The organism is Sphingobium sufflavum, from assembly GCF_021403115.1.
GTDB classification, from domain to species: Bacteria; Pseudomonadota; Alphaproteobacteria; order Sphingomonadales; family Sphingomonadaceae; genus Sphingobium; species Sphingobium sufflavum.
Genome location: NZ_JAJSSH010000001.1, coordinates 54,342 through 276,873, shown reverse-complemented (window position 1 = coordinate 276,873; position 222,532 = coordinate 54,342). Strand labels below are relative to the sequence as shown.

The following is a 222,532-nucleotide window of genomic DNA, read 5'->3' as shown; positions in this document are numbered from 1 at the left end:
AGATGGGTCCGGCGGTGCTGGACGCGGGCGAGGGGCTGGACGTGCGGCCCCATCCCCATATCGGCCTCGCCACCGTCACCTACCTGTTGGAAGGAGAGATATTGCACCGCGATTCGCTGGGGTCCGTGCAGGCGATCCGGCCGGGCGAGGTGAACTGGATGACCGCAGGCAGCGGCATCGTCCATTCCGAACGCACCAGCCCGGAGGTGCGGGCGTCGGGCGGCGGGCTGTTCGGCCTCCAGACTTGGATCGCCCTGCCCAAGGCGGCGGAGGAGGTCGACCCCGGCTTCGTCCATCACAAGGCGGGGGCGATTCCCTTTACGGAGGATGCTGGCGCGAAAATCACGGTGATCGCGGGGTCGAGCGACGGCCTCCTCTCACCGGTCAAGACCTTCTCCGACATGGTCTATGCCGACATCGTGCTGGCGGACGGCGCGCGATACCAAGTGAAGGCGGAGCATGTGGAGCGCGCCATCTATGTGGTGTCGGGCGCGGTGGAGGTGATCGGCCAGACCGGCGGCTTTGCGGCGGGCGAGCTGGTGGTGTTCAAGCCGGACGCGGAGATCGTCCTGAAGGCCCGCGGCGGTGCGCGGCTGATGCTGCTGGGCGGGGAGCCTCTGCCGGAGCAGCGCCATATCTTCTGGAACTTCGTCTCCTCGTCGCAGGAGCGGCTGGAGCAGGCCAAGGCGGACTGGAAGGCGCAGCGGTTCGCGCGGGTGCCGGACGAGCAGGAGTTCATCCCGCTGCCGGAGTGAGGGGGCGGTGTGATCCCTGATGCGTCACTCCGGGCTTGATCCGGGCTGGCGACGTGAAAAACCCTTATTCTCAAGGAGACGACCCATGGCCCATGGCACAGCGCGGATCGGCCGCGACCGGTATCGCACGGACATTGACGTGGGCGGCCATGCCCTGATCGCGGACGAGCCGGAGACGCTGGGTGGCGGCGCGGCGGGACCGGCGCCCTATGACCTGCTGCTCGCCAGCCTGGGCGCCTGCACCGCGATCACGCTGCGCCTGTACGCCGACCGCAAGCAATGGCCGCTGGAGTCGGTGGAGGTCGCGCTGCGCCTGTCCGGCAAGGAGGAGAAGAGGATCGAGCGGGTGCTGAGCATCGTCGGCCTCGACGCGGAGCAACAGGCGCGGCTGGCCGAGATTGCGGAACGGACGCCGGTGACGCTGACGCTGAAGGGCGGGATCGGGATCGAGACGCGGCTGGGCTAGGCGGTCGGGCGGCGAGGGGGACAGGGTACCGAGGCGCCCTTGCCAGCGCAGCGCGGCAATCCATGGGCGGGGCACGCACCATGGGCGCGACACTCGCCATGGGCGGAACCTTGGCTGTGGCGGGACATCTGGATTGCCGCGCTGCCCTCACAAGGACGCGGGGACGGGAGCCGCCCGTGCATCCCTCCCCCGCCGCCCCCGTCTGTCGCCTTATTTCGGCACCACCGCCGCGTTCAGGAACGGATCGTTGCCGATGAAGGTCGGCTTGCTGTCGAACAGCGCGATCCGCCATTCCCCGTCGGCGGTGCGGCGCACGTCGAAGCGGCTGTCCGCGATGATCGTGGGACCGACGAGGTTGAGCGCGGGCGCAGGCCCCTCCGCCGAATAATTGACCAGCAGGAAGGTGATGCTGGCGTTGTCCGCATCGCGGAAGGCGACGCGGAAGTTGGAGACGCTGTGCCGCTGCGTGCGGACGCCGTCGCGCTGGTGCTTCGCCACCCGCTCGTTACGCGCGGCATAGAAAGCGGCGACCGCATCCCGCCCGCGATGGGCGACGCCGCCCACCAGATATTCCACATCCTCCGTACAGAAATTCTGGATGCCGGAGCAATTGTTGCGGTCGAGATCCTCGCACCAGTCCGCCACGAGCTGATGGATTTGCAGGACGGATACGGCATTGTGCGCGTCGATGTGGGGCATAGATCCTCTCTGGCTCCTCTGGACTTGCCCCTCCCTAAGCCTGAAATCGGGGGCGGCGCAACAGGTGGGCGGGCATATTGCAATCGTTTGCAATAATCCTGTACAACGGACCGAAATCGGCACGGTCGCCCGTGAGCAGCGGGACGCCACCGAAAGACAGACCAGAGAGGACATCATGGCCGTACCCGTTTACGCCGTACCCGTTTACGAGCGCATCCTGCACCTGCTGGAGGCAGAGGGGATCAAGACCCTGTTCGGCATCCCCGATCCGGGTTTCGTCCATATGGCCGTGACCGCGGAAGGGCGCGGGTGGGAGGTCGTCGCCCCGCATCATGAACAATCGGGCTGCTTCATGGCCGACGCCTGGGGCCGCATGACCGGCAAGCCGGGCGTCTGTTTCGGCACCATGGGTCCGGGCGTCGCCAATCTGGCCGCCGCCGCCATCGTCGCGGCGAAGGAGAACAGCCCCACCATCTTCCTGGGCGGCAACCGCGCCCGGTCGGAGGAATATCGGGTCAAGCGCGGGCGCATCCAATATATCAGCCAGACCAAATATTTCGAACCGGCGATGAAATATGTCGGCGTGATCGAATATGCGGAGCGGACCGACGACATCATCCGCGAGGCGCTGCGCGTCGCGCAATCCGGCACGCCGGGGCCGGTCTATGTCGAGATTCCCAGCCATGTCCTGCACCAGACGCCCGAATGGGGTCCGCTGCTGCCCCCGGACGCGTATCGGCTGGTCCATATCCCGGCCGCCGCAACCCATATCGAGAAGGCCGTGACGCTGATCCGCGCGGCGAAAAACCCCATCCTGCTGGCCGGGCAGGGCGTCCACACCGCGCGGGCGCAAGGCCCGGTGGGTGAGCTGGCGACGCTGATCGGCTGCCCCATCGTGCAGACCAGCGGCGGCACCAGCTTCATCCCCGGTGTCGAGGATCGTACCTTCTCCTATGGCTTCTCCCCCTCCGCCGTGGAGGCGGTGAAACAGTCCGATCTGGTGCTGGCCATCGGCACGGAACTGGGGGAGCCGATCCACCTCGGCCTGACCCATCATTGGGCGGAGGGCGATGCGGACCGCACATGGATCTATATCGAGCGCGACCCGCTGGCGTTCGGGGTCAACCGGCGGATCGACGTGCCGATGGTCGCGGACCTGCGCGACGCGGTGCCGCAACTGATCGAGGCGCTGACGGCGGTGGCGCAGAAGGAGGGGCCGCGCGCGCCCTCCCCCGACCTCGACCGCTGGATACAGGCGGAGATCGACCTGAAGGCGCGGCAGGATGCGGAAGCGCCCAAGGGCCAGAAACTCATCAACACCGCGCGGCTGGTGGTGGAGGCGACCAAGGTCTTTCCCCAGGATGCCATCATGGTGCGCGACGGCGGGTCGATCACCATCTTCACCTGGACCTATACGCAGGCGCGCCCGCATGACGTGATGTGGAACCAGAATCTGGGCCATCTGGGCACCGGCCTGCCCTATGCCATCGGCGCGGCGCTGGCGAGCGGCGGGCAGCGGCCGGTGATCCTGCTGACCGGCGACAGCAGCTTTATGTTCCACATCTCCGAACTGGAGACGGCGGTGCGCAAGAAGCTGCCGGTGATCTGCGTGGTCAGTTGCGACTATAGCTGGGGTCTGGAAGTCGGCGTCTATCGCCGGATGCTGGGTGAGGGATCGCCGGAGACGGAGGCGCACTGGTCGACCGGCGTGCGCTTCGACAAGATTGCGGAGGGCTTTGGCGCCTACGCCGAATATGTCGACCGGGATGACGAGATCGGCCCAGCGATCCAGCGCGCCATCGCCAGCGGCCGCCCGGCGGTGATCCAGGTGCCGGTGGACCCGGATGCGAACGCGACGGAAGCGCCCAATTATCAGGAATATTCGACCTGGGGCAATTACTCGCCGGGGATGTGAGGCGCTGTGGAAGGATGGGCAGGACGGCGGGCGGGGCGGCGGGACGCTTCCTCCCCGTCCCCCGCCACCCATGCGCGCGGCAGGGCGAATTTCAGGAGCAGGGTGCGCTGGAACAGCAGATGATTGTCGTCCGACGCGACCCACAGGACCGGCTCACCCCGCTCCCATGACAGGGTGATCGCCTCATAATTATCGTGGAGCAGCGGCGATTCCAGCCGGGCGACGACCCGGCCCTCCAGCCGCTGCCCCGCATGGGGCCGCCCCACATCGACCAGCGTCAGCACGCCGGTAAACAGGCTGAACGGCGTGACGCGGCGGTTCATCACCAGCATCCGCCCGCCGCCGAGCCACAGGGCGTCCGTCGGCAGATAGCCGGGCGGCGGACGGTAGGAGAGGCGGACGGCGCGGCGCCCCGCGGGCGTCACCGGGTCGGCGGGAAAGAGCAGCACGTCCTTTGCGCCATCCTCCTGCGCCTCGCCTCGCCCCGGCGCATCCTCCGCCAGCGCCAGGAAACGGCCATCGGGCAGCCGGACCAGCGATTCCATGCCGGTCGTCTCCGGCCAGGACTGGATCTCGGGATGGGGCCGGCATTGTTCCACCCGCGTGAAATCCGGCGCATAGCGGCAGATGCGCCGGGTCAGTTCGAACCCGACCCAGCGCCGGCCCGTCACCGGGTCCACCGCCAGCGATTCCGTGTCCCAACGCCAGTTCGGCTCCCGCGCCTCCGCCGCAAAGATGGGCAGGGGGCGGAATATCCCCGGACGCCGCCCGGTGCCGGGACGAAAGGTCGCCGCCTCCCCCGTGTCGCTGAGCAGGGTGAGCAGGCCGTCCGGCGCCCTGTACAGCGACGAGAAACCGCCGAAGCCGGGATGGTCGCTGCCCAGCACCCAGCCCCCCAGATAGCGCAACGCCCCCACCGTCCGCCGGGCGGGATCATGGCTGTCGAGCGGCACGGGCTGTGCGGTGATGACGATCGGCACGGCGATGGCGGGGTGGCGCGTGTCCACATGCCGCCCGTTGATGAGGAGCACGAAAATGACCAGGATGGCGGCGATACGCTCCATGGCGTGCGACCTACAGCGGCGGCGCGGGTGCGTAAAGCGGGGGACGGCAGGGCTGGCCCGCCGCCCGGTGACGCATGGAGAGGGGACATGGGGCGGGCGCGGTGGCGGGACGCGCAAGGGGTGGGGCCGCACGGAACGGGGCGGGCACGCAGAGAGGCACGCACGCAGAGGCATAAGGCACGCCGAGGATGCGTGGGCGCTTTTCATCCCGGCCCGCGCGGCGTAGATGGGGGCATGGCCCATGCAGACGAAACGCTCGACGACCTCCGCCTCCGCCTCGCCCCCATGGTCGCGGACAATGCGGCCTTTGACGGCTGGTCGGGCAAGGCGCTGGCCGCGACCGCCGCCCAGTCCGGCACGGATGCGGATGTGGTCGCGCTGGCGTTCGACGGCGGGGCGCTGGCAATGATCGACCTGTGGTTCGCCAGCGTGGACGCCGCGATGCTGGCCGCGCTGCCGCCCGAAACGCTGGAGCCGTTGCGCGTCGGCGCGCGCATCCGGGCGCTGGTGGCGGGGCGGCTGGCCATCCTCGCCCCCCACCGCGAGGCGTTGCGCCGGGCGCAGGCGGTGCTGGCCATGCCGCAGAACCTGCCCCATGCCGCCCGGCTGGGCTGGCGCGCGGCGGACATCATGTGGCGCGCGGCGGGCGATGTCGCCACCGACCTCAACCATTATAGCAAGCGCACCACGCTGGGCGCCATCTATGCCGCCACGCTGATCCATTTCGTCAATGACGAGAGCGAGGAATGGGTGGACACGCTGGCCTTCCTCGACCGGCGGCTGGCGGGGATCGCCCGGTTCGAGAAGGCCAAGGCGCGGCTACGCCCCGACACCGACATGCATTTCAGCCCGGCGCGGTTTCTGGGACGGCTGCGCTATCGCGCCTGAACCTGCGGGGTAGCGGTCCCGACATTCGGCCCTGACGGCCTGCCATGGAGGTTGTCCGGGCTTTCGGTGCGCCTATAGGCATATAGGTTGAGCGCGCTTCGTTGAACCGGCCCCCTGCCTCGCTTCAGGGATCTCCGCAAACGGGCATATTCGGCACGGCATCGTCCGCATGTCGATACCATCTGGCGGGCGGCAGGCTGCCATGCCCTCCCCAAACCGGGGCAAGCCGCAGCTTGAACCCCGCCCCTCTCTGCACTAGTGATAATCAATCGCAGAATCATTGTGTGGAAGGATGTGCGCGTTGCGTCTGGATAAATTGCCCCAGGGGCGTCCGGCCTATGTCGACCGGATCGACTGGACGCGCATGTCGCCGTCGGAAGGGCAGAGGCTTCGCGAATTCGGCGTCTGCGAGGGGGCGAGCATCGAATTGCTGCACCGGGGCGGCCTGTTCGGCGGCGGGGCCGTCGCGGCCCGCGTGGGCCGCATGACCATCGCCATGCGCGCGGGCCACGCCAGCGCCATCGAAGTGTCGACGGAAGCCGCCGCGTCCGCCGTGCGGGGAACCTCCGTTCAGGCCTCTTCTCAGGCTCCCTCCCCGGACAGCGCGCTGACCGCATGAGCATATCGTCTTTGGTCGCGCTCGTCGGCAATCCCAACGCCGGCAAGAGCGCGCTGTTCAACGCGCTGACCGGCGCCCGCCAGAAACTGGGCAATTATCCCGGCGTCACCGTCGAGCGAAAGATGGGTCGCCTGCCGCTGGACGACGGGCAGGTCATCGACATCGTCGACCTGCCCGGTACCTACAGCCTCGCCCCCAACAGCCCGGACGAGGAGGTGACGCGCAACGTCATCCTCGGCCGTCAGCCGGGCGAGCGCCTGCCCGATGCGCTGGTCATCGTGGTGGATGCCGCCAACCTCGACAATCACCTGCGGTTCGCGCTGGAGCTGATCGCGCTGGGCCTGCCCACGGTGGTCGCGCTCAACATGGTCGACCTGGCCACCCGCGACGGGCTGGAACTGGACGCCGTGCGGCTGGCCGCCGATCTGGGCGTGCCGGTGGTCCCGACCGTGGCGGTGCGCAAGCGCGGCCTCGACCATCTGCGCGCCGAAGTGTCCCGGTTGCTGCCCAGCGCCGCCGTGCCGATCCGCGCCCGCCCACAGGAGCAGGATTTCGCCGCGCTCCAGCGCGAGGCGCAGCGGATCGCGCGCCGCGCCATCGTCTCCGAAAGCCCGTCGCGCCGCCTGACCGGCGCGATCGACAAGGTGGCGCTGCATCCCGTGCTGGGCCTCGCCCTGCTGCTGGGCCTGTTGTTCGTCATGTTCCAGGCGGTGTTTAGCTGGTCGGAGGTGCCACTGGCCCTGGTCGAGGGCGCGCTGGCCGCGGTGGAGGATGGCGTGGCGGCCGCCCTGCCCGACAGCGTGCTGCGCGACTTTCTGGTGCAGGGCATCATCGCGGGCGTGGGGGCGGTGATCGTCTTCCTGCCGCAGATCCTGATCCTGTTCTTCTTCATCCTGATGCTGGAGGGCACGGGGTACATGACCCGCGCCGCCTTCCTGATGGACGGCATCATGGCGCGCGTCGGCCTGTCGGGCCGGGCGTTCATCCCCCTGCTGTCCAGCTTTGCCTGCGCGGTGCCCGGCATCATGGCGACGCGGACCATCGCGGACCCCAAGGACCGGCTGACCACCATCCTGATCGCGCCGCTGATGACCTGTTCGGCGCGCCTGCCCGTCTACACGCTCATCATCGGGGCGTTCATCCCGGCGCGCACGGTGGGATGGGGCATCGGGTTGCAGGGGCTGGTGCTGTTCCTCCTCTATGTCGCGGGCATCGTCGGCGCGTTCGTCGCCGCGCTGGCCCTGCGGCGCAGCGTGACCAAGGGCGGCGGCGGCGGATTCCTGATGGAATTGCCCAAGTACCAGATGCCCTTCGTGCGCGACATCGCGCTGGGCCTGTGGCAGCGCGCGGTCATCTTCCTGAAGCGGGCCGGCTCGATCATCTTTGTCACCACGGTCATCCTGTGGGTGCTGCTGAGCTATCCCAAGCCGCCGGAAGGCAGCGGCTATTCCCCGATCAAATATAGCGCCGCCGGGCGCATTGCGGGCCTGATCGAGCCAGTGCTGGAACCCATCGGCTTCAACGACGAGATCGCGATCGCCCTGATCCCCGCCATCGCGGCGCGGGAGGTGGCGGTGGCGGCGCTGGCCACCGCCTATTCCATCGAGGATGCGGGCGGGGACGAGGCGAAGGTGGAGCAGAGCCTGAGCGACCGATTGTCCGGGCGCTGGTCGCTGCCGACGGCGCTGGCCTTTCTGGCGTGGTTCGTGTTCGCGCCGCAGTGCATCTCCACCATCGCCGTCACCCGGCGGGAGACGAACGGGTGGAAATGGCCGACGTTCATGATCGTCTACCTGACCGTCACCGCCTATATCGCGGCGGGGGCGACATTCTGGACGGCGACCGCTCTGGGCCTGTAGCGAGGCCGGTCGCGGGCGAATCCATCCCCAGTTTTTTACGCCTATGGCGTAGACGGCATGGCCGATGACCCTGTAAGCGACGGACATATTCGTCACCCGCGGCGGTGACGGCATCGGGATTCACGCGCGGAGAAGAGCATGTCAGGCAGCGTCAACAAGGTCATTCTGGTCGGCAATCTGGGCGCTGACCCCGAAGTGCGCAGCTTCCAGAATGGCGGCAAGGTGGCGAACCTGCGCATCGCCACGTCGGAGCAGTGGAAGGACCGCAACAGCGGCGACCGCAAGGAAAAGACCGAGTGGCACACCGTCGCCGTCTTTTCCGAAGGGCTGGTCGGCGTGGTCGAGCGGTTCCTGCGCAAGGGATCGAAAATCTATATCGAGGGCAAGCTCCAGACCCGCAAATGGCAGGATGCGCAGGGGCAGGACCGCTATTCGACCGAGGTCGTGTTGCAGGGATTCGACGCCAAGCTGGTGATGCTGGACGGACCGGGCGGCGCGCAGGGCGGCGGCGGGGGCGGCGGTCGCTCCTCCTCCGGCGGCGGCGACTGGGGTGCGTCGGGCGGCGGCGATTATGGCAATGACTTTGGCGGCAGCAGCGGCGGTGGCTATGGCGGCGGGAGCAGCGGTGGCGGCTTTGGCGGTGGCGGCAGCGGCGGCGGGAGCCGCTCGTCGGGCGCTGGCCGGTCCAGCCCGCCCCCGGCCTTCGACGACGACCTGAACGACGACGTGCCGTTCTGATCGAAACGGTCGATGGCGACACGCACAGGAGGGCGTCCGGCAACGGGCGCCTTTTTTGTGCGCGGGGGTGCGGGATGGACGGGCCATCGGCGCGGTTCATATGGTATCGGGGCGATGACGGGACGGGTCGAAGGTTTGACGGAAACCGTTGGGAAACGGGCGGTGTCGGGGAACCGTCGGCGCGGATCCGGCGTCCGTCCGGCGCCAGGACCATGGGAGCAGAGGCGATGGATGCACGGCGGGAGGCAGGGATGGCAGCGATGAATCCCGGCTCTGTCCATGGCCTTGGTTCCGGCGTCGTCCATGGCCACGGCCTTGTCGATAGGCTCGTCCAGAGGCATGGCTCCAGCGCCGCCCATAACCCCGGCCTTGCCCAAAGGCCCCGCCCCAGCCTCGCCCATGGCCCAGGCCTCGCCCAGAAGCCCGGTTCCAACCTTGCCCGGAGGATCGCCCATAGCCTCGCCCTCAAACTCGCCCATGGGCAACGGGCCGGTCCGGTCCAATGGCGGTGCGGGAGTGCATCGGCACGGCGCGCCCACCCGGTCATGATCTTCCCGACCTTGATCCTCCGGGCCATCATTCTCTGGGGGGGCATCCTCTGGGCAGCCATCCTCTGCGCGACGGCGCTGTCCGCACAACCGACCCCCGCGCCCAAGCCGGACCCCAGCTTCCCCTTCTCCACGGAAATCGAGGATTTCGCGCGGGCGGACGAGGCGGGACCGGCGGTGCGCGACGCCGTCCTGTTCCTCGGCAGCTCCAGCATCCGGCTGTGGAACATCCGCAGCGGCTTTCCCGGCCGCCCCACCGTCAACCGCGGCTTTGGCGGGGCGACGACGCCGGACATCTTGCATTATTATCCCCGCCTGCGCCCGCGCGCCACGCCCCACGCCGTGGTGGTCTATGCGGGTGAGAATGATCTGGCCGCCGGGGCGAAGCCGGACGCGATCGCCCGCAATATCCTGACCCTGATCGGCAAGCTGCGCGCGGACTATCCCCGCGCGCGGATCGCGCTGCTGTCGCTCAAGCCCAGCCCGATCCGCTGGACGCTCTGGCCCGGCATGACCGCGATCAACCGCATCGTGAGCGGACGGGCGCGGGCGGCGGGGTTCGCCTATCTGGACGTGGGGTCGGTCTTGCTGGCGGGCGACGGATTGCCCGACGCCTCGCTGTTCCGCAGCGACGGGCTGCATATGAACGATCGCGGCTATGCGCTCTGGAACCGGCTGGTGGGGGCGTGGCTGGAGACGGAGCCGCTCCGGGCGCAGCCGACGGCGCGGCGGCCCTGACGGGCGATCCGACCGGACCAGATGGACACGGCGAGCCTCGGCTCAATAGCCCGCGTCGAGGTCCACCCGGTTGGTCATCGGCGTGCCCGCGCGCCACGCGGCGAGGTTTTTGAGGAACAGCGCCGCCGCCGCGCCGCGCATACTGGTCTGGCTGCGGCCCGACAGGTGCATGGACAGCAGGCAGTTGGGCGCGCGCCAGAGCGGATGCTCCGGCGGCAAGGGTTCCGGCGTGACGGTGTCGAGGAAGGCCCCGCCGATGGTCCCCGCCTCCAGCGCCGCGATCAGCGCCGGCTGGTCGATCAGGTCGCCGCGCGCGATGTTCACCAGCCATGCGGTCGATTTCATCGCGGCCAGTTCCGCCGCGCCGATCAGCGCCTGCGTCTCGTGCGTCGCGGGGGCGGCCAGGATGACCCAGTCATGGTCGCCCAGCGTCGCGCGCCACTGGTCCGCCGCCAGCGTGCCGTCGCGGCCGGAGCGGGTCACGCCCGTCACCGCCACGTCGAACGCCGCCAGCCGCTTTGCAATGTCCCGCCCGATATGGCCCATGCCGATGATGAGCGCCCGGCTGCCCGCCAGTTCGCCGGTGCCGGGGGAGGTTTGCGGCCAGACCTGCCGGTCGGTCAGCCGCACCACCGCGTCATAGCGTTTCGCCGCCGCCAGCAGGCCGAGCAGCGCATAATCCGCCACCGCCGCGGAATTGAGGCTGCTGCCGTTGGTCAGGACGATGCCGCGCGCGCGCAGTTGCCCATGGTCCAGCGCCTCGATCCCCGCCGCCATGGTGGAAAGCCATTGCAGCCGTTCCCCCAGCGCGACGATGGCGGGGATGGCCCGCACCCCGCCCAGGTCCAGCCATGCGGCGTCCACATCCGGGATCAGCGCCTTCGCCTCCTCCAGATCATGCCACCACAGGGCGGTCACATCGTCCGGCAGGCCGGGCGCAAGGGCGTCGCGCAGGGCCGCCGGGACGAGGATTTTCATGGATGGCGCCTGTGTGTGGGGGACGGGAAGGCGGTCAGTCCGCCGCCTTGGCCACGCCGACCAGCGCGGGGCGCAGCAGCCGGTCCTTGATCATGTAACCCGCCTGCAATTCCTGCACGATGGTGCCGGGCGCGGCCTCCGCATGGGGGATTTCGATCATCGCCTGATGCTTGTTGGGGTCGAGCGCCTCGCCCAGCGACACGAAGCGCTCGATGCCATTCTTGCGCAGCACGCTTTCCATATCCTTGGCCGTGGCGTCGAGGCCGACGACCAGCCCCTTGAACTTGTCGTCCGCGCGCAGGTCTGCGGGGATGGAACCGATGGCGCGTTCCACATTGTCGGCCACCGACAGGATTTCGCGCGCGAAGCTGGTCGCGGCATAGGCGCGCGCGTCGGTCAGTTCCTTTTCGAGGCGGCGGCGGACATTCTGCGTCTCCGCAGCGGCATAGAGGATGTCCTGCTTGGCGGTGGCAAGCTCCTCCTCCAGCGCGGCGATGCGCTTTGCCGCGGTATCGGTCGCGGACCCATCCGTATCGGCGATCGCAACATCCTCCGGCAGGCTGTCTTCGGCTTCGATGTTATTGTCTGGATTTGTCATTGCATCAATCTCGTCAGGGTCTGTGCTGTGAAGTCAACCATGGGAACCACCCGCGCATAGTTCAAGCGGGTGGGGCCGATAACCCCCACCACGCCGACCACGCGCCCCCCAGGGCCGCGATAGGGCGCCGCTATGATCGAAGAACCCGACAGGGAAAAGAGCTTGTTCTCCGATCCGATGAAAATCCGGGTCGATGTGCCCGCACGGGCGCGGTCGAGGAGGCGGGCGATCTCGCTCTTCTCCTCCAGTTCGTCGAGCAGTTGGCGCACCCGGTCGAGATCCGCCGTAGCCTGTTCGTCGACCAGATTCGCCTGTCCGCGCACGATCAGCACGGGGCGGTCGAGCGGGTCGGTGGTCCAGGCGGCGATGCCGCTTTCCACCAGCGTCCGCGCGGCGGCGTCGATGGCGTGGCGGGCGGAATCCAGTTCGCGGGTCAGGTTCGCCTGCGCCTCGCTCAGCGTCAGGCCCGCCAGCCGGGCGGTCAGGAAATTCGCCGCCTCCGCCAGCATGGAGGCGCGGGTGCCGGGGGCGAGGTCAACGATGCGGTTCTCGACCGAGCCATCCTCCCCCACCAGCACGGCCAGCGCCTGCCGGTCGGTGAGCGGTGCGAAGCTGAACTGGCGGATGATCGTCTCCCGCCGGGGCACCATGACCAGCCCCGCGCAGGCGGACAGGCCGGACAGCACGGCGGAGGCGCCCGCCAGCGCCTCCTCGATCGGGCCTTCGCCGGTCAGTTGCCGTTCGATGGCGCGCTGCTCCTCCTCCGACGGGTCGGCGGCCTGCAACATGCCGTCCACGAACAGGCGCAGGCCCGTTTCGGTCGGGATGCGCCCGGCGGAGGTGTGCGGCGCGGCGAGCAGGCCGACCTCCTCCAGATCCTGCATCACGTTGCGGATGGAGGCGGGCGAGAGGTTGATGCCCGTCAGCCGACTGATCGTGCGCGAGCCGACGGGCTGGCCCGCGTCCAGATAGGATTCGACTACCATGCGAAAGACATCGCGGGCGCGGTCGCTCAGGTCGGTGATGCTCGTCGCGATCATGAAAGGCCAATGTAGGATGCTTCGGCCCCCGGCTCAACATGGCTGTGCGGGTCAGGGCGAATCGGTGGGTGGGGGCGGGCGCTTCAGACTTGCACGCCCCAACAAAAGGGGCCGGAGGATCGCCCCTCCGGCCCCTTTTGCAGGCAGCGCAAAAACGCCGCTTATTTCTTCAGCACCTTCGGCGCGCCCCGGCCTTCCATGAAGGTGGCGAGGTTGCGGTGGAAGTTGGTGATCTTCTGCTCCTGATGCGGGTTGGGCAGGGTGCCGCGGAAACCGCGCGACTTCATGCCCTTTTGCACCCACTCCATATTGGCGAAATCCTGCGCCAGCACCGAACCCCATTTCTCGGCGGTCGGCTCGGCATAGACCCACTCCGTCTCCGGCTCCTCGCCTTCGGGGAAGCGTTCGATCGCATAGGATTCGAAGATGCACTTGTCCGGGTCGTCGCCATAGGGACGCGCGCGATAGCACAGGGCGAAGGTGACACCCTGCAACACCGACATATTGGGGAAGAAATGCCAGGCGAGACCCGCCTCCGCCATATTCTCCGGCGTGATGTCCGGCCAGATGACGCCGCGCTTTGCATCGTCCGCGCGGGCGGAGGCCAGCCAGTGCTTGATGACGTCCTGCGGCGCGGTGCCTTCGGGCAGTTCGTCCACCAGACGCTTGGCCGCGGCGACCAGCGTGTCGGTCGAGGCGGCGAAGTTCACCGTCTCATAATTCTCCCGCGCCAGTTCATAGGTGGAGACGCGCGGGTCCGCGCCCGCACCGACGCGGGTGACGGAGCTGGACTGCGCCATCTTCATGCTCTTGTCCCGCTCGTCGAAGCCGCTGACGCCATGCAGGCCATAGGATTTGGAGTAGGCGTAGAACTGCCCATATTTCAGCAGCTGCGTATGGGTGCCCGCGACATGATAGGGTTCCATGAATGCTTCCAGCGCGGTCTTCCAGTTGGACGGGTAGATGACCCACTGACGCCATTTGAAGCGCATCTTCTCGAACTGGAAGGCGTCCAGGATGCTGGCGGCAGGCTCCAGAAAGTCGCGCAGCGGCTCGCTCTCCGGGTCCATGTTGATGAACAGCCAGCCACCCCATGTCTCCACCTTGACCGGCGACAGGGCGGTGCTTTCCTCGGTCAGCGATCCCTGCCAGTCCTGCGGGTCGAGGATATGGACATTCTTGCCCTCCAGATCGAAGGTCCAGCCGTGGAAGCCGCAGACGATGCGCCGCTTGTTGCCGCAGGCGCGATTCTGGTCGCAGGGCGTGTCGACCAGACGGCGGCCGCGATGCGGGCAGACGTTGTGATACGCCTTATATTCGTCCTCACCGGTCTTGAAGATCAGGATGCTGTCGTCGGCGATCTCATAGCTGATATAGTCGCCGACCTTCTTCAATTCCTCGACACGGCCTGCCATCTGCCACACCTTGGGCCACAGCAGTTCCTTCTCCGCCTCGGCATATTCCTTCGACAGAAAGGCTTCCGTGCCATAGGTCAGCGGCACACCGACCTCCTCTTCCGTGATATTGTCGAAGCCTATCTTGCCGTGCTTGTTCATGACCGTCTCCTCGCCTCATCTCTCTCGAGGTGCGCATATCGTGATGCGTGATTCGTTTGCAAACAGATACATCAACAGGGGTGTTGGTTATAGCCCGCTCGCACCCCGGCTGGCCCCGTTTTCGCGCCGGACGTCGCCTCAGATCGCCGGCGCCGCTTCCGCGGGCATGGCCAGCCGCAGGCCGTCCAGCCGCCCCGTGGCGCGCCACGCCGCCAGCAGCGCCTCAAAGGCGTAGAAGCCCGGCCCATAGGTCTCGCCCAGATAGCTGCGGACCCGCTTCTCCCCCCGCTCGTCGGTCACGTCCGCGCCCTCATTGTTGAAATAGCTGGGCGTGCACTCCCGCGCGAAGGCGGAGGTGTCGATGGCGGTGGCGCGGATGTGGGCGACATAGGCGGCCTGCGCGTCGGCATCCGGCTCCACCGTCGCCGCCCCGCGCGCCAGCGCCTGCCCGATGATATAGGCGATATGGCGGCCCTGCTGGTTGAACGTCTCCGTAGTGGACGCATTGACCCCGCCCTGGATGAAGCCGGTGAAGAACTGGTTGGGGAAGCCATGGGTCATCATGCCGTGGAACGTCTTATAGCCCGCCGCCCAATGATCGTAGATGGACAGGCCGCCGCGCCCCTCGATCCGGTCGATGCCCCAGCGCCGGTCGAGGTCGCTCGTCACCTCGAACCCGCTGGCGAAGATCATGCAGTCGATCTCATGCTCCACGCCGTTCGCGATGAAGCCCCTGGCCGTCATCCGCTCCACGCCGCGCGTCGCGGACACGTCCAGCACCGTCACATTGGGGCGGTTGAAGGTCGGGTAATAATCGTCGTTGGAGGCGGGGCGCTTGCACAGATAGCGATACCAGGGCTTCAGTATCTCCGCCGTCGCCCGGTCCTCCACGATGGAGTCCACCCGGCCGCGCAGCCGCTCCATGACGCGATAGTCCATCACCTCGCGCTTCGCCGCATACTCCTGTGGCGATTGCGGCCAGCCCTCCGCGTCGAACTGGGCGGCGAGGTTGCGGTTTATCTCCGTCCAGATGTCACAGATGCTGTCCCCCTCGCCCGGCGCGAGAGTCTCCATCGCGGCATGGTGGAAATTCTGCTGCCGCTCGCGCTGCCAGCCCGGCTCCAGCGTGGCGGCCCATGCGGGATCGGTGGCGGTGTTGTTGCGCGCGTCCACGGTCGAGGCGGTCCGCTGGAGCACGGTCAGGTGCCGGGCATGGCGGCCGAGGAAGGGGATGGCCTGCACCGCCGTCGCGCCCGTGCCGATGATCGCGACCCGCTTGTCGGCCAGCCGGTCGAGGACCGGCGCCGCCTGCGTGCCGCCGGTATAGCCATAGTCCCAGCGCGCGGTGTGGAACATCTTGCCCCGGAAGTCATGGATGCCGGGGATGCCGGGCAGCTTGGGGATGTTGAGCAGGCCGTTCGCCATGATGACGAAACGGGCGCGGATGGTGTCGCCGCGATCCGTGGTGACACGCCAGCGGCCAGTCGCCTCGTCCCATGTCAGCGCATCGACGATGGTGTGAAACAGCGCCTTGTCATACAGGCCCGCACGCCGGGCGATGCTCTGCGCATAGGCGCGGATCTCATGCCCGTCGGCGAATTTCTTCGACGGCATGAAGCCCATCTCCTCCAGCAGGGGGAGATAGCAATAGGCGTCATTGTCGCATTGCAGGCCGGGATAGCGGTTCCAGTACCAGACCCCGCCGAAATCACCCGCATGGTCGATGACGCGAAAGTCCGTCACCCCCGCCGCATGCAGGTGCCAGCCGGCGAGGATGCCCGCCCAGCCGCCGCCCAGCACGGCGACGTCGATGTCCTCCGACACCGCATCGCGGGGCGTGACGGGCGTGTGCGGATCGCCCGCATAGATTTGCGTCGCCGCCCCCGCCCCATGCTCAGCCCCATGCTCCCCGGCGCGCTCTTCCGCATGTGCGCCATGATGGGTGGTGGGGACATATTGCGCCTGCCCCTCCTGCCGGATGCGGCGGCTGCGTTCCTGCCGATAGCGGTCGCGCAGGGCGGCAATATCGACGGTGGCGGGCGGGTTTGTGGGCTGACAGCTCATGGCGATTCGCTCTCCGGCTTGGGACTGTGAGGCGGAGATAACCCCACTTCATTTTATAATCAACAACGTTGTTGATTATAAAATGAAGTGGCATCGTTTCGCGCATCCTTTGGGAGGGCAGGGAGATAGACAGCCCTGTTGGGTTGCGTTATCCCCGCCTCCATCAAGCGCCCGTCGTCCGGGGTAATGGCTTCACGAAATCTGGAGAGGTTATGCGCGAATATCTGAAATTCTACATCGACGGCCAGTGGGTCGACCCGGTCGAGGCGAAGAGCGCCGACGTCATCAACCCCGCGACGGAGCAGGCCGCCGGCCGCATCTCGCTGGGCAGCGTGGCCGATGTCGACAAGGCGGTGGCCGCCGCGCGCAAGGCGTTCCCGGCATGGTCCACCACGACTCGCGAGGAGCGGCTCGACGTACTGCGCGCGATCCAGGTCGAATATGCCAAGCGCCAGTCCGACCTGGCCGACGCGATCATGGAGGAGATGGGGGCGCCCTCCGCCCTCGCCCATGGGTTCCATGTCGGTCTGGGTGCGGGCCATCTCCAGACCGCGATCGAGGTGCTGGAAAAGTTCGCGTTCGAGGAAGTGCGCGGCGCGACCGTGATCCGGCATGAGCCGATCGGCGTCTGCGGCCTCATCACGCCATGGAACTGGCCGATGAACCAGACCTGCGTGAAGGTGTTTCCGGCGCTGGCCACTGGCTGCACCATGATCCTGAAGCCGCCACAGCTCGCCTCGCTCTCCGCCCATATCCTCGGCGAGATCCTCGACGCGGCGGGCGTGCCGGCGGGCGTGTTCAACCTGATTCAGGGGTCGGGCGCGGTCATCGGTTCGGCGCTGTCGAAGCATGAGGATGTCGACATGATCTCCTTCACCGGCTCCGAACCGGTCGGCGTGCAGATCCAGAAGGACGCCGCCGACACGGTGAAGCGCGTCGGGCTGGAACTGGGCGGCAAGAGCGCGTGGATCGTGCTGGACGACGAGAAGCTGGCCGAGGGCGTCAGCGGCGCGACGGCGGGCATGATGGGCAATTCGGGGCAGACCTGCTCCGCCGGGTCGCGTCTGGTGGTGCCGCGCCGCCGCCTGGACGAGGTGATCGAAGTCGCTGCGGCGGCGGCGAACGGCGTCACCGTCGGCGATCCCAAGGGCAATTTCGCCATGGGTCCGGTCGTGTCCAAGAGCCAGTACAACATCATCCAGGAGTATATCCAGAAGGGTCTGGACGAGGGCGCGCAGCTCATCGCCGGTGGCCTTGGCCGCCCCGACGGGCTGGACACGGGCTGGTATGTCCGCCCGACCGTCTTCGTCGGCACCAACGACATGGTGATCGCGCGCGAGGAAATCTTTGGCCCCGTGCTGGTCATCATTCCCTATGACGACGCCGACGATGCGGTCGCCATCGCCAACGACAGCCCGTTCGGCCTCGGCGGCTATATCTCCGGCACCGACACCGCCCTCATCCAGTCCATCGCGCGCCGCCTGCGCACCGGCGCGATCTGGATCAACGGCGGCTTCGATTTCCACGCGCCGTTCGGCGGATACAAGCGGTCGGGCAACGGCCGCGAGTGGGGCGATTATGGCTTCCGCGAATATCTGGAAATCAAGTCGATGATGGGCTTCCCCGCCTGACCTGACATTCCCGCGCCCCGTTCGACAGGCGGAACGGGGCGCTTCATTTTCTGCAAATAAAGAGGACGAGGATGACCGATTTCGTGACCGCTGAATGCGGCGTGCGTCAGCTTTACGCGCGCTTCGTCGACGCCGTCTGGCGCAAGGACGACGCGGACTTTGCCGCCCTGTGGGCCGAGGATGCCGAATGGAAGATCGCCACCCTGCATTTCCGTGGGCGTGAGGAAATCCGCTCGGCCTTCGCCCGCCTGCTGGGCGCATGCCAGCGGGTGCAGTTCCTGCCCGGTCCGGTCCTCCTCGACCTCGCCCCCGACGGCACGGCGACGGGGCGGGTCAACTGCACCGAACTGGCAAAGCTGGCCGCCGGCGGCCAGGGTATGAACATCGGCGTCTATCACGACCGCTATGTCGAACAGGACGGGCGCTGGCTGTTCCAGGTCAAGCATTTCAGCCTGCACTACAGCGGCCCGGTCGACCTTTCCGCCGAATTTGTCGCGGAGTCGCCCGATTTCGGCTCCTTCCCCAATTTCCCCGCCCCCGACCAGCCGACCTATACGCGGCGGGCGCAGGCATGATCCTACAGGCATAAGGAAGACCCCGCATGTCAGTGCAATCCGGACGCTACAAGGCCGCAACCGCTCCCGCCCTGGCGGACGGATGGACCCTCGAACGGCTGACCCAGCCCAGCCGCCTGCACGGCGCCAACGGCATGCGGACCGGTCCCGACGGGCGCATCTATGTGGCGCAGGTCGCGGGCAGCCAGATCAGCGCCATCGACCCCGACACGGGCGAGATAGAGATCATCAGCCCGATGGGCGGCGGCATCATCGCGCCGGACGACCTTGCCTTCGATGACGCGGGCAACCTCTATGTCACCGAAATCACCGAGGGCCGCGTCTCCATGCTGGCGCCCAACGGCACGACCAGTGTGGTCTATGGCGAATCGCCGGTGGCCAACCCCATCACCGTGCATCAGGGCCGCCTGATCTCCGGCGAGTGCCGCCCCGGCGGCCGCATCCTGGAACTGGACCGCAACGGCAGCGCGCCGCGCGTCATCCTGGCCGATGCGCCCATGCCCAACGCGTTCGAGATCGGTCCCGACGGCAAGCTGTATTTCCCCGCCATGGCCACCAACCAGATCATGCGGATCAGCCTGGACGGCGGCGAACCGGAAGTGGTCGCCAGCGATCTGGGCCTGCCCGATTCGGTGAAGTTCGATTCCAAGGGCTTCATCGTCTCCACACAGGTCGCCAGCGGGCAGGTGCTGCGCATCGACCCGCGCACCGGCGACAGGACCGTGCTGGCGGAGATTGGCGCGGGCCTCGACAATTGCACCTTTGTCGGCGACCGATTGTTCGTGTCGGGCATCCCCGGCCATATCCACGAGATCGTCGCGCCGGGCGATGCGCGGCCGCTGGTGGAGAAGGGCCTGCAATGGCCGCTGGGCCTTGCGGTGAACGAGGATGGGGCGCTGTTCGTCGCGGACGGCGGCTTCGACTATACACTGCGCGCGGGCGGGACGCTGGAACTGGCGGGGATGCTCTTCTCGCCCGGCTTCCCCGGCTTTACGCGCGGTGTGGCCGCCAGCGGTCCGGGCGAATATGTGGTGACGACCGCCAATGGCGAGGTCGCCCGCTTCTGGCCCGCCCGGTCGGAGAGCGAGCCGATCGGCACCGGCTTCGCGCAGTTGATGGACGTGGCGGTCGCGCCCGGTGGCGCGGTGGTCATCGCGGATTATGACGCGGGGCGGATCATCGCCCTGGAATCGGGGGAGACGCGCGAACTGGCGTCCGGCCTCGACCAGCCGATGGGCGTCGCCATCGGCGGCGACGGCACCGTCTATGTGGCGGAGGCCGGCGCGGGCCGCGTGGTCCGGCTGTCGGGCGGCCGGGCGGAGACGGTGCTGGACGGCCTCGGCCGACCGGAGGGCCTGACCATCGCGGGCGACCGGCTGTTCGTCGTGGACACACTGACCAAGGAACTGGTGGCGTTCGACACGGGCGGCGGTGCGCGCAGCACCATCGCCTCCGCCCTGCCGGTCGGCGCGCCTGCGGGCGTGGTGCTGCCCCCCGCCAAGCCGGTCGGCACGCTGGCGGGACCGATGACCCCCTTCACCGGCATCGCGCTGGGCGGCGACGGCACCCTCTATGTCGCGGGCAATGCGGAAGGCAGCGTGCTGGCGCTCCGCCAGCTCTGACGCGGATGGGCGGGGGCGCGATCCCCGCCCCACCCCGGCCCGTGCGCCCGCCCTCCATGCGACCGGCGGCGCGCATTGCCCCTTGCCAGCCCCGCCGGATTGGGATGCAATGCGGCGAACCAGCCGCAGGAGAGAGCATGAGCGACGACTCATCCGCCACCATTCGCGAAAGCCGCAAGGACTTCATCGAGGAACATCGCGACGCTTATCTGCGCTCCGGCGGGGTGGAGGGGCATATCCTGGACATCACCGCCGTCGGCGGCCATCCCTTCACCACCCATTTAATGATCAAATATGTCGGCCGGAAAAGCGGCAAGACCTTCATCACGCCGCTGATCTATGGCGACATCGGCGGCGAGGTGGTGATCGTCGCGTCAAAGGGCGGGGCGGACCATCATCCCGCCTGGTACCTGAACATCCGCGACAGCGCGCAGGTGGACTTTCAAATCGCCACCCAGGCCTTTCGCGCGACATGGCGTGAACCGCAGGGGGCGGAGCGGGCCAAGGTGTGGGCCTTCATGGTCGACGCCTTCCCCTCCTATGCGGGCTATCAAGCGTCCACGGACCGGGAGATACCGCTGGTCATGATGAAACCGGTCGAGGCGATCGCGCTGTTCCGCGAAGAGGATGCGACGGGCAAGCGGCAGTTCTGAGGCGGTTCGGGCGGGGCGGGCCTGTCGCGGCGTCACACCGCGATGGCCGGGACGTGTCCGGTTATGCGCCCGCGTCGCCGTGCGCGATCCCGATGACGACGGGCGCGGGGCCACGCCGGGCGATGACATGATGCAACGCCCGACCCTCCCGCGCTCGATCATTGTCGGGGCGGATGGCATCCTCTGCCGGCTCCGATCCGGCTCCAGCCGGCGAATGGCCCCGCCCGTCGCCGCGCTCAGGCGCGATAGTGCACTTCGACCGTCGTGGCCTCGCCATTCGGCCCCATGGGTGAATCATATTCGACCACGGAGCACACCGGGTTGCTGTGGGAGGCGAACAGCCGGGCCTCATCCTCCTTGATCGCGGGCAGGCGGGCGGGATCGCCGATCACCTTCTGCGAATTTTCGAAATCCTCGCGGCTGTTCCACCAGATTTCCATGATGCAGTCGAAACCGGGGTCGATCACCTCGCCCGTCACCGGGTTACGCTCCGGCGTCAGGTAACGGCGAACGTAGCGCACGGCGTTGGGGATGGACGGCGACCGACCCATCTTCCTCGACAACTGGCTGTGCTGATTCTCATAATAGTCGAGGAACTCCTCCATGGTCATGGCCGGGTTCTTTCGGAAAAAGCATATCTGCTTGAACATGCCCACTCTCCCATCGGGTTTTCGCCCCACCGTCCAGCGGCGGCCCGGCGCTGTCAAGCGGCGGAGACGGGCGGGCAGCCCTGACCCCCGCCCCTATTTCGCGGGGGCGATGCGGCGGGTGCCGAGGATCTTCACCGGGCTGGCCAGCATCTGCCCCTTCATCACGCCGACGCCCAGATGGGGATTCTTGGCCGCGCCCGCGATGGCGCGCACCACGTCCATCCCCTCCACCACATGGCCGAACACGGCATAGCCCTGATTGTCGCCGCCCGCCGCCGGATTGGCGTCCAGCCCCTCCATCCTGCCGAGGATGATGAAGAAATCGCCATCGGCCGACCCCGGCGCACCGCGCGCCATCGACAGCGCGCCATCGTCATGGGTCAGGCCGGTCTTGCTGGTCGGCTCGTGCGGTACGGGTTTCAGGATGCGCTTGGGATCGTTGCGCGTACCGCCCTGGATCAGGCCGGTGCCGGGATCGGTGGGATAGGTGAAGGCGCGGTAGAAGCTGGTGCCGTCCAGCCGCTTCTGGTCGAGATAGCGCAGGAAATTGGCGCTGGTCAGCGGCGCACGCTCGACCTCCAGCGCGATGGTGATCGTCCCCGCGCTGGTGACGATGGCGACGGGCAGCGTTTTAGGGGACGGCTTGGCGGGGCCCGGCGCGCCGGGCGGGCTGACCGGCGGGATCGGCGCGGGTGGGGACGGCGTGGGGGCCTGTTCAGGCGCCTGTTCAGGGGCCTGTGCGAACAACGGTGCCGACAGGGGCGCAACCAGCGCCGGGATCAGGGAAACCGCCAGCGCGGCCAGGGGGAGCATCCTCTTCATGCGCCCCATCCTATCGCCTTGCCCCCCGGTGGCAAGCGGCTGGCGATGGGTGCGATGGAGAGGGTGGGACATTGGCGCTATCTGCCAACACATGCAAAAGGGAACCGAACAGCGTAACCCCCTTCTCCCTCGCCCCATGGCAATCGCCCGGCCGCATCCCTATAGAGTCCCGACTATGGATGCGTTTGCCCCCACCCTCGGCCTCGCCGCCTTGTTCCTGCTGACGGTCGCGGGGATGGAGGGGTTCGCCTATGTCATGCACCGTTGGGTCATGCATGGGCCGGGCTGGTTCCTGCACGCCAGCCACCATCGTGCGCGCGCGGGATTCTGGGAGGCGAACGACCTGTATTTCGTGATCTTCGCCCTCCCCTCCATCCTGCTTTTGCTGGGCGGGGTACAGTGGGGATGGGGCGCGTGGGCGACCGTCGTGGGGGCCGGGATCGCGGCCTATGGCGCCATCTACCTCGGCTTTCACGACATCATCGTGCATCGGCGGGTCAACCACCGCTATGTCGCGCGCTCGCCCTATATGAAGCGGATCGTGCAGGCGCACCGCCTCCACCATATCGTCGAGACGAAAGCGGGCAATGTCAGCTTCGGCTTCCTGATCGCGCCACGGCCGGAGGCGCTGAAGGCGCAACTGGCGGCGATGCCGGACAAGCGCCTGCGCGCGCCCGCCGCCTCAGCCGCCGCGCAGGACTGACGTCCTGAACGGACCGGACGGATCAGGACCCGTTGGCGGGATAGACCGGATCGACCGGCTGTTCCGGCCATGCCTTGGAAATCGCCTCCGCCACCCGCTCCCCGGCCTCCTCATGCGACGCATAGACCGGGCCGGAGCGTGCCAGCAGGTCACCCTGCGGGTCGCTGCGGATTTCGGCGAAGACATGGCCGGTGGCGGGATCGGTGAGGGTGTCGATGAGAAAACGGGCCATGGCATGCCTCCTGAACTGGGGGTGGAGCAGCGGACGCGCCGCCTGTCGTTACGGCATCAACCGTCGCCGTCGGGCAGGGTTCCGTGGGGCAGGGCCACGAGGAGCATCGTCGGGGGGGCATCTCCATCGCCATCCCCTATCCCTGAAGCGTGATGGCTTTTCCCTGAATCGTCGTGAATCGCCCTTGCGAGCGCCGGGAGCCGCAGGCGGGCCACGCTCAACCCATCACTGGGCCGCCCCATGGGTTGCTTCGCTGCGCTCGCCATGACGAGGTGAGTCTCGCCCATGTCGCCCCGTGCCCTTGCCCGCTCTCACCACCCCGCGCATCGGCGCTTGGGTTGCGCGCCGCCCTGCCCTATGGAGGGGACCTGATGACGATGCGGGACTGAAAACCACGTGACCTCTGCCCTTCTCCTGATTGCGGACGCGGTGCCGCAGGCCATCCAGTTTACCAGCCTCGGCCTCGATCCGGTGGCGCTGGACCTCGGCTTCTTCACAATCAAATGGTACAGCCTCGCCTATCTGGCGGGCATCCTCATCGCCTATTGGTATCTGTCGGTGCTGATCCGCCAGCCGGGCGCACCGCTGGCGCGGCGGCACGCCGACGACATGGTCTTCTACGCCACGCTGGGCATCATCATCGGCGGGCGGCTGGGCTATGTGATCTTCTATAACCCGGAGATTTTCGAGCATCCGCTGGACGTGCTGAAACTGTGGCAGGGCGGCATGTCGCTGCATGGCGGCACGCTGGGCGTGATCCTCGCCATCTGGTGGATGGCGCGGGCGAACCAACTCTCCTTCCTGCGGGTGTGCGACTATATCGCCTGCTGCGTGCCGGTCGGGCTGGGACTGGGGCGCATCGCCAATTTCATCAATGGCGAACTGTGGGGCAAGGCGACCGACGTACCGTGGGCTATCGTCTTTCCGACCGGCGGCGACGTGCCGCGCCACCCCAGCCAGCTTTACGAGGCCGTGCTGGAGGGGCCGCTGATGTTCGCCATCCTCGCCTTCTTCTTCTGGCGCACGGATGCCCGCTATCAGCCGGGCAAGCTGTTCGGCATCGCCGCCCTCACCTATGGCGCGGCGCGGTTCGGGGTGGAATATTTCCGGGAGGCGGACGCGCAGCTGATGGAGTTCGCGCAGCGCACCGGCCTGCACATGGGCCAGTGGCTGACCATCCCCATGCTGCTGATCGGCCTGTGGCTGGTCGCCACCGCCAAGGGTCGCCGCGTGCGGGTGGAGCCGATCGCAGGCGCCAAGAGTGTCGGCTGACACGGCGGTAACACGTCCGGGCGAGGCCATCGCGCGGCGCATCGACGCGGACGGGCCGATGACGCTGCACGACTATATGGCCCTCGCCAACGCCCATTATTATGCGACGCGCGATCCGCTGGGCGCGGGCGGCGACTTCATCACCGCGCCGGAAATCAGCCAGATGTTCGGGGAGATGATCGGCCTGTGGCTGGCCGATCTGTGGGCGCGGGCGGGGCGACCGGCGGTCCAGTATGTCGAGCTGGGGCCGGGCCGGGGCACGCTGGCCGCCGATGCGCTGCGTGCGCTGGCGTCGGCGGGGTGCCACCCCCTTGCCGTGCATCTGGTCGAGACCAGCCCCGTCCTCCGCGCGGCGCAGGCGCGGGCGGTCCCCGACGCGCATTTCCATGACGACGCCGCAACCCTGCCGACCGACACGCCGCTGCTGATCGTCGCCAATGAATTTTTCGACGCCCTGCCCTTTCGCCAGATCGTCCGCACCGATGCGGGCTGGCGCGAGCGGGTGCTGGCCAACGACCGGCTGGAATGGGGCAGGCGCTTCCTGCCGGGGCTGGGCACCGCGGATGTGACCGCGCCCGCCGCCTTTGCCCCCGCGCCGCAGGGTTCGGTGGTGGAAAGCTGTCCCATCGGCGAGGCGATCATGACCACGCTGGCGACGCGCATCGCCGCGCAGGGCGGCGCGATGCTGACCATCGACTATGGCCATGCCGGGCCGGCGGTGGGCGACACGATGCAGGCGGTGCAGGCGCATCGCTTTGCCGACCCGTTCGTGGAACCGGGCGCGCGCGACATCACCGCCCATGTCGATTTCACCGCGCTGGCCGATGCGGCGGTGGCGGCGGGCGTCAACGTCTCCCCCTTGGTGGAACAGGGCGATTTCCTGATCCGGCTGGGCATCGGCGCGCGGTCGGGGATGCTGGCGAAACAGGCCCCCGAACGGCGCGACGAGCTGGTCGCGGCCATGCTGCGCCTGACCGACCCGGCGGAGATGGGGCGTTTGTTCAAGGTGATGGCGGCGGTCGATCCCGACTGGCCGGTGCCGGAGGGGTTTGCATGACGGATGGCGTGACCGATGGGGTGGCCGGTGGCGTGGAGCGACTGACCAGCGCGGCGCTGGACGGGGTGGCGCATGGCTTTCTGGGGCGGCGCGGCGGCGTGTCGACGGGCATCCACGCCGGGCTGAACGTCGGGCTGGGATCGGACGACGACCGGGCGGCCATCCTGACCAACCGCGACCGGGCGCGCGACGCGGTGCTGCCCGGATCGACACTGGTGACGCTGCATCAGGTCCATTCCGCCGATGTGGTGCGGATCAACGCCGCCCTGCCGCTGGACCAACGGCCGGAGGCGGACGCGCTGGTCACCGACCGGCCCGGCCTGCTGCTGGGGGTGCTGACCGCCGATTGCGTGCCGGTACTGCTGGCCGACCGGCAGGCCGGGGTCGTCGGCGCGGCCCATGCCGGGTGGAAGGGCGCGGTGGGCGGCGTGACCGACGCCACCCTCTCCGCCATGGAGGCGCTGGGCGCGGATCGCGGCCGCATCGCCGCCGCAATCGGCCCCTGCATCGGCCGGGCGAGCTACGAGGTGTCGGAAGCCTTCATCACCCCCTTCCTGACCGAAGATGCCGAGAACGCGCGCTTCTTTGGCGCGGGCAAGCCGGGGCACCTGATGTTCGACATCGCCGCCTATGTCGCCGCGCGGCTGGCGCTGGCGGGGGTGGGGCGCATCGACCTGCTGGACGAGGATACCTATAGCCAGCCGGACCGCTTCTTCAGCTTCCGCCGATCCTGCCATCTGTCCGAGCCGGGATATGGGCGGCAAATTTCGCTGATCGGGCTGGGGTAAGACGCTTCAGCTGCCTATTTCTTGCGCTCCCACCACAGGGCGAACAACAGGCTGCTCAGCAGATTGAGGGCGATGCTGGTACTGGCGTCCGACACCCATTGATTGATCGCGAACAGCGGGCCGGAGTTCTTGGGGATCGTCGGCGGTGGGGGCGGGACGATCTCGACCGGAGGAACAGCCGGATTGCCGGAAACGATGGCCCATAGGTCGCGGAAGAAATATTGGGTGTGCAGGGTGAAATAGCGGGGAAACGCCAGTAAGGACTTCGCCTCCTTGCCCATTTCGATATGCCATGCCTCGGCAAGATAGCGCATCATGTCGACATAGCCGAAGATGATGACCCAGAATAACAGGATCAGGATCGGAAGCCTGCGGTCCCCCTCCAGCCACATTAGGGGGGTGCTGAGCGACACAAATGCCACCCCGGCGCACGCAACGAAGAACAGCCACAGGAAAATCGGCGCCGCCTCATAGCAATAGACAAGGGCGGCAGAGAGTATCGCGCCTACGATCATGACGAATATCGCGACGATGATCGAATAGAGCAGGCGCAGGATCACAGCGAGGACAGATGCTTTCTTCATTCCGGCGATTCCCCCTTGCTGTTCTCTGGTAAGCGAAAGGTGCGGGAGAAGTCACCCCGATAGTACACCGGTCATGTGCGTGCAGCGACTCCGCTCACCCCCACTCCACCACCGGCCAGCCCCGCTCCGCCGCCAGCTTCCGCAATGGCGCATGCGGGTTCGCCGCATATGCCTCGTCGGCATAGTCCAGCATCGGCGCGTCCGACACATGGTCGGAATAGGCGCGCACGAAGCAACCGTCGCGCACGAAGCCCTCGCGGATCATCCACGCCTCGATCATGCGCAATTTCGCGCTGTCATAGCAATTCTCGCCCGCGATCCGCGCGCGCAGATAATTGCTGCCCTGCGTCATATGGTCGGTCGCGATCACATGGTCGAAGCCCAGCCGCCGCGCGATCGGCTCGACATAGAGGCGGTAGGAGGCCGATGCGATCACCAGCACCGCGCCCTCCGCCCGGTCCGCCGCGATCTGCGCCAGCGCGCCCGGCCGGATGTTGCGGGCGATCACCCGGTCGGCATAGCGTTCGACATGGGCCTGGATCGCATCCCGGCTGACCCTGTGGCCCATCATCAGCCACTGGTTCCATTCCTTGGCCTGTCGCCGGTCGATCCCTTTCAGCACATAGGCCAGCATGACCAGCCCCACGAAGGGCAGCAGCAGCAGCCGCCACGGCGCGGTCGCCAGCGCCATATGGGTCAGGAAAGCGGCATAGGTTCCGCGTCTCGTAATGGTGCGGTCCATGTCGTAGATCGAAATATGGATCATTGCTGCGGCGCAACCTTTTATGCGTTCAAGCCGTTGATCCCGCCGATGGGCCATTTCGGCTTGCCGCGCAACGCAAAGTGGACCAGTTTCGCCCCGACCATGACCAAGGCCGATTTCACCGAGATTTCCGAGGGCGAAAGCCGCGCCATCGTCCTGACGGGCAGCCTGTCGCTGTCCTGTCTGGGCGATGTCCCCAATCGCCTCGACCGGGTGGACGGCCCCGTCGCCCGCATCGACCTGTCGGGTGCGGAGCATATCGACACGGTCGGCGCATGGATCGTGCGGCGCACGGCGGAGCGGCTGGACGCCGAGGTGGTGGGCGCCAATGCCGACGCCGGGCGGCTGCTGGACGTCGTATCGGGGTTCGAGGAACCGGCCTCCCGCGCGGAAAAGCCGCAGATCGCACCGCTGCGCATATTGGCGCAGGTCGGGGATGCGGTCGTGACGACGGGCCAGACCCTGTACGGCCTCGTCGGTTTTCTGGGCGCGGTGCTGATCTCCGCCTGGACGCTGATCCGCCATCCCAGCCGCTTTCGCGTCAATGCGGTGGTGCAACGGTTCGAGGTCGTCGGCGTCGCGGCGCTGGGCATCATCGGCCTGATGAGCTTCCTGATCGGCGTCGTCATCGCGCAGCAGGGATCGGTGCAGCTCGAACAATTCGGCATGGAGGTGCTGACCATCAACCTGGTCGGCCGCCTGACCTTTCGCGAACTGGGCGTGCTGATGACCGCGATCATGGTCGCGGGCCGGTCCGGCTCCGCCTTTGCCGCGCAACTGGGCACGATGCAGCTCAACGAGGAAGTGGACGCGATGCGGACCATCGGCGTCGCCCCGATGGAGGCGCTGGTCATGCCGCGCATCATCGCGGCGGTGGTGATGATGCCCCTGCTCGGCTTCTACGCCTCCATCTGCTCGATCATCGGCGGCGGCTTCCTGTGCGCCATCGCGCTGGACATCCCGCCCGTCACCTTCGTCCAGCGGCTACGCGAGGTCGTGCCGCTGACCGACATCTGGATCGGCCTTATCAAGGCGCCCGTGTTCGGCCTCATCATCGGCATGGCGGGCTGTTTCCAGGGGTTGCAGGTGCGCGGCAATGCGGAGGAGGTGGGCCTGCGCACCACCGCCGCCGTGGTGCAGGCGATCTTCCTCGTCATCGTCATCGATTCCGTCTTTGCGGTCTTCTTCACATGGATCGGCTGGAAATGAGCGACGGGGACATCATCGCGCAGGCCGACCGCAAGCTGGGCGAGGCGGTGGAGACGAGCGACGTCGCCATCTCCATCCGCGGCCTGAAAAACGCCTTTGGGGAGCAGGTCATCCATGATGGCCTCGACCTCGACGTGCGCAAGGGGGAGATCCTCGGCGTGGTCGGCGGGTCGGGCACCGGCAAGTCGGTGCTGATGCGCTCCATCATCGGCCTGCAAACCCCGGTGGAGGGGGAGATCCAGGTGTTCGGCCAGCCCATGGTCGACAATGACGACGAGGAGGCGCAGCTCGCCATCCGTCGCCGCTGGGGCGTGCTGTTCCAGAATGGCGCGCTGTTCTCCACGCTGACCGTGTCGGAGAATGTGCAGGTTCCGATCCGCGAATATTATCCCAATATCTCCGACGCGCTGCGGGAGGAGATTGCGGGATACAAGATCCGCATGACCGGCCTGCCCGGCGACGCCGCGCCCAAATTCCCCTCCGAACTGTCGGGCGGCATGAAGAAACGGGCGGGTCTGGCCCGCGCGCTGGCGCTCGACCCGGACCTGCTCTTCCTCGACGAGCCGACGGCGGGCCTCGACCCCATCGGCGCGGCGGCGTTCGACGAGCAGACGCGCGAGTTGCAAAGGACGCTGGGCCTGACCTGCTTCCTCATCACCCATGACCTCGACACGTTGCACGCCATTTGCGACCGGGTCGCGGTGCTGGCGGACAAGCGCGTCATCGCGGTCGGCACCATCGACGAACTGCTGGCGACCGACCATCCGTGGATTCAGGAATATTTCAACGGGCCGCGCGGGCGGCTGGCCCACGCCGGATCGACCAGCCTGCGGCAGGCGCCGGCGCGACACGACGATCAAGCAAAGAAGGCGGAAAGCTGATGGAAACCCGGTCCAACCATATCTTGGTCGGCACAGTGACGCTGATCCTGCTGGCGGCCATCGTGATCGCCGCCTTCTGGTTCTCCCGCATCGGGGAGGCCGACAATAATGAATATGACGTCTTCTTCAAATCGTCGGTCAGCGGCTTGGCGAAGGGGTCGGGCGTCTCCTATTCGGGCGTGCCGTCGGGTCAGGTGAAGACCATCGAATTGTGGAAGAAAGACCCCAATTTCGTCCGCGTCCGCATTTCGGTGAACAGCGACGTGCCGATCCTGCAAGGCACCACCGCGACGATCCAGAGCCTGGGCTTTACCGGCGTGTCGGAAATCCAGCTCGACGGCGGCGTCAAGGGCGCGCCGGCCATCGCCTGCCCGGAGGAAGACCCGCTGTCCGCCTGCCCCGAAGGCGTGCCGGTGATCCCGACCAAGCCGGGCGCGCTGGGCCAGTTGCTCAACAACGCGCCGCAGTTGCTGGAGCGCCTCACCACCCTGACCGAGCGTCTGACCGAGGTGCTGAGCGATGATAATCAGGCCAGCATCGCGGGCATCCTGAAAAATACGCAGGTGCTGACCCGATCCCTGTCCGATCGCGGGCCGGAGATTGCCGCGACGCTGGCGCAGGCGCGCATCGCGGTGAAGCAGGCCGGTGACGCCGCCGAACAGATCGGCGAACTGGCGGGCACCACCAACGCCCTGCTGAACAATGAGGGCAAGCCGCTGATGGCGGACCTGCGCGAGACGGTGAAGTCCGCCAAGGGCAGCATGAACGCGCTGGACGCGACCATCAAGGAAGCGCAGCCGGGCGTGCAGGCGTTCAGCCAGCGGACCATGCCGGAGGTCGGCCTGCTGATCCGCGACCTGCGTCGCATGGCGGGCGCGCTCCAGAATGTGGCGGAGAAGATCGACCAGCAAGGGGCAGGCTCCATCATCGGATCGCCCGCGCTGCCGGATTACAAGGAATGACGGACATGACGATGAACGGGAACAGCCCCCTGCGCCGCTCCACCCGCGCCACCCTGCTGGTGGCGGGCCTCCTGTCGGCCACGCTGCTGGGCGGCTGCGTCCGCTTCGGCGCCAAGCCGCCCGCCTCCCTCCTGACCGTGGAGAGCAACGCGCGCGTGGCGCCGGGCACGGTCGCGGCGGCGGACAAGGGCGTGGTGACGATCATCGAGCCGGACGTGCCCAAGGCGCTGTCCACCGTGCGCGTCGCGGTGCGGACCGGCGACACCAGCTTCGCCTATGTGCCAAAGGCCTATTGGGTCGACACCCCACGCAATCTGTTCCGCGCCGTGGTGGCGGAGACGGTGGCGTCGCGCAACAGCGTGCTGGTGCTGGACGGCGGGCAATTTTCCGCCGCCCCCGGCAAGCGGCTGACCGGCGACCTCGTCGAATTCGGTATCGACGCGCGGGCGCGGCAGGCGGTCGTGACCTATGATGCGACGCTGGTCGGGTCGGGCGGTGTCCTGTCCAAGCGGCGCTTCACCGCCACCGCCCCGGTACGCGACATCGATTCCAACGGCGTGGCCCCCGCCATCGGCGTGGCGGCGAACGGGGTTGCGGTTCAGGTCGCGGACTGGCTCAAGACGCTCTGACAGGGCACCAGTCCGGCGGCGGCGTCGGTGTTGCATCCGCCCGAAGCGGCCCCATGGCGCGCGCCGCAGCGCCGCCGCCATAACGCCCTTGCATCGCCCCTGTGTCGACGCCGGTGTGTCGACGCCGGGCCTTGTATCGCAAACGGGACCGATTGGCCGGCCGGGCAAAGATTTTCTCTGGCCTGATCCCGGTCGCTTCTGCTGCATGATCCCCCGCACCGGACCAGTCCGGGCCGGAATGGAGGAAGGTTGAGGATGAGCGAACAGGCCGTCCGCGCAGATGTGCGCGCGTTTCTGGACAGGATGCAGGCCACGCCCCGCCCGCCCTTCACGGCCGAGGTGCTGGCCAAGATTCGCCTGATGCCGCCGGAGATGATGGCCGCGATGGATCGGCCGGTCGGCGATCTGGCGGTCATCCGCGACCTGTCCATCGCCGGGCCGGGCGGGGAGATCGCGCTGCGCCTGTTCGATGCGCGGGCGGATCGGGAGGCCGGGCCGGTGGTCGTCTTCTACCATGGCGGCGGCTTCGTCGTCGGCGGCATCGCGAGCCATGCCGGGCTGGCGGCGGAGATTGCGCGCCAGCTCGACCTGCCCGTCCTCTCCGTCGAATATCGCCTCGCCCCCGAAAACCCCTGGCCCGCAGGCGCGGACGATGCGGAAGCCGCCGCGCGCTGGATCGCGGATAATGGCGCGGCCTTGGGACGCGAGATCACCGGCCTGATCCTGTGTGGGGACAGCGCGGGCGGCAATCTGACCCTCGTCACCGCGCAGGCGCTGCGCGATACCCCCGCCGCCGTGCCGGTGCGGCTGCAATGCGCCCTCTATCCCGGCACCGACCATAGCCGCAAACATCCCTCCCGCGTCACGTTCGCCAAGGGCGTCGGGTTGGATGGGACGGACATGGACCTGTACGACCTGCATTATGCGTCGGACGGGACGCACTGGCGCAGTTCGCCGCTGCTGGGCGACCATCGGGGCCTGCCGCCGCTGCTGCTCGTCACCGCCTCGCACGATCCGCTGCGGGACGAGGGCCGCGCCTATGCCGCCGCCGCCATCGCGGCGGGCGTCCCGACCACCTATCGCGAGGTGGAGGGCACCATCCATGGCTTCGCCACCTATCGCGCCGCGCTGCCCTCCGCGCAGGCCGACCTCACCGCCGTGCTGACGCTGGCGAAGGCCATGATCGCGGAGGGGTAGTTTCCTTCCCTCCTCACCTCTTATCCCGGCGCAAACCGGCATGAAAGGTCAGGGCCGGCATGAGAGGTAGTGCGGCGCTCGATCGCCGCAATCACCGCCCTCTCCCTCATCCCAGGCTCTTCACCACCTGCTCGCGCACATCCTTGGACAGGTCCGCACTGTCCTCGATCCGGCGCAGTTGCGCCTGCATCAGCGCGGCGCGCCCCTCGTCGAACCGCCGCCAGCGGCCCAGCGGCGGGACCATGCGCGCGGCCACCTGCGGATTGATCGCGTCCACCGCCAGGATGAAGTCGCCGACCATGCGATACCCCTTGCCGTCCGCCCGGTTGAACGCCCACTGGTTGCCGGAGAAGGCCCCGTACAGCGCCCGCGCCCGGTTGGGGTTGGCCAGCGTGAAATCCTTGTGCCGGGCCAGTTCCTCGATCAGTTCCACCGTATCGGGGTGAAAGCTGAACGCCTGCGTCTGGAACCATTTGTCCAGCACCAGCGCATCCTTGCTGTAGCGGTTGTAGAAGATGTCGAGCGCCGCCTCCCGCTCATCGCTGGTGCCATTGGCCAGCGTGGCGAGCGCGGACTGCCGCTCCGTCATATTGTCCGCCCCGTCGAACTGAGCAAAGGCGATGGCCGGGCCATCCTTCGCCCCCGACGCGACGAGGAAGTTCAACGCCACATTGCGCAACCGCCGCGCCGCCTTGGCATCGGGGGAGAGGGAGAAACCCTTGCGCGCCGACGCCGTGTGCAGGGCGCGCCACTGGTCCTCCAGCACCCGCCCGATCTCCGCCTGCAAGGCCTCGCGCGCCGCATGGATGCCGTCCGGGTCCACCACCGGCATCTGGTCGCCCAGATAGGCCTCGCCGGGCAGCTTCACCGCCTCCGCCACAAAGGCCCCGTCCAGCGCAGGGTCGGCCAACGTGCGGCGGATCGCCTCGATCACCGGCCCGCTCTCCAGCCGGTCGCCCGCGATATGCGCCATCAGCACATTGACCATCAACTGTTGCATCGCCTCGTATCGACCGAACGGGTCGTCATCATGCGCCGACAGCAGGGCCAGGTCGGCGTTGCTGCGGTTCGCCTCCACGATCACGGGGGCGGAAAAGCCGCGGTTGATCGACAGCACCGGCGGCTTTGCATGGCCGGGGCGGGTGATGGTGACGCTGAGCCGGTCGAGCATCACCAGCTCCTCCGCCGCCTGCCCCGGCGCCTGCGGATCGAACAGCGCGACGCGCAGCGGGATCGCCATCGCCTGCTTCACCGGCTGGCCCGGCGTCGCGGGCAGGGTCTGGGTCAGGGTCAGGCTGGCGCGGCCCGTCGCCGCGTCGTGGGACAGGGCGGCGGACACGCGCGGCGTGCCCGACTGGCTGTACCACAGGCGGAACTGCGTCAGGTCGACGCCGCTGGCATCCTCCATCGCCTTCACGAAATCCTCGCACGTCGCGGCCTCGCCGTCATGCCGGTCGAAATAGAGGTCGGTGCCCTTGCGAAACGCCGCATCCCCCAGGATCAGCGCGATCATGCGGATGATCTCCGCCCCCTTGTTATAGATGGTGGCGGTGTAGAAGTTGCTGATCTCCATATAGGATTCGGGGCGGATGGGGTGGGCCAGCGGCCCGGCATCCTCCGGGAACTGCCCGGCGCGCAGCATCCGCACATCCTCGATCCGCTTGACCGCATGGCTGCCCATGTCGGCGGAGAAATTCTGGTCGCGATAGACGGTGAAGCCCTCTTTCAGGCTGAGCTGGAACCAGTCGCGGCAGGTGACGCGATTGCCCGACCAGTTGTGGAAATATTCATGGGCCACCACGCCCTCCACCGCGTCATAGTCCAGGTCGCTCGCCGTTTCCGGGTCGGCGAGGATGTAGCGGCTGTTGAAGATGTTCAGCCCCTTGTTCTCCATCGCGCCGAAATTGAAATCGGACACGGCGACGATGTTGAACACGTCGAGGTCATATTCGCGGCCATAGACTGTCTCGTCCCAGGCCATGCTGTCCTTCAGCGCCTTCATGGCATGGTCGGTGCGGGGCAGGTCGCCCTCCTTGACCCAGATGCCCAGTTTCACCGTGCGCCCGCTCATCGTGGTGAAGCTGTCGGTGTTGCAGGACAGGTCGCCCGCGACCAGCGCGAAGAGGTAGCAGGGCTTGGGAAAGGGATCGGTCCAGCGCGCGAAATGGCGGCCGTCGCCGAAACTGCCATGTTCGACCGGATCGCCATTGGCCAGCAGGATGGGATAGTCGCCCTCGTCCGCGCGCAGCAGCACGTCGTAGCGGGAGAGGACATCGGGCCGGTCGGGGAAGAAGGTGATGCGGCGGAACCCCTCCGCCTCGCACTGGGTGCACAGCAGGCCGCCCGATGCATACAGGCCCATCAGCTTGGTGTTGGCGATGGGGGAGAGGGTCGTTTGCGTCTCCACCACATGCGCGCCGCCGGTCAGCGGGATGACCAGCGCCTCCTCCTCCAGCGCATAGCCGCCTTCGGGCAGGTCCACCCCGTCCACCGTCACGCGAGTCGGGCTGATGCCGTCCCGGTCGAGGCGCAGCGGGCGGTCGTGCTCGCCGTTGCGGGTGACGGAGAGGCGGGCGGTGACGATCGTCGCATCGGGATCGAGGTCGAAGGTCAGCGCGATGTCGGGCACCAGCCAGTCGGGCACGCGATAGGCCTCACGGCGGATGATGACGGGCGCGGACGCCGCAGAAAGGGCGGAGGTGGGGGGGGTGGAGATGTCGGCCATGCGGAGGAGACTAGGGGCAGGCGCGGGCCGGGACAATGCGCCTCGCGGGCGAAGGTGGTAAAAATGGTCCGATGCGGGCAGAAGGATCGTCACAGGAACCGGCACAGGCATAGGGACAGGCATTGACGCATCTCCTCATCTTCGGGCTGGGCTATACGGCGGGACGGATCGCGGACCGGCTGGCGGCGGACGGCTGGACGGTCGAGGCGACGGGCACCAAGGGCACGCTGGACTTTGCGGATGGGGATGCCGTGCGCGCCGCCATCGGGCGGGCCAGCCACATCCTCTCCTCCGTCCCCCCGGCACAGGGGGTGGACCCGGTGCTGGTCCATCATGGCGCGGCGCTGGCGGCGGCGGGGCCTGTGCGCTGGACCGGTTACCTCTCCTCCACCGGCGTCTATGGCGATGCGGGCGGCGCGTGGGTGGACGAGAGCGCGCCGACCGGCCGGGGACGGCGGCAGGCGCGGACGGAGGCGGACGCGGCGTGGCAGGCCCTGCGCGGCGACGTGCGCGTCTTTCGCCTGCCCGGCATCTATGGTCCGGGGCGCAGCGCGCTGGACCGGGTGCGGCAGGGTCAGGCGCATCGCATCGACCTGCCCCACCAGATATTCAGCCGGGTGCATGTCGACGACATCGTCTCCGGCGTCATCGCCAGCTTCGACGGGCCGCCGGGCGTCTATAATCTGGCCGACGACCTGCCCTGCCACCAGAATCAGGTGGTAGAGGCGGCAGCGGAGTTGCTGGGGCTGGAACCGCCCCCGCTGCAATCCATGGCGGCGGCGGACCTCAGCCCGGCGGCGCGCGCCTTCTATGCGGAGAATCGGCGGGTCGCCAATGGCAAGGCGAAGCGGCTGCTGGGCTGGCGACCCCGCCATGCGGACTATCGCTCCGGGCTGCGCGCCTGCCTGTAGCGCTTGCCGCCAATCCTGCCGCCGATCCCCCTGATCGACCCGGCGATTGACATTACCGCCACTTTTCCCTAATCGCGCTCGCCAGACAAGCGGCCGCCTCTGCGCGGCCCTTTTTCGTCTTACCGATTCTGATATTTCGAGGAATGACCGATGAAGCGCACTTTTCAGCCGAGCAATCTCGTTCGCAAGCGCCGCCACGGCTTTCGCGCACGTATGGCGACCGTTGGCGGCCGCAATATCCTGCGCGCACGCCGTTCGCGTGGCCGCAAGAACCTGAGCGCCTGAACGATTCGGCCACAGGCGATTTGGATATGCCGCTGGGGAAGATGACCCGGCGCGCGGACTATCTCGCGGCGAATCGCGGACAGCGCCAGACGACTCCGGGGTTTATCCTGCTGGTCCGTGACCGGCGGGACGGCGACCCTGCCGCGCGTCTGGGCATAACCGTGTCGAAAAAAGTGGGCGGCGCTGTCGTGCGAAATCGCATGAAGCGCCGTTTCCGCGTTTTGGGGCGCGAGCTGCTCGACGCCCATGCGCTGCCCGGTTCCGACCATGTGCTGATCGGCCGCAAGGATGGCGTGGAGCGCGATTTCGCCGCCCTGCGCGCGGAGTTGCAGGCGGCCCTGGCGCGCGCCGCGAAGAAGGCCGCCAAGGGCCAGGGCGAACGGGGCCAAGGTGAGCGCCCGAACCGGCACGCCACGCAGACCCCCGCCGCGCCCACCACCGAATCACCGGCCGCCTCCCTGTCATCAGGCCCCGACGGCCCTTGATCGCCCGGCTCTTCATCCTCATCGCCCTAGCCTGGCAATGGGGGCCGAGCCGCATCCTGCCGCCCACCTGCCGCTACGCCCCCAGCTGCTCCGCCTATGCGATAGAGGCGCTGGAACGGCATGGCGCGATCAGGGGTGGCTGGCTGGCGATGAAACGTCTATTGCGCTGCCATCCATGGGGCGGGTCGGGCTATGACCCGGTGCCACCCTGTGACTGCACGACCCACATATCCCGATAAAAACGGCGGACCGGATCACATTCATGCACGCGGACGACAAGCGTAACATCCTCATCGCGGCAGTCTTCACGATCGCCATCCTCTTCGGGTGGCCCTATGTCGCGAAGCATTTCTTCCCGCCTGCCGCACCGCCCGCGACCACGATCGAGGGGGGCAAGACCACGCCCGTCGCGCAACCGTCCGCCGACCCGGCGCTCGATTCGCCCGCCGCGACCCGCGACCGCGCCACCGTGCTGCGCGCCGCGCCGCGCATCGCCATCGAAACGCCGAAGCTGAAAGGCTCGCTGTCGCTCAAGGGCGCGCGGATCGACGATGTGGTGCTGCCCACCTACAAGGAAACGGTCGCGAAAGATTCGCAGCCGATCCGCCTCTTCTCCCCCAGCGGCACCGCCGACGCCTATTTCGCGGGCCTCGGCTGGAGCGGCGAGGGCGTGCGCGCCCCCGACGGCAACACCGTCTGGACGGCGGAGGGCATGAAGCTGACCCCCACTACCCCGGTCACCCTGCGCTGGGACAATGGCGCGGGCCAGCTTTTCTCCATCAAGCTGACGGTCGATCAGGATTATATGATCGCCGCCACGCAGACCGTGCAGAACAAGGGTGCGGGCACGGTGGGGGTGCGTCCCTATGCCTATGTCAGCCGCCGCGGAAAACCCAAGGATCAGGACACCTGGACCATCCATGTCGGCCCCATCGGCGTGTTCAACGACGCGGCCAATTATGGCGTCGATTTCAAGACGCTGGACGAGGAAGGGCCGCAGAAATTCACCAGCACCGGCGGCTGGGTCGGCTTTACCGACCATTATTGGCTGGCGGCGGTGATCCCCGACCAGACGGCATCGGTCAGCTCCACCTTCCGCAAGGGCGACGGCGACCAGTATCAGGCGGACTTTTCCGGTGAGACCAAGCTGGTCGCGGCGGGCAAGGCCGTCTCCACGACCAGCCGCATCTTCGTCGGCGCGAAGGAGACCCAGCTTCTCGACCGCTATCAGGATGGCGCGAACGGGGTGCAGGGCATCGCCAAGTTCGACCGGTCGATCGACTGGGGCTGGTTCTACTGGTTCGAAAAGCCGATCTTCTACCTGCTCGACTGGCTGTTCAAGGCGATCGGCAATTTCGGCGTCGCCATCATCTGCCTGACTTTCATCGTGCGCGGCATCATGTTCCCCGTGGCGCAGCGCCAGTTCGCCTCCATGGCGCAGATGCGCGCGGTGCAGCCGAAGATGAAGGCGATTCAGGAGAAGTATAAGAACGACAAGGCGAAACAGCAGCAGGAGATCATGGAGCTGTACAAGCGGGAGAAGGTGAACCCGCTGGCCGGCTGCCTCCCCATCTTCCTGCAAATCCCGGTGTTCTTCGCGCTGTACAAGGTGCTGACCCTGACCATCGAGATGCGGCACCAGCCGTTCGCGCTGTGGATCAAGGATCTGTCCGCGCCCGATCCGCTGCACATCCTCAACCTGTTCGGCCTGCTGCCCTTCACGCCCCCGGCGTTCCTGGGCATCGGCGTGCTGGCGGTCCTGCTGGGCATCACCATGTTCCTGCAATTCCGCCTGAACCCCGCGCCGATGGACGCGACGCAGAAGCAGGTGTTCGCGATCATGCCGTGGATGATGATGTTCGTGATGGCGCCCTTCGCCACCGGCCTGCTGATCTACTGGATCACGTCCAACATCCTGACCGTGGCGCAGCAGCAATGGCTGTATCGCCGCCACCCCGCCCTCAAGGAAAAGCCCGCCGGTTGATCCGGCAGGCTTTGACCGACGGAAACCGGGCCGAAGGAGGCCGGGCCATGACTGAAGAGCATTTCAACGAGCAGGACGAACAGGACCGGGCGGACCGGATCGAGGAGGCGCGCAAGATCTTCTCCGGCCCGATCACCTTCCTGCGGTCCGCCCCTGCGCTGAAGTTCCTGCCGGAACCGGACGTGCCGGAAATCGCCTTTGCGGGCCGGTCCAACGTGGGCAAGTCGTCGCTCATCAACGCGCTGACCAACCGCAACGGCCTCGCGCGCACGTCCAACACGCCGGGACGGACGCAGGAGCTGAACTTCTTCGACGTGGCCGGGAACGGCGGCGGGATGGAGGGGGTGCTGCCCCTGTTCCGCATCGTCGACATGCCCGGCTATGGCTATGCCAAGGCGCCCAAGGATATCGTGCGGCAGTGGCGGTTGCTGGTGAACGACTATCTGCGCGGGCGTGCGGTGCTGAAACGCGCCGTCGTGCTGATCGACAGCCGCCATGGCATCAAGGATGTCGACCGCGACGTCATGGACATGCTGGACGGCGCGGCGGTCAGCTATCGCCTCGTCATGACCAAGGCGGACAAGGTGAAGGCCAGCGACCTTGCCACCGTCACCGAAGCGACCGCGCAGGAAGTCCGCAAGCGGCCCGCCGCCCACCCAGAGATCATCATGACCTCCGCTGAAAAGGGCATGGGCATACCGGAACTGCGCGCGGCGGTGATCGACGCGCTGGTCTGACAGAGCCGGGGGCGGTCGTTTCCACGGCCTCGCCCCCGCCCACGTCTCTCCGCCACGTCTCTCCTCCCTGTGGGACTGTGCCGCGCGATAAGCCGCAGGTCGCCCTGAGTTCCGACGATCCCGCGCCTCTTCCCTGAACCCCGTCGTCTGGCGCCCCTCCCTCCTGGCGAAGCGGCGTGCCCCCTTGGCGACAGCGACAAGGGTCGCTACCGAGAGGGGAATGATTGACGGCACAAGCGGGCGGACCCTCCTTCCATGATAAAGCTGATTATCGGCAACAAGGCCTATTCGAGCTGGTCGCTGCGCGGCTGGCTGGCCATGAAGCAATCGGGCCTTCCCTTCGAGGAACTGGTCGTGCCGCTCTATGACGCGGACTGGGACAAGCGGCGGGAGGGTGACGAGTTCGCCCCCTCCTCCGGCAAGGTGCCGATCCTGTGGGACGGCGACATCGTGGTCTGGGACAGCTTGGCCATCGTCGAATATCTGAACGAGGCATCGGGCGGCACCCGCTTCTGGCCGGAAGACAAGGGCGCGCGGGCCATGGCCCGGTCGATGGCGGCGGAAATGCACAGCGGCTTCGCGGCGCTGCGCCGCAGCTACAGCATGAACATCCGCCAGATCTATCCTCCTGCCCCGGTGGAAGACGCCGCGGCCGTCGACATCCGCCGCGTCATGGAATTGTGGGCGCAGGCGCGCGCCCGTTATGGCGGCACCGGCGATTTCCTGTTCGGGGAATTCGGTGCGGCGGACATCATGTTCGCGCCGGTCATTACCCGCCTCATCACCTACTCCCTGCCCGTCGCCCGTTTCGCCGAACCCTATATGCGGGCGGTGGTCGAGCATCCTTTCATGCAGGAATGGATCGGTGGCGCGCAGGCGGAGGATTGGGTAATAGAACGGTTCGAACAACAGGCGCCGACCGGGGGGTGAAGGCGCGCATGACGGGTGGGACATTTTGAGCGGCAATAGTGTGAACGGCGACAGCCTGAACGGCAGGGACGACTTTGCCCGCCAGTCGGCGGCGCAGGGCGATGACGATGCGATTCGCGCGATCCTGCACGAACTGTGCGACGTGACCGACATGGGCTTTGCCGCCGTCGCCCGCGTAACGGAAAGCCGGTGGATCGCGGTGCAGGTGCTCGACAAGATCGAGTTCGGCCTGAACCCCGGCGACGAGCTGGAGATCAAGACCACCATCTGCGACGAGATCCGCGCCTGTGGGCAGGAGGTCGTGATCGACGATGTGGCGGGCCATCAGCAGTGGCGGACCCATCATACGCCGATGCTCTATGGCTTTCGCAGCTATGCCTCCTTTCCGCTGACGCTGCCCGACGGCAGCTTCTATGGCACGCTCTGCGCCATTGACCCGCGCAGCCGCGCCGGATTGAGCGGTCCCGAAGTCGTGGCCCGGCTGACGGACTGCGCACGGCGGGTAGAGGCCATCCTCGCCACCAAGGCCCGCGTCGACGAACATCCCTGAACGGCCAGAGGCAAAGGAGCGGCAGGACGAGCGGGTCGTTGCCGGTGCCTGATGTCAGGGGCGGCAGGGACTCAGGGGCGGCAGGGACAGCGCACTGTCAGCCATCCTCTGGAGCGGGACGACATTCTATCGAACCGTCATCGCCAGCGCCGCGACGCATGGCGTCGATCCGATATTGCCAGACGCGGGGATCGTACGCCCGCCAGCAGTCGCTCCCCGGTCAGCCGATCAGACCGTGAAGCTCTCGCCGCAACCGCATGCGCCCTTGGCGTTGGGGTTGTTGAAGGTGAAGCCGGCGGTGAAATCATCCTCCACCCAGTCCATGGTCGAGCCGATCAGATACAGGACCGAACCGCCGTCGATGTAGAAGAGGCCGCCGGGTGTTGCGATCTTCTCGTCAAACTTCGCTTCCTCGGTCACATAATCGACCGAATAGGCAAGGCCGGAACAACCGCGACGGGGGGTGGACAGCTTGACGCCGATGGCCCCGTCCGGCGCGCGCGCCATCAGGTCGGCGATGCGCTGCTCCGCACCGGGCGTCAGCGTGACGGCGGCGGGACGGGCGCGGGCGGCGGCGGGCGTGGTCTGGACGTTCATCACAGCATCCCCAGTTCGAGTTTCGCCTCGTCGGACATTTTCTGCGGATCCCATGGCGGATCCCACACCAGATTGACCTCCGCATGGCCGACCCCCGGCACGGAACCAACGCGCAATTCCACCTCGGCCGGCATGGATTCGGCCACCGGGCAATGCGGCGTGGTCAGCGTCATGGTGACGACGGCATGGCCATCGGTGACCTCGACGCCATAGATCAGGCCGAGATCATAGATGTTGACCGGGATTTCCGGGTCGAAAATCTCCCGCAGGGCGGTGATGATGCCTTCATAGACATCCCCGCCCGGCTCGCCCGCCGGTACGCCAGCGGGCTTTTCCTGAAGAAAACCGTCCAGATAATCGCGCTTGCGGGGCGCGGGTTGCTCGCTCGCATCCGTCGGCACGCCGGACGCATTGACATCCACGCGCGCCCGCGCGGGAGGCGTCACGCCGTCCACTTCCTCGACCGCGATCCGACGTTCCTCGCCCTGATGTTCCGCCCCGATGTCCTCAGCCATTGCCGAAAATCTTCCTTACCCGTTCCATGCCCCGCGCCAGCGCCTCTATGTCGCTGGCATCGTTGTAGATGCCGAAGCTCGCCCGCGCGGTGGCGGGCACGCCCAGCGCCTCCATCAGCGGCTGGGCGCAATGATGGCCCGCGCGGATGGCGACGCCGCTTTCGTCCAATATGGTGCCGATGTCGTGGGGATGCACCCCCTCCATCGCAAAGGAGACGATGCCCGACGCATTCTCCGGCCCCAGCAGGCGCACGCTGTTGATGCTGCCCAGCACGTCCCGCGCAGCGGCGACCAGCGCCTGTTCATGCGCGGCGATACGATCCAGGCCGATCGCGGTCACATAGTCCATCGCCGCGGCCAGCCCGATCGCCTCCGCAATGGCGGGCGTGCCGGCCTCGAACCGGGTGGGCGCGGGTGCATAGGTCGTCTTCGCGAAGGTCACGCGGTCGATCATCGAGCCGCCACCCTGCCACGGTGGCATGGCGGAGAGAATCTCGCTCCGCGCCCACAATATGCCGATGCCGGTCGGGCCATAGAGCTTGTGCCCGGAAAAGGCGTAGAAGTCGCAATCCAGCGCCGCCACGTCCACCGCCATGCGCGGCACGGCCTGGCAGCCGTCGATCAATATCTTCGCGCCTACACCATGGGCGATGTCCGCCGCACGCCGCACATCCAGCGTGCTGCCCAGCACATTGGAGACATGGGCCAGCGCCACCAGCTTGTGCCGGTCCGAGATGAAGGCCGCCATCGCGTCCAGGTCGATGCGCCCGTCGCCGGTCAGCGGCACCACGTCGATACCCGCGCCGACCCGCTCCGCGATCAACTGCCACGGCACGATATTGCTATGATGTTCGAGGGTGGACAGCAGGATGCGATCCCCCGCCTTCAGGTTCGCCGCGCCCCAGCTGTTGGCGACCAGATTGATCGCCTCCGTTGCGCCGCGCACGAAGACGACCTCCGCCTCCTGCCCGTTGATGAAGCGGGCCACGGTGCGCCGCGCCGCCTCATAGGCCAGCGTCATGTCCGCCGAGCGGGAATAGACGCCGCGATGCACGGTGGCATAGGTCTCGCCCAGCGCCCGCGCCACCGCGTCGATCACGACGCGCGGCTTCTGCGCGGTCGCGCCGGTGTCGAGATAATGCCAGGGCTTGCCGTCCGCCCCGATCAGGCCGGGAAAGTCCGCGCGCACGTCGATGGGGGCGTCGAGGACGCTGCTCACGCCAGTTTCTCCGCCATGTTCAGCGCCGCCAGCTTGGCCAGCGCCGCCGCCTCGAACCGCTCCCGCTCCGCCTCGTCGGCCATGTCGTCGAACAGGCCCGCGATGAACGCCTGCAACAGCAAGGTCCGCGCGCTCTTCGGGTCCAGCCCGCGCGAAGCGCAGTAGAACAGGGCCTGACTGTCCAGTTCGCCGACCGTGGCGCCATGGGCGCATTTCACGTCGTCGGCAAAGATTTCCAGTTCCGGCTTGGCGTTGGCGGTCGCCGTGCGATCCAGCAGCATCGCCTTGACCGATTGCGCCGCGTCCGTCTTTTGCGCGTCGCGCGCCACGGCGATCCGGCCGAGGTAGCTGCCCGTCGCATGATCGGCGAGGATGGAGCGCACCGTCTGCTGCGACGTCGCCTCCGGCTCCGCATGGGTGACGACGGTGACGACTTCCAGCGTCTGGGTGCCGCCGCCGATGATCGCGGCGTTCAGGTCGAAATGCGCCCCCCGCCCCAGCGTGACGTCAAAGGTCACGCGACCCAGTTGCCCGCCGATGTTGAGGAGATGCGCGCGAAACGTGCCGCCCGCGCCGATGGTGACGGCGAAATCGCGCACGATGACCGCCCCGTCGGCCGCATCCTGCAACAGCGTCCGCGCGACGTCTTCACCCGCACCGACGACGATGACATCCGGTGCAGCGACGGGCCAGATGCTCGCTACCGACTCGACGTCGCTATAGCGCCATTCCTCGGACCTGCGGGTGGGGAGGGCGACGGCGGTCATTATGCGACAATCTCCGCATAGCCTTCACGCTCCAGCTCCAGCGCCAGCTCCGGTCCGCCCGACTTCACGATCCGTCCGCCCGCAAGGACATGGACGAAATCGGGTTTCACATAGTCGAGCAGCCGCTGATAGTGGGTGATGAGCAGCACGGCCTTGTCCGGCGCGCGCATGATCGTGTTGATCCCCGCGCCGACGATGCGCAGCGCGTCGATGTCGAGGCCGGAGTCCGTCTCGTCCAGGATCGCCAGCTTCGGGTCGAGGATGCCCATCTGCACCATCTCGGCGCGCTTCTTCTCGCCGCCGGAGAAACCGACGTTCACGGGGCGCTTGAGCATCTCCATATCCATACCGAGCAGCCCGGCCTTTTCCTTGGCCAGCTTGATGAAGGCGCCGCCCGACAGCGGTTCCTCACCGCGCGACTTGCGCTGGCTGTTGAGCGCCTCGCGCAGGAATTGCAGGTTGGAAACACCGGGGATTTCCACCGGATACTGAAAGCCCAGAAACAGGCCCGCCGCCGCCCGCTCATGCGGGGCGAGGTCGAACAGATCCTGCCCGTCGAAATCCACGGAGCCGCCGGTCACGTCATAATTGGGACGGCCGCCCAGCGTATAGGCCAGCGTCGACTTGCCCGCGCCGTTCGGCCCCATGATGGCGTGGATTTCCCCCGCGTTGATGGAGAGGGACAGGCCCTTGAGGATGGGCTTGTCCGCTACGGTGGACTGAAGGTCAGTAATATGGAGCATCGAACCACCCACGCATGAAATCCTGATCTTTGAAAATTCTCTCCAGCTTCGGCTTGCCCTTATCGAGGTCGTCCAGAAGCCGGTTTCCGTTCTTGGTATATATGTCGATGACCTCGAAGAGGCCCCAGACATTTTCGTATTTCCAGTAGCGCGCCGTTTCCTTCGCCTTTTCCACGGCGGTCAGCGCCCGCATGAAATCCGATCCAGCGTCTATTAGTGTCTTCAGGTCGGGGGCCGACTCGAACAGGTGAAAGGCAAATCCATTCTGCAGAACTGCCGCCCGCCGCCCGATTTGCCGGATCGCCTTGCGACGCTTCGCGATGCCGCTCCGGACCATCAGGTTCAGCGACGGCGCAAAGATCGCCCAGGGAAATTTCACCCCACGCTCCCCTCAAGGCTGATCCCCAGCAACTTCTGCGCCTCGACCGCAAATTCCATCGGCAGTTGCTGCAACACTTCCTTCGCAAAGCCATTCACGATCAGCGCCACCGCGCTCTCCTGATCCAAGCCGCGCTGCATGGCGTAGAACAGCTGGTCGTCGGAAATCTTCGACGTCGTCGCCTCATGCTCAATGGTCGCGGACGGGTTCTTCACCTCGATATAGGGCACGGTGTGCGCGCCGCATTCCGACCCCAGCAGCAGCGAGTCGCACTGGGTGAAGTTGCGCGCATTCTCCGCGCCCGGTCCCACGCGCACCAGCCCGCGATAGGTGTTGTCGCTATGCCCGGCGCTGATCCCCTTGGACACGATGGTCGAGCGGCTGCCCCGGCCATTGTGGATCATCTTGGTGCCGGTGTCGGCCTGCTGATAATTGTTGGTGACGGCGACGGAGTAGAACTCCCCCACCGAATCCTCCCCGTTCAGCACGCAGGACGGATATTTCCACGTCACCGCGCTGCCGGTCTCGACCTGCGTCCACGACACCTTCGACCGCGCGCCCTGGCACAGCGCCCGCTTGGTCACGAAATTATAGATGCCGCCCTTCCCCTCGGCGTCGCCGGGATACCAGTTCTGGACGGTGCTATATTTGATCTCCGCATCGTCCAGCGCGACCAGTTCGACCACGGCGGCGTGCAACTGATTCTCGTCGCGCATCGGCGCGGTGCAGCCCTCCAGATAGGAGACATAGCTGCCCTTTTCCGCGACGATCAGGGTACGCTCGAACTGGCCCGTATTCTCCGCATTGATACGGAAATAGGTGCTCAGTTCCATCGGGCATCGCACGCCCTCCGGCACGTACACGAACGTCCCGTCGGAGAAGACGGCGCAGTTGAGCGTGGCGAAATAATTGTCGTGCATGGGCACGATGCGGCCCAGCCACTTCTTCACCAGATCGGGATATTCGCGGATCGCCTCGCTGATCGAGCGGAAGATGACGCCCGCTTCCTCCAGCTCCTTGCGGAAAGTGGTGGCGACGGACACACTGTCGAACACCGCGTCCACGGCAATCTTGCGGCTGTTCTTGACGCCGGCCAGCACTTCCTGCTCGGCGATCGGGATACCCAGCTTCTCATAGGTTCGGCGGATTTCCGGGTCGAGGTCGTCCAGCGAGTCCAGCTCGATCTTCTTCTTGGGCGCCGCATAATAATAGGCGTCCTGGTAGTCGATCGGCGGGATATTCAGCTTCGCCCATTCCGGCGTGGGCATGGTCAGCCACAGGCGATAGGCCTTCAGCCGCCATTCCAGCATCCACTCCGGCTCATTCTTCTTGCCCGAAATAAACCGGACCGTGTCCTCCGACAGGCCCTTGGGCGCGAACTCCTGCTCCACGTCGGAGGAGAAGCCCCACTCATAGTCGGACGCCTTGGCAGCGGCGGCCAGCGCCTCCTGATTCTTGACGGGGGCGCTCATGCTAGGGCTCCGAGGATGGGCGTGGCGCCAAAGGCGGGAACGGGAGAGGGCACGGGGGCCGAAAGGCTGGCGAGCGAGACATGGGCGAGCGCGCCGCGCACCGCATCATTGACCGCGCTCCAGTGCGGCCGGACGGCGCAGGCGGCCTCCCGCTCGCACACATGGGCGCCATCCTTCTCGACACAGGCGGTCAGCGCGATGGGGCCTTCCACCGCCTCCACCACATCCGCCAGGCTGATCGTGGCGGCGGAGCGGGCAAGCCGGATGCCGCCGCCGGAACCGCGCGCGCTGTTGAGCAGGCCCGCACGGGTCAGCAGGCTGACCAGCTTCTGCGCCGTGGGCACATGGATGCCGGTCGCCGCCGCCAGTTCGGCGGCGCTGGTCAGCGCCCCACGGGCCGCTTCGCCACCGCAGCGGGCCGACGCGGCCTGCATCAGGACCACCGCCTGATCGGATAGACTGGAAAGTCGCATCATGTCCTCAATCTCACCCGGATTCTGTCCTGAAAGCCCTTATTGATAAGGGTTCTCAAATCGGAGTGATTCGTTCCGATTGCATGTGGCGACGGACGTGCCGGGGATCAAGGCTTTTGATGCGCCACCCCTATCCCAGCCTGTCCCGCTGCTGCAATTCCTCGTCGAATCGTTCCCGCGCATCCTTGATGGTGGTGATATTCGCCATCACCCATTCACCCAGCGCCGAAACCGGCACGCGAAGCGAATGGCCGAGAGGCGTCAGCGCATAATCGACGCGCGGCGGGATGCTGGGCGTGACGGTGCGCTGCACCAGCCCGTCCCGCTCCAGATTGCGCAGCGTCAGGGTGAGCATGCGCTGCGAAATGCCGTCCACCAACCGCTTCAGTTCGTTGAAGCGACGCGGGCCGCTCGCCAGAATCATGACGATCAGGATGCTCCATTTATCGCCGACCCGCGACAGGACTTCGCTGACCGTGCGGCATCCCGACTGAATCTGCACCGGATCGAGCGCGGCACAGGGTTCCCCCTGCCCGATTTCCCCACTGTCCGGCGCCTCGATGGTTACATTGCTGTGCCCGAGTGACAAGATTGTGCCTCCTTGCGGGCCATTCCCATGCGGTTACATATCCAGCCCTGGTTACTCATATATACCTAAAGGAACTGGAAATGAAGCTCCTCCACATCGATTCCAGCATCACCGGCGAACAGAGCGTCAGCCGCCAGCTGACCGCCTCCATCGTGGGGGCGCTGACCCGTGCCGACCCCGCGCTGGACGTCGCCCGGCGCGACCTTGCCGCCGACCCCCTGCCCCATCTCGATCTGGCCGCCCTGCCGGGCGACACGGGCGAGGCCGCCATCGCCAGCGCCGCGGTGCTGGAGGAGTTTCTGGCGTCCGACATCGTGGTGATCGGCGCGCCCATGTATAATTTCGGGGTTCCCGGCCAGCTCAAGGCGTGGATCGACCGCATCATGATCGCAGGCCGCACCTTCGCCTATACGGCGGAGGGGCCAAAGGGGCTGGCCAGGCCGAAGCGGGTGATCGTCGCGGTGTCGCGCGGTGGCTTCTATGGCGTGGAATCGCCCAGCGCAGCGGCGGAGCATGTCGAAACCTATCTGACGTCGGTGTTCGGCTTCATCGGCATCTCGCCCGAATTCGTGGTGGCGGAAGGGATCGCCGTGGGGCCGGAGCAGCGCGCCACCGCCATCGCCGCGGCCGACCGGCATATCGTGGCGCTGGCCGCCTGACGCAGCAACAGGCGGGACGGCGACAGGCGGGGAGGGCGGCCCCGCCCACGTCCCCCCTTCCCCCGCCGCGTCAGCTGATGCGGCTGAGATTGGCGATGGTGCCCGCCACGTCCCGCCGCCCCATGGTCAGGCGGATGACGAGGCTGGCATTGTCCCGCAACTGGCTGGGCGTCAGGCCGATGAAATGCTTGAACTCGCGGATGAAGTGCGACTGGTCATAGAAAGCGCCGTCGCACAGGTCCGCCCAGTCGATATTGTCGCGCGCCAATATCAGCGCACAGCGTAGCGCGCGATATTTGCGAGCGAGATATTTGGGCGGCGCGCCATAGAATCGGTTGCTCAGCCGAGCGATCTGCCGGGACGAGAGGCCGGTGACCTCCTGAAGGCTGTCGACGCGCGGCGAGCGTTCGTCCGCCAGCCATTCGTCGATGGCGAGGACGAACGCCTCCTCCGCCGGGCTGGGCGGACGGATGCAGGAGCGCAGGAAGGGCCACAGCAGCGCCGCCGCGTCGTCCGCATCGTCGATGCCACACAGTCGGGCATGCAGGTCGGACCATGCCCGCCCGAATCGCTCGGCAAGGTCGAAGACGCTGTCCGCCACCTCCCCCGCATCGCCCGCGCCCAACGCCACCCATCCCAGTGGCAGCACGGAGACGCCGATCACCCGCATCGGCCCGTCCACCTCGAACCGGGTGGCCGCGCTGGTCGGGCCGAGCATGCAGCAGGCGGGGGTCGATTCGCGGCGCCCATCGTGAAAGCTGTAGTCGCCGGTGCCCATGAGCATGAACCGGATCTGGGCGAAGTCCGCGCGGGTATGGTCCGAAACCGCCCGTTTGTCGGCGACGAACAGATACATGGGTCCGAACAGCGCCGACAGATCCTCCGGTGGCGCGAGATAGCTCAGCGACACGCGGTTGGTCGGCGGCGGCCCCTCCGTCCCTGACGGCTCTCCAAAAGGATCGGGAAGCGCGGGATCAGACGATCCCCCCGCCTCCGATGGACGATCTACCACAACATCTCCAAGATACTGCTGGCGCGACCTTACGGCTTATCATTGTTTCGTTTTGCGACGCTTGTCACAGTTCCCGGCGGATGTGAACAAAAAAGGGGACCGCCCGGCCAAAGCCAGACGGTCCCCCAAGGTATAAGGTCTCGTGAAGTCGGTTGACAACAGAGCCCTTCGGGTCGCACCGTTCGCCTACACTGGTTCTGCGCCGCAAATATTGGACGGAATCGACATTCGCGACGATAATGCGTTGCAAGGGCAGGTTTTCGGTTACGGACCCGTTCCGAAATCCGCCCTTTCCAGCAGAAATATCACGCAGTGCAGCGTAGCCTGTGATAGGCGCGCGTCATGATTTTCCGTTCGATCCGCCCGCTCCTGTTCCGGCTCGATGCAGAGTCGGCCCATCGCCTCACCATTCGCCTGTTGCGCCTGCTGCCCGCCAGCGCGTCCGCCGGATGCGACCCCATATTGCGACAAAGCCTGTTCGGGCTGGACTTTGCCGGGCCGGTCGGCCTGGCCCCCGGCTTTGACAAGGACGCAGAGGTCTATGACCGGATGGGCCGCTTCGGCTTCGCCTTTTCCGAGGTCGGCACGCTGACGCCGCGCCCGCAGGCGGGCAATCCCCGGCCCCGCCTGTTCCGGCTGGTGGAGGATGAGGCCGTCATCAACCGCATGGGCTTCAACAATGGCGGGCAGGCCGACGCTTATGCCCGGCTCGCCCGGCGGTCCGGCAAGGCGAAAGCGGGCGACCTCGTCGTCGGCGTGAACATCGGCGCGAACAAGGACAGCGAGGATCGCATCGTCGACTATGTCGCGGGCATCGCCGCGCTGGGCCGCCACGCCGACTATATCACCGTCAACATCTCCTCCCCCAACACGCCGGGCCTGCGCGCGCTGCAGGATCGCGGCGCGCTCGATTCGCTGCTGGCCGCGGTGATGGCCGCGCGCGGCGAATCGGGACCGCCGGTCTGGCTGAAGGTCGCGCCCGACCTCGAACCCGCCGACGTCACGGACATTGCCGAGGTCGCGCTGGCGCACCGCATCGACGCGCTGATCGTCTCCAACACCACCATCTCCCGCCCCGCGACGCTGCGCTCGCCGCTCGCCGGGGAGACGGGCGGGCTGTCCGGCGCGCCACTGCACGATCTGGCGCTGGAGCGGCTGCGCGATTTCCGCCGCGCGACCGGTGGCCGCCTGCCGCTGATCGGGGTCGGCGGCATCGGCAATGCGGAGCAGGCCTATGCCCGCATCCGCGCGGGCGCCTCATTGGTGCAGCTCTATTCGGCGCTGGTCTATGAAGGACCGATGCTGGCCCGCACGATCAACGAGGGGCTGGTCGCCCTACTCCGCCGCGACGGCTTCGCCAGCGTGGCGGATGCGGTCGGCGTCGATTGTCCGCTTGCATGACCGGCGTTGAAGGGCGACGTTCGGGCATGGCACGCTTTTCCCCCACGATCCGCGGCATCTTCGCCGTCCTGCTCATCGGCCTGTCGGCGGTGTCCGCCCGGGCCGATGGCGGGCTTGTCTCTGCCGCCGACCCGCGCGCGAGCGAGGCGGGGCAGGCGATATTGCGGCAGGGCGGCTCCGCGGCCGACGCCGCCATGGCGATGATGCTGGCGCTGACCGTGGTCGAACCGCAATCGAGCGGCATCGGCGGCGGCGGCTTCCTGCTCCATCATGACGGCACGGCCGGGCTGGTCGAAAGCATCGACGGCCGGGAAACCGCGCCCGCCGCCGCGACGCCGGACCGTTTCCTGGGCGCAGACGGGGCGCCGCTCTCCTTCCCCGCAGCCTTCCCCGGTGGCAAGTCGGTCGGCGTGCCCGGCAATATCGCGCTGATGGCGAAGGCCCATGCCAAATGGGGCAGGCTGCCCTGGGCCGACTTGTTCCAACCCGCGATCCGCCTTGCCGATCAGGGATTTGTCGTGAACCGCGTGCTGGCGGGCCGCCTCTCCGCCATGCAGGGCCTGTGGCGCGATTTCCCGGAGGCGCGCGCGCTCTATTGGGTCAATGGCGTCCCCGCATCGGAGGGCACGCTGCTGCGCAATCCCGCGCTCGCCGCCTTCCTGCGCCGGGTGGCGGCGGAGGGGCCGACCGCCTTCTACACGGGCGAAAATGCCGAGGCCATCGGCAAGGCCACCGCCGGGGCGGCGCAGAACCCCGCGACCATAACTCCGGCTGACATCGCCGGCTATGCCGCCCGCGAGCGCGCGCCCATCTGCGGCATCTACCGCGTCTACCGGATTTGCGGGATGGGCCCGCCCTCCTCCGGCGCGATCACCATCCTCCAGATATTGGGCATGTTGGAACGGTTCGACCTGACGAAGCTGGGCAAGGATTCGCCGCAAAGCTGGCACCTGATCGCGGAGGCCATGCAACTGGCCTATGCCGATCGCGACACATGGCTGGGCGACCGGGATTTCGTCGACGTACCGGTCGCGGGGCTGATCGACCCGGCCTATATCCGCACCCGTGGCCGCCTGATCGACCCGGCGCGCGCGCGCGGCCGTTATACGCCGGGCAAGCCGCTGGGCGCGCTGCCCCGGACGAAGGCGCTGTCGTCGGAAGTCCCCGCCACCACCCATTTCGTCGCCATCGACGGGACCGGCGACATCGTCAGCATGACCTCCACCATCGAGGGGCCGTTCGGCAGCCAGTTGATCGCCAACGGCTATTTCCTCAACAATGAACTGACCGATTTCACCTTCGCCCCCGAAAAGGACGGCGCGCCGGTCGCCAACCGGGTGACGGCGGGCAAGCGGCCCCTGTCCTCCATGGCCCCGACCATCGTCTATGGCCCGGACGGCAAGCCCGTGTTCGTGGTCGGCGCGGCGGGCGGGCGCACCATCATCATGCAGGTGGCCAAGGCGATCATCGCCCGGCTCGACTGGGGCCTGTCCCCGCGCGACGCCATCGGCCTCGGCCTGGTCTTCTTCAACCGCGACAGCGTGATACTGGAGCAGGGCGGCGGGCTGGACGCGCTGAAGGCCCCGCTGGAGGCAATGGGCCACACGGTCGCGATCGCGCCGCTGGGGCTGAAGGCCAATGCCGCCGCCCGGACGCCGACCAGGTGGGAAGGCGGCGCCGATCCGCGCAGTCCGGGGGTCGCGCTGGCGGAATAAGCGCGCTATTCGGGCCGCGCACCGCTACACAGGAAGGGGAGGATCAGGCCCGATGCGGCAGTTCGAGCATTTTCCGAACCTCACCACGATGTTCTTCGCGCGCGCCGCCGAGGAGGGCGACCGACCGTTCCTGCGCGTGAAACGCGATGGCGACTGGTCGGTGCAAAGCTGGGCGGCGGTGGCGCGCGATGTCGCCGCACTGGCCGCCGGCCTGCGCGCGCAGGGCGTGCAGCCGGGTGACCGGGTGATGCTCGTCAGCGAAAACCGCCCCGAATTCTGCATCGCGGACCTGGCCATCATGGCGGCGGGCGCGGTGACGGTGCCGACCTACACCACCAACACGACGGGCGACCACGCGCATATCATCACCGACAGCGGCGCGAGCGCGGTCATCTTCTCGACAGCGAAGATCGCCGCCGCCCTGCTGCCCGCCGTGCTGCGCTCCTCCATTCGCCTCGCCATCGCCATGGAGCCGCACCGCGCGTTGCAGGGCGGGGATGTCACCCTGCTCGACTGGGACCGCATCATCGCGGATCATCCGGCGGACGTCGCCGCCACCGCCGCCGCGCAGACGGCGCAGCGCGGCGACCTCGCCTGCATCATCTACACCAGCGGCACCGGCGGCGCGCCGCGCGGCGTGATGCAGCATCATGGTGCGATCCTGTGCAATGTGGAGGGCGCGCAGGCCATCATCGCGGAGGATTTCGGCTGGGAGGTGGACGAACGCTTCCTCTCCTTCCTGCCGATCAGTCACAGCTATGAGCATAGCGCGGGCCAGTTCCTGCCCATCGGGCTGGGCGCGGAAATCTGGTACGCCGAAAGCCTCGAAAAACTGGCCGCGAACATCAGCGAGGCGCGGCCCACCATCATGGTGGTCGTGCCGCGCCTGTTCGAGATGCTGCGCGTGCGCATCACCAAGGCGATCGAGAAGGAGGGCGGGATCGGCGTCCGCCTGCTCCACATCGCGCTGGCGCAGGGGGAACGGATCGCCCGCACCGGTCGGCGCGGCTGGCAGGACGGGCCGCTCGACTTCCTCCTGAACCACACGCTGCGCCCGAAAATACAGGCGCGCTTCGGCGGTCGGCTGAAAGCGCTGGTGTCCGGCGGCGCGCCCCTGAACCCGGAGGTCGGGCGCTTCTTTCAGGCGCTCGGCCTGACCCTGCTGCAAGGCTATGGCCAGACGGAGGCCGCACCGGTGGTCAGCTGTAACCGGCCGGGCGCGGGCATCCGCATGGACAGCGTCGGCCCGCCGCTCAGGAATGTCGAGATCCGCATCGCCGGGGATGGCGAGATATTGGTGCGCGGCGAACTGGTCATGCACGGCTATTGGCGCAACGATGCGGAGACGGCGCGGGTGTTGCAGGACGGGTGGCTCCACACCGGCGACATTGGCGAGATCGACGATGGTGGCCGCCTGCGCATCACGGATCGCAAGAAAGACCTGATCGTCAACGACAAGGGCGACAATGTCGCGCCGCAGCGGGTGGAGGGCATGCTGACCCTCCAGCCGGAGATCGGGCAGGCGATGGTGCATGGCGACCGGAGGCCCCATCTGGTCGCGCTGCTGGTGCCGGACCCGGACCATGCCCGCGACTGGGCGATAGCGCACGGCCTGCCGGAGGATGCGCCGCTCCACGACAATGCGGCCTTCGTGGCGACGCTGCGCGCGGCGGTCGACCGGGTGAATGCGGGCCTGTCCATCATCGAACGGGTGCGCCGCATCGCGCTGGCCGATGAACCCTTTGGCATAGAGAATGGCGAGATGACGCCGTCGCTCAAGATCCGCCGCCATGTCATCCGCGCCCGCTATCAGGCGCGGCTGGACGGGCTATATGGCGGCTGAAGCGCCCTAGCGGCCCGCCGCCCGATAGGGCACGAAATCGCCCAGCGCGCAGGACGCGCCGCGCATGCCGGTGGTCAGGTCGACGCCATAGACGATGTCGTTGCGGCAATATTGATCGTTCGTCGGGCGCAGCACCAGCGTGCTGCCCCGGCTGATCCCGGTGCAGGAACCGCGCAGGTCATTGCGATACACCAGGTCGCGATTGACGCGATAAAGCAGCAAATCGTCGGTCACGGCCTGCAGGCCATCGGTGCCGAGGATGCGGCTGACGCAGCTGACCGCCTTGCCGGGCACCTTCCCATCCAGTGCGCGCGCCAGTTCCTGCGCCTGCCGGTCCGACAGGCGCGCCGGTCCGGTCGTCGCCACGCTGCATCCCGCAAGGGCGATCAGCGCGCACAGGGACCATGATTTCGCTAGCCTTGTCATCGCACTGCTCTCCTGTTCCCTGTCGCGCCGATATAGCAGGGCCGCGATCAGAAGGCATCCTTTTCGGCACGGCGGCGGGCGAGTTCCGCCACGTCGCGCGCGCGGAAAAAGGGGTTGGTGGCCCGTTCGTCGCCGATGGTGGTGGGCACCGTCGCCTCCCCCTGCGCCCGCGCCGCCTCGACCGCGCGGAGCCGCGCGGCGGTCGCGGCATTGTCCGGCTCGGCATGGACGGCGTAGCGCCCGTTGGAGAGGGTGTATTCATGCGCGCAATAGACGCGGGTTTCATCCGGCAGGGTCGCGAACCTCTGCATGGCGGCGTGCATCTGCTCCGCCGTCCCCTCGAACAGACGGCCGCACCCCATGGCGAAGAGGGTGTCGCCGGTGAAGATGACGCCAAGGTCGGGCAGATGATAGGCGATATGCCCGGCGGTGTGCGCGGGCACCTCCCACACATGGGCGCGGACCCCCGCCAGGGTCGCGCTGTCGCCCTCGCCCACCGGATGGTCGATATGGCCGATCTTCGCTTGCTCGGCAGCGGGGGCGGTCACGGTCGCGCCGGTGGCGGCGCGGATGCCGGCATTGCCGCCGACATGATCGGGGTGCCAATGGGTGTTCCAGATCTGGGTGATGCGCCATCCGCGCGCCTCCGCCGCCGCCAACACCGGCTCGGCAACGGACGGGTCGATGGCCGCCGTCTCGCCACTCTCCGCCTCATGCAGCAGCCAGACATAATTATCGTTCAGCACCGGAACGCGCAGGATTTCAAAGGAGGGCATCATATCCTCTTTCAGTGAACTGGAGCAGGCAGAAGCCATGGCCAAAGGGGTCGGCAAAGGTCGCGATCCGTCCATAGGGCGCAGTGTCGATGCCCCTCTCGCGGATCGCGCCCGCCGCTTCGGCGCGCAGCACCGCGGCGTCGAGATCGTCCACGACCATATCCAGATGGACCGGCGTCCAGTGGCGGCGATAATCGCGCGCGCCGCCACCGGCGGGACCGATGGCCGACCCCGCATCGCCCTTCAACAGGTAGAGCGGCACCGGCAGGCCCAGCAATTCCACGAAATCGTCATCGAACCGCCGCCCGACATGCAGGGGCAGCGCCGCCGTGTAGAAGGCGACGCCCGCCGCCACGTCCGGCACGTCGATGTTGACCAGCAGCCCTACCATTGCCCGACATTGGGCATGGAAAGCCAGGGTTCGGCGGGGTCGAGATGACCGTCCTGCAACAGTTCGATGGAGATGCCGTCCGGTGTGCGGACAAAGGCCATATGGCCGTCGCGGGGTGGCCGGTTGATCGTCACGCCCGCATCCATCAGCCGCTGGCAGGTCGCGTATATGTCCTCCACCCGATAGGCGAGATGGCCGAAATTCCGCCCGCCGTCATAACCGGCCTCGCCCCAGTTATGGGTCAGTTCCACCTGTGCGCCCTCATCACCCGGCGCCGCGAGGAAGACGAGCGTATAGCGCCCCTTCTCATTCTCCATCCGCTTGGTTTCCTGAAGGCCGAGCAGGTTGAAGAAGGCGATGGTGGCGTCGATGTCGCTCACCCGGATCATCGTATGGAGATATTTGGGCATGGCAGGCTCTGTTCTTCCGTGCAGTGGATGGACACCCGCGGGCCTCCGCCGATCCATATAGGGGATGATGGGCGCGAGTGCACGGGCAGACCCTGCGGCGACCAATCCCTTTAATGCAACCTCCGCCCCCAACGGATCGTTGATGCACCGACTTCTATGAGAGAAAGGTGCCGCCATGTTGTGGACGATTTTCGTGATTCTGATCGTGCTGTGGCTCGCAGGCTTTGCGTTCCATATCGCAGGCGGGCTGATCCACCTGCTGCTGATCGTGGCGCTGGTCGTCGGCCTGATCCAGCTCTTCACCGGCCGCAAGGTGATGTAGATGGTCTGGACGGGCGGCAGGCGCCTGTAATCCTGCCGCCCGCCCCGAAAGAGATGATCCGGCCCGAAAGGGATAATCGGTTCCCGCCGGGAATCGGAAAGATGCCATTAGGGTTTGAACTGTGGGGTCGTGGAAACTAGGGCTGGTGCGCGCCCTTTCGTCTCCCTTCCGACCAAGGCTTCATTCCCATGGACGATACGCTCCGCCGCGCGGCACTCGATTATCATCGCCATCCCCATCCCGGCAAACTGCGGATCGAGCCGACCAAGCGGATGCTCAACCAGCGCGATCTGGCGCTGGCCTATTCCCCCGGCGTCGCGGCCCCGTGCGAGGAAATCGCGGCGGACCCGCAGAAAGCCTATGATTATACCGCGCGGGGCAACCTCGTCGCGGTCATCTCCAACGGCACGGCGGTCCTCGGACTCGGCGCGATCGGGGCGCTGGCGTCCAAGCCGGTGATGGAGGGCAAGGCCGTCCTGTTCAAGAAATTCGCGGACATCGACGTCTTCGACCTGGAACTGGACACCACCGACAGCGAGGCGTTCATCAACGCGGTGGCTCTCATGGAGCCGACCTTCGGCGGCATCAACCTGGAGGATATCAAGGCCCCGGAATGTTTCGCCATCGAGGCGGCGCTGAAGGAGCGGATGAACATTCCCGTCTTCCATGACGATCAGCATGGCACCGCCATCGTCGTCGCGGCGGCGGTGCGCAACGCGCTGGTGTTGCAGGGCAAGACGCTGGCGGAGGCCCGTCTGGTCACGTCGGGCGCGGGTGCGGCGGCGCTGGCCTGCGTCGACCTGCTCGTCTCCATGGGCCTGCCGGTCGAGCATGTGACGCTGACCGACAAGGATGGCGTGGTGCACACGGGGCGCGAGGGCATGGGGCCGAACATGGCCCGCTACGCCCGCGACACCAACGCGCGCACCCTGCCCGAAGTTCTGCCCGGCGCGCATGTCTTCCTCGGCCTCTCCGCGCCCGGCGTGCTGAAGCCGGAATGGCTGCCGCTGCTGGCGGACAAGCCGCTGATCTTCGCGCTCGCCAACCCGGAGCCGGAGATATTGCCGGAGGTGGCGCGCGCCGCCCGCCCGGACGCCATCGTGGCGACGGGCCGGTCCGACTATCCCAACCAGGTCAATAATGTCCTGTGCTTCCCCTATATCTTCCGCGGCGCCCTGGACGTCGGCGCGACGACCATCAACGAGGCGATGAAGGTCGCGGCGGCGGAAGCCATCGCCAGCCTCGCCCGCCTGCCCGCGCATGAGAGCGTCGCGTCGGCCTATGGCGGGCGCAAGCTGGTGTTCGGCCCCGAATATATCATCCCCACCCCGTTCGACCCCCGCCTGATCGCGGAGATCGCGCCCGCCGTGGCCAAGGCCGCGATGGACAGCGGCGTGGCCCGGCGCGACCTCGACATCGCGGATTACAAGCGGTCGCTGGCGCAGCAGAACACCCGCTCCACCCAGTTGCTGATGCCGGTGTTCGAGGCGGCGCGGGGCACGCAGCAGCGCATCGCCTATGGCGAGGGCGAGGATGCCCGTGTACTGCGCGCCATTCAAGACGCGCTGGACGACGGCATCGTGCGCCCCACCATCGTCGCACGGCGGCGGGTGCTGGCCAATCGCCTGCCCGACCTCGGCCTGCGGTTCGAACTGGACCGGGATGTCGAGGTGATCGACCCGGAGACGGACCATGAGGCGATGGCCCCGCTGGTCGAGGCCTATCGCGCCGTCGCCTCCCGCAAGGGCGTGCCGCCTGCCGAGATCATCCGCCATGTCTATCGCCGCCCGACCGTGACAGCCGCGATGCTGCTGCGCACCGGCCGGGTCGATGCCGCGCTGGTCGGCGGCAATTCGGAATATTGGGGGCAGGTGGAGCATGTCCTGCGCGTCATCGACCGCGCGCCGGGCAGCAGCCGCGTCTATGCCCTGTCGGGCCTGATCCTGGACGCGGGCGCGCTGTTCATCACGGACACCCATATGGTGCCCGACCCCACGCCGGACCAGATTGCGGAGATGACCATCCTGGCCGCCGCCGAAATCCGGCAGTTCGGGCTGGAACCGCGCATCGCCCTCCTCTCCCATAGCAATTTCGGCGCATCGCACAGCCCCAGCGCGCGCAAGATGCGGACCGCCCTCGCCATCGTGCGGGAGAAGGCGCCGGAGCTGCTGGTGGACGGCGAAATGCATGCCGACGCCGCCCTGTCGCAGCCGCTGCGCGAACGGCTGGTGCCGGATTCGCGGTTCGAGGGACCGGCCAATCTGCTGGTCATGCCCAATCTGGACGCGGCCAACATCACGCTGACCGCCCTGTCCGCTTCCTCCAGCTCACCCACGGTCGGGCCGATGCTGGTGGGCCTGTCCCAGCCGATCCACGTCCTGACGCCCGGCGTCACGTCGCGCGGGGTGCTGAACCTCACCGCCATCGCGGCGGCCGAGGTGATGCAGCGTCGCTGAAGGATAGACGAGATGGACCTTGAGGGACTTTTCCTGCGCTATTTCGGGGCGGACACGCTGGAAGGCGTGGACGCGGATGCGCTGGCGGCGGGCAAGGAACAGCTCGCCATCGACTTTGCGGTGGAGCAGGAACCGAGCCGCCGCTTTGCCCTGTGGGTGTTGATGGAGGGGCTGGGCATCGCGCCCCTGCCCGACGATGCGTTCGAGGAACCGGCGCTGCGCGTCGCCGCCAACGCCTATCTCGACATGGCGTGGAAGGTGGAGCAACGCGAGGAATGAAGTGGCAGGCGTGAAACAGGCGACCGGCCTGATCGACGTCGCGACCAGCGGCCAGGGTCTGGTCGAGATCACGCATCAGGTCGCGGACTGGGTGGCCGGACATGGCATGGGCGAGGGACTGCTGACGCTCTTCTGCCGCCACACCTCCGCCTCTCTGCTGGTGCAGGAAAATGCCGCGCCGGAGGTCCGGGACGATCTGGCCGCCTTCTTCGCCCGCATCGTGCCGGAAGGGCGCGGCCTCTATGCCCATGATGACGAGGGGCCGGACGACATGCCCGCGCATATCCGCGCCGCGCTGACCCAGACCCAGCTTTCCATCCCCCTGCTCGGCGGGCGGATGACGCTGGGGACGTGGCAGGGCCTCTATTTGTTCGAGCATCGGCGCGCGCGGCACCGCCGGTCGATCGCAGTCCACCTGATCGGGGAATGACGGTCCGAAACAGCGGCCGGTTTCAGCGCCCGTAGCTGATGCTGAACCCGATCCAGCGGGGGCGGGCGAAGCTGCTCTGCACGAAACCGAAATTCTGGGAAAAGTCGATGTCGAACAGGCGATAGCGCCGGTCGGTGACATTGTTCACGAACAGCGCAAAGCCCAGCGGGCTGGCGCTCCCCTGCCACGCCAGCCGGACATCGCCGACCAGATGGGCCGGGACATGGTCCACCGCCGCATTGAAGGGGGTGAGATACTGACCGCTCTCATGCCGCCAGCCGGTCGCCAGCGAAGCCGTGCCGCCCGGCACCCGCCAGTCGTAGCGGGCGTGGGCGGTGCCGCTGAACCGGGGCGCGTTGGGCATCTGCCGGTCCAGGATAGCGCCCGACGGCAGGATGACGTTGCGCACCTTGCTCCACAACCACGCCGCCGACCCGCCGACGCTCAGGCCGTCCAGCGGGCGCACCTCCCCCTCCACTTCCACGCCGTCGATGCGCGCGTCCTTGTTGCGGACGCTGAGGACGAAGCCATCCGCGTTTTCGAACGCCTGATAGCGGTCATAGTCATAATGGAAGGCGGCAAGGGCCAGGGTGGCCCGCCCCTGCCAGAACGACGCCTTCGCCCCCGCCGACCAGCTTGTCAGTCGTTCCGGTTCGAAACCGATGGCGGCCGGATCCTGCGGCAGGATGGCGGGCGCGCTGAAGCCGCCGCTCTTGGTGCCGCGATCGACGCCTGCGTAGAGCAGGACGCCGGGGACCGGACGATAATCGAGCTGGAACTTGCCGGACCAGTCGGTGAAATCACGGTGGGCCAGCGCGGGGACTGTCACGGGATCGATAAGCAGATCGCGGATGCCGTTGAGGCTGTGGCTGAAATGATATGTCTTGGTGTCATGTGTAAACCGCGCCCCCGCGATCAGGGTGAGGCGCGGGGTCAGGTCCACTTCCGCCTGGCCAAAGACGGCGGCGGATCGGATGGTCTGGCGGCCGCCATAATCGGCGAGCAGCCCCGCGCTGTTGGCCGCGTCGATGACATAATGATTGTCGCTGGCGATGTGCAGGCCGTTGACCCCCGCCAGCCAGCGCACCCCGCGCCCCTCCCCCGACAGCCGCACTTCGCCGAACCACTGGTCCAGCCGCTGTTGGTTCGCGGCGGTCAGCAGGGTGACGGGGGACATGTCCGAATCCTCGGCATAATCCTTTGCCAGATGCTGATAGTCGAGCAGGACGGTCAGCCTCACCGCGCCCAGCGTGGCGTCATAGCGGCCCATGATCTCGCCCAGCGTCCGGTCGAACAGGATCGGGTCGTTGAAGGCGACGGTGAACGGGTCGTCGTCCGGCTCGCGATAGCCCAGCGCGTCGCACCCGGCGCAGGTGCCGAACGCATCCTGCGACGCGCCCAGATAGCGGCCCAGCCCCAACGCATCGGGCGCGGCGGCGCGATGGCTGTAATAGCCCGCCGACGTCTCCCGGTCGTTGCGCAGGCCCTGCACCTTGATGCTCAGCAGGTCGCCGTCGCCCACGTCCGCCGCCAGTTGCAGCCGCCCGGCATAGAAGCGGCTGTTGCCCACGTCCGGTCCGGCGCTGTTGTCGATGAAGCCGTCATGCCGGTTCAGGCTCCACGACAGCCGGGCGCGCAGCCGGTCGGTCAGGGGACCGCCGAGCGCGCCCTCGCTGGCCACCTGACCATAGCTGCCGAAGGTCAGGGACGCCTGCGCCACAGGCCGGTCGGTGGGGCGGGCGGTCACATAATGGATCAGGCCGCCGGTGGCGTTGCGCCCGAAGAGCGTGCCCTGCGGCCCGCGCAGCACCTCCACCCGCTCCAGGTCGAAGGCGCGGCCCGCGATGGCCCCGGCGACGCTGACATAGACCTCGTCCTCATAGAAGGCGATGGGGCCTTCCTGCGCATCCGAATAGTCGTTCTGCGACACGCCGCGAATGTTGAAGATCGTGATGGAGGGGCTGAAGCTCTGCACCCGCACGCCGGGAAGCTGCCGGGCCAGCGCGGTTTCATCCTGCCCGGTGACGAGCGAAAGGCCGCCGCGATCCAGCACCGCCATGGGGATGCCGACATCGGCCGCACGTTGGGGGCGCTTCTGCGCCGTCACCACAATCTCCGCCGACGCGGCACCAGGCGATGCGGCGCTGGGCGATGCGGGCGCAGTCGATGCGGCGGCATCCGCCCCCTGCGCCAGCACGGAGGCGGGCCACAGGAGAAGCACAGTCGCCAGCGGCCCCTGCCATAGAGTCGTCATCACCGGCCCAAATCCCCCTGCCCCACAGCCTTCTTTCCGTAGCCAAAGGCAACGCAAATGCAAGAATGGCGACTGGGGCCTACGGCAATAACGGTGGGCCATGGCAGTCGTCCGCCCTGCCCCCTCAGTCCCGCCGATGCGGGATGGAGCCGGATGGAGCCAAGGGATATTATCCCGCATCAGGGAGGATATTGGCCGGGACATGCGATATTTCAGTCCATCATTACAGCGTATTAGCATTTCTGTCCCGGTACGGACCCGCGATAGAAAAAGGAGGGTTTCGCCTCTGCGCCCATTGACGCTATTCCTGCGCTGGATGACCATAGCCGCCCTTTCACTCTTGAGGCGTTCGCCCGCATGGCGGTTGACCATGGCGCTGGCCATGGGCCTGTTGGTCGCCTTCCTGCTGATCGGCATCGCGCGGGAGCAGCCGCGATTTGACCTCGACTTTGCGGCGGCGGGCGAAAGCGTGACGGTGACCGGCGCGCCGGTGACATCGTCGACGCGGGTGGCCTCCGTGCGGGCGCTGGCGATCACCGATGGCGCGGGCGCCACCATCGCGCTGACCCCCCGCGCACTGACCGAGGAACCCAATTTCCTGCCCGATTTCCCCGCGATAGAGGCGTTCATGGCGGAGCAGGACGGCATCGCCCGCATCCTGCGCTCCGACCCGCGCATCGTCGTGCAGGGCAGCGACGGGGGACGCCGCACCGTCGCGCTCCAGCCGGTGGCGGAGGCCAGCCTGCCCTTTCCCTTCTGGTATCAACTGTTCGTCGGCCTCGCCATCTACGCCATTTCGGTCTGGCTGTGGGCGATCGCGCCGGGCAATCGCACCCATCTCTATTTCGCGCTGTCGGGCGTCGGCATGCTGATGTCGGCGGGAACGGCGGCGATCTACAGCAGCCGGGAACTGGCGATCGGCGCGCCGCTGTTCCGCATCCTGGGCATTTTCAACGAGGTCGGGGCATCGCTGTTCGGCATTGCGATGATAAACCTGTTTCTGGTCTATCCGCGCCGGATCGCGGGGCGGCGCCTTGCCATGGCGCTAACCCTGCTGCTGGGCGCTTGGACCGCGCTGGCGGCGGCGCGGGCGGTGCCCAATCCCGATTTCGGCAATAATGGCACCACCCTGGTCGAAATGGCGATCATCCTGATGGCGGTCGTGCGGCAATATGTCGCGACGCGGGGCGACCCGGTGGGGCGGTCGGCGCTGCGCTGGCTGGGCATCGGCACGGTGATCGGCGCGGGGGCCTTTCTGGGCACAGCCACGCTGCCGCTGTTGTTCGACATGCCCGCCCTGGTCGACCAGAGCATGGCGTTCGGATTTTTCCTCCTCATCATCGCGGGCATCGCGATGGGGTTGCGGCGCGACCGGCTGTTCGCGGTGGACGGGCTGTCCTATTCGGTCCTCTATTACAGCGCGATCGCCATCACCTTCTTCCTCATCGACGTGGCGCTGCTCTATGCGCTGGGGTCGCAGCGGCTGGCGGGACTGATGACCGGGCTGGTGCTCTTCCCCCTGCTCTACCTCCCCCTCCGCGACCGGGCCATCGACTGGGTGGCCGGGACGCAAAAGGCCGACCCGCTGCGCATATTGGAGGATGTGACGCGGATGAACTTCGCCCCGGCGGAGCAGGAGCGGGTGGCGCTGTGGCGGCAGGGGCTGGACCATGCCTTTCGCCCGCTGGCCATAGAGGATGGCGGCGGGGGGGCAACGACGGTGCGGCTGGAGGAGGATGGGACGGTGATGGCCATCCCCGCCGTCGCCGGCTCGCCGCCGCTGCGCCTGCGACTGGCGCGGCGCGGGCGCAGTCTGTTCCGGCAGCAGGACGCGGCGCTGGCGCAGCGGATGGTGGCGATGGCCGCCCATGCCGACACGCAGCGCACCGCCTTCGAGCGCGGCGTGGTGGTGGAGCGCGCCCGCGTCGCGCGCGACCTGCACGACGATCTGGCCGCGCGGTTGATGGACGGGCTGGCGCAGGACCGTGTGGAGGGGCTGCGCGCGACGATCCGCAATGCGCTGGTCGAGGTGCGGGCCATCGTCAACGGCCGGGCCAGCGCGCCGATGCCCGTCGCCGACGCGCTGGCGGATGCACGGGCGGAGGCGGCGGAGCGGCTCGAGGTGGCGGGCATCGCGCTGGACTGGACGCCGGTGGCGCCGCCGGGGCTGCTGGCCCCCAATCAGGTGCGGGCGCTGGAATCGAGCATCCGCGAGGCGATCACCAATATCGTGCGCCACAGCGGCGCGACGCAGGTGCGCGTCGAGGTGCGGGAGGACGGCGGCGAGGTGACGCTGGGCATCCATGACAATGGCCGCGCGGCGGCGGATGGCGCGGGGCAGAAGGCCGATACGGGGATCGAGGAGGCCGGGATCGCCAACGCGGCGCGGGACGCGGCGCAGGACGGGGCGGACGGGCCGTTCGTGCCCGGTAATGGGCTGCGCAACGTCCGCTATCGCATCGCCTCGGCGGGAGGACAGGCGGAGGCGCATGCCGGGCCACGGGGCTTCAGCGTCTCGCTGCGCCTGCCGGTGGGGCAAAGCGCATGAGCGGCGGGGCGGAAACCGGGCCGATGGTGTCACCCGTAGAGCTACCGGTGGCGCAACCGATGGTGCTGGTGGTGGACGATGTGCCGGGCGCGCGACTGCTGCTGATCGAGGCGGTGCGGCAGGTGTTGCCCGACGCCAGCGTGCGACAGGCGGACAGCATCGCAGCGGTGCAGCCATGGCTGGACCGGGCCTATACGCTGGCGCTGATCGACCTCAGCCTGCCGGATGGGCGGGGATCGACGATCATCCGCGCGCTGAAGGCCGGAGGGACGGAGATGGTCGCCGCCGTCACCGTGATGGACGATGACGCCAGCATTGAGGAGGCGCTGGCGGCGGGCGCGGACGGCTATCTGCTGAAAGACAGCGAGCCGACGTTGCTGGTCCACCGCATCGAGCGGCTGGTGGCCGGCGAACCGTCGCTCTCACCGACCATCGCGCGGCGCGTTCTGGCGCGCTTTACCGGCGGGACGGGCGCAGGGCTGGCGGGCGCTGGCAGCACCGCGACGGGGACCAGCGGCGGCGGGCTGGCGGTCGATAGCGTGCCGGACATTCTCTCCCACCGGGAACGGGAGGTGCTGTCACTGGTGGCACGGGGCCTGCGCGCGTCGGAGGTGGGCGGCGTGCTCCAGATCAGCCACCATACGGTGCGCGATCATCTAAAATCCATCTACCGCAAGCTGAATGTATCCTCCCGCGCGGAGGCGGCGCTGGAGGCGCAGCGGCGCAACCTGACCTAGGCGTGATGGCGTCAGATTGACCCACCTTGCCCTTGCGGGCGCAGCGAAGCACTTCACTGCTACGCGCAAGGATTGGTTGAGCGTCGCCCGCCTGCCGCTCGCTGCGCTTGCCATGACGATTCCAGAAAAAGTCATCATCCTCTGGCGTCGATCGCCATTCGGAAGATGGCGGTTTCCCATCCCGTTACGGCGAGGCGCGGCGACGCACTCCAGCCAGTTGCACGCCATCACGGGGGACGGTCGACTGGCCTCACGCCGTTGGCGAAGCACAGGGCATCCCTGCCCGGCAAATGCGGAAACAAGGGACAAAGGGCTCAAGGGGCGATTCGCACGGATACCGCCGTTCCCACCCCCCTTCCAAACCGCCCGATTCGTCGAATTTCGAACCATTTTGGCACTGGAATCGAAGCCTATCCCCCACCGGGGGGATGCCGGTGGGGACGAGGATGTCTTAAACAATCCTTGCGACCCGAGGGTTCTGTGACAAGACCCTTTCTTTATCGGCGGTTCCTCACAAGGGAGCCGCCGACTTTTTATCGGGCGCCCCCATCGGACACGCGCCCAACCTGTGCTATCCCCGCCTCAGTGCGCGGCCGACAGGTCCGCCTGCCCCTTGGGACGCGGCGACAGCCAGATCACCCCCGCCGCGATGAACAGGACGATGGCGGTCAGCAGGAAGCTATGGTCGATGGCCAGCGCGATCGCCTCCTGATCGACGAGGGAGGAGATCATCTGGCGACCCTGCTCCATGGGTACGCCAGCATGGGCCAGCGACGCCTGCACATCGTCCGGCTGGAGCTTCGCGACGATCTCCGTCCGGGCGACGCGCTGGGAATCGCCCCAGATGGTCAGGATGACGGAGGTGGACACCGCCACCGCCATGGTCCGCAGGAAGTTTTGCAGGCCCGCGGCGGACGCCGTCTCCTGCGGCTCCACAGCGGTCAGGGTGATCGACGTCAGCGGGATCATGAAGAAGGCCATGGCGAACCCCTGCAATATCTGCGGCGTCGCCAGCGTCCAGAAGTCCGCCCCGCTGGTCCAGCCCATGCGCAGCAACGACATGCAGCCCAGCCAGGCGGTGGCGCACGACACCATGATCCGCGCATCGACCCGGCCCAGCATCCGCGCCGCAATCTGCGAGGTCAGCAGCGCGGTCATCGCGGTGAAGGCGGTGACGATGCCCGCATCGGTCGCGGGATAGCCCATCGACGTTTGCAGCCATTGCGGGATCAGCACGATGCTGGCGAAATAGGCGCCGAAGCACAGGGCCAGCGCGATCACGCCAAAGGAGAATCCCCGATGGCGGAACACGCGCAGGTCGACGATCGGATGCTCCTCCGTCAGTTCCCAAATGATGAAGGCGCAGAAGCCGACAGCGGCGCAGACGGTCAGCAGCACGATGGTCGGGTCCGCGAACCAATCATGGTCGCGGCCGATGTCCAGCATGATCTGGAGGCAACCGATCCAGAAGATGAGGAGCGCGAGGCCGATCTTGTCGATGGGCAGCTTGCGCGTCTCCGTCTCCACCGGGCGCAACAGGGCAAAGGCCGCGAAGGTGCACAGCGCGCAGATCGGCAGGTTGATGAAGAAGATCCAGTGCCAGCTCCAGTTGTCGGAGATATAGCCGCCCAGGATCGGGCCGACCGCCGGGCCGAGCAGGGTCGTCATCGCCCACAGGCCCATCGCCTTGCCCCGCGATTCGGGCGGGAAGATGCGCAACATCAGCGTCTGCGACATGGGCATCAGCGGCCCACCGCACACACCCTGCCCGATGCGGCAGGCGACCAGCATGCCCAGCGTCGGCGACAGGCCGCACAGCAGCGAAAAGATGCCGAAGCCCATCATCGCAAAGATGAAGGTGTTGACCGTCCCGAACCGCTGCGCCAGCCAGCCGGTCAGCGGCACGCAGATCGCCTCCGCCACCGCATAGCTGGTGATGACCCACGTCCCCTGGTCGGGCGAGATGCCGAGGTTGCCCGCGATATGCGGCACCGACACATTGGCGATGGTGAGGTCGAGCACGACCATGAAGTTGCTGAGCGCCAGCACCAGCCCCGCCCACAGGCGGCGGTTGGCCGGGATCAGCTTATACACATCGACTTCGGCCATGATGGCTGTTCCTTTGGCGCGCGATCAGGGTCGATCAGTCGGCCAGATCAATCTCGACTTCGGTGGACAGGCCGATGCGCAGCGGATGCTCGGCCAGTTCCTTGGGATCGAGCGCAATGCGGATGGGCAGGCGCTGCACCACCTTGATCCAGTTGCCCGTCGCATTCTGCGCGGGGATCAGCGCCATGGAAGAACCGGTCCCGCCGGAGAAGCCCGCGACCCGGCCATGATAGACCACGCCGCTGCCATAGATGTCCGCCGTGACGGTGGCGGGCATGCCGACCTTCACACGGGCCAGTTGCCGTTCCTTGAAATTGGCGTCCACATACACCTGCGTCAGCGGCACGATGGACATGATCGGGCTGCCCTGCGTCACGCGCTGGCCGACCTGCACCGCCCGCTTGGTGATGACGCCGTCGATGGGCGCACGGATGACGGTGCGGTCCAGTTCCAGCCGGGCGGCGTCCAGCTTGGCCTGCGCGGCCAGCACGCCGGGGTCGCTGTCCTCCGTCGATCCGCGCACCAGCGCGTCATTGGCGGCCAGTTCGCCCAGCGCCGCGCCGCGCGTGGATTGCGCCATGGCGACGGCGGCCTGCGCCTGCGCCAGGCTGGCGCGGGCAGCGGCGGCGGCGTTGCGCGACGAGGTCAGCTCCTCGCCCGACACGGCCCCGCTGCCCGCCAGCGATTCGCGGCGGCCAAGGTCGATCCGGGCCTTCTCATTATCCGCCTGCGCGGCGGTGAGGCGGGCGCGGGCCTGCGCGATGTCGGCGGCGCGCGCCTGCACCTGCGACGACAGGGCCGTGCCGGTCGCCTGCGTCTGGCGAAAGCGGCGGCGCGCCTCGGCCAGATCGGCCTCCGCCTGCGCCACGGAAATGCGGGCGTTGGACGGATCGAGCCGGGCGAGGATGTCGCCCTTCTTCACCGTGGCGGTGTCGCTGACCCGCACTTCGGTCACCTGCGCGGAGATCAGCGGCGTGACCTGCGCCACCTCCGCATTCACATAGGCGTTGTCGGTGCCGACATGGTTGCGGCCGAACAGCAGATACCAGGCGCCCCACAGCAGGCCGACGACCGCGACGCCGATGGCGAGGCGGATCAGCCAAGTCTTGCGGGTCGCGGCGCGCTGCCGGTTGTCGGCCGCCGCGTCCTGCGCGATTTCGATGGGAGAGGCGGCGTCAGCCATGGGGAGCGTCCTTGGTCGTATGCGCCGCGACGGTGAACCCGCCGCCCAGAGCGCGAATGAGAGCGATGTCGAGCGCAAAGGCCCGTGCATGGAGGTCGGCGACGGACTGGCGGGCGGACAGCAGCCTGTCCTCCACATTCAGCACGTCGAGATAGGTGGACAGGCCGCCGCCATAGCGTTTCTGAGCGATGCCATAGGCCTCCTCCGAGGAGGTGAGCGCGGCGCGCGCGTCGACCAGTCGGCGGTCGAGCGCCCGGCGGCTGGTGACGGCGTCGGCCACCTCCCGATAGGCGGCCAGGACGGTCTTGTCATAGCTGGCCACCGCCTCGTCATAGGTGGCGCGGGCGCCGCGATACTGGCCCTGTATCGCCCCACCGTGGAAGATCGGCAGGCTGATCGCCGGACCGGCGTTGCCATAGAGCGACCCCGGCTTGAACAGGCTGTCGATGAACGGCGATGCGCCGCCCTCCGCCCCCGCCCCGGTGAACAGGGAGGTGTAGCCCAGCGACTGGAAGCCGACGAGCGCGCTGAGCCGCACGGCGGGGAAGAAGTCGGCGCGGGCGACCTTGATCCGACTCGCCGCGGCCTCCGTCCGTTCGCGCGCGGCGGCGATGTCCGGGCGGCGGCCGATCAGGTCGGTGGTCACATCGTCGGGCAGGCCAAGCTGCACCAGCGCGCGCGCCTGCGGCCGCACGATCGACAGGCCGCGATCCGGCCCCGCGCCGATCAGCGCCGCGATCTGGTTACGGCGCAGCGCGATCTGCTCGTCCGCCGCCGTGACGCTGGCGCGCGCCGAGGAAGCGGTGGCGTCCGCCTGCCGCTGGCTGCCCCGCGTTTCCAGGCCATTGGCCTGCCGGTCGGTAATCAGCTTTTGCGAGGCGAGGCGCAGGTCCAGCGCGCGCTGCGCAATCTCCCGCGCGTCATGGAGGCGGGCGAGGTCGGCATAGGCGTCCGCGATGGCGGTGGTCAGCACCAGCCGCGCCTGCTGCGCGTCGATCTGCGCCGCACGCTGTTCCGACGTCGCGGCGGCAAGCGCGGCGCGATTTTTGCCCCACAGGTCGAGGTCGAAGCCCAGATCGAGCGCCGCCCGCCCCGTGCCCAGCCAGCCATGCGGCACAAACGCCTCCGGGAAGCCGTTGTTATAGCTTTGCTTGGTGACGCCCGCCGCCGCCTCTGCATCCAGCGACGGCAGCAACGGCGCACCCGCCTGCTGCGCCATGCCCGATGCGGCGCGCAGGCGCGCGGCGGCGATGGCGACGTCCGGGCTGTTGCTCAGCCCCTCCTCGATCAGCGCGGTCAATTGCGGGTCGCCATAGCCGGTCCACCAGCCGTCGCCGGGCCATGCCGCCGTTGGAGTGGCGGGCAGGCTCCGGCCCGACTCGACGCTGGCCGGCGCGCGCGGCACCGGCCGCGTCCCCAGATCGGGGATCGGCGCGCATCCGACGAGCGCCAGCGCCAGCGCGGACGCGCCAAGAGGGAGGAGAGGGGAACGACTCAGTGCCATGATAAAACCGTACCATATAGTATGGATTTTGCCTCTGCGCCCCGGACCGCCCCTTGTCAATATAAAAAGCGTACTCTATGGTACGGTTATGAACATGGAGAGAAACCCTGCCAGCGGATGCGTCACCAGCCGCCGGGAAATCCGCCGACAGGACCGGCGCGACGCCATATTGACGGTCGCGGCCCGCTCCTTCCTTGAACAGGGCTATGCGGGCACGACCATGTCCGGCATCGCCGCCACGCTGGGCGGTTCGAAGGGAACGCTCTGGAACTATTTTGGGTCCAAGGAGGAATTGTTCGCCGCCGTCATCGACCATGTCACGATCGAATATCGCGCGGGCCTGTCGGAGATATTGGCCGAACCCTGCGACGACCTGCGCCTGACGCTCAAGCGGTTCTGCACGGGGATTATGGACAAGGTGACGACGCCGGACGCCATTTCCCTGCACCGGCTGGTGGTGGCGGAGGCCGGACGTTTCCCGGAAATGGGCCGGATCTTCTACGACCGGGCGCCGCTCCAGACCTATGTCCTGCTCGCAGAATTCCTGGAGGGCGTGATGGCGCGCGGCCTGATCCGCGCGGAGGAACCGATGCAGGCGGCCCGACTGCTGGTCACGCTCTGCGTGTCGGGATACCAGCAAAAGATGCTGATGGGCCTGATCGAGACGGCGACCACGCCCATGATCGCGGCGGAAGTGGAGCGCGCGACGGACCTGTTCATGCGCGCCTATGCGCTGGAGGACGGGACGCCGTCCTGACGCCGAGCGCGTGATGACTTTTCCTGGGATCGCCCTTGCGAATGCATCGAGACGAAGGCGGGTGAATTTAACGCCATCACATTCTGGCTGTGGCCTGCCCGTTGCGGCGGGTTGGGGAGGGACGCCATTCCCTCCGCCCTGCCGAGGGCGATCGACATATCTTCAGCGCCACAATCGCGATGACGCTCCGCAGGGACACGGGCGCGTTCGTCAGGATGGCGGAAACATCTGCCCTGCCCGCACCCCGGAACGGGAGCGAAGGATTCAGGCGGATAGACCGTCAGGCTTGCAGGGGGCGAACCCCCGCACCCCGATATTACTGGCCGCTGGCGCCACCGCCGCCTGCACCACCCGCACCGCCGCCGCCGCCCATCGCGCCGACCGCACCGATATTGCCGAAGATTTCCTGGAGGAAGCCACGCTTGCGGCCCGCCGTGGGGGTCGATGCGCCCTCGATGCCGACCTTGGCGACCTGCTCCATGCCGATATGGTCCACGGCGGACACGTTACCGGCGGGGTCGAAGCGGACGCGCAGAACCGTCTGGCTGATCGGCTTGGGCGAGGAGAAGGCCAGAGCGCGCATCTCGCGCGACACATAATACCATTCCTCCGGCCCGAACTGCGATGCAAAGCTGGGCCGGCCCAGCGCACCCTCGACCGACGCCTTGTTGTCGACGCCCGCCGCGATGCTGTCCACCAGCAGCTTGTCGACCTGATAGCCCTGATGTGTGCGGACGCGCGTGCAGCCGCCCAGCCCCGCCAGCAAGGCCGCGGCACCGGCTACCAGTATCAGCCGCGTGGCTATGGGGTGCATGAACGTCTCCACCAGAGAAGGTTATAATCAAAATGGCGCGCCCCGTGCAGGCGCATGACATGCGCCATTGCATTGGTCGGGCGCGCGATCAATATGGCAGTTGCGCCGTGCCGACAAGGCCGGTTGCCGCCCAAGGCCCGTTTTGGCCGGGCGATGGTGAACCCCGGATGAGCATATCATGGCCTTTTTGAAATCCCTGTTCGGGCGATCCGCGCCCCGGAACGACCTTCATGCGCTGTACGCCGCGATCATTGCGGAGGGTCGCCAGCCGCACTGGTATCGCGACGGCCGCGTGCCCGACACGCTGGACGGGCGATTCGACATGATCGCGGCGGTCCTCTCCCTCGTCCTGCTCCGCATGGAAACGCTGGAGGCGTCGGACGAGACGGCGCACCTGGCCGAAGTGTTCGTGGACGACATGGAGGGGCAGTTGCGCCAGATGGGCGTGGGCGACGTCGTGGTCGGCAAGCATGTCGGCCGGATGATGAGCGCGCTGGGCGGACGGCTGGGCGCCTATCGCAGCGCGCTGGCGGGCGAGGGCAGCCTGGACGAGGCGCTGGAGCGCAACCTCTATCGCGGCTCCGCACCGGATGCCGGCGCGGTCGCCCATACGGCGGCGGCGGTCCGCTCGCTGGCCGCGCAGCTCGACGCGCGCGACATCGCGACGCTGCGCGCGGGCGACATCGGGGGCACGGGCGACATCGGCAGCAGCGCGCCATGACCGACGCACCGGAATTCTCCCGCCCGATCCGCATCGACCAGATCGGCAGCGACGCGCGGCCCCAGTCCATCGCGGCGGACGAGGGGGAGCGGCTCGCCCTCTCCCGCCGGTTCCGGCTGCGCGCCATTCCCCGACTGGAGGCCGACTATCGTCTGGTGCCGGACAATGGCGGCTGGCTGGCCACGGGCACGCTCCGCGCCGCCGCGATTCAGGCCTGCGCCGCGACCAGCCGGGACGTGCCGGAGGAGATCGACGCCGCCTTCACCATCCGCTTCGTGCGGGAGGCGGACATTTCGGAGGAGGAGATCGAACTGTCGGAGGAGGATTGCGACATCATGCCCCTCGACAATGACCGCATCGACATGGGCGAAGCGGTGGCCCAGACCCTCGCCCTCAACCTCGACCCCTATCCGCGCAGCCCCGACGCCGACACGGTGCTGCGCCAGATGGGCGTGAAGCAGGAAGGCGAATCGGGCGCGCTGTCCGGGCTGAAGGATTTGCTGTCCGGCGGGAAAGGCTGAATCGCCGGAGGCATGGCCGGGGCCGTGGACGAGATTGCAGACATTGCCTTCCGTTCGCCCTGAGCCTGTCGAAGGGCCGCACGGCTGTATTGAAAGGGCCGGGCCGGAATAAGAAAGCCCCTTCGATACGCGCTGGGCGACCGGATTGTCCGCGTCACCCCTGACCGGCCGCACCACCCAAAACCGGGTCGGTCGAACTGCACCGCTTTCCCGCCGTTCTCCACACCTTATCTCTCTAGCCCCCACTTGTTCCCCTTCCGTTCGCGCACCGCCCATGGCATAAGGCCGTCATGGAGCCGGACTCACCGCCCCTTCGCAAGATCATCCATATCGACATGGATGCCTTCTACGCCTCCGTTGAACAGCGGGACGACCCGGCCCTGCGCGGCCTGCCCGTTGCGGTCGGGGGTGGCGGGCCACGCGGCGTGGTGGCGGCGGCCAGCTATGAGGCGCGGACGTTCGGCGTGCGCTCCGCCATGCCGGGCGGGCGGGCGCGGCGGCTGTGCCCGGACCTGATCTTCGTGCGTCCCCGCTTCGACGCCTATCGCGCGGTGTCGGAGCAGATTCGCGCCATCTTCCACCGCTTCACCGACATCATCCAGCCACTGTCGCTGGACGAGGCCTATCTGGACGTGACCCGCAACAAGCCGGGCATCGCCTCCGCCACCTATGTCGCCGCCGAAATCCGGCGGATGATCGCGGAGGAGACGGGGCTGACCGCCTCCGCCGGCATTTCCTACAACAAGCTGCTGGCCAAGCTCGCCTCCGACCAGAACAAGCCCAACGGCCAGTGCGTGGTCAGGCCGGAGGAGGGCGCGACCTTCATCGCCGCGCTGCCCGTGGCGCGCATCCATGGCGTCGGCCCGGTGACGGCCCGGCGCATGGCCGAATTGGGGATAGAGACGGGCGCAGACCTGCACGCCCGTGACCTCCCCTTCCTGCAACGCCATTTCGGCAAGGCCGCCCATTTCTACCACGCCGCCGCGCGCGGGATCGACGACCGGCCGGTGCGCGACCGGGAAGCGCGCAAATCGGTGAGCGTGGAGGATACGTTCGAGACGGACATCAGCGACGCGGACGCGCTCCTCGCCCAGTTGGGGCAGATCGCCGACCGGCTGTGGCCGCGCATTGAAAAGGCCCATGCCGTGGGCCGCACGGTCACGCTCAAGATCAAGCTGGGCGATTTCCGCACCCTCACCCGCTCGCGCACCCTGCCCCATGCGGTGCGCGACCGGGCGGAGATACAGGAGACCGGTTTCGCCCTGCTGCGCGCGCAACTGCCGCTGCCCATGGGCGCGCGGCTGCTGGGGCTGGGGCTGCACAATCTGGCGGAGGACAGCGACACCGTCGCACCGCCCCGCGCGCACCAGTTCGAACTGGCCATCTGATTCGACTGGGGGCAACCGGCGCGCGCCCGGCCCCGCCTTTCCGCCGCCCTCCTCCTGTTCCTCCTGTTCCCCTGTCCCTTCCCTCACCCTCAAACGGCCCGGCACCCCAGCGGCCCGACGACAGACGCCCCGAACCTCTTCTGCACCCTAATGCCACCTCAAACAGTGCCATTTATGGCGGAAAACCGTGCCATTTTGGCCACGGTAGAACTGAGAATGGCTCGGTTAAAAGCGTGTTCCGGGGTTTCAGTCATGCTTCTGGACGATCTGCAATGGTCTCCCGGCCCTTACGTGGTAAGAGCGCGGCCCTGAAAATCAAAAGATTTCAGTAAGAACAGAACGCACTGATCCACTGGCCTGTCGGTGGAAGGGAGAGGAGGTTTCACATCACATCACGGGGAGGAATGTATGTTCCTTAAGCTTCACACGAAATCCGTCCTGTCGGGCGCCAGCCTGATCGCCGTCGCGCTTGCCGCCACGCCGTCCGCCGCCCTGGCCCAGGATGATGCCGGCGAAATCGTCGTCACCGCACGCCGCGTCGAGGAACGCCTCCAGGACGTTCCGATTTCGATCACCGTCTTCAACCAGCAGCAGCTGACCAACCGCAACGTCGTGAGCGCAGGCGACATCGCCACCTACACGCCGTCGCTGTCGTCGAACGGCCGCTGGGGTTCGGAAAGCACCAGCTTCGCCATCCGCGGCTTCGTGCAGGAAGGCCCGACCTCGCCCTCCGTCGGCACCTATTTCGCCGAAGTCGTCGCCCCGCGCGCCAATGGCGGCACCACCGCCGGTAACGGCGCCGGCATCGGCAGCTTCTTCGACCTCGCCAATGTGCAGGTTCTGAAGGGTCCGCAGGGCACGCTGTTCGGCCGCAACACCACCGGCGGCGCGGTCCTGCTGACCCCGCAGAAGCCGACGAGCCGCCTTGAGGGCTATATTGAAGGCTCCTACGGCAATTATGACATGCAGCGCGTGCAGGGCGTGGTGAACATCCCCGTTCTCGACACGCTGCGCATCCGCCTGGGTGTCGACCGCCAGACCCGCAAGGGCTATCTGAACAATGTCGGCACCATCGGTCCCAAGGATTTCGGTGACGTCGATTATGTCGCCGCGCGCTTCAGCATCGTGGCCGACCTGACGCCGAACCTCGAAAACTACACGATCCTGTCGTACAGCAATTCCGACACCAACGGCGCCTTCCCCAAGGTGGCGTTGCAGACCGGCGGCGGCCTGTCCAGCTTCCTGGGATCGCAGATCGCAGCGACGCAGGGCGACTATTATGACGTCCTGAACGGCCACGCCAACCCGTTCCAGCGTATCGAGCAATTCTCGTTCATCAATACGACGACGTGGAAGGCCAGCGACACCATCACCATCAAGAACATCGCCAGCTATGCCGAATTCCGGCAGGCCGTGGCGGTGAACAACAATGGCGATGCCATCTATGTCGGCGGCCAGCCGCTGACCGGCGTCAGCCTCGACCCGGAGCCGGGCAAGAACAATGTCTCGCAGTCGACCTTCACCGAGGAGCTTCAGCTTCAGGGCCGTTCGGGCGATGACCGCCTGAACTACCAGCTCGGCGCCTATCTGGAACTGAGCGAGCCGCTGGAAGGCTTCCAGTCGTCGCGTTCGGCGATCTTCCTGCGCTGCGCCAATGTCTTCACCTACCAGTGCAACGACTTCCTCGGCGCATCGACCCCGGCGCCGGCTCCGGCCCCCGCCGGCACCACGCTGGAAGGCCGCGTGGGCCAGATGGCCCTGTCGCGCAGCAAGTACAGCTTCCGCAACCTCGGCCTCTATGCCCAGGGCACGTACAAGCTGACCGACCAGCTCAGCATCACGGGCGGCATCCGCTACACGTCGGACGTGACCCGTGGCGTCAGCGAGTCGCTGCGCGTCCGCTTCCCCTCGGCCAACAATCCGCAGTTCGAATGTTCGCAGCCGGGCAACCTGCTCGACCGTCCGGGCACCTTCTCCTCCGCGCAGATCGTGGCCAACCCGAACCTGTGCCAGTACACCCGCCGCGTCACCTCGGCCAAGCCGACCTGGGTCGTCGGTCTGGACTTCAAGCCTGTCGACGACGTGCTGCTGTACGCGAAATACGCGCGTGGCTATCGTCAGGGCAGCGTGAACGTGTCGCTGTACGGTCTGGAAAGCTGGGGGCCTGAGAAGGTCGACACCTATGAAGTCGGCGCGAAGACCAGCTTCGACGGCTTCGTGAAGGGCAACTTCAACATTGCCGCCTTCTACAACGACTTCAGCAACCAGCAGCTCCAGATTCAGGCGACGGCCTGCAACGCGGGCGACCTGGTCAGCAACCCGGCGCAATGCCCCTTCATCGCCTCGCAGGCGCAGGGCATCGCCAACGCGGGCAAGTCGACCATCAAGGGTATCGAAGTTGATGCGTCGGTTCGCCTGTTCCAGGGGTTCAACGTCGACGTGGGCTATGCCTATCTCGACACCAAGCTGAAGACCGTCTCCCTGCCTGCCGTTCCGCTGGGCTTCACCAGCCTGTCGAGCGCCAAGGTTGGTGGCGTCCTGCCGCTGACGCCGAAGAATAAATATTCGGTCACGGCGACCTACACCCTGCCGCTGTCCAGTGACATCGGCCGGGTCAGCTTCGGGGCCACCTTCACGCATCAGGACAGCATGCTCGGCCAGCCAGGCTCCGCGCCCAGCCTGATCCAGCTGCCGCCGCAGAACAACCTGAACCTGAACGCCAACTGGAATTCGGTGGCCGGTTCGCCGGTGGACATCGGCCTGTTCGCGACCAACGTGACCAAGGAGCGGTTCCACGTCTACACGACGGACGGCATCACCTCCTACGGCTTCGACGCGATGATCCTGAACCAGCCGCAGATGTACGGCGTTCGCCTGAAGTATCGCTTCGGCAACTGATCGGTGGGCGGGAGCAGGGGCCGGTCCACCTGGATCTCTCCTGCTCCCGCTGCCATCGGCTTCCGCATTGTCAGGGCTGGCGCAGGATGCCATCCGCCTGGGAAATGCTCAGGGGTTGAGGAAAAGGGGCGGTCCTGCACAGGCGGGGCCGCCCTTTTTCATGCGTCCGGGGGGATGGGGCCGAACGGAATCGGATCGTCACCCTCGGCCCATGGCGACAGGCGGATCATCGCCCGCCCGAACAGCGGATCGGCAAGATGGCGCGCCAGCCAGCGGTGCACATGGGGCAGCGGCTGCGCGGCGAACCAGTCCGGGTCCACCGCCGCGAACTGCCGCACGAACGGAAAGACCGCCATGTCCGCCAGCGTGCGGGCCGGGCCGCACAGATAGCCGGTGGCGGCCAGCCGCGCGTCCCAGTCCGCCAGCAGCTCCAGCGCCGCACCGCGGTGGACGGCGGGGTCGGAGCCATGGCGGTCGGGATATTTGGTGCGGTCGAGGTGATGCTTGAACGGCCCGTCGTTCCGCGCGACCAGCGCCGCATCGTCCCCCGCCAGCCAGCCTTCGGGATCGCCCCGCCCCAACGCCCAGCGCATGATGTCGAGGCTCTGCTCGATCACCGTCCCGTCGGGCAGGCACAGCACCGGCACCGTCCCCTTGGGCGAGGCGGCCAGCATCGCGGCGGGCTTGGCGCGCAGTTTCACCTCGCGGATTACCACCGCCTGCCCGCTGACCAGCAACGCCAGCCGCGCCCGCATCGCATAGGGGCACCGGCGAAAGCTGTAGAGGATGGGAAGCGGGGACATCGGGAGCGGAGACATGGTCCCTGCCCTATCCGATCGGGGGCAGGGGGCGGAAGGGCGTTTGTGGGGGCGCTGCGGGGCGCTGCGGGGCGCTGCGGGGCGCTTGGCGCGTTCCATACGGACGCCCTCTGTCAAGGGAGGCGAGTCCGTAGCTAGCGACAAAGGACTGCCCCAGAGGGAGACTGCTCCCGTCATCCTCGCGGCGAAAGCAGCCAGGTCTGCGCTAACCTCGTGGCCCCTTGCGGGACCGAATAAACCCCACGTCCGTCCCCCGCACGGCGCAGGCCGCTAACCTCACGCCCCCTTGCGGGGCCGAATAAACCCGGCGACCGTCCCTCCGGACGGTCACCTCACCCGATTTATTCCCACTCGATCGTGCCCGGCGGCTTCGACGTATAGTCATAGACTACCCGATTGATGCCCTTCACCTCATTGATGATACGGGTCGACACGCGGCTCAGGAAGGCCGCGTCATAGGGATAGATGTCCGCCGTCATGCCGTCCGTGGACGTCACCGCGCGCAGGGCCAGCACATTGTCATAGGTGCGCCCGTCGCCCATCACCCCGACCGAGCGAACCGGCAGCAACACCGCAAACGCCTGCCAGATCGCGTCATAGAGGCCCGCGTTGCGGATTTCCTCCAGATAGACCGCGTCCGCCTTGCGCAATATGTCGCACCGCTCCTTGGTCACTTCGCCGGGGATGCGGATGGCGAGGCCGGGACCGGGGAAAGGATGGCGGCCAACGAAAATCTCCGGCAGGCCCAGTTCCCGGCCCAGCGCGCGCACCTCATCCTTGAACAGTTCGCGCAGCGGCTCGACCAGCTTCATGTTCATGCGCTCAGGCAGGCCGCCGACATTATGGTGGCTCTTGATCGTCACAGAGGGGCCGCCGGTGAAGGACACGGACTCGATCACGTCGGGATAGAGCGTACCCTGCGCCAGAAAGTCCGCGCCGCCGATCTTCTGCGCTTCCGCCTCGAACAGGTCGATGAACGCCTTGCCGATGAACTTGCGCTTGGCCTCCGGGTCGGTGACGCCGGCCAGGCCGCCCAGGAACATCTCCTCCGCATCCACATGGACCAGCGGTATCTTGTAATGCTCGCGGAACAGGGTGACGACCTGCTCGGCCTCCGCCTCGCGCATCAGGCCATGATCGACAAAGACGCAGGTGAGCTGGTCCCCGATCGCCTCATGGATCAGCACCGCGGCCACGGCGGAATCGACGCCGCCGGACAGGCCGCAGATCACCTTTCCGCTGCCCACCTGCTTGCGGATCTCGTCGATCTTGGTCTGGCGGAATTCCGCCATCGTCCAGTCGCCGGACAGGCCGCAGACATGGCGCACGAAATTGGCGATCAGCTTGCCACCGTCGGGCGTGTGGACGACTTCCGGGTGGAACTGCGTGCCATAATAGCGGCGCTCGTCATCCGCGATCACCGCAAAGGGCGCCCCGTCCGACGTCGCCACGATGCGGAAACCGGGCGCGAACTGCGTCACCTTGTCGCCATGGCTCATCCACACCTGATGCCGCTCGCCGGTCTGCCACAGGCCGTCGAACAGCACACAGGGTTCGGAGACGGTCAGGAAGGCCCGGCCGAACTCGCCGCCCTCGCCCGTCTCATGGCCGGGGCGCACTTCGCCACCGAGCTGGTGGGACATGACCTGCTGGCCATAGCAGATGCCAAGGATGGGCAGGCCGGAGTCGAACAGGATCTGCGGCGCGCGGGGCGACCCCTCGTCGCACACGCTGGCGGGCGAGCCGGAGAGGATGATGCCCTTTGGCTTGATGCGGTGGAAGGCTTCCTCCGCCGTGGTGAAGGGGGCGATCTCGCTATAGACGCCGGCCTCGCGCACGCGGCGGGCGATCAATTGCGTTACCTGGCTGCCGAAATCGACAATGAGGATGGAGTCGGTCTGGGGACTTGTCATGGGCGGCGGATAATCCGTGGGGGCGCGGCTGTCCAGACGGCGCGACAGAGGCGGGGTGCGCTTTGCCATGACACGGGGGCCATCAGGCGGCTGAACGGGCCGCCTTCGGATCAGCGGGCGCCACCAGCGCGGCCAGCGCCGCCGCCGCCGTCACGATCACCCCGGCCAGCACGAACGCCGCGCCCGGAAAGGGGATTGCCGCGCCCGGCCCCGCCGACAGGGCATAGACCGCCCCGAACGTCAGGGGGGAGATAACGCCCGCGATGCTGGCGACGCTGGTGTTGGCGCCCTGCAACTGCCCCTGTTCGCTGTCCGACACCTGCCGCGTCATCAGCGCCTGGAGCGACGGCATGGCGAGGCCCCACAGGGCGCTGAGCAGGCAGGACGCGATGAACATCTCCCCCGTCGGCGCGACACCGTTGCCGATCAGGGCGATGCCGCCGCTGGACAGCCCCGCCACCAGCGCGCGCCGGTCGCCCCAGCGCCTGACCACCGGGCCGATCAGGAACGCCTGCACCACCATGTCGAGGATGCCGGTCAGGCCGAGCAACAGGCCCGTCTCCCACGGCGTCCAGCCATACCGGTCCCCGACATAGAGGACGAAGACGACCATGAAGGCCTGTTTGGCGAACTGCATCAGGAAATTGACGATGGAGAGGCCGAACAGGCTGCCCCTCGACCGCAACAGCGCCAGCGAACCGAGCGGGTTCGCCCGCTTCCACGCAAAGGCCATGCGGCTGGCGGGGGCCAGCGATTCGGGCAGGAGCAACAGGCCATAGAGGAACGCCGCCCCGCTCAGTCCGGCGGCGACCCAGAAGGGCGCGCGCGCCGAAATCTCGCCCAGCGCCCCGCCGATCACCGGTCCCACGATGAACCCGCCACTGAACGCCGCGCCGATCAGGCCATAGCCGCGCGCGCGCTGTTCCGGCGCGGTGATGTCCGCCATATAGGCGAAGACGGTGGTGAAGCTGGACGCGGTGATCCCCCCGATCAGCCGCCCCGCCGCCAGCCACCACAGGTTCGGCGCCAGCGCCATCAGCACATAGTCCAGCCCCAGCCCGGCGATGGAGATCAGCAGCACCGGCCGCCGCCCGAACCGGTCGGACAGCGCACCGATGACGGGCGCGCAGACGAACTGCATCACCGCCCACAGCGCCACGAACACCCCGTTCCACGCACCCGCCCGCGCGCTCGATCCCGCCATCTCCCGGATCAGGTCGGGCAGGACGGGGATGATGATGCTCATCGACAGCACGTCCAGCACCGCCGCCACCAGGATGAAGCCGATGGCGGCGGTGCGGCGGCGGATGGCGGTGCCGGTCATGGCATCACTGGTCCCCCGGATCGCGGATCGTCAGGCCGGTCCAGCGCGCGGCAAAGGCGTACATGTCCGCAAACTCCGCGATGGTCTTGTCTACCGGCTTGCCGCTGCCATGCCCGGCCCGCGTCTCGATGCGGATCAGGTGCGGCCTGTCGCCGATCTGCGCATGTTGCAGGGCGGCGGTATATTTGAAGCTGTGCCCCGGCACCACCCGATCATCCGTATCCGCCGTGGTGACGAGGATGGCGGGATAGTCCGCCCCCTCCCGGATCGTGTGATAGGGGGAATAGGACAGCAGGGTGCGAAAATCCGCCTCCTTCGACGGATAGCCATAGTCATCCACCCAGTATCGCCCCGCCGTGAACCGGTCGAAGCGCAGCATGTCCATCACGCCCACCGCCGGCAGGGCGGCGGCGAACAGGTCCGGCCGCTGGTTCGTGACCGCCCCGACCAGCAGGCCGCCGTTCGACCGCCCCTCGATCGCGATCTGGCCCTTCGCGGCATAGCCCTTTGCGTTCAGGAATTCGGCCGCCGCGATGAAATCGTCGAACACATTCTGCTTGTGGGACAATCGCCCGGCGTCGTGCCACGCCTTGCCATATTCGCCGCCGCCGCGCAGGTTGGCGATGGCCACCGCCCCGCCCTGCTCCAGCCAGGCGAGCCGGGTCGGGTTGAACCCCGGCGTCTGCGCGATGTTGAACCCGCCATAGCCATAGAGGATGGTGGGCGCGGCCTTGCCCGATGCCGCCACGTCCCGGCGGCGGATCAGGAACAGCGGGATCTGCGTGCCGTCCTTCGAGGGATAGAAGAGCTGGTCCGTCTGGAAATCGCCGGGGTCGAAGGCCAGCCGGGGCCGGGACCACACGCGCGCCACATTGGTCGCCACGTCATAGCGATAGACGACCGACGGATCGGTGTAGCTGGCGAAGCTGAAGAAGCTCTCGCTGTCGGCGGGCCTGCGCGAGAAACCGATGGCGGTGCCGATGCCGGGCAGCGGGACATTGCCCACCGGCTTCCCGTCCCGCTCCACCAGCTTCGCCACCGTGCGCGCGTCGGAGAGATAGGCCAGCACGATGCGCCCGCCGATCATCGACGCCCCGCTCAGCGTGTCGCGGCTCTCCGCCACGATCGGCTGCGCGCGCGGCCGGGCGCTGGCGGCGTCGAGCCGGACGATGCGCCCGCGCGGCGCGCGCAGGTCCGTGCGGAAATAGAAGAGATCGCCGACATTGCCGATGAACGCCCAGTCGTTCTTCAACCCCTTCACCAGCGGGCGGGCCGTCCGGTCCTCCCCCACCAGCGGGATCAACGTGAGCGCATAGCGTTCGTCCGTCCCCTCGCTGGAGGTGACGAGCAGCCAGCGGCCATCGTCCGTCACCTCCGCCACATGGCCGAGGCGGGGCCGGTCGGGCGTCGCATAGACCAGCCGGTCCTCCGCCTGCGCCGTGCCCAGCGCATGATACCAGACGCGCTGGTTCTCCACCGTCGCCTGAAACGTCGCATCCCCGGCGGGCGCGTCGAAGCGGGAGTAATAAAATCCCTGCCCGTCGTTCGCCCAGCTCAGGCCCGAATATTTGACCCACTCCACCCGGTCGTCCAGCGTCCGGCCGCTGTCCACGTCGACCACGCGCAGGATGCGCCAGTCGGTCCCGCCGTCCTGCACGGCATAGAGGAGGTAGCGTCCATCCTCCGACACCTCCCACTCCGCCAGCGCCGTGGCGCCATCCTTCGCCAGCGCATTGGGGTCGAGCAGCAACCGCTCCTTCCCCTCCAGCCCTTCCCGCACATAGAGCGGCGACTGGTTCTGGAGGCCGGAATTGCGCGTGTAGAAATAGCGCCCGCCGCCCTTTCGCGGCACGCCGGTGCGGGCATAATCATACAGCCGCTTCATCCGCGCGGCCAATATGTCGCGCCCCGGCAGCGTGTCGAGATAGGCCTGCGTCGCCTTGTTCTGCGCCGTCACCCAGTCGCGCACCGCGCCATCGACGCGCACGTCATTTTCCAGCCAGCGATAGGGGTCCGCGACGGACACGCCAAACTGCGTCTCCACCACATCGTCGCGCCGGGTCGGCGGATAGGCGATGGTCGGGTCGCCATGGGCGGGGACGGTCAGGATCATGAGGGCCAGCGGCACGAACAGGCGCCGGGCAACATGGGGAAAGCCCGCGTGCGGCAAGCCAGCGCGGGGAAAGCCCCCGCGAATACGAAAGAGGGCCATGCGCTCACCCTATCGCAGGCAGGGGCGGTATCGGCGCGGCACACGGCCCCGCCCCGGTGGCGGGAACCGCCGTCTGTTCCCAGTCTTGCAGCTCGCGATCCAGCGCCATCGGGCCTCCTTGGTCAGGCCCCCTCCCTATTGGCGCACAGGGCGCAAAGGCAATCGCTTTCCTGTCGCGGCGGATGCTTTCGACCGGCGGCGAACCCTGCGGAAAAACCAAAACCCGCCGCACCTTACCGGCACGACGGGTTTCAGCCATCCTCTCCCAGCGGACTCTTGCCCGGCCTTTTATCTATCGGCGGCCCGGCAATATTCGGTCCCCGGCCGTGGCTCAGCCAAGGCGGCCAAGGCGATGATACAGATTACCATATTTCAGCGATTCCGGCGTATCCTGAATCTTCTGGAGGTAATCCGCGACCGCCACTTTCAGCAGGGCGAAATCCTCCGTGGAGAAGACCGCGCGCGAGCGGGTGGGTTCGTTCGTTGTCGTCGTATCCGTCATCGACTTACTCCTCTCTTCGTCCTGAAATTCTGGGGGCCGGTCCCTATGGTGAACCGGCCCCAGCCGTGGCCGTCAGGCCGCGGCGAACTGGTTCATCGTGTTGTGCTTGCCACCGGCCTTCAGGGCCGCCTCGCCAGCGAAATATTCCTTATGGTCGTCGCCAATGTCCGAACCGGACATGTTCTGGTGCTTCACACAGGCGATGCCCTGACGGATTTCCTGACGCTGGACGCCGAGGACGTAGCCGAGCATGCCCGCATCGCCGAAATATTCCTTGGCCAGATTGTCCGTGGACAGGGCGGCCGTGTGATAGGTCGGCAGGGTGATGAGGTGGTGGAAGATACCGGCCCGCGCAGCGGCATCGCGCTGGAAGGTGCGGATCTTCTCGTCAGCCTCGATCGCCAGTTCCGTCGTGTCATAATCGACGCTCATCAGGCGGGCACGGTCGAACGCGGAAACATCCTTGCCCGCTTCGACCCAGGCGTCGAACACCTGCTGGCGGAAGTTCAGCGTCCAGTTGAACGACGGCGAGTTGTTATACACCAGCTTGGCGTTGGGGATGACCTCGCGAACGCGGTCCACCATGCCGGCGATCTGCTCGATATGCGGCTTCTCCGTCTCGATCCACAGCAGGTCCGCGCCATTTTGCAGCGAGTTGATGCAGTCGAGGACGCAGCGATCCTCGCCGGTGCCGGTGCGGAACTGGTACAGGTTGGACGGCAGGCGCTTGGGACGCAGCAGCTTGCCGTCGCGGCTGATGACGACATCGCCATTGCCGACCTGCGTCAGGTCGATCTCGTCGCAGTCGAGGAAGCTGTTATACTGGTCGCCAATGTCGCCCGGCTCCTTGGAGAAAGCGATCTGCTTGGTCAGGCCGGCGCCCAGCGAGTCCGTGCGGGCCACGATGATGCCATCGTCGACGCCCATCTCCAGAAAGGCATAGCGGCAGGCGCGGATCTTCGCGAGGAAGTCCTCATGCGGCACCGTGACCTTGCCGTCCTGATGGCCGCACTGCTTTTCGTCCGAAACCTGATTTTCGATCTGGAGCGCGCAGGCGCCAGCGGCGATCATCTTCTTGGCCAGCAGGTACGTCGCCTCGGCATTGCCGAAACCGGCGTCGATGTCCGCGATGATGGGGACGACATGCGTCTCATAATTGTCGATGGCGTGGAGCAGGCGCTGCGCCTCGACCTCGTTGCCGGCTTCGCGCGCGGCGTCGACTTCGCGGAACATCATGCCCAGCTCGCGCTGGTCGGCCTGTTGCAGGAAGGTGTAGAGTTCCTCGATCAGCGCGGGGACGCTGGTCTTCTCATGCATGCTCTGGTCGGGCAGCGGGCCGAAATCGCTGCGCAGCGCGGCGACCATCCAGCCGGACAGATACAGGTAACGGCGCTTGGTGGTGCCGAAATGCTTCTTGATGCTGATGAGCTTCTGCTGCCCGATGAAGCCGTGCCAGCAGCCCAGCGACTGGGTGTAGTTGGCGCTGTCGGCGTCATAGGCGGCCATGTCGGCGCGCATGATCTTCGCGGTGTATTTGGCGATCTCCAGGCCGGTCTTGAAGCGGTTCTGGATCTGCATGCGCGCGGCGGACTCGGCATCGATGCCGTCCCAGGTGCCGTTGAAGCTCTGGATGAGGCGGGCGTTGGCCGCGATCTTGTCCTGATAGGTCATCTGACTGTCCGTTCCATCGAAAGGCTGTGGCCGGTGAAGGGCCGTAGCTGTGAAAGGCCCCGGCCGTGGGAGGCCGGGGTCGTGAAAGGGGGCGGGATGACCATCGCCTGTCTGACACCTTCTGGCGCTTATCTGGCGCCTGTCTGGGTGTATCCGGGTGTCTGGCCATCCGCCGTTGCAGCCTCAATGCCTGCCGGGGGTGAGTCGGGCCATGGATTTTGTCAAAAAACTGCGTAAATGGGTTTGATAGATCGCGGTTAATCTTGTAATATTGTAAATATATTTACATTCTTCGCCACCAGGCGCATGGGACCAAAACCCATGCTTTGGTTGGTCATGTTGGTATGAAACCATGTCCGAAACCAAACTTCTGGCCGGCCACGCCGTCCGCCGCCTCCGCCGCGCGCAGAGCCTGACGCAGGTCGCCTTTGCCGATGCGGTCGGCATCTCGCCCAGCTATCTCAACCTGATCGAACGCAACCAGCGACCGCTGACCGCCGCCCTGCTCCTGCGTCTCGCCGACCGCTTCGACATCGACCCGCGGCGGTTGGGGGCGGAGGAACCGGCGGGCGGGATCGAGGGATTGCGCCGCCGCCTCGCCGATCCGATCTTCGCCGACATCGGCATCGACCGGGCGGAAATGGCGGAATGGCTGGCCGCCGCGCCCGGCGGGGTGGAGGCATTCGCCCGCGCCTATGACCGCATGCGCGAGGGCGACGGCGGGGGAGAAGCGACCGCCGACGCGCCAGCTTCCCCGGTGCCGCGCGTGCGGCAGGAGATCGAACGGTGGCGCAACCATTTCGCCGATCTGGACGCGGCGGCGGAATCGCTGGCCGACGAACTGCGGCTGGGCGCGGGCGACCTTTATGGCGCCATCGCGGAACGGCTGCGCGTCCGGCACCAGCTCGCCATCCGCATCCTGCCCGCCGACATCATGCCCGACCGGCTTCGCCGCCTCGACCTCCACGCACGGCAGGTGCAGCTTTCCGAAATGCTCGACCCGGCGGCCCGCACCTTCCAGATCGCGTCGATCCTGGCGCAGAATGAGGCGGGCCAGGAAATCGACGCACTGGTCGCGGGCGCGGCCTTTGGCGATCGCACTGCGGAACGCCTCTATCGCCGCCATCTCAACGCCTATTTCGCCGCCGCGATGATGATGCCCTACGCCCGCTTCCTGCGCGCCTGCGAACAGTCAGGCTATGACATACTCCTGCTGCAACGCCGCTTTGGCGCAGGGTTCGAGCAGGTAGCGCACCGCCTCACCACCCTGCAACGGGTGGGCGCGCGCGGCCTGCCTTTCTTCATGCTGCGGATCGACCGGGCTGGACAGGTTTCCAAACGCTATGCCGGGGCCAGCAGCGCGCCACTGGTGGAGGCGGAAGGGCGATGCCCGCTGTGGCGCGTCCATCGCGTCTTCGAACGGCTGGGCGAGATCCGCACGCATCTGGTCGTGCTGGGCGCTGGCCAGCAGGGCGGGGAGGAGGACGGCGAACGCTGGTTCACCCTAGGCCGCACGGTAGAGCGACCGGGTCTCGCCACCGCCCCGGACAGCCCGATATTCGGCGTCATCCTCGGCATCAGGGCCGACCTTGCCGCGCCGCTGGTCTATGCGCGGGGACTGGACCTGCGCGCAGGTGAGGCGACTCCCATCGGCCTTGGCTGCGCGGCCTGCGGCATCCCCGACTGCGCACAACGCAGCGCACCGCCACGCGGCCGTTCGCTCGACCTCAGCGACCGGGAGCGCGGCCTGTCCCCCTTCCCCTTCCGCACCGACTGAAGGACCGGAAGCCATTGATTTCCTTCATGGCGGAACCGTCCCCATCGCGCGGGGTTTAGTCAGCCACGGAAAGCCGGAGCCGGTCGGCAAACCCCTCCTGCTTTCTCCGACCGCGGTACGCCAGTCAATGGCTCTAGCCGCGAGTCGCCACGGAGGAGGATGACAATGGCCAACAGCTATACGACCGAAGACGGTGTCCAGCGCACCACGGTCATCGAACGGCGATCCAATGGCGGGCTGATGATCGGCATGATCGTCATCATCGCGCTGGTCGCCGCCATCGCCTATTTCCTGTTCGCGCAAGACAGCCGGGAACAACGCCAGTCGGACGCGCTCGTCAGCGCGGCAGAATCGGTCGATGACGCAGCCCGCGATGCCGGGACGGCCATCAGCGATGCAGCAAACCGCGCCGCGCCGAAGCAGTAAGGAATGTGTGGCAGCCTTTCTCCCCTCACCCGGCGTCACTATTGTTCAGGACAGGATGGCGCAAACAGCCAGACGGTTTCCACTGACAGTGGGACCGGTTTGAAATGAAAAGGGCGGCCCATGGAGGCCGCCCGTTCGCAACTCAGATACCGGACCCTTTCAGGGATAGGGCGTGGCCGTCGTCGGTGCTGCCGCCTTTCGTCCCGCAGCCGCTTCCTCCGCCTTCGCATCCGCCTCAATCTTCGCGGAATCCGCGTCGATCACCGACAACCTCTTGGCGCGCTCCGCCGCGACCAGATCGGACCAGTTCGCATCGCCCATCAGCGTCCGCCTCTCCGCACGCGCGTTGCGGGCCAGCGTCTGGAAACAGCCGGTAAAGCCGCCACCGCCGACGGGAGAACAACTGTCCGTCCCCGACTTGCCGACATATTCGATGGCCTCCGCCCGGTTCAGCCAGCTCTGCACCTTGGGATCATTGGGGTCGGTGCGCAGCGCGGTGGGAATGCGATAGCGATCCTTCTCCTTCATCCGCGCACAGACCAGAATCTCACCGCTATCGCTGGTAGGGCAAGGGTCGTCGCCATAGACGATCACCTGCTTGACCTTCTCCGTCGCGGGGTCGACCGGACCACCCTGAGCCTGCGCGGCTGTGGCGAGGGCAGGCAATGCAACGGCGAGCGCAAGGGTGGCGATCAGTGTCTTGACGGGGGAACAGGTCATCACAGGCAGGACTCCGGTCGAAATCAGATACGTTCGGACAGCGCGATGGCGGCGCGGCATCCCGCACGGATGAGGCCAGATAGCAACGGATAGCCAGGCGCACGCTCCGCACCTTGCGCGATGGCGGTCTCGCGATGCTCCACCTCCTCCGCCTGAAAATCCGCAATGGCTTCGGAAAGTTCCGGGTCGCTATCGCCTAGCGCTTCCAATTGCTGGCTATAATGACGGTCGATCTCCGTCTCCACCGCGCTGGTGCAGGCCATTGCCGCCTCCGGTCCCAACAGAGCGGTAGCCGCGCCAAGGGCAAAGCCCGCGACATGCCAGATCGGCTGGAGCAAGGTCGGTCGACCATTGCGCCGCGCCAGCATCGCGTCAAAAGCAGCACGGTGGCGCTCCTCCTGCGCGGCCATGCCCGCGATCAGGCGGCCCGCCGGATGCCGGTCGCCCAGCACGGCCAACTGCCCTGCATAGATGCGCGTCGCGCCATATTCGCCCGCCTGATCGACGCGCAGCATCGCCGCACGATCGTAAGGCTTTTCGCCGGGACGGCGCGCGACGCTCATGCCCCGCCCTTCCAGCGACTGACAAGGGTGAGGATGCCCAGTGCGACGACTACAGAAATCAGGAAATTATAACCCGCCATGCTGATGCCGAACAGGCTCCAAGCCGCGACGTCGCAGCGGACCAGCGGCGCATTCATGATCGCATCCAGCGCCGACTGGCCACCACCACCGCCGGACAGGCCAGTCGCGCAGGTCGTCAGCCCTTCCCACCAGCCATACTCCACACCCGCATGGAAACCGCCGATCAGCCCACTTGTCAGGATAGCCAACGCCGACAGCATGGTCAGCATCGCGCTCAATCCGCGATTGGCTCGCAACCCTATCGCGCCCAGCGTCAGCAAAATGGCAGCTAGATGCGGCCACCGCTGCCAGTAGCACATCTGGCACGGCGACAGGCCGCCCAGATACTGGAAACCTATCGCACCCCAGAGCAAGGCATTGGGCGCCAATATGGCGATCAGCCGCGCCCGCGACAGGCTCCGATCCATCCGTATTCCCGGCGCACGCATCAGTCGCGCTTCACCGGCACGGTAGTAGCGGGCTTAACGGGTGTGACGGGCTTGCCCGCAGCAAAGGCCGCGCCCGGTCCGGTACGCCGGATGGTACGGAGCGCATAGTCGAGCTGGAAATCATCAATGCCCTGCTTCTTCAGCTCATCCAGTGTCAGGGAGAAACGCGGATCGACGTTGACGTCCTTTTCCAGTTCCTTGTTGGTCAGCTTCGCGGTGCCGATCAGGTGGCGACGCAGGTCGCTTTCCCGATATTTGGGTCGCTTCTGATAATCGGGATCGGAAATCTGGGGCACGAGGATGTCCGGCTCAATGCCGCCTTCCTGCACCGACCGGCCCGACGGCGTGAAGTAGCGCGCGGTGGTCAAGCGCAGCGCGCTGGATGCCGACATGGGGAGCAATGTCTGGACGCTGCCCTTGCCGAAACTGCGCTCACCCATAACCAGCGCGCGATGCTGATCCTGCAAAGCGCCCGCGACGATCTCCGATGCCGATGCCGACCCGGCATCGACCAGCACAATCACGGGCAGGCCGCCGGCATCATCGCCCGGCCGCGCGAAATAAGTCTGCGTATCCTCACGCGCCCGGCCGCGCTGCGACACGATGACGCCCTTTTCCAGGAAACTGTCGGAGACGGACACCGCCTCGTCCAGCAGGCCACCGGGGTTGGAGCGCATGTCGAGGATATAGCCCAGCGGCTTCTTGCCCAGCGATTTATCGATACTGCGGAAGGCCGCGCGCAGGTCCGCGCCGGTATGGGCAGAGAAGCTGACGATCTTGATGACGCCAATGTCGTCCTTCACCCGCCACTTGATCGGCTTCACCTCGATCACCGCGCGCGTGATGGTCACGTCGAACGGCTCGTCCCGGCCTTGCCGCGCCACCGTCAGCTTGACCGGCGTGTTGGGCGCGCCGCGCATCTTGTCCACCGCCTCGTCCAGCGTTCCGCCGTAGACCAGCGCGCCATCGATATGGGTGATATAGTCGCCCGCCTTGATCCCCGCCTTCCATGCCGGGGTATCCTCGGCCGGGGCGATGACCTTGACCGCGCCCTCCTCCATCGTGACGGACAGGCCGATGCCGCCATAATTGCCGTCGGTCTGGGTACGAAGCTGCGCGAAATCGCGCGTGTCGAGATAACTGCTATGCGGATCAAGGCCACTAAGCATCCCCTCGATCGCGCCTTTTATCAGCTTCTCGTCATCGACCTTGTCCACATAGCTGGCCCGCACCCGCTGAAACACGTCCATGAACAGGTCGAGTTGCTTGTAGGTCGTCCCCTCTCCTTCCGCGATGGCGGCGGTGGTCACAGGAACCAGCGCAATTGCGCCCGCCACGGCCAGCGAGCGAAGGAACAGCGGATGGCGAAACAGGGACGGGCGCACAGTCATGGGCTTGGAAACAGCCTTTGCGGCAAGAGAGGAGGGCATGAATAAAGCGCCAATATAGAGACTGTTCACGCCCCTGCATAGGTATGGCGCCGTGCTGCCGGGCGCCGGCTTTCGCGAGCCTGAACGGATCGCGACCCGAACAATGAACACCGGTCACGAAAGAGCCTCTCAGCCTTCCACCCTGTCGACCGCTACCGAACCGAGCAAACTGTGCAAATAATCGCGCCCTTGCGACGTCAGCGCCGCCTGATGCACGGACAACATCATGCCGGTTATCGACAAGGCCTCGAATGTCACCATCCCCATGTCAGTCAGCCATTGCAACGCAGCAACATAGTGATTCGTCGGCTCCTGTTGCATTCCCGAGGCAGGAAGATTGGGCCAAGTCATCACCCTAGAATGCGGCCACACCCGTCCAAGCGACTGTAAAATGTCCAGAATTTCAGTCTTTTGCTCCAACGGTGACATTCCGGTTCCCTTGCCTTCGCCGGGAGATAAATCCACAGCAAGTTACTAATGCGATTTTCGCTCTTAGTTTTCAGACGGACCCCGATAGTAAGTTACATCATTGGCAAATTGTTGCAACGCACCTAAAGCTTTTCGTCGCGTGACAGGCAGTCTTCGGCGTAAGTTGTTGCATTTCGCCGGTGCGAAGAGGCGCAGTGTGGCCTGCGAAATCCTCCTTCGGGAAAATTGACCTGAAACGCCCGATGCGCCATGGCCTGCGCCATGACCGACATTCCTGCCAAGCCCGCCGCGACCGATCTGGCCAAAACCTTCGACCCCGCCGCCATCGAGGCAAAATGGTATGCCCATTGGGAAGCGAACGGCCTGTTCCGTCCCGAACGACCTGACGCAACCCCATTCACCATCGTCAACCCGCCGCCGAACGTAACGGGGTCGCTGCACATCGGCCATGCGCTCGACAATACATTGCAGGACATCGTGATCCGGCATGAGCGACTGAAGGGCAAGGATGCGTTGTGGGTCGTGGGCACCGACCATGCGGGAATCGCCACGCAAATGGTGGTCGAGCGGCAACTCAACGAGCGGCAGGACAAGCGCACCAACTACACACGCGAACAGTTTGTGGATAAGGTGTGGGAATGGAAGCGCGAGAGTGGTGGCACCATCACCCGCCAGCTCCGCCGCCTCGGCTGCTCCATGGACTGGAGCCGCGAGCAATTCACCATGGACCCGCACTTCACCCGCGCGGTCGTGAAAGTATTCGTGGACCTTTACAACGAGGGTCTGATCTATCGCGACAAACGGCTGGTGAACTGGGATCCCGGTCTTAAGACTGCCATCTCCGACCTGGAGGTGGAGACGCGCGAGATTCAGGGTAAGTTCTGGCACTTCCGCTATCCGCTTGCGGACGGTGTGACCCTGGATGATGGCCGCGACTATATCGTCGTCGCGACCACCCGGCCGGAGACGATGCTGGCCGATATGGCTGTCGCCGTAAACGCTGCCGACGACCGCTATACATCGGTCATCGGAAAGCATGTGAAGCTGCCGATCACCGGCCGCCTGATCCCCATCGTCGCGGACGACCATGCCGATCCGGAACTGGGTTCCGGCGCGGTCAAGATCACGCCCGGCCATGACTTCAACGATTTCGAGGTCGGCAAGCGCGCCGGCATTGCGGCGGGCGACATGCTCAACATGCTCGATGCCGATGCCAAGGTCATCCAGACGACCGACGACCTGATTCCCGCCAGCTATCTGGGCCTCGATCGATTCGATGCGCGCAAGGCCGTGGTCGAGGCTCTGCGGGCGCTTGACCTGCTCGACTATGCACTGGTCGAGGAAGAGAATGACGACGAGGGCATCGTCTCCGTCCGCAAGGTCGAGAAGATCGAGGATCGGGTGATCCAGACGCCCTATGGGGATCGTTCGGGCGTGGTCATCGAACCCTGGTTGACCGACCAATGGTATGTCGATGCCGCTACACTGGCGAAACCCGCCATCGAGGCCGTACGCTCCGGCGCTATCGAGATCGTGCCCAAGACGTGGGAGAAGACTTACTTCAACTGGATGGAGAATATCCAGCCATGGTGCGTGAGCCGCCAATTGTGGTGGGGCCACCGGATTCCGGCTTGGTTTGACGAGGACGGCACAATCTTTGTCGCCGAGACGGAAGAAGACGCCCAGACACAGGCGGGTAACCGCAAGCTGATCCGTGACGAGGACGTCCTCGACACCTGGTTCTCCTCCGCGCTCTGGCCTTTCGCCACCCTCGGCTGGCCGGACGCGGACGCGCTGCTCGTCAACCGCCATTACCCCAACGACCTGCTCGTCTCCGGCTTCGACATCCTGTTCTTCTGGAACGCCCGCATGGCGATGCAGGGTATCCACTTCATGAAGGAGGTGCCGTGGAAGCGCATGTACCTCCACGGCCTCGTCCGGGCAGCGGACGGGCAGAAAATGTCCAAGTCCAAGGGCAATGTGGTCGATCCGCTGGGTCTGATCGACCAATATGGCGCGGATGCACTGCGCTTCTTCATGGCCGCCATGGAGAGCCAGGGCCGCGACGTGAAGATGGATGAGAAGCGGGTCGAGGGCTATCGCAACTTCGCGACCAAGCTGTGGAACGCCACCCGCTTCGCCATGTCCAACGGCATCGGCGCCAGCGATTCCGTGGCAGCGCCCGCCGCCACGCTGGCCGTGAATAAATGGATCATCGGCGAGGTCGTGGAAACGGTCGCAGCGCTGGACGCAGCCATGGCGGACCTGCGCTTCGACGCCGCCGCCAACGCCATCTATCATTTCGTGTGGGACCAGTTTTGCGACTGGTATCTGGAGCTGATCAAGCCGGTGCTGGCGGAGGATGCAGATCCCGCTGGCGCCGCCGAAACGCGGGCTATCGCGGGATGGGTGCTCGACCAGATCCTCGTCCTGCTCCACCCCTTCATGCCCTTCATCACGGAGGAGTTGTGGGACGCACTGGGCACGCGCGCGCAGCCGCTCATCGTGTCCGCCTGGCCCACACCCGCCGCATCGGTCGATACGGAAGCCAAGGCCGCCGTCGAGTGGTTCGTTGATTTCACCGGCAAGCTGCGGACCGCCAAGAATGAACTGGGCCTGCCGCCTGGACAGCGGCTCGCCTGCTTCGTAGGCGAGGCCGACCAGAACACGGCCCTCAACTTCACCCGATGGGCCGCCGCCCTGACTCGCATCGCGCGCGTCGATGTGGCGGAAGGCGACGCGCCTACCGGTGCCTCCATCGCCATCGTCGTAGGTGAGGCAACCTATATCTTCCCGCTGGAAGGCGTCATCGACATTGATGCTGAAAAAGCGCGTCTTACCAAGGCGCTGGAAGCCGCAACCAAGGAAGCAAAATCGCTCGCGGGGCGCCTCTCCAACCCGGCCTTCGTGGAAAAGGCCAAACCCGAAGCGGTCGAGAAGGCCCGCGCCGACCATGCCGAAAACTCAGCGGATGCGGAGCGGCTGGCGGCGGCGCTGGCGCGGCTGGGGTAAAACCCGGTTCGGTCAAGAGAGGTTCGCGCTCGTTTGCTGTTGCACTCTAATAGACGCAATTAGGCGGGGAGCACCTGCTACGCCGGTGCCTTCAGCGCCCGCCGCTGCGCCAGCGGGCGATCGTTCGTTGGAGAATGGCCTCTTCACCGCCATTCTGCCGCCATAGCGTCGTGAACTTGGGATCGGCGGAGGCCGGGCGGCGCTTCTCTTCCAGATCATCGAGCGTCACGCGGATAGGAATGGCGACGCCTTCGCCGCAGATGATGCACTCCCGGTTGCGCAGCGCAGGAATGCTGTCGAGGAAGCCGCGCGACCCTTCCGGCATAGCCGCCTTCACATAGGCCTGATCCCGGTCGTTGTTCAGACGCATGGAAACGATGGTGCCGCACTGCGACAGCACGCCCTCAGCAAGATCGGATGGACGCTGGGTGATGAGGCCCAGCGAAACGCCATATTTACGACCTTCTTTGGCGATCCTCTCCAATATCTTGCGAACCGACTGGCCCGCGCCGGTCGTGGTGGCGGGGATGTAGCGATGCGCCTCCTCACAGACGAGCAGGATCGGCCTTTGCTCCTCCCCCCGTGCCCAAATGGCGAAATCGAAGACGAGGCGAGCCAGCACGGACACCACGACATGAGTAATCTCCGACGGCACACCCGAAACGTCAATCACGGAGATGGGACGCCCCTCCGCAGGCAGGCGAAAGATGCGGGCGAGGAATTTGGCCAGTGTATCGGCCACCAGCATGCCGGAAAACATGAAGCTGTAGCGTGGATCCGCCTTGATCTCATCGAGCCGGTTCTTGAGCCGTAGATAGGGCAGCGAATCCGTACCCTTGTCCAGCTTGCCCATCTCATTCTGAAGGATAGTGGACAAGTCGGACAGCATATAAGGCACCGGTGCATCGACGGTCATTTTGCCGATGCTTTCCGCCAGTCGGTTGCGGCTGCGCGCGGCGAGGATGCAGCGGCCCAGCACATCCATGTCCTGCGCCCGTTCCGCACCATGGCTGGTGATGAAGACCTCGCAATGCTCCTCGAAGTTCATCAACCAATAAGGGAGTTCAAGGCTGCCCGCGTCGAAGGAGACGCCGTTTTCGGCAAAGGCCGCACCATATTCGCCATGGGGGTCGATCATCACGACATGACCCTCCGGCGACAAATCGCAGATGCGGTGCAGGATCAGCGCCGCCGCGGTCGACTTGCCGGTGCCGGTGGAACCGAGCAGCGCGAAATGGCGCCCCAAGAAGCTGTCGACCAGCAGCGAGGCCCGCGTGCCCGCCGTCGGATAGACTGTACCCACCTCCACGCACGCATCTTCATGCCCGGTGTAGATGGCGTTGAGGTCGGCCTCCGACATCGGGAAGACGTCGGTACCGGGCACGGGAAAGCGGGTGACGCCGCGGCGAAACTTGCTGAGACGCCCAGTGAGCATCTCCTGCGCACCTTCGCCCAGGAAATCGACGTCGGCGCTGATATGGGCGGCGGAACGGGTGTCGATGGACAATGTGCGAACATTGGCGACGATCCAATGCTTGCCGACCCGCATCTTGACCTGGCTACCGACATGGCCGGCGGTAGCGATAGCCGGATCGTCGTCCTGAGACAGCGCCTCCATCGCCGCGATATCGATCAGAATCCGGGCGGAACCGCCCGCAATGTCCGACACGACGCCCAGCGCCTGATATTGGATGGGGGCCTGGCCGGGATTACGGAATCCGGCGGCGACCGGCCGGCCACCCTTTTCGGCACCGAAGCCGGATATGAAATTCATCGTTCCGCCATCCCATGCCATCGACACATCCAGCGAGTCGTAGCAAGCGTAGGTAAAGATTGGTTTAGACCCTATGCTTGCCAAATAGCTGCACGGTCCGATTTTATGGATTTTCGGGATTCCCGAACATATTGCTGCTCAAATGCGCTGCGCCAGATAACCAGCCAGCAGTCCCAGCGACAGCGCCATCGCCACAGCTGTCAGGCCATAGAGGACAGGCTGACGGTCGGCGAAGACGCCCATCAAGCGCTCGAAACCCGATTTGCGCACCTCTATCTCCCGCACGGCGGCGGCCAGCACCCGTCCGTCCCGCACCAGGAAGGTTTCCGCCGTATAGGTGCCAACCACCACCCGCGCCGACAGCGGCAGCGTGGCCTGATAGAGGACGCCATCGGTGATACGCACCGATCCGGGCCGCTCGACGAACAGGCCATTGCGGATACGCAGGTCGGTCAGCCCGCGCGAGAAACGGTCGATCTCCACACCATCGTTCAACGAGGACGGTGACAGTTGCAGCTTATCGAGACCCAGTTCGTAGATGGCGGCGGTGCGTTCATCGACCATGTCCCGAATCGGGCGAGAGGAGGCCACAGCATAGAAGCTGGGTGCGCTGCGAAACTCCGCGCTGTTTGCGTTCAGCCATATTCCGGCGACCTGCCGCTTTTCGCGCATCACCAACTGCTGGCTGGGACCACGCAGCACCACGATGATGTCGGCCGGGTCGGCCGGCACCTTGCCGCCCGGGTAGAGGATCGCCCCGAACAGCAGCAATTGCGCGCCGGTAAAGCTATACCGTATCTCTACCTCTCGCTGGGACACGTCCGGCACCAACTTTGGCTGGGGCGCGGTCGCGCCCAGCAGACCGACAGCCAGCAAGGCGAGGAACAGACGCGCTGCCACCCTCACAAAATATCCAGCGTATAGATTTCATCCGGCCGCCAGCCGAGGCCCAGCGCCATGCGGATCGCCACAACCAGCACGATGAAAGCCAGTACGACACGCAGATATTCCGGTCTCACCTTCATCGACAGCCGCGTCCCGATCTGCGCCCCGGTGACGCTGCCTAGTAGCAGGAGGAAGGCCAGCACCAGATCGACCGCCTTGGTCGTCAGGCTATGCACCATCGTCGTCGCCATGGTCACGAACAGGATCTGGAACAATGAGGTGCCAATCACCACCTGCGTCTGCATACCAAGGATGTAGAGCATGGCAGGCACCAGCACGAAGCCACCGCCGATGCCCAGCAACATGGTCAGGATGCCGGACACAATACCGAGAATGAACGGCGCCAGCGGCGAAATGTAGAGGCCAGACGCATAGAAGCGCCACCGCATCGGCAATGCCGCGACCAGCGGATGATGCCGCCGCCGCCGGGCGGGCGCGGGCTGCCCCCGCTTCATCGCGACTAGTGCGCCGATCGACTCCTGTGCCATCATCAGGCCGATCGACCCCAGCATCAGAACATAGAGGAGCGCGATCACCGTATCGATCTGGCCGATCCGTTGGAGGACGGAAAAGATCGCAGCGCCCAGCAAGGTGCCGACCAGACCGCCCGCCACCATCACCCCACCCATGCGCAAATCGACTGTGTCACGCGACAAATGGGAATAGACGCCCGATATGCTTGACCCTGTCACCTGTGACGCGGCCGATGCCGCCGCGACCATTGGCGGAATGCCATAGAAGATCAGCAGCGGCGTCGTCAGGAAGCCACCGCCCACGCCGAACATGCCGGACAAGAGGCCAACGATGCCGCCCAGACCGACGATCAGCAGGGCGTTCACCGACAGGTTCGCGATCGGCAGGTAAAGATCCATGGCTGCGTCCTGCGGTAGCGAAAAAGCGGCCCAACTGAAAGCCCGTGTTACTGCCCGGCTGCCTTACCCATACTAAAAATCTGCGCCAAGAGTGAGCGCCGCCCCAGAGGAGGGCGCAGCATTGCCCGCCAACTTTTCCCGCCATTCCGCACCCAGGCGCATTCTCGTTCCGCCTATCTGGAGGCGCACGCTGGCCTGCGGTCCGATGTCGATACGCGAAGCACCCGGTTGCGCCCCGCCCCACACCGCCGCACCGAGGGCAAGCACACGCGGCCTTCCGACAGGCTTCTCCAGAGTCAGGCGGCCATCCACGAACCCGTCCGGTCGATCCATGCCCACGATCCCGCCCTGCCCATAGCCATCGAGTCGAAAGCCATGGGTAATCTCCAGCGGAGGGATGCCCGCCGCAGCCAAAACCGAAAAATCATCGCGCCCACCTGGGGAAATCGCCTGTCGCCGTTCAACCGCCACGATAGCAGGAAATGGCAACGGAGGTCGGATCGCGACGCCGACCGCGACCTCAGCAGCGGCCCGACCATGCAGCGCACCGCTCGCCCGGCCATAAAGCGTCGGGCGAAGCGGGGAGGCGGGCGCGATTCCATAATCGACCCGCATTCCCACCTGTGCCCCTCCCAAACGGACCTGTCGAGAATCGCCTTCGTCCCGCCAAAGCATCCACGCGGTTCCTGCCCAGCGCTCCTCCGCCCGCTCAAATCGCCGTTGTAAAGGCGCCCCGGCCTCGCCCGGCGACAGGCCCCCGCCCGGCGTATAATCGGCCAAAGCGAGCGGTGGCCGGGCGGCGTTGGCAAAGCTCATCTGCGCCGACAACAGGCTATCCGCTGTGGCAGAAGACCAACCCTCGCTGCCCCCCCGCTCCACGGTCGGCACGATCAGGGCAAATGCCACAGGCTGCGCGTGACGACCTACCAAGAGTGGGCGGGCGCTGTAGGCCTGAGCAGGCCGGACTGAGGCCAACCGCAGGGTGCCGAAGTTGGGTGACTGCGGGAACATCCAGTCGAGGCTGGGCGGAGTTGGGCGGGCGGTTCGGTTTGCGAACTGGGTTTGCGGCAGCAGGATGTTGGTGGGCAGCGGCAAAACCATGACCAGCCGGATCGCCGTCCACCCACCGACCACACTCATCAGGAAGCGGATAGGCCGCCCCTGAATCATGCCGCCCCTTCCGTGCCCAGAGCCGGACTCAGTTCAGGAAAGCGATGCACGGTCTTGTCCCAGTGCAGCGTTCCCCCCGCCCAGAGACGAACATAGAGGATGATCGCGCGTCGCGCCGCCATCATCGCAATGATATTGGCGAGAAGCATCCGCAACGGAGACCGTAGAGCCTCTGCCCAGCCGTAAGCACGGTGGACGAACAGCATCCGCACAGCGATGCGCCACACCAGAAATCCGGCATTTATCGCCAGAAGCAATTGCAGGAACGGCGGCAAAGGCTCCACCGAGCCGAGGCCCAGCAATCCTGCGATCAGCACACACACGCTCACCAGCAGCCCGCCATAGGCCGCGACAAGGATCAGCGCCGCAAGCAGCGAACGCCGGTCATGCAGGCGCATCCACGCCTCGACAAAGCCATTACCCCACCCCAGCCGGTCCCACCCCGCCAAGGCGATGCCCATCATCCAGCGAGCCTTCTGCTTGACCGCGCCTTCCATCGTGTCTGGAAAATATTCCCGTGTCGCGACCAGTTCCCCACGCGCGTCACGCATGCGCAGCAGGATGCCGCGCCCACCCAGGTCGCCGATACGCAGGCCCAGTTCATAATCTTCTGTCAGACTGTCTGGGTCAAAGGGGCGACCGTTACGGGCGCTGGCCAGAACCCCCATCATGCCGCGCGCAATGGCGCAGCCCACGCCTGCGGACGGCATCGCAGCGCCCAGCGCCTCCCGTACCATCAGCGCCTTGGCATGGGACTCTGCGAACTCATCGCAATAATGGCCTGAAATCCAGCGTGATCGGCTCGACACAAGGGGCAGCACCGGCAACTGGACCAGCGCAAACCGCTCGATCATCGCCGCCATCACATGCATTGCGTCGCCATGAACCACATCCTCAGCATCGTGCAGCACGATAGCCTTTGCGGATTGGCTGCGCTCTCCTTCCCAGCGCAGCAACGCACTCCACAACCCATTGAGGCAATCCGCTTTGGTGGTCGGACCGGGAAGCGGGTTGATGACCATCGTCACGTGGTCGCTTTGCGCAGCGATACTGGCGACCGCCACGATCGTCGCGGCATCATTGGGGTACACGCCGACGAAATAATGCACATCGTCCCTGCTCCAGCGCGCCAGGCAATGGCGCAGCATCGGACCGATCACCGCGCCCTCGTCCCACGCTGGGATGAACACCGCCATGGTTCCAGAGTCCCGGCCTGGCAGCAAGCGATCCGCAGTCATACGGGGAAAGCGACGATAGACGGTCGCAGCGCGCCACAATCGACGTGTACCAAATATGAGATCGAGGACCAGATCGTCCAGGCCGCCGAGCAACAAACCAAAGGCGGCGAAGAGCAACAACTCATCCCGCGTCCCCGCGACCAGCGCGACGATAGAGTCGGCAACAGTCATGCAGATCCCCCAGCCGGGACAAGAATCAAGATTTTACAACTTTACGCAAGCTTTTCTGTGGATGACGCGACGATTTAAGAGAGGAGATCGACCATCTCGCGGCTGACATTTTTGCTGGAGCCGTTCCGATGGTTCCAGAGCCGCCACTTTCCAAGAAATCCTCAGCATCCCTTGTCGTCACGCCAACGGACAGACCAGGCCAATCGGAGTGTACGGACATGCATAGGGCCTGTTGGAAATCGCCTTACAATTGACCGTGCTGCTGACCATCACTAGCAGGGGCCATGGCTTCATCCCGGCCCTCCACCCTGCATGCTTTTCTCACCAGCCATGGGGCGGGCGGCGTGATGCTGATCGGGGCCAGCCTGATCGCCATGCTGGTGGTCAATGCCGTGCCGGGCGGTGCGTACTGGTATCATCAGTCCTCCACGCGCCAGTCGGCCCCATGCTGACGCCAACTCTAGGTCCGATGACAGCGCATCTGTGGATCAACGACGGGCTGATGGCGCTTTTTTCCCTGACGATCGGGCTGGAGATCAAACGGGAGTGGATCGACGGGCGTCTGGCGAGTTGGGATCGGCGCGCGCTCCCCTTCATCGCCGCGATAGCGGGAATGGCTGCACCCGCACTCCTTTACCTGGGAATCGCCGGACATGTGCCGGGGTTGGCGAAGGGCTGGGCGATTCCGGCCGCGACCGACATCGCCTTCGCATTGGGGATATTGGCGCTGCTGGGACCACGGGTGCCGACAGCTCCCACCCTGCTACTGACCACCATCGCCATCATGGACGATATGGGCGCCATCGCGATCATTGCCATCGCCTATACCGCCAGCCTCAATAACATCGCACTCGCCGCTGCCGCTGTAGTGCTAGCGGTCATGTTCGCCCTGAATCGCAGAGGCGTTCGCAGTCGGCTACCATATCTGATCGGCTTCGCGTGCCTTTGGTATGCAGTACTCCTGTCAGGGGTGCATGCGACTTTGTCGGGCGTGGTAGCAGCCATGGCCATGCCGGTCCGCACGACACCGGGAGCACACGATGCCGCCGACAGCACGCACCATCGACTGGAGCAAGGCTTACATCCCTGGTCGGCCCTTCTGATCGTACCGGTCTTCGGCTTTGCTAATGCAGGGGTGGAACTGCCCGCCAACATGGGGGAGGCGCTGGTCGCCCCCCTGCCGCTCGCCATTGCGACCGGCCTGTTCATCGGCAAGAAACTGGGCATCTTCGTCGCCATCCGCATCGCCGTCACATGCCGTATCGCCGCTCGGCCGCGTGGCACGACATGGCTCCAGATTTACGGGATGGCGATGCTGTGCGGCATTGGCTTTACCATGAGCCTGTTCATCGGCACGCTCGCCTTTCCTGGCCATCCAACATGGGTAGAGGAAGCCAAGATCGGTATATTGGCGGGATCGCTACTTTCCGCCCTTCTGGGCCTGCTGCTGCTCCGTCTTGCCCCGCTCCACTCGGAGCATGCGACGGCGAAACAGATACAGACGGCTGAAGTCTACGCCGATGGAGACGTCCCACGATGAGGCCGCCGCCCCGCACGGTCGGCCTGATGGGCGGCTCCTTCAATCCGGCCCACGGCGGCCACCGCTTTATCGCGCTGGAGACGATCAGGGCCTTGGGCCTCGACGAGGTGTGGTGGCTGGTGTCGCCCGGCAACCCGTTGAAGGACAGGGCCGACATGGCGCCCCTTGCCGCCCGCTATGCCAGCGCCTTCGCAATGGCGCGCCGTGCGCGGATACGCCCCACCGTTATCGAACGCGATCTGGGCACCCGCTATACCATCGACACGCTCCGTGCGCTCCGACAGCGATACCCCCATATCCGCTTCATCTGGATCATGGGCGCCGATAATCTTCGCCAGTTCCAGCATTGGAAAAACTGGCGCGGGATAGCGCAAACCATGGCGATTGCAGTTATCGCCCGTCCCGGCTATGATAGCGGGGTCCATGGCACATCTGCCATGACCTGGCTGCGGCGATTCGTCCTGCGCTTGCACCAGCGCGGTTCATGGACGCAGTGGAGAATACCGGCGCTCGTGCATCTGCGCTTCTGCCCAGACCGACGCTCAGCGACCCAGCTTCGTCGCGCAAACCCCCACTGGCATTTTTCCCATGACCATACAGACATTCGGGACGCGGTCACGCACCGCGCCATTCCCGTGAAGGAGTGACATTGCAAAGTCCGCAACCCGCCAATGATTCGGCTTCCGTCCCCGCCCATGCCCGCACAACCGGCGCATCGTCAGAGGACCATCTGGTCGAAGCGCTGCACAATACGATCCTCCAGTCGCTCGACGACGATCAGGCGCAGGAGGTCATTTCCATCCCGCTGGCGGGCAAGAGCAGTATTGCCGACCATATGGTGATCGCATCCGGCCGCTCTTCACGGCAGGTAGCGTCCATGGCGCAAAAGCTGGCGGAGCGGATCAAGAAGGGCCACGGCATCAATGTCCGTACCGAAGGACTGCCTGTCGCCGATTGGGTGCTGATCGACGCTGGCGATGTGATCGTCCACCTGTTCCGGCCGGAAGTCCGCAGCTTCTACAATCTGGAGCGCATGTGGGGCTTTGTCGACACCACCGTCGCGGGCGAAGCCTGATCTGGTGAACCGGCCAGGGGGTGGGCCGATACAGCCATGATGATGCTGCACATCCTAGCGCGCGGGCGCATTGGGCGGGGACCGGAAGCGGACCTCGTCACCCGCTATTCCGGTCGCCTGAACTGGCCGTTCAAGATGACCGAACTGCCCGACAAGGGCGGCAAGATTCCTCCCTTGTCGCCCGGCACGGCACGCATCCTGCTCGACGAGCATGGCGACCAGTTCAGTTCTGTCCAGCTTGCCGACCTGCTGGGCCGCTGGCGCGACGAAGGACGGCGAGAATGCCGGTTCGAAATCGGCGCGGCGGATGGCTTTAGCCAGCAGGAACGCGACAGTGCCGACCGGCTGATCGCCTTTGGCCGCATGACATGGCCCCATATGATGGCGCGCGCGATGCTGGCCGAACAATTGTGGCGCGCCACCAGTATCCTTGCCAACCACCCCTATCATCGCGAAGGATAGCCCCATGGGAGGGGATGCGGTGAACAGGCGAACAAGCGCACGAAGGTTTCGAACGGCGGCCTTAGCCATTGCCATCGCTCTGCTGTTGTCTGGTGCAATACTCATCCCGCTTGGCGAACGAATCAACGCCGCCTCTTCCCTGGCCGAGGAACAGCGTGCCCTCGTCAACGCCCGAACCCAGGCGGACGAAGCCCGTCACCGGAGCGAAACGTTTGAACGGCGCGCCGTTGGGGCGGAGGCGGAGGCAGACCGCGCCCGCGACCGCGCCGCAGCCCTCGCCGCCCGCATTCAGCAATCGGAAGCCGACCTGCGTGCCGGGCAGGCGCGCATCGCCATCGTCAGCGCGCTACAACGGACACAGGCGCGACGCCTCGCCGAGCGGCAGGCCCCTATCGCCCGCCTGACCGCCGGGTTGCAGGCCATTGCGCGCCGTCCCCCAATCCTGGCCCTGCTCCAGCCCGGCTCCATTGCCGATGCCGTGCATTTCCGTATCGTGCTGGCCAGCGCCATGCCCGTCATCGCCCAGCAAACGGCAGGGCTGCGCGCCGAACTCACCCACAGCCGGGCGTTGCGCAAAGACGCCGAAACCGCGCGCATCGCCCTCCTCATGTCCCGCGATCAGTTGACGCAGCGCCGTGCAGAACTCGCGCAACTGGAGGCGGCCCGCCGTATCGCTTCCCGCCAGTTTCGGGATACCGCCGCTGTGGAATCTGATCGCGCACTGGCGATGGGCGAGAATGCGCGCGACATCGTTGATCTGATGGAGCGGATGGAAGACGCAAGCAGCGTTCGCGCTACGCTGGCAATCCTGCCTGGCCCGACACTCCGCCCCATCCAGCCCGGCGACACGTCCTTGCCCGCCAGCCAACAGGTGGAAACGGCGGGCGGTGTCGCAACATATCGCCTGCCCGTGGTGGGTGAAATCGTCGCTGGCTTTGGCGAGGTATCCACCAATGGCGTGCGTTCACGCGGACTGAGCATCACCACCGCCGCCGGAGCTGCCGTGGTCGCACCCACCGCAGGACGCATCGCCTTTGCGGGACCGTTCCGTGATTATGGCAATATCGTCATTATCGACCATGGCGCGGGCTGGACGTCGCTCATCACCCATATGCGCCGCCTGTCGGTATCCGTGGGCGAAACAGTGCGGCAAGGCGACCCGTTGGGCATCACCGCCTCCACCAAGCCGCAGGTGACGATAGAATTGCGTCGGGCTGACCGGCCCGTGGACATTGCGGCGTTGTTGCACTGACATGCGAAGCGAACCATCCAGCACCGGATATGCATCGCCAACATTTCCATAAGCGAGGGAAGGAGCCAGAATGTATCGGACAATCGCCATCGCACTGATGATAGCGGCCTGCGCCTCGGCCGCGCCTTTACAGGCGCAACAGATAGCCGGTCCCTATGGCCCCGCCATCACCCTCCGCCAAGCACGAATCATCGTAGATGCCGCCCATCGCCAGGCCAGCACCCGTGGCTTTACCATGGCCTTTGCCGTTGTGTTGCCGTCGGGCGAACCAATCCTTCTGGAAGTGATGGACGGAACCCAATCGGCTTCCATCACAGTTTCGCAGGCCAAGGCACGCTCCGCCGCCCGTTACCGGCGGCCGACAAAGGCGTCTGCGGACAGTGTGAATGGGGTGAACTTTGGCCAGCTGACACTCGACGGCATGGTCGCGGTCGAGGGGGACGTGCCGATCCTTGCGCAAGGCCGGGTCATCGGCGCCTTGGGGGTTAGTGGTGGCACGACCGCACAGGATGGAGAAATCGCCGCAGCATCACTCGCTGCGATCAAACTCGACTGACCAGCGACCCATCTGTCCAGCGACAAGCCGCCTTCCCAAATGCTGTTTTAAACTTCGCAGGGCCTGTAATTTGGCCTTATCACTCGATACGCGCCGTCAACCTCAACCGAGACGGCCAACGATCCGGTCGATTTCCTTCTTCACCATCGACTGGACGAGATCGGGCAGATGAGCCTCCATCCAGTCCTTTAGCATCGGGCGCAGCATTTCACGCACAAGACCCTCCAGCGTGTTCGCGTCACCCTCTTGCGGGCGGACCAGCAGTGATGAGAGCTGATTGAGCGATTCGCGCGCAGCCTGCGTGCTGAGATCGGAGAGGATCATATCGTCCTGCGGAGCGATGGTGGCATCGGCGGCGTGAACAGGTTGTGCCGTGGTACGGGCCTGAGGAGCGGCCTTCGGGGTCGCCTTGCGCGTCGTCGCGGCGGCTTCGGTCATGGCGCTCGGCTCCTCAATCTTGTCCGTCAGTTCGAGAACGGCGGAATCGCTGTCGTCAAGCATGCCAAACGCATCCCGCTCCGCACCCGTCGCCATGTTGCTGTCTCCATAGCCACCCGACAATTCGCTTTCATCGCGATCGGGCGCCCGCCGACGCATGGGCCGCACGGGCGAAGCGCGGTCGGAACCATCGGCAATGATCCGTTTGATTGACGACAAAATGTCTTCCATCGACGGTTCATTTGCCACCACACCCATCACCTGCTCCCAAGAATCACGACAGCGCCCTTTTGTTGCACAAGCCGTGCCAGCGCAAGTTGGTTAACGGAGTGTAAAATCCGTCACCAAACCTCAGAAACGAAACGCTTTTGGGGCTGCGAAACCGGGCAGCACCACCGCCTCCGCATCGACCAGCACCGTCGCGCCGAATCCACCGGCGCTCCGTACGCCGACACACAGCCGGCTCACGCCCTGGTCCGCGCGGGCGAAAACGGCACGTCCACCGACCTTGATCTGATCGCTCAACGCTTCCGGCACATTTTCCACCGCACCATCGATAAACAGCAGATCATAGGGCGCAGCAGCGGAGACACCTGCCTCCAGCGGGCCCTCAATAATCGTCACGTCCGCAACACCAGACAGGCGCGCCCGTGCACCTTCCGCCAGTCCCGCATCGCTTTCCAGCGCCGTCACCGTCGCACCTAGGGTCGCAAGCAGCATAGCGGCATAGCCGGTCGCGGCGCCGATGAGCAGCACGGTCTGACCTGCCTTCACCTTCGCCTCCACCAGCAGACGGGCGGTCGCCAGCGGCGGGTTGAGGGCGCGACCATCCGCCAGCGGAACCGCCCGATCGATATAGGCGGCGGCGCGGCGCTCTTCCGGCACATAATCCTCGCGTGGGACGGACAGGATCGCGCGAATCACCGCGACATCGTTGACGTCGTTGGTCCTCAGTTGGCTCTCAACCATCGCCCGGCGCATCGACGTGAAATCTTGTTGGGTCATCACGGTCCCTGATCGGCTGTGCATGTCTCTGATCTAACCGCCTAGAGCATGATTTCGCCCGTCAGGAAACCCGCTTTCGCGATGGATCAGCGCTTATGACAAGCCTTTGTCCACAGGCGGATTGCCATCACCGGGAAATTCGGCTAGCGGCGCTCCTTCTCCACACCGAGGCCCGATGGCGGAGTGGTGACGCAGCGGACTGCAAATCCGTGCACGCCGGTTCGATTCCGGCTCGGGCCTCCACATTCGCACGCCGACACCGGACCGCGAATCAGCGTCGTAGACGCCCTGTCCCACGATCATCGCCATCCACCGACAAAATCGGTACACACGGGATGAATCCCGGCTCTCCTGTCGTTGTCCCCTTGCCCGACCCCAAGAGGCCGTCATTCGGGAAGGAGAACGCCATGATGAAGAAATTTGCCATCGCCCTGCTGTGCATCGCCAGCGCGGGATCCGCCGTCGCTACTGTCCAGATGCTTGACGAGGAAAGGCTGGCGCGGAGCGAGGAATCGCGGATCATCGCCGCGCCCATCGCAGGGATCACCAATCATTTCTGGTATGATTATCGCACCAATGTGGGCGAGGCGCAGAAGGAATTGTCGAGCGATCTGCGTCATGCGACCGATACGGAGGACCGGCGCGACGCTTGGGAGGAATATCGCCATGAACTCGTTCATGAGCGCGGCCACTATGTAAAGGAAATGGCGGAACGCGGCCATCGTTATGGCCTTGCCATCGTCGGCGAGTGAGAAAGATCGGCAGGGAGGGCTGCCGCCTCCCTGCCGTCAACCCAGCAGCCACCAGCGTAAGAGGCCAGCGACCATGCCCAGCACCGCCACGCTGGCCGCCCAGAGCACGACCATCCAGCCCAGCCGCCTGATGAAACCCGCGCCCATCAGTGATAGCCGTCCGCGCCGGTCTTGCCCCGGAACACCCAATAGGCCCAAGCCGTATAGGTCAGGATGACGGGGATCATCACCCCCGCCCCCACCAGCATGAAGGACAGACTACGATCCGGCGCAGCCGCCTGCCAGATCGACACGCGGCCCGGTATCACATCGGGCCAGATCGAAATGCCCAGCCCCAGCAGCGACAGGCCGAACAGGCCCAGCGCGAGGAAGAAGGGCGCCGCCTCCCGCCGCGCGCGCAGGCTGCGAAAGAAGAACAGGGCCAGCAGCGTCGTCGCCATCGGCATAGGCACCGTCACCAGCAGTCCCGGCCAACGGAACCAGCGCGCATAATATTGCCCCTCCAGATAGGGGGTCGCCAGGCTGACCGCCGCAATGGCGAGGATCAGCAGCACAGCAAGCCAGCGGGCGAAACCATAGCCCTGATCCTGCAACCGCCCTTCCGTCTTCCAGATCAGCCAACAACTGCCCAGCAAGGCATAGCCCGCAACCAGCGCCACCCCGGTCAGCAGGCTGAACGGCGACAGCCATTCCCACCAACCGCCAGCATAGGCACGCCCCTCCACCGTAATGCCCTGCAACAGGGCACCCAGCGCGATACCCTGCGCCAGCGTCGCGACCAGCGATCCCGTGAAGAAGGCCACATCCCATGTCGGGCGATGGGCGGGGTCACGCCAGCGGAACTCGAACGCCACACCGCGCAGGACGAGGCCGAGCAGCATCGCGATCAACGGAGCATAGAGCGCGGGCAGGATGATCGCATAGGCCAGCGGAAAGGCCGCAAGCAACCCGCCACCGCCCAGCACCAGCCATGTCTCGTTCCCGTCCCACACCGGCGCGATGCTGTTCATCGCCGTATCGCGTTCGGCCCCGACCCGAAAGCGGGGAAACAGGATGCCGATGCCAAGGTCGAAGCCGTCCATCACTACATAGGCGGCAATGGCAAAGGCGATGATGACGGCCCAGATCATGGCCAGATCGCTGAACATCGAAGCGTCGATCATTGCCCTTCCCCCTTCAGCATGGCCGGGGCCGGCGTCACCCCCGACGATCGTATCGGCGCTCCATCAAGGCCCGTCTCACCCACATGCGGCGGCTTGTGCATCAGGTGGACGATGTACCAGACGCCCGCGCCGAAGACGGTGAAATAGACGATGACGAAAGCGATGAGCGACACCGCCACGGCGGGCGCATCGAGCGGCGACGCGCTTTCCGCTGTGCGCAGCAAGCCATAGACGGTGAACGGCTGCCGCCCCACCTCCGTCGTGATCCATCCCGCCAGCACCGCGACGAAACCAGACGGTCCCATCAACACGGCGGCGCGGTGCAACCAGGGCCAGTCGAACAACCGCCCTTTCGCCCGCGCGATCAGACTCCATAGGCCGATCCCCAGCATGGCAAAGCCCAGCCCCACCATCACTCGAAACGACCAAAAGATAATGCCGACCGGCGGTTCCCGGTCATCGGGAATGGTGTCGAGACCCGCCAGCGGGGCGTTGGGGTCATGCTTGAGAATCAGAGACGATGCCTTGGGAATTTCCACCGCATAGTCGATACGCTTTTCGCGGCTGTTGGGGATGCCAAACAGGATCAACGGCGCGCCGTCGGGGTGGCTGTCATAATGGCCTTCCATCGCCATGACCTTGGCGGGCTGATGCTCCAGCGTGTTCAGCCCATGTTCGTCACCCGCGAAAATCTGGATCGGGGCGACCAGCGCGGCCATCCACATCGCCATGGAGAACATGACCCGCGCGCCGGCATTGCCCCTGTCGCACAGCAGGTGCCATGCCCCCACCGCGCCGACGACGAAGGCCGTGGTCAGATAGGCCGCGATGACGGTGTGGACGAGGCGATAGGGAAAGCTGGGGTTGAAGATGATCGCCGCCCAACTCGGCCCCGGCAGGAACTGCCCGTTCGCACCCATCTCGAAACCCGTGGGCGTGTGCATCCAACTGTTGGCGGACAGGATCCAGAAGGCGGAGATGAAGGTGCCCACCGCCACCGCGCAAGTCGCCATGAAATGGAGGCCCCGGCCCACCTTCCTCATGCCGAACAGCATCACGCCCAGGAACCCAGCCTCCAGAAAGAAAGCGGTGAGAACCTCATAGGCCATCAGCGGCCCAATCACTGGTCCGGTCTTGTCCGAGAAGACGGACCAGTTGGTGCCGAACTGGTAGGACATGACGATGCCCGACACGACACCCATCGCGAACACTACGGCGAAAATCTTGAGCCAGTAGCGATAGACGTCGGCATAGACGCCGCGCCCGGTGCGCAGCCACAGCCCCTCCAGTACCGCGAGGTAACTGGCCAGCCCGATGCTGAAAGCCGGGAAGAGAAAATGGAAGCTCACCGTGAAGGCGAACTGGATGCGGGCAAGCAGCAAGGCCTCGAACGATTCGATCATCGGGCAACTCCCTTTCCCCACCGCCCGTACAGCAGGGCAGGGCGGTGGGGGATTGGACAGCTTGTCCCACAGGCAAGGCGGCTTTGCCATGGCGGTGCGGCGGGCGGATGGGAGAGCGAAGGCCCCGTCGTCATGACGTCATCCGGGGGTTATCAGCGCCGTCCCTGTTTCAACATGACCAACCAAAAGCCTGTATGGCGTATCAGGCCGGTCCATCGGCCAGTGGCCGGTCGCCGCGGGCGCGCAGATCCTTGAGCAGCACCTGCATCGCCCAGCCGCAGGCCAGCGCGACCTGGTCGCCACTAAGCGACCAGTCGTCCCGCATCTCCAGCCAGGGCGTGGTGTGCAACACCTGCAACAGGGCCGTCGCCAGCAGGCCGTCCTGTTCCGGCAAGTCCTTCACCGCATCGGCCACGGCGGCGCGATAGCTGGCGGTGCGCTGGTCCTTTTGCGCCAGCCGCACCGCGCGCCCCAGCGCCGTCGAGCGGATCACCGTCGCGAGCGGCGCCACCGCGTCGAACGCCCGGTAGATTTCCGGCATGGAGGCCAGCATCGCCTCCTCGCTGTCGGGCAGGGTCACGCTGGTCCCGGCCAGCGCCGTCACACATTCCCACACCGGCTGCATCAACGCCGCCTGATCCGGGAAATAGCGATAGACGGTGCGCCGCGCGACACCCGCCCGTTCCGCCACCCGGTCATGATTGACGTCCGCACCATCGGCCAGCAGCACCAGCACGCTGTCGATGATCCGCGTCCGAACATCCGCCTTATGCTGGTCGCGAGACATGGGTGCGCCACCCCCGCTGTCGCCCATAGTGTCGGAATATACGGTCATAACCCCGCATAGAATCAGGCCGAATCCGTGTCAAAAGCGAAATGACACAAATTATGTCAGGATGCGGCAGGCGGAATCAGGCGTACGATGGATGGCGCGCACATCCTCAATCCGTCGCCCGAATCGTTCAACACGGCCCGATTTATTCAGAAAAGCGCCGGCCACAGCACCATCAGCAACCCGACGAGGCTGACGAGGAAGGCCACCGACCGTATTCCCGGAATCCCGGCCGCATACAGCGGCAGGTAAATGACCCGCGCAACCAGCCAGACGATCGCGCCAATCGCCGTCCAGCGCGTGGACAGGCCCGCCACCGCCACGATCAGCACCGCGGCGACCAGCAGGGGAAATGTCTCGAAGAAATTGGCCTGCGCCCGCATGAGGCGACCGACGAGGGGATTGGGCGGCGGCAGTTCGCCATCGCGCGGCCCCATGTTCCACTTCGCGCCATATTGCTTCGTCTTGGCATTGCCCGCGGCAAAGACATGGACCAGCGCCAGGATGCAGCCCCAGGCCAGCACGGTCAGTTCGGTCGTCATCGGCATCCCCCTCTATCCATCGCCCCTGCCCGTCTGCGGTGGCGTCGTCGTCGTCGTCACGGTCGGCGCAGGTCGACGGGGCGCACCATGACCAAAAAAAAGGCCGCCGTACAGAGTACAGCGGCCCAGTTGTCCGTTCGCAGGAGGAACATCATGTGGTGGGCGGATCGTCCGTGGCGACCCGCCCTCCCGAAACCGTTTAGTTGTAGGCGCGCTCGCCATGCTCGCCGAGATCGAGACCTTCCTGCTCGACTTCCGGCTTCACCCGCAGGCCGGTCAGCGCCTTGGCGATGAAGATCGCGATGGCGGTGCCGATGCTGGCCCAGACGATGGTGGCAACAACCGCCTCGATCTGGATGATGAGCTGCGCACCGATCTGGAAGTCGTCACCGCCGGGGCCGCCAAGCGACGGCGAGTAGACGATGCCGGTGCCGATGGCGCCGATGATGCCGCCCACGCCATGGATGCCGAAAGCGTCCAGCGAGTCGTCATAGCCAAGCTTGGGCTTGAGGAACGACACGGAGTAGAAGCAGACGACCGAGGCGACAGCGCCGAGGACGATGGCGCCGAACGGGCCGGAGTTGCCCGCAGCCGGGGTCACGGCGACCAGACCGGCCACGATACCGGAGCAGAAGCCGAGAGCCGAACCCTTGTGGCCGTTCAGGCGCTCGGTGAGCATCCAGAACAGACCGCCAGCGGCCGTGGCGACGAAGGTGTTAATCATGGCGAGACCCGCCGAGCCATTGGCTTCCAGCGCCGAACCGGCGTTGAAGCCGAACCAGCCGACCCACAGCAGGCCGGTGCCGACCATGGTCAGCGTCAGGCTGTGCGGGGGCATAGGCTCCTTGGGGAAGCCAATACGCTTGCCGAGCATCAGGGCGGCGACCAGTGCGGAGACGCCCGCATTGATGTGGACCACCGTGCCGCCGGCGAAGTCGAGAGCGCCCAGGCCGAAGAAATAGCCGTTGCTGGCCCAGACCATGTGCGCGATCGGGAAGTAGACGATCGTCAGCCAGATGATGGCGAACACCATCACGGCGGAGAATTTGATCCGCTCCACGACCGAACCCAGCACCAGTGCGACGGTGATCGCGGCAAAGGTCATCTGGAAGCTGACGAAGACATATTCAGGGATGACCACGCCATCGCTGAAGGTGGCGGCGGTGCTGTCCGGCGTGATGCCAGCCAGGAACGCCTTGCCAAAGCCGGAAATGATCGCGTTGCCGCCATCGCCAAAGGCCATGGTGTAGCCCCACATCACCCAGACCAGCATGGCGAGGGCGGCGACGGCGCCGATCTGCGTCATGGTGGACAGCATGTTCTTGGAACGGGTCAGGCCGCCGTAGAAAAGCTGGAGGCCGGGGAGGATCATGAGCAGGACGAGCAGCGTCGAGGTCATCATCCACGCCGTATCGCCCTTGTTCGGCGTCGGTGCGGCGGCGGCCGCTGCGGCGGCTTCCTGCGCCCATGCCGGGACGGCGGCGAAGATCGACAGGGCGGTCGCGCCCGCCAATCCGCATAGTTTCTGTGTGAAAGTCATGCTTTGCCCCTTTCTCAAAGCGCGGTTTCGCCGGTTTCGCCGGTGCGGATGCGCACCGCCTGACCGACGTCGAGCACGAAGATCTTGCCATCGCCGATGGCGCCGCTGTTGGCAGCCTGCTGGATGCTTTCGACGACACGCGGTGCGAGGCCGTCGTCACAGACGATCTCCACCTTGATCTTGGGCACCATGTTGGTGCTGTATTCCGCGCCTCGATAAATTTCGGTCTGACCCTTCTGGCGACCGAACCCCTTAACTTCGCTGACCGTCATGCCCGCGATGCCCAGCCCCGTGAGGGCTTCCCGAACATCGTCCAGCTTGAACGGCTTTATAATTGCCATGACTAGTTTCATGTCGCCCCCGTTTGACGTGGTGTGCGGGGAAACAGGTAAGCAAGGGGCGTGCCAAATGTTGAAAAGACAGGAATCCGGGGGATTCGTCATGCCGCATGCCCGGCACGATCGGGCGCAGCGCACAAAAAAGAGGCAGCCCGGTCAGGCCGCCTCTTTTTTAGGCATTTGTTAAGATTTCAAACGCCCGAAAGCAGGGCCTGTCTATACTACGCCCCGCATCGGCGGAGGTTCCGCGAAGCGGCGAAGGGCAGGGAGCGTCAGGCGGCGGCGGTGCCGCCCACCGTCAACCCTTCCATCAGCAGCGTGGGCTGGCCGACGCCCGCGGGCACGCTCTGCCCGCCCTTGCCGCACATGCCGATACCCTCGTCCAGCGCCATGTCGTTGCCGATGCCGATGACGCGGGTCAGCGCGGTGGGGCCGTCGCCGATGATGGTCGCGCCCTTGATCGGCTCGCCCAGCCGCCCATTCTCGATCCGGTAGGCCTCCGTGCAGGAGAAGACGAACTTGCCCGACACGATGTCCACCTGCCCGCCGCCGAAGCTCTTGGCGAAGATGCCGCTCTTTACCCTGCCCAGTAATTCAGCAGGGTCGTCAGGACCGCCGCGCATGAAGGTGTTGGTCATGCGCGGCATGGGGGCATGGGCATAGCTTTCGCGGCGGCCGTTGCCGGTCGCGGGCACGCCCATCAGCCGGGCGTTGAGCCGGTCCTGCATATAGCCTTTGAGGATGCCGTCCTCGATCAGGATATTCTCCTGCGTCGGCGTGCCCTCGTCGTCGATGCTGAGCGATCCGCGCCGGTCCTGGATCGAACCATCGTCCACCACCGTCACGCCGGGCGCGGCAACCCGCTGGCCGATCTTGCCGGTGAAGGCGGAGGTGCCCTTGCGGTTGAAGTCGCCCTCCAGCCCATGGCCGATCGCCTCGTGCAGCAGCACGCCGGGCCAGCCGGGGCCGAGCAGCACCGTCATCTCCCCCGCGGGCGCGGCGATGGAGCGCAGGTTGACCTCCGCTTGGGCAATCGCCTCGTCGATGGCGCGCTGCCAGGTCGGCTCCTCGAACAGGCTGTCGTAGAGGTAGCGACCGCCGATGCCGAAGGAGCCGGACTCGCGCCGCCCCTTCTCCTCCATGATGATGGAGACGTTGAGGCGGACCAGCGGGCGCACGTCGGTGGCGACGAAGCCGTCGGCGCGCACGATCTCCACCACGGACCAGCTTCCCGCGAGGCTGGCCGACACCTGCACCACGCGCGGGTCGCGGGCGCGGGCGGCGGCGTCGATGGCGGCGCACAGGCCCACCTTCTTGGCGAAGGGGACGAGGTCGAGGGGGTTGGCGTCGGTATAGAGATGGCGATTGGTGCGCTGCGGCGGCGGGGCGGGCGGCGACTGGGCGGGATCGAGCAGGGCGAGCGTCTGCGCCGCACGGCGGATCGCGCCCTCCGAAATGTCATTGGCATGGGCAAAGCCGGTCATCTCGCCCGACACGCCGCGCAGGCCGAAACCCGCATCGGTGGAATAATCGGCGGTCTTGAGCCGTCCGTCGTCGAAACCGAAACTCTCCGACGCGCGATATTGCAGGTAAAGCTCGCCGTCATCGCACGCGCCCAGCGCCTGCGCCGTCAGCCGCCGCGCCCCGTCGGGGTCCAGCTTGCCCTCATGATAGAGGAAGGAGCGGATGTCGTGAAACTCCGGGGAGCTTTGGGGCGCGCTGTCGGTCATGCGCCCGATATAGGGGGAGGAAGGGCGATCCTCCACCCCCTTCTGTCGGCTATCCCTGGCCCTTGGCTTTGGAGGGCGCGCTCTTGGCGGGGTTGCCCTTGGCCGGACTGCCCTTGGCCGGGGTATCCCTGACCGGATCGCCCTTGGCCGGGGCGGAGGGTTTCAGGCGGACCTGCACGCCATGCCCGGCGGTCCGGTCGATGTCGAAAGCGCCGCTCTTCTCCACCAGCGTGCTCAGCTTGCCGCACCCATAGGTGCGCGGGTCGAAGTCGCTGTTGAGTTCGGACAGCATCTTGCCGACATTGCCGAGGCCGACCCAGCCATCCTCATTATCCAGTTGCCGCACCGCGCGGCGCAGGAAGGGCACGGCCATTTCCGGCGGGCGGTTGATCGGGCCGGGCAGGCCCTCCAGCCGGTCGCCCTCGCCCCCCTCCGGTGTCCCCCCGTCAGGAAGGCCCCCGTCAGGAAGGGAAGCGACCGCCGCCGTCCCCGGCCGGCCCCCGCGCTCCACCGCCGCAGGCAGGAGATTCTCCGTATAGATGAAGCGGCGGCAGGCCTGGCGGAAACTCTCCGGCGTCTTCTGCTCGCCAAAGCCATAGACGTCCACGCCCTGTTCCCGGATGCGGGCGGCCAGCGCGGTGAAATCGCTGTCCGAGGAGACGAGGCAGAAACCGTCAAACCGGCCGCTGTGCAGCAGGTCCATCGCGTCGATCACCAGCGCGATGTCGGAGGCGTTCTTGCCCGTGGTGTAGGCGATACTGTGCTGCGGGTTGATCGCGTGGCGCGCCAGTATCTCCGACCAGCTCTTGCTGCGCGGGCTGGAGAAGTCGCCATAGATGCGGCGGACGCTGGCCTCCCCGATGCGGGCGATTTCCTCGAAAAGGCCGGGGGCGATGCGGGCGGAGGCGTTGTCCGCGTCGATCAGGACGGCGAGGCGCGGGGCGCGGGGTTCGATGCTCATCGCATGGCTATGCCGCAAGCGGCGGGCAAGCGCCAGCGTGGGAGGGATTCGGGAGGGGACGCGACACAGGCGGGCGCAGAGAAGACGCCTGCCGAGGGTCCGCCGAAAGTCGTCAGACCCGATGGCCCAGCGGAGATCGAGCCAGTAGAGATGGAGGGACTACAGGCCGCCGGACCTGCTGCACCGAAGCGTCAGTGGCTGGCGCCGCTCGCGATGTCGGGCAGGTCGCCCTGCGCCACGCCGTCCGCCGGGCCGCCGATCAGCACGAAGCGCCGGTCGCAATAGCCGCAATCGACATAGCCCGCCTCGTCCATCTCCAGATAGACGCGCGGATGGCCCAGCGCAGCGGGGATGTCGCCCGCGCCATCGCAGGAGACGCGGCGGTGGGAGACGCGGAGGGTTTCAGGCGGCGAGATGCTCATGCCCCCGCGATTATCACCGGCGGCGGAGCGGGGCAAGCCGGATAGACCCAGCGGAGCGACGGTGTTGGCGGGAACAGGCCCGGTGGGGGTTGACGGTTCGGTCGGGAACACGCCGGTCGGGGGCGTCAGGTCAGACGAGGCAAGCACGACGAGCGGGCTGGACGGCGGACGGGCGATGCCTTGGCGACTGGAAACGGTGCCGAGCAGGCGGCAACGGCCCATGCGCCCGCCCGGACGTCCAAGGCCGGACCGCCCGACCCGGCACAGGGCTTTTCCCTGCCCGGCGCGGTATCGGCGGGCGGGGGTCGCCGCCTGATCGCCACGCGCGACAATGGCCCGCTCCACCGCGCAACAAGGGGGTCGCGCGCAACCTTGCGGGCGGCGACGAACGCGGCGGCTTCCGGCGCTGTTTCAAAGGGACGGGGAGGTCGGGTCAGGCGTCGACCGGGACGCGGGCGGACCCTAGGCAGGCCAGCCCGTTTCCGCCATGAAGGGCCATGGCCGCCGACCCGATCCCCACCATCGCACCCAATGCCGCATCGCCCGCCGATCCGTCGCCCCCCACCCTGCCGCCCATAGCCCCGCCTCCCTTGCGGATTCCCATCTTTCGCGCGGTGTGGGTCGCCAACCTCATCTCCAATTTCGGCACCATCATCCAGTCGGTCGGCGCATCCTGGATGATGATCGCCCTGTCGGCGTCCGCCGTGCATGTCGCGCTGGTGCAGGCGTCGACCACCCTGCCGATCATGCTGCTGGCGCTGGTCGCGGGCGCGATGGCGGACAGCATGGACCGGCGGCTGGTCATGCTGGCGGCGCAGGCGCTGATGCTGGTCGCGTCCACCGCGCTGGCGCTGTTCGCCGTCTATGGCCATCTGACGCCGTGGCTGCTGCTGGCCTTCACCTTCCTGATCGGGTGCGGCACCGCGTTCAACGGCCCGGCGTGGCAGGCGTCGGTCGGCGACATGGTGCCACGCCCCGCCCTGCCCGGCGCCATCGCGCTCAACTCCGTCGGTTTCAATATCGCGCGCAGCGTGGGGCCGGGGATTGGCGGCGCCATCGTGGCGGCGGCGGGCGCGGGGGCGGCGTTCCTGGCCAATGCGGTCAGCTACCTGCCGCTGATCGTCGTGCTGCTGCGCTGGAAACCGGAGCGGGAGGCGCGCCGCCTGCCCCGCGAATCGCTGGGCACCGCCATCGGGGCGGGGCTGCGCTATGTCGCGCTGTCGCCCGACCTGCGCCTGACGCTGGGCCGGGCGATGCTGTTCGGCGTCGCGGCCTCATCCAGTTCCGCGCTGATGCCGCTGGTCGCGCGCGACCTGATGGCGGGCGGGCCGCTGACCTTTGGCCTGTTGCTCGGCTCCTTTGGCATCGGGTCGGTGATCGGCGCGCTGCGCAGCGGCTGGCTGCGCGCCCGCCTGACCACGGAGGGGATCGTGCGCGGTTCCACCCTGACGCTGGCGCTGGGATCGGTGGCGGTCGCGATCAGCCCCGCGCTGCCGCTGACCATGCTGGCCCTCGCCTTCTATGGCGCGGGATGGGTGCTGGCGCTGTCGTCGTTCAACGCCTCCGTCCAGCTGGGGTCGCCGCGCTGGGTCGTGGCGCGCGCCATCTCCCTGTACCAGATGTTCGCGTTCGGCGGCATGGCCATCGGCAGCTACGGCTTTGGCATGTTGGCGGAGGCGCATGGCGTGGCCGGTGCGATGCTGGCCGCCGCGGGCCTGCATGGTGTCGGGCTGGCGGCGAGCTGGCTCTGGCCGCTGCCGCAGACGGGGGGCAGGAACCTCGACCCGCTGGGCCGCTGGACAGAGCCGGAGACGCTGGTCGCGGTGGAGGGGCGCAGCGGACCGGTGGTCATCAGCATCGAGTATCGGATCGCGCCCGCCAACGCCGTCGCCTTTCTGAACGTGATGGACGAGCGCCGCCGCATCCGCATGCGCGACGGCGCGCGCAACTGGCGCCTGCTGCGCGACCTGGCCGACGACCGGCTGTGGGTCGAACGCTATCAGGTGCCGACCTGGCTGGACTATGTGCGCCATAATGAACGGCGCACGCAGGCGGACGCCGCGACCGGCAGCTCGATCCGCGCGCTGCACGAGGGGGAATGGCCGCCGACCATCCACCGGATGATCGAACGGCGCACCGCCTCCGTGCCTTCCTCCGACGAGCGGGCGACGACGGACCTGTCGCCGCCGCTGACCGATCCGACGCGCTATAGTTGAGCGTGGGGCGGGATGTTGCGGTGATAGACAGCCACTCGTCCTGTTCAAACGAGGCGCGGGACTCGCTTGAATGGCGAAGGGCTAGGGCTTCTTCCAAGGCCGCGCCCCCAGAAATACCGTCGTTGGGCTGCGCCCGGCCTTCGGGTCGACAAGCTCAGGGCGAACGGGATTAGGGCGAACGGGATTAGGGCATCGTCCCAAAGACATTTATCCCCTCGTCACTCCGAATCGGGCGGGGGACCGGCTCCGTCTTCGGGCGTCGGCATCGGGAGAGAAAGCGGGATCCCGGATCGGGTCCGGGATAACGGTGGCAAGGGCGGCTCCCCAAACCGCGGTCACCGCCGCCCGGCTCACAGGAAGCCGCAGCCGATCATCCCGACCGGCTGCGGCTTCCTGTCCATCACGCCAGGCCCGTGTCAGGCCCTCCTGTCAGGCTGAGGCATCGCTCAGCAACTGGTCGGTCGGGGCGGAGATGGAGGGGTTGCGGCCCTTATACTCCACCCGCGCTCGGCGGACGCCCGCGCCATAGTCCGGGTGGACCTGATCGAACAACCGCGCCTGCCGTTCCTCGATCTCGTCCGGGATATTGCCCATGGCCGCCGCGATATTGGCGAACAGCCGTTCCTTCTGCCCAGCGTCGAACAGGGTGAACAGCGCACGGGGCTGGCCGAAATCATCATTGCCCTCACGATGGTTATGACGGTCCGCATCGCCGCTGATCTTCAGGGGCGGTTCGGCGAAACGCTTGTCCTCCACCGGTCCCGAAAAACTGTTCGGCTCATAATAGGCCGCCGGGTTGGGGTTGTTCGGCGTGAAGCGCATCGCCCCATCCTTATGATAGGTGTGGACCGGCGATCGGGGGGCGTTGACGGGCAGCGCCTCATAATGGGTGCCGATCCGGTGGCGATGCGCGTCCGCATAGCTGAACACCCGCGCCTGCAACATCTTGTCGGGCGAGAAGCCGATGCCCGGCACGATGTTGGACGGCGACATCGCCAGTTGCTCGATCTCCGCGAAATAATTGTCCGCGTTGCGATTGAGTTCGAGGATGCCGATGTCGATCGGCGGATAGTCCCCATGCGGCCACACCTTGGTCAGGTCGAAGGGGTTGTAGGGCGTCTTGTCCGCATCCTCCTCCGGCATGATCTGCACCTGCATCTTCCAGAGCGGGAAATCGCCCTTTTCGATGGCTTCGAACAGATCCTCCTGCGTGGACTCGCGGGTGCGGCCGACGACGGCGCCCGCCTCCTCATTGCTCCAGTGGCGGTGGCCCTGAAGCGTCTTGAAGTGGAACTTGACCCAGAAACGCTCGTCCGCGTCGTTGATGAGCGCGAAGGTGTGGCTGCCATAACCGTTGATGTGGCGCACGTCGGTGGGCAGGCCGCGATCCGACATCAGGATCGTCACCTGATGCAGCGATTCAGGGCTGAGCGACCAGAAATCCCACATGGCGGTGGGCGAGCGCAGGTTGGTGCGCGGATGCCGCTTTTGCGTGTGAATGAAGTCCGGGAATTTCAGCGGATCGCGCACGAAGAAGACCGGCGTGTTGTTGCCGACCAGATCCCAGTTGCCCTCCGGCGTGTAGAATTTGATCGCAAAGCCGCGCACGTCCCGCTCCGCATCCGCTGCGCCCGCCTCGCCCGCGACGGTGGAGAAGCGCAGGATCAGGTCGGTCTCGGCGCCGGGTTGCAGCACCTTCGCCTTGGTATAACGGCTGATGTCGCCGGTGATGGTCAGCTTGCCATGCGCGCCCCACCCCTTGGCATGGACGACCCGTTCCGGGATGCGCTCGCGATTCTGATGGGCCAGCTTCTCGATCAACTGATAATCCTCCAGCAGGAGGGGACCGCGCGGCCCCGCGCTCTTGCTGTTCTGGTTATCGGCAATCGGATTGCCGCCACTGGTGGTCAGGACAGGCCTGTCAGTTCCGGATTGGTCGGTCATCGGTCAGCTCCTCATCTCTTTTATCGCGATGAGATGATCCTAGCGCAGCAGTTTTAAGCGACTAAATTGATAAACACCCTCACTTTGAATGAGTAAGTCGATGAAGAACCGTTGCCCGCCCGATGATAACCAAAGGGCGGGGCTGTTCCGGGTCAGCCCTTGGCAAATCCCATCTGCCAGAGGATGAAGGCGAACTCCTCCGCCGTTTCCTTGAGCGATTCCCAGCGGCCCGACTTGCCGCCATGGCCCGCGCCCATGTTGGTCTTGAGCAGCAGGATATTGTCGTCCGTCTTGTGCTCGCGCAGTCTGGCCACCCATTTGGCGGGTTCCCAATAGGTCACGCGGGGATCGTTGAGGCCCGCCGTGACCATCAGGGGGGGATAGGCCTGCGCCTTCACCTGATCGTAGGGTGAGTAGGAGGCGATCAGGTCGAACGCCGCCGCATCCTCGATGGGATTACCCCATTCCGGCCATTCGCCGGGCGTCAGCGGCAGGGAGGCGTCCAGCATGGTGTTGAGCACGTCGACGAACGGCACATGCGCCACCACCGCGCCCCACAGGTCGGGGTCGGAGTTGATGACCGCGCCCATCAGCTCGCCGCCCGCCGATCCGCCGCTGATCGTCACCTTGCCCGCGCTGGAGAAGCCGAGGTCGATCAGGCCCTTCGCCACGTCCACGAAATCGGTGAAGCTGTTGGTGCGCTTGTCCAGCTTGCCGTCGAGATACCATTGCTGGCCAAGGTCGTCGCCGCCCCGGATATGCGCGATGGCATAGGCGAAACCCCGGTCGAGCAGGGAGAGGCGACCGGTGGAGAAGCCCGGCTCGATGGCGATGCCATAGGCGCCATAGCCATAGAGGTGGAGCGGGCGGCTGCCGTCCTTCGGGAAATCCTTCGCATAGACGATGGAGACGGGGATGGCGGTGCCATCGCGCGCGGTGATGGTCAGGCGTTCACTTGCATAGGCGCTGGCGTCATAGCCCGACGGTATCTCCTGCACCTTCAATGTGGTGCGGATGCCGGTGGCGAGGTCGAGGTCGAAGATGGTTTCGGGCGAGACCATGGATTCATAGCTGATCCGCAGCTTCGCTGAATCATATTCGGGATTGTCGTCCAGACCCGCGACATAGGCCGCCTCCGGGAAGGTGATGCGGTTCGGCGTGTGGGTGTCATAGTCGCGCAGCTCGATCTGGTCGAGGCCGTCCTCCCGCCCTTCGGTCACATAGAAATATTTGAAGAGGGAGACGTCGGTGAGGTAGAATTGCTCCGATGGGGCAATGATCTCCTCCCACACGTCCGGCGTCTCCACACGGGCGCGCACGAGGCGGAAATTGGGGTGGGTGTCGTTGGTGCGGATGTAGAGCCAGCCGTCATGCTCATCCACGTCATATTCGCGGTCGGGCAGGCGCTTTGCGACCAAGCGCGGGTCGGCCAGCGGGTCGTCGGCGGGGATCATCCACACCTCGCTGGTCACATGGTCGCCGGTGCCGATGACGATCCAGTTTTCCGCGCTGGTCAGGCCGACGGAGACACGAAAGCCCTCATCCTCCTCATGGAACAGTTCCACATCGTCGGACAGGGGCGTGCCGATGCGGTGAAGCCGGGCGTTGTCGGTGCGCCAGTTATCGTTGGCGAGACCATAGATCAGGGCCTTGCCATCCTTCGTCCAGACCAGCGACGACAGGGTGCCGGGGATGACATCGTCCAGCAGCGCGCCGGTTTCCAGGTCGCGGATGCGCGCCTCGAACCGTTCGGACCCATTATCGTCGATCGCGAAAGCCAGATAGCGGCCGCAGGGCGAGATGGAGATGGCGCCAAGCCGGAAATACTCCTTGCCCTGTGCCAGCGCCGGTTCGTCCAGGATGAGCTGGTCCGCGCTGCCGTCGCCGGGGGCGGCGACCGGGCGGCGGAACCATTTGCGATATTCCGCCCCCTGCTCGAACGCGCGCCAGTAGATATAGGCGCCATCCTTTTGCGGGACGGAGGCGTCATCCTCCCGGATGCGGCCCTTCATCTCCTCGAACAGCGTGTCGATCAGCGGCTTGTGCGGGGCGATCGCATCCTCGAACCAGCGATTTTCCGCCTCCAGATAGGACAGCACATCCTTGTCCGTGACATCGGGATAGCCGGGATCGCGCAACCAGGCCCAGGGGTCGGTGAGGGTGCGGCCATGATGGGTGATGCTGTGGGGGCGCTGTTCCGCACGGGGCGGCTGGTTGTTATCGGTCATGACAGCGGAGATAGAGCGGGCGGGGGCAAGGCTCAATGGGTAAGGGAAATTCAGGGAGCCGGGGGGGGGCGCGCTTCGGGCGCCGGAGGCAAGTCCCCGGTCAGGCGGCCAGCGACTGGCGCACGCCGCCATCATATTCCGCCGTCACGTCGATCTTCACCCCGCACAGGCGCACGACCTTGCCCTCTTCCACCACGGGCACGGCGGACAGGCGCATCCAGCGATGATCGCCGCCCGGCTGCCGCAACTCCGCATCCACGGTGAAGCCGCGCCGGTAGCGGATGGCGTAGGCGCGCAACTCCTCCATCACCGCGCGGGAGGCGGGGGTATAGAGGGACACGCTCAGCGCCCGATCCATCACCATGCCGCGCGGCAGGCCGAACAGGTCATAGACGCCCGCCGACCATGTCACCCGATTGTCGAGCAGCCGACAGTCCCACACGCCGATGCCATGGCGGGCAAGCGCGCCCTCCACGTCCGCCACCGCCGCGGGGGACGGCGTCGCGCCCAGCCGGAACGGGGCGAGCGGGGAGACGTCGAGCTGCTCGCGCGCCTCGAACAGCGGCCAGCTATGGTTCAGTGGCAGGGGAAGGCTGGGGGGATGGCGGGATGACAGGGGCACGGCCCCAATCTAGGCCCGACCCCTTAACCATAGATTGCGAACCGCTCGCGAATCGCAGGATTTTCGCCCTTCGGCGGCTGGCGCGGCGACATAAACGCCCTATGTTGAGGGCGAGATGCCACCATTGGGACTACCCCCTTCCATGTCGAGCCATGAAGACCGCCTGAAAGCCCTGCGCGACCAACTTGCCCGCGACCGCCTGACCGGCTTTGTCGTGCCGCTGACCGACGAGCATATGAGCGAATATGTCGGCGCCTATGCGCAGCGGCTGGCGTGGCTGACCGGATTCCAGGGGTCGGCGGGCAGCGCGGTGGTGTTGCCGGAGGAAGCGGCGATCTTCACCGACGGCCGCTACACGCTCCAGGTGCGCGAGCAGGTGGACGGGCAGCATTGGCAGTATGAGGGGATTCCGCAGACCAGCGTCGCGGCCTGGCTGGGCGCCCATGCGCCGGAGGGGGGACGCATCGGCTATGATCCCTGGCTGCATACCCGCAAATGGGCGGAGGACGCCGCCGTATCGCTGAAGGCGCGGGGCGCGGATCTGGTCGCGGTGGACACCAACCCGGTCGACGCCATCTGGCCCGACCGCCCCGCGCCCGGCACGGCAAAGCTGCAACCGCATGAGGAACGGCACGCGGGCCAGTCCAGCGCGGAGAAACGCGCGGCGATCGCCCAATGGCTGGCGACGAACCGGGCGGATGCGGTGGTCCTCTCCGCGCTCGACAGCATCGCCTGGGCGTTCAACATCCGGGGCAGCGACGTGGACCGCACGCCGGTCGCCCTCGCCTTTGCGCTCGTCCATGGCGACGGGACGGCGGACCTGTTCGTCGACCCGGCCAAAGTCGGGCCGGACATGGCGGCGCATCTGGGCCATGCGGTGCGGATCAGGGACCGGGCGGGCTTTGGCGAGGCGCTGGACGCGCTGGCGGGCAAGACGGTCGCGGTCGATCCGCAGCGGGCGGTCGCCGCCATCTTCAACCGGCTGGACGATGCGGGGGCGACCATCGTGGCGCAGCGCGACCCCACCATCCTGCCCAAGGCGATCAAGAACCCGGTCGAAATCGACGGGCACAAGGCGGCGCAGGCGCGGGACGGCGCCGCGCTCTCCCGCTTCCTCCACTGGCTGTCGGTGGAGGGGCCGAAGGGCCACGAGACGGAGATGTCCGCCGCCGACCGGCTCCACGCCTTTCGCGCGGAGGGGGGGCTGCTGGTCGACCTGTCGTTCGACACCATCGCCGGGTCCGGTCCCAATGGCGCGGTCGTCCATTATCGCGCGGAGGAGAAGACCAACCGGCCGGTGGAGCCGGGCACGCTGCTGCTGGTCGATTCGGGCGGACAGTATCGCGACGGCACCACGGACGTGACCCGCACCGTCGCCATCGGCACACCGACGGCGGAGATGGTGCGCAATTTCACGCTGGTGCTGAAAGGCCATATCGCGCTGGCCACCGCCACTTTCCCCAAAGGCACCAAGGGCGGCCAACTCGACGTGCTGGCGCGGCAATATCTGTGGGCGGCGGGCCTCGACTATGCCCATGGCACCGGCCATGGCGTGGGCAGCTTCCTGTCGGTGCATGAGGGGCCGCAAAGGATCGGCACCTCCACCGAGGGTGACGAGCCGCTGGCGGCGGGCATGATCGTGTCCAACGAGCCGGGCTATTACAAGACCGGCGCCTATGGCATCCGCATCGAGAATCTGGTGCTGGTCGAACCGCGCAGCATCGACGGGGCAGAGCGGGAGATGCTGGGTTTCGAGACGCTGACGCTGGCGCCGCTCGACCGGGCGCTGATCGACCTGCCGCTGCTCAGCGCGGCGGAGCGGGCGTGGGTGGACGCCTATCATGCGCGCGTGCTGGCGGTGATCGGCCCGCAGCTGGAGGGGGATGCGCTGGCGTGGATCGGGATGGCCTGCGCGCCGCTCTGAACCCCGCGGCACAGCCATGCTGACCGATGCGGAGCGCGAACGGCGCCTGCCGGTCTGGCATGCGCTGTCCGACCTGTTTCTGGACACCGAATCGCAGCCGGAGGATTTTGACCGCATCGCGGCGACCCTGCGCGCGTCGGGCTATCCTACGGACGTTTTACACCGGATTCTGGTGGAGGAGGTCGCGCCCGCCTTTGGCCCCAACCTGTTCAGCGTCGCGGGCGAATGGGCGGGCTGGTCGATCGACGCGGTGCGGGAGACAATGACCGCGTTGTTGGCCCGGCCTCCGCGCAGGGTGTGGCGCTGGCTGACCGCGCGGATGCTGCGCCGCCATCTCGACGAACCATGGGCGGAACTGGCGCGGCGTCTGGACGGGGTGCCCGATTCGCCGCCGGGGCCGTCACCCCTCGCCTGATTCGTCTCCTACCCCATCCTCACCGGTGCGAGCGTCGGCCTGCGCCCGCCCCTGCGCCTTGCGACGGCGCAGATTGGCGCGCAACTGGGCAGCCAGCCGTTCCTGGCGCGAATCGGCCGGGCGGTCGGGCGGGGCGGGATCATGGAGCTTGTCGGTCATCGGGACGATGCGATAGCCGCGCTGCCAATCACGACGCAAGCACCACGCGCCTTGACAGGAGCGTCTGGCCCCGCCATAGGCGCGGCTCCTTCGGTGCAGGGGCTTCCCTTGCACCCGTGGGCTGCCGTAGCTCAGTGGTAGAGCGCATCCTTGGTAAGGCTGAGGTCGTGAGTTCAATCCTCACCGGCAGCACCACCCTTCCCCCCTTGGGAGGAAGGGTCGGTCCGATACAAAAGCCCCGCCCCGTGCGGGGCTTTTTCGTTTCCGGGATGCGCCGCTCCGGACCCCGGCCGCAGGACGACGGTACGATGAAGGTCGTATCACCCGTCATTAACCCTGCTTATTGGCGGAAAACCAAGGGCAACGGCCATAGGCACGACGCCTGCCCCCGGCAGGCTCCCTTTCTCCCAAGAAACTTCAAGGGAACCCCACAAGGAACCGTCGCATGACCCTGACCGAATCGCCGCAGCGCGAAGCCCGCCACGCCATCCGCGCCGACGTGCGCCTGTCCGGCATGGCGGGAGAGGCGCACGGCGGGGAGATGCTGGCGGAGGGGGTGATGATCGACCTGAGCCGCCACGGCATGGGCACCGACGGCCTGATTCATTTCCCGCCGGAAAGCGCGGTGCATGTGACCTTCCCCGACGGGACGACCCGCACCGGCACGGCGATGTGGCATGACAGTTTCTGGTCGGGCATCCGATTCGATGCGCCGCTGACCTCCGGCGAACTGGCGAGATTGATCGCCACGCTGGAGCGCAAGCCGCATTTCATCCGCCACACGGCATAGGCTCTGCCGGCTTCAGGTGGAACGGCGCGGGCCGCTGTCGCTGGGGTCACCGTGGTTGACGCGGGGCAGAGTGTAGCGACGCCTGCCCGTGATCCGGCCCGATCAGGCCGGATAGTGGCTCGCTGGCCCGGTCAGGCTTTCGCTTCGCTGGACAGGGCTTCCATGATCTGCCGGATCGGGGCGAGGTCATAGCCCGCCGCCGTCGCCGTCTGGCCGATGCTGTCCACATCGTCGCCCGCCCGCGCCCGGCCCAGCGCCCAGAGCAGCGTGCTGCGCGTGCCCGACCGGCAATAGAGCAACGCCTTGCCCTCGCCATTGTCCGCCAGCGCGGTGTCCAGCGCGTCGATCTGCCACGGGGCAAACCCCGCGTGCGTCACCGGGATCGCCACATAGGCCAGCCCTTCCGCCCTGGCCGCCGCCTCGATAGTCTCGCCGGGGGTCTGGTCCGCCGATTCCCCTTCGGGCCGGTTGTTCACGACCAGCGACACGCCCAGCCGCGCGGCCTCCGCCACGGTATCCACCGAAATCTGGGGCGCGACATAGAGTTTTTCGGTCAGGGCGATAAGCATGGCGACAGCCTTTCCTATGGATCGTTGGCCGCTGCATACGCCCCCGACCGGCGGCAGCGCAAGCGGCCACGCTCCCCGACGGACCTACAGCAGCAGCGCCTTCAACTGGGCAAACGCATGGGCGCGGTGGCTCATCCCATGCTTGGCGTCCGGCTCCATCTCACCAAAGGTGATGGCATGGCCGACGGGCACGAAGAAAGGGTCGTAGCCGAAGCCCTGATCGCCACGCGGCGGCCAGACGATGCGGCCGTCCACGCGCCCCTCGAAACTCTCCGTATGGCCGTCGGGCCAGGCGACGCACAGGGCGCAGACGAAATGGGCGTCATAGCCCGCGTCCGGCCCCCTGGCCTCCACTTCCTGCCACACGCGCTGCATGGCCATAGCGAAATCCTTGCCCTCCCCGGCCCAACGGGCGGAAAAGATGCCGGGATCGCCGTTCAGCGCCTCCACGCACAGGCCGCTGTCGTCGGCGAGGGCGGGCAGGCCGGACAGGTCCGCCGCCAACAGCGCCTTGAGTTCCGCATTGGCGATGAAGCTGGTGCCGGTCTCCTCCGGCTCCGGCAGGTCGAGCGACGCCGCAGAGACAGGCTCGATGCCGAAGGGGCCGAGCAGATCCGCAATCTCGCGGATCTTGCCCTTGTTATGGCTGGCGATGACCAGCCGGCCCGGCTCCAGCCGCCGCGTCACCGCGCGGCGTCCGCGACAGCGCGATCCTGCGCCTCGAAAACCTGGCCGCAGCCGATGCGGGCGAGGCGCAGGAGGCGCAGCAGCCCCTCCTCGTCATAGGTTGCGCCCTGTTCGGCGGTAGCCTGCACTTCCACGATCTGGCCGTCGCTGGTCAGCACGAAATTGCCGTCGGCCTCCGCGGTGCTGTCTTCAGGATAGTCGAGGTCGAGGACCGGCGTGCCCTGATAGATGCCACAGCTGATCGCCGCGACCTTGCGCGTGATCGGGTCGGTGGTGAGCAGGCCCTTGGCGAGCAGACCGTTGACCGCGAGGCGCAGCGCGACCCAGCCGCCGCAGATGCTGGCCGTGCGCGTGCCGCCATCGGCCTGCAACACGTCGCAATCGATCGTGATCTGACGCTCGCCCAGCGCCTTCAGGTCCAGCGCGGCGCGCAGGCTGCGCCCGATCAGGCGCTGGATTTCCTGCGTGCGACCGGACTGCTTGCCCTTTGCCGCCTCGCGGCTGCCACGGGTGTGGGTGGCGCGGGGCAACATGCCATATTCCGCCGTCACCCAGCCTTCACCCTTGCCGCGCAGGAACGGCGGCACGCGCTCCTCGATGGAGGCGGTGCACAGCACCCGCGTATCGCCGAAGCCGATGAGGACGCTGCCCTCCGCATGAATGGTGAAGCCGGTTTCAATGCTGATGGGGCGCATCTGATCGGGGGTGCGGCCGGACGGGCGCATGGGGCAATCCTCTTCTATTCGGACAGGGAAAATGGTTGGTGCTGCCCTAGACGGGTTGGCTGGAGGGGGGAACCGCAAAATTGGGGGGAGGGGCGAGAGGCAGATGCGAAGCTGGAGAAGGCCGTTCGTCCTGCTCAGGCGAGAGGCCCATGACGTCTTTGAGTGTCGAAGGACTGCACGTCTCTTTTGCGCCGGGCATCAGGAAGAAGAACGGTCCTTCGGCACGCTCAGGACGAACGGGAGGGGGACGCAGGCGGTGCTTGTTCCTCCGGTAAAACTCTATGCTCTCGTCGCCTCGGATGGGGCAGAGCCTGTTTCTTTTCCAAGACGCGGACATCAAGACAAAGAGCGGATTCCGGATCAAGGCCGGGATGTCGAAGGAGGGCATATCCGTGTCCGCCTCTTCCGATCCATATCGTTAGCCAGCCAGCCTTCCCCAATAGAAAAAGGGCCGCGGTTGCCCACAGCCCTTTTCCAAAATCGCTGGTTTCGAAACTTAACGCTTCGAGAACTGGAAGCTCTTGCGTGCCTTGGCGCGACCGTACTTCTTACGCTCGACGGTACGGCTGTCGCGGGTCAGGAAGCCCTCGGCCTTGACCGTGCCGCGCAGGATCGGCTCATATTTGGTCAGCGCCTGCGAAATGCCATGCTTGACCGCGCCAGCCTGACCGGAGAGGCCGCCGCCCTTGACGGTCGCAACGACATCATACTGGCCCGTGCGGTCCGTGACCGTGAAGGGCTGGTTGATGACGAGGCGCAGCGTCGGACGCGCGAAATAGATTTCCTGGTCGCGGCCATTGACGATGATCTTGCCGGTGCCGGGCTTCACCCAGACGCGGGCAACGGCGTCCTTACGACGACCGGTGGCATAGGCACGGCCCTGCGCATCGATTTCCTGCTCGCGCAGCGGCGCGTTGGAGACGATGGGCACGAACACGGCCGGCGCATCGGACTCGACCGACTCTGCTTCGGGAGCCACAGCCTCGACGCCGCTGGTCAGCGCGCCCAGATCTGCAAGGGACTGGCGGTTATCGGACTCGATCTCGGACATTATGCACCCACCTTGTTCTTACGGTTGCGCGACGCGAGGTCGAGCACTTCGGGGTTCTGTGCGCCGTGCGGATGCTCCGTGCCGGCGAAGACGCGCAGGTTGCGCATCTGCTGACGACCCAGCGGGCCGCGCGGGATCATGCGCTCGATCGCCTTTTCCAGGACGCGCTCCGGGAAACGACCGCCCAGGATCTTCTGGGGCGTGGTTTCCTTGATGCCGCCGGCATAACCGGTGTGCTTGTAGTACACCTTGTCGGTCAGCTTCTTGCCGGTGAACTTCACCTTGTCCGCGTTGATGATGATGACATTGTCACCGCAATCGACATGGGGGGTAAAGCTGGGCTTGTGCTTGCCGCGCAGGATGCTGGCAATGATCGAGGCTGCACGGCCGACGACGAGACCCTCGGCGTCGATCAGCAGCCACTTCTTCTCGACGGTGGCCGGGGTCGCCGGCTTCGTCGTCTTCATGAGCGCCTTCATGGGCTATTCACTCCACAATGTCCGGTTGCCCTGTCCCCGCGACAGCAGGGAGACTCCCGTTCAAACAGTAAGGCGGCGCCACAAGGCACCGCCGTTGCAGCGCCTTTCGCGCAAAGGCCGTCGAAAGTCAAGGAATACGGGGCTTTTCCTGACAGGTATTATAATACCTGCCTTATTGGGGCTGTAACAGCCAGTCCTCCCGCAGGGGGCGCAGCGGCGAACTGGCCAGGGTGATGCTCCGCTCCAGCGCCCGTAACAGCCCCGTCCGGCCATCGACCCGATAAGTGCCCACATCGCTGACTCCGGCGGAATCCGCCCGTGTCAGGATATGCAGCAGGCCGTCGGGCGATGGGACGGCATCCGACGGGGTCAGCGTGCCGCAATAGCGCAGGACCGGCTTGAGGAAGGCGGTCAGGATGCCGATCCGTTCCGCATCGCCCATGGTCGCCAGCGAGCGCAGCATCGCATCGGTGCGCAGATTGGGTTTGCCGCCCTGCGCCATGGACGCATCCAGCCGCGCCTGACGATGCCGGAAATCCTGCCAGAGCAAATCGAGCGAATGGACATCGCGAATCGCCATGGCGGCATCCAGCCGCACCCTGATCCGCACCTCCCCCGGCGCGCCATAGGCCAGCACCATCCGTTCGCGCGCGCCCGACCCGGCCGGGCCGCCGTCCGGCTGATCCGTCTCCAGCCCCGCGATGGCCGCCTCCACCGCCATCCCCTGCCCATCCCGCAGGAAGCGCAGGTCGCGGGTGACGGTAGCGGTCGCGGCACTGCCATCGGCCAGCCACATATGCTGCGTCACGATCAGGCGAAGCGGCCGGTCCAGCGGCGGGTCGCAAGCGATGACGCGCGCCGGTCCGGCATGGGCAGGTCCGCCCGCCGCCACATAGAGCGCGAGGGGCAGGATCGCCGCACCGCTCCTCATGCAGGCCCACCGCCCTCGCCCACCCAGCCGACATAGGCGGGTGCGGCCTCCGCATCCCAACTCAGGATGGCGGGGACATCATAGGGATGGGTTTGCTCCAGCCGTGCCATCAGCGCGGCGCGGCAATCCTCACCGGTCTTGAACAGCACGGGATATTCCACCCGCGTCTCATAGACGCCGTTCCACAGGTAACAGGACCGGCAAGGCGACAGGATGTTGGCGCAGGCGGCCAGCCGGGCCTGCACCACATCCGCCACCGCCTGCTCCGCAACCTCAAGATCGTCGTACAGGGTGTAGACGATGGCGATCGGGCCGGTCATCCCCGCACGCGCTCGGCGCCCAGCCGGTGCGCGCCCGCGACCGTCACGCCGAGCAGCACCGCGCCGGCCACCTGATGCGTCACCGCGATCGGCAGGGCGACGCCCGTGACCACCGTGGCGATGCCCAGCAGTATCTGCACCGCCACCAGAGTCAGCAGCGCATGGGCCATCCCCCGCGCCTCCACCCGCTGTAACTGGCGCGCCAGCACGAATATGGCGAGGGCGACGCCCCATGCCCACCAGCGATGGATGAAATGGACGAGATATTGGTCGCTGGTGATGGTGCGCCAGAAACTGCCCCACCAGACGATGCCCTCCGGCACGATATGGTCGTTCATCAGCGGCCATGTGCTGGAGACATAGCCGGCGCGCAGCCCCGCCGTGATCGCGCCCAGCAGCAACTGGACGAACAACAATATGACCGTCGCCACGCCCCACAGCGTCGGGCGCACCGGTCGCGCCACCGGGTTACGGGTGAGCAGCCGCATGTCGCACGCCGTCCACAGCACCGCCCCCATCAGGATGAGCGCCATGCCCAGATGCGCGGCCAGCATCGCCGGTTCCACATTGACCCGGTCGGTCAGCCCGCTCTTGACCATCAGCCAGCCGACGGCCCCCTGCGCCCCGCCCAGCAGCAGCAGGATGACCAGACGGACACCATGACCCCGTGGCACCGCACGGCGGGCGAAGAACCACAGCATGGGCAGCGCATAGACAAGGCCTATGATCCGCCCCAGAAGCCGGTGGACATATTCCCAGAAGAAAATGTGCTGGAACGCCGCCAGCGTCATGCCCTGATTCATCAACTCATATTGCGAACTATGCTTGTAGCGTTCGAACTCCGCCGCCCATGCCGCATCGCCGATGGGTGGCAGCGCGCCCGTCACCGGCTTCCATTCCGTGATCGACAGGCCCGATTCGGTGAGTCGCGTCACACCGCCCACCAGCACCATGAGGAGGATGAGAGCGGCGACCAGGAACAGCCAGCGGGCAATGGCGGCGGGCCGGGCGACCGGGCGGCCCGTGGTGGGGTGAGCGGACATATCCATGGCCGCGAAATGCGCCTGACGCCGCCGGGATGCAAGGTTTAACGGCCTTCCCGGCACGCTCTCCATTCCGTTCGAGCGTTTCGGACAAAGCATCGCCCCTGCCCACCGTCCATCGCAAAAGCCGCGCGCGGGGGGCATCGGCGACAATGATATGTTGTAACCTCCTCTTACCTGTGCTTTAGGCAGGTACGCAAGGCACAGGAATCCCAGTGAAGGCTTTTTCCCCCGACATGAGCATCATCGACCGGCTGGCCATTGGCCTGTCGGCGCTGTGCGGTGTCCATTGCCTTGCCACCTCCCTGCTGATCGGCGCCATGGCGTCGTTGGGCGGCGTATTGGAAACGCCCATCATCCATGAGGGCGGCCTGATGCTCGCCATCCTGCTCGGCGCGATCGGTCTGGGCGCGGGGGCGCTGCGCAAGGGCACGCTGCTGCCGGTCGCGGTCGGATCGCTAGGCCTGGGCGTGATGGCCGGCGCGATGAGCCATCATCATAGCGCGATGGAAACTGTCTATACGCTGATCGGCGTCGGCATCCTCAGCCTCGGCCATCTGCTGAATGGGCGTCAGCACAGCCATTGACGCTGGCTGGAGGCCGCTGGTCCCCGCTTCCCATACTGTATGATAACGGCGAGCGCCGTCCTGTGATGACTGACATTATGTGTCATGGTCAGCTCTCCCCACTTAGCCAAAAGCGCAAGCATCCTTTCCAAGTGCAGGGCGTTAGGGCAGAATTGGGTTGAACCGAAAGGCGATCTGCGCCGGCCGCTGCATGGATGAGGATGGCGTTGAGCAACACCGTTTCCGATGAACGACAACCGGCATGGGCCTCCGGTTCCTCTGGTCCTTCCGATGCCCTCGAAAGCCTGCGCGCCGCCGCCATCGTAGATTTCGATCTGGTGCAGCATGGAGAGGACGCGCACCTCGACGCCATCTGCCGTCTGGTCGCGGCCCAGTGCGGGATGCCCGTCGCGCTCGTCAGCCTGGTCGATGCGACGGAGCAACGCTTTCTGGGCAAGGCGGGTACGGACCTGTGCGGGACGGCCCGGTCCACCTCCTTCTGCGCGACGGCGATGCTGGACAGCGCCATATTGATCGTGCCGGACGCCCGGCTCGATCCGCGCTTTGCGGACTATAGCATCGTCACCGACGAACCCTATGTGCGCTTCTACGCGGGCGCGCCGCTGGTCACGGCGGACGGCGTGCCGCTGGGCGCCTTGTGCGTCCTGGACAGCGAGCCGCACCCCGAAGGGCTGACCGAGGCGCAGCAGGAGATGTTGCGGCTGCTCGCCCAGTCGGTGATGGATCATCTTTCCCTGCGCCGCGCCGCCCGCGAGGAACGCAGCGCCGCCGCAGCGCTGGACGAGAGCGACCTGCGGTTTCGTCTGCTGACCGACGCGATGCCGCAGATGGTCTGGTCTTCGCGGCCCGACGGTCATTCTGACTATTTCAACGCGCGCTGGTATGCCTTTACCGGACTGCACGAGGGGGCATGCAACGGGCAGGAATGGACGTTGTGCCTCCACCCGGAGGATGTCGCCCGCACAGCCGCCGCCTGGAGCCATAGTCTGGAGACGGGCGCGCCCTACGAGCTGGAATATCGCCTGCGCCGGGCGGACGGCAGCTATCGCTGGGCGTTGACGCGCGGATTGCCGCTGCGCGCTGTCGATGGCACAATCCTGCGCTGGATCGGCACTTGCACCGACATCCACGACCATCGTCTCGCCATGGAAGAGCGCGAGATCGTGAGTCAGGAATTGAGCCACCGCATCAAGAATATCTTTGCCGTCATTTCCGGCCTCGTCGGCTTGTCTGCGCGGGAAAAGCCGGAGTTCCGCCCCATTGCCGAGATGCTGCGCGACCGCATCCTGGCGCTAGGCCGCGCGCATGATTTCGTGCGGCCGCACAGCCGGGATTCCCGCCCGAATCCGGTTCAGGAGAACAGCCTGCACGGCCTGTTGAGCGAATTGTTCGCACCCTATGAGGACAGCCCCGGCACGCGCATCCGGCTGAGCGGAATCGACATCGCCATTGATGACCGCTCCGCAACGCCGCTGGCCCTGCTCTTTCACGAGGTCGTCACCAACGCCGCCAAATATGGCGCTCTGTCGTTGCCGACCGGCACCATCGACCTCTCCATTGCAACGGACGGCCAGAACCATGTCGCGATGCATTGGCAGGAACGGGGTGGTCCGCGGCTGGAGCCGGTGGTGCGGTCCGGTTTCGGCTCACGCCTGCTGGACCTGAGCGTACGGCGTCAGTTGGGTGGGGATTTCGAACAGCAATGGCAACCGGACGGGCTGGTCATGCCCATCCGCATCCCCCTGACCGCGTTCAGCCGCCCGTCGCGCGACTGAGCGGCACCACCGCGTCATTATCTGGCAGGCTGTGCCCATCGGCCAGCGCCCATTCGATCGCGGACCGAAGCATCTGACCATCGAATGGCTTGCACACATAGCCCAGCGCGCCGGTCGGCGGCGCGCCGATCTGGGCCGGGTTAGCTGTCACGAACACGGAGCGGATGGCGTATTTGTCATAGAGGTCGGCGGCGATCTGCGGTCCGGTGCGGCCATCGCGCAGGTTGATGTCTACCAGCGCCAGAGTGCAGCCGTTCGCCAACGCCAGCGCTTCCTCCCGATCCATGGCGATGCCGCCGACCGGATAGCCATAATCGGTCAACACTCTCTCAATATCGAGGGCGACGAAAATCTCATCCTCAACGATCAGGATAGCGGGCGGTGGGACGCTAGAAGAGGAAACATCTTTCATAACCTGGATTAAATGCCGGTCATGGCATCCGGTTCCGGCCGTTACGGTGCGCCGCAGCAGATTTTACATTTCCGCTGTCCGGGAATGGATCGGCGCCCATGCCCCTCCCCCTTAAATCGCTTCACCCGACAGGCGCTGGCACAGCATGTCGAGCTGATCGAGCGTCGAGTAATGGACCGTCACCGTCCCCTTGCCATCGCTGCCATAGGAGATGCCGACGCGCATGCCAAGCAGATCGCCCAGATCACGCTCCAGCGCCGCAATGTCGGCGTTGCTCCCCGCCTCCGTCACAACGCCCGTGGCGCGCTGACGCTTCGCCCCGTCGGACCGGCTGTCGCGCACCAGCTTTTCCGTATCGCGCACGGACAGCCCCCTGCGCGCCACATCCTCGGCCAGACGCTCGCAATCCGGCGCGCCGATCAGCGCGCGGGCATGGCCCATGCTCAGCGTGCTGGCCATCACCTGATCCTGCACAGCCGTCGGCAGATCGAGCAGGCGCATCAGATTGGCGACATGGCTGCGCGACTTGCCGACCAGACGGCCCAGCGCGTCCTGGCTATGGCCGAACTGGCCGATCAGCTTCTTATAGGCCCGCGCCTCTTCGATCGGGTTCAGATCCTCGCGCTGGATATTTTCGATCAGCGCGATCTCCAGCGTTTCCGCCTCGTCGAAGTCGCGGACGATGGCAGGGATGCGGTGAAGCTGCGCCTTTTGCGCCGCGCGCCAGCGCCGCTCGCCCGCGACAATCTCATAGCGTTCCGGGCCGGAGGGGCGCACGATGATCGGCTGGATGACGCCGCGCGTGGCGATGCTGTCCGCCAGCTCCTGCAACGCGCCCTCGTCAAACTGTCGACGGGGCTGCTCCGGGTGCGGCTTGATCGCGGTTACGTCGATGAGCTGCACCGACCGGCCATTCGCGCCTGCGCCAGCAGCCGAGCTTTCGCCACTCTGCTTGCCATCCGTGTCACGGCCCGTATCGGCGAACAGCGCGGACAGGCCACGGCCCAACGCCGGGCTGCGCCGCGCGGTTTTCACATGGGACTCGCTTTTCTCATTCTCGACAGTCATGCCGCTTCCTCCCGGACCGGCGGCAGGCGCGCGATCAATTCTCTGGCCAATTGCATATAGGCTTCCGACCCGGCGCAACGCATGTCGTAGATCAACGCGGGCATACCATGGCTGGGCGCCTCCGACAGGCGCACGTTGCGCGGGATCACCGTTTCGAACACCAGATCGCCGAGGCAGCTGCGCACATCCTCCGCCACCTGTTCGGTCAGGCGATTGCGCCGGTCATACATGGTCAGCGCCACGCCAAGGATCGACAGGTCAGGGTTGAACCGCGCCCGGATACGCTCGACGGTCTGAAGCAACTGGCTCAGACCTTCCAGCGCGAAAAACTCACATTGCAACGGGACCAGCACCGCCGACACCGCCACCATCGCGTTGATGGTCAGCAGTCCAAGCGACGGCGGGCAGTCGATCAGGCACACGTCCCAACGTCGCGCAGGGGCGGTGCGCATCGCGCGCGCCAGCCGATGCGTCCGCTCCTCCAGATCGACCAGTTCGATCTCCGCGCCGGACAAATCCTGCGTCGAGGCGACAATGTCCAATAAGGGCACCTGCGTGTGGATGACCGCTTCATCCAGCGCGCAATTGCCGACCAGCAGGTCGTAGGAGGAGTAAACCCGCGCCTTCTGGTCGATGCCAAGGCCCGTGGACGCGTTGCCCTGCGGGTCGAGGTCGATCAGCAGCGTTCGATGCCCCGTCGCGGCCAGAGCGGTCGCGACATTGATCGCGGTCGTGGTCTTGCCCACTCCCCCCTTCTGGTTGGCGATGGCGATGTTCATCATGGCTTGCGACCCCTTGCGGATTTTCCCGCCCCCGACATGTTCCGGCGCCTGACGTCCGTGGCGACGACGATAGCGCTGTCAACATCGGTGACGCTCTGTTCCACGTGGAACGCAGCTTGCCACTGCTGACTCGCGGATTCCAGTTCCAATTGCGCACTTCGCCCCTTTGGCAGCAACCAGAGGGTTTTTCCGTCGCATAAATGACTCGCCATGGCGAATGTCGAGTCCAGCGCGGCAAAAGCCCGAGCCGAAATGATCGACGCCCGACGGTTCAGGCCGACCCGTTCCACCTTCGCCTGTTTCACGGATGCGTGCGGCAGGTCGAGCGCCGCGATGCAGGATTCAAGATAGCGCACCCGCAGACCGCGCGTTTCCACCAATACGATAGGCGCCTGGCGCAGGCACGCGATCACCAGCCCCGGAAAGCCCGCGCCGCTTCCCAGATCGACCCACAGGCCATCGCCCGCCTGACGTTCCTCCGCCAATGTCAGCAATTGGGCGGAGTCCACGATATGCCGACTCCACATCTGCGGGATGGACGAGGCCGACACCAGATTCTGCCGCTCATTCTCCGCTACCAACAGGGCGGCGAGCCTCTCCAGCTTCGCCCCCGCTTCGCCGTCGAGCCATCCTCGCACCGTCAGCCAGCCCCGTGCCTCTTCCTCGGTCATGCCGCGACCCGCCGCTTGAGCCGCACCAGCAGCGCCGCCAGTGCCGCCGGAGTCACGCCGCGCACCCGCGCCGCAGCGCCCAACGTCTCCGGCCGGGCCGCACCCAGTCGCTCCACCATTTCCGACGACAAACCACCAATCTCCCCAAAATCAAAATCGGGCGGGATGGTCACGGCGTCATTCGCCCGCAGCTCCCGCACCGCCGCCGCCTGCCGCTCCAGATAGGGGGCGTAGCGCGCATCCTCGAACATCTCTTCCACCAGCGTCGGGTCGAAGGCCGCCAGTCCCGGCTCCACCGCCAAGACCCGTTCCAGCGTCACCTCGTCGAACCGGCACCAATCGTCGAGCGACCGCGCTACGCCATCGGCCGCATCGAGGGTCAGCACAGCGTCCGCCCGATGCCGCCGGGCGAACAGCGCCGCCGCCTGCTCCCGTGCCCCTGCGCGCGCCGCCGCCCATTGTTGCCGCCCGGTCCCGATCAGGCCGAGCGCATCGCCCCGCCCCGTCAGCCGGGTCGCCGCATTGTCCGCACGCAGGGCCAGACGATACTCCGCCCGTGCGGTCAACATGCGATAGGGCTCCGTGACGCCCTGCAAAACCAGATCGTCGATCATGACGCCAATATAGCTTTCGGCCCGGTCGAGGATCAGCGGCTCCAGCCCCAGCGCATGAGCGGCGGCATTGGCGCCCGCGACCAACCCTTGCGCGGCGGCCTCCTCATAGCCGGTGGTGCCGTTGATCTGTCCCGCCAGAAACAGCCCCGCCATCTGCGCCACCGCCAGCCGCCGGTCGAGCGCGCGCGGGTCGATATGGTCATATTCGACGGCATAGCCGGGCACCGCCATCTCCACCCGCTCCAGCCCCTCGATCGAGCGAAGCAACGCCAGCTGGACGTCGGTGGGCAGGGAGGTGCTGATGCCGTTGGGATAGACCAGAGGCGTATCCAGCCCTTCCGGCTCCAGAAAAATCTGATGGCCTTGGCGATCGCCGAAGCGATGGATCTTGTCCTCGATGGAGGGGCAATAGCGTGGCCCCCGCCCCTCTATATCGCCCCCGAACAGGGGGGAGCGGTCCAGTCCACCCCGGATGATGTCATGGGTCCGGCTGTTGGTCCGGGTGATCGCACAGGACAGTTGCGGGAGGACGCGCACGCCGAGCACGGACATGGTCCAGCGGCCCACGTCGGACGGCTGCTCCTCCAGCCGCGCCCAGTCGATGGTGCGACCGTCGAGGCGCGGCGGCGTTCCCGTCTTGAGCCGGGTGATGGGCAGGGCCAGATCGCGCAGTTGCTGCGCCAGGCGGTGCGCGGCGTCCTCGCCAATGCGGCCGCCCTCCAGCCGCTCCTCCCCCCGGAACAATTTCCCGCCGAGGAAGGTGCCGGTGCACAACACCACCGCCTGCGCCATAAGCTGGGTACCATCCGCCAGCATCAGGCCGCCAACCCGACCACCATCGAGGAGCAGCGCCGCAGCCTCTCCCGCGACGATCTCCAGCGTTGGCAGTGTCGCCATCATCCTTTGCACCGCAGCCTTGAAGCGTGTGCGGTCGGCCTGCACGCGCGGCCCCTGCACGGCCTTGCCTTTGCTGCTGTTTAGCAGGCGGTAATGGATCGCCCCGGCATCGGCGGCGCGGGCGATGATACCGTCGAGGGCGTCAACCTCCCGCACCAGATGCCCCTTGCCCAGCCCTCCGATAGCCGGGTTGCAGGACATGGCCCCGACCGTCGCCGGGTCGAACGTCACCAGCGCGACGCGCGCACCCCGGCGCGCGGCGGCGCTCGCAGCTTCGCAACCGGCATGTCCACCGCCGACAATGATGACATCGAAATCGTTCATGGGGTAATCCTCGCGCCTCGCCTGTACGGCTTTGCGGCGGGTGGGTCAAAGACCTGTTCCACGTGGAACAGATGTAGGATCGCCAGGGTCCACCGACAGGCGTTGCGCCCGCCGCTTCATCAGGATAGCAATCACTATCCATGAGGGTCAGCCGCATTCTACTGGTGGCAGAACCCGCGACAGACGAGAGGTTATAACCGCGATGACGCAGAACCCATCCCATCGGATCGCCCGCGACTTTTTCGCCGCGCTCTCCAACGGCGCCTTGCCTCTGGAGATGCTGACCGATGACATGACAGCCTGGACCACGACATCCGGCGTACAATCCGCCAGGGAACGCTATGCCGGTGGTATCCAGATGTTCGCGACGCTCTTCCCGAACGGGTTGCTCTACACCGTCGAATCCCTGACCGCAGAGGAGGACAGGGTCGTGGCGGAAGTGCAAGCCGATGGCCTGTTGAGCAACGGCGACATATTCCAGAATCGCTATGTCTTCGTCCTGCGTTTGCGGGAGGGACGCATCGCCGCCGTCGCGGAGCATTTCAATCCCGACCCGGTACGCAACCAGATCGTGCCCCTGCTCCAGCACGTGATGGCGAAGAACGCGGGCTGAGCCAACGCTGAGCCGGCAGGCAGAGAAAGCTGGCCCGCCTGCATAGCTTTGGCCAAGGGGCAGGCTGCCACCCGCTTGCCGCCATCGGGCCTGCCCGCCTATCCTTCCCTCACCAAAGGCGACAACGCCCGGCAAGGAAGGACAGACCATGGAGAGTGCAGCCGCGTTGATGGACCGGGCCAGGACGGCCACCGCGCTGGACGATTTCGGGGAGGACAGTTTTCGCGAAGGGCTGGAAAAGCTGGTCGATGCGACCCGTCGCGAAGCGCGCCTCACCCCAATGGGCACCGCCGCCTTCTCTGGCCAGATCGTCGACTATCTCTCTCGTCGGCTGGAGGTTGAGCATCATTATGCCCGCAATCCCGAAATCGACGAGCAGGAGATTGTCGCGCCGCTGATCGGCATCGGCCTGCCGCGCACCGGCTCCTCCGCGCTCGCCTGCCTGCTGGGCGCCGACCCGGCAGTGCGATCGATCCGCAACTGGGAGGCTATGCAGCCCTGCCCCCCTCCCGATAGCGCCACGGAGCGAGACGACCCGCGCATCGCGGCCGCAGAGGCCAGCATGGTGCGCCGCGCGCAATTGTTTCCGCGCATGACGGGGATGCTGCCCAGCACCGCCACGTCCCCGTCCGAATGCCAGACCTTCATGGGGCAGGATTTCAAATCGCAGATCTTTCAGGCGTTCGTCCATATCCCGACCTATGTCGACTGGTTGAACCATGAGGCAGACCTTGTGCCCACTTATACTCATGTGAAGCGCATCCTGAAGCTGCTGCAATGGCACCGGCCGCCCCATCGCTGGCGACTCAAGAATCCATCGCACAGCCTGTTCATCAACGCCCTGACGCAGGTCTTTCCCGATGCGCGATTCGTCATGACGCACCGGGACGTGGCGCAGGTCATCCCGTCCGTGGCGGACCTCTATTATGAGCTGCACAGCGCGTTCAGCGACGATGTGGATACGCGCGCCATCGGGGACACGACCGCCACATTCTGCGAACTGGGCATGCGTCGGATGATCGGGTTTCGTGACGCGGGGCAGGATCATCGCTTCTTCGACATCCATTTCGCGCCCTTCCAGGCCGATCCGCTGGCCGTGATCGAACGACTCTATGCATGGCTGGGCGAGGCGCTGACGGAAGACGCGCGCGCGGGAATGCAGGCGTGGCGCGCGGAAAAGCCGGTCGCGGGACAGGCCTATGAGCGCAATGTGATGGGGCTATTCGGCTTTACGCCCGATGCCCTGCACGAACAGTTTCGTTTTTACGCGGATCGCTTCGCCCTCACCCAGCCTGCGCATTGAGGGGCTTGAGCGGTGCGGGCTGCTTGCCGCTCGCCCGCTGGCGATAATCGCGCGGTGTCTCCCCGGTCGCCCGACGGAAAGCGGCGGCGAAATTGGAGGGGGCGGTAAAGCCCATGGCGAAGGCGACCTCCTTGACAGTCACGCCCGCCGCCAGCAGGTTCCTGGCTTCCGCCACACGATGGTCCGCGACATAGCTGCCGATGGATCGCCCCCGGCTGATCCGAAAGGCGCGGGTCAGGTGGCGCACCGACATATGGCAGAGCGCCGCCAGTTCCTCCAGCGTCGGCACCGCCGCCCCGTCCGCCAGCCGCTCATCGATCAGGCGCAGCCGCCAGGGGGCAAGGCCACCGGTCGCCTGATCCCCGTCAATGTCCAGCACATGCCGCGCCAGCTCCACCACCACCTGCCGCGCCATCAGGTCGACCAGCATGGGGGTGCCGAATCCGGGGCTGCGAATCTCCTCCCCCATGCGGAACAGCAGGCGGCGCAGATTGGCGTTGTGCAGGTCCAGCATGCCGATCAACCGGCTGTCGGTCCATGCCATGTCCGCGCCGAGCCAGTCCGTCACCGCGTCGGGCGGGAAATGGCACATGATCGCATTCTGGTGGCGGCAATTGCTGCGGGTGCGAATCCGTTCGCCGGCGGGCAGGAAGAACATCTCGCCGATCGGTTCGAAACGATGCGGTCCCCAATGATCGGGAAAGCCGCCCTCCGCCCGGCCAGACATGGGCATCAGCGAAAGCTGTAGATGATGGGCGTCCGTGGTGGCGGATTTGTCGATGGGCTGGCCCCACAGCGTGCGGACAAGGCGGACAGGGCCGATGCTCGTCGCCATCTCGCCCTCTATCGCTATGACCTCCTGCGACGGCTGGTCCATGGCTTTTTCGCCCTCTCTCCTGCCCGTCTGTTGTAGGGCGACCCGGTCGCCTGACCATGGACACCCTCTATTTCATCATGCCATAGCTATGCCATCCAGCCATTTTGGCAAGGCGTATGAGGCGGTACGGGTTGCGACCGGGCCACCGGTCACTTGCCGATGCAGAATCCTCCGAACAGGCTGTCCAGCATATGCTCGGTCGAGGCCCGTCCCGTGAGCCGATCGAAAGCGGACAGGGCATCGCGCAGATGCTCCGCCACCAACAGGGGATCGCGCACCGCCAGAGCCGATTCCAGGGCCGCCACCGCCGTGCCCAGTTCGCTCCGCTGCCGGGCGGAGAGAAGATAGCTGCGATCCTGCGGCAACAGCGCCGTCGCCCGCGCGCCGACCAGCGCGATCAGATCGGCCATGCCCTCCCCGCTGTGCACGGACAGCGCGACGTCATGGATACTGTCGCGCGACACATCGGGCCGGTCGATCCGTGAGAGGACGCGAATGGCATCGGGCCGGGGGCTATCCTCCGCCGCGCCCAGCCAGAGCAGCAAGTCTGCCGCCGCGACAGCCTCCCGCGCCCTCTCGATTCCGATGCGTTCCACCGCGTCGCCCGCCTCGCGGAACCCCGCCGTGTCGGTGAGCAGATAGGCTGTCCCGCCGATCGCCACGGGCACCTCGATCCGGTCGCGCGTCGTGCCCTCTATATCGGTGACGATGGCGGCCTCCCAGCCTGCCAGCCGGTTGAGCAGGGTCGACTTGCCGCTGTTGACCGGACCCGCGATCACCAGCCGGATGCCTTCGCGCAGTCTCTCCACGGGTGGGGCCGCCAGTTCGGCCTGCATCTCTCCCAACAGCGTCGTGATCCCCGCCTTTGCCTGGGCAAGGGCGTCGCCGTCCACGTCATCCTCATCCGCGAAGTCCAGCGCCGCCTCGACCAGCGCCGCCGCGCTTAGCGTACGCCGCTGGAAATCCTCGACCCGTGCGGAAAAAGCCCCGCCATACATGGCCATGGCCGCGCGCCGCTGCGCCTCCGTCTCCGCATGGAGTAGGTCGGACAAGCCCTCCACGGCGTTGAGGTCCATGCGGCCATTCTCCAGCGCCTGGCGGGTGAACTCCCCCGCCTCCGCCGCCCGAAGGCCCGGCAGGCGACCCAGCGCATCCTGCACCGCGGTCACCACCGCCCGTCCGCCATGGCAATGAAGTTCGACCAGAGGTTCTCCGGTGACGCTGCGGACGGCGGCGAAGCGCAGGACGAGCGCCTCGTCCAGAGCCTCTCCGGTCAGGGGATCGCGCAGGGTCCGCAGGCCCGCCCGCCGCTCCTGCGGCAGGGTGCCACACAAGGCAGCCGCTGCGCCCTCGGCATCGGGGCCGGACAGGCGGATAATGGCGATGGCCGCAGGCGGCGATCCGCTGGACAGCGCATAGATGGTGTCGCGCCTGTCCGCGCTGCTCATGTCACAATCCCAGCGAAAGGGCCGGTCAGCCCTTCTTCACGCCCGCCGCGCCCATGCCGATGTCCATCATGTTGGAGAACAGCTTCATCCCGGCATCGCCAAAGGGGGAAAGGTTGCGCAACATCGATTCCATCTGCTCGATATTCGTGTTGCCGCTCATCGCGTCCAGCACCGCCTTCACATAATGATCCTGGATCGGCGTGAGGTCCGGGAGGCCCAGAAAGCTGCGGGCTTCGACGGGCGTGCAATCGACATCGACGGTAAATTTCATCGTATCTGTTCTTTCCTGACGCGGTGGACGGATAACCGCCCACGCGCGCCATATGTCCACGAAAACCGCGCTCAATCAAGCCAGTGTTCAGGCGAACAGGGTCAGGATACCCACATTGCCGTCGACAAAGCCGTCATAGATCATCTTGCCCGCGACATAGACGATCACCGCCAGGCCGACATAGGCGATCCAGCGATACCGCTCGATATATTTGGCGATCACGTTCGCGGCCAGACCCATCAGCGCGACCGACAGGATCAGGCCGATGATGAGGATGCCGGGATGATCGCGCGCCGCGCCGGCTACGGCCAGCACATTGTCCAGGCTCATCGACACGTCGGCAATGGCGACCGCCCAGGCGGCGCTGGCAAAGCTCTTGGACGGGCGCAGGCCGGACACATCGTCATCGCTGGTGTCGCCCGGCGTCTCATGCCCGCGCGGGGGATGCAATTCGCGCCACATCTTGAACGCCACCCACAGCAGCAACAAGCCGCCCGCGAGGATCAGGCCAACGATCTGCAACAACTGGCTGACCACCAGCGCAAAGGCGATGCGCAGCACCAGCGCGGCGATGATGCCGATCAGGATGACCTTCTTGCGCTGCGCCGCGGGCAGGCCCGCCGCCAGCGCGCCGACGACGATCGCATTGTCGCCCGCCAGCACGAGGTCGATCAGCAGCACCTGCGTAAAGGCGCTGAGCGCCGCCGGGCTGTTGAGGTTGCTGAAGTCGGCGACGATATGGCCCCAGACCTCGCTCAGGCCTCCCACGGCGGGTGCCGCGGCGGATGCGGCGGTCATCAAAAGGTCGATCAAGGCGGGTCTCCGAACAGGGGCAGGCCCCGGCAGGCTGTTGCCGGGACAGAAATCACGTCCTTCTCATAACGATCCGACCGCCAAAATCCACCACCGGGCGCACCGAATATGCGGAGAGGCCACCCCATCGCAAAAGACCCGGCCACGCCATCTGGCGCAACCGGGTCTTTTCGAAGTCCTGTGCAAAAGGGCGCGGGTAGCGCCGGCCGCTTACTGGTTCATCGCGGCGAAGAAATCTTCGTTGGTCTTGGAATCCTTCATCTTGTCGAGCAGGAATTCCATCGCGTCGATCGTGCCCATCTGCATGAGGATGCGGCGCAGCACCCACATCTTGCTGAGCTTGTCCTTCTCGCACAGCAATTCTTCCTTGCGGGTGCCGGACTTGCCGACATCCAGCGCGGGGAAGATGCGCTTGTCGGCAACCTTGCGGTCCAGCACGATTTCCGAGTTGCCGGTGCCCTTGAACTCTTCGAAGATCACCTCGTCCATGCGGCTGCCGGTGTCGATCAGCGCCGTGGCGATGATGGAGAGCGAACCGCCCTCCTCGATATTACGGGCGGCACCGAAGAAACGCTTGGGACGCTGGAGCGCGTTGGCGTCCACACCGCCGGTCAGCACCTTGCCCGACGAGGGGACGACGGTGTTGTAGGCACGGCCGAGACGCGTGATGGAATCGAGCAGGATGACGACATCCTTCTTATGCTCGACCAGACGCTTGGCCTTTTCAATCACCATTTCGGCGACCTGAACGTGCCGGCTGGGCGGTTCGTCGAAGGTGGAGGAAATGACCTCCCCCTTCACGCTGCGCTGCATGTCGGTGACTTCCTCCGGCCGTTCGTCGACCAGCAGGACCAGCAGGAACACCTCCGGATGATTATCCGTGATGGCCTTGGCGATATTCTGGAGCAGCACCGTCTTGCCGGTACGCGGCGGCGCCACGATCAGCGCGCGCTGGCCCTTGCCCTGCGGCGAGATGATGTCGATCACCCGCGCCGACTTGTCCTTGACCGTGGGGTCGAGCGTGTCGAGGCTGAGCTTCTGGTTGGGATAAAGCGGGGTGAGATTGTCGAAGTTGACGCGGTGACGCACGGCGTCCGGGTCATCGAAATTGACCTTCACCAGCTTGGTCAGCGCGAAATAGCGTTCGCCATCCTTCGGCGCGCGGATCTCGCCTTCCACCGTGTCGCCGGTGCGCAGGCCGAACTTGCGGACCTGGTTGGGGGACACATAGATGTCGTCCGGGCCAGCCAGATAATTGGCCTCCGGGCTGCGCAAGAAGCCGAAACCGTCGGGCAGCACCTCGATCGTGCCCTCCCCGATGATCTCCTTGCCATTGTCCGCTTCCACCTTGAGGATGGCGAACATGATGTCCTGCTTGCGGAGGGTCGAGGCACCTTCGATGCCCAGTTCCTCGGCCAGCGACACGAGGTCGGCAGGAGATTTCTTCTTCAGTTCCTTGAGATGCATGAAGTGCGATTCCGGTTGGATAAAACGGATAGGATGGGAATGTCTGCGCTGAACCGATGGTCGCGCCATGGCATGAGGAATGCGGCGCTACGGTGGAGATGCGGCCCGGATTACGCCGCGCGGGCGACACTGTCAATCGCTGCCGCATCATGCCTGAAAATGCGGAAAATCGGGGCTTGGGGACGAGAGGGCCGGAACCATGCCCGCCCGATGGCCCGTCAGAGCAACGCCGACGCCAGTTCGCGCCATGCCGGACGGGCCGCGCCAATATCCAGCCCCGCGCCGGTAATGACCTGAAGGCAGACGTGGTTGGCGCCCGCCGCGAAATGGGCATCGACCCGTTCCGCAATCTTCTCCACCGATCCCCAGACGAACAATGCATCGACCAGAGCGTCGCTGCCGCTGTCGATCTCGGCCTCCGAAAAACCCAGCCGCAGCCAGTTGTTACGATAGTTGGGATAGGCCTGATACTGCGACAGCGCCTTGCGGGCGAGATCGCGCGCCTTGGCAGGATCGCTTTCCAGCACCACGCCCTGCTCCGGCGCGACCAGCCTGTCCGGTCCGAGTGCAGATCGTGCGAGGGCGGTATGCTCCGGCGTCACAAGATAGGGATGGACGCCCGCGGTGCGCTTACCCGCCAGTTCCAGCATCTTTGGTCCCAGTGCGGCGAGACAGAGGCTGTCACCCGGCACGCCCTGCGCCGCCAGTTGATCGAGATAATCCCGCATCGCCGCCAGCGGCTTGACCGCCGCATAGGCATCCCCAACGATATGCGAATGGCTGACGCCGAGGCCCAGCAATACCCGCTGCTGCCGATCCGCGGACAGACCCTTGAACCATGTCGCCACATCGGCGGGCGTATGTTTCCAGATGTTGAGGATACCGCTGGCGATGGTGATGCGCGAGGAGGCGCCGAGCAGCCGGTCGAAATCCCCGGTCAGGTCGCCGCCAATGCCACCGGGCATCCACAGCGCGCCATAGCCCAGCTCGTCCAGCTCCGCGATGGCTTCTGCCGCCTGCCCATGATCGCCGAACCGCATTTCCATGGACCAGATGCCGATCCGGCCGATATCCTGTGTCATGCACTCTCTCCCAAGATCGGACTGGCCTTGAACAGGCTGTCATGAAGAGCCGCCTCAGCTCAGCCCGAAACGCGGCCCATAGACGATGACGGCGATGACGATGGCGCTCACCAATATGCCCGGCACTTCGTTGAGCAGGCGCAGCGTCTTTTCCGCCAGCGGTCGTTCGCCCCGCGCCAGTTTCTTCGCATAGCCCGACGCCCAGCCATGATAGCCGGACAGGATCAGGACCAGCAGCAGCTTCACATGGAACCAGCCCTGCGAAAAGGCGCCGATGTTCAGCGCCAGCGCGATGCCCAGCACCCAGACGATAATGAGGGCGGGGTTCATGATGATCCGCCGCAGCCGGTCCTCCCGGTCGATCCACGCCTTGTCCTCCGGCGATCCGACGATCGTCTGGTGGTGATAGACGAAGAAGCGGGGCATCATGAACAGGCTCGCCATCAGGAAGATGACGAAGATGACATGCGCGGCCAGCACCCAAGGATAGGCCAGGCCCAGAAAGCCGATCATCGCGAAATTCTCCCCTTATCCGTCCATTTACCGCCGCAACACCTGCCTTCAGGCACCCCTGAGCCGCGCCAGCAGATGCTCCACATGGGCGATGGGGGTGTCCGGCAGGATGCCATGGCCCAGATTGAAGATATGGGGGCGTCCGGCGAAGGCCGCAATGATGGTGTCAATGGCGCTGTCCAGCGCCTCACCCCCGGCAATCAGCGCCAGCGGGTCGAGATTGCCCTGCACCGGCATGCCGGCGGGCAGGCTGCGCGCCGCCCAGAAAGGATCGATCGTCTCATCCACGCCGACCGCATCCACGCCGGTCTGTTCCGCATAATCGACCAGCTTGGCCCCCGCACCCTTTGGGAAACCGATGATCGGCGTATGGGGGTGGATCGCCTTGAGCCGACGCACGATCTCCGCATTGGGGGCGATGACCCACCGCTGGAACTGGGCGGGGCTGAGGCTGCCGGCCCAACTGTCGAACAATTGCACCGCGTCCACGCCCGCGCGTATTTGTCCGTCCAGATAGGTGACCGTGGTTTCGATGATCGCGTCGATGATCGCGCCGAACCGCACCGGATCGCCATAGGCCAGCCGACGGGCCGCGCCATGATCCTTGCTGCCCGCGCCGGCCACCATATAGGTCGCCACCGTCCAGGGGCTGCCCGCAAAGCCGAGGAAGGTCGTCTCCGCCGGGAGTTGCGCCCTCACCTGCCGCACCGTTTCCCAGATGGTTTCCAGCCGCGAGGGATCGGGCGTGAAGCTGGACAGGTCCGCCTTGGCCAATGGCGGGGCGAGCCGTGGCCCCTCGCCCGTCTCGAACCACAAATTCTGACCCATGGCGTGGGGAACGATCAGAATGTCGGAAAACAGGATGGCCCCGTCGAAACCGAAACGCCGGATCGGTTGCAGCGTGATCTCCGCCGATGCCGCCGGATCATAACACATCGCCAGGAACCCGCCCTTATCCTCCCGCAAAGCCCGATATTCAGGCAGGTAGCGTCCCGCCTGCCGCATCAGCCACACAGGTGGCACGGACAATGTCCTGCCCTTGAGAACCTGAAGCAAGGGGGGAAGGGTGAGCGTGTCAGCGGGCGTCGTCATGGAACCGTCCTGCGAGCAAAGCCGGTCGCCAATCAATACTTAAAAGAGTCTTAAGATAATATTGTTGGTGAGTGTTGGGGGCGTGGATATGTGGAATTATGGGTTTATCCAGAGATTCATCCACAGTTTGACACAAGCGATGCCACCTTTCCATGGCGAGTCTGTGTCACCCGTCCACAGGATTCCACCCTGGCACCCGCCTGTTGATCCCCGTGGATAAGTCGGCCGTGGGAAAAGTCGAAACGGGCACGCTTTGTGCCACCCGGATCATCCCCAAATCCATCCCTTGATTTATCCACAGCCTGCCCACAGAGTTCAGGGCCATGAGCCGTCTCCATCTTCATCTTCTCTCCGACTCGACCGGCGAAACGCTGGAAAACATCGCGAAGGCCGCCGTTGCCCAGTTTGAGAATGTGGAGATCATCCGCCATTTCTGGCCGATGGTCCGCTCCGACCAGCATCTCGACCGTATCGTGGAGGAACTGGGCCGCAACCCCGGCCTCGTCCTGTTCACCCTGGCCAATCCGGCGCTCCGCAAGAAACTGGAGAAGTTTTGCCGCGCCATCGGTATTCCCCATATGGCCCCGCTCGACGGCGTGACCGATGCGCTGTCCGGCATATTGGGGCAGGAGACGACGGGGCGGCCGGGGCGCAAGCATATCCTCGACGAAGCCTATTTCGCCCGGATCGACGCGATCCAGTTCACCATCGCCCATGATGATGGCGTGGGATGGGAGAATTGGGAGGAAGCGGACATCGTGCTGGCGGGGGTGTCGCGCACGTCCAAGACGCCGACCAGCATCTATCTCGCCAATCGCGGCTACAAGACGGCGAATATCCCACTGGTGCCGGAATCCCCGCCGCCGACCAGTCTGTTCCGGTTGAAGCATCCCATGGTCGTCGGCCTGACCACCAGCGCGGAACGGCTGGTGCAGGTCCGGCGCAATCGCCTCCTGTCCCTCAATCAGGCGCCGGAGACGAGCTATGTCGATCGCGAACGGGTGCAGCAGGAAGTAGCCGACGCGCGCCGCATGTTTGCCGACAATGGCTGGCCGATGGTGGATGTGACCCGCCGTTCGATCGAGGAAACCGCCGCCGCCATCATCAGCCTGTATCAGGAGCATGTCGGCGGATCGGGCACGGCCCCCGGCCTGTCGGAGGACGGCTCGCTATGACATCTCCCCTGTTGCTGGCATCGCAAAGTGCCAGCCGCCGCCGGATGCTGACTGATGCGGGCGTGCCATTCGAAGCCATATCGGCGGGCGTCGATGAGGAGATGGCCAAGGATGCGTTGATCGGTGAGGGGGTGAAGCCCCGCGACCTGGCCGATGCCCTGTCCGAGTTAAAAGCAATCCGACCGTCCGGTCGTCATCCGGGCGCGCTGGTGCTGGGGTGCGACCAGACGCTGGCGCTGGACGATGGGAGTCTGGTCAACAAATGCGAAAGCAAGGCGGAAGCCCGCGACCTGCTGCTCGCCATGAGCGGTCGCCGCCACCATCTCCATGCCGCCGCCGTGATCGCGCTGGATGGAGCGCCGATCTGGCGCCATGTCGAAAGCGTGGCGATGGATGTGCGGACGCTGTCCCCGGCCTTTGTCGACGCCTATCTCGACGCCGATTGGGAGGAGTGTCGCTGGTGCGTCGGCTGTTACCGGATCGAGGGTCCGGGCGCGCAACTTTTCGCCAAGGTGACGGGCAGCCTGTTCGCGGTGCAGGGCCTGCCGCTGCTTCCCCTGCTTGACTTTCTGCGGACGAGAGGCGTTCTGGCGGCATGACAAGCACAGGCCTTCCCTATGCCGAAGTGATCGGCGATCCCATCAACCATTCCAAGTCGCCGGTGATTCATAATCATTGGTTGCGCACGCTCGGCATAGAAGCGGAATATCGTAAGACGCATGTGACGCGCGACGGTCTGGCCGCCTATTTCCTGTCGCGCCGCGCGGATGACGACTGGCTGGGGTGCAACGTCACCATCCCGCACAAGGTGGCGGTGATGGACTATGTGGAAGACCCCTCCAACATCCGGGGCCAGATCGGCGCGATGAACACTATCGCCTGCGAGACGGGCGGGCCGCTGATCGGCACGAACACGGACGCGGGCGGATTCTTGTCGCCGCTGGAACGGTTGAAATGGAAGGGCAAGGAGGCCGTCCTGATCGGTGCGGGCGGCGCGGCCCTCGCTATTGGCTATGCTCTGGCAGCCAAGGGGATGAAGAGCCTGACGGTCGTGGCGCGGGACCGGGCGAAGGGGCAGGCCCTGCTCGACCATGTTGGCATGGAAGGCCGAGTCATCGGATTCACCGACCCTCTTCCCGCAACCCGGCTGCTTATCAACAGCAGCCCGCTCGGCATGACCGGCCAGCCGCCGCTCGACCTCGACCTGTCGCCGCTGGCTGAGGATGCGACTGTCTATGACATCGTCTATGCGCCGCTGGAGACCGGACTGCTCCGCGCGGCCCGTGCGCGCAATCTTGCGACCATCGACGGACTGGCCATGCTGATCGGGCAGGCCGCGCTGGCGTTCGAGATTTTCTTCGATGCGTCGCCCCCACGCGACGATGACGATGCGGAGTTGCGGACCCTGCTCACTCAGCCCTTGGACTGAGCCGTCATGAAGATCATCGGCCTCACCGGTTCCATCGGCATGGGCAAGTCGGCGGTCGCGGCGATGCTGCGCCGGTTGCACGTTCCCGTGTTCGACGCCGATGCCGCCGTCCATATCTTGCAGGGCCGGGGCGGCGCGCTTCTCCCCGCCATCGAAGCGCGTTTCCCCGGCACCACGGGTCCGGGCGGCGTAGACCGGGCCAGGCTGGGTGCGCTCGTTCTGGGTGACAGGGTGGAACTGCGCGCGCTGGAACGGATCGTCCACCCCGCCGTGGCCCGGATGCGCAGCCGGTTCCTACGCTTCAACCGGTCACGCCCTATCGTGGTGCTGGATATTCCGCTGCTGTATGAAAAGGGCGGGGCAAAGGGCATGGCGGCGGTCATCGTGGTCAGCGCGCCCCTCTTCGTCCAGCGCCGCCGGGTGCTGCGCCGCAAGGGCATGACCGAACAGAAATTCCGCCAGATTCTAGCCCGGCAGGTGCCCGACAGGATCAAGCGTCGCCGTGCCGACCATATAATCGAAACGGCTCGTACCAAAACGCGCACTTTTGCGGATGTTCGGCGGCTGGTCACTTGCCTTCGCCGCCGCTGAGTCCGATAGTGGCCGACTAACGAGTCATTTGGAACGATGCGCGAAATTATATTCGATACGGAGACAACCGGCCTCGATCCTCTCAAGGGTGATCGCCTTGTCGAAATCGGCTGCATCGAAATGGTTAATCGCGTGGCCACCGGCCGCACCTACCACGCCTATTTCAACCCGCAGCGATCCATGCCGATGGAGGCGGAGCGGGTCCACGGCCTGTCGGAAAAATTCCTGTCCGACAAACCCCTCTTTGCCCATGGCGTTGAGGAGATGCTGGCGTTTCTGGGCGATAGTGCGCTGGTCGCGCATAACGCCCGCTTCGACTTCGGATTCCTCAACGCTGAACTGCGCCTGTGCAACCGCGCGGAAATATCGCTGGATCGCATGGTCGATACTGTCGCGATCGCGCGCAACCTGCACCCTGGTGCGAAACACAGCCTTGATGCGCTCTGCTCCCGTTACGGCATCGACCGTAGCCACCGGGTCAAGCATGGCGCGTTGCTCGACGCCGAACTTCTCGCCCAGCTTTATGTGGAGCTGACCGGCGGGCGGCAGATCGGGCTTACCCTGGTCGAAACGGCCATGATGGAAACGTCGGTTGCGACCGGCCCCATCCTTGACCGGATCGCACGGCCTGTCCGTGTGTTTACCCCCAGTGCGGAGGAAATCACCCGACATCAGGCCTTTATCGCGACCCTCTCCGATCCGCTCTGGCTTTCGGGCCAGATCGAACCGGCCGGAGGCTAGCACCCCCAGTAGAAGGGAGAACGAGCATGGATATTCGAGTTTCCGGCCATCAGGTCGACACAGGCGGCGCACTTCAGACGCATGTGACGGATCGGCTCTCGACCATGGCGGAAAAATATTTCTCGCGGGCCATTTCGGCCCATGTCACCTTCGGACAAGCGCCCCATGGCGCATTTCACTGCGACATCGTCAGCCATGTGAACAGCGGCATCGTGCTGAAGGGCGCGGGTGAGGCGCAGGACGCGCATTTCGCGTTCGAACAGGCCGCCGACCGCATCGACACGCAGCTGCGCCGCTACAAGCAGCGCCTGAAGGATCGCCATCAGCACAGCCTCGCCGCAGAGGCGGAGCGGGTGCAGAGCTTTGTGCCCGACAATGCGGCCTACACCGTCTTTCGCCCGGCAGAGGAAGTGGAGGAAGAGGTTCCCGATGCACCCGTCATCGTGGCGGAGACCCGCACTGACATCCCCGAAGCCAGCGTATCCGACGCCGTGATGATGCTGGATCTGCGCAACACGAACGCCCTGCTCTTTCTGAACAGCGGCACGGACACCTATAATATGGTCTATCGTCGTCGCGATGGGACGATCGGCTGGGTCGAACCGCGCGGCTGAACCGGGCCGTTCAAGCCATGAAGCGGGGAGCGCGCGGCGGGGAACCTGGTTGACCCGCCCGCGCTTCCGCCTTATGGGCGCGCATTCGCATTTTCCCGATAGCGCGCGACCGCGACCGGCGCCCGGCTGCTTTTGCCCGCCTGCGCCAGAGACGAGTGGATGATGAACGACTTCAGCGATCTGGTGGTAGCGCAGGCGGTAAGAGCCGACGTCACCGCCAGCAATAAGAAACAGATTTTCCAGTTGCTCAGCGAGATTGCGGCCAGCGCCTATGGTGTCTCGGCCGATGAGGTCGTCGAACGATTGACGGAGCGGGAGCGGTTGGGTTCCACCGGCTTCGGCGGCGGTATCGCCATTCCCCATGCCAAGCTGGACGTGATCGACCAGGTGCGCGGTGCGGTCCTGTTGTTGCCGGAGCCCGTGCCGTTCGACGCGGTGGACGATATGCCCGTCGATGTCGTTTTCATGCTGCTGTCCCCGGCGGACAGTGGGGCGGAACATCTCAAGATGCTGGCCCGCGTCTCCCGTTTCCTCCGCAACGAGGCGCAGGTGAAGCGCCTGCGCGGTGCGAAATCGAGCGATGCCCTGCACGTCATCCTGACCGGTGGCGAGGCCCGTGACGCCGCCTGACGCCGCAAGGGCGGGATCGGAAAGCGGTGAGACGGCGCATTTCCGGGCGTTGGAACGGCTTTATGCCTCCGCCCCGATCAATCTCCTCTTCCCCTCGACGCTGAGCATCACCGAAGCGGGCCTCTCGACCATCAGTTTCGATGCGGGTGATGCGCATTTCCATGCGGCGGGCGCCGCGCATGGTACGCTCTATTTCAAGATGCTGGACGATGCGGCTTTCTACGCCGCCAACAGCCTGGTCAACGACCGCTTTCTGCTCACCACCGCCTTCAACATGCTGCTGACCCGACCGATGGGCGCGGGACCGATCCGGGCGGAGGGGCGCTGGCTCAACGGGCGGCGGCGCGTGTTCGTCGCCGAATCGCGACTGCTGGACGCGGAGGGAGAGGAAGTGGCGCGGGGCACCGGCACCTTCATGCGCTCCCGCTTCCCGCTCGCGAGCCTGCCCGGCTATTCGGAGCGATGACATTTTTCGTGCCATGACATCATGACCGGCCGACTGCCTGCCAAAACGCTCGTCAGTGCCCTGATCCGTCGCGTCAATCAGGCGGGTGGCTTTGCCTCTGTCCTGGCCAGCGGCGAGGATATGGGCGGCATGATCCTGGTCCAAACCCTTGAAAGAGGGCGATTTTCGGGCTTTTTCGAGCGGATGACCGACCTTGACGGCAGGGCGTCGCTGGTCCGGTGCGGACCGCCGGTGGACAGCGACCCGCCCACTCTCTCCGCCTATCTCAATCGGCGGCGCAGCAGCGATCCGGACCTGTGGATCGTCGAACTCGACATCGTGGATGCAGAACGGTTCGCCGCTGAAACGATAGCGATGGGTTGACACATTAAGTGCGCAGAGGCCATGGGCGGCCAACCGACGCGCACGTAGCAGACCATGCCATAGGGGCTGGGGGCCAACACGCAGACGGGGGGCGTTCGACCGTATAGAAGATCGCATAGAGCGACGCGCGGCACGATCGACCAACCGCACATGTTTGAAAAATAATGCGTTTTACTCTTCCGGCCGCCGTATCGGCAGCCCTGTTTGTTGGCGCGACCACCCTCACGGTCGCCTCCGTTTCCTACGCCGCCGGTCCTGTTCCGGTTGTCGGTGGAACCACTCTGACCCTTTCCGACATGGTGCCCGGTACGCCGAACCTGTCGCAGACGCCCCGCCTCGACGCGGTGGCCGTCACAACCGATTCGGCCTTGTCGATCGGCACCCCCCTTCCCCAGCCCAACGCTGCACCCGCCGAGCCTGAAGCGCCCGCGACCAGCCTTGCGGTTCTCGTCGACCGTCATGACGACAATGTCGGCAACCTCGATTCCGAGATGCAGTGTCTTGCGTCCGCCATCTTTTACGAAGCGCGGAGCGAGAGCCTGTCCGGCAAGCTCGCCGTTGCCCGTGTCGTCATCAACCGTTCGGAGTCCGGTCGGTTCCCGCGCAGCCTGTGCGGCGTCGTGACGCAGCCCGGCCAGTTCAGCTTCGTGCGTGGTGGCCGCATCCCGGCTGTCTCCAGCCTCGGCACGCTCTGGCATGATTCGGTCGCCATCGCGCGCGTCGCCATGGCCGATAGCTGGAAAAGCGCGGCCGAAGGCGCGCTCTTCTTCCACGCTCGCCGCGTTTCGCCGGGTTGGGCACGCCAGCGTCTGGCTCAGATCGACAATCATATCTTCTATCGGTGATCGGCGGCAGCGGCCCGGCGGTCGCTGACCCCTTTCATTTGTTCTTATAATGTTCTATTTCGGGTGCATGATCCGCTCTGCACCCGAAAGTGATTCCACCTGCGCGGCCCCGCCTTCCTGCGACGATGCCACGCCCGAAGGCCGGGCGCGGGCGGCCAGTGTCGCGCGGGGAATCCTGCGCCTCTTTGCCCGCCATGATATTTTCGGCATGACCGAAGTGCCGCTGCCCAACGGTCGCCGCCTCGACATCATGGCGATCGACGCGCGCGGTCAGTTGATCGCGGTCGAGATCAAATGCAGCCGTGCCGACCTGCTCGGTGACGGCAAGTGGCAGGATTATTTCGACTATTGCGACCGCTATTATTGGGGGGTACCGGCGGGATTCGACCTGCACCTGCTCGATCTGCCCGCGCTCTGGCCGGAGCGGACCGGCCTGATCGTCGCTGACGCCTATGATGCGGAGATCATCCGCCCAGCCCCCACCGAACCGCTCGCCGCCGCCCGGCGCAAGGCGGAAACCCTGCGCTTCGCTCGCCGCTCCGCACGCCGGGTCAGCGGGATGGTCGATCCAGGGTTCAGTGTTGGGGTGTTAGGGAGTGGATAGACAGACTCCCGTTCGTCCTGAGCCTGTCGAAGGACAGGGAAGTCCTTCGAGATTCAAGCCGTCACCGACCTCGCTTGAACCGGAGTGAACGGAGTCGGGGCAGAGAGGCGAAACCCTCTAATCCCCCAACTATGTTGTCAGAAACTCGGTCCCTGCACCGCTTTTGCAGGGACGACCGGCTTGGCGGCGTCCAGCGCCTCGATCATGCCGGGGATGCGGGCGTCCCGCTCGGCATAGTCGCGGGCGGACATGCCGGTCATGCTGTCGCGCTTCTTGGGGTCCGCGCCATTGGCGACCAGCAGGCGGACCATGCTGACATCCTGCATCTGCACGGCGCGGATGACCGCTGTCTCTCCCCGGCTGTTGGCCTGATTCACATTGGCGGCGTTGGCCAGCAACACCTCCACCCCTTCCGGGAACCGCTTTTCGACGGCCAGCATCAACGGGGTTCGGCCATCATTGGCGGCCAGGTCCGGCCGGGCGCCATGGCCCAGCAGATAGCGCATATAGGTGAGGTCGCGGCGCGCCACGGTGATGAGTAGCGCGGTCTCGCCCGTCGTGCGGTCGCGCGTGTTGACCAATGTCGTGCCCGGCGCCTCGACAAAGCTCGTCACCTTGTCGCCATCGGATTTGCGGATAGCCTCCAGGAATTTATAGCTGTCGGACATCATCTGCGCCGACCCCGCGCCCGGCAGGCCCAGCGCCAGCGCGCAGGCGAGCGCGATTGCGACCGCCTTATTCTTGCCCTTGCTGCCGGATACCCCGTTCTGCGTCATGACATGCCCCATGTTCTGCGTCTTTCCGTCGCGTCCTATCGCGGCGCGCCCCGTGCCCGCAATTGCCAAAATCGCCTTAGCAGTGCATGGCTGGCCGTGCCATGAACAAAGCCTGCCAGGCGGTGCTCAGCATCGCGCTCACCCTTTCGCTGCCCACCCTGTCCGCCTGCGGGCCGGGCGCGGGGGCCGACAATGCGGCCAACGCCGGGGAAGGACCGCTGGCGGGCGCCCGCATCGGCGGCGATTTCACCCTGACCGACCAGGACGGCAAGCCCGCCCACTGGAGCGATTACAAGGGCAAATATCGCCTCGTCTATTTCGGCTACACCTATTGCCCGGACGTGTGCCCGGTCGACCTGCAAAAGATCATCGGTGGCCTGCGCCGGTTCGAGAAGCAGGACGGAGCGCGCTCGGCAAAGGTGCAGCCTGTCTTCATCAGCGTCGATCCGGGTCGGGACACGCCCGCCCTCATCAAGCCATGGGTCGCGGCCTTCCATCCCCGCCTGATCGGCCTGACCGGCACGGCGGAGCAGATCGAGGCGGTAAAGAAGAGCTTTGCCGTCGTCTCCGGCATAGAGGGCGACGCGAAGGCGAAGGACTATCTGGTCAGCCATACCCGCACCCCCTATTTCTTTGGTCCCGACGGTGACCCCATCGCACTGGTGCCGGTGGACGAGCCGGGCACCGACGCGGACGAGGGATCGCCCGATGCGGTTGCCGCCTTCCTGAATCAATGGGTCAAGTGAATTTCTGGGAGCAGCCGCTGGCGACGCTGGACCGCGCCCAGTGGGAGGCTTTGTGCGACGGCTGCGGCAAATGCTGCCTACACAAGGTCGAGGATGCCGACACCGGCGACATCTACCCCACCAATGTCGCCTGCCGCCTGCTGGACCGCGCCACGGCGCAATGTTCCGATTATCGCAATCGCCGGGCGATGGTGCCCGATTGCCTGCGCCTGACCCGCGCCAATATCGGCCATATCAGCTGGTTGCCGGAAAGCTGCGCCTATCGCCTGCGCGCGGAAGGGGAGCCGCTGCGTGACTGGCATTATCTGGTTTGCGGCGACCGGGAGGCGGTGCACTGGCAGGGCCATTCGGTGCGCGGTTGGACCGTGTCGGAGGTCGTCGCGGGCGACCTTGAAAACCATATCATCGACCGTGTTCTTTAAGGGCAGCGATCCCGCGACCATCGATGTGGACGGCCGAGTGGTGCCGATCCTGGTTCGCCGTCATGAGAAAGCGCGCGGATACAAGCTGCGCCTTGACCGCACGGGTGCGGCGCGGCTGACTATGCCTGCGCGTGGCTCTGAACGAAAGGCGCTGGCCTGGGCGCGCGAGCAGGGCGCGTGGATCGCCGAACAGCTTGGCCGGATGGAGCAACAGGGCGCGACCCTGTGCGATGGCGGGCAATTCCTGCTGGAGGGGCGGCCAACCACGATCCGCTGGCAGGCCGACTGGCCGCGTCGCATCCGGCAGGAGGGGGACGAACTGCTGGTCGGCGGTCCTGCCGACCATCTGGGGGAGCGCGTTCTGCGCTGGTTGCGCCTGCGCGCGAAGGAGGTGCTGACGGCGGAGACGCTGGCCCTGACCGCCCGCCATGGCCTGTCGGTGGTGTCGGTGGGAATCGGTGATCCCGCCAGCCGTTGGGGCAGTTGCACGGCCAGCGGTGCGATCCGCTATAGCTGGCGCCTCATCCTCGCCCCGCCGGAGGTCCGCATCTCCACCGTCGCGCATGAGGTCGCGCACCTGCGCCATCTCGACCACAGCCCCGCCTTCCACGCCTTTCACCGCAGCATCTGCCCCAGCGACACGGCGGCGGCGCGCGCCTGGCTCAAGGCGCATGGCGCGGCGCTGCACCGGGTTGGGGTGTAAGGAGGCCGGGTAGGCGGTGACGGGTACGCCGATATGTTGGAAATCTCCCGAACCTTGCCCTATATTTCTTCTTGAGGCCACGTCCTCGCCCCGTCAGTCGGGGTTATAAGTCCGGGACGGCCCGGCTCTTTCATGAGGGAGAGCCATATGGCCTGGTTGCTGTTGACGATTGCCGGCGTGCTGGAGGTGGTGTGGGCCGCCGCGATGAAGCAGTCGGAGGGCTTCACCCGCCTTGCCCCTTCGCTCGTGACCCTTGTCGCCATGGTGGCCAGCTTCGGCCTGCTGGCGACGGCGATGCGCAGCCTGCCGCTCGGCACCGCCTATATGATCTGGACCGGCATCGGCGCGCTCGGCGCTTTCCTGGTTGGCGTGCTGATGCTGGGCGAGCAGGCCAATGCGCTCCGCATCGCGGCGGCGCTGCTGATCCTGGGGGGCCTTGTCCTCATGAAGCTCGCCACCCCGTCCTGAACCGCCTGCCCTGAACCGGCTCTCCTGATCCTACCGTCGGCCCAGCACGGAATCGATCCATTTCTGGTCGATCTTCTGGGTGGTTTCCGGCTCTGCATCGGTCCCGCCCCCTGCACCGCTGCGCCCGCCGGGATAGTCGCCCTCCTCACCCGGTTCGGGATCGGTGTCGGTGGTGGCGACGGGATTGCCGTCGGCGTCCACCTGCATGTCGGCATCGGGCTTGCCATAGGCTTCGTCATCCGGCTCCAGTTGCCATTCGGGCAGGGTCAGGTCTGTCTCGAAATTCTCAACCGGGCGGTCCGCGACGGCCACCTTCATGAACTCGGCAAAGGCGCGTGCCGGCGCGCGGCCACCCTGAAGGCCGCCGACCGCCTTGCTGTCGTCGCGCCCCATCCACACGCCGGTGGTGATGCCGCTGGAAAAGCCGAGGAACCAGCCATCCTTGTTGGCGCTGGTCGTGCCGGTCTTGCCCGCGACGGGGCGACCGATCTGGGCATTTTTGCCGGTGCCGGTGTTCACCGCGGTCTGGAGCAGGTCGGTCATGCCCGCCGCGACCCAAGGCGCGACCAGCACACGGCTGGTATCGTCCTGATGGGCGTAGAGTTCCTCCCCGTCCGCTGTGGTGATGCGGGTGATGCCATAGGGCGTGACCGCAATCCCCTTGCGCGCGACGCTGGCAAAGGCGCGGGTCATGTCGATCAGACGCGCCTCCGACGACCCCAGCACCATGGACGGATGGGTGTTGATCGGCGTGGTGACGCCAAAGCGGCGCGCCATGTCGGCGATGGTCGGAAAGCCGACCTGCATACCCAGCTTGGCCGCGACCGTGTTGATCGAATAGGCAAAGGCGGTCCGCACGTCGATGTCGCCTGAAAAGCGGCCGTTGCTGTTGCGTGGAGACCAGCCGTTTATCGTCACCGGCCCGTCGTTGACGGCGGTGTCGGGGGTATAGCTGGCCTCCAGCGCCGCGAGATAGACGAACAGCTTGAACGCCGATCCCGGCTGTCGTTCCGCCGTGGTCGCGCGATTATAGTTGGAACTGATATAGTCCAGCCCGCCGACCATCGCCCGCACCGCGCCGTCGCGGTCCAGCGCGACCAGAGCGCCCTGCAAGCCGCCCGCCGCATTGTCGCGCAGGGCCGCCGTCGCCGCCCGCTGCATCTTGAGGTCGATGGTGGTGTAGACGTCGAGCGGCTGCTCCCGCTCCTCGATCAGCGTGTCGAGCTGCGGCATCACCCAGTCGGTGAAATAGCGCACGCTGTCCTGCGGCTTGTCCGGCGTCATGCGGACCTCGGACAGGTTGGCGCTCGCCCGCTCCGCGCTGGAGATGACTCCATTTTCCCGCATCAGGTCCAGCACGACGCCGCCCCGGCCCACGGCCGCTTCCGCGTCGGCGGTGGGGGAATAGCTGGACGGCGCCTTGACCAGACCCGCCACAATCGCCGCCTCGCCCAGATTCAGGGTGGTCGCCGGATGGCCGAAGAATTTCCGGCTCGCCGCGTCGATGCCATAGGCGCCGCCGCCAAAATACACCTTGTTCAGATAGAGTTCGAGGATCTGCCGCTTGGTGAATTTGCGTTCCAGCGACAGCGCCAGGATCATCTCACGCAGCTTGCGCCCGAACGAATAATTATTGTTCAGGAAAATGTTACGCGCGGTCTGCTGCGTGATGGTGGAAGCGCCCTGCCAGCGGCGGCCGCTGCCCCGGTTGGCGACCACCAGCCAAGCGGCGCGCACCATGCCGACCGGGTCGACGCCGGGATGGTAATAATAACGCTTGTCCTCGGTCGAGACCATCGCATCGACCATCACCTGTGGAATCTGGTCATAGGCGACCCAGCGGCCATAGCTGGGGCCGAGCGACAGCAGCACCGTGCCATCCGTCGCATGGACGCGGATCATCTGGCCATTGGGCGAGCTTTTGAGCGATTCAAAGCTGGGGAGAGACTGCATCGCCACGATCACCGCGACGACGAGGGCGATCAGCCCGGCGGCGGCCACGCCCAGACCGACCTTGAGCAGCAGTACCGCTCCCTTACGAACCCGGTTCAAGCGGTAAGACCCTTTCCGTCCAGCAGGCGCTTATCGCCCCGACATGCGCCAAAGCGCGGCATGGCTTTGCGCAGGGGCGGCTTTACAGGGCCTGAATTGCGGACGCTAGGCCATGACGTGATAATTCGGACGGTTAGCCGGGGGACAGCGCCCGCCCGTCCGCCTCAATCCTCCTTTGGTTCGAAATCCAGCGCAGCGCTGTTCATGCAATAGCGCAGGCCTGTGGGATTGGGGCCATCGGGAAAGACATGGCCCAGATGCCCCTCGCACCGGGCGCAGCGCACTTCGGTCCGCACCATGCCATGGCTCTGGTCGCGGATTTCGGTCACCGCCTCATCCTCCACCGGCGCGTAGAAGCTGGGCCAGCCCGACCCGCTGTCATATTTGGTGTCGGAGGTGAACAGCGGCGCGCCGCAACCCGCGCAATGGTACAGGCCCGCCGCCTTGTTGGCGTTATACTCGCCGGTGAAGGCAGGCTCCGTCCCGGCCTCGCGCAGGACATGATATTGCGCGGGGGTCAGGGTTTCGCGCCAGTCGGCGTCGCTCTTGGATGTGTCGCTCATGGGATGAATATGGCCTCGCTGACGGATCGCTGCAATGGGCTGCTGCGTGATGGCGGCAATGGGCAGCAGCATCAGCGGGAGCAATGGGAGCGTGCAAGAGCGAATGGGCAGGCTCCCCCGCCCATCCCCCTGTCATGATATCGTCACCTGCTCCGGTTCAGGCAACCGCCCGCATGTCGGCCGGTATATCCTCGACCGGGCCATGCTGGCAGATCCGCTGCGTCGCGCCATAGCCATGGACGTGCATCAGCATCAACGCGGTGCCGCAAAAGGCACATTCGGCCATCAGCCGCCCCACGATCCAGTTATGCCGCCCGCAACCGGGGCAGTGGTTGGTTTCGCCGCGCTGGTAGGAAATGGCATAGCCCGTCCTGCGCCACGAAAATCCGATGCGATTGTCAGTCAGCATAAACGCCTCCCTCACATTTCGTCTGAGAGGGGGAACGTCCCATCGTTGAACAAGTTTCACTGGGTTCGGCAAGCTTTTGCACGCCCGCCGCCGAACAGGTCGCCGGACCCGCTATCGTCCCCGCGCGGCCTGCCGTGCAACGGTCAGCAGTTCCTGCGCGATCACCGTCTCGCTGACCGCCCCGCCCCGGCTGACCCGTTCGGCGGCGGCCAGCCGCACCACGCCCCGGCCGATCGTCTCGCCCGGCCAGCAGCGCAGCAGCCGGATCATTTCGTCCGCCTCCCGCTTGAACAAAGGCCGTCCATTGACGCGCAGCGCGGCATTTTGCGGCGTGCCCGCGTCGATGGCGGCGCGCACCTCCGCCACGTTCATCGCCTTGCCCAGCGCGATACGCAGGACGCCCGACAGCGACCCGCCCAGCGAGCGGAACCGGGCCATCTCATGCACCAGCCCCTTCACATCGCCCGCCATCGCCATGCTGGCCAGCGCGGGGGCGTCCTGATCCGCCACCTCGGATGACAGCGCGCTCAGCGCCTCCTGCGTCGCCTCCGCCGGGCGGTCCGGTTCGGCATCATGATAAAGGGCCAGCTTTTCGATCTCGCCTGCCATCAACGCCCGGTCGCCGCCGGTCAGCTCCACGATGCGCCGGGCCAGCGCCTGGTCGATGCGCAGGCCCCGCTCCCGCGCGATGGTGATGGCGATCTCCGCCGCGTCCCGCTCGCTGGGGGGATAGCTGGCGAAGCACAGCACCGCCTTGTCGCCCAGGCAACGGGTCAGCAGCTTGGATGTCTTGCGCAGTGCGCCCGCGATCATCACCACCGGATTGCCCGCGCCCGGCGCCTCCAGTAGCGCCTCGACCGCCGCCAGCGATTCCTCGCCCACGGAGGAGACGCGCACCCAGCTTTTGTCGCCGAACAGGCTGATCGACGCGGCGGCATCGGAGAGGGCGGCGGGGTCTTTGCCCAACTGGTCGCCGGTAAAGTCGGTGCGGTCCGCCGCCGGTCCCATTGCCTTGCCCAGCCGCGCAGCCAGCGCCTCGCTGCCCGAATCGTCGGGACCATGGAGGAGGAAGAGCCGCACGCTGTCCGATGGCGCGTCCAGCGCGCGCTGGATCGCCGACTTGTCTGCGTTCACTGGCCCCGCGTGGCGTCGATGGCGACGCGCCCGATGATGCGGTCGGCGATGATGCCGGCCAGCCGTTCCAGCGCGGTATCCTCCGCCGCGACCGTCGCATATTCGCTGCTGGTCACGTCCAGCCCGACGTTGGAGCTGGTGGTCTCGTCCAGCAGCGGCGCGGCCTTCGGATCGGCGGCGATCTCCCGCAACTGGAAGCGCGCGCGCACCGTCCGCCGCTCGCGCGTCATATTATCGTTGGCACGCACGCCCAGCCCCTCGATCCGGTCGTCCAGTTCGACGGTCAGCCGATATTTCGGCGCGCCCCCGGCGGTCGCGTCCAGCCGTTCGGCCAGTGCGTTGCGCACCAGCCAGCCCGCCTTGCCGGGGATGGGGGCGATTTCCACACCCGCCAGCCGCTGCGCCGCCACGCCGGAAGCGCCGCCCTGATACAGCGGTTTCAGCCCGCATCCGCCGAGCGAGGCGATCAGGCCGATGGCGAGGAGGAGTCGGGCGCCCATGGTCAGACCACCACGTTGACGAGGCGGTCAGGCACCACGATCACCTTCTTGGGCGTCACGCCTTCCAGCGTGCGGGCGACATTGGGCGCCGCCAGCGCCAGCGCCTCCAGCGTCGCCTTGTCCGTGCCACGCGCCACGACGATGGTGTCGCGCAGCTTGCCCTGCACCTGCACTGCCACCGTCACTTCGTCATCGACGAGTAGCGCCTCGTCCACGGTGGGCCATGCGGCCTCCGCGATCATGCCGGTTTCACCAAACTCGCTCCACGCCTCTTCGGCCAGATGCGGCGTCATTGGCGCGACCAGCAGCGCCAGCCCGCGGATCGCCTCGGTCCGGGCGGCGGAGGGCTTGGCCTTCTCCACCGCGTTGGTCAGTTCGTAGATCTTGGCGACCGCTTTGTTGAAGCCCAGTCCCTCGATGTCCTTCGCCACGCCTGCGACCGTCTGATGCAGTTTGCGCGTCAGGCTCTTGTCCTCGCCGCCGTCACCGCCATTGTTCGCCTCGCCGAACAGCCGCCACAGGCGACCGATGAAGCGCCAGGATCCCTCGATGCCGCTGTCGGTCCAGGGCAGATCGCGCTCCGGCGGGCTGTCGGACAGCATGAACCAGCGCACCGCGTCCGCGCCATAGCGTTCGATGATCTCGTCCGGGTCGACGACATTCTTCTTCGACTTGGACATTTTGATGACCCGGCCCACGGTTACGGGCGCGCCATCGGTCAACAGGGTCGCGCCGTCCGCTGTCCGGTCGATTTCCGCCGGGCTGAAATAGAGGTTAGGCAAGCCCTCGCCCTGTGGCCGCTCATAGGTTTCGTGGGTCACCATACCCTGGGTGAACAGGCCGGTGAAGGGTTCGGTCACGCCGATCTTGCCGATCCGCGCCAATGCCCGCGTCCAGAATCGCGCGTAGAGGAGATGCAGGATCGCATGTTCCACGCCGCCGATATACTGGCCGACGGGCAACCATTTCTCGGCCTCCGCCCGATCGAACGGCTGGTCCTTGGGCTGGCTGGCGAAGCGGATGAAATACCAGCTCGAATCCACGAAGGTGTCAAGTGTATCCGTCTCGCGCCGCGCCGGGGCGTTGCACGATGGGCAGTTCACATGCTTCCATGTCGGGTGGCGATCCAGCGGATTGCCCGGCACGTCGAACGTCACATGCTCGTCTTCCGGCAGCACGACGGGCAGTTGATCGCGCGGCACGCCGACGGGGCCGCAGGCGTCGCAATGGATGATCGGGATAGGCGTGCCCCAGTATCGCTGGCGGCTGACGCCCCAGTCGCGCAGGCGCCACACCGTCTGGCCCTTGCCCCATCCTTCCGCCTCGGCGCGGGCGATGATGGCGGCCTTGGCCGCGTCAATCTCCAGCCCGTCGAGGAAGCGCGAGTTCACCAGCTTGCCCGGCCCGCTATAGGCCTCGTTCTGGATCGGCGTGTCCGCCTCACCCTCCGGCGCCACGACGCGCGTCACAGGCAGCGCATATTTGCGCGCAAAGTCGAGGTCGCGCTGGTCATGCGCCGGACAGGCGAAGATCGCGCCGGTGCCATAGTCCATCAGCACGAAATTGGCGACGAACACCGGCAGTTTCCATGTCGGGTCTAGCGGGTGCGCGACGGTCAGGCCGGTGTCATAGCCGCGCTTTTCCTGCGTCTCCACTTCGGCGGCGGCGGTGCCGGTCTGGCGGCACTCATCCGCGAACGCCGCCAGCGCCGCATCCGTCTCGGCCAGTTTCAGCGCCAGCGGATGATCCGCCGCAATGCCCACGAAGCTGGCGCCGAACAGCGTGTCCGGCCGGGTGGTGAACACCTCGAAATCCGCAATGTCGCCGACCGGCGTATCCAGCGTGAAGGCGAACTGCATGCCCACGCTCTTGCCGATCCAGTTCTCCTGCATCAGGCGAACCTTCTCCGGCCACTGGTCCAGCGTGCCGAGGCCGTCGAGCAGTTCGTCCGCAAAGTCGGTGATCTTCAGGAACCACTGGCTGAGCTTCTTCTTCTCGACCGTCGCGCCGGACCGCCAGCCCTTGCCGTCGATCACCTGCTCATTGGCCAGCACGGTCATGTCGACAGGATCCCAGTTGACCGCGCTTTCCTTGCGATAGACCAGCCCGCCGTCGAGCAGGTCGAGGAAGAGCGCCTGTTCATGGCCGTAATAGTCCGGCTCACAGGTCGCCAGTTCGCGGCTCCAGTCCAGCGCGAAGCCCAGCTTCTTCAACTGCGCGCGCATGGAGGCGATATTCTCGCGCGTCCACGATCCGGGATGGACTTTCTTCTCCATCGCAGCATTTTCGGCGGGCATGCCGAAGGCGTCCCAGCCCATCGGGTGGAGCACGTCATGGCCGGTCATCCGCTTGTAGCGGGCCAGTACGTCGCCCATCGAATAATTGCGAACATGGCCGATGTGGATGCGCCCGGACGGATAAGGGAACATCTCCAGCACATAGGCGCGCGGCTTGTCGCTGTTGCCGTCGGCGCGGAAACTTTGCGCCTCGTCCCAACGCCGCTGCCACCGGGCGTCCACCGCTGCCGGGTTGAACCGCCTGTCCGTCATCGTCACTCCACCTGTCGTCTGTTCCGGGCGCCCCGATCCGGGCGATGGTCTATGCTGATGTTAGAGAGCGCGCTGACGCAGGTCGCGGGCGCGGGTGAGGATGATTTCCTCGATCTTCTGCGTCGTGGCGGCCTGCACTGGTGCCTCGATCCACTGGCCGCCTTGCAAGGTTTGGCGGCTGGCCGCGACCTTCAGCGCATCGGCGCGCAGATCCTTGTCGAGGATCGACACGGTCAGCTTGATCCGTTCCGCCGGTGCGTTTGGATTGACATACCAGTCGGTCACGATCACGCCGCCGCTGCTGTCCGTCTGGAGCAGCGGGGCAAAGCCCAGCGTATCCAGCGTCGCGCGCCACAGATAGGCGTTCACGCCGATGGTGGTGACGTTGGACGCGGCCAGATCGGCCTTGGGCCGTTCCTTCTTGCCCCCGCACGCCGCCAGGCTCAGCATGGCGGTCGCCACGCCCAATATGGCCAGGGTCTTGCCGGAGGACTTCAGGGTGCAGAAAATGGGGGCTTGCATGGTCGGCGGCGATCCTGATGGGATAGACATTGTGCCGCTTGTATAGGGAAGCCCGCCAGCGGCACAAGCCTATCCGCAGGTCGGTGCGCCGGACGATGCAGTACCGCCGGCGTAAGGGTGGCATGGCGGTTCGATGGACGCCCGCAATGTGTGGGTTTTGGGCAACAATCCCATAAAAACAATGGGCGGCTCTGGCGAGTCAGTCACCTGCGGTGCTATTGAGTGTTTGAAATAGACGCAATCATGCGACTCATTATCGTAAGGGGGACTGACAGTGCACGGCAATTGGGGTCGATTTGCAGCGGGGGCCGCGATTTTCGCGGGCTGTTCGCTTGCGCTGTCGCCCGCAGTCGGCCGGGTCGAGTCGGTTCTGACCGGACGCTCCGCCACCGTGTCGCTGGATGCGCTGGGCAGCATCGGCTCCTTCACGCCCGTCACCTCCGACGCACGGCTTGCCCGTCGCTATGCCGCCGCCGTCACCACGGCCCGCAGTCAGGGCTTCCGCTTCACGCCCAGCGTCGGTTCGATGAGCGGTCGCCGTTCCATCACCGTTGTCGTGCGCGCGCCTGACCTCAGCGTCATCAATGGCGCGCGGTCCTCCACGCCCAGCACCATCGGTCTTGGCCCTGTCGCCTATAACCTCGGCAGCGCGCGTGGCCTCAGCCGCTTCGCGACCGAGATTTCCGGCCTGCGCGGCGATGCCGTGCCGCTGGTCGCCGCATCGGCGCTGACGCCGCCGCACGGTTTCAAGCTGGAGGAGCGCAAGCGTCTCTCCACCAACATCGAGCTGGAAAGCCTGACCGCGACCGGCGCGGCACCCCTGACGCTGGCGGGTGAGAAGGGTTATGCCGTCGATCTGGGCAGCAGCTACAAGCTGACCCGCAACCTCGATGTGACGGCCGGCGTGCGGTATCGCGGCCGCCAGAACCGCCTCGGCACCCTGACCGATGAGGCGCAGGACAGCCAGGCCGTCTATCTGGGCACGACCTTCAAATTCTGATTGGATAGTTTGACGGGGCGACGCCGCGTCATTCTGGGGATTTTCGACATGATCGGGCGGATGAAGGGGTTTGTTCCTTATTCGCCTTTCATCCTCTGCGGCGAAGTGGGGGATGAGACGCCCAGCATCCTGACAATGCCCCTTCCCAGAAACGGATGAGCCTCCAGGCAACACTTCAATCTTGTTTGAAGCCTGTGCGCTACAGCCGAAATCGCCACAATCATAACCAAGCGGGGAGGGTTTGCCCCGCCTGAAACCCGCACGATCCCGGCATCGGATCGGCAGAGAAATGTTCCACGTGGATCATGACCGGTTCCGCGTCAGTTCTCCACCCTTCGCCGCATATACACTGCCTCAGAGCCATAGCTGTCGCCGGCATCTCCTGACGCTGCGACAAAAGACTGTGCCTTCCAAAAGCTTTCCGCGCCATTGACCGCCACCAGCCGGATCTCGTCGAAGCCCGCCTCCCGCGCGTGTTCGACAACCCGTTCCGTCGCCCGTCGTCCCGCGCCCGTCCCCCGTGCAGAGGACAGCAGCGCCAGATCGTGCAGATAGAGGCAATCCGCATCCGCCGGGATCGCGCCCAGCGTCGCATTCAAGGCGATACTCCCGTCCCGTCGCCAGGGGTGGGCGATCAGATAGCCCGCCGCCACCCCGTCCCGTTCGAACAGGAAGCAGCCGGCAGGGTAGAGGTGCAGCCGTTCGGCATAGACATCCGCCCGCTCCGTATAGCGGCCATGCACCGTGTCGGAAATTTGCGCGACCGTCGCCACATCCGCGCCCGTCATCGCACGCCAGCCATCCTGACCCATCTTCTGCATCCTTTCCGATTCCCGCATCATCGCGACAGCGAATCGATCGCGCCATAGCCCGCCGCGCCCAACGCCCGGATCAGCGCGCCATGCCGCCGCGCCACACCGCCCAGCGCCATCACCGGAACCTTCGCCTGCCGCGCCAGCGCGCTGAATCGCGCCACGCCCAACACCTTGCTCCCCGGATGGGAGCGTGTTGCGAACAGGGGGGAGAGGAAGATCATATCCGCTCCCTGCCGCTGCGCCACCCGCAATTCCGCCCGGCCATGCACCGGCGCGCTGCGAAACAGCCGTCCCGCTCGCCCCTCGCTTCGACCATGGCTGCCATCGGCACCCCAGGCTAGCGCCAGCGCCTCATCCCCCGCCAGCAACAGCATCAGGCCGCGCCGCACCGCCACCGCACGCACGCGCTCGAACAAGGCTCGCCGCTCCGGTTCGTTCAGCCCATAATGGCGAAAGACGACCCCGCTCCCCCTCGGCAGCCGTCTGACTGCGCGCAGCAGTCGGTCCTCCACCACCCGCTCGTCGGTCATCAGCCAGAGGATCGGCAGGGAGGTGACAAGGGCACGCAATGATCGTTGGCGACGTCGCATCACCTGCCTATAGCAGCGCGCATGACAGTCTCCACCATCGACGCGGCGCGTGAGCGCCTCACCCTCGTCCGCGACACGCTCGACCGCACCGCCCTTGTCGCGGGTCGCCAGCCTGCCGACGTGACCCTGATCGCCATTTCAAAGACGCAGCTCGCCGATGCGATCACGCCCCTGATCGCCGCCGGGCAAAGGGCGTTCGGCGAGAATCGGGTGCAGGAGGCGGAGGGCAAATGGCCCGCCCTGCAGGAGGCGCATCCCGGCCTTTCTCTCCACATGGTCGGCCAACTGCAATCGAACAAGGCGGAGGAGGCGGTTGCCCTCTTCGACGTCCTGCACACGGTCGACCGGCCCTCGCTGGTCGGCGCGCTGGCGAAAGCGATGGACCGCAGCGGACGACGGCCCGATTGTTTCGTGCAGGTCAATATCGGCAATGAGGCGCAAAAGGGCGGATGTCCCGTCACCGACCTGCCTGCCCTGCTGGCGGAGGCGCGCGCCGCCGCACTGCCGCTGGTCGGCCTGATGTGCGTGCCTCCCGCCGATGTGGAGGCCGCGCCTTATTTTGCGCTGCTCGGCAAGCTGGCGCGCGACCATGGTCTGCCCCGGCTCAGCATGGGCATGTCGCAGGATTATGAGACGGCGGTCATGCTCGGCGCGACGCATGTGCGGGTCGGCACCGCTCTGTTCGGCGCGCGCGGCTGATCCGCCCTACATCGTCCAGCGCAGGGTGAGGCCATAGGTTCGCGGTTCGCCCAGATAAGCGGAATAAAGCTGGTTGGTCATCACCGTACCGCCCCGGCCCAGTTGCGCCGCCGTCTGGTTGTTCGGTCCCGATCCTTGCAACGGGCTGTTGAAGTCCAGTTGCCGATAGTCGGTGTCGAGCAGGTTCTGGCACCAGAATTCGACCGCCCACCGCTGGTCCCGGCCGCGCAGGCCCAGCCGCGCGTTCATCAGCAGATAGCCATCCTGCATCTTCTCCGGGTACAGGTCCGACCCGGTGTTGTACGAACTGGTCCGCCGTCCATCGACGTAAAGCAAGGCAGACAGGCCGGCTGTGCCGATGGGCGGTGTCCAGCCGATGCTGGCGGTGGTGACCAGGCGTGGCGCATTGCTCATCCGCCCGCCGGGTAGCAGGAACAGCGCCGGGTCGAGCGGCACCGATCCGTCTGGCGACCCCGCCAGCCGCTCGGCATAGCGCGCATCGGTGTAGGTGACGCCGCCGGTCAGCAGCAGGGTCGGCGTCGGCGTGACGGAAAGCTCCGCCTCCACCCCCTGCGATACCAGCCCCGGTTTGCGCTTTGGGCAGGGGGCGGTCGCGGTGGGCGTACCGCCACAGCCACTGATATTCTGCACGATGAAGCTGGTGCCGTTGAAACTGTTTAGCTGAAACTCGCTGAATTCCTGCCGGAAGGCGGCGATATTGGCGCTGAACCGGCGGTGGTTGAGCTTCACGCCCAGCTCATAGGCGTTGGCGGTTTCAGGGCTGAAGCCCAACGACGCGGCGTCGCTATTGCTGCGCGGGGTGAAGAAGCTGACCGGAGACACCGCCGCGCCCACGCCCCGGTTACCCAGTTCGAACCTATCGAGATTATAGCCGCCCGCCTTATAGCCGCGCGCAAAGCTGGCATAGACCATCAGCCGGTCGGTGGGTCGCCAGGACAAGGCCGCCGTTCCCGAAAACTCACCGCTGTGCATCCTGTCCTGTAGCGCCAGCGCGTCGATCGCCGGGCTGGCATTGCCCAGACAACCCAGCGTCAATATCCCGCCCGCCAATGCCGCGGCATTGCCGAACAGCGCCCGCCCGTTGGCATCGGCCAGCGTGGCGATGTCGACCAGATCGTCGGCCGCGCCCGACCCGCGCCGCTGAAGCGTCAGGCAGGCGGCATTGTCATTGGCCAGCGTGGCGTTCAGCCGCTTGCTTTCCCAGGTGTGGCGCAGGCCCAGCGTCAGGTCGAGGCGCGGCGACAGCCGGATGATATTGTGGGTGAACAGCGCGAAACTGTCACTTTTCTGTCGGTAGCGGCTGTCCGTGTCGCCTGCGGTGCCGCCACCGCTGCCGATGCCGGCCAGCGTGGTGAGGCCACCCGACAGCACCGGCACCAGCCCCGCCGGAAAGCCGCCATTGACCAGTTGCGTACCCAGCCCGGCCAGCCCCACCGGCGTCACGCAATTGGGCGCCAGCCCCAGAAGGGCGGACGGCGTGGTTCCGGTTCCGCCCAGCAGGCGGCAGGCCGCGAACCGGCCATAGTCAGCGCCAAAGCGGATATTGTCGCGCAGCACCAGCTCCTCGTGCGCGTAATAGCCGCCGACCAGCCAATCGAGCGCGCCGCCCAGCACCTTGCCCTGTGCGCGAAACTCCTGGCTCAGGTTGGTGAAGCGTCGATAGGTGCCGGGATCGCGATAGAGGATGTCGGCGCTGCTATAGTCATAATCGCCATAATCGGCCGATTTATAGGATCGCCACCCGGTGATGCTGGTCAGCTTCAGCCGCTCGTCCGCGCTATAGTTCGCCTCCGCCGACAGGCCCCAGTCGCGCACGCGCGAGACATAGGGGCGGCCCGGCGTCACGCTCGCCCGCCGTTCGAAGGGGGCCTGCGCATAGGGGCTGGCGCCATTGGGGAATTCGCCGCCGACCTTGCTCAGCAAGGTGACGATGCGGTTGGTGGCGCTGGGCGTGGCGGTGGAGAGGTTCGCGCCCGTCTCCTCCCCCGTGTCGCGATAGGCGGCGGCGCAGCAATGCTCGTCACGCTGGGTATAGTCCGCGATCAGGCGCAGCGAGAATCGGTCGTCTGGCCGGATCAGCATCTGCCCGCGCACCAGCTGGCGGTTGCGGTCATTGGTGTCGCCGAGGTCGACGCCGCCCGGCCCCACCATCCGCATGAGGCCGTCGCGCCGGACATGGACGGTCTCGATGCTCACCGCGATCCGATCGGTCAGCGGCCCGGTGACACGACCCGCCAACCGCCACTGGTTGTAATTGCCATAGCCCGCCTCCCCGCTCGCGTCGAAGGTGAGCTCCGGCGCGCGGGTGACGATGGCGATCAGCCCGGCGGACGCATTGCGACCGAACAGGGTGCCCTGCGGACCGCGCAGCAGCTCGATCCGCTCCACCGCGCCCAGTTCGGTCAGGCCCGCGCCGGTGCGGGGGCGATAGACGCCGTCGATGAACAGCGCGACGGAACTTTCCAGCCCCGGATTGTCCCCCACCGTGCCGATGCCGCGAATCCGCGCGACGGCATTGGCCTCCGATCCGGTGGAGGAGACCAACAGCGACGGCGACAACTGGTTCAACTGGCGGATGTCGCTGGCCCCGCTGTTGCGCAGCGCCTCTGCGTCGATGACGGAGACTGCGACGGGCACCTGCGACAATGGTCGGGCGCGCCGGGTCGCGGTGACGACGATGTCCGCCTGACCACCGCCTGCCTGCTGGGTGCTCCCCTGTTCGGATTTGGCCTGTTCGGGGCTGGCCGCCGCGCTCTGCCCCGATGGCGCGGCATGGACGACGCCCGGTGTGGCTATCGTCATGGCGAGCGCCATCAGGCTGGTCCGGGTGCGGTGAACGCCCCTCTCCATCATCATGTCCCCTGTTGCTGCCTGTCCGGTCAGCGTGCGATCCCTTGGCCGCTCCCATACCCGCGACGGTCCGGGGATGGCAATCGCGGCAATATTTTATGCCACCGTCTTTTGCACCGGATCGCCGCCGCCCCGTTCAGCCGATCGGAAAGCGCAACAGCCGGTCGCGAACCGGCACCAGCGCACAGGCCACCGGTCCCGCCAACGCCCGGATCACGGGGGCATGGGCGATCAGCCCGCCCGCCAGCGCGCCAAAGGCAGGCAGGATGATCCGGCTTTCTCCCTGCACGAAACAGCGGCGCGACACGGACCGCCCGCGTGCGCCAATCCGCCATTTCGGATGAAAATGTCCCGACAGTTCCGGTCGGTCATCATGGGGGTCGGCCTGATGGCGCAACATTATGCCGTCCACCGCCGCTTCCTCCAGCACCGCGCCGCCCAGCGACCCGGCGCTATCCTCGTCATGATTGCCGGTGATCCATGTCCAGTCGACCCGCGCCACCAGCGCACACAGCCGCGCGGCGACCTCAGGCGGCAGGCGGCCCGGCCCGGCCTCGTCATGGAAACTGTCGCCCAGCGTCCACACCTCCCGCGCATCGTGGCGGGCGACCAGCATGTCCAGCCGGTCGAGCGTCGCCAGACTGTCATAGGGCGGCAGCATCTGCCCGCCGCGCGCATACCAGCTCGCCTTTTCCAGATGCAGGTCAGCCAGCACGAGCGCACGCCGCCCCGGCCAGAACAGCGCGCCCTCGCCCAGGGCCATGAAATCCTGCCCGCCAAAGCTCAACCGTGCCATGTTCTCCTTATGGTCCCGCTCCCCCTCGCTTTCAACCCGCCCCTTTCACCCGATGCGCCGGAACGATAAAGGGCGGGGCATGACGCACAGCCCCGACACGTTCGACCCCACCGCCGCCGCCGAAGTTCGTATCGTCGCCTTCTATTGCTTCGTGCGGCTGGCCGACCCTGCGGCGCTGCGCGACGAATTGCTGGCGCAATGCCAGGCGGGCGGGATCAAGGGCACGATCATCCTCGCGGACGAGGGGTATAACGGCACCGTCGCCGGGCCGGCCGAGGCCATCGCCGCGCTGGTCGAGCGGCTGGAGGTGCTGGCCGGCGACGCGCAGGCGGAAATCAAGTTCGCTGACGCCCCTGCCATGCCCTTCGGCTGGCTGCGCGTCCGTCACAAGCGGGAGATCGTGACCATGGGCGTGCCCGACCTCGACATCGTCGGTGCGGGCGGGGCCTATGTCGATCCCGCCGACTGGAACGCTCTGATCGCGGACCCCGCCACCCTGCTGGTCGATACCCGCAATCGCTATGAATATGGCATCGGCACCTTTGAGGGCGCCATCGACCCCGACACGCAGGGCTTCACCGAATTTCCCACATGGCTGAAGGATTTCGCCGATAGCCTGAGCGAGGCGGAGCGGCGCGAGCGGCCCCTCGCCATGTTCTGCACCGGCGGCATCCGCTGCGAAAAAAGCACCGCGCTCGCCCGCTCGCTGGGGTTTGGCAACGTCCACCACCTTAAGGGCGGCATCCTTGCCTATCTGGAACAGGTGGAGGAGGCGGAGAGCCGATGGAACGGCGATTGCTTCGTCTTCGACCAGCGGGTCGCCGTCACCCATGGCCTTGCGCCCGGTCATCATGTCCTGTGCAAGCCGTGCGGGATGCCGGTGGCGGAGGAGGATATGGCCGCCCATTCGGCGGTGTGCCGCAAGGGCTGATCCGCGGCCCCTTGCGGCTTTATTTTCAGGGCCTTGCATCCATTCCGGTTCCGGCGGCGTTAGGCCTGCCTAACGCATGGTAAGGGGTTATCGATGAACCGCAAATGGGCCATGGGCCTGTCCACCTTGCTGATCGTGGGATCGGCGCTGTCCGCCTGCTATGATGATCGCCCCGGTCGGCCCGGACGCCCCGGCTATGACCGCCCTGACAGACCAGACCGGCCTGGCCGCCCGGATCGCCCCGGCCGCCCCGGTGATGGTCGCCCCGACCGTCCGGGAAATGGGGATGGCTGGGGCAATGGCCGCCCGGATCGCCCGCGCTGACCCCCGCGCTGACCATTGTCTCGCTAAAACAGAGGAGTGGTCCTGTCGGGCCGCTCCCGCTCTTCTGGGGTTAGCGTTCGCCCGCGACCCTATCCGCCCTTCGCATAATAGCGGGTGCGGAAATCCTCCGCGAAGGTCGCCAGACGGTCCTCCGCAATCGCATCGCGCAGGCCTTGCATCATTTCCTGATAGAAATGCAGGTTATGCTGCGTCATCAGCATCGCGCCCAGCATCTCTCCCGACTTGACGAGATGGTGGAGATAGGCCCGGCTCCATGTCGCGCACACGGGACAGCCGCAGTCTGCGCTGATCGGCCCTGTGTCCTCCGCATGTTTCGCGTTGCGGATGTTGAGCGGCCCGTCCCAGGTGAAGGCCTGCCCGTTGCGCCCCGACCGGGTCGGCAGCACGCAATCGAACATGTCGATGCCGCGTTCCACCGCGCCGACGATGTCGTCCGGCTTGCCCACGCCCATCAGGTAGCGGGGCCGGTCGTCGGGCAGATGGCCGACACAATGGTCCAGACAGGCGAACATCGCCTCCTGCCCCTCCCCCACCGCCAGCCCGCCCACCGCATAGCCGTCGAATCCGATGTCCAGCAGCGCGTCCGACGATGCCTTGCGCAGGTCGGGGAAGAGCGATCCCTGCTGGATGCCGAACAGGGCGGCTCCCTCCGTATGGTCCACGCCCGAATCGAACCCGTCGCGCGACCGCCGCGCCCAGCGCATCGACCGCTCCATCGACCGTGCCGCTGCGCCATGGTCCGCACCATTCTTCGTACATTCGTCGAACGCCATGACGATGTCGGAGCCGAGCAGCCGCTGGATTTCCATCGACCGTTCCGGGGTCAGCATATGCCGCGACCCGTCGATATGGCTGGCGAAGGCGACGCCCTGCTCGCTCATCTTGGTCAACGCGGACAGGCTCATCACCTGATAGCCGCCGCTGTCGGTCAGGATCGGGCGCGTCCATTGCGAAAATGCGTGCAGCCCGCCCAGTCGCGCGACCCGCTCTGCACCGGGGCGCAGCATCAGATGATAGGTGTTGCCCAGAATGATGTCCGCCCCCGTCGCGCGGACCTCCTGCGGGCGCATCGCCTTGACGGTGGCGGCGGTGCCGACGGGCATGAAGGCGGGCGTGCGAATGTCGCCCCGGCGCATCGCGATGGTGCCGGTGCGGGCCGCGCCGGAACGGGCATGGACGGAGAAGGAGAAGCGGGGTGCTGTATCGGACATGCCCGCCCATAGCGCGGAGGGGTGGTGCCTGTGAACCCTGTCAGGGGACATGAGTCCTGACAAGGCGCGGTGGTGGAACGTCCTGCGCCGCTGCGGGTTAGGGCCGACATGGAGCGGCGTCCCAGCCGCCGGACAACATGCAGGGAATAACAATGCGCACAGTTGCAACGGTCGCCAGCTTCCTCCTCGTCACCATCGGCTTTTCGGCTTGTAGCGATAAGACAGAGCAAAAGACGCAGGACGCGGCCAATGCCGTGGCCATCGACGCCGCGCGTGCGGGCGACCGCGCCGCCGCAGCGACGGAGCGGGTCGCCAACCAGATGTCGGATGCCGTCGACCGGATCGGCAGCCATGCCGAATCGGCCGTGGAACGCGCTAGCAACGATGCACGCGAGAGCGCGGACGAGGCGAAGGACGCCACGGGTCGCGCGCTGGAAAATACCGGCAAGGCCCTCCGCGACTGATCGCGGGCCGTCAGGCTGGCGCGCGGTTTAGAGCAGTTTCCGATCCGATTGCATCGGACCGGCTGCTCTCAGTTTTTGGTTTGGCGCGTTTCCCGAGTCAGCAGGTGATTCCACCTGCTTGGAAACACTTTAGCGCGCAGGCAACAGGTGGAATTTCAGCATCGTGTCGCGCTGGCCGAAGGCGGGCAGGCGCGCATAATGGCCGATGAAACCGATCGAGTCGGATTGCAGCGTGACCGGCAGCACGGAGCCGTCGGCCAGTTCGATGGTGAGCGTCAGACGCTCGTCGGGAACGGCGATCTTCATGCCGTCACGATAATGCGAAGATGGTTAACAAAGAGTTGAAGGGCGCACCCCCTCCCCTTCAATCGCTCAGCTTGCTCTCGATACACCCGTACCAGCCCAGCCCCTTGTACGTCTCATACCCCGGCGTCAGCGCATAGGAGACGAGCTTCTTGCCGCGCTGGTAATAGCCGCACGGCTCGGTCGGCATGAGCGGGTAGATTTCCCCCTCGGAAAAAGCGGTGGAGGAGGCGATGACCCGGTGGTTGGCGTTCAGCAGCATGACCCGCGTGTTCCTCGCCTCCGCTTCGCTCAGCGAGACGCCGCGCACGATGTCCGTCGCCTGCGGTTCCCAGTCGAAGAAGATGCCCAGCACGCCCAGCGGCGCACCCCGCTCTTGCCCGTCGGCGCGAATCGCGGTGGCATAGGTGGCGACCTGCGCCCCGCCCAGCGCGTTGCTGCGGTCGATGTCGCACACGATGAAATCGTCGCCGCTTACCGTTGCCATGCCCTTGCGAAACCATTCCGTGTTGGAGACATTCTGTCCCACCACGCCGCGATAGCGGTCCGGCCGGCCATTGGCGACCACCACACCCCGCCGGTCCGCGATCCACAGGTCGAGGTAGACGGTGTAGGAGCGCAGGATGGTGCCCAGGCGACCGGATGCATGCTCCAGCGCGTCCGGTGACGGCGTCTGCACCGCATTGACCACCGCGCTGTCCGTCGCCCACCAGCGCACGTCGCAGGAACGTTCATACAGGTTGCGGTCGATGATCTCGACCGCGTTGCGGGACATGTCCGCAAAACGCTTGCCCCGGAAATCCAGCATCATCTGGCGTCCTGCTGCTTCGATACGGGTGGCATTGTCGGATATGGCGGCATGCAGGTCGGCGGACAGGGCGCTGACCTCGTCGGTCACATTGCCCATTTCCTGCGCGACGATGGCAAAGCTCTTGCCGGCGGTGCCGGCGCGCGCCGCTTCCAGCCGGGCGTTCATGGACAGGATCTGGGTCTTGACCATGATCTTGTCGATGGAACCGATTTTTTCCCCCGTGGTTCGGGACAGGTCCAACGCCAGCTTCAAAATATCGTCATGCATGCGCGAAGCTTCCTGGAGATGAGGTCTCCCCTTCAGTTCCTCGTCCGAACAATTTTCTGGGTTATGCGGCCCGCAAAAGCTAGGCCTGACAAAGTTACTATTCCGCTAAGCTTATGACGGAATCAACAGGCTCGCGTCGCCATAGCTGTAAAATCGGTAATTGTTTGCGATGGCATGGGCATAGGCGACCTGCATCGTCTCCAGCCCCATCAGCGCGCTGACCAGCATGAACAATGTCGATTTGGGCAGGTGGAAATTGGTCATCAGCCCGTCCACGCCGCGAAAGCGATAGCCGGGCGTGATGAAGATGCGGGTTTCGTCGCTGAAGGCGGCGATCCGGCCATCCACGTCCGCCGCGCTTTCCAGCAGGCGCAGGCTGGTGGTGCCGATCGCGATCAGCCGCCCGCCCCGCTCCCGCACGGCGTTCAGCCGCGCGGCGGTGTCGGTGTCGATTCGGCCCCATTCGGCGTGCATCTTATGCTCGTCGGTATCGTCCGCCTTGACCGGCAGGAAAGTGCCCGCGCCGACATGCAGCGTCACCGTTTCATGCCCCACGCCCCGTTCGGCCAGCGCCGCCATCAGCGCGGGCGTGAAGTGCAGCGCGGCGGTGGGGGCTGCCACGGCGCCCGGTTCCGCCGCGAACATGGTCTGGTAATCCTGCTGGTCCTGCGCGTCGGTGGGCCGCTTGCCCGCGATATAGGGGGGCAGCGGCATACGCCCGGCCCGTTCCAGCAGCAGTTCGACCGGTTCTTCGCCCGGAAAGTCGATGATGACCGCGCCATCCTCGTCCCGTCCCTGCGCGATGGCGGTGACGCCATTGTCGAACTCTAGCGTGTCGCCTGCCCGCACCCGCTTGGCGTTGCGGACGAAGGCCGCCCAGCTGCGCGGGCCGAGGCGGCGGTGCAGTGTCGCGCCGATGCTCGCCTCGCCGCGCTTTCCTTCCAGTTGCGCCGGGATGACGCGGGTATCGTTGAACACCAGGCAATCGCCCGGCTGGAGCAGGGACGGCAGGTCGCCCACGCCCCGGTCGGCCATGCCGTCCGGCCCCACCACCAGCATCCGCGCGGAATCGCGCGGACGCGCGGGACGCAGCGCGATCCGTTCGGGCGGCAGGATGAAGTCGAAGGCGTCTACGCGCATGACAGGGGATTCCGCTGGGCAGGGCGAGTCCGGCGTGGAACCCGTTCAGACAGCCCGAACGGATACCAGACCGGCGATGCTCAGTTTGCAGCCGCCGGAGCCGCCGGAGCCGCCGGAGCCGCCGGAGCCGCCGGAGCCGCCGCGGTGGGCGCGACGCTTGCGCCGGTGTCGGCTTCCAGCGTGGCGCGCACAATCTTGGTCGGCGTCGCGGGCGGTTCGCCCTTGGCGATGGCGTCGACGGCGGGCATGCCCTCGATCACACGGCCGACGACCGTATATTTATGGTCGAGCTGCGGGCGGGGCATGAACATGATGAAGAACTGGCTGTTCGCGCTATTCTCATCCTGCGCGCGCGCCATGGACACGGTGCCGCGCATATGGGGCAGCCAGCTGAACTCCTGCTTCAGGTCTGGCAGGGGCGATCCGCCGGTGCCGTCCCCCTTGGGGTCGCCGCCCTGCGCCATGAAGCCGTCGATGACGCGGTGGAACTGGAGGCCGTCATAGAAATGCTGGCGAGTCAGCGTCTTGATGCGTTCGACATGCGCCGGGGCGACGTCGGGGCGCAACTGGATGCGCACGCGCTGGCCGTCGGACAGGGTCAGATCCCAGACATTGGCGGGGTCGAGCGGGACGGTCGCCTGCAATTTCGACACGCCGCCGTCGTTCTTTTCCTGGTCCTTGCGCAGCAGTTCGGCATCGCGGGCCGCCCGCGCGCTGCGCACCGCATCGCCGACGGGATCGGGTTTCTGCGCCACGGCGGGCGCGCCCAGCGCCAGCATCGCGCCGCCGAGCAGCGCCATGGCCGTTCCGCGACCCGAAATGCGCCACATCTGCGCCTTATGCTCCATCTGCTTCATATCCTGTCCGTTCATGTCCGCTGTGCTAGCCGTCCGCGCCTTAACCCGCGCTGACGGGTCAGCCAGCCGCCTGTCGTTGCTCCGCGATCCGCTCCAGCACGTCAACCCGTACCGTGGGAGTCACGAACTTGGCGATGTCGCCGTCGAACATCGCGATTTCCTTGACCAGTCGCGAGGCAATGGGTTGCAGCGACACGTCCGCCATCAGGAAGACCGTCTCGATCCGGTCGTTCAGATATTGGTTCATGCCCGCCATCTGATATTCATATTCGAAATCCGCGACGGCGCGCAGCCCGCGCAGGATGATGCCCGCGCCCTGCTGCTCCGCGAAATGCATCAGCAGCGATCCGAACGCCACCACCTCTATGTCGGCGTCCAGTCCCTCGCACTCGCGCTGGACCATGGCCAGCCGTTCCTCGACGGTGAACAGCGGTGATTTGCTGGGATTGGTGGTGACGCCGATCACCAGCTTGTCGACCAGCTTGGCCCCGCGCCGGATGATGTCCATATGGCCCAATGTTATCGGGTCGAAAGTGCCGGGATAGACACCGATCCTCACCTGTCCTGCCATCTGCTCGTCCTCCCCCCTCAACGATCGCGGGCTATCGCGAAATCGGCGATGGCCCGCAACAGGTCGGCTTCCCGGCCATAGCCGCGCAGATGCGCCTTTGCCTGGTCGATCAGCGCCGCCGCCTGATCGCGGGCGCGCTCCACGCCCATCAGCGAGACGAAGGTCGCCTTGCCCGCCACGGCATCCTTGCCCAATGTCTTGCCCGCCCGCTCCGGGTCGCCTTCGATGTCGAGCAGGTCGTCGGCGATCTGGAACGCCAGCCCGACATCGCGGGCATAGCCATGCAGATGGGTGCGGCCCTCATAGGGGATGCGGCCCAATATCGCGCCCGCTTCCACGCACAGGCCGATCAGCGCGCCGGTCTTGAGCTGCTGCATCCGCGTCATGGTGGGGAGGTCGAACGCCTGCGTTTCCGCGATCAGGTCCATCATCTGCCCGCCCGCCATGCCCGCCGGGCCGCTCGCCTGCGCCAGCGCCTTGACCAGTTCGCAGCGCACGAACGGGTCGCTGTGCGTCGTTTCCTCGACCAGCACGGAAAAGGCCAGGTCGTGCAGGCAGTCGCCGGACAGGATCGCCGTCGCTTCGTCGAAGGCGACATGCGCGCTGGGCTTGCCGCGGCGCATGGAGTCATCGTCCATCGCGGGCAGGTCGTCATGGACCAGCGAATAGACATGGATGCACTCGATCGCCAGGCCGACCCGGATGGCGGACAGCTCCGCGACGCCGAACAGGTCGGCGCTGGCCTTGACCAGCAACGGGCGCATCCGCTTGCCGCCGCCGATCGCGCTATGCCGCATCGCCTGATACAGGCGCGCGCGGACATCGTCGGGCACCTGCAACAGCGTGTCGAAATGGCGGTCGATGGCGTCGGCCATGGTCCGCATCGCCGATTCCAGGGAGAGCGGGTCGCCTGCGGCCAGCGTGTCGGTCAATGCGACTCAAAGCCTCTGGTGCCGATGGCGTCGCCGCCGGGGCCGGTGACGATCTGCTCGATTCGGGCCTGCGCCGCCTCCAGCCTTTTCTGGCACTGGGCGCGCAACCGGTCGCCCTCGGCGTACAGGTCGATGGATTTTTCCAGCGGCACGTCGCCCCGTTCCAGTTGCTGGACGATCGACTCCAGCCGGGCGAGCGCCTCCTCGAACGACAGGCCAGATGATTCCGGGGCGGAAGGATCGACGGGTGCGGACATGGCCCTGCATTGGCGGCAGGGCGCGGCGCGGTCAAGGATTATGCCGGGCCGGGCGGGGCCAAACACCGATTTTCGGTTGGCGGGCGGTCGCAAATGCGACGGCACACTCTCCCGTTCTCTTCCGTTCACCGGATAATATCGAAAATTGCAATTGACGCGGGCGGGTGTCCTCAAAATAAGGGCGACGCTATGAAAAACACCCTTATCGTATCCTTTTCGCTCGCTGCCCTCGCCATGCTCGGCGCCTGCAGCCAGTCCGACAACACGGTTCACGGGGGCAATGGCGCCTCTGCCGACCCGATGGCCGAGGAACTGGCCAATGCGCCGGTCGCCGCGCTGCCGCCCTCGCTCAAGTCCAGCAAGACCTATCGTTGCAAGAGCAGCGGCCTGGTCAAGGTCGAATTCTTCGACGACGACCTGACCGCGAACGTCACGCCCGACGGCGCAAAGGCTCCCGTCCACCTGACCGCCGCCGAGAAGGGCAAGGCCTATGAGGGTGAAGGCTATAAGGTCGAGGGTACCGTCTCCCCGATCACAGTCACGCTGCCCGGCAAGTCCGCCGAGTCGTGCAAGGCCTGATCCGTCCCGCCCCTTTTGCGTAACCCCGGCCGGTTCCTTCAGGGGACCGGCCTTTTTCTTGGCCGCGCAGGACTGGCTCCCGTCCTGTCCCTGGACGAGCCTTCACGCCGCCCCTCACGCCCGCTTGTGCCTTCCCCCCCATGGCGATAAAGCGCGCGCATGACCGACGCCAGCACCGCATCCGCCATCACTCCTCAGATCGTAGCCGACCACGGCCTGAACGAGGAGGAATATGCCCGCATCCTCGCCGCCATCGGGCGCGAGCCGAACCTGACGGAGCTGGGCATCTTCTCGGTGATGTGGTCGGAGCATTGCAGCTACAAGAGCAGCCGCGTCCATTTGAAGAAGTTGCCGACCAAGGCCCCATGGGTCATCTGCGGACCCGGCGAGAATGCCGGCGTCATCGACATTGGTGACGGGCAGGCGGCGATCTTCAAGATGGAGAGCCACAACCACCCCAGCTATATCGAACCCTATCAGGGCGCGGCGACGGGCGTGGGCGGTATCCTGCGCGACGTGTTCACCATGGGCGCACGTCCCATCGCCAACATGAACGCGCTGCGTTTCGGCCGTCCCGATCATCCAAAGATGCGCCACCTCATCAGCGGCGTCGTCCATGGCATCGGCGGCTATGGCAATTGCGTCGGCGTGCCCACCGTGGGCGGAGAGGTGAATTTCCACCCCGCCTATGATGGCAATATTCTGGTCAACGCCATGACCGTGGGCGTCGCGGACACGGACAAGATCTTCTATTCGGCGGCTAGCGGCGTCGGCAACTCCATCGTTTATGTCGGATCGAAGACCGGCCGCGACGGCATCCATGGCGCAACCATGGCCTCGGCGGACTTTGGCGAGGATGCGGAGGCCAAGCGCCCCACAGTGCAGGTCGGCGATCCCTTCACCGAAAAGCTGCTGATCGAGGCGTGCCTCGAACTCATGTCCTCCGACGCCATCGTCGCGATTCAGGACATGGGCGCAGCGGGCCTGACCAGCTCCAGCGTCGAAATGGCGTCCAAGGGCGGCGTCGGCATCCGGCTGGACATGGACAAGGTGCCCCAGCGCGAGGAGGGCATGACCGCCTATGAGATGATGCTCTCCGAATCGCAGGAGCGCATGTTGATGGTCCTGAAACCGGGCCGAGAGGATTTCGCGGAAGCCATCTTCAAAAAGTGGGAACTGGATTTCGCGGTCATCGGTGAAGTCACCGAAGCCGCCGCCGACGGCACGGGCCGCATGGTGCTGGTCCACAAGGGCGAGGTGGTGTGCGACATTCCGCTCGGCCCGCTTGCCGACGACGCGCCGGAATATGACCGTCCGTATGTGCCGACGCCCGCCAATGCGGCGCTGTCGAACGTGCCGGTCAGCGCCAATCCCGCCGACGACCTGCTCCGCCTGATGGGCACGCCGGACATCGCCTCGCGCCGCTGGATCTGGGAGCAATATGACCATATGGTCGGCGGCGACACCGCGCAGCGCCCCGGTGGCGACGCTGCGGTCGTGCGCGTTCATGGCACGCAAAAGGCGCTGGCGATCAGCACCGATTGCACGCCCCGCTATGTTTATGCCGACCCGGTCGAGGGCGGCAAGCAGGCGGTCGTGGAGACATGGCGCAATATCACCGCCGTCGGCGGCCTGCCGCTGGCCATCACCAACTGCCTCAACTTTGCCAACCCGCAGCGGCCGGAGATCATGGGCCAGTTCGTCGGCGCGCTGGACGGCATGGCGCAGGCCTGCATCGCGCTCGACTATCCCATCGTGTCCGGCAATGTGTCGCTGTACAATGAGTCCAAGGCGACCGGCAGCGGCAGCGCCATCCTGCCTACGCCCGCCATCGGCGGCGTCGGCATCCTGCCCGACATCGACCGTATGACCACCATCGGTTTCAAGGGCACGGGCGACATCGTCCTGCTGGTCGGCGAACGTCGCGGCGACCTTGGCCAGTCGCTCTGGCTGCGCGAACTGCACGGGATTGAGGGCAAGGAGGCCGGCCCGCCGCCGCGCGTCGACCTGGAGATCGAGAAGCGCACCGGCGACTTCATCCGTGGCGCGATCCGCTGCGGCGCGCTGACCGCCGTGCATGACGTGTCGGACGGCGGCATCGCCGTGGCCGTCGCGGAAATGGCGCTGGCCAGCGGTATCGGCGCGATCATCGACGCGCCCCTGCCGGGCACCGTGGCGGAGGGCCTCTTCGCGGAGGATCAGGGCCTTTATGTCGTCACCGTCCGCGATGCCGCGCTGGTCGAGGTTCTGGCCAAGGCGGAGGAGCAGGGCGTGGTGATCGAACGGCTCGGCCGCACCATCGCCAGCCGCATCATCTTCGAACTGAAGGAAAGCGACCATGCGGTCGCCATCGACGACCTGCGTGCCGCGCATGAGGGCTTCTTCCCCGCGCTGATGGACGGCGAGGTCTGAGTTCAGCCGAGACGGTCGAGACAGGCATCGAGGCCGGGGGCGAGACGCGCCCGCGCCTCGGCCAGTCCCAGCCAGAATAAGTGCATACGGATGGGCGGCCCGCCGTGTGACGGGAAATTCTCCACATGGTCCCATCGCGGCGGCAGGTCGTCGGGCCGTTGTGTGCGAAAGAAATGCCGCTCTATGACGGCGATCTTGCCATCCCGCTCCCGGTCATGCGCCGCGGTGCCGAGGAAGTGAAATCCGTCCGCATGGTCGAGGCCCGTCTCCTCGAAAAATTCGCGCCGGGCGGCGGCGTCCACCGTTTCGCCGGGATCGACCGTCCCGCCCGGTATCTGGATCGGGATGTCGGGAAAGTCAGGCTCGTCAAAGACGAGCAGCCCCTGCCGGGACAGGGCATAGATCAGGGCCTTGCGAACGATCATGCCGATTTCCTGCACACTATACGGGATAGCATAGCTTAATCCCGCCGCAGGATGAACTCCTGGTCGCGATGATCTCCCACCGCGAAGTGATAGTCGCCCACCTGCCTGAAGCCGAAGCGGTCATAGAATCGCTGCGCCCGCAGATTGCCCGACCAGACGCCCAGCCAGATTCGCCCGCTTCCGCTGTCCCTGGAGGACCGCCCCTCCATCCAGCCCAGCGCCCGCTCCATCAACGCCCGGCCCAGACCGCCACCCTGCTGCCCTTGCAGCATATAGAGCTGGTAGAGTTCCAGTTCCCCCGTGCGCACATCCCCATGGGGCAGCTTGCACGGTCCCACATGGGCATAGGCGACCAGCGCACCGTCCGGTCCCTCCACCACCCATGTCGCGTGGGCGGGGTCCGCGATCTCGGCGGCGACGGTTGCCTCGCCATAGGTGTCCGCCTCGAACCGTGCCCGGTCGGCGGGCGGATAGGGGATGGCGAATCCCTCCACGAAGGTTTCGTAAAAGGTGGCGCGCTTCAAGGCGGCAAGCGCAGGCACATCGGCTGCGGTCGCGGGCCGGATCGGGTGCGGGGCGGCCATCAGGCGGCGATCCGCGTTACGCGGCCGAACAGGATATGATAGGTCACGGTTCCTCCCGTCGTATTGAACGCTGTCATCACGGATCGGAGCCGGGCGGGCGTCAGCACCGCATGATCGCCGGTCGGCACGGTCGCGCCGATCCCTTTGAGATGCGCTAGAAAGCCCTTGGCGCCTCCGAAATCATGGTCCCAATGTTCGTCAAAGGCAAAAGCGTCGGGAAAGGTGGCCAGCATGGACCGCAGGGCCGCAAGGTCGGGATAGTCGGGCGTGCCGGCGCTTTCCCCGACCGCCGCGTGCGCCGCGCGCCACTCCGCAAAGCTGTCCGCGCCCATGGTGGAGAAGAACAGGCTGCCCCCCGGCCGTAACAGTCCCGCCAGCCGTTCGATGGCGGTGGGCAGGTCGCTGAACCATTGAAAGGCCAGGCTGGACAGGATCAGGTCGAACCATGGCCCGTCGAACGGCGGCACTTCCCCGTCCATCGACAGGAAGGTGCCCGCGATCATCGCGCCCCTCGCCGCCTGCCCCACCATGTCCGGGGACAGGTCGCTGGCGACAAGGTCCGCGTCGGGCCAATGGGCGCGGATATGGCGGGTCAATATGCCGGTGCCGCAGCCGACCTCCAATATGCGGGGCCGTTCCGGCAAACGCTGCTGCGCGGCAAGGTCGGCGACCAGCGCTGCGGCCTGTCGTTGTGGCGCGGCGGCATCGTCATAGCTGCGCGCCGCCCGGCCAAAGGCATCGGCGATCTGCTGCTTGCGCCCGCCGCCGTCCGCCGGGTCCGACTTCACCACCGCCACCGGCCCATGGATCAGCCGATCACCCGGTCGTAGATCAGATAGCTTTTGTTGACCTGGCTATCGATGGCGTTGGCGATGGCGTTCATCCCCTGATTATCGTCGAGAATCCAACCGATCTCGCTGCGCGTCGCGCCATATTTCGCCACCGATGTCCGCCGGATCGTCTCGATCAGCATGAAGGCGAGCTGGCTGGCCATGCGGCTGCTCTGCAACCGTTGCAGCACGCCCATCAGGGGTACGCGCATCGTCTTCACCTTGGGCTTGCGCAGCCACCACATCAGCTTGGCGATGTTGAACGGGAAGAGGTTGCCGTTGAACGACACGATCTTCTCGTTCAGGTCGGGCAGCGTCATCATGAAGGCGACCGGCTCGCCGTCCAGTTCGGCGATGCGGATGAGGTCTTCATAGACGATGGGCTTCAACTGCTTGCCGAAATGGGCGACTTCCCGGTCGGTGATCGGCACGAAGCCCCAGTTGCGGCCCCAGGCGTCGTTCAGGATCGCCAGGATGATCGCCGCTTCCGCGTCGAACTTGCTCTTGTCCACGTCGCGGATGCGGATGCGCGGATTCTTGAAGCCGGATTCGATGACCCGTTCGATCAGCTTGGGGAACGGTTTGGTGATGTCGAGGTCATAGGTGTTGAGCTGCTTGACCGGGCGATAGCCCGCCGCCTCGATCCAGCCGCGATATTCGGGGCGATGATGGCCCATCATATAGGTAGGCGGATGGTCGAAGCCGGAGATGAGCAGGCCCGGCTCCTCCCAGATGGACAGCGACATGGGGCCGATGGCGCGGGTGACGCCGCGCGCGCGCAGCCAGTCCTCGGCGGCGGCGATCAGGGCGGCGGCGCTGACCGGGTCGGTCGCGTCGAACAGGCCCCAGTTTCCCGTGCCCGGCCCGAAGCCTTGCTCCGCCGGCATGGACGTCGCCAGCCGGTCGATATGGGCGCTGATCCGGCCGGTGATCCTGCCCCCCGTGCGGGCCAGGAAATATTGCACGTCGGCATGTTCGAAGAAGGGGTTCTTCTCCTTCATCAATATGCCGCGCACGTCCATCTTGAGCGGGGGCACCCAGTTGGGATCGCCCTTATAGGCTTCCCAGGCGAAATCGATGAAACGCTCCAGGTCGGCCTTGCCCTCGACCGGGGAGACGATGATGTCCTGATGTGCCAAGGGTCCGACTTTCTCTTTCACAGCTGCGCGGGTTCAGTGCGCGGCGGCGCGCGCCCTTGTCAAGCGGGGGCATCTCAAGCGGGGTGTCTCCAGTGGACCGTCTCCGGCGGGCCTTCTCAAACCGCGGCGGGGCGCTCGATGACGCCGCGCCCGCTCTTTGCGCTGTAATCCCCCGGCCGGGGACGGTATGCGGGGGCATGACCCCGATCGAACGCGCCGCACAGGCCATGCATGCATCCGCCCAACCCGAATGGGAGTGGACCGATCCCGACTGCGAACCGCTGCGGAAAATATACCGGGATGCGGCGCGGGCGATGATCGCGTCCCTGCGCGACCCCGACCAGCGGATGAAGGAGGCCGGGGCCGAAATCATCCGGCACGTCAATCCGGCGGAGGCGGGCATCGCGCTGGAAAGCGACGCGGCCAACACCTGGCGCTTCATGATCGACGCGGCGCTCGGCGAGAAATAGGGCGGGCGAGACATAGCGGACCAGAATCAGAGGCCGCCTGTCAAGCTGTGGTCATCCGGGGGTGGCAACGCCACGATATGGCCACTATCTGGGGGTATGGCTGACATCATGGGCATATCCGAACCAATCCAGACCGCCGCCAACCCGCCACGGCGGGCGGCCAAGCGCGACGACGACGCCATGCTGCGCGCCGCGGTGGAACTGACGCGCGACCTTGGTCGTCCCGATCCCGCCATCTACTGGGCCGACATGGTCGGTTCGGCGGTGCTGGGCTATGCGGCGCTGGCAGGCGCGATCCTGATCGCCGCGCCATGGGCGGCGCTGGCCTGCGCCCTTGTGGCGGTGCTGGCGCTGTATCGCGCGGGCAGCTTCATCCATGAACTGACCCATATCAAGCATAGCGACCTGCCCGGCTTCCGCTTCGGCTGGAACGCGCTGGTCGGCGTGCCGATGCTGGTGCCGTCCTTCCTGTATGAGAATGTCCATACGCAGCATCACGCCCGCACCCGCTATGGCACGGCACAAGACCCGGAATATCTGCCGCTAGCGTTGATGAAGCCGTGGACGTTGCCGCTGTTCGTGCTCATCTCCGCGCTGGCGCCCATCGGCGTGCTGTTCCGGTTCGCGGTGCTGACGCCGCTCGGCCTCGTCATTCCGGCGGTTCGGGCAAAGAATATCGCCTCCTTCTCCGCCATGTCGATCAACCCCGCCTATCGCCGTCGCGCGCCGGAGGGGGCGTTTCGTCGCATCTGGCTGGCGCAGGAGGCCGCGTGCAGCCTTTTCGCCATCGCCCTGCTGGCCATGGTCGCGACCGGCATCCTGCCGCTGCGCGCTTTCCTCATCATCCTGGCTGTGCAGTCGGGCGTGATGGTGCTGAACCAGGTGCGCACTCTCGTCGCGCATCTGTGGGAGAATGACGGCGATGCGATCAGCGTGACGGAGCAATATCTGGACTCGGTCAACGTGCCGCCGCCCGGCCTGCTGCCCGAACTGTGGGCGCCGGTCGGCCTGCGCTATCATGCGTTGCACCACCTGCTGCCCAGCGTCCCCTATCACGCCCTCCCCGCCGCGCACCGCCGCCTGTCGACGACTCTGGGACCGGAATCCTCCTATCACCCGGCGAACCATGGTGGCCTCTTCCCGCTGGTGGCGCGACTGGCGCGCAGCACGATGGGCGTTCGCCCCGCGGCACAGGTGGCGGAGCAGCCGTCGGCCTGATCGGGCGGGACGATTCTCCGTCATCCCGGATCGGGTGCGGGATTGTGCTGTTCAATTGTTTGAAGGAATCACCCGGATCAGGTCCGGGTTGTGGGTCTCTCTATCGCCATCCCGGTAAAGGCGGCTCCTGTGTCGGCAGACTCCGCCTATTCCTCGGTCTGCACCAGCACCGTCTCACCGACCAGCAGGAACAGCAGGAACGGCGCCCACGCGGCCAGGAACGGCGGGTAGGCCCCCAGATCGCCCATCGCCAGCGCGAAATTATCCGCGACGAAAAATCCGAAGCCCAATGCCATGCCGATTACCGCGCGTACGAACAGCTTGCCCGACCGGGCGACGCCGAACGCCGCCACCGCGCCCAGCAGCGGCATCAGCACCGCCGACAAAGGCCCGGCGATCTTGTGCCATTGCGCGGCCTCCAGCGCGGCGGTGGGGCGACCAGCGGCCTTCAACTCGGCGATGGCGGGGCCGAGTTCCCAATAGGACAGGCTTTCTGGCTCGACGCTGGCCAGGGTGAACTGGTCGGGGCGGATGTCGGGCGCGACCAGCACGCTGCCCAGTCGCTCCACCTTGCCGCGCGCCACGTCGAACCGCCGCGCATCCTCCAGCCGCCAGGCATTGCCGTCCCGCCGCCCGCGCGGCGCCTGCATCGTCGCGACCAGATTGCCGCCCGCCCGGTCATAGATGGTGATGTTGCGCAGCGTGACCGCATTGCCCCGGCCCGCGATGAAATCGGCGTGGAACAGGTCGTCGCCGTCCCGGACCCAGACGTTGGATTTCACCCCGCTGTCCGGCGGCACCGTGCCGAAACCCGCCGCCTCCCATGCCTCCAGCGCGGCGACGGAACGGACCACGATCCGCTCGTTGAAGGTGAAGCTGATGACCGCGATGGCCGCCGACACCAGCACCAGCGGCGCCAGTATCTGGTGCGCGGACAGGCCCGCCGCCTTCATCGAGATCACCTCGCTGTTGGCGTTCAGCGCGGTCAGGGTGATGAGCGTGCCCAGCAACACCGCAAAGGGCAGGAAGGTCTGGATGATCTGCGGCACGCGCAGCGAGACATAGCGCCACAGCTCCGCCTCGCCATTGCCGGGATGGGCCAGCACATGCCCCGCCTCGCTCAGCAGGTCGAGGATCTGGAGCACCAGCACCAGCATGGCCAGCATGGCGACGCAGCGGGTCAGGAATGTCTTGCCCATGTAGATGGCAAGGCCGCGCGAGGGAAAGAAGCTGAACTGCATGACCGAAAGCCCCTATTCCGTCCCAACCGCGCGCCGCCTGCCCCGGAACAGGCGCAGGAAGACACCGAGCAGCTTGGAGAATTGCCGTTCCAGCGCGCCGATCGGCTGGCCGCCGGGCACATGGGCGGTGATATGGTACATCCACAGGATCAGGCCGCCGAAGATCAGGAACGGTCCCCACAGCGCCAGGATCGGGTTGACGATGCCCAGCGCGCCGACCGACTGCCCATATTGGTTGATCTTGTGATAGGTCACGATCATCACGATGGACAGGAACACGCCCAGCGCGGATGTGGAGCGCTTGGGCGGTATGGCAAAGGCGATGGCCGCCAGCGGCAGCAGGAACATCATCGCCACTTCCACGATGCGATAATGGAAATTGGACCAGGCCAGGTTGCGGTCCTCCTGGCTCGCCCCGGCCCGCATGCCTTCGCGAAACAGTTCGGGCAGGGTCAGTTCCTGGTCGCCGTCGCCGCGGGTGCGGAAATTGTCGATCTTGGGCAGTTCGATCGGCAGGTCGTGGCTGGAGAAGCTGAGCGTGCGCGGCGAGCGATAGCCGGGCGCGTTCTGGATCAGCAGGCCGTCCGACAGGCGCAGGATGATGGTGTCGGGATCGTCCGTCGCCAGAAACTGCCCGCGCGACGCGGTCACCGCCAGCGATTTGCCATCCTGCGTCGCGACACGGGCGAAGATGCCCGACAGGCGCCGGCCCTCCTCCGCGCTATTCTCGATGCGGATGGTCATGCCCTCGCCCAGCCGGGTGAACTCGCCGACCTTGATCGACGCACCCAGCGCGCCGGTGCGCAGTTCGAAGCGCAGCCCCTCATAGGCGTAGCGGCTATAGGGCTGGAGGAAGCCGACGATGCCCAGGTTCAGCACCGCCAGCAGGATGGTGTACATATAGGGCACGCGCAGCAAGCGGCCATAGCTGAGGCCGACGGCGCGAAACACGTCCAGTTCCGACGACAAGGCGATCTTGCGAAACGCCAGCAGCACGCCCAGCATCAGGCCGATGGGGATGCCCAGACCCAGATATTCGGGCAGCAGGTTGGCCAGCATCCGCCACACCGCGCTGACCGGCCCGCCCTCCGTTGCGACAAAGTCGAACAAGCGGCGCATGCGGTCCAGCACCAGCAGCATGGCGGAGATCAGCAGGCTGCCGAACAGGGGCACCGCGATCAGGCGCAGCATATAGCGGTCGATGGCGGTCAACAGGGGCCTCCCGTCCGGCGTCGCTCCATTGCCGGGCTGCTCGCCCCGCTTGTCCGATGGTCGCCAACGCGCGTCATGGCCGGGGTCTAGCGCCCGACTGGGGCAAGGTCATGCGGAAAATGCGCCGACACGCAAGGATCAAGGATTCGCGAGCCTCCGCCCATCGCATCATCCATCCGGTCCATTCCCGACAACCGTCACCACACGGGGCGGCGGAGGCACGGGTCAGGCGGCCGCTTCCTTATGGCCCCTCGCGGGCGCGCTGGATGCCTCGGCGATCTTGCGGTCCAGCTGGGCGAGGGTGAAGGGCTTGCGCAGCACATGCTCATTGTCCAGCAGCCCGGCCTCCGCATCGTCGCCCGCAAAGCCAGTGACGAACAGGACGGGCAGCGCGATGCCCCGGGCCCGCATCTGGGCGATCATCTCCGGCCCGGTCATTTCCGGCATCTGCACGTCGGTCAGGATGATGTCGGTGCCGGGATATTGGGCCAGCAGGTCGGCGGCCTGCGCGGGATGGTCGCAACTGACGCTGTGATGACCCAGTTCCTCCAGCGCGGCGACCGTGGCGGCCAGCACGCGCGGGTCGTCCTCCACCACGAACACCGACCGGCGCGGCGCGGCGGGGGCCATCGCGGCCTCGGTCAGCAGACGGGAGGCTTCCCGTTCGCCGCTGCGCTGGCTGCGGGGCAGGAAGATCTGCACCTCCGTCCCCTGTTCCGGCTTCGACAGGATGCGGATTTCGCCGCCGCAACTGCCGATATAGCCGAACACCTGGCTCAGTCCCAGTCCGGTGCCCTTGCCCACCGGCTTGGTGGTGAAAAAGGGTTCGAACACGCGGGAGAGGACGTCCGGCGTCATGCCATGGCCGGTGTCGCGCACCGACAGGCGCACATAATCGCCGCCGGGGCAGTCGTTGATTTCGCCGGGTCGCAAGGTCACCTGCCCGCTCGACAGGGTGATGGTGCCCTTGCCGTCCATCGCATCGCGCGCGTTGACGCACAGGTTGAGCAGCGCATTCTCCAGCTGGTGCCGGTCGGCCCACAACCGCCAGTCCTCGGCCCCCGGCTCCATGACGATGTGGATCTGGTCGCCGATGGTCCGGTCGATCAGTTCGGACATGCCCTGGATCATCTGGTTGGCGTCCACCTCTGCGGGCAGCAGCGGTTCGGCGCGCGCAAAGGCGAGCAGCCGCCGGGTCAGCGATGCGGCGCGGTTCGCGCCTTCCATGGCATTGTCGATATGGCGCACGGCGTCGTCGGTGTCGCGGCCATGCTCGCTCTTGCCGCCCGTCCCCACGCCGCTCGTCCCCACATTGGTCGTCGCGCCGCCGGTGTCGCCCCGGCCGCTGATCCGCCGTCGCGCCAGTTCCAGCCCGCCGATCACCACCGCCAGCATATTGTTGAAATCATGCGCGATGCCGCCGGTGAGCTGGCCCACCGCTTCCATCTTGTGCAACTGGCGCAGGCTTTCCTCGGCCTGGGCGCGTTCCTCCATCTCCGTGCGCAGGCGGCCGTTCGCCACCTCCAGTTCGCGCGTGCGATTCTGCACCGCCAGTTCGAGATGATCGACCCGTCGCGCCTCCGAATCGGCCAGCCGCCGGGCATAGCGCCGCTCGGTAAAGGCGCTGTTGGCGACCCACAGCGCGACCAGCGCCGCGACCAGCAGTACGACACCGACCAGCCCATAGCTGCCCGCCAGCCGGTCCGCGCGCATCGTCGACCGGTCGAGCAGCGTGCTGCGTTCGTTCAGCCGCTTCATCTCATGGCCGATGATGACGGTCAGGATGCGCTGGATGCGGTCGGCGTCGCGCGTCCGGTTCGCCTCGTACAGCCGGCCCAGCGCACCGAGCCGCTGGTCATAGGTGGTGCGCAGCGCAATATCGTTCAGAGTCTTGCCGCGCGCGGCATAGCTGTCGCGCAGCAGGCCGATGTAGCGCAGCTTGTCCGGGTCGTCGCGGGACGAACGACGCAGATTTTCGATCAGCGTTCCCGCCAGCCGCCACTGGTCGCTATACCGTTGCCCGTCCTTGGCGTCGACGCTGACGACATAGCGCGCGAGCAGGGATTCGGCGCGCGCCACCGTGCCTTCCAGGTTGCGGGCGATGGCGATGACTTCATAGCTGCGCCGCTGGTTGCCCAGCGCATCCTCCCGGTCGTCGGCGGCGCGATTGGCCAGCACGAACAGCAGCGCGAGGGCAAATGCCAGGCACAGGCCGAGCGCCACCGGAATCACCCGGCGCCATTGCGGCAGATCGTCGATGGTGTCGTCCGACCCTTTTTCTTGGCTTTGGGTTAACCCCAGCATGCGCCGGTATTAACCCAATGCCCATGCCGGGGAAAGATCGGTTTCCAAATGACGCTGCAAATCGTCCCGAATTTACACAATCACGCCGACGGCACGGCCTGCCGCAGCGAAAATGCCCAAAATCTGGCCGACCTGCTCTTCCGAATGTTCCGCGCACAATGAGCAGCGCAGCAGGAAAGTTCCCGCCGGAGTCGCAGGGGGACGCGCCATGTTGACGTACAGGCCCAGTTCCAGCAGCGCCTGCCACATGCCGATGGCCTGCGTCTGGTCGGTCAGGATGACGGCGATGATCGCCGACTGCGGCGTTTCCGTGCCCAGCGTGAAGCCCAGTTCGCGCAAGCCGCCATGCAGGGTCTTGCTGTTGCGCCACAGCCGCGCCCGCTTCTCGCCCGCGCCCATCAGCTTGCGGATGGAGGTAGCGGCGGTCGCCACCACGCTGGGCGGCAGCGATGCGGTGAAGACATAGGGACGGCAGACGAGGCGCAGCACTTCGAACTTCGGATGGTTGGAGACGCAGAAGCCGCCGACCGTGCCGACGCTCTTGGAGAAGGTGCCGACGATGAAGTCGACATCGCCCTCGACGCCCTGCTCCTCATAGACGCCCCGACCGTTGGGGCCGAAAAAGCCCATGCCATGCGCCTCGTCCACCAGGATCATGCAATTGGGATGCTTGCGCACCGCCGCGACCATGGCGGGCAGGGGCGCGACATCGCCCAGCATGGAATAGACGCCTTCCAGCACCACCAGCTTCTGCGCATCCTTGGGCAGGCGGCCGAGGCGCTTGTCCAGATCCTCGACGCTGTTGTGGCGGAATCGCACGATTTCTGCATCGCCCAGGAAACAGCCATCATAGATGGAGGCATGGCTGTCCGCGTCGAGGATGACATAGTCGCCCTTGCCCGCCAACGTGGAGATCATGCCCAGATTGGCCTGGTACCCGGTGGAGAAGACCATGGCGCCCGACGTGCCATAGAAATCCTTCAGCGCGTCCTCGACCTCCATATGGCCCTGATAGGTGCCGTTGAGGCAGCGGCTGCCGGTCGTGCCCGCGCCGAAATCGTCCAGCGCCTTCTTGCCCGCCGCCACCACGTCCGGGTCGAAGGTCATGCCCATGTAATTATAGGTGCCGAGCAGGATCGTGTCCTTGCCCTTGATGACCGCGAGGGTGGGGGACTTCACCTCGTCCATCACGATGCCGAACGGATCGCGCACGCCCGCCGCCAATATCGCCTCACGCTCGTTGATGAGCGCGTCGAACTTGGAGAAGAGGTCGCGTGCGCCCGGCGTCTCCGCGGGGGTGTGGGCATCGGCGGCGGTTTCGATGGCGTCGCTCATGGGCCGGTCAGCCTTCCGCCTGGAGCTTGGCGACGGCATCGACCAACTGGCCGACCGTCTCGATCTCCGCCTGCATGTTCATGGTGATGATGATGTCGAATTCATCCTCGATCGCCGCGACGAAATCCATGACGGTCAGGCTGTCCCATTCGAGGTCGCCGGCAAAGGTGGTGCTGTCGCTCAGCGTCGCACCCTTCTTGTTGAACGGCGCGATCTGGGCGGTCACGCTGTCGAAAATGCTCTGGCGGTCGGTCATGCGACGGAATCTCTTTCTTATGGGAGGGCGATCCTTGCCCCGGTTTCGCCATGGCAGGCGATTGCGGCGTCAATCGGGCAATAGTCTGGAACGGGCGGCGTTTGAAGACCCGTCGCGACAGAAGCCTATTTCAGCCAGCCCTTCGCCCTATAGGCGGCGGCGGTGGCGGTCAGGCCCTGTTCCACGGCGATCCCGGCGCGCCACAGGCTTTCCGGTACCCGCCGGTCCGGCGCGGCGACCCAGTCGGGATGGCAGAAATAGCGGACTCGGTCGGCGGTCAGCTTGGCCCCCTTGCCGCGCAACAGGCCATCGACGCGCGCGCCCAGCATCAGCGCGAGGCGGGGCAGCGACAGGGCAAAGGCCCGCCGTCCGACCGCCCGGCCCAGCGCATGGGCGAAATCGACATGGCTGAACCCGCCCGGCGCGCCGTCATCGACCTCATAGGTCGCCCCGGTCGACAGGCCGGACCGATCCCCGGCCAGCAGCACCAGCAGCCCGGCCAGATCGTCGGCATGGATCACCGACAACCGGCCAGTGGGGGGCAGCATGACGAGGCCACGCGCCGCCATCTGGAACATCTCCAGCATCTCCCGGTCGCCGGGACCATAGATGGCGGGCGGACGCACGATCGTCCAGTCGAGGGTGCCGGCCTCCACCATCCGCTCCCCTTCCCGCTTGGACCAGCCATAGTCGGAGAGCTGCGGTTCGCGCGCGGAAAGCGAGGAGACGAGGACGAAGCGCGTCACGCCCGCCGCCTGCGCCTGCTCGACCAGCACCCGCGTGCCCTCCGCATTGGCGGCGAAGAAGGCGGCACGGCCCGGCACATTGACCGCGCCCGCGACATGGATGACGGCGTCCGTTCCCGCCACGAGGCTGGCCAGCGCCGGTTCGTCCGCCAGATCGCCCGCGATCCACGCCACGCCCGGCCGCTCCGGCTGCGGTCGCCGGGTCAGCGCGCGCACGCCATGGCCGTCCGCGATCAGCCGCTCCAGTACCGCCCCGCCCAGGAAGCCGGTCGCGCCGGTCAGCGCCACGATCATGCGGCGTGCCCCGTCCATGGCGTCACAGCACCACCATATGGTCGCGATGGACCAGCACGGACCGTTGCACCTCGCCCAATATGGCGGCTATGTCCTCGCTCCGGTGGCCGATGATGCGCGCCGCGTCATCCGCGTCAAATTCAGTCAGGCCGCGCGCGATCACCGCGCCGTCGGGGGCCGCGATATTGACCACGTCGCCGCGTCGATAGTCGCCGCTGCTGCCCTTTACCCCGGCGGGCAGAAGGCTGCGTCCCCGCGCCAGCGCCGCCACCGCGCCTTCGTCCACGACCAGCGTGCCGCGCACGGTCAGTCGCCCCGCCAGCCATGTCTTGCGTGCCGTCTTGCGCTTGTCGGCGCGGAATATGGTGCCGCGCCCCGACTGGACCCAACGGGTCAGCGGCGCGTCGACCCGGCCGGAGATGATCGACAGGTGCATGCCCGCGCCGGTCGCGATGCGCGCCGCCTCCACCTTGGACGCCATGCCGCCCGATCCCATGCCGGACGCCGATTCCGCCGTCGCCATGCTGGTGATGCGCGCGTTGATCCGCTCGACCATGGGGATCAGTTCCGCCGCCGGGTCGACATGCGGGTTGGCGGTGTACAGGCCGTCGATGTCGGACAGCAGCACCACCGCATCCGCCTGCGCCGCCTGCCCGATGCGCGCGGCCAGCCGGTCATTGTCGCCGAACCGGATTTCCTCCGTCGCGACGCTGTCATTCTCGTTCACCACCGGGATCACGCCCAGCCCCAGCAGCCGTTCGAGGGTGGCGGAGGCGTTGAGATAGCGGCGGCGATGCTCCAGATCGTCCAGCGTGACGAGAATCTGCGCGGCGGCGACCCCTTCCGCCTGCAACAGCTCGGCCCAGATGCCCGACAGGGCGATCTGCCCGACGGCGGCGGCGGCCTGCGCATCTTCCAGCGTGGCGCGCCCGCCCTTGGCCAGCCCCAGCCGCCGCGCGCCCAGCGCGATGGAGCCGGACGACACGATGATGAGGCGCTGGCCCGCCCGGTGGCGCGCGGCAATCTCCGCGACCAGCGTCTTCAGCCAGTCGCGGCGGACCTCGCCATCCTTGCTGACCAGCAGGGAGGAACCGACCTTGACGATGATCCGGCCACAGACATTGGCGCGGAACCCCGTAAGCGATTCACTCATGCACTGACCCATGCGAACAGGCGCACCGGCTCGTCGCCGGTCGGATCGGTCCGCTGCGCCCCGCTGCTACCCTGCCCGGCGGAGGGGGCGGCCTGCGCCGCCCTGCGTTCGCGCACCGGCCTGTCTGGCGTGTCAGGGTGAACCTTGCACGCGCTATAGCGTGTCAGATTGGCGACCATGGCTTTGCCTCCTCCGCTTCGCCCTCGCCATCTTCGTCGTCGCCCTCGTCGGACCGATAGCCGGGCTGCCCGACGCGCTCGACCAGCGCATCCAGCAAGTCTTCCACACCCTCGCCGGTCGCGCCGGAGATGATGAATATCTCCTCCACACCGGCCTCCTGCAACTGTTCGGCAATATCTTCCATCAGTTCGGGGCCGAGCAGGTCGCCCTTGTTCAGCGCCACGATCTGCGGCTTTTCGTCCAGCCCCTCGCCATAGGCTTCCAGTTCGCCCATCACGACTTCCCAGGCCTCGATCGGGTCGTCCACCGTCGCGTCGATCAGGTGCAGCAGCACCCGGCACCGTTCGATATGGCCCAGGAAGCGGTCGCCGATGCCGACCCCTTCGGATGCGCCGGCGATCAGGCCGGGGATGTCGGCCAGCACGAATTCATTCTGCTTGTGGCTGACCACGCCCAGCTGCGGCTTGGTGGTGGTGAAGGCATAGGCCCCGACCTTCGCCTTGGTGTTCGTCACCTGGTTGATGAAGGTGGACTTGCCGGCATTGGGCAGGCCGACCAGGCCGACATCGGCCAGCAGCTTCAGCCGCAGCCACACCCATTTCTCCTCACCCGGCCAGCCCGTGCCATGCTGGCGTGGCGCGCGGTTGGTGCTGGTCTTGTAGCTCAGGTTGCCGCGACCGCCATCGCCACCCTTCAACAGGACGATGCGCTGGCCCGGCTCGGTGAAGTCGGCCAGCAACTCGGAATAGCCTTCCTCGTCCGGGTCGGTGATGATCTGCGTGCCCACCGGCACCTTGATGATCTTGTCGTTGCCGCCCGCACCCGTGCGGTTCTTGCCCATGCCGGGAATACCGCGCTGCGCCTTGAAATGCTGGGTGTAGCGAAAGTCGATGAGGGTGTTCAGGCCCGCGACGGCCTCAAAGATAATATCGCCGCCCTTGCCGCCGTCACCGCCGTCGGGGCCGCCATATTGGATGAATTTTTCACGCCGGAAGCTGACGCCTCCGGGGCCGCCCGCGCCGGAGCGAATGAAAATCTTGGCTTGATCGAGAAAATGCATGGCCCGCGCCATAGAGGGATTCGGGCCAAGGTGCCACCACCCAACCGCGTGGAAAGCGGGACAGGGTGCGAATCAGCCGGTTATCTAGCCGGATTCCGGCCGGGACAGCGCCTGTCGCCGCCCCGCCGCCATCTTTTCAGGCGTGTTTTCAGGCCCAGGCGAACAGCTTGTCGCTGTAGATTTCGCGCGCCGGTTCGTCCGTGTCGCGGGAATCCTGCGTCCGGCCGTCATATTCGAACTCGACCACCGCCACGTCGCTGGCCAGCGCGGGGTTGAGGCGCGGTTCGATGCGGCCGGTCGGGCTGAACCCGATCTTGCGCAGCACGCGGGCGGAGGCGGGGTTGTCCAGCAGATGGCCCGCCCGGACGCCCATCAGGCCGGTGGCGCGCGCGATCCGCATCACCGCGCGGGTCGCCTCCGTGGCATAGCCCAGCCCCCAATGGGACCGCTCGATCCAGTAGCGTAGCTCCAGCTTGCCGTCCTCACGCCGCGAAATACCCGCGCCGCCGACCAGCCGGGGCGCGCCGCGCGTGCGCATGAAGGCGAGGAAATCGGGCAGGCGGGGATCGCGCGGTTCGCCGATCCACTCACGGGTGCCGCTGGGGTCGATCGCGGTGGGCGCGTCCAACAGGGTGCGGGCGATGGCGGGATCGCTCAGCGCCTTGGCCAGCGGCTCCGCGTCCTCCGGCCAACTGGGGCGCAATATCAGTCTCTCGGTGCGGGCGAACATCTGCGGTTTTCCTTTTTTGCTCTGGCGTTGCTCGTCCCCGTCGCGCGGCCTTTAGTCTCCAAAGGTGACAGGTATGCGACAGCGCGGGCGGAAATGCCGTGCCGCACTCCCACCCGCTCAACGGCAAAGATCGCCTTTCGATCCCGCGGAATCGCTGTTGGCAAAACGGTCCGCCGCAAATCTGCGGCGGGGCCGGGTCAGCCGGTGTGTTTCAGATATGTGCCGAACCACGCCAGCGATGCGGTCCAGGCTGCAGCGGCGGCCTGCTCATGATAGCTGGGCCGGTAATCCGCCATGAAGCCATGCTCCGCCTCCGGATAGACGGTGATGGCGGACGGGGGCGATTTGCCGGTTTCGGTCAGTTTCGCGCGCATCGCCTCGACATCGGTCAGGGGGATACCGCGATCCTTGCCGCCATATTGGCCCAGCACCGGGGCATGGAGCGCCGCCGCCGTGCCCAGCGCCGACTGCGGCTGGAGCGCGGTCGGCTGGCTGTTCAGCCTGCCATAGAAGGCCACGCCCGCATCCAGGTGGGCCGAATGGGCGGCATAGAGCCACACGATTCGCCCGCCCCAGCAAAAGCCGGTGATGCCGCGCCGCCGCGCATCGCCGCCATGCGCCCCGGCCCAGGCATAGAGGGCGTCGATGTCGGCCAGCACCTGTGCATCGGGGGTGGGGGAGACGATGGTGGCGCTCAGTTGCTTCATGTCGGCGACCTTGGTGGCGTCGCCCGCGCGCGCGAACAGGTCCGGCGCGACCGCGTAATAGCCCGCCTTGGCCAAGCGGCGGCAGATGTCCTTCACCCATTCATGCACGCCGAAGATCTCATGCACCACCACGATGACGGGGGCGGGCTTGCCGCCCTTGGGCCGGGCGACGAACAGCGGCAGGGAGACGCCGTCGGGCGCCTTGAACGTCGTCGTCTCTTGCACCAGCCCGTCGCCGGACGTCTGGATCGTCGCGGCGGAAATCGGCTGGCAGGCGAGGGCGAAACCGGCGGCATAGGCCCCGCCGCGGATCACCGCACGGCGATTGAGGCCGGTCGCGATCCAATTGTCGTCCTCTGGTCCGCTATCGTCTGGCAAAAGATCGTTCGTCATCCTCAAAGCTCCCATGGCCCCGTGCCGCATCGCGAACCTATGGCAATATGATAGGATTGCAAGGATTGGCGGGAAGGCTGCCGACCGTTCCGGGCGGATCGCTTGACTCGGCTCCGGCCCGCTCGTTACCCCTGACGGTAGAGGACAAGGCTGGCCATCCAGGCACCGGCCGCCCCGCCGGAGAGGCCATGCCCGATACGACTCCGCCCCGCATCCCCAACCTGCCCCGCGACCAGTGGACCGACCCGGCGCGGGAGGTCTTTTCCTTCTGGGGCGAGCCGGGGTCGTGGGAGAATGGATCGCGCACCAATATCCAGATGGTGATGGCCAACCACCCGCCGCTGGGCCGGGCGTTCAACATCTTTGGCAAGCATCTGCTGCTCGATTCGACGGTGCCGGTGCGCGCGCGCGAACTGATCGTGCTGCGGACCAGCTGGCATCTGAAGGCCGAATATGAATGGCATTACCATGTCGGCTACGCGCTCAAGGCGGGGCTTACGCTGGCCGAGGTCGCCGGGATCGGGGAGGGGCCGGACGCCGCCGTGTGGGACGACCGGGAGGAGGATCGGGCGGTGCTGCGCGCGGTCGACGAACTGGTGCGGGATTCGCGGATTTCGGACGCGACATGGGCCACCCTGTCGCGCAGCTTCTCGAAGGAGCAGCTGATGGATATGGTCTTCACCATCGGCCATTATGTGATGCTGAGCTGGTCCATCGCCGCCTTCGGCATCCCGCTGGAGGAGGGTGTCGACCGGATCGGCTTCGATCTCCGCACGGCGTCGGGCCAGACGCCGGGCGTGCGGTTCCGGCCCGGCGAGACGGACGATTGGGCGGAAGGCTGATCGGGCCAGAACGCAGGGCCTGTTCGCTTGACCGGAACAGGGGGCCTGAACAGGGGGTCTGAACGGGGGACCAGATCGCAGGGGCGGCTTGCCTTGATGCCCGCGCTCGCGATAACGGGGTGCATAGCCTTTCATTGGAGAAGATATGTCTGAGCAGACCAGCCCCCGCGTCCCCCCGCTGCCGCGTGAGGAGCTTACCGATCCCGCACGGGAAGTCTGCGCCTTCTGGGGCGAGCCGAACGCCTGGGAAGAAGGATCGAAGACCAATGTCATCAACGTGATGGCGCAGCACCCGCCGCTGGGTAAGGTCTATAACGAATGGGGCAAACACTTCCTTATGAACAACTCGCTGGCCCTGCGCCAGCTGGAGCTGATCGTGCTGCGCGTCGCATGGCGGGTGAAGTCGGCCTATGAGTGGCACAACCATGTCGGCTATGCGATCAACTGCGGCATCACGCTGGAGGAGATTGCGGCCTGTCAGGAGGAGCCGATCGTCTTCGGCTGGGCGGAGCAGGACAAGGCCGTGCTCGATTCCGTCGATGAACTGATCGACCTGGGCAAGATCAGCGATGCGACCTGGGCCACCCTCTCGCGCCATTACAACCGCCAGCAGTTGATGGACCTGACCTTCACCATCGGCCATTATGTGATGACGAGCTGGGCGCTGTCCTCCTTCGAAGTGGGCATCGAACATGCCGACCCCATCGGCTTCGACCTGAAGCATGCATCGGGCAAGGTGCCGGGCGCGACCTACAAGCCGATGGAGACGGAGGACTGGACCTCCACCCGCGGCTATTGAGAGGCGCAGGGGCGGGTGGCCGGGTTACTCCCGGCCGCCTCGCCCGCGATTGTCGGGCCGACGATGCAGGGCCATTCTTCCGTCATTCCGGGAAGGCCGGGATTTCCCCGCAATTAAGGGATGCCCCCGGCTCAAGCGGGGCTTCGCACGCCAGCCGGGTTTAGCCGCAGGGCCATCATCCCGCCTGTCTCCGCCCCCCCGGTCCCGGAACCGTCCGCCTCCCCCGAATCGCCCCATGACGCAAAAAGGGCGGACCTCGCGGCCCGCCCTCTTGGCTTCCCATGTCCCCTTGGGACCGGGATCGTCGCGCTTACTCGGCTGCGAGAGCCACGGCGTCGACGGAAACATACTTGCGGCCCAGCTTGCCGTCATGGAAGGTCACGCGACCTTCGGTCAGGGCGAACAGCGTGTGGTCCTTGCCGATGCCGACGTTGCGGCCCGGATAGACGCGCGTGCCGCGCTGGCGGATGATGATGTTGCCGCCGATGACCTGCTGGCCACCGAACTTCTTCACGCCAAGGCGCTTCGACTCGGAGTCGCGACCGTTGCGCGACGAGCCGCCTGCTTTCTTATGTGCCATTGCTGGGTGCTCCTATCAGGCGCCGATGGACACGATCTTGAGGATCGTGTGCTGCTGGCGGTGGCCGTTGCGGCGACGGTAATTGTGCCGGCGGCGCTTCTTGAAAACGATGACCTTGTCGGCCTTTGCCTGCGCGATGATCTCGGCGGCAACGGTCAGGCCCTTGGTGTCCTTGAGTTCGCTGCCTTCGCCTGCGAACAGGACGTCGTCCAGCGTAACCTTGTCACCGGCGTCACCGGCCAGCTTCTCAACGACGATCTTGTCTCCGGCGGCTACGCGATACTGCTTGCCGCCCGTGCGCACGACTGCGAACATGGGCTTATCTCTTCTGGTCAAAAGCATGACGCGACCGACACCGCAAACCGGGGTCAGCACGCGAGAAGTTGGCGCGTTAGTAGATGAGTTGCGGACTGTCAATGGAGATGCCGGCCGCGAATGTGGGATTCCTGCCCCCTCCCACGGCGCCACTGGCCGGGGTGAGCGGCTTTCCTGTCCGCTATTTTGGACCCTATGCCTTGGACTTGTCGAAAGGCTGCCCTTTCTGAGCAAAGAGCAGGGCCGGGACATTTCGGCGATTCGCCCATCTCGGCGGACGTGACGCCAGTCCTTCCAAAAATAGGGCATAGCCAAGGGAAGCCGGGCGTTGTCGCCGCACCGGACCGGAAACGCCAACGCCCCGCCCTCATGCGATGGCGGCCGCGATTCGCCGCCCGCTCACCCGCGCCTTCCCGCACCCGCCGAATCGGGGACGGCCTCTTCACCATGCACGCGCCCATCTTGCACCGGCTCCGCTCGCCGCCTACATCCCGGCCATCATGCTACGTCGTCTCACCGCCCTCCTTGCGCTCCTGTGGTTCGGGTCCGTCGAATCGGCCCACGCCCAGCAACGCACCTATCCCTCCCTCTCGCGCCGTCCGGTGGAAAGCCGGGACCGCGATGCGGAACTGGCGAAGGCGGCGGAACAGGTGGTCGCGCCCAGGCCGCTCGATGCCGCGGTGCTGGCCGAACTGGGTCGACTCTCGACGCAGGCGACGGCGGGCGGCAGCGCCTTCGACCGCGACGTGGCCCAGTCGGACCGGGCCGTTGCGGCGGCGGCGGGCACGGCGTCCGTCTCCAGCGAAGCCTGGATTCTCGCGCAGCAGGCGCTCAGCGCGCTCGACGCCAGCCGATTCGACAGCGTCAGCGCGCTGGCGGGCATGGACAGCATCTATGTGGAGCAGCTCAACGGGGGCCGCGACGTGTCCGCCGTGGAGGGGTATCGCGCGCCCGTCCTCGCTATGGTCGACCGGCAGAACGACCGGCTGGATTCGCTGCGGTTCAGGCTGACGCGGCCCTGATCGCGTCCTGTGCGGCGGCCTTGTGCATCGCCGCGTTGATGACATAGCCCGCGACGCCCGCTTTCATGCCCGCAATGTCGGCCTCGCTCAGGTCGCGCGCATATTTGGCGGGGCGGCCCTGCCAGAGCTGGCCGGAGGGCAGGCGCTTGCCGGGGGTGAGCATCGCTCCCGCCGCCAGCATAGCGTCCGCTTCGATCTCACACCCGTCCATCACGATCGCGCCCAGCCCGACGAAGGCGCGCGGGTGCAGGATGCAGCCATGCACCATGGCGAGATGGCCGATCAGCACGTCTTCGCCAATGATCGTGGGGTGCCCGTCGGGATTGCCCGGCTTGGGGCTGTCGCAATGGATGACGGTGCCGTCCTGGATGTTGGACCGCGCGCCGATGCGGATATGGTTGATGTCGGCGCGGATCACGCAATTGTACCAGACGCTGGCCTCCGGCCCGATCTCCACGTCGCCAACGATCACCACGCCCGCCGCGATGAAGGCGCTGTCATGGATTCGCGGATATTTGCCGTTGATGGGCAGGATGGTGGGTCCGGTCATGCGGGGCGTCCGATCGCATAGGTGACATGGGGTTTCAGCGGGTCGCCATCGGCCACCGCCGGATGATCGAAATCATGGTCCTCCCGGCGGCCCATGCCAAGCCTTTCCATTAGGCCCCAGCTTCGGCTGTTGGATCGGGCGGTGATCGCCCAGATGCTGTCCACGCCCAGCGTGCGCCAGCCCCAGTCGAGGCTGGCCTCCGCCGCCTCGCGGGCATAGCCCTGTCCCCACAGGTCGGCGTCCAGCCGCCAGCCGATCTCAACCTGCCCCTCGATGGGTGTGCCCTCCGCGCCGGGCTTCAGGCCGCAAAAGCCGATGACCCGGCCATCCGCCCGCCGCTCCATGGCCCAGAAGATGAAGCGATGCGTCTGGCGATAGCCGACCATCAGGTCGACCATCGCGTCGGACTGCGCTCGATCCAACACGGGGCCGAGCGTGGCCATGACGCGCGGGTCGCCGGACAGGCGAAACCAGTCCGCCTTGTCCTCCGGCCGCCACCAGCGCAGGATCAGCCTTTCGGTTGTAACAGTTGTAAAAGTCACCGCGCCATCAGGCGCGCCGCATCCAGCGCATGATAGGTCAGCACGCCGGTGCAGCCCGCCCGCTTGAAGCTCATCAGCGTCTCCAGCACCAGCGCCTCCCGCTCCCCCGCGCCCACGGCGACGGCGGCCTCGATCATCGCATATTCGCCTGACACCTGATAGGCGAAGACGGGGATGTTGAAGCTGTCCTTCACCCGCGCCACCACGTCCAGATAGGGCAGGCCGGGCTTCACCATCACGCTGTCCGCGCCCTCGGCAATGTCCAGAGCGACCTCGCGCAGCGCTTCGCCCATATTGGCCGGGTCCATCTGATAGCTTTTCTTGTTGCCCTTCAGCAGGCCGCCGCTGCCCACCGCATCGCGGAACGGGCCATAGAAGGCGGAGGCATATTTGGCGGCATAGGCCATGATCTGCACGTTGGCATGGCCCTCCTGCTCCAGCGCCTCGCGAATCGCACCGATGCGGCCGTCCATCATATCGGACGGGGCGATGATGTCCGCGCCCGCCGCCGCCTGGTTCAGCGCCTGCCCGACCAGCGCGTCCACGGTCGCGTCATTGACGACATAGCCGGCCTCGTCGATCAGCCCGTCCTGCCCATGGGCGGTATAGGGATCGAGCGCCACATCGGTCAGCAGACCCACGTCCAGCCCCGCATCCTTGATCGCGCGAATCGCCCGGCACATCAGATTGTCGGGGTTCAGCGCCTCGACGCCATCGTCACTGCGCCGGTCGGGCTGGGTGTTGGGGAAGAGGGCGAGGCAGGGGATGCCCGCGTCCACCCCTTCGCGCGCGCGCTCCACGATCCGGTCGACGGACCAGCGCGACACGCCGGGCAGGGACTTGATCGGTTCTTCCACCTGCTTCCCCTCGGTCACGAACAGCGGCCAGATCAGGTCGGCGGGGGAGAGGCGGTGTTCGGCGTGCATCGCGCGGCTCCAGGTGGAGGCGCGGGTGCGTCGCAGGCGGATCGCCGGATAGGCGGCAGGGGTAAAGCTCATGCCCGGCGAGATAAGCCCGCCGGGGTCCGGGATCAATTGGCTTGTGGCTGGACGAAATGCCTCAGCGGGCGGATCAGGCGGTCAGCGCGACCAGATCGACGCCCATGCTGGCGACCAGCGGCAGGCCCACGGCCGCGCCGGCGGACAGGCCGCACAGGATATAGCCGACATAGACCAGCGACCGCGCGTGCGCCCGGCCCTCGCGCTTGTTGCGCGATGCGGACGACAGAACGAAGCTCAGGAGCAGCCCATAAATAACGATAGCGAATTGCAGCATTGGTTCACCCACCCTCAAAACGGCCATGACGGGTTCGGCGCGGACCCCCATCCGCTCCATCCCAATGGCCGACAGTCTGGCCGATCATGGTTAATTTTCCGTTCTTCCGGGCGGCACGGCAATACAAGGGGAACGGTACGGGCGCGTACCGGCATTGCGCCGGGCCGCCAGCGGCGTGCGCCGAACCGCATTATCGCGATGGAACCACCCTCTCCTGCGCGACACCCTGTTCAACGGGGCAGGCGGCTGATATTCGATGCCGCGCATGTCCGATTTCCGCGATCCCTTCGACGCCATCAAGGATCATCCCTTTGATGAGGCGCTTTCCGAACGCTATCTGGTTTACGCCCTGTCGACGATCACGGCACGTTCGCTGCCCGATCTGCGCGACGGGCTGAAGCCGGTGCACCGACGCCTGCTCTGGGCGATGCGGTTGCTGAAGCTGGAGCCGAGCGGGGCGAATCCCGACATCCTCGTCGCCAATCCGGCGCGCAACGGCACCGGCTACAAGAAATGCGCCCGCGTGGTCGGCGATGTCATCGGCAAATATCATCCACATGGCGACACCTCCGTCTATGACGCGATGGTCCGCCTCGCGCAGGAGTTCTCGCTCCGCACGCCTCTGGTCCAGGGTCAGGGCAATTTCGGCAATATCGACGGCGATAATGCCGCGGCCATGCGCTATACCGAGGCGCGGTTGACCCAGCCCGCCGCCGACCTGATGGCCGGTCTGGACGAGGGGACGGTCGATTTCCGCCCCACCTATAATGGGGAGGAGGAAGAGCCGGAGGTGTTCCCCGGCCTGTTTCCCAATCTCCTCGCCAATGGCGCCAGCGGCATCGCGGTGGGCATGGCGACCAGCATCCCGCCGCATAATGTGGCGGAGATCATCGACGCCGCCATGCTGTTGATCGACGCACCCGAATCGGACGATGCGGCGCTGATGCAGGTCGTGCGCGGCCCGGACTTCCCGACCGGCGGTATCCTCGTCGATGGCCCGCATGTAATCGCCAACGCCTATGCCACCGGGCGCGGCTCCTTCCGCCTGCGCGCGCGCTTCGCGGGCAAGGAGGTCGACGGCAAATGGGTGGTGGTGCCGGAGAAGCTCGCCAACGGCACCTGGCAGCTTGTCGTCACCGAAATCCCCTATCATGTGCAGAAGTCGAAGCTGATCGAGCAGATCGCGACGCTCATCACCGACAAGAAGCTGCCGATCCTGGCCGATGTGCGCGACGAATCGGATGCGGAGATCCGGCTGGTGCTGGAACCGCGCAGCCGCACCGTCGATCCCGACGTGTTGATGGACAGCCTGTTTCGCCTGACCGACCTCGAAACCCGCTTCCCGCTCAACCTCAACGTGCTGGACGCGACGCGCACCCCGCGCGTGATGGGCCTGCGAACCGTTCTCACCGAATGGCTGCGCCACCAGATAGAGGTGCTGCTGCGCCGCTCCCGCTACCGGCTGGAAAAGATCGCCGACCGGCTGGAACTGCTCGAAGGCTATATCATCGCCTTCCTCAACCTCGACCGGGTGATCGAGATCATCCGCACCGAGGACGAGCCGAAGCAGGTGATGATGGCGGAGTTCAGCCTCACCGACCGGCAGGCCGAAGCGATCCTCAACATGCGCCTGCGCTCCCTGCGCAAGCTGGAGGAGATGGAGCTGCGCCGCGAGCATGACGAACTGCTCAAGGAGCGCGAGGAGCTGAACAAGCTCATCGACAATCCCGGCCGCCAGCGTACCCGGCTCAAGAAGGATCTGGGTGCGATCCGCAAGCGGTACGCCCCCGAATCGGGCATCGGCGCGCGCCGTACTGCCATCGAGGAAGCCGGTCCCGCTCGTGAGATCCCGCTGGAGGCGATGATCGAGCGCGAACCGATCACCGTCATCCTGTCCCAACGCGGCTGGATTCGCGCGATGAAGGGGCATGTCGACCTGTCCGCCACCGAAGCGGCGAAGTTCAAGGAGGGTGACGGCCCCGCCTTTGCCTTCCACACCCAGACGACGGACAAGCTGCTCCTCATCGCGTCCGACGGCCGCTTCTTTACGCTGGGCGCGGACAAGTTGCCCGGCGGGCGCGGCTTTGGCGAGCCTGTGCGGCTGATGATCGACATGGCGAACGAGACGCAGGTGAAGGCGCTGATGGTCGCTCGCCCCGGTGGTCGCCTCCTCCTCGCGTCCAGCGACGGGCGCGGTTTCGTGGCGCAGATCGACGATGTGATCGCGGAAACGCGCAAGGGGCGGCAGGTGGTCAACCTGCGCCCCGGCTCCTCGCTGGCCGTGATTCGCGTCATCGAACCGGGGGCGGACAGCGTTGCCGTGATCGGCAACAACCGCAAGCTGGTGGTCTTTGCGCTGGCCGAAATGCCGGTCATGGCGCGGGGGCAGGGGGTTCAGCTCCAGCGGTATCGCGACGGCGGCCTGTCCGACGCGACCACTTTTGTCCTGGCGGACGGATTGAGCTGGGCGATGGGCGGCGAGACGGGGCGGACGCGGACCGAAGTCGATCTGTTGCCGTGGCGCGCGGCGCGGGGCGCATCCGGCCGGATGCCGCCACAGGGTTTCCGCCGGGACAATCGTTTTGGGTGAGCCGACTCTAATGATCGGGCGCCAGGCAGCCTAACCTGGTTTAAATCATAGAAAACATTGCGAATTGCCGCATGATTTAGCGTTCATTTACTATCCATTGGCTATGCCATGATTCATGACCGCTCGTGCTGCGCGCCTCAAACAAAGCCCTAAGGCTCCGTTGCGCCATGCTGATTCCGCTCTGGATCTGCATGACATTGCGGGCATGCGCTCGATGGTCGATGCGATTCTTCACCCCGCCGCCGTCCTCCGGCCCTGCGGCGACTCGGTGGAGTTCATCGCCACCAACTGCCGCTTCGATCAGTTCCTGCTGGACCGCAACGCCGAACCCTCGCCGGGGGACGAAGCGCAGCGGGCGGGCTGGATTCCGCGCATCCATGCTGTCGCCATGGGGCAGGAGGATGCGCTCCAGTTCGACCTAGACTATGGCAGCGCGCTCGGTCCCCGCACCTATAGCGCGTCGGTGGCGCGAATCGTCCTGCCCGGCGGGTCCGGCCCGCTGGCCCTATTTACCGCCATCGACCGATCGGACGCCAGCCGGATCGAGAAGGTGCTGCGCCGCGAACTGCTGACCGACATGCTAACCGCGCTGCCCAACCGCGCCGGTTTCCTGGAGGAGGTCGAGACGCGCGACGCGCGGCCGCAGGTCGGCCATGCGATCATCACGGTCGATCTGGTCCGCTTCAGCCGTATCAACGAATCGCTCGGTTCCATCGCGGGCGACGAGATCATCATCACCGTCGCGCGCCGCATCAAGTCGATCCTGCGCGCGGGTGACGTGCTGGGCCGCGTCGGCGGCAATGAATTCGCCATCCACTCGACCGACGTGTCCGGCATGGACGATGTGCTGCAAATCGCCAATCGCGTCCGCGCCGCGCTGGCCACCCCGATTCGCATCTCCTCCTATCTCATCAATGTGGAGGCCGCTGTCGGGTGCGCCCTCGCCAATGGGGACGAGGATGACGCCGAGGAGCTGTTCCGTCGCGCGCAGGCCGCCGTCAAACGCTCCAAGCAAAGCGGCGCGTTCGAGGTTTACCGGCCCAGCACGCTGATCGAAGCGCAGGAGCGGTTCAACCTCGAAAGCCGCCTGCGCGACGCGCTGGCGCAGGATGCGCTGCACCTCGATTTCCAGCCGTTCGTCTCGCTGGCGACCGGGGAGGTCGTGGGGTTCGAGGCGCTGGCCCGCTGGAACGATGCGGAGCTGGGCTTTGTCTCGCCCGTGAAATTCATCCCGGTGGCGGAGGAGTCGGGCCTGATCCTGCCGCTCGGCCGCTGGGCGCTACGCAAGGCGGCGGAGCATCTGGCCCATTGGGACAGGCAATTCGGGGGGCGCGTGCCGCTCACCCTCAACGTCAACGTCTCGCCGGTGCAGATCGCGCGCGACGATGTGGCCGATGCGGTGCGCGAGGCATTGCTGGCGTCGGGCGTCGATGGCGCGCGGGTCACGGTGGAAGTCACCGAAAGCGCCCTTGTCACCGACATCGACAAGACGCGCCGCCTGTTGAACGCGCTCAAGGCGATGGACCTGACCATCGCGATGGACGATTTCGGCACCGGCTTCTCCAACCTCGCCAATCTCCAGATGCTGCCCATCGACGTGCTCAAGATCGACCGCAGCTTCGTGAACGGCATGGTCGACGATGGCGACAAGGTCGCGATCGTCCGCGCCATCCTCAGCCTTGCCGGTGCGCTGGGCATGCGGACGGTGGCAGAGGGTATCGAGACGGCGGAAGTCGGGCAGGCGCTGGCCGATCTGGGTTGCGACCGGGGGCAGGGCTATCATTATGCCCGTCCCATGTCGGCCGACGACGCCTTCGCCTTCTGGCGGGACCGCTACAAGCCCGCGACCTGATCCGCGCTCAGCTCCTCCGGCCGCCGATCTCTCAATTCCCGTCGCCCGCCCTCGTCAGGCCCGGCAGCGAATCGGCCAGCGCCAGCGTTTCCTCCCGCGCCGGATAGCCCGCCGCGATCCATTCCTCTTCCAGTGCCCGCAGGGCCTGCGCGACCTGCGGCCCCGCCGTCATGCCTCGCGCGATCAGGTCGCCGCCGCTGACGGGCAGGCGCGGCGCGGTCCATGCCGCCAGCATCGGCGCCTCCTGTGGATCAAAGGCTCGCCCCAGCGCGATCCGGTCCAGCGCGCCGCGATGGCCCAGCCGATAGGCCAGCGCCCGAGCATCCCCCGTCACCGCCTCGCCCAGCGCCGCGCCGATTCGCGCCCGCGCCTTGTTGGACAGTTTCAGCCGGGCGGCGACCCGTTCCGCCACCGCTCCATCCTCCGGCAACAGCGCGACGAGGCGCAGCAGGCCGTCGGGCGCTTCGCCCATCGCGGTCTCCCGCGCGATCAGCGCCGCGACCCGATTCGGCCCGTCGCCGGTGATTTCCGGGATGATGGATGTGAAGATGCCGCCCTCGACCATCAGGCGCAGCGCGGGCACCGGGTCTGCGGTGCCGAGCAGCTTGAGCATTTCGTCCGCGATCCGCTCACGCGACAGCGCCATCAGGGTTGGCGCCTTGGCGACGCAGGCGGCATAATCCTCCGTCGCGGCATCGGCCACGCCAAATCGGGCGAGGAACCGGAAATAGCGCAGGATACGCAGATGATCCTCGTCGATCCGGGTCGCCGCATCGCCGATGAATCGCACCCGTCCGAGGGCAAGGTCCGCCCGCCCGCCGAAATAATCATGCAGCGCGCCGGTCGACGGGTCGGCGTAGAGTGCGTTCATCGTAAAGTCGCGCCGTGCCGCATCCTCCCGCCAGTCGCTGGCAAAGGCGACGGTGGCGCGCCGCCCATCGGTCGTCACATCATGGCGCAGCGTGGTGATCTCCACTGGCCCGCGCGGCAATATTCCGGTGACGGTGCCATGGGCGATGCCGGTCGGAATCGCCTTGATCCCCGCCGCCTTCAGCCGCTCGATGACAGCTTGCGGACGATGCGCAGTGGCGATGTCCACATCCTTGACCGCCAGCTCCAGCAGCCGGTCGCGCACCGCCCCGCCGACTACCCGTGCTTCCCCGTCGCCGCCCAGCACCGCGGCCAGCCGCAACAGGTCGGGGTCGTCGCGCCAGCCCCCGGCGGGGACATGGTCGGGCAGGGGATCGGGCGCAGCAGCGTCCGTCACCGTCCCGCCCCGCTGGCGCGAAGCGAATCGAGGTCGAGCCGATAGGAGAGGTTGACCAGCATCCCCGCCGTCACGCCCCAGATGCGCCGGTCCTTCCACAATATCTCATGATAATCGCGCATCCGCCCCTCGAACTCGGTGAAGATCAGGCTGCGGCGGGTGGGGTCGAGGGCATAGGCCAACGGCACCTCGAAGATCGCGTCGACCTCGCGCGGTTCGGGCACGAAATCCACGTCCGGCGGGATCACCGCCACGACCGGGATGATGGAATAGCCGGTGTGGGTTCGAAACGGGTCGGTCGTGCCGATCACGTCGACCAGCGCGGGGGGCAGCCCGATCTCCTCCTTCGCCTCGCGCAGGGCGGCGGCGATCGCGTCCGCATCCTCCGGGTCGACCCGCCCGCCGGGAAAGGCGACCTGTCCCGGATGCTTGCGCAACTGCTCCGACCTTTGGGTCAGGATCAGGCCCGGTTCCGGTCGGTCGGTGATGGCGATCAGGACGGCGGAGGGCAGATGGTCGCCCTCCGGCGTCTCGTCATGGGAGGCGCCCAGGACGATGTCGGGATGGGCGCGCGCATGGCCTTCCTCCAGAATGCGCGCGATATGGTCACGCAGCGCCATCGCCGGTCCCGTCCTCCGCGCCGCCCAGCGGGAAGAAACGGCCATGGCTCCACACGCCCACCTCCCCGTTCGCACCTTCTGCGCCCGCACCTTCCTCTATCGCGATGGCGGCCAGCTCATAATAGACGTTGCGCCCGATCCGCGCCTCCAGCCCGCCGCGCACCGCGACATAGGGACGGGGACCATTTTCGTCGTGCCGCACGCTCAGCGCATGATCGCCGTCGAGCAGCACCAGGTCGCCGGTGTTCAGCGAAAAGGCGATCTCCCGCGCCTGCCCTTCGCCGCTCGTCTGCATGGCGATGGCGATGAAGGGGGCGTCCTCCACGTCGATGTCCAGCTTCTCGACCGGCGTGACCAGCACATGGCTGCCGTCCGGTTCCCGCCGCAACACGGTGGAGAAGAGGCGCACCATCTCCTTGCGCCCGATGGGGCTGCCCTCATGAAACCAGGTGCCGTCACGCGCGATTCGCATGCCGCTATGGCCGCAATGGGTGGGGTTCCATTGCTCGACCGGTGGCAATTTGCGTTCGGCGGCCAGCTTCGCAATGTCGGCGAGGGACAGGGTGGCAAGGTCGGGGGGCGGGTCCATGGGCATGCCCCAGAGATAGGGTGCCCCCTCCACCCGCGTAAACCCCTTTGGGCAGAAAGGGGGAGGGCGGTTGTGGGGACGGGGTTTCCTGACATCATCCCGACCGTGATCCGGCGGCCCGCTTTTCTTCAGACTTGAGGCAATGCGAGTGGCCGGAAGAGGTAACTCGACCCCGGATCAAATCTGGGGTGACAGGATGGTCAACGCCCGCACCGATTCGCAATCCGTCGCCGCCCCTCAGGCCGACACTACCGGCCTCGGTCCCAACATGCCCGCGTGGGGCAGGGGATGGCCGCCGGGCCGCGACAGCCGGGCGAGCAGCCGGTGCGCCTCGAACGGACCCGGCGCCTGCCACTGGCCCGTGCCCTCCGCCGTAAAGCCCCAGAAACGCTGGTAATAGCCTGGATCGCCGATCATCATCAGCGGCTCGTCGGTGACGCGCGCCGCTTCCTCGACCAGCCTGTCCATCAGCGCGCGGCCTTCGCCGCTGCCCTGCTGGCCGGGCAGGACCGCGACCGGGCCGACCATGACCAGCGGCGTCTGGACCCCGTCCGGCCCGTGCAGCGCGATCGGCCAGCTTTGCAGCAGTCCCGTCATCGCGCCATTTTCGGTGGAGAAGCTGGCGAAGCTGAGGTCGGTCATCCACGCCATGCCGCGCCGGATCGCATAGGCGGTGCGCCCGCGCCGCTCCGGCCCGAACGCCGTGTCGAGCAGCGCGTCGATCGCATCCGCGCCCTGCGCGGCGAGAGGCTCGAACCGTATCACGTCTTGCCGTACCGTCTTCTAGCGGGCAATAGCGCCCGGAGCGGCGCGCTGTAACGGCTCCGCGGGAAATGGAAAGCGCGAAGATATGGTTGGCATAGGCGGCGGCGTCCCGTCCTACATCCCCTCGGAGGATTTTCTGACGCTGGAGGTCGACGATCTCGACTTCGACGTGCTGACCGGCATCTATTCGGAGGAGACGCATCTGCCGCAGCCGCTGCGGATCAGCGTGCGCGCGCTCCTGACCGTGGCGGACCATTATGACCCCGACACGCCGCTGTCCGCCTCCAAAAACTATATGGACCTGAAACATGCCGCGACCACCGCGCTGCCCGCGGACCGGCATTTCACCCTGATCGAGGCCGTGGCCGACCATATCATCGAAACCGTGTTCCTTCAGGATGAGAAGGTGCGCCATGTCACGGTCAAGATCGTCAAGTTGTTGCTGACCGAACGGACCGAGCAAATCGGCATCACCCTCGGCCGCTGGCGTCGATGATGTCGGCCGGGGCGAAGGCGCGATGAGCGAGGCGGCCCCTCCCTCCGTGGACATCGCCATCGTCGGCGGGGGGCTGGCGGGCGGACTTACCGCGCTGGCCCTCGCCGCACAGCGCCCCGACCTGCGTCTCGCCCTGATCGAGGCGGGGCCGCAATTCGGCGGCAATCATCTGTGGTCCTGCTTCGCCAGCGACATCGCGCCGGAGCATCGCTGGCTGGTCGCGCCGTTGGTCTGCCATGCATGGGATGGCCATGACGTGCGCTTCGCCGACCACGCCCGCCGCTTTGCCCAGGGCTATCAGAGCATCGAGAGCGAGCGGCTGGACGCGGTCCTCCGCAAGGCGCTTCCCCCCGAATCATGGCATCTCGGCACGCCGGTCGATCTGGTGACGCCCACCTCCGTCCGCCTGTCCGACGGGCGGACGATCGTCGCGGGCGGTGTCATCGACGCGCGCGGGCCGGGCGATCTCTCGCACCTTGACCTCGGCTGGCAGAAGTTCATGGGTCAGCGGCTGGACCTCGCCGCGCCGCATGGCCTGACCCGGCCGGTCATCATGGATGCGACGGTGGATCAGGCGGACGGCTATCGCTTCGTCTATCTGCTGCCCCTCGGCCCCCGCTCCATCTTTGTCGAGGACACCTATTACAGCACCGATCCCGACCTCGACACCGGCCTGCTCGAAACCCGCATCGCCGCCTATGCCGCTGGGCAGGGCTGGACGGTGGCGGCGGTCGGGCGCAGCGAGACGGGCGTGCTGCCGGTCGCCATGGGCGGCGATTTGGAGGGGTATTGGCGCGCAGGCGGGGAGGGGGTCGCGAAAATCGGCCTTCGCGGTGGTTTTTTCCACGCCATGACCGGCTATTCGCTGGTCGATGCGGTGCGGACGGCCGTTACTATTGCCGCGCTCCCCGATCTTGGCGGCCCGGCCCTGCATGGCGCGTTGCACGGGGCGGCGCAGGCGCACTGGCGCGGCGGTCGTTTCTATCGTCTGCTCGCACGGCTGCTCTTCCGGGCGGCGGACGCATCGGAGCGTCACCGCATCCTGTCGCGCTTCTATCGGCTTGACCCCGCGCTCATCGACCGCTTTTATACGGGCCGGTCCACAATTTATGATAAGTTGCGGATCTTGGCGGGCAAGCCGCCCGTTCCACTGGGACGCGCGATTACAGTGCTGGGAGCACAGACCAGGTGAAAACAGCCGTCGTGATCGGTGCCGGATTCGGTGGGCTTGCGCTCGCCATCCGCCTGCAATCCGCCGGCGTGGCGACAACCGTGCTGGAGGCGCGCGACCGGCCCGGTGGCCGCGCCTATGTCTGGCATCGCGACGGCCATGTCTTCGACGCCGGTCCCACCGTCATCACCGACCCGGAGTGCCTGGCGCAGCTGTGGCGCCTGTCGGGCCATGACATGGCGCAGGATGTCACCCTGCTGCCCGTGTCGCCCTTCTACCGGCTCAACTGGCCCGACGGCACCAATTTCGACTATGGCAATGACGATGCCGCGCTGATGACGGAGATCGCGAAGCTCGATCCGGCGGATGTCGCGGGCTATGCCAAATTCCTCGACTATGCGGCGGGCGTGTATCGGGAGGGCTATCAGAAGCTCGGCCATGTCGCCTTTCTCGACTTCGCGTCGATGATAAAGGCCGCGCCCTCGCTCGCCCAGCATCAGGCGTGGCGGTCGGTCTATTCCATGGTGTCCAGCTTCGTGAAGAACGAGAAGCTGCGGCAGGCGCTGTCCTTCCACACCCTCCTCGTCGGCGGCAACCCGATGACGACCAGCGCCATCTATGCCCTGATCCACAAGCTGGAGAAGGATGGCGGCGTCTGGTTCGCCAAAGGTGGCACCAATGCGCTGGTCAACGGCATGGTCCGCCATTTCGAACGGCTCGGTGGCACGTTGCGGCTCGGCGATCCGGTGGCGGAGATTGAGACGCTGGGCGACCGCGCCACCGCCGTCTCCACCGTGAGCGGTTTCCGTATCGAGACGGATGCGGTGGTCAGCAACGCCGACCTCGTCCACACCTATGGCACGTTGATCCGGGGCCATCCGCGCGGCCCGTCGCAGGCGGCGAAGCTGGCCCATAAACGCTGGTCGCCCAGCCTTTTCGTCGTGCATTTCGGTGTGAAGGGCAGCTGGCAGGGCATCCCCCACCATATGATCCTGTTCGGTCCCCGCTATCAGGGGCTGCTGAAGGACATCTACGACCATGGCGTGCTGCCGGAGGATTTCTCCCTCTACCTGCACCACCCCACCGTCACCGACCCCAGCCTGGCGCCCGACGGCCACTCGACCTTCTATGCGCTGGCCCCGGTGCCCCATCTGGGCAAGCTGCCGGTGAACTGGGACGAGGTTGGCCCGCGTTTCGCCGACAGCATCCTGGCGGAGGTGGAGCGCCGCCTGATCCCCGACCTGCGGGGTCGCATCACCGTGCAGTTCCATTATACGCCGCGCGATTTCCAGCAGGATCTGGGCGCGTTCAACGGCAGCGCCTTCAGCCTCGAACCGCTGCTGACGCAGAGCGCATGGTTCCGCGCGCACAACCGCGACGACAATATCGCGAACCTCTATTTCGTCGGCGCGGGCACGCATCCCGGCGCGGGCATCCCCGGCGTGGTGGGCAGCGCGCGCGCGACGGCGGAACTGATGCTGGCGGGCGTGCAATGATCCACCTGCGCCATCTCGCCGTCTATTGCGGTTCCGCGACGCCGCCCGATACCGCCTATATCGCGCTGGCCCGCATGGTGGGCGATGCGCTCGCCCGGCGCGGCATCGGCGTGGTCTATGGCGGCGGCCATCGCGGCCTGATGGGGGCGCTGGCCGATGCGGCGCTGGCGGCGGGGGGAGAGGTGACAGGCATCATCCCCCGCGCCCTCGTCAGCGCCGAACTGGCGCATAGCGGCCTCACCCGCCTCGAAATCGTCGAGACCATGCATGAGCGCAAGGCGCGCTTCACCGACCTGTCGGACGGTTTCGTCACCCTGCCCGGCGGCGTCGGCACCATGGACGAATTGTGGGAGGCGGTCAGTTGGGCGCAGCTTGGCTATCATGCCAAGCCCGTGGGCATCCTCAATCATGGCGGCTTCTTCGACGGGCTGCTTGCCTTCAACGCCCATATGGTCGCGACCGGCTTCATCCGGGCGGAACATGCGGGGATTCTGATCGCGCGCGACACGCTCGACGCGCTGCTCGACGCCATGGCCACCTATCGCCCGCACCGCGCCATCTTCGCCATGACGGCGGCGGATTTATAATGGCGTCGCGCGACGCTCTGGTCGCGCATGCCCGCGCCAGCATCGCGCGCGGATCGAAAAGCTTCGCGGCCGCCTCCCGCCTGTTCGACCCCGTCATGCGGGAAAGGGTGTGGTTGCTCTACGCCTGGTGCCGCGCCTGCGACGACATCGTCGATGGACAGGATCATGGCGGCGCGATGACCAGCGTGGCCGACCTCGACGCCCGTCTGTCCCGCATCGAACGGCTCACCGATGGCGCGCTGGCCGGGCAGCAGACGGGGGAGGCCGCGTTCGACTGCCTCGCCCTCGTCGCGCGGGAGTGTGCGCTGCCCCATCGCTATGTCCACGATCTGCTGGAAGGCTTCGCGCTGGATGCGGAGGGCTGGCGGCCCGAAACGCTCAATGACCTGCTCGCCTATTGCTATCATGTCGCGGGCGCGGTCGGCTGCCTGATGGCCATCGTCATGGGGGTGGAGCCGGACGATGATGCGGTGATCGACCGCGCCTGCGACCTCGGCCTCGCTTTCCAGCTCGCCAATGTCGCGCGCGATGTGGCGGAGGATGCCGCCGCGGGCCGTTGCTACCTGCCGCGCGACTGGCTGCGCGAGATGGGGCTGGACGAGGGCGCCCTGAGCGATCCTGTCGCCCGGCCCGGTCTGGCGATTCTGACCGGCCGCCTCGCCGCACTGGCGGCCCGGTACGAGGCCAGTGCACGGGTGGGCACGCCCGCCCTGTCCTACCGCGCCGCTTGGGCGGTGCTGGCGGCGGCGGGCATCTATGGCGGCATCGCGCGTAAGGTTGGTGCGGCGGGGCAGGGCGCGCTCGACCGCCGCATGACCACCGGCACGGGGGAGAAGCTGGGCTGGCTCGTCCGGTCGGCGGGGCAGGGCGCCGTGCGCGCGCGCCTCTATCCCCTTCATCCACGCGATCCCGCCCTGTGGAGACGCCCGCAAAGCTGGTCCGCCTGCCGCTCTACCGAATGAGAATCGCTCTTAAAAAAACAGTTTCGATACTATCGAAATTCAGCTAGGGCTGCGCGCCATGTTCAACGATTCCACGACACCCCTCTCGCTCCTCCAGACCCGCCGCAGCGGCAAGCCGCGCGCGATGGTCGCCCCCGGCCCGACCGACGAGCAACTTCGCACCATCCTCTCCGTCGGTATGCGCACCCCCGACCATGGCAAGCTCGCCCCCTGGCGCTTCGTCATCGTGCCGCAGGAGCGGCGCGCCGCGTTCGAGGCGGTGCTGGCGGAGGCGACCGGCCGCGCCCATGGCAAAGGGCCGGTGGACCTCCCCGCCAACCGCGAATTCGCGCAGCAGGCCCCGACCCTTGTCGTCGTTCTCTCCAAACCGATCCGCGAGGCGAAGATTCCGGTGTGGGAGCAGGAATTGTCCGCCGGGGCCGCCTGCATGAACATCGGCCATGCCGCCCATGCGCTCGGTTTCGTGGCGGGCTGGCTGACCGGCTGGGCGACCTATGACGATCATGTGCGCGATGCCTTTGGTGGCCCGGACGAACGGATCGCGGGCTTCATCTACATCGGCACTGCCGGTGCAGAGCTGGAGGAACGCCCCCGCCCGGATTATGAGGATGTCGTCTCGGTCTGGTAAGGCCCGGTCGAGGGTTTCCGCCGGGGTCGCTGGCACAGCCCGTCTTGCGCGCTTCGCTGTGTTATGGCACTGATGCAGTCATGGCCGAGGATGTGCGACCCGTCTATCTGCGTCTCAGGGACATCATCACCGCGTCGATATTGGACGGGGTCTATGATGATGGCGCGATGCTGCCGTCCGTGCGCGCCCTCGCCGCGGCCCAGGGCGCCAACCCGCTGACGGTGGCCAAGGCGTATCAGAGTTTTCAGGACGACGGCCTCATCCTCGTGCGGCGCGGGGTCGGCCTGTTCCTGGCGGAGGGCGCATCGGCCCGCGTGCGCGCGGCGGAACGGGCGCGCTTTCTGGGCAGCGTCTGGCCGCCGGTCGCGCAGCAGATGCGCCGCCTCGGCCTCACCCACGCCGACCTGCCGCAGGATGTGTCACAGGACCTGTCTCTGGGCGAGGATGCCTGACCGCCATCAGGCGCTCAGGTCATAGCTTTTCATCAGATCATATAATGTCGGCCGGCTCACCCCCAGCAGTTTGGCCGCGCCGGAGATATTGCCGTCCGCCCGCGACAGGGCATGGCGGATGGCCTGTCGGTCCGCCCGTTCCCGCGCCGCCTTCAGGTTGACGATCGCGCCGTCCGCGTCGCCCTCGCCGCCGGGCAGGTCCAGGTCGCGCGCGGCCACCATCTTGCCCTCCGCCATGATGACGGCGCGCTTCACCCGATTCTCCAGCTCCCGCACATTGCCGGGCCAGGTCCAGCTGTCGATCGCCGCCACCGCGTCCGGCGCGAATCCGGTGACGGCGGGGTTCATCGCTGCCGCATGCCGTTTCAGGAAATGCCGGGCCAGCAGCATCGGATCGCCGGGCCGCTGCGCCAGCGTGGGGATGCGGATCACCATCTCGGCCAGCCGGTAATAGAGGTCATCGCGAAAGCGGCCGTCGGCCATCATCGCGTCAACGTCCTGATGGGTGGCGCAGACGATGCGCGTATCCACCCGGATCGCTTCCCGCCCGCCCAACCGCTCGACCGTCCGTTCCTGCAGGAAGCGCAGCAGCTTGACCTGAAGGGGCAGCGGAATATCGCCCACCTCGTCGAGGAACAGGGTGCCGCCGTTCGCGCCCTCGATCTTGCCCGGGGTGGTGCGGATCGCTCCGGTGAACGCGCCCTTCTCATGCCCGAACAATTCGCTTTCCAGCAGCGTCTCCGGAATGGCGGCGCAGTTGATCGCCACGAACGGCCCGCCCCCGCGCGGGCTGGCGTCATGCACCGCGCGCGCGATCAGCTCCTTTCCCGTCC

At 66.3% G+C, this 222,532-nt stretch carries 230 protein-coding genes and 2 tRNA genes (2 of these 232 only partly in view); 101 read left to right on the top strand and 131 right to left on the bottom strand.

What is annotated here, in order from left to right; translation table 11 throughout:
• Together LWE61_RS01450 and LWE61_RS01445 are read left to right on the top strand one after the other, a co-directional pair.
• Positions 1–755, top strand: the 3' portion of a protein-coding gene (locus LWE61_RS01450) for a pirin family protein (protein ID WP_234148113.1). Its footprint begins 142 nt before the window's first position; the window shows 755 of its 897 coding nt (coding positions 143–897); its start codon lies beyond the left edge, outside the window; it ends in the stop codon at positions 753–755.
• 85 nt (positions 756–840) lie between these two features.
• On the top strand, positions 841–1,221 hold the full coding sequence (locus tag LWE61_RS01445) for an OsmC family protein (RefSeq protein WP_234148110.1): 381 nt from the start codon (positions 841–843) through the stop codon (positions 1,219–1,221).
• Positions 1,222–1,431: 210 nt separating this feature from the next.
• Here LWE61_RS01445 and LWE61_RS01440 read toward each other — a convergent pair whose 3' ends face one another.
• Complete coding sequence (locus LWE61_RS01440) at positions 1,432–1,920, bottom strand: nuclear transport factor 2 family protein (RefSeq protein WP_234148108.1); 489 nt, start codon at positions 1,918–1,920, stop codon at positions 1,432–1,434.
• 175 nt (positions 1,921–2,095) lie between these two features.
• Here LWE61_RS01440 and LWE61_RS01435 point away from each other — a divergent pair, with 175 nt between their 5' ends.
• A complete protein-coding gene (locus tag LWE61_RS01435) occupies positions 2,096–3,835 on the top strand; it encodes a thiamine pyrophosphate-binding protein (protein ID WP_234148106.1) in 1,740 nt (579 codons plus the stop codon).
• Here the strand turns inward: LWE61_RS01435 and LWE61_RS01430 are convergent.
• Positions 3,817–4,899 (bottom strand): esterase-like activity of phytase family protein, encoded by a 1,083-nt coding sequence (locus LWE61_RS01430; RefSeq protein ID WP_234148102.1) that lies wholly within the window; start codon positions 4,897–4,899, stop codon positions 3,817–3,819. The two genes, LWE61_RS01435 and LWE61_RS01430, sit on opposite strands and share 19 nt — an antisense overlap.
• Before the next feature lie 234 nt (positions 4,900–5,133).
• Here LWE61_RS01430 and LWE61_RS01425 point away from each other — a divergent pair, with 234 nt between their 5' ends.
• From LWE61_RS01425 to LWE61_RS01405, 5 genes are all read left to right on the top strand, one after another.
• Positions 5,134–5,787: a COQ9 family protein gene (locus tag LWE61_RS01425; protein WP_234148101.1), complete on the top strand. Its 654-nt coding sequence runs from the start codon at positions 5,134–5,136 to the stop codon at positions 5,785–5,787.
• 301 nt (positions 5,788–6,088) lie between these two features.
• Complete coding sequence (locus LWE61_RS01420) at positions 6,089–6,406, top strand: FeoA family protein (RefSeq protein ID WP_234148098.1); 318 nt, start codon at positions 6,089–6,091, stop codon at positions 6,404–6,406.
• Entirely contained in the window at positions 6,403–8,265 is a 1,863-nt protein-coding gene (gene feoB / locus LWE61_RS01415; RefSeq protein WP_234148096.1) for a ferrous iron transporter B, read from the top strand. The genes LWE61_RS01420 and feoB overlap by 4 nt, the downstream gene beginning before the upstream one ends.
• A 138-nt stretch (positions 8,266–8,403) precedes the next feature.
• Entirely contained in the window at positions 8,404–9,003 is a 600-nt protein-coding gene (gene ssb / locus LWE61_RS01410) for a single-stranded DNA-binding protein (RefSeq protein ID WP_234148094.1), read from the top strand.
• Positions 9,004–9,254: 251 nt separating this feature from the next.
• Entirely contained in the window at positions 9,255–10,289 is a 1,035-nt protein-coding gene (locus tag LWE61_RS01405) for a GDSL-type esterase/lipase family protein (RefSeq protein WP_326490592.1), read from the top strand.
• A 42-nt stretch (positions 10,290–10,331) separates the two neighbouring features.
• On the opposite strand, the gene LWE61_RS01400 is transcribed toward LWE61_RS01405, so the two are convergent.
• The 5 genes from LWE61_RS01400 to LWE61_RS01380 all read right to left on the bottom strand — a co-directional run bounded on the left by LWE61_RS01400 (position 10,332) and on the right by LWE61_RS01380 (position 16,525).
• On the bottom strand, positions 10,332–11,267 hold the full coding sequence (locus LWE61_RS01400) for an NAD(P)-dependent oxidoreductase (protein WP_234148093.1): 936 nt from the start codon (positions 11,265–11,267) through the stop codon (positions 10,332–10,334).
• 34 nt (positions 11,268–11,301) lie between these two features.
• The gene (locus LWE61_RS01395; RefSeq protein WP_234148092.1) at positions 11,302–11,865 is read right to left on the bottom strand and encodes a nucleotide exchange factor GrpE; all 564 of its coding nucleotides are present in this window, start codon (positions 11,863–11,865) and stop codon (positions 11,302–11,304) included.
• Entirely contained in the window at positions 11,862–12,905 is a 1,044-nt protein-coding gene (gene hrcA, locus LWE61_RS01390) for a heat-inducible transcriptional repressor HrcA (RefSeq protein WP_234148091.1), read from the bottom strand. The genes LWE61_RS01395 and hrcA overlap by 4 nt, the downstream gene beginning before the upstream one ends.
• A 161-nt stretch (positions 12,906–13,066) precedes the next feature.
• Positions 13,067–14,461: an aromatic ring-hydroxylating oxygenase subunit alpha gene (locus LWE61_RS01385; protein ID WP_234148090.1), complete on the bottom strand. Its 1,395-nt coding sequence runs from the start codon at positions 14,459–14,461 to the stop codon at positions 13,067–13,069.
• 138 nt (positions 14,462–14,599) lie between these two features.
• Positions 14,600–16,525 carry a flavin-containing monooxygenase gene (locus LWE61_RS01380; protein WP_234148088.1) on the bottom strand — a complete coding sequence of 642 codons (1,926 nt, stop codon included), beginning with the start codon at positions 16,523–16,525 and terminating at the stop codon, positions 14,600–14,602.
• A 212-nt stretch (positions 16,526–16,737) separates the two neighbouring features.
• On the opposite strand from LWE61_RS01380, the gene LWE61_RS01375 reads away from it, so the two are divergent.
• The 4 genes from LWE61_RS01375 (at position 16,738) to LWE61_RS01360 (ending at position 21,006) form a co-directional block, all read left to right on the top strand.
• Entirely contained in the window at positions 16,738–18,156 is a 1,419-nt protein-coding gene (locus LWE61_RS01375; protein ID WP_234148086.1) for an aldehyde dehydrogenase family protein, read from the top strand.
• A gap of 71 nt (positions 18,157–18,227) precedes the next feature.
• Positions 18,228–18,731: a nuclear transport factor 2 family protein gene (locus LWE61_RS01370; protein ID WP_234148085.1), complete on the top strand. Its 504-nt coding sequence runs from the start codon at positions 18,228–18,230 to the stop codon at positions 18,729–18,731.
• A gap of 26 nt (positions 18,732–18,757) precedes the next feature.
• Positions 18,758–20,353 (top strand): SMP-30/gluconolactonase/LRE family protein, encoded by a 1,596-nt coding sequence (locus LWE61_RS01365; RefSeq protein ID WP_234148083.1) that lies wholly within the window; start codon positions 18,758–18,760, stop codon positions 20,351–20,353.
• Positions 20,354–20,490: 137 nt separating this feature from the next.
• Positions 20,491–21,006 carry a nitroreductase/quinone reductase family protein gene (locus tag LWE61_RS01360; RefSeq protein WP_234148080.1) on the top strand — a complete coding sequence of 172 codons (516 nt, stop codon included), beginning with the start codon at positions 20,491–20,493 and terminating at the stop codon, positions 21,004–21,006.
• Positions 21,007–21,242: 236 nt separating this feature from the next.
• On the opposite strand, the gene LWE61_RS01355 is transcribed toward LWE61_RS01360, so the two are convergent.
• A complete protein-coding gene (locus LWE61_RS01355; RefSeq protein ID WP_234148077.1) occupies positions 21,243–21,656 on the bottom strand; it encodes an EthD domain-containing protein in 414 nt (137 codons plus the stop codon).
• A gap of 93 nt (positions 21,657–21,749) precedes the next feature.
• Positions 21,750–22,478 carry a peptidylprolyl isomerase gene (locus LWE61_RS01350; protein ID WP_234148074.1) on the bottom strand — a complete coding sequence of 243 codons (729 nt, stop codon included), beginning with the start codon at positions 22,476–22,478 and terminating at the stop codon, positions 21,750–21,752.
• A gap of 175 nt (positions 22,479–22,653) precedes the next feature.
• Between LWE61_RS01350 and LWE61_RS01345 the strand changes: the two genes are divergently transcribed.
• Positions 22,654–23,181: a sterol desaturase family protein gene (locus LWE61_RS01345; RefSeq protein ID WP_234148072.1), complete on the top strand. Its 528-nt coding sequence runs from the start codon at positions 22,654–22,656 to the stop codon at positions 23,179–23,181.
• Between the two features lie 22 nt (positions 23,182–23,203).
• Here LWE61_RS01345 and LWE61_RS01340 read toward each other — a convergent pair whose 3' ends face one another.
• Positions 23,204–23,413: a hypothetical protein gene (locus tag LWE61_RS01340; RefSeq protein ID WP_234148070.1), complete on the bottom strand. Its 210-nt coding sequence runs from the start codon at positions 23,411–23,413 to the stop codon at positions 23,204–23,206.
• A gap of 396 nt (positions 23,414–23,809) precedes the next feature.
• On the opposite strand from LWE61_RS01340, the gene lgt reads away from it, so the two are divergent.
• The 3 genes from lgt to pgeF are packed head-to-tail and all read left to right on the top strand — an operon-like array spanning position 23,810 to position 26,530.
• The gene (lgt, locus tag LWE61_RS01335; protein WP_234148067.1) at positions 23,810–24,685 is read left to right on the top strand and encodes a prolipoprotein diacylglyceryl transferase; all 876 of its coding nucleotides are present in this window, start codon (positions 23,810–23,812) and stop codon (positions 24,683–24,685) included.
• Positions 24,686–24,743: 58 nt separating this feature from the next.
• Positions 24,744–25,742, top strand: coding sequence for a class I SAM-dependent methyltransferase (locus tag LWE61_RS01330; protein WP_234148589.1), 999 nt, complete (start codon positions 24,744–24,746; stop codon positions 25,740–25,742).
• A complete protein-coding gene (pgeF, locus tag LWE61_RS01325) occupies positions 25,739–26,530 on the top strand; it encodes a peptidoglycan editing factor PgeF (RefSeq protein ID WP_234148066.1) in 792 nt (263 codons plus the stop codon). The genes LWE61_RS01330 and pgeF overlap by 4 nt, the downstream gene beginning before the upstream one ends.
• Before the next feature lie 14 nt (positions 26,531–26,544).
• Here pgeF and LWE61_RS01320 read toward each other — a convergent pair whose 3' ends face one another.
• Both LWE61_RS01320 and LWE61_RS01315 read right to left on the bottom strand, forming a co-directional pair.
• Positions 26,545–27,114 (bottom strand): hypothetical protein, encoded by a 570-nt coding sequence (locus LWE61_RS01320; RefSeq protein ID WP_234148065.1) that lies wholly within the window; start codon positions 27,112–27,114, stop codon positions 26,545–26,547.
• Positions 27,115–27,208: 94 nt separating this feature from the next.
• A complete protein-coding gene (locus LWE61_RS01315; protein WP_234148064.1) occupies positions 27,209–27,880 on the bottom strand; it encodes an HAD family hydrolase in 672 nt (223 codons plus the stop codon).
• A 99-nt stretch (positions 27,881–27,979) separates the two neighbouring features.
• Here LWE61_RS01315 and LWE61_RS01310 point away from each other — a divergent pair, with 99 nt between their 5' ends.
• From LWE61_RS01310 to LWE61_RS01290, 5 genes are all read left to right on the top strand, one after another.
• Positions 27,980–29,086, top strand: a complete 1,107-nt coding sequence (locus LWE61_RS01310) for an MlaE family ABC transporter permease (protein ID WP_234148588.1) — start codon at positions 27,980–27,982, stop codon at positions 29,084–29,086.
• Positions 29,083–29,967 (top strand): ABC transporter ATP-binding protein, encoded by an 885-nt coding sequence (locus LWE61_RS01305; protein ID WP_234148063.1) that lies wholly within the window; start codon positions 29,083–29,085, stop codon positions 29,965–29,967. The genes LWE61_RS01310 and LWE61_RS01305 overlap by 4 nt, the downstream gene beginning before the upstream one ends.
• Positions 29,967–30,929: an MlaD family protein gene (locus LWE61_RS01300; protein ID WP_234148062.1), complete on the top strand. Its 963-nt coding sequence runs from the start codon at positions 29,967–29,969 to the stop codon at positions 30,927–30,929. The genes LWE61_RS01305 and LWE61_RS01300 overlap by 1 nt, the downstream gene beginning before the upstream one ends.
• A gap of 5 nt (positions 30,930–30,934) precedes the next feature.
• A complete protein-coding gene (locus tag LWE61_RS01295) occupies positions 30,935–31,558 on the top strand; it encodes an ABC-type transport auxiliary lipoprotein family protein (RefSeq protein WP_234148061.1) in 624 nt (207 codons plus the stop codon).
• 255 nt (positions 31,559–31,813) lie between these two features.
• Complete coding sequence (locus tag LWE61_RS01290) at positions 31,814–32,755, top strand: alpha/beta hydrolase (protein WP_234148059.1); 942 nt, start codon at positions 31,814–31,816, stop codon at positions 32,753–32,755.
• Positions 32,756–32,861: 106 nt separating this feature from the next.
• On the opposite strand, the gene pepN is transcribed toward LWE61_RS01290, so the two are convergent.
• On the bottom strand, positions 32,862–35,480 hold the full coding sequence (gene pepN / locus LWE61_RS01285; RefSeq protein ID WP_234148057.1) for an aminopeptidase N: 2,619 nt from the start codon (positions 35,478–35,480) through the stop codon (positions 32,862–32,864).
• Between the two features lie 122 nt (positions 35,481–35,602).
• Between pepN and LWE61_RS01280 the strand changes: the two genes are divergently transcribed.
• The 8 genes from LWE61_RS01280 (at position 35,603) to LWE61_RS01245 (ending at position 41,362) form a co-directional block, all read left to right on the top strand.
• Positions 35,603–36,391, top strand: coding sequence for a Rossmann-fold NAD(P)-binding domain-containing protein (locus LWE61_RS01280; RefSeq protein WP_234148053.1), 789 nt, complete (start codon positions 35,603–35,605; stop codon positions 36,389–36,391).
• A gap of 150 nt (positions 36,392–36,541) precedes the next feature.
• Positions 36,542–36,676 carry a 50S ribosomal protein L34 gene (gene rpmH / locus LWE61_RS01275; RefSeq protein WP_234148052.1) on the top strand — a complete coding sequence of 45 codons (135 nt, stop codon included), beginning with the start codon at positions 36,542–36,544 and terminating at the stop codon, positions 36,674–36,676.
• A 41-nt stretch (positions 36,677–36,717) separates the two neighbouring features.
• Positions 36,718–37,161: a ribonuclease P protein component gene (gene rnpA, locus LWE61_RS01270; RefSeq protein WP_234148587.1), complete on the top strand. Its 444-nt coding sequence runs from the start codon at positions 36,718–36,720 to the stop codon at positions 37,159–37,161.
• Positions 37,158–37,400, top strand: coding sequence for a membrane protein insertion efficiency factor YidD (yidD, locus tag LWE61_RS01265; RefSeq protein ID WP_234148051.1), 243 nt, complete (start codon positions 37,158–37,160; stop codon positions 37,398–37,400). Before rnpA ends, yidD begins: the two co-directional genes overlap by 4 nt.
• A 23-nt stretch (positions 37,401–37,423) precedes the next feature.
• Entirely contained in the window at positions 37,424–39,145 is a 1,722-nt protein-coding gene (yidC, locus tag LWE61_RS01260) for a membrane protein insertase YidC (RefSeq protein ID WP_234148050.1), read from the top strand.
• Between the two features lie 47 nt (positions 39,146–39,192).
• The gene (gene yihA / locus LWE61_RS01255; RefSeq protein ID WP_234148048.1) at positions 39,193–39,882 is read left to right on the top strand and encodes a ribosome biogenesis GTP-binding protein YihA/YsxC; all 690 of its coding nucleotides are present in this window, start codon (positions 39,193–39,195) and stop codon (positions 39,880–39,882) included.
• A 255-nt stretch (positions 39,883–40,137) separates the two neighbouring features.
• The gene (locus tag LWE61_RS01250; protein ID WP_234148046.1) at positions 40,138–40,812 is read left to right on the top strand and encodes a glutathione S-transferase family protein; all 675 of its coding nucleotides are present in this window, start codon (positions 40,138–40,140) and stop codon (positions 40,810–40,812) included.
• A gap of 25 nt (positions 40,813–40,837) precedes the next feature.
• Positions 40,838–41,362 (top strand): GAF domain-containing protein, encoded by a 525-nt coding sequence (locus LWE61_RS01245; protein ID WP_234148044.1) that lies wholly within the window; start codon positions 40,838–40,840, stop codon positions 41,360–41,362.
• 228 nt (positions 41,363–41,590) lie between these two features.
• Here LWE61_RS01245 and LWE61_RS01240 read toward each other — a convergent pair whose 3' ends face one another.
• From LWE61_RS01240 to LWE61_RS01200, 9 genes are all read right to left on the bottom strand, one after another.
• The gene (locus LWE61_RS01240) at positions 41,591–41,959 is read right to left on the bottom strand and encodes a HesB/IscA family protein (protein WP_234148043.1); all 369 of its coding nucleotides are present in this window, start codon (positions 41,957–41,959) and stop codon (positions 41,591–41,593) included.
• Positions 41,959–42,474 carry an SUF system Fe-S cluster assembly protein gene (locus LWE61_RS01235; protein WP_234148041.1) on the bottom strand — a complete coding sequence of 172 codons (516 nt, stop codon included), beginning with the start codon at positions 42,472–42,474 and terminating at the stop codon, positions 41,959–41,961. Before LWE61_RS01235 ends, LWE61_RS01240 begins: the two co-directional genes overlap by 1 nt.
• A complete protein-coding gene (locus LWE61_RS01230) occupies positions 42,467–43,693 on the bottom strand; it encodes an aminotransferase class V-fold PLP-dependent enzyme (RefSeq protein ID WP_234148040.1) in 1,227 nt (408 codons plus the stop codon). The genes LWE61_RS01235 and LWE61_RS01230 overlap by 8 nt, the downstream gene beginning before the upstream one ends.
• Positions 43,690–44,460: a SufD family Fe-S cluster assembly protein gene (locus LWE61_RS01225; RefSeq protein ID WP_234148039.1), complete on the bottom strand. Its 771-nt coding sequence runs from the start codon at positions 44,458–44,460 to the stop codon at positions 43,690–43,692. The genes LWE61_RS01230 and LWE61_RS01225 overlap by 4 nt, the downstream gene beginning before the upstream one ends.
• Entirely contained in the window at positions 44,460–45,203 is a 744-nt protein-coding gene (gene sufC / locus LWE61_RS01220; RefSeq protein ID WP_234148038.1) for a Fe-S cluster assembly ATPase SufC, read from the bottom strand. The genes LWE61_RS01225 and sufC overlap by 1 nt, the downstream gene beginning before the upstream one ends.
• Positions 45,187–45,582 carry a hypothetical protein gene (locus LWE61_RS01215; protein WP_234148036.1) on the bottom strand — a complete coding sequence of 132 codons (396 nt, stop codon included), beginning with the start codon at positions 45,580–45,582 and terminating at the stop codon, positions 45,187–45,189. The genes sufC and LWE61_RS01215 overlap by 17 nt, the downstream gene beginning before the upstream one ends.
• Positions 45,579–47,054: a Fe-S cluster assembly protein SufB gene (sufB, locus tag LWE61_RS01210; RefSeq protein WP_234148034.1), complete on the bottom strand. Its 1,476-nt coding sequence runs from the start codon at positions 47,052–47,054 to the stop codon at positions 45,579–45,581. Before sufB ends, LWE61_RS01215 begins: the two co-directional genes overlap by 4 nt.
• Positions 47,051–47,527 (bottom strand): RrF2 family transcriptional regulator, encoded by a 477-nt coding sequence (locus LWE61_RS01205; protein WP_234148586.1) that lies wholly within the window; start codon positions 47,525–47,527, stop codon positions 47,051–47,053. Before LWE61_RS01205 ends, sufB begins: the two co-directional genes overlap by 4 nt.
• Positions 47,528–47,657: 130 nt before the next feature.
• Entirely contained in the window at positions 47,658–48,116 is a 459-nt protein-coding gene (locus tag LWE61_RS01200; protein ID WP_267961539.1) for a winged helix-turn-helix transcriptional regulator, read from the bottom strand.
• An 80-nt stretch (positions 48,117–48,196) separates the two neighbouring features.
• Between LWE61_RS01200 and LWE61_RS01195 the strand changes: the two genes are divergently transcribed.
• Complete coding sequence (locus tag LWE61_RS01195; RefSeq protein WP_234148033.1) at positions 48,197–48,775, top strand: FMN-dependent NADH-azoreductase; 579 nt, start codon at positions 48,197–48,199, stop codon at positions 48,773–48,775.
• 70 nt (positions 48,776–48,845) lie between these two features.
• Here LWE61_RS01195 and LWE61_RS01190 read toward each other — a convergent pair whose 3' ends face one another.
• Positions 48,846–49,787: a helix-turn-helix domain-containing protein gene (locus LWE61_RS01190; RefSeq protein WP_234148032.1), complete on the bottom strand. Its 942-nt coding sequence runs from the start codon at positions 49,785–49,787 to the stop codon at positions 48,846–48,848.
• Positions 49,788–50,129: 342 nt separating this feature from the next.
• On the opposite strand from LWE61_RS01190, the gene LWE61_RS01185 reads away from it, so the two are divergent.
• From LWE61_RS01185 to LWE61_RS01175, 3 genes are read left to right on the top strand one after another with little or no spacing between them, the layout of a single operon-like run.
• Complete coding sequence (locus LWE61_RS01185; RefSeq protein WP_234148031.1) at positions 50,130–51,188, top strand: quinone-dependent dihydroorotate dehydrogenase; 1,059 nt, start codon at positions 50,130–50,132, stop codon at positions 51,186–51,188.
• 26 nt (positions 51,189–51,214) lie between these two features.
• Positions 51,215–52,903 (top strand): gamma-glutamyltransferase, encoded by a 1,689-nt coding sequence (gene ggt / locus LWE61_RS01180; RefSeq protein ID WP_234148030.1) that lies wholly within the window; start codon positions 51,215–51,217, stop codon positions 52,901–52,903.
• A 52-nt stretch (positions 52,904–52,955) separates the two neighbouring features.
• Complete coding sequence (locus tag LWE61_RS01175; protein ID WP_234148029.1) at positions 52,956–54,746, top strand: AMP-dependent synthetase/ligase; 1,791 nt, start codon at positions 52,956–52,958, stop codon at positions 54,744–54,746.
• A 6-nt stretch (positions 54,747–54,752) separates the two neighbouring features.
• Here LWE61_RS01175 and LWE61_RS01170 read toward each other — a convergent pair whose 3' ends face one another.
• Genes LWE61_RS01170 through LWE61_RS01155 form a run of 4 tightly spaced genes read right to left on the bottom strand, consistent with a single transcriptional unit; the run spans position 54,753 to position 56,749 of the window.
• Entirely contained in the window at positions 54,753–55,172 is a 420-nt protein-coding gene (locus LWE61_RS01170; protein WP_234148027.1) for a hypothetical protein, read from the bottom strand.
• Between the two features lie 47 nt (positions 55,173–55,219).
• Positions 55,220–55,948: a hydroxyacylglutathione hydrolase gene (gene gloB / locus LWE61_RS01165; protein ID WP_234148026.1), complete on the bottom strand. Its 729-nt coding sequence runs from the start codon at positions 55,946–55,948 to the stop codon at positions 55,220–55,222.
• A complete protein-coding gene (locus tag LWE61_RS01160) occupies positions 55,935–56,339 on the bottom strand; it encodes a VOC family protein (RefSeq protein ID WP_234148024.1) in 405 nt (134 codons plus the stop codon). The genes gloB and LWE61_RS01160 overlap by 14 nt, the downstream gene beginning before the upstream one ends.
• Positions 56,333–56,749 carry a VOC family protein gene (locus LWE61_RS01155; RefSeq protein ID WP_234148021.1) on the bottom strand — a complete coding sequence of 139 codons (417 nt, stop codon included), beginning with the start codon at positions 56,747–56,749 and terminating at the stop codon, positions 56,333–56,335. Before LWE61_RS01155 ends, LWE61_RS01160 begins: the two co-directional genes overlap by 7 nt.
• 175 nt (positions 56,750–56,924) lie before the next feature.
• Here LWE61_RS01155 and LWE61_RS01150 point away from each other — a divergent pair, with 175 nt between their 5' ends.
• The 4 genes from LWE61_RS01150 (at position 56,925) to LWE61_RS01135 (ending at position 60,236) form a co-directional block, all read left to right on the top strand.
• Positions 56,925–57,071 carry a lmo0937 family membrane protein gene (locus tag LWE61_RS01150; RefSeq protein WP_234148019.1) on the top strand — a complete coding sequence of 49 codons (147 nt, stop codon included), beginning with the start codon at positions 56,925–56,927 and terminating at the stop codon, positions 57,069–57,071.
• Between the two features lie 188 nt (positions 57,072–57,259).
• Entirely contained in the window at positions 57,260–59,527 is a 2,268-nt protein-coding gene (locus LWE61_RS01145; protein WP_234148018.1) for an NADP-dependent malic enzyme, read from the top strand.
• A 12-nt stretch (positions 59,528–59,539) separates the two neighbouring features.
• Positions 59,540–59,806, top strand: coding sequence for a hypothetical protein (locus tag LWE61_RS01140; protein ID WP_234148017.1), 267 nt, complete (start codon positions 59,540–59,542; stop codon positions 59,804–59,806).
• A gap of 10 nt (positions 59,807–59,816) precedes the next feature.
• Positions 59,817–60,236 (top strand): secondary thiamine-phosphate synthase enzyme YjbQ, encoded by a 420-nt coding sequence (locus LWE61_RS01135; protein WP_234148016.1) that lies wholly within the window; start codon positions 59,817–59,819, stop codon positions 60,234–60,236.
• Between the two features lie 22 nt (positions 60,237–60,258).
• On the opposite strand, the gene LWE61_RS01130 is transcribed toward LWE61_RS01135, so the two are convergent.
• On the bottom strand, positions 60,259–62,490 hold the full coding sequence (locus tag LWE61_RS01130; RefSeq protein ID WP_234148013.1) for a TonB-dependent receptor: 2,232 nt from the start codon (positions 62,488–62,490) through the stop codon (positions 60,259–60,261).
• A 370-nt stretch (positions 62,491–62,860) separates the two neighbouring features.
• On the opposite strand from LWE61_RS01130, the gene LWE61_RS01125 reads away from it, so the two are divergent.
• Positions 62,861–65,038, top strand: coding sequence for a sensor histidine kinase (locus LWE61_RS01125; protein WP_234148010.1), 2,178 nt, complete (start codon positions 62,861–62,863; stop codon positions 65,036–65,038).
• Positions 65,035–65,775: a LuxR C-terminal-related transcriptional regulator gene (locus LWE61_RS01120; RefSeq protein ID WP_234148007.1), complete on the top strand. Its 741-nt coding sequence runs from the start codon at positions 65,035–65,037 to the stop codon at positions 65,773–65,775. Before LWE61_RS01125 ends, LWE61_RS01120 begins: the two co-directional genes overlap by 4 nt.
• Positions 65,776–66,357: 582 nt before the next feature.
• Here LWE61_RS01120 and LWE61_RS01115 read toward each other — a convergent pair.
• Genes LWE61_RS01115 through LWE61_RS01105 form a run of 3 tightly spaced genes read right to left on the bottom strand, consistent with a single transcriptional unit; the run spans position 66,358 to position 70,571 of the window.
• A complete protein-coding gene (locus tag LWE61_RS01115) occupies positions 66,358–67,884 on the bottom strand; it encodes a DHA2 family efflux MFS transporter permease subunit (protein ID WP_234148005.1) in 1,527 nt (508 codons plus the stop codon).
• A gap of 34 nt (positions 67,885–67,918) precedes the next feature.
• On the bottom strand, positions 67,919–69,067 hold the full coding sequence (locus tag LWE61_RS01110) for an efflux RND transporter periplasmic adaptor subunit (protein ID WP_234148002.1): 1,149 nt from the start codon (positions 69,065–69,067) through the stop codon (positions 67,919–67,921).
• Entirely contained in the window at positions 69,060–70,571 is a 1,512-nt protein-coding gene (locus tag LWE61_RS01105; protein ID WP_234148001.1) for an efflux transporter outer membrane subunit, read from the bottom strand. The genes LWE61_RS01110 and LWE61_RS01105 overlap by 8 nt, the downstream gene beginning before the upstream one ends.
• Positions 70,572–70,659: 88 nt before the next feature.
• Here LWE61_RS01105 and LWE61_RS01100 point away from each other — a divergent pair, with 88 nt between their 5' ends.
• Positions 70,660–71,328 (top strand): TetR/AcrR family transcriptional regulator, encoded by a 669-nt coding sequence (locus LWE61_RS01100; RefSeq protein ID WP_234147999.1) that lies wholly within the window; start codon positions 70,660–70,662, stop codon positions 71,326–71,328.
• Positions 71,329–71,644: 316 nt separating this feature from the next.
• Here the strand turns inward: LWE61_RS01100 and LWE61_RS01095 are convergent, their stop codons facing one another.
• Positions 71,645–72,142 carry an outer membrane protein assembly factor BamE gene (locus LWE61_RS01095; protein ID WP_234147997.1) on the bottom strand — a complete coding sequence of 166 codons (498 nt, stop codon included), beginning with the start codon at positions 72,140–72,142 and terminating at the stop codon, positions 71,645–71,647.
• Between the two features lie 178 nt (positions 72,143–72,320).
• On the opposite strand from LWE61_RS01095, the gene LWE61_RS01090 reads away from it, so the two are divergent.
• The 4 genes from LWE61_RS01090 (at position 72,321) to LWE61_RS01075 (ending at position 77,670) form a co-directional block, all read left to right on the top strand.
• Positions 72,321–72,863, top strand: a complete 543-nt coding sequence (locus tag LWE61_RS01090; protein ID WP_234147996.1) for a ubiquinol-cytochrome C chaperone family protein — start codon at positions 72,321–72,323, stop codon at positions 72,861–72,863.
• Positions 72,860–73,384, top strand: a complete 525-nt coding sequence (locus LWE61_RS01085; RefSeq protein ID WP_234147995.1) for a YceD family protein — start codon at positions 72,860–72,862, stop codon at positions 73,382–73,384. The genes LWE61_RS01090 and LWE61_RS01085 overlap by 4 nt, the downstream gene beginning before the upstream one ends.
• Before the next feature lie 290 nt (positions 73,385–73,674).
• Positions 73,675–74,772: a DNA polymerase IV gene (gene dinB / locus LWE61_RS01080; RefSeq protein ID WP_234147993.1), complete on the top strand. Its 1,098-nt coding sequence runs from the start codon at positions 73,675–73,677 to the stop codon at positions 74,770–74,772.
• 408 nt (positions 74,773–75,180) lie between these two features.
• Entirely contained in the window at positions 75,181–77,670 is a 2,490-nt protein-coding gene (locus tag LWE61_RS01075) for a TonB-dependent receptor (RefSeq protein WP_234147985.1), read from the top strand.
• A gap of 158 nt (positions 77,671–77,828) precedes the next feature.
• Here the strand turns inward: LWE61_RS01075 and LWE61_RS01070 are convergent, their stop codons facing one another.
• From LWE61_RS01070 to LWE61_RS01045, 6 genes are all read right to left on the bottom strand, one after another.
• Positions 77,829–78,473 (bottom strand): glutathione S-transferase, encoded by a 645-nt coding sequence (locus LWE61_RS01070; RefSeq protein WP_234148584.1) that lies wholly within the window; start codon positions 78,471–78,473, stop codon positions 77,829–77,831.
• Between the two features lie 356 nt (positions 78,474–78,829).
• A complete protein-coding gene (gene guaA, locus LWE61_RS01065) occupies positions 78,830–80,401 on the bottom strand; it encodes a glutamine-hydrolyzing GMP synthase (protein ID WP_234147982.1) in 1,572 nt (523 codons plus the stop codon).
• A gap of 82 nt (positions 80,402–80,483) precedes the next feature.
• Entirely contained in the window at positions 80,484–81,725 is a 1,242-nt protein-coding gene (locus tag LWE61_RS01060; RefSeq protein WP_234147979.1) for a TCR/Tet family MFS transporter, read from the bottom strand.
• A 4-nt stretch (positions 81,726–81,729) separates the two neighbouring features.
• On the bottom strand, positions 81,730–83,838 hold the full coding sequence (locus LWE61_RS01055; RefSeq protein ID WP_234148583.1) for a prolyl oligopeptidase family serine peptidase: 2,109 nt from the start codon (positions 83,836–83,838) through the stop codon (positions 81,730–81,732).
• Between the two features lie 430 nt (positions 83,839–84,268).
• Complete coding sequence (locus LWE61_RS01050) at positions 84,269–84,439, bottom strand: hypothetical protein (protein WP_234147978.1); 171 nt, start codon at positions 84,437–84,439, stop codon at positions 84,269–84,271.
• 72 nt (positions 84,440–84,511) lie between these two features.
• Entirely contained in the window at positions 84,512–86,110 is a 1,599-nt protein-coding gene (locus tag LWE61_RS01045) for an isocitrate lyase (RefSeq protein ID WP_234147976.1), read from the bottom strand.
• 352 nt (positions 86,111–86,462) lie between these two features.
• Between LWE61_RS01045 and LWE61_RS01040 the strand changes: the two genes are divergently transcribed.
• Positions 86,463–87,887 carry a helix-turn-helix domain-containing protein gene (locus LWE61_RS01040; protein WP_234147975.1) on the top strand — a complete coding sequence of 475 codons (1,425 nt, stop codon included), beginning with the start codon at positions 86,463–86,465 and terminating at the stop codon, positions 87,885–87,887.
• 165 nt (positions 87,888–88,052) lie between these two features.
• Positions 88,053–88,313, top strand: coding sequence for a hypothetical protein (locus LWE61_RS01035; RefSeq protein ID WP_234147973.1), 261 nt, complete (start codon positions 88,053–88,055; stop codon positions 88,311–88,313).
• A gap of 159 nt (positions 88,314–88,472) precedes the next feature.
• Here the strand turns inward: LWE61_RS01035 and LWE61_RS01030 are convergent, their stop codons facing one another.
• The 5 genes from LWE61_RS01030 to LWE61_RS01010 form a co-directional block, all read right to left on the bottom strand.
• Positions 88,473–89,033 (bottom strand): hypothetical protein, encoded by a 561-nt coding sequence (locus LWE61_RS01030; RefSeq protein ID WP_234147971.1) that lies wholly within the window; start codon positions 89,031–89,033, stop codon positions 88,473–88,475.
• 23 nt (positions 89,034–89,056) lie between these two features.
• Positions 89,057–89,596 (bottom strand): demethoxyubiquinone hydroxylase family protein, encoded by a 540-nt coding sequence (locus tag LWE61_RS01025; protein WP_234147970.1) that lies wholly within the window; start codon positions 89,594–89,596, stop codon positions 89,057–89,059.
• A complete protein-coding gene (locus LWE61_RS01020; protein ID WP_234147968.1) occupies positions 89,593–90,084 on the bottom strand; it encodes a disulfide bond formation protein B in 492 nt (163 codons plus the stop codon). Before LWE61_RS01020 ends, LWE61_RS01025 begins: the two co-directional genes overlap by 4 nt.
• Before the next feature lie 20 nt (positions 90,085–90,104).
• A complete protein-coding gene (locus LWE61_RS01015) occupies positions 90,105–91,496 on the bottom strand; it encodes a S41 family peptidase (protein ID WP_234147967.1) in 1,392 nt (463 codons plus the stop codon).
• Between the two features lie 168 nt (positions 91,497–91,664).
• Positions 91,665–92,000 carry a hypothetical protein gene (locus tag LWE61_RS01010; protein WP_234147966.1) on the bottom strand — a complete coding sequence of 112 codons (336 nt, stop codon included), beginning with the start codon at positions 91,998–92,000 and terminating at the stop codon, positions 91,665–91,667.
• Between the two features lie 225 nt (positions 92,001–92,225).
• Between LWE61_RS01010 and LWE61_RS01005 the strand changes: the two genes are divergently transcribed.
• Complete coding sequence (locus tag LWE61_RS01005) at positions 92,226–94,976, top strand: valine--tRNA ligase (protein WP_234147965.1); 2,751 nt, start codon at positions 92,226–92,228, stop codon at positions 94,974–94,976.
• Between the two features lie 91 nt (positions 94,977–95,067).
• Here the strand turns inward: LWE61_RS01005 and LWE61_RS01000 are convergent, their stop codons facing one another.
• From LWE61_RS01000 to LWE61_RS00980, 5 genes are all read right to left on the bottom strand, one after another.
• Complete coding sequence (locus LWE61_RS01000) at positions 95,068–96,750, bottom strand: ATP-binding protein (RefSeq protein WP_234147962.1); 1,683 nt, start codon at positions 96,748–96,750, stop codon at positions 95,068–95,070.
• Between the two features lie 138 nt (positions 96,751–96,888).
• Positions 96,889–97,650, bottom strand: a complete 762-nt coding sequence (locus LWE61_RS00995) for a TIGR02186 family protein (RefSeq protein WP_407696174.1) — start codon at positions 97,648–97,650, stop codon at positions 96,889–96,891.
• Between the two features lie 2 nt (positions 97,651–97,652).
• Positions 97,653–98,567: a sulfite exporter TauE/SafE family protein gene (locus LWE61_RS00990; protein ID WP_234147958.1), complete on the bottom strand. Its 915-nt coding sequence runs from the start codon at positions 98,565–98,567 to the stop codon at positions 97,653–97,655.
• A gap of 72 nt (positions 98,568–98,639) precedes the next feature.
• Positions 98,640–99,737 (bottom strand): hypothetical protein, encoded by a 1,098-nt coding sequence (locus LWE61_RS00985; protein ID WP_234147957.1) that lies wholly within the window; start codon positions 99,735–99,737, stop codon positions 98,640–98,642.
• Positions 99,734–101,146 (bottom strand): glycosyl transferase family protein, encoded by a 1,413-nt coding sequence (locus LWE61_RS00980; RefSeq protein WP_234147955.1) that lies wholly within the window; start codon positions 101,144–101,146, stop codon positions 99,734–99,736. The genes LWE61_RS00985 and LWE61_RS00980 overlap by 4 nt, the downstream gene beginning before the upstream one ends.
• A gap of 284 nt (positions 101,147–101,430) precedes the next feature.
• Here LWE61_RS00980 and LWE61_RS20885 point away from each other — a divergent pair, with 284 nt between their 5' ends.
• From LWE61_RS20885 to LWE61_RS00950, 7 genes are all read left to right on the top strand, one after another.
• A complete protein-coding gene (locus LWE61_RS20885) occupies positions 101,431–101,598 on the top strand; it encodes a hypothetical protein (RefSeq protein ID WP_407696173.1) in 168 nt (55 codons plus the stop codon).
• Positions 101,592–102,686, top strand: a complete 1,095-nt coding sequence (gene nhaA, locus LWE61_RS00975) for a Na+/H+ antiporter NhaA (protein WP_407696172.1) — start codon at positions 101,592–101,594, stop codon at positions 102,684–102,686. The genes LWE61_RS20885 and nhaA overlap by 7 nt, the downstream gene beginning before the upstream one ends.
• Positions 102,683–103,333, top strand: a complete 651-nt coding sequence (locus LWE61_RS00970; RefSeq protein ID WP_234147953.1) for a nicotinate-nucleotide adenylyltransferase — start codon at positions 102,683–102,685, stop codon at positions 103,331–103,333. Before nhaA ends, LWE61_RS00970 begins: the two co-directional genes overlap by 4 nt.
• 2 nt (positions 103,334–103,335) lie before the next feature.
• Positions 103,336–103,761: a ribosome silencing factor gene (gene rsfS, locus LWE61_RS00965; protein WP_407696171.1), complete on the top strand. Its 426-nt coding sequence runs from the start codon at positions 103,336–103,338 to the stop codon at positions 103,759–103,761.
• A gap of 39 nt (positions 103,762–103,800) precedes the next feature.
• On the top strand, positions 103,801–104,223 hold the full coding sequence (locus tag LWE61_RS00960) for a 23S rRNA (pseudouridine(1915)-N(3))-methyltransferase RlmH (protein ID WP_234148581.1): 423 nt from the start codon (positions 103,801–103,803) through the stop codon (positions 104,221–104,223).
• 85 nt (positions 104,224–104,308) lie between these two features.
• Positions 104,309–105,475: a murein hydrolase activator EnvC family protein gene (locus tag LWE61_RS00955; RefSeq protein WP_234147951.1), complete on the top strand. Its 1,167-nt coding sequence runs from the start codon at positions 104,309–104,311 to the stop codon at positions 105,473–105,475.
• A gap of 70 nt (positions 105,476–105,545) precedes the next feature.
• A complete protein-coding gene (locus LWE61_RS00950) occupies positions 105,546–106,031 on the top strand; it encodes a GlcG/HbpS family heme-binding protein (RefSeq protein WP_234147949.1) in 486 nt (161 codons plus the stop codon).
• A gap of 102 nt (positions 106,032–106,133) precedes the next feature.
• On the opposite strand, the gene LWE61_RS00945 is transcribed toward LWE61_RS00950, so the two are convergent.
• Together LWE61_RS00945 and LWE61_RS00940 are read right to left on the bottom strand one after the other, a co-directional pair.
• Positions 106,134–106,727 (bottom strand): DUF2497 domain-containing protein, encoded by a 594-nt coding sequence (locus tag LWE61_RS00945; RefSeq protein ID WP_234148580.1) that lies wholly within the window; start codon positions 106,725–106,727, stop codon positions 106,134–106,136.
• Positions 106,728–106,820: 93 nt separating this feature from the next.
• Positions 106,821–107,474, bottom strand: a complete 654-nt coding sequence (locus LWE61_RS00940) for a protein-L-isoaspartate O-methyltransferase family protein (RefSeq protein WP_234147948.1) — start codon at positions 107,472–107,474, stop codon at positions 106,821–106,823.
• A 169-nt stretch (positions 107,475–107,643) separates the two neighbouring features.
• Here LWE61_RS00940 and LWE61_RS00935 point away from each other — a divergent pair.
• Both LWE61_RS00935 and LWE61_RS00930 read left to right on the top strand, forming a co-directional pair.
• Positions 107,644–107,717: transfer RNA gene (locus LWE61_RS00935), tRNA-Cys, on the top strand.
• A 164-nt stretch (positions 107,718–107,881) separates the two neighbouring features.
• On the top strand, positions 107,882–108,226 hold the full coding sequence (locus tag LWE61_RS00930) for a hypothetical protein (RefSeq protein ID WP_234147947.1): 345 nt from the start codon (positions 107,882–107,884) through the stop codon (positions 108,224–108,226).
• A gap of 36 nt (positions 108,227–108,262) precedes the next feature.
• Here the strand turns inward: LWE61_RS00930 and LWE61_RS00925 are convergent, their stop codons facing one another.
• The 10 genes from LWE61_RS00925 to LWE61_RS00880 form a co-directional block, all read right to left on the bottom strand.
• Entirely contained in the window at positions 108,263–108,373 is a 111-nt protein-coding gene (locus tag LWE61_RS00925) for a DUF2474 family protein (RefSeq protein ID WP_234147946.1), read from the bottom strand.
• Positions 108,373–109,389, bottom strand: a complete 1,017-nt coding sequence (cydB, locus tag LWE61_RS00920) for a cytochrome d ubiquinol oxidase subunit II (RefSeq protein WP_326490591.1) — start codon at positions 109,387–109,389, stop codon at positions 108,373–108,375. Before cydB ends, LWE61_RS00925 begins: the two co-directional genes overlap by 1 nt.
• Complete coding sequence (locus LWE61_RS00915; protein WP_234147944.1) at positions 109,386–110,792, bottom strand: cytochrome ubiquinol oxidase subunit I; 1,407 nt, start codon at positions 110,790–110,792, stop codon at positions 109,386–109,388. The genes cydB and LWE61_RS00915 overlap by 4 nt, the downstream gene beginning before the upstream one ends.
• A 202-nt stretch (positions 110,793–110,994) precedes the next feature.
• Complete coding sequence (locus LWE61_RS00910; protein ID WP_234147943.1) at positions 110,995–111,627, bottom strand: TetR/AcrR family transcriptional regulator; 633 nt, start codon at positions 111,625–111,627, stop codon at positions 110,995–110,997.
• 146 nt (positions 111,628–111,773) lie between these two features.
• Entirely contained in the window at positions 111,774–112,166 is a 393-nt protein-coding gene (locus LWE61_RS00905; protein WP_234147941.1) for an MAPEG family protein, read from the bottom strand.
• A 199-nt stretch (positions 112,167–112,365) separates the two neighbouring features.
• Positions 112,366–113,706 carry an ammonium transporter gene (locus LWE61_RS00900; protein ID WP_234147929.1) on the bottom strand — a complete coding sequence of 447 codons (1,341 nt, stop codon included), beginning with the start codon at positions 113,704–113,706 and terminating at the stop codon, positions 112,366–112,368.
• Positions 113,707–113,720: 14 nt separating this feature from the next.
• The gene (locus LWE61_RS00895; RefSeq protein ID WP_234148578.1) at positions 113,721–114,059 is read right to left on the bottom strand and encodes a P-II family nitrogen regulator; all 339 of its coding nucleotides are present in this window, start codon (positions 114,057–114,059) and stop codon (positions 113,721–113,723) included.
• Between the two features lie 257 nt (positions 114,060–114,316).
• Positions 114,317–115,774, bottom strand: a complete 1,458-nt coding sequence (tldD, locus tag LWE61_RS00890; RefSeq protein WP_234148577.1) for a metalloprotease TldD — start codon at positions 115,772–115,774, stop codon at positions 114,317–114,319.
• 49 nt (positions 115,775–115,823) lie between these two features.
• Positions 115,824–116,735: an NYN domain-containing protein gene (locus LWE61_RS00885; protein WP_234147928.1), complete on the bottom strand. Its 912-nt coding sequence runs from the start codon at positions 116,733–116,735 to the stop codon at positions 115,824–115,826.
• 191 nt (positions 116,736–116,926) lie between these two features.
• Positions 116,927–117,157, bottom strand: a complete 231-nt coding sequence (locus LWE61_RS00880) for a zinc-finger domain-containing protein (RefSeq protein ID WP_234148576.1) — start codon at positions 117,155–117,157, stop codon at positions 116,927–116,929.
• 497 nt (positions 117,158–117,654) lie between these two features.
• Here LWE61_RS00880 and LWE61_RS00875 point away from each other — a divergent pair, with 497 nt between their 5' ends.
• On the top strand, positions 117,655–119,373 hold the full coding sequence (locus LWE61_RS00875) for an MFS transporter (protein WP_234147926.1): 1,719 nt from the start codon (positions 117,655–117,657) through the stop codon (positions 119,371–119,373).
• A 429-nt stretch (positions 119,374–119,802) separates the two neighbouring features.
• Here LWE61_RS00875 and LWE61_RS00870 read toward each other — a convergent pair whose 3' ends face one another.
• The 3 genes from LWE61_RS00870 to LWE61_RS00860 form a co-directional block, all read right to left on the bottom strand.
• Entirely contained in the window at positions 119,803–121,317 is a 1,515-nt protein-coding gene (locus LWE61_RS00870; protein WP_234147924.1) for a catalase, read from the bottom strand.
• A gap of 152 nt (positions 121,318–121,469) precedes the next feature.
• Positions 121,470–123,545, bottom strand: a complete 2,076-nt coding sequence (locus LWE61_RS00865) for a S9 family peptidase (protein ID WP_234147923.1) — start codon at positions 123,543–123,545, stop codon at positions 121,470–121,472.
• A gap of 100 nt (positions 123,546–123,645) precedes the next feature.
• Positions 123,646–124,167: a PAS domain-containing protein gene (locus LWE61_RS00860; RefSeq protein ID WP_234147921.1), complete on the bottom strand. Its 522-nt coding sequence runs from the start codon at positions 124,165–124,167 to the stop codon at positions 123,646–123,648.
• Between the two features lie 142 nt (positions 124,168–124,309).
• Here LWE61_RS00860 and LWE61_RS00855 point away from each other — a divergent pair, with 142 nt between their 5' ends.
• Together LWE61_RS00855 and LWE61_RS00850 are read left to right on the top strand one after the other, a co-directional pair.
• Positions 124,310–126,091 carry an aminopeptidase P family protein gene (locus LWE61_RS00855; protein WP_234147920.1) on the top strand — a complete coding sequence of 594 codons (1,782 nt, stop codon included), beginning with the start codon at positions 124,310–124,312 and terminating at the stop codon, positions 126,089–126,091.
• A 16-nt stretch (positions 126,092–126,107) separates the two neighbouring features.
• Positions 126,108–126,506, top strand: a complete 399-nt coding sequence (locus LWE61_RS00850) for a DUF7079 family protein (RefSeq protein ID WP_234147919.1) — start codon at positions 126,108–126,110, stop codon at positions 126,504–126,506.
• Here the strand turns inward: LWE61_RS00850 and LWE61_RS00845 are convergent.
• Positions 126,492–126,704, bottom strand: a complete 213-nt coding sequence (locus LWE61_RS00845; RefSeq protein WP_234147918.1) for a hypothetical protein — start codon at positions 126,702–126,704, stop codon at positions 126,492–126,494. The genes LWE61_RS00850 and LWE61_RS00845 overlap by 15 nt on opposite strands.
• 81 nt (positions 126,705–126,785) lie before the next feature.
• Between LWE61_RS00845 and LWE61_RS00840 the strand changes: the two genes are divergently transcribed.
• Both LWE61_RS00840 and LWE61_RS00835 read left to right on the top strand, forming a co-directional pair.
• Positions 126,786–126,860 (top strand) — tRNA-Thr (locus LWE61_RS00840).
• Positions 126,861–127,110: 250 nt separating this feature from the next.
• The gene (locus LWE61_RS00835; protein WP_234147917.1) at positions 127,111–127,455 is read left to right on the top strand and encodes a hypothetical protein; all 345 of its coding nucleotides are present in this window, start codon (positions 127,111–127,113) and stop codon (positions 127,453–127,455) included.
• 131 nt (positions 127,456–127,586) lie between these two features.
• Here the strand turns inward: LWE61_RS00835 and LWE61_RS00830 are convergent, their stop codons facing one another.
• The 8 genes from LWE61_RS00830 to LWE61_RS00795 form a co-directional block, all read right to left on the bottom strand.
• On the bottom strand, positions 127,587–128,024 hold the full coding sequence (locus LWE61_RS00830) for a TIGR01244 family sulfur transferase (protein ID WP_234147916.1): 438 nt from the start codon (positions 128,022–128,024) through the stop codon (positions 127,587–127,589).
• A gap of 84 nt (positions 128,025–128,108) precedes the next feature.
• Complete coding sequence (gene rdgB / locus LWE61_RS00825; protein WP_234147915.1) at positions 128,109–128,711, bottom strand: RdgB/HAM1 family non-canonical purine NTP pyrophosphatase; 603 nt, start codon at positions 128,709–128,711, stop codon at positions 128,109–128,111.
• Positions 128,708–129,436: a ribonuclease PH gene (rph, locus tag LWE61_RS00820; RefSeq protein ID WP_234147914.1), complete on the bottom strand. Its 729-nt coding sequence runs from the start codon at positions 129,434–129,436 to the stop codon at positions 128,708–128,710. The genes rdgB and rph overlap by 4 nt, the downstream gene beginning before the upstream one ends.
• A 496-nt stretch (positions 129,437–129,932) precedes the next feature.
• Positions 129,933–130,487 (bottom strand): 30S ribosomal protein S9, encoded by a 555-nt coding sequence (rpsI, locus tag LWE61_RS00815; RefSeq protein ID WP_234147912.1) that lies wholly within the window; start codon positions 130,485–130,487, stop codon positions 129,933–129,935.
• Entirely contained in the window at positions 130,487–130,966 is a 480-nt protein-coding gene (gene rplM, locus LWE61_RS00810) for a 50S ribosomal protein L13 (RefSeq protein WP_234147905.1), read from the bottom strand. Before rplM ends, rpsI begins: the two co-directional genes overlap by 1 nt.
• Positions 130,967–131,138: 172 nt before the next feature.
• On the bottom strand, positions 131,139–131,897 hold the full coding sequence (locus LWE61_RS00805) for a hypothetical protein (RefSeq protein WP_234147902.1): 759 nt from the start codon (positions 131,895–131,897) through the stop codon (positions 131,139–131,141).
• The gene (gene cutA / locus LWE61_RS00800; RefSeq protein ID WP_234147899.1) at positions 131,894–132,217 is read right to left on the bottom strand and encodes a divalent-cation tolerance protein CutA; all 324 of its coding nucleotides are present in this window, start codon (positions 132,215–132,217) and stop codon (positions 131,894–131,896) included. Before cutA ends, LWE61_RS00805 begins: the two co-directional genes overlap by 4 nt.
• Positions 132,214–133,266 (bottom strand): COX15/CtaA family protein, encoded by a 1,053-nt coding sequence (locus LWE61_RS00795; RefSeq protein WP_407696170.1) that lies wholly within the window; start codon positions 133,264–133,266, stop codon positions 132,214–132,216. The genes cutA and LWE61_RS00795 overlap by 4 nt, the downstream gene beginning before the upstream one ends.
• A gap of 230 nt (positions 133,267–133,496) precedes the next feature.
• Between LWE61_RS00795 and LWE61_RS00790 the strand changes: the two genes are divergently transcribed.
• Entirely contained in the window at positions 133,497–133,847 is a 351-nt protein-coding gene (locus LWE61_RS00790; RefSeq protein WP_234148574.1) for a MerC domain-containing protein, read from the top strand.
• A 317-nt stretch (positions 133,848–134,164) separates the two neighbouring features.
• Positions 134,165–135,622 carry a sensor histidine kinase gene (locus LWE61_RS00785; RefSeq protein WP_407696182.1) on the top strand — a complete coding sequence of 486 codons (1,458 nt, stop codon included), beginning with the start codon at positions 134,165–134,167 and terminating at the stop codon, positions 135,620–135,622.
• Here LWE61_RS00785 and LWE61_RS00780 read toward each other — a convergent pair.
• From LWE61_RS00780 to mnmG, 5 genes are all read right to left on the bottom strand, one after another.
• Complete coding sequence (locus tag LWE61_RS00780) at positions 135,600–136,034, bottom strand: response regulator (protein ID WP_234147896.1); 435 nt, start codon at positions 136,032–136,034, stop codon at positions 135,600–135,602. The two genes, LWE61_RS00785 and LWE61_RS00780, sit on opposite strands and share 23 nt — an antisense overlap.
• A 111-nt stretch (positions 136,035–136,145) precedes the next feature.
• Positions 136,146–137,102, bottom strand: coding sequence for a ParB/RepB/Spo0J family partition protein (locus LWE61_RS00775; RefSeq protein ID WP_234147895.1), 957 nt, complete (start codon positions 137,100–137,102; stop codon positions 136,146–136,148).
• Complete coding sequence (locus LWE61_RS00770; protein ID WP_234147894.1) at positions 137,099–137,884, bottom strand: ParA family protein; 786 nt, start codon at positions 137,882–137,884, stop codon at positions 137,099–137,101. Before LWE61_RS00770 ends, LWE61_RS00775 begins: the two co-directional genes overlap by 4 nt.
• Positions 137,881–138,555: a 16S rRNA (guanine(527)-N(7))-methyltransferase RsmG gene (gene rsmG, locus LWE61_RS00765; RefSeq protein ID WP_234147893.1), complete on the bottom strand. Its 675-nt coding sequence runs from the start codon at positions 138,553–138,555 to the stop codon at positions 137,881–137,883. The genes LWE61_RS00770 and rsmG overlap by 4 nt, the downstream gene beginning before the upstream one ends.
• Positions 138,552–140,390: a tRNA uridine-5-carboxymethylaminomethyl(34) synthesis enzyme MnmG gene (gene mnmG, locus LWE61_RS00760; RefSeq protein ID WP_234147892.1), complete on the bottom strand. Its 1,839-nt coding sequence runs from the start codon at positions 140,388–140,390 to the stop codon at positions 138,552–138,554. Before mnmG ends, rsmG begins: the two co-directional genes overlap by 4 nt.
• A 202-nt stretch (positions 140,391–140,592) precedes the next feature.
• Between mnmG and LWE61_RS00755 the strand changes: the two genes are divergently transcribed.
• On the top strand, positions 140,593–141,003 hold the full coding sequence (locus LWE61_RS00755; RefSeq protein ID WP_234147890.1) for a nuclear transport factor 2 family protein: 411 nt from the start codon (positions 140,593–140,595) through the stop codon (positions 141,001–141,003).
• Positions 141,004–141,151: 148 nt separating this feature from the next.
• Positions 141,152–142,306, top strand: a complete 1,155-nt coding sequence (locus LWE61_RS00750; protein WP_234147888.1) for a sulfotransferase family protein — start codon at positions 141,152–141,154, stop codon at positions 142,304–142,306.
• On the opposite strand, the gene LWE61_RS00745 is transcribed toward LWE61_RS00750, so the two are convergent.
• From LWE61_RS00745 to hemE, 8 genes are all read right to left on the bottom strand, one after another.
• The gene (locus LWE61_RS00745; protein WP_234147885.1) at positions 142,287–143,183 is read right to left on the bottom strand and encodes a helix-turn-helix transcriptional regulator; all 897 of its coding nucleotides are present in this window, start codon (positions 143,181–143,183) and stop codon (positions 142,287–142,289) included. The two genes, LWE61_RS00750 and LWE61_RS00745, sit on opposite strands and share 20 nt — an antisense overlap.
• A gap of 149 nt (positions 143,184–143,332) precedes the next feature.
• Complete coding sequence (gene mnmE, locus LWE61_RS00740; protein ID WP_234147883.1) at positions 143,333–144,631, bottom strand: tRNA uridine-5-carboxymethylaminomethyl(34) synthesis GTPase MnmE; 1,299 nt, start codon at positions 144,629–144,631, stop codon at positions 143,333–143,335.
• Positions 144,632–144,656: 25 nt separating this feature from the next.
• Positions 144,657–144,902 (bottom strand): DUF6489 family protein, encoded by a 246-nt coding sequence (locus tag LWE61_RS00735; protein WP_234147881.1) that lies wholly within the window; start codon positions 144,900–144,902, stop codon positions 144,657–144,659.
• Between the two features lie 87 nt (positions 144,903–144,989).
• Entirely contained in the window at positions 144,990–145,715 is a 726-nt protein-coding gene (locus LWE61_RS00730) for a YjbE family putative metal transport protein (RefSeq protein ID WP_234147878.1), read from the bottom strand.
• A 210-nt stretch (positions 145,716–145,925) separates the two neighbouring features.
• Positions 145,926–147,182, bottom strand: a complete 1,257-nt coding sequence (gene rho, locus LWE61_RS00725; RefSeq protein WP_234147876.1) for a transcription termination factor Rho — start codon at positions 147,180–147,182, stop codon at positions 145,926–145,928.
• A gap of 218 nt (positions 147,183–147,400) precedes the next feature.
• The gene (locus LWE61_RS00720; RefSeq protein WP_234147875.1) at positions 147,401–148,264 is read right to left on the bottom strand and encodes a TIGR03620 family F420-dependent LLM class oxidoreductase; all 864 of its coding nucleotides are present in this window, start codon (positions 148,262–148,264) and stop codon (positions 147,401–147,403) included.
• Positions 148,265–148,318: 54 nt separating this feature from the next.
• Positions 148,319–148,774 (bottom strand): CopD family protein, encoded by a 456-nt coding sequence (locus LWE61_RS00715; protein WP_234148573.1) that lies wholly within the window; start codon positions 148,772–148,774, stop codon positions 148,319–148,321.
• A 51-nt stretch (positions 148,775–148,825) separates the two neighbouring features.
• Positions 148,826–149,869 (bottom strand): uroporphyrinogen decarboxylase, encoded by a 1,044-nt coding sequence (gene hemE, locus LWE61_RS00710; protein ID WP_234147873.1) that lies wholly within the window; start codon positions 149,867–149,869, stop codon positions 148,826–148,828.
• Positions 149,870–150,192: 323 nt separating this feature from the next.
• Here hemE and LWE61_RS00705 point away from each other — a divergent pair, with 323 nt between their 5' ends.
• From LWE61_RS00705 to LWE61_RS00655, 11 genes are all read left to right on the top strand, one after another.
• Positions 150,193–151,044, top strand: coding sequence for a pyruvate, water dikinase regulatory protein (locus LWE61_RS00705; RefSeq protein WP_234147870.1), 852 nt, complete (start codon positions 150,193–150,195; stop codon positions 151,042–151,044).
• Positions 151,041–151,643: a Maf family protein gene (locus LWE61_RS00700; RefSeq protein ID WP_234147868.1), complete on the top strand. Its 603-nt coding sequence runs from the start codon at positions 151,041–151,043 to the stop codon at positions 151,641–151,643. Before LWE61_RS00705 ends, LWE61_RS00700 begins: the two co-directional genes overlap by 4 nt.
• A complete protein-coding gene (locus LWE61_RS00695) occupies positions 151,640–152,473 on the top strand; it encodes a shikimate dehydrogenase family protein (protein WP_234147865.1) in 834 nt (277 codons plus the stop codon). The genes LWE61_RS00700 and LWE61_RS00695 overlap by 4 nt, the downstream gene beginning before the upstream one ends.
• A 6-nt stretch (positions 152,474–152,479) precedes the next feature.
• On the top strand, positions 152,480–153,064 hold the full coding sequence (coaE, locus tag LWE61_RS00690) for a dephospho-CoA kinase (protein ID WP_234147864.1): 585 nt from the start codon (positions 152,480–152,482) through the stop codon (positions 153,062–153,064).
• A gap of 36 nt (positions 153,065–153,100) precedes the next feature.
• The gene (gene dnaQ, locus LWE61_RS00685) at positions 153,101–153,805 is read left to right on the top strand and encodes a DNA polymerase III subunit epsilon (RefSeq protein ID WP_234147862.1); all 705 of its coding nucleotides are present in this window, start codon (positions 153,101–153,103) and stop codon (positions 153,803–153,805) included.
• Positions 153,806–153,831: 26 nt separating this feature from the next.
• Positions 153,832–154,419: a ribosome hibernation-promoting factor, HPF/YfiA family gene (gene hpf / locus LWE61_RS00680; RefSeq protein ID WP_234147860.1), complete on the top strand. Its 588-nt coding sequence runs from the start codon at positions 153,832–153,834 to the stop codon at positions 154,417–154,419.
• 162 nt (positions 154,420–154,581) lie between these two features.
• Positions 154,582–155,049: a PTS sugar transporter subunit IIA gene (locus LWE61_RS00675; RefSeq protein WP_234147858.1), complete on the top strand. Its 468-nt coding sequence runs from the start codon at positions 154,582–154,584 to the stop codon at positions 155,047–155,049.
• The gene (locus LWE61_RS00670) at positions 155,036–155,515 is read left to right on the top strand and encodes a PaaI family thioesterase (RefSeq protein ID WP_234147856.1); all 480 of its coding nucleotides are present in this window, start codon (positions 155,036–155,038) and stop codon (positions 155,513–155,515) included. The genes LWE61_RS00675 and LWE61_RS00670 overlap by 14 nt, the downstream gene beginning before the upstream one ends.
• 21 nt (positions 155,516–155,536) lie before the next feature.
• On the top strand, positions 155,537–155,878 hold the full coding sequence (locus LWE61_RS00665) for a DUF1491 family protein (protein WP_234147853.1): 342 nt from the start codon (positions 155,537–155,539) through the stop codon (positions 155,876–155,878).
• Between the two features lie 164 nt (positions 155,879–156,042).
• Complete coding sequence (locus LWE61_RS00660) at positions 156,043–156,723, top strand: cell wall hydrolase (protein ID WP_234147852.1); 681 nt, start codon at positions 156,043–156,045, stop codon at positions 156,721–156,723.
• 67 nt (positions 156,724–156,790) lie between these two features.
• Entirely contained in the window at positions 156,791–157,327 is a 537-nt protein-coding gene (locus tag LWE61_RS00655) for an MmcB family DNA repair protein (protein ID WP_234147850.1), read from the top strand.
• A gap of 137 nt (positions 157,328–157,464) precedes the next feature.
• On the opposite strand, the gene LWE61_RS00650 is transcribed toward LWE61_RS00655, so the two are convergent.
• Positions 157,465–158,103 (bottom strand): ankyrin repeat domain-containing protein, encoded by a 639-nt coding sequence (locus LWE61_RS00650; RefSeq protein ID WP_234147848.1) that lies wholly within the window; start codon positions 158,101–158,103, stop codon positions 157,465–157,467.
• Positions 158,104–158,189: 86 nt separating this feature from the next.
• Here LWE61_RS00650 and LWE61_RS00645 point away from each other — a divergent pair, with 86 nt between their 5' ends.
• The 4 genes from LWE61_RS00645 (at position 158,190) to LWE61_RS00630 (ending at position 160,442) form a co-directional block, all read left to right on the top strand.
• Complete coding sequence (locus tag LWE61_RS00645; protein ID WP_234147846.1) at positions 158,190–158,849, top strand: SCO family protein; 660 nt, start codon at positions 158,190–158,192, stop codon at positions 158,847–158,849.
• Positions 158,837–159,271, top strand: a complete 435-nt coding sequence (locus LWE61_RS00640) for a YcgN family cysteine cluster protein (protein ID WP_234147844.1) — start codon at positions 158,837–158,839, stop codon at positions 159,269–159,271. Before LWE61_RS00645 ends, LWE61_RS00640 begins: the two co-directional genes overlap by 13 nt.
• Entirely contained in the window at positions 159,261–159,974 is a 714-nt protein-coding gene (locus LWE61_RS00635) for a M48 family metallopeptidase (protein ID WP_234147842.1), read from the top strand. The genes LWE61_RS00640 and LWE61_RS00635 overlap by 11 nt, the downstream gene beginning before the upstream one ends.
• A gap of 147 nt (positions 159,975–160,121) precedes the next feature.
• Positions 160,122–160,442, top strand: coding sequence for a DMT family transporter (locus LWE61_RS00630; RefSeq protein ID WP_234147840.1), 321 nt, complete (start codon positions 160,122–160,124; stop codon positions 160,440–160,442).
• A gap of 30 nt (positions 160,443–160,472) precedes the next feature.
• Here the strand turns inward: LWE61_RS00630 and LWE61_RS00625 are convergent, their stop codons facing one another.
• The 7 genes from LWE61_RS00625 to LWE61_RS00595 all read right to left on the bottom strand — a co-directional run bounded on the left by LWE61_RS00625 (position 160,473) and on the right by LWE61_RS00595 (position 168,099).
• Positions 160,473–162,494: a transglycosylase domain-containing protein gene (locus LWE61_RS00625; protein WP_234147837.1), complete on the bottom strand. Its 2,022-nt coding sequence runs from the start codon at positions 162,492–162,494 to the stop codon at positions 160,473–160,475.
• Between the two features lie 164 nt (positions 162,495–162,658).
• On the bottom strand, positions 162,659–163,057 hold the full coding sequence (msrB, locus tag LWE61_RS00620; protein ID WP_234147834.1) for a peptide-methionine (R)-S-oxide reductase MsrB: 399 nt from the start codon (positions 163,055–163,057) through the stop codon (positions 162,659–162,661).
• A 157-nt stretch (positions 163,058–163,214) separates the two neighbouring features.
• Entirely contained in the window at positions 163,215–163,466 is a 252-nt protein-coding gene (locus tag LWE61_RS00615) for a hypothetical protein (RefSeq protein ID WP_234147832.1), read from the bottom strand.
• Positions 163,467–163,577: 111 nt separating this feature from the next.
• Entirely contained in the window at positions 163,578–164,600 is a 1,023-nt protein-coding gene (gene holA, locus LWE61_RS00610; protein ID WP_234147831.1) for a DNA polymerase III subunit delta, read from the bottom strand.
• The gene (gene lptE, locus LWE61_RS00605) at positions 164,597–165,100 is read right to left on the bottom strand and encodes an LPS assembly lipoprotein LptE (protein ID WP_234147828.1); all 504 of its coding nucleotides are present in this window, start codon (positions 165,098–165,100) and stop codon (positions 164,597–164,599) included. The genes holA and lptE overlap by 4 nt, the downstream gene beginning before the upstream one ends.
• 2 nt (positions 165,101–165,102) lie before the next feature.
• A complete protein-coding gene (leuS, locus tag LWE61_RS00600; RefSeq protein WP_234147827.1) occupies positions 165,103–167,649 on the bottom strand; it encodes a leucine--tRNA ligase in 2,547 nt (848 codons plus the stop codon).
• Between the two features lie 60 nt (positions 167,650–167,709).
• Positions 167,710–168,099 (bottom strand): DUF3576 domain-containing protein, encoded by a 390-nt coding sequence (locus LWE61_RS00595; RefSeq protein ID WP_234148572.1) that lies wholly within the window; start codon positions 168,097–168,099, stop codon positions 167,710–167,712.
• Positions 168,100–168,445: 346 nt separating this feature from the next.
• On the opposite strand from LWE61_RS00595, the gene LWE61_RS00590 reads away from it, so the two are divergent.
• Positions 168,446–169,171, top strand: coding sequence for an opacity family porin (locus tag LWE61_RS00590; protein WP_234147826.1), 726 nt, complete (start codon positions 168,446–168,448; stop codon positions 169,169–169,171).
• Positions 169,172–169,491: 320 nt separating this feature from the next.
• Here LWE61_RS00590 and LWE61_RS00585 read toward each other — a convergent pair whose 3' ends face one another.
• Both LWE61_RS00585 and LWE61_RS00580 read right to left on the bottom strand, forming a co-directional pair.
• The gene (locus LWE61_RS00585; RefSeq protein WP_234147825.1) at positions 169,492–169,992 is read right to left on the bottom strand and encodes a GNAT family N-acetyltransferase; all 501 of its coding nucleotides are present in this window, start codon (positions 169,990–169,992) and stop codon (positions 169,492–169,494) included.
• A gap of 17 nt (positions 169,993–170,009) precedes the next feature.
• Entirely contained in the window at positions 170,010–170,576 is a 567-nt protein-coding gene (locus LWE61_RS00580; RefSeq protein WP_234147822.1) for a thiamine phosphate synthase, read from the bottom strand.
• Positions 170,577–170,597: 21 nt separating this feature from the next.
• Here LWE61_RS00580 and LWE61_RS00575 point away from each other — a divergent pair, with 21 nt between their 5' ends.
• Positions 170,598–171,275, top strand: coding sequence for a YggS family pyridoxal phosphate-dependent enzyme (locus LWE61_RS00575; protein WP_234147820.1), 678 nt, complete (start codon positions 170,598–170,600; stop codon positions 171,273–171,275).
• Positions 171,276–171,281: 6 nt separating this feature from the next.
• Here the strand turns inward: LWE61_RS00575 and LWE61_RS00570 are convergent, their stop codons facing one another.
• The gene (locus LWE61_RS00570) at positions 171,282–174,149 is read right to left on the bottom strand and encodes a TonB-dependent receptor (RefSeq protein WP_326490590.1); all 2,868 of its coding nucleotides are present in this window, start codon (positions 174,147–174,149) and stop codon (positions 171,282–171,284) included.
• Between the two features lie 133 nt (positions 174,150–174,282).
• Positions 174,283–174,942: a ligase-associated DNA damage response endonuclease PdeM gene (pdeM, locus tag LWE61_RS00565; protein WP_234147817.1), complete on the bottom strand. Its 660-nt coding sequence runs from the start codon at positions 174,940–174,942 to the stop codon at positions 174,283–174,285.
• A gap of 79 nt (positions 174,943–175,021) precedes the next feature.
• Here pdeM and trhO point away from each other — a divergent pair, with 79 nt between their 5' ends.
• On the top strand, positions 175,022–175,873 hold the full coding sequence (gene trhO / locus LWE61_RS00560; protein WP_234147815.1) for an oxygen-dependent tRNA uridine(34) hydroxylase TrhO: 852 nt from the start codon (positions 175,022–175,024) through the stop codon (positions 175,871–175,873).
• Positions 175,874–175,966: 93 nt separating this feature from the next.
• Entirely contained in the window at positions 175,967–176,197 is a 231-nt protein-coding gene (locus tag LWE61_RS00555; protein ID WP_234147813.1) for a hypothetical protein, read from the top strand.
• An 89-nt stretch (positions 176,198–176,286) separates the two neighbouring features.
• Here the strand turns inward: LWE61_RS00555 and tgt are convergent, their stop codons facing one another.
• On the bottom strand, positions 176,287–177,429 hold the full coding sequence (gene tgt, locus LWE61_RS00550; protein WP_234147812.1) for a tRNA guanosine(34) transglycosylase Tgt: 1,143 nt from the start codon (positions 177,427–177,429) through the stop codon (positions 176,287–176,289).
• A gap of 152 nt (positions 177,430–177,581) precedes the next feature.
• On the opposite strand from tgt, the gene LWE61_RS00545 reads away from it, so the two are divergent.
• The gene (locus LWE61_RS00545) at positions 177,582–177,893 is read left to right on the top strand and encodes a hypothetical protein (protein WP_234147810.1); all 312 of its coding nucleotides are present in this window, start codon (positions 177,582–177,584) and stop codon (positions 177,891–177,893) included.
• A 129-nt stretch (positions 177,894–178,022) separates the two neighbouring features.
• On the opposite strand, the gene LWE61_RS00540 is transcribed toward LWE61_RS00545, so the two are convergent.
• From LWE61_RS00540 to LWE61_RS00510, 7 genes are all read right to left on the bottom strand, one after another.
• Positions 178,023–178,199 carry a hypothetical protein gene (locus LWE61_RS00540; protein ID WP_234147809.1) on the bottom strand — a complete coding sequence of 59 codons (177 nt, stop codon included), beginning with the start codon at positions 178,197–178,199 and terminating at the stop codon, positions 178,023–178,025.
• A 58-nt stretch (positions 178,200–178,257) separates the two neighbouring features.
• A complete protein-coding gene (locus LWE61_RS00535) occupies positions 178,258–179,274 on the bottom strand; it encodes a cache domain-containing protein (protein WP_234147808.1) in 1,017 nt (338 codons plus the stop codon).
• A gap of 111 nt (positions 179,275–179,385) precedes the next feature.
• A complete protein-coding gene (gene queA, locus LWE61_RS00530; protein ID WP_234147805.1) occupies positions 179,386–180,414 on the bottom strand; it encodes a tRNA preQ1(34) S-adenosylmethionine ribosyltransferase-isomerase QueA in 1,029 nt (342 codons plus the stop codon).
• A gap of 80 nt (positions 180,415–180,494) precedes the next feature.
• Positions 180,495–181,244, bottom strand: a complete 750-nt coding sequence (locus LWE61_RS00525; protein WP_234148571.1) for a peptidylprolyl isomerase — start codon at positions 181,242–181,244, stop codon at positions 180,495–180,497.
• Between the two features lie 85 nt (positions 181,245–181,329).
• A complete protein-coding gene (gene coaD, locus LWE61_RS00520) occupies positions 181,330–181,842 on the bottom strand; it encodes a pantetheine-phosphate adenylyltransferase (protein ID WP_234147802.1) in 513 nt (170 codons plus the stop codon).
• A 17-nt stretch (positions 181,843–181,859) separates the two neighbouring features.
• The gene (locus LWE61_RS00515; protein WP_234148570.1) at positions 181,860–182,726 is read right to left on the bottom strand and encodes a polyprenyl synthetase family protein; all 867 of its coding nucleotides are present in this window, start codon (positions 182,724–182,726) and stop codon (positions 181,860–181,862) included.
• Positions 182,727–182,770: 44 nt separating this feature from the next.
• Positions 182,771–183,031 (bottom strand): exodeoxyribonuclease VII small subunit, encoded by a 261-nt coding sequence (locus LWE61_RS00510; protein WP_234147801.1) that lies wholly within the window; start codon positions 183,029–183,031, stop codon positions 182,771–182,773.
• 189 nt (positions 183,032–183,220) lie between these two features.
• Here LWE61_RS00510 and LWE61_RS00505 point away from each other — a divergent pair, with 189 nt between their 5' ends.
• Together LWE61_RS00505 and purL are read left to right on the top strand one after the other, a co-directional pair.
• A complete protein-coding gene (locus LWE61_RS00505; RefSeq protein ID WP_234147799.1) occupies positions 183,221–183,610 on the top strand; it encodes a hypothetical protein in 390 nt (129 codons plus the stop codon).
• Between the two features lie 159 nt (positions 183,611–183,769).
• Positions 183,770–186,022 (top strand): phosphoribosylformylglycinamidine synthase subunit PurL, encoded by a 2,253-nt coding sequence (purL, locus tag LWE61_RS00500; RefSeq protein WP_234147796.1) that lies wholly within the window; start codon positions 183,770–183,772, stop codon positions 186,020–186,022.
• Positions 186,023–186,024: 2 nt separating this feature from the next.
• Here the strand turns inward: purL and LWE61_RS00495 are convergent, their stop codons facing one another.
• The 4 genes from LWE61_RS00495 to LWE61_RS00480 are packed head-to-tail and all read right to left on the bottom strand — an operon-like array spanning position 186,025 to position 189,000.
• On the bottom strand, positions 186,025–186,447 hold the full coding sequence (locus LWE61_RS00495; protein ID WP_234147790.1) for an NUDIX hydrolase: 423 nt from the start codon (positions 186,445–186,447) through the stop codon (positions 186,025–186,027).
• 35 nt (positions 186,448–186,482) lie between these two features.
• A complete protein-coding gene (locus LWE61_RS00490; RefSeq protein WP_234147789.1) occupies positions 186,483–187,031 on the bottom strand; it encodes a GNAT family N-acetyltransferase in 549 nt (182 codons plus the stop codon).
• On the bottom strand, positions 187,031–187,822 hold the full coding sequence (locus LWE61_RS00485; RefSeq protein ID WP_234147783.1) for a methyltransferase domain-containing protein: 792 nt from the start codon (positions 187,820–187,822) through the stop codon (positions 187,031–187,033). The genes LWE61_RS00490 and LWE61_RS00485 overlap by 1 nt, the downstream gene beginning before the upstream one ends.
• Before the next feature lie 17 nt (positions 187,823–187,839).
• Entirely contained in the window at positions 187,840–189,000 is a 1,161-nt protein-coding gene (locus LWE61_RS00480) for an N-acetyltransferase (RefSeq protein ID WP_234147781.1), read from the bottom strand.
• A 197-nt stretch (positions 189,001–189,197) separates the two neighbouring features.
• Between LWE61_RS00480 and LWE61_RS00475 the strand changes: the two genes are divergently transcribed.
• Together LWE61_RS00475 and LWE61_RS00470 are read left to right on the top strand one after the other, a co-directional pair.
• A complete protein-coding gene (locus LWE61_RS00475) occupies positions 189,198–189,470 on the top strand; it encodes a hypothetical protein (protein ID WP_234147779.1) in 273 nt (90 codons plus the stop codon).
• Positions 189,471–189,578: 108 nt separating this feature from the next.
• Positions 189,579–190,688 carry a fatty acid desaturase family protein gene (locus tag LWE61_RS00470; protein ID WP_234147777.1) on the top strand — a complete coding sequence of 370 codons (1,110 nt, stop codon included), beginning with the start codon at positions 189,579–189,581 and terminating at the stop codon, positions 190,686–190,688.
• A 146-nt stretch (positions 190,689–190,834) separates the two neighbouring features.
• On the opposite strand, the gene lptG is transcribed toward LWE61_RS00470, so the two are convergent.
• The 11 genes from lptG to LWE61_RS00415 form a co-directional block, all read right to left on the bottom strand.
• Complete coding sequence (lptG, locus tag LWE61_RS00465) at positions 190,835–191,929, bottom strand: LPS export ABC transporter permease LptG (protein ID WP_234147770.1); 1,095 nt, start codon at positions 191,927–191,929, stop codon at positions 190,835–190,837.
• A gap of 12 nt (positions 191,930–191,941) precedes the next feature.
• Positions 191,942–193,144 (bottom strand): LPS export ABC transporter permease LptF, encoded by a 1,203-nt coding sequence (locus LWE61_RS00460; protein WP_234148569.1) that lies wholly within the window; start codon positions 193,142–193,144, stop codon positions 191,942–191,944.
• Positions 193,145–193,366: 222 nt separating this feature from the next.
• Positions 193,367–195,445, bottom strand: coding sequence for an ATP-binding protein (locus LWE61_RS00455; RefSeq protein WP_234147768.1), 2,079 nt, complete (start codon positions 195,443–195,445; stop codon positions 193,367–193,369).
• Between the two features lie 72 nt (positions 195,446–195,517).
• On the bottom strand, positions 195,518–196,780 hold the full coding sequence (spt, locus tag LWE61_RS00450) for a serine palmitoyltransferase (RefSeq protein WP_234147766.1): 1,263 nt from the start codon (positions 196,778–196,780) through the stop codon (positions 195,518–195,520).
• A 7-nt stretch (positions 196,781–196,787) separates the two neighbouring features.
• Positions 196,788–197,036 carry an acyl carrier protein gene (locus LWE61_RS00445; protein ID WP_234147764.1) on the bottom strand — a complete coding sequence of 83 codons (249 nt, stop codon included), beginning with the start codon at positions 197,034–197,036 and terminating at the stop codon, positions 196,788–196,790.
• A 125-nt stretch (positions 197,037–197,161) separates the two neighbouring features.
• Complete coding sequence (locus LWE61_RS00440) at positions 197,162–198,094, bottom strand: NAD-dependent epimerase/dehydratase family protein (RefSeq protein WP_234147763.1); 933 nt, start codon at positions 198,092–198,094, stop codon at positions 197,162–197,164.
• Between the two features lie 4 nt (positions 198,095–198,098).
• Positions 198,099–199,229 (bottom strand): glutamate 5-kinase, encoded by a 1,131-nt coding sequence (gene proB, locus LWE61_RS00435; protein WP_234147761.1) that lies wholly within the window; start codon positions 199,227–199,229, stop codon positions 198,099–198,101.
• Positions 199,226–199,408 carry a hypothetical protein gene (locus LWE61_RS00430; protein ID WP_234147758.1) on the bottom strand — a complete coding sequence of 61 codons (183 nt, stop codon included), beginning with the start codon at positions 199,406–199,408 and terminating at the stop codon, positions 199,226–199,228. The genes proB and LWE61_RS00430 overlap by 4 nt, the downstream gene beginning before the upstream one ends.
• Positions 199,393–200,469 (bottom strand): GTPase ObgE, encoded by a 1,077-nt coding sequence (obgE, locus tag LWE61_RS00425; RefSeq protein WP_234147756.1) that lies wholly within the window; start codon positions 200,467–200,469, stop codon positions 199,393–199,395. The genes LWE61_RS00430 and obgE overlap by 16 nt, the downstream gene beginning before the upstream one ends.
• Before the next feature lie 148 nt (positions 200,470–200,617).
• Positions 200,618–201,199, bottom strand: a complete 582-nt coding sequence (locus LWE61_RS00420; RefSeq protein ID WP_234147754.1) for a GNAT family N-acetyltransferase — start codon at positions 201,197–201,199, stop codon at positions 200,618–200,620.
• A gap of 197 nt (positions 201,200–201,396) precedes the next feature.
• Positions 201,397–202,299, bottom strand: a complete 903-nt coding sequence (locus LWE61_RS00415; RefSeq protein WP_234147752.1) for a dienelactone hydrolase family protein — start codon at positions 202,297–202,299, stop codon at positions 201,397–201,399.
• A 188-nt stretch (positions 202,300–202,487) separates the two neighbouring features.
• Between LWE61_RS00415 and LWE61_RS00410 the strand changes: the two genes are divergently transcribed.
• Positions 202,488–203,141 (top strand): carboxymuconolactone decarboxylase family protein, encoded by a 654-nt coding sequence (locus LWE61_RS00410; RefSeq protein WP_234147751.1) that lies wholly within the window; start codon positions 202,488–202,490, stop codon positions 203,139–203,141.
• A 145-nt stretch (positions 203,142–203,286) separates the two neighbouring features.
• A complete protein-coding gene (locus LWE61_RS00405) occupies positions 203,287–203,940 on the top strand; it encodes a carboxymuconolactone decarboxylase family protein (protein ID WP_234147749.1) in 654 nt (217 codons plus the stop codon).
• 310 nt (positions 203,941–204,250) lie between these two features.
• Here LWE61_RS00405 and rpmA read toward each other — a convergent pair whose 3' ends face one another.
• Both rpmA and rplU read right to left on the bottom strand, forming a co-directional pair.
• Positions 204,251–204,520 carry a 50S ribosomal protein L27 gene (rpmA, locus tag LWE61_RS00400; protein WP_234147747.1) on the bottom strand — a complete coding sequence of 90 codons (270 nt, stop codon included), beginning with the start codon at positions 204,518–204,520 and terminating at the stop codon, positions 204,251–204,253.
• Between the two features lie 15 nt (positions 204,521–204,535).
• Positions 204,536–204,835, bottom strand: coding sequence for a 50S ribosomal protein L21 (gene rplU, locus LWE61_RS00395; RefSeq protein WP_234147744.1), 300 nt, complete (start codon positions 204,833–204,835; stop codon positions 204,536–204,538).
• Positions 204,836–205,335: 500 nt separating this feature from the next.
• On the opposite strand from rplU, the gene LWE61_RS00390 reads away from it, so the two are divergent.
• Positions 205,336–205,857 carry a hypothetical protein gene (locus LWE61_RS00390; RefSeq protein WP_234147743.1) on the top strand — a complete coding sequence of 174 codons (522 nt, stop codon included), beginning with the start codon at positions 205,336–205,338 and terminating at the stop codon, positions 205,855–205,857.
• On the opposite strand, the gene LWE61_RS00385 is transcribed toward LWE61_RS00390, so the two are convergent.
• The 4 genes from LWE61_RS00385 to LWE61_RS00370 all read right to left on the bottom strand — a co-directional run bounded on the left by LWE61_RS00385 (position 205,838) and on the right by LWE61_RS00370 (position 208,224).
• The gene (locus LWE61_RS00385) at positions 205,838–206,407 is read right to left on the bottom strand and encodes a gamma carbonic anhydrase family protein (protein WP_234147741.1); all 570 of its coding nucleotides are present in this window, start codon (positions 206,405–206,407) and stop codon (positions 205,838–205,840) included. The two genes, LWE61_RS00390 and LWE61_RS00385, sit on opposite strands and share 20 nt — an antisense overlap.
• On the bottom strand, positions 206,404–206,949 hold the full coding sequence (locus tag LWE61_RS00380; RefSeq protein ID WP_234147738.1) for a GNAT family N-acetyltransferase: 546 nt from the start codon (positions 206,947–206,949) through the stop codon (positions 206,404–206,406). Before LWE61_RS00380 ends, LWE61_RS00385 begins: the two co-directional genes overlap by 4 nt.
• Positions 206,946–207,947, bottom strand: a complete 1,002-nt coding sequence (hemB, locus tag LWE61_RS00375) for a porphobilinogen synthase (RefSeq protein WP_234147736.1) — start codon at positions 207,945–207,947, stop codon at positions 206,946–206,948. The genes LWE61_RS00380 and hemB overlap by 4 nt, the downstream gene beginning before the upstream one ends.
• A 73-nt stretch (positions 207,948–208,020) precedes the next feature.
• Positions 208,021–208,224 carry a hypothetical protein gene (locus LWE61_RS00370; protein WP_234147735.1) on the bottom strand — a complete coding sequence of 68 codons (204 nt, stop codon included), beginning with the start codon at positions 208,222–208,224 and terminating at the stop codon, positions 208,021–208,023.
• Between the two features lie 265 nt (positions 208,225–208,489).
• On the opposite strand from LWE61_RS00370, the gene parC reads away from it, so the two are divergent.
• The gene (parC, locus tag LWE61_RS00365; protein WP_234148568.1) at positions 208,490–210,814 is read left to right on the top strand and encodes a DNA topoisomerase IV subunit A; all 2,325 of its coding nucleotides are present in this window, start codon (positions 208,490–208,492) and stop codon (positions 210,812–210,814) included.
• A gap of 205 nt (positions 210,815–211,019) precedes the next feature.
• Positions 211,020–212,666, top strand: coding sequence for a putative bifunctional diguanylate cyclase/phosphodiesterase (locus LWE61_RS00360; protein WP_234147733.1), 1,647 nt, complete (start codon positions 211,020–211,022; stop codon positions 212,664–212,666).
• Between the two features lie 31 nt (positions 212,667–212,697).
• Here LWE61_RS00360 and LWE61_RS00355 read toward each other — a convergent pair whose 3' ends face one another.
• From LWE61_RS00355 to LWE61_RS00340, 4 genes are all read right to left on the bottom strand, one after another.
• On the bottom strand, positions 212,698–213,933 hold the full coding sequence (locus LWE61_RS00355; protein ID WP_407696169.1) for a CCA tRNA nucleotidyltransferase: 1,236 nt from the start codon (positions 213,931–213,933) through the stop codon (positions 212,698–212,700).
• Positions 213,930–214,553: a CoA pyrophosphatase gene (locus LWE61_RS00350; protein WP_234148566.1), complete on the bottom strand. Its 624-nt coding sequence runs from the start codon at positions 214,551–214,553 to the stop codon at positions 213,930–213,932. Before LWE61_RS00350 ends, LWE61_RS00355 begins: the two co-directional genes overlap by 4 nt.
• The gene (locus LWE61_RS00345) at positions 214,540–215,148 is read right to left on the bottom strand and encodes a DUF1285 domain-containing protein (protein WP_234148565.1); all 609 of its coding nucleotides are present in this window, start codon (positions 215,146–215,148) and stop codon (positions 214,540–214,542) included. Before LWE61_RS00345 ends, LWE61_RS00350 begins: the two co-directional genes overlap by 14 nt.
• A 231-nt stretch (positions 215,149–215,379) precedes the next feature.
• Positions 215,380–215,907 carry a GNAT family N-acetyltransferase gene (locus tag LWE61_RS00340; RefSeq protein WP_234147731.1) on the bottom strand — a complete coding sequence of 176 codons (528 nt, stop codon included), beginning with the start codon at positions 215,905–215,907 and terminating at the stop codon, positions 215,380–215,382.
• Positions 215,908–215,992: 85 nt separating this feature from the next.
• Between LWE61_RS00340 and LWE61_RS00335 the strand changes: the two genes are divergently transcribed.
• The 7 genes from LWE61_RS00335 to LWE61_RS00305 all read left to right on the top strand — a co-directional run bounded on the left by LWE61_RS00335 (position 215,993) and on the right by LWE61_RS00305 (position 221,699).
• On the top strand, positions 215,993–216,403 hold the full coding sequence (locus LWE61_RS00335) for a dihydroneopterin aldolase (protein ID WP_234147729.1): 411 nt from the start codon (positions 215,993–215,995) through the stop codon (positions 216,401–216,403).
• Positions 216,404–216,425: 22 nt separating this feature from the next.
• Complete coding sequence (gene crtY / locus LWE61_RS00330) at positions 216,426–217,595, top strand: lycopene beta-cyclase CrtY (protein WP_234147726.1); 1,170 nt, start codon at positions 216,426–216,428, stop codon at positions 217,593–217,595.
• Positions 217,592–219,070 carry a phytoene desaturase gene (locus LWE61_RS00325; RefSeq protein WP_234147724.1) on the top strand — a complete coding sequence of 493 codons (1,479 nt, stop codon included), beginning with the start codon at positions 217,592–217,594 and terminating at the stop codon, positions 219,068–219,070. Before crtY ends, LWE61_RS00325 begins: the two co-directional genes overlap by 4 nt.
• A 5-nt stretch (positions 219,071–219,075) precedes the next feature.
• The gene (locus LWE61_RS00320; protein WP_234148564.1) at positions 219,076–219,657 is read left to right on the top strand and encodes an LOG family protein; all 582 of its coding nucleotides are present in this window, start codon (positions 219,076–219,078) and stop codon (positions 219,655–219,657) included.
• Positions 219,657–220,619 (top strand): phytoene/squalene synthase family protein, encoded by a 963-nt coding sequence (locus LWE61_RS00315; RefSeq protein ID WP_234147721.1) that lies wholly within the window; start codon positions 219,657–219,659, stop codon positions 220,617–220,619. Before LWE61_RS00320 ends, LWE61_RS00315 begins: the two co-directional genes overlap by 1 nt.
• A 58-nt stretch (positions 220,620–220,677) precedes the next feature.
• Positions 220,678–221,247: a nitroreductase family protein gene (locus LWE61_RS00310; protein ID WP_234147719.1), complete on the top strand. Its 570-nt coding sequence runs from the start codon at positions 220,678–220,680 to the stop codon at positions 221,245–221,247.
• Positions 221,248–221,327: 80 nt separating this feature from the next.
• Positions 221,328–221,699, top strand: coding sequence for a GntR family transcriptional regulator (locus LWE61_RS00305; RefSeq protein ID WP_234147717.1), 372 nt, complete (start codon positions 221,328–221,330; stop codon positions 221,697–221,699).
• Between the two features lie 6 nt (positions 221,700–221,705).
• Here LWE61_RS00305 and prsR read toward each other — a convergent pair whose 3' ends face one another.
• Positions 221,706–222,532: the 3' portion of a PEP-CTERM-box response regulator transcription factor gene (prsR, locus tag LWE61_RS00300; RefSeq protein ID WP_234147705.1), read on the bottom strand. It continues 541 nt past the right edge of the window; 827 of the gene's 1,368 nt are visible here — the last part of the coding sequence; its start codon lies off the right edge, out of view; the stop codon is at positions 221,706–221,708.

Excerpts from the sequence above, each read along its gene's own strand:
- LWE61_RS01090 (WP_234147996.1), top strand. The coding sequence starts at position 72,321 with ATGGCCTTTTTGAAATCCCTGTTCGGGCGATCCGCGCCCCGGAACGAC.
- sufC (WP_234148038.1), bottom strand. The coding sequence starts at position 45,203 with ATGCTCCATATTACTGACCTTCAGTCCACCGTAGCGGACAAGCCCATC.
- sufB (WP_234148034.1), bottom strand. The coding sequence starts at position 47,054 with ATGAGCGCCCCCGTCAAGAATCAGGAGGCGCTGGCCGCCGCTGCCAAG.
- lptE (WP_234147828.1), bottom strand. The coding sequence starts at position 165,100 with ATGGGCGCCCGACTCCTCCTCGCCATCGGCCTGATCGCCTCGCTCGGC.
- LWE61_RS00495 (WP_234147790.1), bottom strand. The coding sequence starts at position 186,447 with ATGATCGTTCGCAAGGCCCTGATCTATGCCCTGTCCCGGCAGGGGCTG.
- LWE61_RS01015 (WP_234147967.1), bottom strand. The coding sequence starts at position 91,496 with ATGACTGTGCGCCCGTCCCTGTTTCGCCATCCGCTGTTCCTTCGCTCG.
- LWE61_RS01155 (WP_234148021.1), bottom strand. The coding sequence starts at position 56,749 with ATGCCCAAATATCTCCATACGATGATCCGGGTGAGCGACATCGACGCC.
- LWE61_RS00665 (WP_234147853.1), top strand. The coding sequence starts at position 155,537 with ATGACCGGCCGACTGCCTGCCAAAACGCTCGTCAGTGCCCTGATCCGT.
- LWE61_RS00770 (WP_234147894.1), bottom strand. The coding sequence starts at position 137,884 with ATGATGAACATCGCCATCGCCAACCAGAAGGGGGGAGTGGGCAAGACC.
- LWE61_RS00640 (WP_234147844.1), top strand. The coding sequence starts at position 158,837 with ATGGGTCAAGTGAATTTCTGGGAGCAGCCGCTGGCGACGCTGGACCGC.
- LWE61_RS01100 (WP_234147999.1), top strand. The coding sequence starts at position 70,660 with ATGAACATGGAGAGAAACCCTGCCAGCGGATGCGTCACCAGCCGCCGG.
- LWE61_RS00405 (WP_234147749.1), top strand. The coding sequence starts at position 203,287 with ATGTCTGAGCAGACCAGCCCCCGCGTCCCCCCGCTGCCGCGTGAGGAG.
- LWE61_RS01060 (WP_234147979.1), bottom strand. The coding sequence starts at position 81,725 with ATGACCGGCACCGCCATCCGCCGCCGCACCGCCGCCATCGGCTTCATC.
- parC (WP_234148568.1), top strand. The coding sequence starts at position 208,490 with ATGTCCGATTTCCGCGATCCCTTCGACGCCATCAAGGATCATCCCTTT.
- LWE61_RS01205 (WP_234148586.1), bottom strand. The coding sequence starts at position 47,527 with ATGCGACTTTCCAGTCTATCCGATCAGGCGGTGGTCCTGATGCAGGCC.
- LWE61_RS01365 (WP_234148083.1), top strand. The coding sequence starts at position 18,758 with ATGTCAGTGCAATCCGGACGCTACAAGGCCGCAACCGCTCCCGCCCTG.
- lptG (WP_234147770.1), bottom strand. The coding sequence starts at position 191,929 with ATGCAGTTCAGCTTCTTTCCCTCGCGCGGCCTTGCCATCTACATGGGC.
- LWE61_RS00745 (WP_234147885.1), bottom strand. The coding sequence starts at position 143,183 with ATGGACCAGCCGTCGCAGGAGGTCATAGCGATAGAGGGCGAGATGGCG.
- LWE61_RS01425 (WP_234148101.1), top strand. The coding sequence starts at position 5,134 with ATGGCCCATGCAGACGAAACGCTCGACGACCTCCGCCTCCGCCTCGCC.
- LWE61_RS01290 (WP_234148059.1), top strand. The coding sequence starts at position 31,814 with ATGAGCGAACAGGCCGTCCGCGCAGATGTGCGCGCGTTTCTGGACAGG.
- LWE61_RS01195 (WP_234148033.1), top strand. The coding sequence starts at position 48,197 with ATGAAGCTCCTCCACATCGATTCCAGCATCACCGGCGAACAGAGCGTC.
- rpmA (WP_234147747.1), bottom strand. The coding sequence starts at position 204,520 with ATGGCACATAAGAAAGCAGGCGGCTCGTCGCGCAACGGTCGCGACTCC.
- LWE61_RS00475 (WP_234147779.1), top strand. The coding sequence starts at position 189,198 with ATGACCCCGATCGAACGCGCCGCACAGGCCATGCATGCATCCGCCCAA.
- LWE61_RS00335 (WP_234147729.1), top strand. The coding sequence starts at position 215,993 with ATGGTTGGCATAGGCGGCGGCGTCCCGTCCTACATCCCCTCGGAGGAT.
- LWE61_RS00985 (WP_234147957.1), bottom strand. The coding sequence starts at position 99,737 with ATGATTCAGGGGCGGCCTATCCGCTTCCTGATGAGTGTGGTCGGTGGG.
- LWE61_RS00445 (WP_234147764.1), bottom strand. The coding sequence starts at position 197,036 with ATGACCGACCGCCAGAGCATTTTCGACAGCGTGACCGCCCAGATCGCG.
- LWE61_RS01095 (WP_234147997.1), bottom strand. The coding sequence starts at position 72,142 with ATGCACCCCATAGCCACGCGGCTGATACTGGTAGCCGGTGCCGCGGCC.
- LWE61_RS01240 (WP_234148043.1), bottom strand. The coding sequence starts at position 41,959 with ATGAACGTCCAGACCACGCCCGCCGCCGCCCGCGCCCGTCCCGCCGCC.
- LWE61_RS00980 (WP_234147955.1), bottom strand. The coding sequence starts at position 101,146 with ATGACTGTTGCCGACTCTATCGTCGCGCTGGTCGCGGGGACGCGGGAT.
- LWE61_RS00540 (WP_234147809.1), bottom strand. The coding sequence starts at position 178,199 with ATGAAGATCGCCGTTCCCGACGAGCGTCTGACGCTCACCATCGAACTG.
- gloB (WP_234148026.1), bottom strand. The coding sequence starts at position 55,948 with ATGCCCTCCTTTGAAATCCTGCGCGTTCCGGTGCTGAACGATAATTAT.
- LWE61_RS00875 (WP_234147926.1), top strand. The coding sequence starts at position 117,655 with ATGGCCGCCGACCCGATCCCCACCATCGCACCCAATGCCGCATCGCCC.
- hemB (WP_234147736.1), bottom strand. The coding sequence starts at position 207,947 with ATGAGCTTTACCCCTGCCGCCTATCCGGCGATCCGCCTGCGACGCACC.
- LWE61_RS00720 (WP_234147875.1), bottom strand. The coding sequence starts at position 148,264 with ATGACACAGGATATCGGCCGGATCGGCATCTGGTCCATGGAAATGCGG.
- LWE61_RS01380 (WP_234148088.1), bottom strand. The coding sequence starts at position 16,525 with ATGAGCTGTCAGCCCACAAACCCGCCCGCCACCGTCGATATTGCCGCC.
- LWE61_RS00535 (WP_234147808.1), bottom strand. The coding sequence starts at position 179,274 with ATGCATGACGATATTTTGAAGCTGGCGTTGGACCTGTCCCGAACCACG.
- LWE61_RS01300 (WP_234148062.1), top strand. The coding sequence starts at position 29,967 with ATGGAAACCCGGTCCAACCATATCTTGGTCGGCACAGTGACGCTGATC.
- LWE61_RS00850 (WP_234147919.1), top strand. The coding sequence starts at position 126,108 with ATGCTGACCGATGCGGAGCGCGAACGGCGCCTGCCGGTCTGGCATGCG.
- rplM (WP_234147905.1), bottom strand. The coding sequence starts at position 130,966 with ATGAAGGCGCTCATGAAGACGACGAAGCCGGCGACCCCGGCCACCGTC.
- LWE61_RS00585 (WP_234147825.1), bottom strand. The coding sequence starts at position 169,992 with ATGCAGAAGATGGGTCAGGATGGCTGGCGTGCGATGACGGGCGCGGAT.
- LWE61_RS00855 (WP_234147920.1), top strand. The coding sequence starts at position 124,310 with ATGTCGAGCCATGAAGACCGCCTGAAAGCCCTGCGCGACCAACTTGCC.
- hpf (WP_234147860.1), top strand. The coding sequence starts at position 153,832 with ATGGATATTCGAGTTTCCGGCCATCAGGTCGACACAGGCGGCGCACTT.
- coaD (WP_234147802.1), bottom strand. The coding sequence starts at position 181,842 with ATGGCAGGACAGGTGAGGATCGGTGTCTATCCCGGCACTTTCGACCCG.
- LWE61_RS01140 (WP_234148017.1), top strand. The coding sequence starts at position 59,540 with ATGGACCTTGAGGGACTTTTCCTGCGCTATTTCGGGGCGGACACGCTG.
- cutA (WP_234147899.1), bottom strand. The coding sequence starts at position 132,217 with ATGACCGGCCCGATCGCCATCGTCTACACCCTGTACGACGATCTTGAG.
- LWE61_RS01105 (WP_234148001.1), bottom strand. The coding sequence starts at position 70,571 with ATGGCACTGAGTCGTTCCCCTCTCCTCCCTCTTGGCGCGTCCGCGCTG.
- LWE61_RS00410 (WP_234147751.1), top strand. The coding sequence starts at position 202,488 with ATGCCCGATACGACTCCGCCCCGCATCCCCAACCTGCCCCGCGACCAG.
- LWE61_RS00345 (WP_234148565.1), bottom strand. The coding sequence starts at position 215,148 with ATGCCCATGGACCCGCCCCCCGACCTTGCCACCCTGTCCCTCGCCGAC.
- LWE61_RS00870 (WP_234147924.1), bottom strand. The coding sequence starts at position 121,317 with ATGACCGACCAATCCGGAACTGACAGGCCTGTCCTGACCACCAGTGGC.
- LWE61_RS01170 (WP_234148027.1), bottom strand. The coding sequence starts at position 55,172 with ATGACAAGGCTAGCGAAATCATGGTCCCTGTGCGCGCTGATCGCCCTT.
- LWE61_RS01345 (WP_234148072.1), top strand. The coding sequence starts at position 22,654 with ATGGATGCGTTTGCCCCCACCCTCGGCCTCGCCGCCTTGTTCCTGCTG.
- LWE61_RS00805 (WP_234147902.1), bottom strand. The coding sequence starts at position 131,897 with ATGAGGAGCGGTGCGGCGATCCTGCCCCTCGCGCTCTATGTGGCGGCG.
- LWE61_RS00305 (WP_234147717.1), top strand. The coding sequence starts at position 221,328 with ATGGCCGAGGATGTGCGACCCGTCTATCTGCGTCTCAGGGACATCATC.
- LWE61_RS01085 (WP_234147995.1), top strand. The coding sequence starts at position 72,860 with ATGACCGACGCACCGGAATTCTCCCGCCCGATCCGCATCGACCAGATC.
- LWE61_RS00650 (WP_234147848.1), bottom strand. The coding sequence starts at position 158,103 with ATGACGCAGAACGGGGTATCCGGCAGCAAGGGCAAGAATAAGGCGGTC.
- pdeM (WP_234147817.1), bottom strand. The coding sequence starts at position 174,942 with ATGGCACGGTTGAGCTTTGGCGGGCAGGATTTCATGGCCCTGGGCGAG.
- tgt (WP_234147812.1), bottom strand. The coding sequence starts at position 177,429 with ATGTCCGATACAGCACCCCGCTTCTCCTTCTCCGTCCATGCCCGTTCC.
- rnpA (WP_234148587.1), top strand. The coding sequence starts at position 36,718 with ATGACCCGGCGCGCGGACTATCTCGCGGCGAATCGCGGACAGCGCCAG.
- LWE61_RS00885 (WP_234147928.1), bottom strand. The coding sequence starts at position 116,735 with ATGAGCATCGAACCCCGCGCCCCGCGCCTCGCCGTCCTGATCGACGCG.
- LWE61_RS00360 (WP_234147733.1), top strand. The coding sequence starts at position 211,020 with ATGCGCTCGATGGTCGATGCGATTCTTCACCCCGCCGCCGTCCTCCGG.
- LWE61_RS00575 (WP_234147820.1), top strand. The coding sequence starts at position 170,598 with ATGACAGTCTCCACCATCGACGCGGCGCGTGAGCGCCTCACCCTCGTC.
- LWE61_RS01320 (WP_234148065.1), bottom strand. The coding sequence starts at position 27,114 with ATGAAGAAAGCATCTGTCCTCGCTGTGATCCTGCGCCTGCTCTATTCG.
- LWE61_RS01040 (WP_234147975.1), top strand. The coding sequence starts at position 86,463 with ATGTCCGAAACCAAACTTCTGGCCGGCCACGCCGTCCGCCGCCTCCGC.
- LWE61_RS00775 (WP_234147895.1), bottom strand. The coding sequence starts at position 137,102 with ATGACTGTCGAGAATGAGAAAAGCGAGTCCCATGTGAAAACCGCGCGG.
- LWE61_RS01295 (WP_234148061.1), top strand. The coding sequence starts at position 30,935 with ATGACGATGAACGGGAACAGCCCCCTGCGCCGCTCCACCCGCGCCACC.
- LWE61_RS00570 (WP_326490590.1), bottom strand. The coding sequence starts at position 174,149 with ATGATGGAGAGGGGCGTTCACCGCACCCGGACCAGCCTGATGGCGCTC.
- feoB (WP_234148096.1), top strand. The coding sequence starts at position 6,403 with ATGAGCATATCGTCTTTGGTCGCGCTCGTCGGCAATCCCAACGCCGGC.
- yihA (WP_234148048.1), top strand. The coding sequence starts at position 39,193 with ATGACTGAAGAGCATTTCAACGAGCAGGACGAACAGGACCGGGCGGAC.
- LWE61_RS00555 (WP_234147813.1), top strand. The coding sequence starts at position 175,967 with ATGAACCGCAAATGGGCCATGGGCCTGTCCACCTTGCTGATCGTGGGA.
- LWE61_RS01360 (WP_234148080.1), top strand. The coding sequence starts at position 20,491 with ATGAGCGACGACTCATCCGCCACCATTCGCGAAAGCCGCAAGGACTTC.
- LWE61_RS00735 (WP_234147881.1), bottom strand. The coding sequence starts at position 144,902 with ATGAAATTTACCGTCGATGTCGATTGCACGCCCGTCGAAGCCCGCAGC.
- LWE61_RS01430 (WP_234148102.1), bottom strand. The coding sequence starts at position 4,899 with ATGGAGCGTATCGCCGCCATCCTGGTCATTTTCGTGCTCCTCATCAAC.
- LWE61_RS01340 (WP_234148070.1), bottom strand. The coding sequence starts at position 23,413 with ATGGCCCGTTTTCTCATCGACACCCTCACCGATCCCGCCACCGGCCAT.
- LWE61_RS00430 (WP_234147758.1), bottom strand. The coding sequence starts at position 199,408 with ATGGTCGCCAATCTGACACGCTATAGCGCGTGCAAGGTTCACCCTGAC.
- LWE61_RS01150 (WP_234148019.1), top strand. The coding sequence starts at position 56,925 with ATGTTGTGGACGATTTTCGTGATTCTGATCGTGCTGTGGCTCGCAGGC.
- LWE61_RS00865 (WP_234147923.1), bottom strand. The coding sequence starts at position 123,545 with ATGACCGATAACAACCAGCCGCCCCGTGCGGAACAGCGCCCCCACAGC.
- nhaA (WP_407696172.1), top strand. The coding sequence starts at position 101,592 with ATGCTGACGCCAACTCTAGGTCCGATGACAGCGCATCTGTGGATCAAC.
- LWE61_RS01445 (WP_234148110.1), top strand. The coding sequence starts at position 841 with ATGGCCCATGGCACAGCGCGGATCGGCCGCGACCGGTATCGCACGGAC.
- LWE61_RS00470 (WP_234147777.1), top strand. The coding sequence starts at position 189,579 with ATGGGCATATCCGAACCAATCCAGACCGCCGCCAACCCGCCACGGCGG.
- LWE61_RS00655 (WP_234147850.1), top strand. The coding sequence starts at position 156,791 with ATGATCCGCTCTGCACCCGAAAGTGATTCCACCTGCGCGGCCCCGCCT.
- LWE61_RS00830 (WP_234147916.1), bottom strand. The coding sequence starts at position 128,024 with ATGCTTATCGCCCTGACCGAAAAACTCTATGTCGCGCCCCAGATTTCG.
- dnaQ (WP_234147862.1), top strand. The coding sequence starts at position 153,101 with ATGCGCGAAATTATATTCGATACGGAGACAACCGGCCTCGATCCTCTC.
- LWE61_RS01370 (WP_234148085.1), top strand. The coding sequence starts at position 18,228 with ATGACCGATTTCGTGACCGCTGAATGCGGCGTGCGTCAGCTTTACGCG.
- LWE61_RS01035 (WP_234147973.1), top strand. The coding sequence starts at position 88,053 with ATGGCCAACAGCTATACGACCGAAGACGGTGTCCAGCGCACCACGGTC.
- LWE61_RS00615 (WP_234147832.1), bottom strand. The coding sequence starts at position 163,466 with ATGCTGACTGACAATCGCATCGGATTTTCGTGGCGCAGGACGGGCTAT.
- rsmG (WP_234147893.1), bottom strand. The coding sequence starts at position 138,555 with ATGACCGAGGAAGAGGCACGGGGCTGGCTGACGGTGCGAGGATGGCTC.
- LWE61_RS01145 (WP_234148018.1), top strand. The coding sequence starts at position 57,260 with ATGGACGATACGCTCCGCCGCGCGGCACTCGATTATCATCGCCATCCC.
- rho (WP_234147876.1), bottom strand. The coding sequence starts at position 147,182 with ATGCATCTCAAGGAACTGAAGAAGAAATCTCCTGCCGACCTCGTGTCG.
- LWE61_RS20885 (WP_407696173.1), top strand. The coding sequence starts at position 101,431 with ATGGCTTCATCCCGGCCCTCCACCCTGCATGCTTTTCTCACCAGCCAT.
- LWE61_RS01115 (WP_234148005.1), bottom strand. The coding sequence starts at position 67,884 with ATGGCCGAAGTCGATGTGTATAAGCTGATCCCGGCCAACCGCCGCCTG.
- LWE61_RS01005 (WP_234147965.1), top strand. The coding sequence starts at position 92,226 with ATGACCGACATTCCTGCCAAGCCCGCCGCGACCGATCTGGCCAAAACC.
- LWE61_RS00645 (WP_234147846.1), top strand. The coding sequence starts at position 158,190 with ATGGCTGGCCGTGCCATGAACAAAGCCTGCCAGGCGGTGCTCAGCATC.
- LWE61_RS00705 (WP_234147870.1), top strand. The coding sequence starts at position 150,193 with ATGAGCCGTCTCCATCTTCATCTTCTCTCCGACTCGACCGGCGAAACG.
- LWE61_RS01050 (WP_234147978.1), bottom strand. The coding sequence starts at position 84,439 with ATGACGGATACGACGACAACGAACGAACCCACCCGCTCGCGCGCGGTC.
- LWE61_RS01075 (WP_234147985.1), top strand. The coding sequence starts at position 75,181 with ATGTTCCTTAAGCTTCACACGAAATCCGTCCTGTCGGGCGCCAGCCTG.
- LWE61_RS00420 (WP_234147754.1), bottom strand. The coding sequence starts at position 201,199 with ATGTTCGCCCGCACCGAGAGACTGATATTGCGCCCCAGTTGGCCGGAG.
- LWE61_RS01110 (WP_234148002.1), bottom strand. The coding sequence starts at position 69,067 with ATGGCTGACGCCGCCTCTCCCATCGAAATCGCGCAGGACGCGGCGGCC.
- LWE61_RS01305 (WP_234148063.1), top strand. The coding sequence starts at position 29,083 with ATGAGCGACGGGGACATCATCGCGCAGGCCGACCGCAAGCTGGGCGAG.
- LWE61_RS01030 (WP_234147971.1), bottom strand. The coding sequence starts at position 89,033 with ATGACCTGTTCCCCCGTCAAGACACTGATCGCCACCCTTGCGCTCGCC.
- yidC (WP_234148050.1), top strand. The coding sequence starts at position 37,424 with ATGCACGCGGACGACAAGCGTAACATCCTCATCGCGGCAGTCTTCACG.
- LWE61_RS00580 (WP_234147822.1), bottom strand. The coding sequence starts at position 170,576 with ATGCGACGTCGCCAACGATCATTGCGTGCCCTTGTCACCTCCCTGCCG.
- LWE61_RS00880 (WP_234148576.1), bottom strand. The coding sequence starts at position 117,157 with ATGAGCATCTCGCCGCCTGAAACCCTCCGCGTCTCCCACCGCCGCGTC.
- LWE61_RS00895 (WP_234148578.1), bottom strand. The coding sequence starts at position 114,059 with ATGAAACTAGTCATGGCAATTATAAAGCCGTTCAAGCTGGACGATGTT.
- LWE61_RS00390 (WP_234147743.1), top strand. The coding sequence starts at position 205,336 with ATGCTACGTCGTCTCACCGCCCTCCTTGCGCTCCTGTGGTTCGGGTCC.
- LWE61_RS00675 (WP_234147858.1), top strand. The coding sequence starts at position 154,582 with ATGAACGACTTCAGCGATCTGGTGGTAGCGCAGGCGGTAAGAGCCGAC.
- LWE61_RS00370 (WP_234147735.1), bottom strand. The coding sequence starts at position 208,224 with ATGCTGCAATTCGCTATCGTTATTTATGGGCTGCTCCTGAGCTTCGTT.
- dinB (WP_234147993.1), top strand. The coding sequence starts at position 73,675 with ATGGAGCCGGACTCACCGCCCCTTCGCAAGATCATCCATATCGACATG.
- LWE61_RS01000 (WP_234147962.1), bottom strand. The coding sequence starts at position 96,750 with ATGAATTTCATATCCGGCTTCGGTGCCGAAAAGGGTGGCCGGCCGGTC.
- LWE61_RS01175 (WP_234148029.1), top strand. The coding sequence starts at position 52,956 with ATGCGGCAGTTCGAGCATTTTCCGAACCTCACCACGATGTTCTTCGCG.
- LWE61_RS00415 (WP_234147752.1), bottom strand. The coding sequence starts at position 202,299 with ATGACGAACGATCTTTTGCCAGACGATAGCGGACCAGAGGACGACAAT.
- LWE61_RS01330 (WP_234148589.1), top strand. The coding sequence starts at position 24,744 with ATGACGCTGCACGACTATATGGCCCTCGCCAACGCCCATTATTATGCG.
- LWE61_RS00790 (WP_234148574.1), top strand. The coding sequence starts at position 133,497 with ATGAGCATCATCGACCGGCTGGCCATTGGCCTGTCGGCGCTGTGCGGT.
- tldD (WP_234148577.1), bottom strand. The coding sequence starts at position 115,774 with ATGACCGACAGCGCGCCCCAAAGCTCCCCGGAGTTTCACGACATCCGC.
- LWE61_RS00545 (WP_234147810.1), top strand. The coding sequence starts at position 177,582 with ATGCGCACAGTTGCAACGGTCGCCAGCTTCCTCCTCGTCACCATCGGC.
- LWE61_RS00795 (WP_407696170.1), bottom strand. The coding sequence starts at position 133,266 with ATGGATATGTCCGCTCACCCCACCACGGGCCGCCCGGTCGCCCGGCCC.
- LWE61_RS00930 (WP_234147947.1), top strand. The coding sequence starts at position 107,882 with ATGATGAAGAAATTTGCCATCGCCCTGCTGTGCATCGCCAGCGCGGGA.
- ggt (WP_234148030.1), top strand. The coding sequence starts at position 51,215 with ATGGCACGCTTTTCCCCCACGATCCGCGGCATCTTCGCCGTCCTGCTC.
- LWE61_RS01185 (WP_234148031.1), top strand. The coding sequence starts at position 50,130 with ATGATTTTCCGTTCGATCCGCCCGCTCCTGTTCCGGCTCGATGCAGAG.
- hemE (WP_234147873.1), bottom strand. The coding sequence starts at position 149,869 with ATGACGACGCCCGCTGACACGCTCACCCTTCCCCCCTTGCTTCAGGTT.
- LWE61_RS00455 (WP_234147768.1), bottom strand. The coding sequence starts at position 195,445 with ATGCTGGGGTTAACCCAAAGCCAAGAAAAAGGGTCGGACGACACCATC.
- LWE61_RS01070 (WP_234148584.1), bottom strand. The coding sequence starts at position 78,473 with ATGTCCCCGCTTCCCATCCTCTACAGCTTTCGCCGGTGCCCCTATGCG.
- LWE61_RS00510 (WP_234147801.1), bottom strand. The coding sequence starts at position 183,031 with ATGTCCGCACCCGTCGATCCTTCCGCCCCGGAATCATCTGGCCTGTCG.
- LWE61_RS00755 (WP_234147890.1), top strand. The coding sequence starts at position 140,593 with ATGACGCAGAACCCATCCCATCGGATCGCCCGCGACTTTTTCGCCGCG.
- cydB (WP_326490591.1), bottom strand. The coding sequence starts at position 109,389 with ATGATCGACGCTTCGATGTTCAGCGATCTGGCCATGATCTGGGCCGTC.
- coaE (WP_234147864.1), top strand. The coding sequence starts at position 152,480 with ATGAAGATCATCGGCCTCACCGGTTCCATCGGCATGGGCAAGTCGGCG.
- LWE61_RS00905 (WP_234147941.1), bottom strand. The coding sequence starts at position 112,166 with ATGACGACCGAACTGACCGTGCTGGCCTGGGGCTGCATCCTGGCGCTG.
- LWE61_RS01160 (WP_234148024.1), bottom strand. The coding sequence starts at position 56,339 with ATGGTAGGGCTGCTGGTCAACATCGACGTGCCGGACGTGGCGGCGGGC.
- LWE61_RS00350 (WP_234148566.1), bottom strand. The coding sequence starts at position 214,553 with ATGGCGCTGCGTGACCATATCGCGCGCATTCTGGAGGAAGGCCATGCG.
- LWE61_RS00940 (WP_234147948.1), bottom strand. The coding sequence starts at position 107,474 with ATGACCCAACAAGATTTCACGTCGATGCGCCGGGCGATGGTTGAGAGC.
- LWE61_RS00700 (WP_234147868.1), top strand. The coding sequence starts at position 151,041 with ATGACATCTCCCCTGTTGCTGGCATCGCAAAGTGCCAGCCGCCGCCGG.
- LWE61_RS01385 (WP_234148090.1), bottom strand. The coding sequence starts at position 14,461 with ATGAACAAGCACGGCAAGATAGGCTTCGACAATATCACGGAAGAGGAG.
- LWE61_RS01130 (WP_234148013.1), bottom strand. The coding sequence starts at position 62,490 with ATGACGACTCTATGGCAGGGGCCGCTGGCGACTGTGCTTCTCCTGTGG.
- LWE61_RS01315 (WP_234148064.1), bottom strand. The coding sequence starts at position 27,880 with ATGATCCATATTTCGATCTACGACATGGACCGCACCATTACGAGACGC.
- LWE61_RS01405 (WP_326490592.1), top strand. The coding sequence starts at position 9,255 with ATGGCAGCGATGAATCCCGGCTCTGTCCATGGCCTTGGTTCCGGCGTC.
- LWE61_RS00490 (WP_234147789.1), bottom strand. The coding sequence starts at position 187,031 with ATGGCCGCCCCGCACCCGATCCGGCCCGCGACCGCAGCCGATGTGCCT.
- LWE61_RS00835 (WP_234147917.1), top strand. The coding sequence starts at position 127,111 with ATGACCCTGACCGAATCGCCGCAGCGCGAAGCCCGCCACGCCATCCGC.
- LWE61_RS00950 (WP_234147949.1), top strand. The coding sequence starts at position 105,546 with ATGTATCGGACAATCGCCATCGCACTGATGATAGCGGCCTGCGCCTCG.
- LWE61_RS00505 (WP_234147799.1), top strand. The coding sequence starts at position 183,221 with ATGAAAAACACCCTTATCGTATCCTTTTCGCTCGCTGCCCTCGCCATG.
- LWE61_RS01055 (WP_234148583.1), bottom strand. The coding sequence starts at position 83,838 with ATGATCCTGACCGTCCCCGCCCATGGCGACCCGACCATCGCCTATCCG.
- LWE61_RS00315 (WP_234147721.1), top strand. The coding sequence starts at position 219,657 with ATGGCGTCGCGCGACGCTCTGGTCGCGCATGCCCGCGCCAGCATCGCG.
- LWE61_RS01350 (WP_234148074.1), bottom strand. The coding sequence starts at position 22,478 with ATGAAGAGGATGCTCCCCCTGGCCGCGCTGGCGGTTTCCCTGATCCCG.
- LWE61_RS01435 (WP_234148106.1), top strand. The coding sequence starts at position 2,096 with ATGGCCGTACCCGTTTACGCCGTACCCGTTTACGAGCGCATCCTGCAC.
- LWE61_RS01235 (WP_234148041.1), bottom strand. The coding sequence starts at position 42,474 with ATGGCTGAGGACATCGGGGCGGAACATCAGGGCGAGGAACGTCGGATC.
- LWE61_RS01120 (WP_234148007.1), top strand. The coding sequence starts at position 65,035 with ATGAGCGGCGGGGCGGAAACCGGGCCGATGGTGTCACCCGTAGAGCTA.
- hrcA (WP_234148091.1), bottom strand. The coding sequence starts at position 12,905 with ATGATCGCGACGAGCATCACCGACCTGAGCGACCGCGCCCGCGATGTC.
- LWE61_RS00780 (WP_234147896.1), bottom strand. The coding sequence starts at position 136,034 with ATGAAAGATGTTTCCTCTTCTAGCGTCCCACCGCCCGCTATCCTGATC.
- LWE61_RS01020 (WP_234147968.1), bottom strand. The coding sequence starts at position 90,084 with ATGGATCGGAGCCTGTCGCGGGCGCGGCTGATCGCCATATTGGCGCCC.
- crtY (WP_234147726.1), top strand. The coding sequence starts at position 216,426 with ATGAGCGAGGCGGCCCCTCCCTCCGTGGACATCGCCATCGTCGGCGGG.
- rpmH (WP_234148052.1), top strand. The coding sequence starts at position 36,542 with ATGAAGCGCACTTTTCAGCCGAGCAATCTCGTTCGCAAGCGCCGCCAC.
- spt (WP_234147766.1), bottom strand. The coding sequence starts at position 196,780 with ATGAGCGACGCCATCGAAACCGCCGCCGATGCCCACACCCCCGCGGAG.
- rpsI (WP_234147912.1), bottom strand. The coding sequence starts at position 130,487 with ATGTCCGAGATCGAGTCCGATAACCGCCAGTCCCTTGCAGATCTGGGC.
- LWE61_RS01395 (WP_234148092.1), bottom strand. The coding sequence starts at position 11,865 with ATGACAAATCCAGACAATAACATCGAAGCCGAAGACAGCCTGCCGGAG.
- leuS (WP_234147827.1), bottom strand. The coding sequence starts at position 167,649 with ATGACGGACAGGCGGTTCAACCCGGCAGCGGTGGACGCCCGGTGGCAG.
- mnmG (WP_234147892.1), bottom strand. The coding sequence starts at position 140,390 with ATGAACGATTTCGATGTCATCATTGTCGGCGGTGGACATGCCGGTTGC.
- LWE61_RS01400 (WP_234148093.1), bottom strand. The coding sequence starts at position 11,267 with ATGAAAATCCTCGTCCCGGCGGCCCTGCGCGACGCCCTTGCGCCCGGC.
- rplU (WP_234147744.1), bottom strand. The coding sequence starts at position 204,835 with ATGTTCGCAGTCGTGCGCACGGGCGGCAAGCAGTATCGCGTAGCCGCC.
- LWE61_RS00970 (WP_234147953.1), top strand. The coding sequence starts at position 102,683 with ATGAGGCCGCCGCCCCGCACGGTCGGCCTGATGGGCGGCTCCTTCAAT.
- LWE61_RS00910 (WP_234147943.1), bottom strand. The coding sequence starts at position 111,627 with ATGACCGTATATTCCGACACTATGGGCGACAGCGGGGGTGGCGCACCC.
- LWE61_RS00595 (WP_234148572.1), bottom strand. The coding sequence starts at position 168,099 with ATGCTGAGCCTGGCGGCGTGCGGGGGCAAGAAGGAACGGCCCAAGGCC.
- LWE61_RS00630 (WP_234147840.1), top strand. The coding sequence starts at position 160,122 with ATGGCCTGGTTGCTGTTGACGATTGCCGGCGTGCTGGAGGTGGTGTGG.
- LWE61_RS01355 (WP_234148077.1), bottom strand. The coding sequence starts at position 21,656 with ATGTTCAAGCAGATATGCTTTTTCCGAAAGAACCCGGCCATGACCATG.
- LWE61_RS00695 (WP_234147865.1), top strand. The coding sequence starts at position 151,640 with ATGACAAGCACAGGCCTTCCCTATGCCGAAGTGATCGGCGATCCCATC.
- rph (WP_234147914.1), bottom strand. The coding sequence starts at position 129,436 with ATGCGCCCGTCCGGCCGCACCCCCGATCAGATGCGCCCCATCAGCATT.
- pepN (WP_234148057.1), bottom strand. The coding sequence starts at position 35,480 with ATGGCCGACATCTCCACCCCCCCCACCTCCGCCCTTTCTGCGGCGTCC.
- LWE61_RS01025 (WP_234147970.1), bottom strand. The coding sequence starts at position 89,596 with ATGAGCGTCGCGCGCCGTCCCGGCGAAAAGCCTTACGATCGTGCGGCG.
- queA (WP_234147805.1), bottom strand. The coding sequence starts at position 180,414 with ATGCGCGTAGACGCCTTCGACTTCATCCTGCCGCCCGAACGGATCGCG.
- LWE61_RS01225 (WP_234148039.1), bottom strand. The coding sequence starts at position 44,460 with ATGACCGCCGTCGCCCTCCCCACCCGCAGGTCCGAGGAATGGCGCTAT.
- guaA (WP_234147982.1), bottom strand. The coding sequence starts at position 80,401 with ATGACAAGTCCCCAGACCGACTCCATCCTCATTGTCGATTTCGGCAGC.
- LWE61_RS01125 (WP_234148010.1), top strand. The coding sequence starts at position 62,861 with ATGGCGCTGGCCATGGGCCTGTTGGTCGCCTTCCTGCTGATCGGCATC.
- LWE61_RS00750 (WP_234147888.1), top strand. The coding sequence starts at position 141,152 with ATGGAGAGTGCAGCCGCGTTGATGGACCGGGCCAGGACGGCCACCGCG.
- msrB (WP_234147834.1), bottom strand. The coding sequence starts at position 163,057 with ATGAGCGACACATCCAAGAGCGACGCCGACTGGCGCGAAACCCTGACC.
- LWE61_RS00990 (WP_234147958.1), bottom strand. The coding sequence starts at position 98,567 with ATGGATCTTTACCTGCCGATCGCGAACCTGTCGGTGAACGCCCTGCTG.
- LWE61_RS00915 (WP_234147944.1), bottom strand. The coding sequence starts at position 110,792 with ATGATCGAATCGTTCGAGGCCTTGCTGCTTGCCCGCATCCAGTTCGCC.
- trhO (WP_234147815.1), top strand. The coding sequence starts at position 175,022 with ATGACGCACAGCCCCGACACGTTCGACCCCACCGCCGCCGCCGAAGTT.
- LWE61_RS01310 (WP_234148588.1), top strand. The coding sequence starts at position 27,980 with ATGACCAAGGCCGATTTCACCGAGATTTCCGAGGGCGAAAGCCGCGCC.
- LWE61_RS00945 (WP_234148580.1), bottom strand. The coding sequence starts at position 106,727 with ATGGGTGTGGTGGCAAATGAACCGTCGATGGAAGACATTTTGTCGTCA.
- LWE61_RS01375 (WP_234148086.1), top strand. The coding sequence starts at position 16,738 with ATGCGCGAATATCTGAAATTCTACATCGACGGCCAGTGGGTCGACCCG.
- LWE61_RS00440 (WP_234147763.1), bottom strand. The coding sequence starts at position 198,094 with ATGGACGGGGCACGCCGCATGATCGTGGCGCTGACCGGCGCGACCGGC.
- LWE61_RS00385 (WP_234147741.1), bottom strand. The coding sequence starts at position 206,407 with ATGACCGGACCCACCATCCTGCCCATCAACGGCAAATATCCGCGAATC.
- LWE61_RS00900 (WP_234147929.1), bottom strand. The coding sequence starts at position 113,706 with ATGACTTTCACACAGAAACTATGCGGATTGGCGGGCGCGACCGCCCTG.
- LWE61_RS00525 (WP_234148571.1), bottom strand. The coding sequence starts at position 181,244 with ATGTGGCGCATTTCGGGTCGCGGAACGGCCATGGCGCTGCTCGGCGGC.
- proB (WP_234147761.1), bottom strand. The coding sequence starts at position 199,229 with ATGAGTGAATCGCTTACGGGGTTCCGCGCCAATGTCTGTGGCCGGATC.
- LWE61_RS01045 (WP_234147976.1), bottom strand. The coding sequence starts at position 86,110 with ATGACCTATCAGGACAAGATCGCGGCCAACGCCCGCCTCATCCAGAGC.
- obgE (WP_234147756.1), bottom strand. The coding sequence starts at position 200,469 with ATGCATTTTCTCGATCAAGCCAAGATTTTCATTCGCTCCGGCGCGGGC.
- mnmE (WP_234147883.1), bottom strand. The coding sequence starts at position 144,631 with ATGAGCAGCGCGGACAGGCGCGACACCATCTATGCGCTGTCCAGCGGA.
- pgeF (WP_234148066.1), top strand. The coding sequence starts at position 25,739 with ATGACGGATGGCGTGACCGATGGGGTGGCCGGTGGCGTGGAGCGACTG.
- LWE61_RS00515 (WP_234148570.1), bottom strand. The coding sequence starts at position 182,726 with ATGCGGACCATGGCCGACGCCATCGACCGCCATTTCGACACGCTGTTG.
- ssb (WP_234148094.1), top strand. The coding sequence starts at position 8,404 with ATGTCAGGCAGCGTCAACAAGGTCATTCTGGTCGGCAATCTGGGCGCT.
- LWE61_RS00660 (WP_234147852.1), top strand. The coding sequence starts at position 156,043 with ATGCGTTTTACTCTTCCGGCCGCCGTATCGGCAGCCCTGTTTGTTGGC.
- LWE61_RS01440 (WP_234148108.1), bottom strand. The coding sequence starts at position 1,920 with ATGCCCCACATCGACGCGCACAATGCCGTATCCGTCCTGCAAATCCAT.
- LWE61_RS00960 (WP_234148581.1), top strand. The coding sequence starts at position 103,801 with ATGATGCTGCACATCCTAGCGCGCGGGCGCATTGGGCGGGGACCGGAA.
- LWE61_RS00310 (WP_234147719.1), top strand. The coding sequence starts at position 220,678 with ATGTTCAACGATTCCACGACACCCCTCTCGCTCCTCCAGACCCGCCGC.
- LWE61_RS00925 (WP_234147946.1), bottom strand. The coding sequence starts at position 108,373 with ATGGGCGCGGGTTTCATCAGGCGGCTGGGCTGGATGGTCGTGCTCTGG.
- LWE61_RS01250 (WP_234148046.1), top strand. The coding sequence starts at position 40,138 with ATGATAAAGCTGATTATCGGCAACAAGGCCTATTCGAGCTGGTCGCTG.
- purL (WP_234147796.1), top strand. The coding sequence starts at position 183,770 with ATGACCGACGCCAGCACCGCATCCGCCATCACTCCTCAGATCGTAGCC.